General features: G+C 62.4%; 226 protein-coding genes, 3 tRNA genes and 4 riboswitches (2 of these 233 only partly in view). Of the genes, 112 read left to right on the top strand and 117 right to left on the bottom strand.

Features of this window, described 5'->3' with window-relative positions; translation table 11 throughout:
* The 14 genes from KIG99_RS10975 to KIG99_RS10910 all read right to left on the bottom strand — a co-directional run.
* Positions 1–995 carry the 5' portion of an STAS domain-containing protein gene (locus tag KIG99_RS10975; RefSeq protein ID WP_226460202.1) on the bottom strand. The gene continues 187 nt to the left of window position 1, outside the view, so only the first 995 of its 1182 coding nucleotides appear in the window; it begins with the start codon at positions 993–995; the stop codon falls past the left edge of the window.
* A gap of 138 nt (positions 996–1133) precedes the next feature.
* Entirely contained in the window at positions 1134–1898 is a 765-nt protein-coding gene (locus tag KIG99_RS10970) for a metal ABC transporter permease (protein ID WP_226460201.1), read from the bottom strand.
* Positions 1888–2466, bottom strand: a complete 579-nt coding sequence (locus tag KIG99_RS10965; protein ID WP_226460200.1) for an ATP-binding cassette domain-containing protein — start codon at positions 2464–2466, stop codon at positions 1888–1890. The genes KIG99_RS10970 and KIG99_RS10965 overlap by 11 nt, the downstream gene beginning before the upstream one ends.
* Complete coding sequence (locus tag KIG99_RS10960) at positions 2463–3359, bottom strand: metal ABC transporter substrate-binding protein (protein ID WP_226460199.1); 897 nt, start codon at positions 3357–3359, stop codon at positions 2463–2465. Before KIG99_RS10960 ends, KIG99_RS10965 begins: the two co-directional genes overlap by 4 nt.
* A 9-nt stretch (positions 3360–3368) precedes the next feature.
* Complete coding sequence (locus KIG99_RS10955; RefSeq protein WP_226460198.1) at positions 3369–4724, bottom strand: TonB-dependent receptor; 1356 nt, start codon at positions 4722–4724, stop codon at positions 3369–3371.
* Between the two features lie 95 nt (positions 4725–4819).
* A complete protein-coding gene (locus KIG99_RS10950; protein WP_226460197.1) occupies positions 4820–5101 on the bottom strand; it encodes a hypothetical protein in 282 nt (93 codons plus the stop codon).
* A gap of 9 nt (positions 5102–5110) precedes the next feature.
* Positions 5111–6304, bottom strand: a complete 1194-nt coding sequence (locus tag KIG99_RS10945; RefSeq protein WP_226460196.1) for a class I SAM-dependent rRNA methyltransferase — start codon at positions 6302–6304, stop codon at positions 5111–5113.
* Positions 6305–6412: 108 nt separating this feature from the next.
* Positions 6413–6565, bottom strand: coding sequence for a hypothetical protein (locus KIG99_RS10940; protein ID WP_226441957.1), 153 nt, complete (start codon positions 6563–6565; stop codon positions 6413–6415).
* Between the two features lie 135 nt (positions 6566–6700).
* Positions 6701–7603 (bottom strand): tyrosine recombinase XerC, encoded by a 903-nt coding sequence (gene xerC / locus KIG99_RS10935; protein WP_226460195.1) that lies wholly within the window; start codon positions 7601–7603, stop codon positions 6701–6703.
* Positions 7600–8271 (bottom strand): DUF484 family protein, encoded by a 672-nt coding sequence (locus tag KIG99_RS10930; protein ID WP_226441955.1) that lies wholly within the window; start codon positions 8269–8271, stop codon positions 7600–7602. The genes xerC and KIG99_RS10930 overlap by 4 nt, the downstream gene beginning before the upstream one ends.
* The gene (gene dapF / locus KIG99_RS10925) at positions 8268–9098 is read right to left on the bottom strand and encodes a diaminopimelate epimerase (protein ID WP_226460194.1); all 831 of its coding nucleotides are present in this window, start codon (positions 9096–9098) and stop codon (positions 8268–8270) included. Before dapF ends, KIG99_RS10930 begins: the two co-directional genes overlap by 4 nt.
* 59 nt (positions 9099–9157) lie before the next feature.
* On the bottom strand, positions 9158–9661 hold the full coding sequence (locus KIG99_RS10920; RefSeq protein WP_226460193.1) for a GNAT family N-acetyltransferase: 504 nt from the start codon (positions 9659–9661) through the stop codon (positions 9158–9160).
* Entirely contained in the window at positions 9658–10533 is an 876-nt protein-coding gene (locus KIG99_RS10915) for an LpxL/LpxP family acyltransferase (protein ID WP_264180411.1), read from the bottom strand. The genes KIG99_RS10920 and KIG99_RS10915 overlap by 4 nt, the downstream gene beginning before the upstream one ends.
* The gene (locus tag KIG99_RS10910) at positions 10533–11387 is read right to left on the bottom strand and encodes a lysophospholipid acyltransferase family protein (RefSeq protein ID WP_226460192.1); all 855 of its coding nucleotides are present in this window, start codon (positions 11385–11387) and stop codon (positions 10533–10535) included. The genes KIG99_RS10915 and KIG99_RS10910 overlap by 1 nt, the downstream gene beginning before the upstream one ends.
* 158 nt (positions 11388–11545) lie before the next feature.
* On the opposite strand from KIG99_RS10910, the gene metK reads away from it, so the two are divergent.
* The 7 genes from metK to KIG99_RS10875 all read left to right on the top strand — a co-directional run bounded on the left by metK (position 11546) and on the right by KIG99_RS10875 (position 17852).
* On the top strand, positions 11546–12709 hold the full coding sequence (gene metK / locus KIG99_RS10905; protein WP_226460191.1) for a methionine adenosyltransferase: 1164 nt from the start codon (positions 11546–11548) through the stop codon (positions 12707–12709).
* A 214-nt stretch (positions 12710–12923) separates the two neighbouring features.
* On the top strand, positions 12924–14129 hold the full coding sequence (locus tag KIG99_RS10900) for an HD-GYP domain-containing protein (RefSeq protein ID WP_226460190.1): 1206 nt from the start codon (positions 12924–12926) through the stop codon (positions 14127–14129).
* 20 nt (positions 14130–14149) lie between these two features.
* A riboswitch (S-adenosyl-L-homocysteine riboswitch) is annotated at positions 14150–14211 on the top strand.
* A gap of 80 nt (positions 14212–14291) precedes the next feature.
* Positions 14292–15704 carry an adenosylhomocysteinase gene (gene ahcY, locus KIG99_RS10895; RefSeq protein WP_226460189.1) on the top strand — a complete coding sequence of 471 codons (1413 nt, stop codon included), beginning with the start codon at positions 14292–14294 and terminating at the stop codon, positions 15702–15704.
* 1 nt (position 15705) lies between these two features.
* A complete protein-coding gene (locus tag KIG99_RS10890; protein WP_226460188.1) occupies positions 15706–16056 on the top strand; it encodes a phage holin family protein in 351 nt (116 codons plus the stop codon).
* Positions 16057–16800, top strand: coding sequence for a TlyA family RNA methyltransferase (locus KIG99_RS10885; RefSeq protein ID WP_226460187.1), 744 nt, complete (start codon positions 16057–16059; stop codon positions 16798–16800).
* Complete coding sequence (metF, locus tag KIG99_RS10880; protein ID WP_226460186.1) at positions 16797–17621, top strand: methylenetetrahydrofolate reductase [NAD(P)H]; 825 nt, start codon at positions 16797–16799, stop codon at positions 17619–17621. The genes KIG99_RS10885 and metF overlap by 4 nt, the downstream gene beginning before the upstream one ends.
* Before the next feature lie 36 nt (positions 17622–17657).
* Entirely contained in the window at positions 17658–17852 is a 195-nt protein-coding gene (locus tag KIG99_RS10875; RefSeq protein WP_226460185.1) for a hypothetical protein, read from the top strand.
* 83 nt (positions 17853–17935) lie between these two features.
* Here KIG99_RS10875 and KIG99_RS10870 read toward each other — a convergent pair whose 3' ends face one another.
* Entirely contained in the window at positions 17936–18760 is an 825-nt protein-coding gene (locus KIG99_RS10870) for a mechanosensitive ion channel family protein (protein WP_226460184.1), read from the bottom strand.
* Positions 18761–18930: 170 nt separating this feature from the next.
* Between KIG99_RS10870 and KIG99_RS10865 the strand changes: the two genes are divergently transcribed.
* Positions 18931–19006: transfer RNA gene (locus KIG99_RS10865), tRNA-Lys, on the top strand.
* A 19-nt stretch (positions 19007–19025) separates the two neighbouring features.
* Positions 19026–19101 (top strand) — tRNA-Lys (locus KIG99_RS10860).
* 61 nt (positions 19102–19162) lie between these two features.
* Here the strand turns inward: KIG99_RS10860 and KIG99_RS10855 are convergent.
* Together KIG99_RS10855 and rng are read right to left on the bottom strand one after the other, a co-directional pair.
* Entirely contained in the window at positions 19163–20038 is an 876-nt protein-coding gene (locus KIG99_RS10855) for a dienelactone hydrolase family protein (RefSeq protein ID WP_226460183.1), read from the bottom strand.
* A 21-nt stretch (positions 20039–20059) separates the two neighbouring features.
* Entirely contained in the window at positions 20060–21511 is a 1452-nt protein-coding gene (gene rng, locus KIG99_RS10850; protein ID WP_226460182.1) for a ribonuclease G, read from the bottom strand.
* 36 nt (positions 21512–21547) lie between these two features.
* On the opposite strand from rng, the gene trhP reads away from it, so the two are divergent.
* Positions 21548–22840, top strand: coding sequence for a prephenate-dependent tRNA uridine(34) hydroxylase TrhP (trhP, locus tag KIG99_RS10845; protein ID WP_226460181.1), 1293 nt, complete (start codon positions 21548–21550; stop codon positions 22838–22840).
* Between the two features lie 56 nt (positions 22841–22896).
* Positions 22897–24015 (top strand): acyltransferase family protein, encoded by a 1119-nt coding sequence (locus KIG99_RS10840; protein ID WP_226460180.1) that lies wholly within the window; start codon positions 22897–22899, stop codon positions 24013–24015.
* 38 nt (positions 24016–24053) lie between these two features.
* Here the strand turns inward: KIG99_RS10840 and KIG99_RS10835 are convergent, their stop codons facing one another.
* Positions 24054–26012 (bottom strand): acetoacetate--CoA ligase, encoded by a 1959-nt coding sequence (locus tag KIG99_RS10835; protein WP_226460179.1) that lies wholly within the window; start codon positions 26010–26012, stop codon positions 24054–24056.
* Positions 26013–26131: 119 nt separating this feature from the next.
* Here KIG99_RS10835 and KIG99_RS10830 point away from each other — a divergent pair, with 119 nt between their 5' ends.
* Both KIG99_RS10830 and KIG99_RS10825 read left to right on the top strand, forming a co-directional pair.
* Positions 26132–26911 carry an enoyl-CoA hydratase gene (locus KIG99_RS10830; RefSeq protein WP_226460178.1) on the top strand — a complete coding sequence of 260 codons (780 nt, stop codon included), beginning with the start codon at positions 26132–26134 and terminating at the stop codon, positions 26909–26911.
* Positions 26912–27961, top strand: coding sequence for a hypothetical protein (locus KIG99_RS10825; protein WP_226460177.1), 1050 nt, complete (start codon positions 26912–26914; stop codon positions 27959–27961).
* On the opposite strand, the gene KIG99_RS10820 is transcribed toward KIG99_RS10825, so the two are convergent.
* The 9 genes from KIG99_RS10820 to KIG99_RS10780 are packed head-to-tail and all read right to left on the bottom strand — an operon-like array spanning position 27942 to position 33582.
* Complete coding sequence (locus KIG99_RS10820; protein WP_226460176.1) at positions 27942–28547, bottom strand: Maf family protein; 606 nt, start codon at positions 28545–28547, stop codon at positions 27942–27944. The two genes, KIG99_RS10825 and KIG99_RS10820, sit on opposite strands and share 20 nt — an antisense overlap.
* Before the next feature lie 6 nt (positions 28548–28553).
* Positions 28554–29024 (bottom strand): 23S rRNA (pseudouridine(1915)-N(3))-methyltransferase RlmH, encoded by a 471-nt coding sequence (gene rlmH / locus KIG99_RS10815; protein ID WP_226441920.1) that lies wholly within the window; start codon positions 29022–29024, stop codon positions 28554–28556.
* The gene (gene rsfS / locus KIG99_RS10810; RefSeq protein ID WP_226460175.1) at positions 29021–29386 is read right to left on the bottom strand and encodes a ribosome silencing factor; all 366 of its coding nucleotides are present in this window, start codon (positions 29384–29386) and stop codon (positions 29021–29023) included. The genes rlmH and rsfS overlap by 4 nt, the downstream gene beginning before the upstream one ends.
* The gene (gene nadD, locus KIG99_RS10805; protein WP_226460174.1) at positions 29386–30039 is read right to left on the bottom strand and encodes a nicotinate-nucleotide adenylyltransferase; all 654 of its coding nucleotides are present in this window, start codon (positions 30037–30039) and stop codon (positions 29386–29388) included. Before nadD ends, rsfS begins: the two co-directional genes overlap by 1 nt.
* Positions 30032–30805, bottom strand: a complete 774-nt coding sequence (locus tag KIG99_RS10800) for a BPSS1780 family membrane protein (protein ID WP_226441915.1) — start codon at positions 30803–30805, stop codon at positions 30032–30034. Before KIG99_RS10800 ends, nadD begins: the two co-directional genes overlap by 8 nt.
* A gap of 2 nt (positions 30806–30807) precedes the next feature.
* Entirely contained in the window at positions 30808–31554 is a 747-nt protein-coding gene (locus KIG99_RS10795) for a BPSS1780 family membrane protein (RefSeq protein ID WP_226441914.1), read from the bottom strand.
* Between the two features lie 9 nt (positions 31555–31563).
* Positions 31564–32490, bottom strand: a complete 927-nt coding sequence (locus KIG99_RS10790; protein WP_226460173.1) for a homoserine kinase — start codon at positions 32488–32490, stop codon at positions 31564–31566.
* A 3-nt stretch (positions 32491–32493) separates the two neighbouring features.
* Complete coding sequence (locus KIG99_RS10785) at positions 32494–32820, bottom strand: DUF2782 domain-containing protein (protein ID WP_226441912.1); 327 nt, start codon at positions 32818–32820, stop codon at positions 32494–32496.
* A gap of 33 nt (positions 32821–32853) precedes the next feature.
* Positions 32854–33582 (bottom strand): LOG family protein, encoded by a 729-nt coding sequence (locus KIG99_RS10780; RefSeq protein WP_404817879.1) that lies wholly within the window; start codon positions 33580–33582, stop codon positions 32854–32856.
* Between the two features lie 5 nt (positions 33583–33587).
* On the opposite strand from KIG99_RS10780, the gene polA reads away from it, so the two are divergent.
* Positions 33588–36311, top strand: a complete 2724-nt coding sequence (gene polA, locus KIG99_RS10775) for a DNA polymerase I (RefSeq protein WP_226460172.1) — start codon at positions 33588–33590, stop codon at positions 36309–36311.
* Here the strand turns inward: polA and KIG99_RS10770 are convergent.
* The 23 genes from KIG99_RS10770 to cobT all read right to left on the bottom strand — a co-directional run bounded on the left by KIG99_RS10770 (position 36308) and on the right by cobT (position 61915).
* Positions 36308–37357, bottom strand: coding sequence for a glycosyltransferase family 9 protein (locus KIG99_RS10770; RefSeq protein WP_226460171.1), 1050 nt, complete (start codon positions 37355–37357; stop codon positions 36308–36310). The genes polA and KIG99_RS10770 overlap by 4 nt on opposite strands.
* Entirely contained in the window at positions 37354–38118 is a 765-nt protein-coding gene (locus KIG99_RS10765; protein ID WP_226460170.1) for an acylneuraminate cytidylyltransferase family protein, read from the bottom strand. The genes KIG99_RS10770 and KIG99_RS10765 overlap by 4 nt, the downstream gene beginning before the upstream one ends.
* Positions 38115–39104, bottom strand: a complete 990-nt coding sequence (locus tag KIG99_RS10760) for a class I SAM-dependent methyltransferase (RefSeq protein WP_226460169.1) — start codon at positions 39102–39104, stop codon at positions 38115–38117. The genes KIG99_RS10765 and KIG99_RS10760 overlap by 4 nt, the downstream gene beginning before the upstream one ends.
* Positions 39105–39111: 7 nt before the next feature.
* The gene (locus KIG99_RS10755; RefSeq protein WP_226460168.1) at positions 39112–40470 is read right to left on the bottom strand and encodes a hypothetical protein; all 1359 of its coding nucleotides are present in this window, start codon (positions 40468–40470) and stop codon (positions 39112–39114) included.
* A 76-nt stretch (positions 40471–40546) separates the two neighbouring features.
* A complete protein-coding gene (neuC, locus tag KIG99_RS10750) occupies positions 40547–41701 on the bottom strand; it encodes a UDP-N-acetylglucosamine 2-epimerase (protein WP_226460167.1) in 1155 nt (384 codons plus the stop codon).
* Positions 41698–42714, bottom strand: coding sequence for an N-acetylneuraminate synthase family protein (locus tag KIG99_RS10745; RefSeq protein ID WP_226460166.1), 1017 nt, complete (start codon positions 42712–42714; stop codon positions 41698–41700). The genes neuC and KIG99_RS10745 overlap by 4 nt, the downstream gene beginning before the upstream one ends.
* Positions 42715–42720: 6 nt before the next feature.
* Positions 42721–44775 carry an acyltransferase family protein gene (locus KIG99_RS10740; RefSeq protein WP_226460165.1) on the bottom strand — a complete coding sequence of 685 codons (2055 nt, stop codon included), beginning with the start codon at positions 44773–44775 and terminating at the stop codon, positions 42721–42723.
* A gap of 51 nt (positions 44776–44826) precedes the next feature.
* A complete protein-coding gene (locus tag KIG99_RS10735) occupies positions 44827–45477 on the bottom strand; it encodes a class I SAM-dependent methyltransferase (RefSeq protein WP_226460164.1) in 651 nt (216 codons plus the stop codon).
* Positions 45478–45505: 28 nt separating this feature from the next.
* Complete coding sequence (gene asnB, locus KIG99_RS10730; RefSeq protein WP_226460163.1) at positions 45506–47386, bottom strand: asparagine synthase (glutamine-hydrolyzing); 1881 nt, start codon at positions 47384–47386, stop codon at positions 45506–45508.
* A complete protein-coding gene (locus KIG99_RS10725) occupies positions 47386–48564 on the bottom strand; it encodes a glycosyltransferase family 4 protein (RefSeq protein ID WP_226460162.1) in 1179 nt (392 codons plus the stop codon). The genes asnB (KIG99_RS10730) and KIG99_RS10725 overlap by 1 nt, the downstream gene beginning before the upstream one ends.
* Positions 48565–48566: 2 nt before the next feature.
* Positions 48567–49682 carry a glycosyltransferase family 4 protein gene (locus KIG99_RS10720; RefSeq protein WP_226460161.1) on the bottom strand — a complete coding sequence of 372 codons (1116 nt, stop codon included), beginning with the start codon at positions 49680–49682 and terminating at the stop codon, positions 48567–48569.
* Positions 49679–51463 carry an asparagine synthase (glutamine-hydrolyzing) gene (gene asnB, locus KIG99_RS10715; RefSeq protein WP_264180529.1) on the bottom strand — a complete coding sequence of 595 codons (1785 nt, stop codon included), beginning with the start codon at positions 51461–51463 and terminating at the stop codon, positions 49679–49681. The genes KIG99_RS10720 and asnB (KIG99_RS10715) overlap by 4 nt, the downstream gene beginning before the upstream one ends.
* A 47-nt stretch (positions 51464–51510) precedes the next feature.
* Positions 51511–52653: a glycosyltransferase family 4 protein gene (locus KIG99_RS10710; RefSeq protein ID WP_226460160.1), complete on the bottom strand. Its 1143-nt coding sequence runs from the start codon at positions 52651–52653 to the stop codon at positions 51511–51513.
* Positions 52650–53660 carry a glycosyltransferase family 9 protein gene (locus KIG99_RS10705; protein ID WP_226460159.1) on the bottom strand — a complete coding sequence of 337 codons (1011 nt, stop codon included), beginning with the start codon at positions 53658–53660 and terminating at the stop codon, positions 52650–52652. Before KIG99_RS10705 ends, KIG99_RS10710 begins: the two co-directional genes overlap by 4 nt.
* On the bottom strand, positions 53657–55549 hold the full coding sequence (gene msbA, locus KIG99_RS10700) for a lipid A export permease/ATP-binding protein MsbA (RefSeq protein WP_226460158.1): 1893 nt from the start codon (positions 55547–55549) through the stop codon (positions 53657–53659). Before msbA ends, KIG99_RS10705 begins: the two co-directional genes overlap by 4 nt.
* A gap of 76 nt (positions 55550–55625) precedes the next feature.
* Entirely contained in the window at positions 55626–56786 is a 1161-nt protein-coding gene (locus KIG99_RS10695) for a glycosyltransferase family 4 protein (RefSeq protein ID WP_226460157.1), read from the bottom strand.
* Entirely contained in the window at positions 56783–57904 is a 1122-nt protein-coding gene (rfaQ, locus tag KIG99_RS10690; RefSeq protein ID WP_226460156.1) for a putative lipopolysaccharide heptosyltransferase III, read from the bottom strand. The genes KIG99_RS10695 and rfaQ overlap by 4 nt, the downstream gene beginning before the upstream one ends.
* Positions 57891–58403 carry an alpha-ribazole phosphatase family protein gene (gene cobC, locus KIG99_RS10685; RefSeq protein ID WP_226460155.1) on the bottom strand — a complete coding sequence of 171 codons (513 nt, stop codon included), beginning with the start codon at positions 58401–58403 and terminating at the stop codon, positions 57891–57893. Before cobC ends, rfaQ begins: the two co-directional genes overlap by 14 nt.
* A 16-nt stretch (positions 58404–58419) precedes the next feature.
* Positions 58420–58878 carry a CopD family protein gene (locus KIG99_RS10680; protein ID WP_226460154.1) on the bottom strand — a complete coding sequence of 153 codons (459 nt, stop codon included), beginning with the start codon at positions 58876–58878 and terminating at the stop codon, positions 58420–58422.
* A gap of 80 nt (positions 58879–58958) precedes the next feature.
* Positions 58959–59345 (bottom strand): hypothetical protein, encoded by a 387-nt coding sequence (locus KIG99_RS10675; protein WP_226460153.1) that lies wholly within the window; start codon positions 59343–59345, stop codon positions 58959–58961.
* Positions 59346–59442: 97 nt separating this feature from the next.
* Positions 59443–60036 (bottom strand): DUF938 domain-containing protein, encoded by a 594-nt coding sequence (locus KIG99_RS10670; RefSeq protein WP_226460152.1) that lies wholly within the window; start codon positions 60034–60036, stop codon positions 59443–59445.
* Between the two features lie 56 nt (positions 60037–60092).
* A complete protein-coding gene (locus KIG99_RS10665) occupies positions 60093–60854 on the bottom strand; it encodes an adenosylcobinamide-GDP ribazoletransferase (RefSeq protein WP_226460151.1) in 762 nt (253 codons plus the stop codon).
* Positions 60854–61915: a nicotinate-nucleotide--dimethylbenzimidazole phosphoribosyltransferase gene (cobT, locus tag KIG99_RS10660; protein WP_226460150.1), complete on the bottom strand. Its 1062-nt coding sequence runs from the start codon at positions 61913–61915 to the stop codon at positions 60854–60856. Before cobT ends, KIG99_RS10665 begins: the two co-directional genes overlap by 1 nt.
* A gap of 83 nt (positions 61916–61998) precedes the next feature.
* Positions 61999–62184: riboswitch (cobalamin riboswitch) on the bottom strand.
* Positions 62185–62215: 31 nt separating this feature from the next.
* Between cobT and cobU the strand changes: the two genes are divergently transcribed.
* From cobU to KIG99_RS10645, 3 genes are read left to right on the top strand one after another with little or no spacing between them, the layout of a single operon-like run.
* Entirely contained in the window at positions 62216–62761 is a 546-nt protein-coding gene (gene cobU / locus KIG99_RS10655; protein WP_226460149.1) for a bifunctional adenosylcobinamide kinase/adenosylcobinamide-phosphate guanylyltransferase, read from the top strand.
* 48 nt (positions 62762–62809) lie between these two features.
* Complete coding sequence (locus tag KIG99_RS10650; protein WP_226460148.1) at positions 62810–63418, top strand: ATP-binding protein; 609 nt, start codon at positions 62810–62812, stop codon at positions 63416–63418.
* Positions 63418–64767, top strand: coding sequence for a response regulator (locus tag KIG99_RS10645; RefSeq protein ID WP_226460147.1), 1350 nt, complete (start codon positions 63418–63420; stop codon positions 64765–64767). Before KIG99_RS10650 ends, KIG99_RS10645 begins: the two co-directional genes overlap by 1 nt.
* Here KIG99_RS10645 and KIG99_RS10640 read toward each other — a convergent pair.
* Complete coding sequence (locus KIG99_RS10640) at positions 64764–66236, bottom strand: cobyric acid synthase (protein ID WP_226461813.1); 1473 nt, start codon at positions 66234–66236, stop codon at positions 64764–64766. The genes KIG99_RS10645 and KIG99_RS10640 overlap by 4 nt on opposite strands.
* A gap of 151 nt (positions 66237–66387) precedes the next feature.
* On the opposite strand from KIG99_RS10640, the gene KIG99_RS10635 reads away from it, so the two are divergent.
* From KIG99_RS10635 to KIG99_RS10600, 8 genes are all read left to right on the top strand, one after another.
* Positions 66388–66837 carry a DUF3291 domain-containing protein gene (locus tag KIG99_RS10635; RefSeq protein WP_226460146.1) on the top strand — a complete coding sequence of 150 codons (450 nt, stop codon included), beginning with the start codon at positions 66388–66390 and terminating at the stop codon, positions 66835–66837.
* A 107-nt stretch (positions 66838–66944) separates the two neighbouring features.
* Positions 66945–67130: riboswitch (cobalamin riboswitch) on the top strand.
* Positions 67131–67174: 44 nt separating this feature from the next.
* Positions 67175–67927: a 5,6-dimethylbenzimidazole synthase gene (gene bluB / locus KIG99_RS10630; RefSeq protein WP_226460145.1), complete on the top strand. Its 753-nt coding sequence runs from the start codon at positions 67175–67177 to the stop codon at positions 67925–67927.
* A 23-nt stretch (positions 67928–67950) separates the two neighbouring features.
* On the top strand, positions 67951–68841 hold the full coding sequence (gene cbiB, locus KIG99_RS10625; RefSeq protein ID WP_226461812.1) for an adenosylcobinamide-phosphate synthase CbiB: 891 nt from the start codon (positions 67951–67953) through the stop codon (positions 68839–68841).
* Positions 68834–69826, top strand: coding sequence for a threonine-phosphate decarboxylase CobD (gene cobD, locus KIG99_RS10620; RefSeq protein ID WP_226460144.1), 993 nt, complete (start codon positions 68834–68836; stop codon positions 69824–69826). The genes cbiB and cobD overlap by 8 nt, the downstream gene beginning before the upstream one ends.
* Positions 69823–70710, top strand: coding sequence for a cobalamin-binding protein (locus tag KIG99_RS10615; RefSeq protein WP_226460143.1), 888 nt, complete (start codon positions 69823–69825; stop codon positions 70708–70710). Before cobD ends, KIG99_RS10615 begins: the two co-directional genes overlap by 4 nt.
* A gap of 7 nt (positions 70711–70717) precedes the next feature.
* Positions 70718–71542 carry an ABC transporter substrate-binding protein gene (locus KIG99_RS10610; RefSeq protein ID WP_226460142.1) on the top strand — a complete coding sequence of 275 codons (825 nt, stop codon included), beginning with the start codon at positions 70718–70720 and terminating at the stop codon, positions 71540–71542.
* Positions 71543–71695: 153 nt separating this feature from the next.
* Entirely contained in the window at positions 71696–72604 is a 909-nt protein-coding gene (locus KIG99_RS10605; RefSeq protein ID WP_226461811.1) for an ABC transporter substrate-binding protein, read from the top strand.
* On the top strand, positions 72601–74694 hold the full coding sequence (locus KIG99_RS10600; protein WP_226460141.1) for a diguanylate cyclase domain-containing protein: 2094 nt from the start codon (positions 72601–72603) through the stop codon (positions 74692–74694). The genes KIG99_RS10605 and KIG99_RS10600 overlap by 4 nt, the downstream gene beginning before the upstream one ends.
* A 4-nt stretch (positions 74695–74698) precedes the next feature.
* Here KIG99_RS10600 and KIG99_RS10595 read toward each other — a convergent pair whose 3' ends face one another.
* Both KIG99_RS10595 and KIG99_RS10590 read right to left on the bottom strand, forming a co-directional pair.
* Positions 74699–76693 carry a TonB-dependent receptor plug domain-containing protein gene (locus tag KIG99_RS10595; protein ID WP_226460140.1) on the bottom strand — a complete coding sequence of 665 codons (1995 nt, stop codon included), beginning with the start codon at positions 76691–76693 and terminating at the stop codon, positions 74699–74701.
* Between the two features lie 86 nt (positions 76694–76779).
* Positions 76780–77469, bottom strand: coding sequence for a PilZ domain-containing protein (locus tag KIG99_RS10590; protein ID WP_226460139.1), 690 nt, complete (start codon positions 77467–77469; stop codon positions 76780–76782).
* 159 nt (positions 77470–77628) lie between these two features.
* Between KIG99_RS10590 and metX the strand changes: the two genes are divergently transcribed.
* From metX to KIG99_RS10575, 3 genes are read left to right on the top strand one after another with little or no spacing between them, the layout of a single operon-like run.
* Positions 77629–78753 (top strand): homoserine O-succinyltransferase MetX, encoded by a 1125-nt coding sequence (metX, locus tag KIG99_RS10585; RefSeq protein ID WP_226460138.1) that lies wholly within the window; start codon positions 77629–77631, stop codon positions 78751–78753.
* Positions 78750–79364, top strand: coding sequence for a methionine biosynthesis protein MetW (gene metW, locus KIG99_RS10580; RefSeq protein WP_226460137.1), 615 nt, complete (start codon positions 78750–78752; stop codon positions 79362–79364). The genes metX and metW overlap by 4 nt, the downstream gene beginning before the upstream one ends.
* Complete coding sequence (locus KIG99_RS10575) at positions 79364–80632, top strand: AmpG family muropeptide MFS transporter (protein WP_226460136.1); 1269 nt, start codon at positions 79364–79366, stop codon at positions 80630–80632. Before metW ends, KIG99_RS10575 begins: the two co-directional genes overlap by 1 nt.
* Here the strand turns inward: KIG99_RS10575 and KIG99_RS10570 are convergent.
* The 5 genes from KIG99_RS10570 to KIG99_RS10550 form a co-directional block, all read right to left on the bottom strand.
* Entirely contained in the window at positions 80616–80924 is a 309-nt protein-coding gene (locus KIG99_RS10570; protein WP_226460135.1) for a hypothetical protein, read from the bottom strand. The genes KIG99_RS10575 and KIG99_RS10570 overlap by 17 nt on opposite strands.
* A gap of 2 nt (positions 80925–80926) precedes the next feature.
* Positions 80927–81220, bottom strand: a complete 294-nt coding sequence (locus KIG99_RS10565) for a YqjK-like family protein (RefSeq protein WP_226460134.1) — start codon at positions 81218–81220, stop codon at positions 80927–80929.
* A complete protein-coding gene (locus tag KIG99_RS10560; protein ID WP_226460133.1) occupies positions 81217–81624 on the bottom strand; it encodes a phage holin family protein in 408 nt (135 codons plus the stop codon). Before KIG99_RS10560 ends, KIG99_RS10565 begins: the two co-directional genes overlap by 4 nt.
* Positions 81625–81628: 4 nt before the next feature.
* Positions 81629–81943, bottom strand: coding sequence for a DUF883 family protein (locus KIG99_RS10555; RefSeq protein WP_226441877.1), 315 nt, complete (start codon positions 81941–81943; stop codon positions 81629–81631).
* Between the two features lie 86 nt (positions 81944–82029).
* The gene (locus KIG99_RS10550) at positions 82030–82803 is read right to left on the bottom strand and encodes an exodeoxyribonuclease III (RefSeq protein ID WP_226460132.1); all 774 of its coding nucleotides are present in this window, start codon (positions 82801–82803) and stop codon (positions 82030–82032) included.
* Between the two features lie 48 nt (positions 82804–82851).
* On the opposite strand from KIG99_RS10550, the gene pyrE reads away from it, so the two are divergent.
* The gene (pyrE, locus tag KIG99_RS10545; RefSeq protein ID WP_226460131.1) at positions 82852–83493 is read left to right on the top strand and encodes an orotate phosphoribosyltransferase; all 642 of its coding nucleotides are present in this window, start codon (positions 82852–82854) and stop codon (positions 83491–83493) included.
* The gene (locus tag KIG99_RS10540) at positions 83480–84127 is read left to right on the top strand and encodes a hypothetical protein (RefSeq protein ID WP_226460130.1); all 648 of its coding nucleotides are present in this window, start codon (positions 83480–83482) and stop codon (positions 84125–84127) included. Before pyrE ends, KIG99_RS10540 begins: the two co-directional genes overlap by 14 nt.
* Here the strand turns inward: KIG99_RS10540 and gatB are convergent, their stop codons facing one another.
* The 4 genes from gatB to gatC are packed head-to-tail and all read right to left on the bottom strand — an operon-like array spanning position 84128 to position 87866.
* Positions 84128–85582, bottom strand: coding sequence for an Asp-tRNA(Asn)/Glu-tRNA(Gln) amidotransferase subunit GatB (gene gatB / locus KIG99_RS10535; RefSeq protein ID WP_226460129.1), 1455 nt, complete (start codon positions 85580–85582; stop codon positions 84128–84130).
* A gap of 12 nt (positions 85583–85594) precedes the next feature.
* Positions 85595–86122, bottom strand: coding sequence for a hypothetical protein (locus KIG99_RS10530; RefSeq protein ID WP_226460128.1), 528 nt, complete (start codon positions 86120–86122; stop codon positions 85595–85597).
* Between the two features lie 2 nt (positions 86123–86124).
* The gene (gene gatA, locus KIG99_RS10525) at positions 86125–87582 is read right to left on the bottom strand and encodes an Asp-tRNA(Asn)/Glu-tRNA(Gln) amidotransferase subunit GatA (protein WP_226460127.1); all 1458 of its coding nucleotides are present in this window, start codon (positions 87580–87582) and stop codon (positions 86125–86127) included.
* The gene (gatC, locus tag KIG99_RS10520; protein ID WP_226460126.1) at positions 87579–87866 is read right to left on the bottom strand and encodes an Asp-tRNA(Asn)/Glu-tRNA(Gln) amidotransferase subunit GatC; all 288 of its coding nucleotides are present in this window, start codon (positions 87864–87866) and stop codon (positions 87579–87581) included. Before gatC ends, gatA begins: the two co-directional genes overlap by 4 nt.
* 106 nt (positions 87867–87972) lie before the next feature.
* Here gatC and KIG99_RS10515 point away from each other — a divergent pair, with 106 nt between their 5' ends.
* The 9 genes from KIG99_RS10515 (at position 87973) to ubiT (ending at position 96995) form a co-directional block, all read left to right on the top strand.
* Positions 87973–89016: a rod shape-determining protein gene (locus KIG99_RS10515; RefSeq protein WP_226441869.1), complete on the top strand. Its 1044-nt coding sequence runs from the start codon at positions 87973–87975 to the stop codon at positions 89014–89016.
* A gap of 30 nt (positions 89017–89046) precedes the next feature.
* A complete protein-coding gene (gene mreC, locus KIG99_RS10510; RefSeq protein WP_226460125.1) occupies positions 89047–89979 on the top strand; it encodes a rod shape-determining protein MreC in 933 nt (310 codons plus the stop codon).
* Positions 89979–90500 carry a rod shape-determining protein MreD gene (gene mreD, locus KIG99_RS10505; RefSeq protein ID WP_226460124.1) on the top strand — a complete coding sequence of 174 codons (522 nt, stop codon included), beginning with the start codon at positions 89979–89981 and terminating at the stop codon, positions 90498–90500. The genes mreC and mreD overlap by 1 nt, the downstream gene beginning before the upstream one ends.
* A gap of 14 nt (positions 90501–90514) precedes the next feature.
* Entirely contained in the window at positions 90515–92422 is a 1908-nt protein-coding gene (mrdA, locus tag KIG99_RS10500) for a penicillin-binding protein 2 (protein ID WP_226460123.1), read from the top strand.
* Positions 92422–93534, top strand: a complete 1113-nt coding sequence (rodA, locus tag KIG99_RS10495) for a rod shape-determining protein RodA (protein WP_226460122.1) — start codon at positions 92422–92424, stop codon at positions 93532–93534. Before mrdA ends, rodA begins: the two co-directional genes overlap by 1 nt.
* On the top strand, positions 93531–94541 hold the full coding sequence (locus KIG99_RS10490; protein ID WP_226460121.1) for a septal ring lytic transglycosylase RlpA family protein: 1011 nt from the start codon (positions 93531–93533) through the stop codon (positions 94539–94541). Before rodA ends, KIG99_RS10490 begins: the two co-directional genes overlap by 4 nt.
* A gap of 86 nt (positions 94542–94627) precedes the next feature.
* A complete protein-coding gene (gene ubiU, locus KIG99_RS10485; protein WP_226460120.1) occupies positions 94628–95635 on the top strand; it encodes a ubiquinone anaerobic biosynthesis protein UbiU in 1008 nt (335 codons plus the stop codon).
* A 2-nt stretch (positions 95636–95637) separates the two neighbouring features.
* On the top strand, positions 95638–96540 hold the full coding sequence (locus tag KIG99_RS10480; protein ID WP_226460119.1) for a U32 family peptidase: 903 nt from the start codon (positions 95638–95640) through the stop codon (positions 96538–96540).
* A gap of 2 nt (positions 96541–96542) precedes the next feature.
* Complete coding sequence (gene ubiT / locus KIG99_RS10475; protein WP_226460118.1) at positions 96543–96995, top strand: ubiquinone anaerobic biosynthesis accessory factor UbiT; 453 nt, start codon at positions 96543–96545, stop codon at positions 96993–96995.
* Here ubiT and KIG99_RS10470 read toward each other — a convergent pair whose 3' ends face one another.
* From KIG99_RS10470 to KIG99_RS10460, 3 genes are all read right to left on the bottom strand, one after another.
* A complete protein-coding gene (locus KIG99_RS10470) occupies positions 96996–97277 on the bottom strand; it encodes a ubiquitin family protein (protein ID WP_226460117.1) in 282 nt (93 codons plus the stop codon).
* A 104-nt stretch (positions 97278–97381) separates the two neighbouring features.
* Positions 97382–99220, bottom strand: coding sequence for a PHA/PHB synthase family protein (locus tag KIG99_RS10465; RefSeq protein ID WP_226460116.1), 1839 nt, complete (start codon positions 99218–99220; stop codon positions 97382–97384).
* Between the two features lie 17 nt (positions 99221–99237).
* On the bottom strand, positions 99238–100272 hold the full coding sequence (locus KIG99_RS10460) for an MBL fold metallo-hydrolase (RefSeq protein ID WP_226460115.1): 1035 nt from the start codon (positions 100270–100272) through the stop codon (positions 99238–99240).
* A gap of 102 nt (positions 100273–100374) precedes the next feature.
* On the opposite strand from KIG99_RS10460, the gene KIG99_RS10455 reads away from it, so the two are divergent.
* The 21 genes from KIG99_RS10455 to KIG99_RS10355 all read left to right on the top strand — a co-directional run bounded on the left by KIG99_RS10455 (position 100375) and on the right by KIG99_RS10355 (position 120302).
* Complete coding sequence (locus tag KIG99_RS10455) at positions 100375–100767, top strand: MerR family transcriptional regulator (protein ID WP_226460114.1); 393 nt, start codon at positions 100375–100377, stop codon at positions 100765–100767.
* Positions 100768–100924: 157 nt separating this feature from the next.
* Complete coding sequence (locus KIG99_RS10450; RefSeq protein WP_226460113.1) at positions 100925–102097, top strand: isovaleryl-CoA dehydrogenase; 1173 nt, start codon at positions 100925–100927, stop codon at positions 102095–102097.
* A gap of 115 nt (positions 102098–102212) precedes the next feature.
* A complete protein-coding gene (can, locus tag KIG99_RS10445; protein ID WP_226460112.1) occupies positions 102213–103361 on the top strand; it encodes a carbonate dehydratase in 1149 nt (382 codons plus the stop codon).
* A 186-nt stretch (positions 103362–103547) separates the two neighbouring features.
* Positions 103548–104738, top strand: coding sequence for an acetyl-CoA C-acyltransferase (locus KIG99_RS10440; protein WP_226460111.1), 1191 nt, complete (start codon positions 103548–103550; stop codon positions 104736–104738).
* Positions 104739–105653 (top strand): DMT family transporter, encoded by a 915-nt coding sequence (locus KIG99_RS10435; RefSeq protein ID WP_226460110.1) that lies wholly within the window; start codon positions 104739–104741, stop codon positions 105651–105653.
* On the top strand, positions 105650–106786 hold the full coding sequence (locus KIG99_RS10430) for an acyl-CoA dehydrogenase (protein WP_226460109.1): 1137 nt from the start codon (positions 105650–105652) through the stop codon (positions 106784–106786). The genes KIG99_RS10435 and KIG99_RS10430 overlap by 4 nt, the downstream gene beginning before the upstream one ends.
* Positions 106787–106857: 71 nt before the next feature.
* A complete protein-coding gene (locus tag KIG99_RS10425) occupies positions 106858–107478 on the top strand; it encodes a 2-hydroxychromene-2-carboxylate isomerase (protein ID WP_226460108.1) in 621 nt (206 codons plus the stop codon).
* Between the two features lie 21 nt (positions 107479–107499).
* Positions 107500–108099: an LOG family protein gene (locus tag KIG99_RS10420; RefSeq protein WP_226460107.1), complete on the top strand. Its 600-nt coding sequence runs from the start codon at positions 107500–107502 to the stop codon at positions 108097–108099.
* A gap of 50 nt (positions 108100–108149) precedes the next feature.
* On the top strand, positions 108150–109757 hold the full coding sequence (locus KIG99_RS10415; protein WP_226460106.1) for a carboxyl transferase domain-containing protein: 1608 nt from the start codon (positions 108150–108152) through the stop codon (positions 109755–109757).
* 4 nt (positions 109758–109761) lie between these two features.
* Entirely contained in the window at positions 109762–110382 is a 621-nt protein-coding gene (locus KIG99_RS10410; RefSeq protein WP_226460105.1) for an FMN-binding negative transcriptional regulator, read from the top strand.
* Positions 110383–111048: 666 nt separating this feature from the next.
* Positions 111049–111837 (top strand): enoyl-CoA hydratase/isomerase family protein, encoded by a 789-nt coding sequence (locus KIG99_RS10405; protein WP_226460104.1) that lies wholly within the window; start codon positions 111049–111051, stop codon positions 111835–111837.
* Positions 111838–111840: 3 nt separating this feature from the next.
* Positions 111841–113838, top strand: a complete 1998-nt coding sequence (locus tag KIG99_RS10400; protein WP_226460103.1) for an acetyl/propionyl/methylcrotonyl-CoA carboxylase subunit alpha — start codon at positions 111841–111843, stop codon at positions 113836–113838.
* 47 nt (positions 113839–113885) lie between these two features.
* Positions 113886–114296 carry an endonuclease domain-containing protein gene (locus KIG99_RS10395; protein ID WP_226460102.1) on the top strand — a complete coding sequence of 137 codons (411 nt, stop codon included), beginning with the start codon at positions 113886–113888 and terminating at the stop codon, positions 114294–114296.
* The gene (locus tag KIG99_RS10390) at positions 114293–115201 is read left to right on the top strand and encodes a hydroxymethylglutaryl-CoA lyase (protein ID WP_226460101.1); all 909 of its coding nucleotides are present in this window, start codon (positions 114293–114295) and stop codon (positions 115199–115201) included. Before KIG99_RS10395 ends, KIG99_RS10390 begins: the two co-directional genes overlap by 4 nt.
* Positions 115198–116187 carry a hypothetical protein gene (locus KIG99_RS10385; protein WP_226460100.1) on the top strand — a complete coding sequence of 330 codons (990 nt, stop codon included), beginning with the start codon at positions 115198–115200 and terminating at the stop codon, positions 116185–116187. Before KIG99_RS10390 ends, KIG99_RS10385 begins: the two co-directional genes overlap by 4 nt.
* A complete protein-coding gene (locus KIG99_RS10380; protein ID WP_404817878.1) occupies positions 116187–116390 on the top strand; it encodes a DUF1289 domain-containing protein in 204 nt (67 codons plus the stop codon). Before KIG99_RS10385 ends, KIG99_RS10380 begins: the two co-directional genes overlap by 1 nt.
* On the top strand, positions 116383–116559 hold the full coding sequence (locus KIG99_RS10375; RefSeq protein WP_226460099.1) for a DUF1289 domain-containing protein: 177 nt from the start codon (positions 116383–116385) through the stop codon (positions 116557–116559). The genes KIG99_RS10380 and KIG99_RS10375 overlap by 8 nt, the downstream gene beginning before the upstream one ends.
* Positions 116556–117470 (top strand): MBL fold metallo-hydrolase, encoded by a 915-nt coding sequence (locus KIG99_RS10370; RefSeq protein ID WP_226460098.1) that lies wholly within the window; start codon positions 116556–116558, stop codon positions 117468–117470. Before KIG99_RS10375 ends, KIG99_RS10370 begins: the two co-directional genes overlap by 4 nt.
* 93 nt (positions 117471–117563) lie before the next feature.
* Positions 117564–118145 (top strand): DJ-1/PfpI family protein, encoded by a 582-nt coding sequence (locus KIG99_RS10365; RefSeq protein WP_226460097.1) that lies wholly within the window; start codon positions 117564–117566, stop codon positions 118143–118145.
* 55 nt (positions 118146–118200) lie between these two features.
* Positions 118201–118512: a ribbon-helix-helix domain-containing protein gene (locus tag KIG99_RS10360; protein ID WP_226460096.1), complete on the top strand. Its 312-nt coding sequence runs from the start codon at positions 118201–118203 to the stop codon at positions 118510–118512.
* 176 nt (positions 118513–118688) lie between these two features.
* Positions 118689–120302, top strand: a complete 1614-nt coding sequence (locus tag KIG99_RS10355) for a methyl-accepting chemotaxis protein (RefSeq protein ID WP_226460095.1) — start codon at positions 118689–118691, stop codon at positions 120300–120302.
* Here KIG99_RS10355 and KIG99_RS10350 read toward each other — a convergent pair.
* Both KIG99_RS10350 and KIG99_RS10345 read right to left on the bottom strand, forming a co-directional pair.
* Positions 120299–120589: a helix-hairpin-helix domain-containing protein gene (locus KIG99_RS10350; RefSeq protein WP_226460094.1), complete on the bottom strand. Its 291-nt coding sequence runs from the start codon at positions 120587–120589 to the stop codon at positions 120299–120301. The genes KIG99_RS10355 and KIG99_RS10350 overlap by 4 nt on opposite strands.
* A 4-nt stretch (positions 120590–120593) precedes the next feature.
* Positions 120594–121769, bottom strand: coding sequence for a M20 aminoacylase family protein (locus tag KIG99_RS10345; protein ID WP_226460093.1), 1176 nt, complete (start codon positions 121767–121769; stop codon positions 120594–120596).
* Positions 121770–121840: 71 nt separating this feature from the next.
* On the opposite strand from KIG99_RS10345, the gene rapZ reads away from it, so the two are divergent.
* The 5 genes from rapZ (at position 121841) to KIG99_RS10320 (ending at position 124963) form a co-directional block, all read left to right on the top strand.
* Positions 121841–122683 (top strand): RNase adapter RapZ, encoded by an 843-nt coding sequence (rapZ, locus tag KIG99_RS10340; protein WP_226460092.1) that lies wholly within the window; start codon positions 121841–121843, stop codon positions 122681–122683.
* Between the two features lie 37 nt (positions 122684–122720).
* Positions 122721–123095 (top strand): NusG domain II-containing protein, encoded by a 375-nt coding sequence (locus tag KIG99_RS10335; protein ID WP_226460091.1) that lies wholly within the window; start codon positions 122721–122723, stop codon positions 123093–123095.
* Between the two features lie 121 nt (positions 123096–123216).
* Positions 123217–123726, top strand: coding sequence for a Gx transporter family protein (locus KIG99_RS10330; protein WP_226461809.1), 510 nt, complete (start codon positions 123217–123219; stop codon positions 123724–123726).
* A complete protein-coding gene (locus KIG99_RS10325) occupies positions 123726–124331 on the top strand; it encodes a flavin prenyltransferase UbiX (RefSeq protein WP_226460090.1) in 606 nt (201 codons plus the stop codon). Before KIG99_RS10330 ends, KIG99_RS10325 begins: the two co-directional genes overlap by 1 nt.
* Complete coding sequence (locus KIG99_RS10320) at positions 124328–124963, top strand: LON peptidase substrate-binding domain-containing protein (RefSeq protein WP_319002371.1); 636 nt, start codon at positions 124328–124330, stop codon at positions 124961–124963. Before KIG99_RS10325 ends, KIG99_RS10320 begins: the two co-directional genes overlap by 4 nt.
* A gap of 49 nt (positions 124964–125012) precedes the next feature.
* On the opposite strand, the gene KIG99_RS10315 is transcribed toward KIG99_RS10320, so the two are convergent.
* The 3 genes from KIG99_RS10315 to KIG99_RS10305 all read right to left on the bottom strand — a co-directional run bounded on the left by KIG99_RS10315 (position 125013) and on the right by KIG99_RS10305 (position 127336).
* On the bottom strand, positions 125013–126596 hold the full coding sequence (locus KIG99_RS10315) for a tetratricopeptide repeat protein (protein ID WP_226460089.1): 1584 nt from the start codon (positions 126594–126596) through the stop codon (positions 125013–125015).
* A 121-nt stretch (positions 126597–126717) separates the two neighbouring features.
* Positions 126718–126791: transfer RNA gene (locus KIG99_RS10310), tRNA-Gly, on the bottom strand.
* Between the two features lie 53 nt (positions 126792–126844).
* Complete coding sequence (locus KIG99_RS10305; RefSeq protein ID WP_226460088.1) at positions 126845–127336, bottom strand: flavin reductase family protein; 492 nt, start codon at positions 127334–127336, stop codon at positions 126845–126847.
* Positions 127337–127398: 62 nt separating this feature from the next.
* On the opposite strand from KIG99_RS10305, the gene mutY reads away from it, so the two are divergent.
* A complete protein-coding gene (gene mutY, locus KIG99_RS10300; RefSeq protein ID WP_226460087.1) occupies positions 127399–128436 on the top strand; it encodes an A/G-specific adenine glycosylase in 1038 nt (345 codons plus the stop codon).
* Here the strand turns inward: mutY and KIG99_RS10295 are convergent.
* From KIG99_RS10295 to KIG99_RS10285, 3 genes are read right to left on the bottom strand one after another with little or no spacing between them, the layout of a single operon-like run.
* Complete coding sequence (locus KIG99_RS10295) at positions 128408–129628, bottom strand: HD-GYP domain-containing protein (RefSeq protein WP_226460086.1); 1221 nt, start codon at positions 129626–129628, stop codon at positions 128408–128410. The two genes, mutY and KIG99_RS10295, sit on opposite strands and share 29 nt — an antisense overlap.
* Before the next feature lie 13 nt (positions 129629–129641).
* Entirely contained in the window at positions 129642–130244 is a 603-nt protein-coding gene (locus tag KIG99_RS10290) for a hypothetical protein (protein ID WP_226460085.1), read from the bottom strand.
* A complete protein-coding gene (locus KIG99_RS10285; RefSeq protein WP_226460084.1) occupies positions 130208–131413 on the bottom strand; it encodes an HD-GYP domain-containing protein in 1206 nt (401 codons plus the stop codon). Before KIG99_RS10285 ends, KIG99_RS10290 begins: the two co-directional genes overlap by 37 nt.
* A gap of 41 nt (positions 131414–131454) precedes the next feature.
* Here KIG99_RS10285 and KIG99_RS10280 point away from each other — a divergent pair, with 41 nt between their 5' ends.
* From KIG99_RS10280 to KIG99_RS10265, 4 genes are all read left to right on the top strand, one after another.
* On the top strand, positions 131455–133362 hold the full coding sequence (locus tag KIG99_RS10280; protein WP_226460083.1) for an ATP-binding cassette domain-containing protein: 1908 nt from the start codon (positions 131455–131457) through the stop codon (positions 133360–133362).
* Between the two features lie 381 nt (positions 133363–133743).
* Positions 133744–134352: a bifunctional phosphoserine phosphatase/homoserine phosphotransferase ThrH gene (gene thrH / locus KIG99_RS10275; protein ID WP_226460082.1), complete on the top strand. Its 609-nt coding sequence runs from the start codon at positions 133744–133746 to the stop codon at positions 134350–134352.
* Positions 134353–134497: 145 nt separating this feature from the next.
* Positions 134498–135361 carry a formyltetrahydrofolate deformylase gene (gene purU, locus KIG99_RS10270; RefSeq protein WP_226460081.1) on the top strand — a complete coding sequence of 288 codons (864 nt, stop codon included), beginning with the start codon at positions 134498–134500 and terminating at the stop codon, positions 135359–135361.
* A complete protein-coding gene (locus KIG99_RS10265; RefSeq protein ID WP_226460080.1) occupies positions 135333–135908 on the top strand; it encodes a hydrolase in 576 nt (191 codons plus the stop codon). The genes purU and KIG99_RS10265 overlap by 29 nt, the downstream gene beginning before the upstream one ends.
* A gap of 162 nt (positions 135909–136070) precedes the next feature.
* Here the strand turns inward: KIG99_RS10265 and KIG99_RS10260 are convergent, their stop codons facing one another.
* From KIG99_RS10260 to KIG99_RS10250, 3 genes are all read right to left on the bottom strand, one after another.
* Positions 136071–137564 (bottom strand): ammonium transporter, encoded by a 1494-nt coding sequence (locus tag KIG99_RS10260; protein ID WP_264180408.1) that lies wholly within the window; start codon positions 137562–137564, stop codon positions 136071–136073.
* A gap of 12 nt (positions 137565–137576) precedes the next feature.
* Positions 137577–137915, bottom strand: coding sequence for a P-II family nitrogen regulator (glnK, locus tag KIG99_RS10255; RefSeq protein WP_226441822.1), 339 nt, complete (start codon positions 137913–137915; stop codon positions 137577–137579).
* An 82-nt stretch (positions 137916–137997) separates the two neighbouring features.
* Positions 137998–138777 (bottom strand): TorF family putative porin, encoded by a 780-nt coding sequence (locus KIG99_RS10250; protein WP_226460079.1) that lies wholly within the window; start codon positions 138775–138777, stop codon positions 137998–138000.
* Positions 138778–139022: 245 nt separating this feature from the next.
* Here KIG99_RS10250 and KIG99_RS10245 point away from each other — a divergent pair, with 245 nt between their 5' ends.
* From KIG99_RS10245 to murB, 7 genes are all read left to right on the top strand, one after another.
* The gene (locus KIG99_RS10245) at positions 139023–139262 is read left to right on the top strand and encodes an accessory factor UbiK family protein (RefSeq protein ID WP_226460078.1); all 240 of its coding nucleotides are present in this window, start codon (positions 139023–139025) and stop codon (positions 139260–139262) included.
* A gap of 3 nt (positions 139263–139265) precedes the next feature.
* Positions 139266–140759, top strand: coding sequence for a YifB family Mg chelatase-like AAA ATPase (locus KIG99_RS10240; protein ID WP_226460077.1), 1494 nt, complete (start codon positions 139266–139268; stop codon positions 140757–140759).
* Positions 140752–141948 carry a multidrug effflux MFS transporter gene (locus tag KIG99_RS10235; protein ID WP_226460076.1) on the top strand — a complete coding sequence of 399 codons (1197 nt, stop codon included), beginning with the start codon at positions 140752–140754 and terminating at the stop codon, positions 141946–141948. Before KIG99_RS10240 ends, KIG99_RS10235 begins: the two co-directional genes overlap by 8 nt.
* The gene (locus tag KIG99_RS10230) at positions 141945–142439 is read left to right on the top strand and encodes an outer membrane protein assembly factor BamE (RefSeq protein ID WP_226460075.1); all 495 of its coding nucleotides are present in this window, start codon (positions 141945–141947) and stop codon (positions 142437–142439) included. Before KIG99_RS10235 ends, KIG99_RS10230 begins: the two co-directional genes overlap by 4 nt.
* Before the next feature lie 76 nt (positions 142440–142515).
* A riboswitch (S-adenosyl-L-homocysteine riboswitch) is annotated at positions 142516–142583 on the top strand.
* A 69-nt stretch (positions 142584–142652) separates the two neighbouring features.
* Positions 142653–146315 (top strand): methionine synthase, encoded by a 3663-nt coding sequence (gene metH, locus KIG99_RS10225; RefSeq protein ID WP_226461806.1) that lies wholly within the window; start codon positions 142653–142655, stop codon positions 146313–146315.
* A gap of 168 nt (positions 146316–146483) precedes the next feature.
* Positions 146484–147140, top strand: a complete 657-nt coding sequence (locus tag KIG99_RS10220; RefSeq protein ID WP_226460074.1) for an HAD family hydrolase — start codon at positions 146484–146486, stop codon at positions 147138–147140.
* A 4-nt stretch (positions 147141–147144) separates the two neighbouring features.
* Positions 147145–148158 (top strand): UDP-N-acetylmuramate dehydrogenase, encoded by a 1014-nt coding sequence (gene murB, locus KIG99_RS10215; RefSeq protein WP_226460073.1) that lies wholly within the window; start codon positions 147145–147147, stop codon positions 148156–148158.
* On the opposite strand, the gene KIG99_RS10210 is transcribed toward murB, so the two are convergent.
* Complete coding sequence (locus KIG99_RS10210) at positions 148109–148843, bottom strand: N-acetylmuramoyl-L-alanine amidase family protein (protein WP_226460072.1); 735 nt, start codon at positions 148841–148843, stop codon at positions 148109–148111. The genes murB and KIG99_RS10210 overlap by 50 nt on opposite strands.
* Before the next feature lie 106 nt (positions 148844–148949).
* On the opposite strand from KIG99_RS10210, the gene KIG99_RS10205 reads away from it, so the two are divergent.
* Complete coding sequence (locus tag KIG99_RS10205) at positions 148950–149519, top strand: hypothetical protein (protein ID WP_226460071.1); 570 nt, start codon at positions 148950–148952, stop codon at positions 149517–149519.
* 14 nt (positions 149520–149533) lie between these two features.
* On the opposite strand, the gene KIG99_RS10200 is transcribed toward KIG99_RS10205, so the two are convergent.
* Positions 149534–149860: a DUF1840 domain-containing protein gene (locus tag KIG99_RS10200; protein WP_226460070.1), complete on the bottom strand. Its 327-nt coding sequence runs from the start codon at positions 149858–149860 to the stop codon at positions 149534–149536.
* A gap of 76 nt (positions 149861–149936) precedes the next feature.
* Between KIG99_RS10200 and KIG99_RS10195 the strand changes: the two genes are divergently transcribed.
* Genes KIG99_RS10195 through KIG99_RS10180 form a run of 4 tightly spaced genes read left to right on the top strand, consistent with a single transcriptional unit; the run spans position 149937 to position 153405 of the window.
* On the top strand, positions 149937–150587 hold the full coding sequence (locus KIG99_RS10195; protein ID WP_226460069.1) for a methyltransferase domain-containing protein: 651 nt from the start codon (positions 149937–149939) through the stop codon (positions 150585–150587).
* Between the two features lie 3 nt (positions 150588–150590).
* Positions 150591–151484 carry an ROK family protein gene (locus tag KIG99_RS10190; protein ID WP_226460068.1) on the top strand — a complete coding sequence of 298 codons (894 nt, stop codon included), beginning with the start codon at positions 150591–150593 and terminating at the stop codon, positions 151482–151484.
* Between the two features lie 18 nt (positions 151485–151502).
* Complete coding sequence (locus tag KIG99_RS10185; RefSeq protein WP_226460067.1) at positions 151503–152171, top strand: MOSC domain-containing protein; 669 nt, start codon at positions 151503–151505, stop codon at positions 152169–152171.
* A gap of 13 nt (positions 152172–152184) precedes the next feature.
* Complete coding sequence (locus KIG99_RS10180; RefSeq protein ID WP_226460066.1) at positions 152185–153405, top strand: MFS transporter; 1221 nt, start codon at positions 152185–152187, stop codon at positions 153403–153405.
* On the opposite strand, the gene KIG99_RS10175 is transcribed toward KIG99_RS10180, so the two are convergent.
* The 7 genes from KIG99_RS10175 to rsmB form a co-directional block, all read right to left on the bottom strand.
* Positions 153349–154350 carry a hypothetical protein gene (locus tag KIG99_RS10175; protein WP_226460065.1) on the bottom strand — a complete coding sequence of 334 codons (1002 nt, stop codon included), beginning with the start codon at positions 154348–154350 and terminating at the stop codon, positions 153349–153351. The two genes, KIG99_RS10180 and KIG99_RS10175, sit on opposite strands and share 57 nt — an antisense overlap.
* A gap of 51 nt (positions 154351–154401) precedes the next feature.
* Positions 154402–156384: a primosomal protein N' gene (locus tag KIG99_RS10170; RefSeq protein WP_226460064.1), complete on the bottom strand. Its 1983-nt coding sequence runs from the start codon at positions 156382–156384 to the stop codon at positions 154402–154404.
* A gap of 300 nt (positions 156385–156684) precedes the next feature.
* Positions 156685–157752, bottom strand: coding sequence for a uroporphyrinogen decarboxylase (gene hemE / locus KIG99_RS10165; RefSeq protein WP_226441804.1), 1068 nt, complete (start codon positions 157750–157752; stop codon positions 156685–156687).
* A gap of 84 nt (positions 157753–157836) precedes the next feature.
* Positions 157837–159102, bottom strand: a complete 1266-nt coding sequence (locus tag KIG99_RS10160) for a sigma-54-dependent transcriptional regulator (RefSeq protein WP_226460063.1) — start codon at positions 159100–159102, stop codon at positions 157837–157839.
* Positions 159102–161234 carry a sensor histidine kinase gene (locus KIG99_RS10155; protein ID WP_226460062.1) on the bottom strand — a complete coding sequence of 711 codons (2133 nt, stop codon included), beginning with the start codon at positions 161232–161234 and terminating at the stop codon, positions 159102–159104. Before KIG99_RS10155 ends, KIG99_RS10160 begins: the two co-directional genes overlap by 1 nt.
* Positions 161231–161809: a DUF4390 domain-containing protein gene (locus tag KIG99_RS10150; RefSeq protein ID WP_226460061.1), complete on the bottom strand. Its 579-nt coding sequence runs from the start codon at positions 161807–161809 to the stop codon at positions 161231–161233. Before KIG99_RS10150 ends, KIG99_RS10155 begins: the two co-directional genes overlap by 4 nt.
* Entirely contained in the window at positions 161802–163061 is a 1260-nt protein-coding gene (gene rsmB, locus KIG99_RS10145) for a 16S rRNA (cytosine(967)-C(5))-methyltransferase RsmB (RefSeq protein WP_226460060.1), read from the bottom strand. Before rsmB ends, KIG99_RS10150 begins: the two co-directional genes overlap by 8 nt.
* A gap of 34 nt (positions 163062–163095) precedes the next feature.
* Between rsmB and KIG99_RS10140 the strand changes: the two genes are divergently transcribed.
* Entirely contained in the window at positions 163096–163977 is an 882-nt protein-coding gene (locus KIG99_RS10140) for a S1/P1 nuclease (protein ID WP_226460059.1), read from the top strand.
* 9 nt (positions 163978–163986) lie between these two features.
* Positions 163987–164367, top strand: coding sequence for an adenosylmethionine decarboxylase (gene speD, locus KIG99_RS10135; protein ID WP_226460058.1), 381 nt, complete (start codon positions 163987–163989; stop codon positions 164365–164367).
* Between the two features lie 40 nt (positions 164368–164407).
* On the opposite strand, the gene fmt is transcribed toward speD, so the two are convergent.
* Positions 164408–165331, bottom strand: coding sequence for a methionyl-tRNA formyltransferase (gene fmt / locus KIG99_RS10130; RefSeq protein WP_226460057.1), 924 nt, complete (start codon positions 165329–165331; stop codon positions 164408–164410).
* Complete coding sequence (gene def / locus KIG99_RS10125; RefSeq protein WP_226460056.1) at positions 165328–165831, bottom strand: peptide deformylase; 504 nt, start codon at positions 165829–165831, stop codon at positions 165328–165330. Before def ends, fmt begins: the two co-directional genes overlap by 4 nt.
* Before the next feature lie 322 nt (positions 165832–166153).
* On the opposite strand from def, the gene KIG99_RS10120 reads away from it, so the two are divergent.
* The 3 genes from KIG99_RS10120 (at position 166154) to KIG99_RS10110 (ending at position 170686) form a co-directional block, all read left to right on the top strand.
* A complete protein-coding gene (locus KIG99_RS10120; RefSeq protein WP_455431255.1) occupies positions 166154–167008 on the top strand; it encodes a LysM peptidoglycan-binding domain-containing protein in 855 nt (284 codons plus the stop codon).
* Positions 167005–168081: a DNA-processing protein DprA gene (gene dprA, locus KIG99_RS10115; protein ID WP_226460054.1), complete on the top strand. Its 1077-nt coding sequence runs from the start codon at positions 167005–167007 to the stop codon at positions 168079–168081. Before KIG99_RS10120 ends, dprA begins: the two co-directional genes overlap by 4 nt.
* A 79-nt stretch (positions 168082–168160) precedes the next feature.
* On the top strand, positions 168161–170686 hold the full coding sequence (locus KIG99_RS10110) for a DNA topoisomerase III (RefSeq protein WP_226460053.1): 2526 nt from the start codon (positions 168161–168163) through the stop codon (positions 170684–170686).
* A 63-nt stretch (positions 170687–170749) separates the two neighbouring features.
* On the opposite strand, the gene KIG99_RS10105 is transcribed toward KIG99_RS10110, so the two are convergent.
* Both KIG99_RS10105 and KIG99_RS10100 read right to left on the bottom strand, forming a co-directional pair.
* A complete protein-coding gene (locus KIG99_RS10105; RefSeq protein WP_226460052.1) occupies positions 170750–171664 on the bottom strand; it encodes a hydrogen peroxide-inducible genes activator in 915 nt (304 codons plus the stop codon).
* Positions 171661–172368: a pseudouridine synthase gene (locus KIG99_RS10100; protein WP_226460051.1), complete on the bottom strand. Its 708-nt coding sequence runs from the start codon at positions 172366–172368 to the stop codon at positions 171661–171663. The genes KIG99_RS10105 and KIG99_RS10100 overlap by 4 nt, the downstream gene beginning before the upstream one ends.
* Positions 172369–172463: 95 nt before the next feature.
* On the opposite strand from KIG99_RS10100, the gene KIG99_RS10095 reads away from it, so the two are divergent.
* Positions 172464–172934, top strand: a complete 471-nt coding sequence (locus tag KIG99_RS10095; protein WP_226460050.1) for an SRPBCC family protein — start codon at positions 172464–172466, stop codon at positions 172932–172934.
* 69 nt (positions 172935–173003) lie between these two features.
* Here the strand turns inward: KIG99_RS10095 and KIG99_RS10090 are convergent, their stop codons facing one another.
* On the bottom strand, positions 173004–174626 hold the full coding sequence (locus KIG99_RS10090) for an ABC-F family ATPase (protein ID WP_226460049.1): 1623 nt from the start codon (positions 174624–174626) through the stop codon (positions 173004–173006).
* Between the two features lie 161 nt (positions 174627–174787).
* Between KIG99_RS10090 and gshA the strand changes: the two genes are divergently transcribed.
* The 7 genes from gshA (at position 174788) to KIG99_RS10055 (ending at position 184788) form a co-directional block, all read left to right on the top strand.
* On the top strand, positions 174788–176074 hold the full coding sequence (gene gshA, locus KIG99_RS10085; RefSeq protein WP_226460048.1) for a glutamate--cysteine ligase: 1287 nt from the start codon (positions 174788–174790) through the stop codon (positions 176072–176074).
* A gap of 11 nt (positions 176075–176085) precedes the next feature.
* Positions 176086–177108 carry a glutathione synthase gene (gene gshB / locus KIG99_RS10080; protein WP_226460047.1) on the top strand — a complete coding sequence of 341 codons (1023 nt, stop codon included), beginning with the start codon at positions 176086–176088 and terminating at the stop codon, positions 177106–177108.
* The gene (locus tag KIG99_RS10075) at positions 177093–178121 is read left to right on the top strand and encodes an FAD:protein FMN transferase (RefSeq protein ID WP_226460046.1); all 1029 of its coding nucleotides are present in this window, start codon (positions 177093–177095) and stop codon (positions 178119–178121) included. The genes gshB and KIG99_RS10075 overlap by 16 nt, the downstream gene beginning before the upstream one ends.
* Before the next feature lie 125 nt (positions 178122–178246).
* On the top strand, positions 178247–182614 hold the full coding sequence (locus KIG99_RS10070) for a response regulator (protein ID WP_226460045.1): 4368 nt from the start codon (positions 178247–178249) through the stop codon (positions 182612–182614).
* Positions 182611–183747 carry an HD-GYP domain-containing protein gene (locus KIG99_RS10065; RefSeq protein WP_226460044.1) on the top strand — a complete coding sequence of 379 codons (1137 nt, stop codon included), beginning with the start codon at positions 182611–182613 and terminating at the stop codon, positions 183745–183747. The genes KIG99_RS10070 and KIG99_RS10065 overlap by 4 nt, the downstream gene beginning before the upstream one ends.
* Positions 183748–183808: 61 nt before the next feature.
* Positions 183809–183979 (top strand): hypothetical protein, encoded by a 171-nt coding sequence (locus KIG99_RS10060; protein ID WP_226460043.1) that lies wholly within the window; start codon positions 183809–183811, stop codon positions 183977–183979.
* Positions 183979–184788: an SIR2 family NAD-dependent protein deacylase gene (locus KIG99_RS10055; protein WP_226460042.1), complete on the top strand. Its 810-nt coding sequence runs from the start codon at positions 183979–183981 to the stop codon at positions 184786–184788. The genes KIG99_RS10060 and KIG99_RS10055 overlap by 1 nt, the downstream gene beginning before the upstream one ends.
* Here KIG99_RS10055 and dtd read toward each other — a convergent pair.
* From dtd to dnaA, 4 genes are all read right to left on the bottom strand, one after another.
* Complete coding sequence (gene dtd, locus KIG99_RS10050) at positions 184785–185237, bottom strand: D-aminoacyl-tRNA deacylase (protein WP_226460041.1); 453 nt, start codon at positions 185235–185237, stop codon at positions 184785–184787. The two genes, KIG99_RS10055 and dtd, sit on opposite strands and share 4 nt — an antisense overlap.
* 63 nt (positions 185238–185300) lie before the next feature.
* On the bottom strand, positions 185301–187790 hold the full coding sequence (gene gyrB, locus KIG99_RS10045) for a DNA topoisomerase (ATP-hydrolyzing) subunit B (RefSeq protein WP_226460040.1): 2490 nt from the start codon (positions 187788–187790) through the stop codon (positions 185301–185303).
* Between the two features lie 40 nt (positions 187791–187830).
* Positions 187831–188937: a DNA polymerase III subunit beta gene (gene dnaN, locus KIG99_RS10040; RefSeq protein WP_226441779.1), complete on the bottom strand. Its 1107-nt coding sequence runs from the start codon at positions 188935–188937 to the stop codon at positions 187831–187833.
* Between the two features lie 209 nt (positions 188938–189146).
* The gene (gene dnaA / locus KIG99_RS10035) at positions 189147–190526 is read right to left on the bottom strand and encodes a chromosomal replication initiator protein DnaA (RefSeq protein ID WP_226460039.1); all 1380 of its coding nucleotides are present in this window, start codon (positions 190524–190526) and stop codon (positions 189147–189149) included.
* 234 nt (positions 190527–190760) lie between these two features.
* Here dnaA and rpmH point away from each other — a divergent pair, with 234 nt between their 5' ends.
* Genes rpmH through mnmE form a run of 5 tightly spaced genes read left to right on the top strand, consistent with a single transcriptional unit; the run spans position 190761 to position 194517 of the window.
* Positions 190761–190895, top strand: a complete 135-nt coding sequence (gene rpmH / locus KIG99_RS10030; protein WP_011289924.1) for a 50S ribosomal protein L34 — start codon at positions 190761–190763, stop codon at positions 190893–190895.
* Between the two features lie 17 nt (positions 190896–190912).
* Positions 190913–191281, top strand: coding sequence for a ribonuclease P protein component (gene rnpA / locus KIG99_RS10025; protein ID WP_226460038.1), 369 nt, complete (start codon positions 190913–190915; stop codon positions 191279–191281).
* Positions 191281–191490 carry a membrane protein insertion efficiency factor YidD gene (yidD, locus tag KIG99_RS10020; RefSeq protein WP_226460037.1) on the top strand — a complete coding sequence of 70 codons (210 nt, stop codon included), beginning with the start codon at positions 191281–191283 and terminating at the stop codon, positions 191488–191490. Before rnpA ends, yidD begins: the two co-directional genes overlap by 1 nt.
* Before the next feature lie 30 nt (positions 191491–191520).
* Entirely contained in the window at positions 191521–193167 is a 1647-nt protein-coding gene (gene yidC, locus KIG99_RS10015; RefSeq protein ID WP_226460036.1) for a membrane protein insertase YidC, read from the top strand.
* A gap of 3 nt (positions 193168–193170) precedes the next feature.
* Positions 193171–194517 carry a tRNA uridine-5-carboxymethylaminomethyl(34) synthesis GTPase MnmE gene (gene mnmE, locus KIG99_RS10010; protein WP_226460035.1) on the top strand — a complete coding sequence of 449 codons (1347 nt, stop codon included), beginning with the start codon at positions 193171–193173 and terminating at the stop codon, positions 194515–194517.
* Positions 194518–194832: 315 nt separating this feature from the next.
* Here mnmE and KIG99_RS10005 read toward each other — a convergent pair whose 3' ends face one another.
* Positions 194833–195471 carry a DUF2726 domain-containing protein gene (locus tag KIG99_RS10005; protein WP_226460034.1) on the bottom strand — a complete coding sequence of 213 codons (639 nt, stop codon included), beginning with the start codon at positions 195469–195471 and terminating at the stop codon, positions 194833–194835.
* Positions 195472–195616: 145 nt separating this feature from the next.
* On the opposite strand from KIG99_RS10005, the gene KIG99_RS10000 reads away from it, so the two are divergent.
* The 8 genes from KIG99_RS10000 to KIG99_RS09965 are packed head-to-tail and all read left to right on the top strand — an operon-like array spanning position 195617 to position 203942.
* On the top strand, positions 195617–197263 hold the full coding sequence (locus KIG99_RS10000) for a B12-binding domain-containing radical SAM protein (RefSeq protein ID WP_226460033.1): 1647 nt from the start codon (positions 195617–195619) through the stop codon (positions 197261–197263).
* 38 nt (positions 197264–197301) lie between these two features.
* Entirely contained in the window at positions 197302–197949 is a 648-nt protein-coding gene (locus tag KIG99_RS09995; RefSeq protein WP_226460032.1) for a hypothetical protein, read from the top strand.
* 38 nt (positions 197950–197987) lie between these two features.
* Complete coding sequence (locus tag KIG99_RS09990) at positions 197988–199325, top strand: NAD(P)/FAD-dependent oxidoreductase (RefSeq protein WP_226460031.1); 1338 nt, start codon at positions 197988–197990, stop codon at positions 199323–199325.
* Positions 199325–200350: a chorismate transformation enzyme, FkbO/Hyg5 family gene (locus KIG99_RS09985; protein ID WP_226460030.1), complete on the top strand. Its 1026-nt coding sequence runs from the start codon at positions 199325–199327 to the stop codon at positions 200348–200350. The genes KIG99_RS09990 and KIG99_RS09985 overlap by 1 nt, the downstream gene beginning before the upstream one ends.
* Positions 200350–201192, top strand: coding sequence for a MipA/OmpV family protein (locus KIG99_RS09980; RefSeq protein WP_226460029.1), 843 nt, complete (start codon positions 200350–200352; stop codon positions 201190–201192). Before KIG99_RS09985 ends, KIG99_RS09980 begins: the two co-directional genes overlap by 1 nt.
* Positions 201185–201973, top strand: coding sequence for a lysophospholipid acyltransferase family protein (locus tag KIG99_RS09975; protein ID WP_226460028.1), 789 nt, complete (start codon positions 201185–201187; stop codon positions 201971–201973). Before KIG99_RS09980 ends, KIG99_RS09975 begins: the two co-directional genes overlap by 8 nt.
* Positions 201963–202721 (top strand): glycosyltransferase family 2 protein, encoded by a 759-nt coding sequence (locus KIG99_RS09970; protein ID WP_226460027.1) that lies wholly within the window; start codon positions 201963–201965, stop codon positions 202719–202721. Before KIG99_RS09975 ends, KIG99_RS09970 begins: the two co-directional genes overlap by 11 nt.
* 21 nt (positions 202722–202742) lie before the next feature.
* Positions 202743–203942: a cation:proton antiporter gene (locus KIG99_RS09965; protein ID WP_226460026.1), complete on the top strand. Its 1200-nt coding sequence runs from the start codon at positions 202743–202745 to the stop codon at positions 203940–203942.
* A 9-nt stretch (positions 203943–203951) separates the two neighbouring features.
* Here the strand turns inward: KIG99_RS09965 and KIG99_RS09960 are convergent, their stop codons facing one another.
* Positions 203952–204383: a PaaI family thioesterase gene (locus KIG99_RS09960; protein WP_226460025.1), complete on the bottom strand. Its 432-nt coding sequence runs from the start codon at positions 204381–204383 to the stop codon at positions 203952–203954.
* Positions 204384–204402: 19 nt separating this feature from the next.
* Positions 204403–205614, bottom strand: coding sequence for an MFS transporter (locus tag KIG99_RS09955; protein ID WP_226460024.1), 1212 nt, complete (start codon positions 205612–205614; stop codon positions 204403–204405).
* 120 nt (positions 205615–205734) lie between these two features.
* Here KIG99_RS09955 and KIG99_RS09950 point away from each other — a divergent pair, with 120 nt between their 5' ends.
* Positions 205735–206658, top strand: a complete 924-nt coding sequence (locus KIG99_RS09950; RefSeq protein ID WP_226460023.1) for a LysR family transcriptional regulator — start codon at positions 205735–205737, stop codon at positions 206656–206658.
* 4 nt (positions 206659–206662) lie between these two features.
* Here KIG99_RS09950 and fabG read toward each other — a convergent pair whose 3' ends face one another.
* From fabG to KIG99_RS09850, 20 genes are read right to left on the bottom strand one after another with little or no spacing between them, the layout of a single operon-like run.
* Positions 206663–207382 (bottom strand): 3-oxoacyl-ACP reductase FabG, encoded by a 720-nt coding sequence (gene fabG, locus KIG99_RS09945; RefSeq protein ID WP_226460022.1) that lies wholly within the window; start codon positions 207380–207382, stop codon positions 206663–206665.
* A complete protein-coding gene (locus KIG99_RS09940) occupies positions 207379–207828 on the bottom strand; it encodes a hotdog family protein (protein ID WP_226460021.1) in 450 nt (149 codons plus the stop codon). Before KIG99_RS09940 ends, fabG begins: the two co-directional genes overlap by 4 nt.
* The gene (locus KIG99_RS09935) at positions 207822–208625 is read right to left on the bottom strand and encodes a beta-ketoacyl synthase chain length factor (RefSeq protein WP_226460020.1); all 804 of its coding nucleotides are present in this window, start codon (positions 208623–208625) and stop codon (positions 207822–207824) included. Before KIG99_RS09935 ends, KIG99_RS09940 begins: the two co-directional genes overlap by 7 nt.
* A complete protein-coding gene (locus KIG99_RS09930) occupies positions 208622–209815 on the bottom strand; it encodes a beta-ketoacyl-[acyl-carrier-protein] synthase family protein (protein WP_226460019.1) in 1194 nt (397 codons plus the stop codon). Before KIG99_RS09930 ends, KIG99_RS09935 begins: the two co-directional genes overlap by 4 nt.
* Positions 209816–209856: 41 nt before the next feature.
* Positions 209857–210405, bottom strand: a complete 549-nt coding sequence (locus tag KIG99_RS09925; RefSeq protein ID WP_226460018.1) for a methyltransferase family protein — start codon at positions 210403–210405, stop codon at positions 209857–209859.
* The gene (locus KIG99_RS09920) at positions 210405–211139 is read right to left on the bottom strand and encodes a class I SAM-dependent methyltransferase (protein ID WP_226460017.1); all 735 of its coding nucleotides are present in this window, start codon (positions 211137–211139) and stop codon (positions 210405–210407) included. Before KIG99_RS09920 ends, KIG99_RS09925 begins: the two co-directional genes overlap by 1 nt.
* Positions 211136–211939 (bottom strand): polysaccharide deacetylase family protein, encoded by an 804-nt coding sequence (locus KIG99_RS09915; RefSeq protein ID WP_226460016.1) that lies wholly within the window; start codon positions 211937–211939, stop codon positions 211136–211138. The genes KIG99_RS09920 and KIG99_RS09915 overlap by 4 nt, the downstream gene beginning before the upstream one ends.
* A 2-nt stretch (positions 211940–211941) precedes the next feature.
* Positions 211942–212589, bottom strand: a complete 648-nt coding sequence (locus tag KIG99_RS09910) for a hypothetical protein (RefSeq protein WP_226460015.1) — start codon at positions 212587–212589, stop codon at positions 211942–211944.
* Complete coding sequence (locus tag KIG99_RS09905; protein WP_226460014.1) at positions 212586–214910, bottom strand: MMPL family transporter; 2325 nt, start codon at positions 214908–214910, stop codon at positions 212586–212588. Before KIG99_RS09905 ends, KIG99_RS09910 begins: the two co-directional genes overlap by 4 nt.
* A complete protein-coding gene (locus KIG99_RS09900; RefSeq protein WP_226460013.1) occupies positions 214907–215476 on the bottom strand; it encodes an outer membrane lipoprotein carrier protein LolA in 570 nt (189 codons plus the stop codon). Before KIG99_RS09900 ends, KIG99_RS09905 begins: the two co-directional genes overlap by 4 nt.
* A complete protein-coding gene (locus KIG99_RS09895; protein ID WP_226460012.1) occupies positions 215473–216378 on the bottom strand; it encodes an LpxL/LpxP family acyltransferase in 906 nt (301 codons plus the stop codon). The genes KIG99_RS09900 and KIG99_RS09895 overlap by 4 nt, the downstream gene beginning before the upstream one ends.
* On the bottom strand, positions 216375–216683 hold the full coding sequence (locus KIG99_RS09890) for a 3-hydroxyacyl-ACP dehydratase FabZ family protein (protein WP_226460011.1): 309 nt from the start codon (positions 216681–216683) through the stop codon (positions 216375–216377). Before KIG99_RS09890 ends, KIG99_RS09895 begins: the two co-directional genes overlap by 4 nt.
* Entirely contained in the window at positions 216676–218019 is a 1344-nt protein-coding gene (locus KIG99_RS09885; RefSeq protein ID WP_226460010.1) for an AMP-binding protein, read from the bottom strand. Before KIG99_RS09885 ends, KIG99_RS09890 begins: the two co-directional genes overlap by 8 nt.
* Complete coding sequence (locus KIG99_RS09880; protein ID WP_226460009.1) at positions 218016–218675, bottom strand: COG4648 family protein; 660 nt, start codon at positions 218673–218675, stop codon at positions 218016–218018. Before KIG99_RS09880 ends, KIG99_RS09885 begins: the two co-directional genes overlap by 4 nt.
* Positions 218672–218956, bottom strand: coding sequence for a phosphopantetheine-binding protein (locus KIG99_RS09875; protein ID WP_226441747.1), 285 nt, complete (start codon positions 218954–218956; stop codon positions 218672–218674). The genes KIG99_RS09880 and KIG99_RS09875 overlap by 4 nt, the downstream gene beginning before the upstream one ends.
* 17 nt (positions 218957–218973) lie before the next feature.
* Positions 218974–220221, bottom strand: coding sequence for a beta-ketoacyl-[acyl-carrier-protein] synthase family protein (locus tag KIG99_RS09870; protein WP_226460008.1), 1248 nt, complete (start codon positions 220219–220221; stop codon positions 218974–218976).
* A gap of 3 nt (positions 220222–220224) precedes the next feature.
* Positions 220225–220461, bottom strand: a complete 237-nt coding sequence (locus tag KIG99_RS09865) for an acyl carrier protein (RefSeq protein WP_226460007.1) — start codon at positions 220459–220461, stop codon at positions 220225–220227.
* A gap of 41 nt (positions 220462–220502) precedes the next feature.
* Positions 220503–222278, bottom strand: coding sequence for a protein-disulfide reductase DsbD (locus KIG99_RS09860; RefSeq protein ID WP_226460006.1), 1776 nt, complete (start codon positions 222276–222278; stop codon positions 220503–220505).
* Entirely contained in the window at positions 222275–222598 is a 324-nt protein-coding gene (gene cutA / locus KIG99_RS09855) for a divalent-cation tolerance protein CutA (protein ID WP_226460005.1), read from the bottom strand. The genes KIG99_RS09860 and cutA overlap by 4 nt, the downstream gene beginning before the upstream one ends.
* A gap of 7 nt (positions 222599–222605) precedes the next feature.
* Positions 222606–223376, bottom strand: a complete 771-nt coding sequence (locus KIG99_RS09850) for an ABC transporter permease (protein WP_226460004.1) — start codon at positions 223374–223376, stop codon at positions 222606–222608.
* 267 nt (positions 223377–223643) lie between these two features.
* Between KIG99_RS09850 and KIG99_RS09845 the strand changes: the two genes are divergently transcribed.
* The 3 genes from KIG99_RS09845 to KIG99_RS09835 all read left to right on the top strand — a co-directional run.
* Positions 223644–223961 (top strand): hypothetical protein, encoded by a 318-nt coding sequence (locus tag KIG99_RS09845; RefSeq protein WP_226460003.1) that lies wholly within the window; start codon positions 223644–223646, stop codon positions 223959–223961.
* 71 nt (positions 223962–224032) lie between these two features.
* A complete protein-coding gene (locus KIG99_RS09840) occupies positions 224033–225598 on the top strand; it encodes a B12-binding domain-containing radical SAM protein (RefSeq protein ID WP_226460002.1) in 1566 nt (521 codons plus the stop codon).
* 48 nt (positions 225599–225646) lie between these two features.
* Positions 225647–226926: the 5' portion of a WG repeat-containing protein gene (locus KIG99_RS09835; protein WP_226460001.1), read on the top strand. It continues 703 nt past the right edge of the window; the window shows 1280 of its 1983 coding nt (coding positions 1–1280); its start codon is at positions 225647–225649; the stop codon falls past the right edge of the window.

The following is a 226926-nucleotide window of genomic DNA, read 5'->3' as shown; positions in this document are numbered from 1 at the left end:
GGCGTCTCCTGCTCCTCAATGATCGGGATCAGGTCTTCGAAACGGCAGCTCTTCAGATCGCCCGCCAGATAATGCGCGTCATCACGCAAGGTCTGCGGGGCTGCAGCCTTGGCGGCCGCAGCCGCAGGCCGGACATCCCACGATGGCGGCGACAATTCGAAGGTCACCGCGTAGTCGACCGCCCGCTCTTCGAAGGCCTCCTGCGTGCCGTGCCGCTGCAACAGTTCGAGCAACAGCAACCAGGACGGTGCATGCACCGCCTCCCCCACCACCAGCCGGTCATTCAGCCGCCGCTGGAAGGCCTCGGGCTGGAGCAGCGTGATCGCCACACCATTTTTGCGGGCACTGGCCAGCAGAGCAGCCAAACGCCCGGCCACTTCGTCATCGCAGCCGATCAACTTGCCGCAATCGACCATCGCGGCCTGCTTGGCGGCGATCAGATTGGCCAGTTCGGTCAGCGGCGCGATGCATTCATCGGTCAACACGCCCTGCAGGGTAAAAAGCTTGGCGCCTTCCTGGGTCGTGGTTACTACCGGCTGCTCGAGACGCCACGCCGGCGGCGAGGTTTCACAGGCCTCGGCGAATTCGACGCCGAATTTGTCAAAGGCGGCGCGGTCGCCAACAACCTGCAGCAGATCGAACAGCAGTTGCCAGAAACGCTTGCCCTCGCTGCCCGGATAGGCGCGGATCAGGACTTCGAGGAGGGAACGGGCGGCCGCATCCTGGCCGTTGGCGAAGAGAACGACGGCCTGCTCGAGATCGGCCTGCAAGGGATCGAGATCGTGATCGACGTCGATCGCCATGACACTGGACTCGGTGAAGTCACGATCGAACTCTTCCATCGTGAAATCCAGATCCGCATCGACGGCCAGCGGCTTGGCTGGCTTTTCCGGCGCGGCTGCGGCTGGCGCGGCTTTTGGCCTGGCTACGGCAGCAGGCAATTCGCTGACCGAGAACTCCAGATCCTCCAGTGGTGGCAGTGCGATGTCAGGCAAGGCCTCCCTTGGCAACTCCACCGGCGCCTTGGGACGAGCCGCCGGCCGTTCCGGCATTTTTTGGGGTTGCTTCTTGAAAAAGGAAAAGACCATAACTGCTCCGCACACAGAACCAGTGTTTTAGCACGCCGCCGAATGTCATGCAATCACCAGGCCGACAGTGATCAAGACGAGAGCCAGCATTGGTCCGAATGGCTGGTCCAGCACCAGCGCACCGAGGAAAGCGGCAACATAGGCCAGCACGCCGATCAGCACGGCCAGCAGCAAGCCCCGCCGCCAGTTGGCAGCACGCCGGAAGGCGAGCCAGGGCGGGATGAAAACCAGGGCGAAGGCGCCCATCACACCGAGGCTCATCGTCGCCAAAGCCAGCGCCAGCGCGGCCAGGACATCGAATCCGGTCTGGATCGGCCAGGTGCGCAAGCCACGTACCCGGAAGAAATCGGGGTAAAGATGGGCGAGCAACAGGTGCTGCGACAAGAGACGCAACACCAGCAAGGCGAGAACAGAAAATACGCCGACCAGCCACAGTTGCTGACTGTCGGCAAAGTAGAGCTGACCGTCAAACAAGGCATGCCCGAGGCGTTCCGCGCTCGGCTGGTTGGCGGCAACCAGTACCGCGACGGCCCAGCCCGCCAGCAGCAGGAGCGCATAACTCGCCCCGCCGGCCAGACGGCGGGCAAAAAAACGCTTGCCTGCACCGACCGCCGCAGCCGCCCCCAAGCCCCCCAGGGCCGGAGGCAAAGCGGCGACCAGGGCGAGCAAGGTACCGGCTGCCGCGACATGCGAATAGGCGAGAGCCGCCAGCCATTCGTCACGCAGGCGCAGGTAGCAACCGAGCAAGGGCAAGAGCACGGCCAGGACAAGCCCGGTCAGGAAGGGAATCAGGAAAAGCTCACTCCACATCGCAGGCTCCCAGAACAACGACGCGATCGCAGACGTCGGCAACGAAGGCTGCATCGTGGCTGACGACAACGATGCCGGCGCCGGTTTTTGCCCGCTGGCGCAGGTTGACCGTCAGGTGCGCGACACCGGCCGCATCAAGGTTGTTGGTCGGTTCGTCGAGCAGCACCAGGTCGGCCGGCGCCTGCAGGATGGCCCACAAGGCAAGATAGTGGCGCTGGCCGCCGGACAGGCGGTCGAGACGCTGATCCAGACGCCCGGCCAGCCAGGGTGGCAGGCCTTCCGGCGTGGCGCCGGTCAGGGCGAGCAGTTCGCGCGCCGAAACCGGCAGGCCGAGCAAGGGCGGCACGTCCTGCGTCTGCAAGGCGAGACGCAAGCCGGGCGCCAGTTCGAGACGACCGGCAAAACGCGTCGCACGACCGGCAAAAACGGCGAGCGCCGTGCTCTTGCCGACCCCGTTCGGTCCGGTCAGGCCGACCACTTCGCCAGCCCCGACCGCGAAATCAAAGGGCCTGGTGGCCGGCTGCTCCCAGCCGGCCACCAGGCCTTCCGCGTCAAGCAGCGGATTCAACGTGCCGCTTTCAGCAGACGTTGCAGCGTATCGTCGAACAAGCCGAACAAGTCCTTCGCCTCCAGCGTGCCACCCACGGTATACGGCAACAACACGGCTGGAATGCCTGCCTTGCCGGCAATCCACTGGCTCGGCCCGTCCTGCTGGTAGGCCGCACGCAGCACCATCTTCGCCGGCGTTGCCTGCTGCCGGGCGAGCAGGCTGGTCAGATGACCACTGCTCGGCTCGATCCCCGGTTTTGGCTCAAGGGCACCGAGTTCGCGCATACCCAGCCAGCTTTCCAGATAGACGAATGAGCGGTGATGCACCAGCACGCCGATGCCGCGCAAGGGTGCCGCCTCCTTCTCCCAGCGCGCCATGGCGACTTGCCACTTGCCGGCAAAAGTCTTGAAACCGCTCCGGTAGGTCGCGGCCTGAGCCGGATCGAGCTCGGCCATGCGCGCCGTCAGCGCTTCGCCGACCTTGAGCACGTTGCGCGGATCGAGATGGACGTGCGGATTGCCGGCGGCGTGCACGTCACCATGTGCCCGGTCAAGGACAGTCGGCACCTCCAGGCGGTTGACCCAGGCCGAGGCCTCGAAATAGCCGGGCTGCGCCGGCTGGATCGCGGCATTGCCGGAATCGCGCAGAACCAGCGGCAGCCAGCCGATTTCGAGATCGGCGCCGGCGGCAACGACCAGGTTGGCCTGACGCGCCTGCGCCAGCAGGGAGGGCTTGGCCTCGATCCGGTGCGGATCCTGGAAGGCGGTGGTTGCGGCATAAACCTGTACCTTGTCGCCACCGATCTCGCGCGCCAGCGCTGCCCATTCCGGCACCGTGGCAAAAACCTTGAGATCAGCCTGCGCCGGCAGTGCAGCCAGGGTCAAAAGCAGGGTTGCAAACAGCTTGTTCATCGTCGGCTCCTAGAATTTGTGAGCGCCGTGGGCGCCGAGACTCATGATGTACTGCAGGGTCCACTGCTTGTCGGTGATCCCCGCCATCGACTTGTCCTGGGCGTACTGCAGGCGGACGCGCGAAAACTCGCTCCAGCTGTAATCGACCATCGCCGTGGTTTTCTTCGGTTTATAGGCGTCGACCGCCAGGTTAGCCGTATTCAGACCGAAATCGCGCGTACCGCTGTCGAGCTGTTCGTAGCGCAGACCGGCCCGCCATTCCGGGGTGAATTGGTAAACGCCCTGCGTGTACCAGCCGGACTGACGCGTGCGGTAAGCGCTTTCAACGGCGACATTGCACAAGCTGGCGGCATCAGCCGAGCTGCAATTCAGCGCACCCTTCTCCTGGCGCGCGAAATACTCGCCCTGGAACTTGAAGTTCTGGTACTTCGGATTACCGTTCGGCGCCCATTTCCAGACGAAATCGGCGAGCCAGGTCGTCGAGTCGCCGGTGAAGGCACCCTGCGCCGTCACGCCCGCCAAATCGGTGAAGTCGGCACTGCGCTCGCCGGCCTTGGTCTTCAGCCAGGACAGGCCGACCCGCCAGCTGTTTTCGACCCCGAGATCATCGCCGACGTGCACGTACAGCGCCGAACCGCCGGCACCGTTACGATTGCGGTCGGTGCCCGGGAAATTGGCACCACGCCCGACTTCGGCGCCGAATTCGACGAAGAGTGGCGTCGGTGCCAGCCATTTGAGCTGCACACCGTCCTGGGCGTAGCTGTCACCGAACATCGCCTGATACATCAGCGGTGCATCGGCAAAATCGCGGGCATGCGGATGCTGCTCGTTGATGTAGCCAATGCCCGAGCGGAAGCGCCCGGCCTTGAGGCCGACGCCGTGGCCGATCGCCAAGGACTGGAACCAGGCTTCCTCGATCTCGGCCTGCCCGTCGGCCATCGCGACAATCGCCTGGCCGCGCCAATAGGGATCGATATTGGCGGCGAGTACCAGTTCAGTTTCGTCGGCCGAAAAACCGCGCCCGTTGGCGCCCTCGACACCGGCAGGGAAGAAACCGGTGATGCCGCGATTCGGAATGTCCTTCATCTGGCGCAGCTTGCCCTGCAGGATCAGCGATACCTCGGGATTGAAGGCACTGGCCGAGGACTGGGCCGCCGGCGCGACGGCGACGGGCGCAGCGGCGCTCTGGGCCGTCCTGCTTTCCGCTTCGGCAAGTTTGTTTTCGAGCGCGGCAATGCGCTGCTCGTAGCTCTGTTTCATTTCGGCGATCTGGGCGCGAATGGCGGCCAGATCGGCATCACTGCCAGCCGCCTGCGCCGCGCACGACGCGGCAAGCAAGGCAGCCATGGCAAAAGACTTCTGCATGGGTTTCTCCTGAAAATGCACGGTTGCGACCGGCGACGGCGCTTGTCGATATAGACAGGCGCGTCAGACGGTCGACGCTTCAAAAATGGCAGTTTTCAGGCAGCAGGAGGATCGCGCTGGCGGGCCAGCGGCGGTGGAAAAGCGGTGCGCGCGTGCGTTTGCAGCGCTTCGGGGACGAGACAGGCAGCCACCAGCGGCGGCAGAACCGCCAGCGACGGCAGCGCCGAACCGAGGTCGTGCGCCGCCAGGCAGAGTTCGCAGGCATGCGCCGGCAGCGCCCCCTCCTTGCCCGCGGCATGCTCGACGGCATGCGCCCCCGCCGCCAGTTGGGCGAAGCAGAGGACGACAACGAGAAGGAGATGGCGCAGCGAATTCACGTGGGCAGTTTAATCGACCTGGACGAGCAGACCTTTGAGATATTCGCCTTCCGGAAAGTTCAACGCGACCGGGTGATCAGCCGCACCGGCCAGACGGCGCACGATGCGCGCCTCGCGTCCGGCGTCGTGAGCGGCGCCGGCAACGATCTTCTGGAACAGTTCAAGCCCGATACCGCCCGAACAGGAATAGGTCATCAGCAAGCCGCCCGGCTTCAACAGCTTGAAACCGAAGACATTGATGTCCTTGTAGGCCTTGGCGGCGCGCTCGGCATGCGAAGCAGAGGGCGCGAACTTGGGCGGATCGAGCACGATCAGGTCGAACTGACGGCCTTCCTTCCTGAAATCGCGCAGCGCCTGGAAGACGTCCGCCTCCTGCCACTGGGCGCGTTCGGCCGGCAATTGCGGATTGAGCGCCAGATTAGCCTTACCCTGCGCCAGGGCCGGGCCGGAGGAGTCGATCGACAGCACGCTGGCGGCACCGCCAGCCAGCGCCTGCAGCGAGAAGCCGGCGGTGTAGCAGAAACAGTTCAGGACGTCCTTGCCGGCAGCGAGCTGGCCGAGCAGCGCACGGTTGTCGCGCTGGTCGAGATAGAACCCGGTTTTGTGCCCGCCGACGACGTCGACCGCCAGGCGTACGCCATTCTCGTCGATGGACAGCGGTGTCGCCGGCGCTTCGCCATACAGCCAGCCGGTGGTCGGCTCGAGGCCTTCCATGCCGCGCACGTCGGAATCGGAGCGCTCATAGACGCGGGCGCAGCCGGTCGCCTTGACCAGGCCGGCAACGATGGCGTTGCGCCACTTGTCGGCACCGGCCGAGGTGAGCTGGACGACGATGGTGTCGCCGTACTGGTCGGCGATGACGCCGGGCAGGCCATCCGATTCGGCGTGGATCAGGCGCAGGCCCTGCTGACCGCGCAACTCGGGCAGGGCGCGACGGCGTTCGACGGCGGCCGCGACACGGCGCTTGAAGAAGGCGTCGTCGATCGACTCTTCGGCATCGAAAGTCCAGAAGCGGGCGCGAATCTGCGATTTCGGGCTGTAGGCGGCGCGCCCGAGCGGGCGCAGGTTGTCGGCCAGCACCTCGACCGTATCGCCCGGCCGGGCACGCCCTTCGAGGCGACCGACCGAGCCGGCGAACACCCAGGGATGATGCTGCTTGAACGCCGAACGTTCCTTGCCCGGCATCAGGATCAGTTGAGCCATAAGATTTTTCCGCCTTGTCGCGCCACGAAGCCGGCAAAAAGCGGCTTCACAATGAAAGAAGCCCCGGCTGCCTTGCGGCAACCGGGGCTCGAAATACGGTACAGCAGCTTAAGCGCCCAGTGCCTTGCGGTTACGAGCGTGGCATTCGGCAGCGTAGATGACCTTGAATGCGGTCTTGCCGTCGCCCTTGAACAGACGCTTGGCAGACTTGGAAATGCTGCGGCGCTCGAGGGAAGAGCGGCGGGTGCGATTGATAGCCATGACTAACTCCTTGATTCCGGCGAATTTTCAAAACCGTGAATCATAGAGGTAGACAGCCCGCAGGTCAATTGAAGCCGGATTTTCCTGCTTTTTTAACGGTCGACCGTCTGCCACAGGCGATTTTGCCAGCCCAGATCAGGGCTTGCGCTTGGCCCGCGGATGCGCCGCATCATAGGTCCGCGCCAGATGCTGGAAGTCGAGATGCGTATAAACCTGCGTCGACGCGATGCTGGCGTGGCCGAGCATTTCCTGCACCGCGCGCAGGTCGCCGGAGGACTGCAGCACATGCGAGGCGAAGGAATGGCGCAGCATATGCGGATGCACGTGGCGCGGCAAACCGAGCTGCACGGCACGCTTGGCGAGACGGTCCTCGATCACGCGATGACTGATCCGCCGGCCGCGCTGGCCGACAAACAAGGCCACCTCGTCGGCACCGGCCAGTTGGTCGCGCACCTCGGCCCAGGCCGCCAGCGCCCGCTGCGCCATGCGCCCGACCGGCACGATGCGCGCCTTGCTGCGCTTGCCGAGCACCCTGACCTCGCCTTCGTGCAGGATGGAATCGAGCGCATCGCGGTCGAGCGCGGCCAGCTCGGCGAGACGCAGACCGGAGGAGTAGAACAGTTCGAACATCGCCGTATCGCGCGCCGCCAGCAGCGAATCGTCGTCGGCAACGGGTTCGAGCAGGCGATTGACCTCATCGACCGACAAGGCCTTGGGCAACAGTTTGGGTGATTTCGGGGAACGCACGCCCTCGCACGGATTGGCAGGCACTGCGCCACGCCTGCCGAGCCAGGCGAAAAAGCCGCGCCAGGCCGACAGGGTACGGGCCAGCGAGCGACCGCCCAGGCCTTGCGCGTGCATTTGGCCAATGAAGCGGCGAATCTGCTGGCCGTGCAATTCGGCCAGCGGCGTTGCGCCCGCCGCGCTCAGCAATTTGTCGAGGTCGCGCCGGTAATTGCTGATCGTGTGCGGCGACAGCCGGCGCTGCTCGGCCAGTTCGGCCAGCCAGGCAGCAACGGCGTCAGCCGCCTGACTCACAGAACGCTCTTGGTCACCCGGGCCAGCGCAGCAGAAACCATCTCGCCCAGACGTTCGAGATAGAGCGTGCCCATGTCGGCGTAGAAGCGCTGCGCCTCCTCGCTGCCCAGCGCGATCATGCCGATCGTGCCGCCACCGTTGCGCAGCGCGATCAGCGCCTGCGAACGGATGTGGTTGGCGTGCTCGCCGAACCACGAGGCCGTGCCGAAACCGGCCGTCGAGCCGCAATACGGCCGCCCCAGCGTTTCGGCAAAAACCTGCAACTCCTCGCTGACTGCCGCGAATTCCGGCAGATCATCGATATCGGCCGGCTTGTTCCACAGACGCAGCGCGACATGCGGTACCGAGAAATCGTCACGCAGGTGGAAGTTGAGCAGATGGATGACCGCCTGGAAGGTTTCCGCGGCGACCAGGCCGACCGCAAGACGATGCACCTTTTCGCTGATCGCGTCGTTTTCCTCGCCGAAGGCGATCAGCTCGGCGAGCTTGCTTTCCGACTGGCGATTCTTCTCGCGCAGCGTCAGCATCTGCCGTTCGGCCAGCGAAATCGCCCGCCCGCCATGCGGATGCGGCACGAAAATCTGCGCCACCAGATCGGCGTACTGCTCGAAGAAACCGGGATTGTTCTTCAGGTAATCGGCAACTTCTTCCGGGAACAGCGCGCTCATAATTCGATTTCTCCAGTGAATACAGTCATCGCCGGGCCGGTCATCAGGACCGGACGGCCGGGGCCGCCCCAGGCGATATTGAGGTCGCCGCCACGCGTCGTGACACGCACCGGCGAGTCGAGCAGGCCACGGCGGATACCGGTGACCACGGCGGCGCAAGCGCCGGTGCCGCAGGCCAGCGTTTCGCCGGAACCGCGCTCGAACACGCGCAGCTTGATCGCATGCCGGTCAACAACCTGCATGAAGCCGGCATTGACGCGTTGCGGGAATTGTTCGTGATTTTCGATTAACGGACCATGTTGACCGACCGGCGCCGTGTCGACGCTATCGACGACCTGCACGGCATGCGGATTGCCCATCGAGACGACGCTGATTTCCAGCGTTTCGTCGGCCACATCAAGGTTGTAGATGACCACATCCTCGTCGTGCAGGAAGGGAATCTCGGCCGGCAGGAAGCGCGGCTCGCCCATGTCCACGGTGACGCTGCCGTTCGCCTCGAGGCGCGGCGTAATGATGCCGCGCTTGGTCTCGACCTTGATCTCGCGCTTGTCGGTCAAGCCCTGCTCATGCACGAAACGCACGAAGCAGCGCGCGCCGTTGCCGCATTGCTCGACTTCGCTGCCGTCAGCATTGAAGATGCGGTAACGGAAATCGACACCGGCCTGGCTAGTCTCTTCGACAAGCAGGATCTGGTCGCAACCGACACCGAAATTGCGGTCGGCCAGGTAGCGTAGTTGTTCCGGCGTCAGGGAAACCGCCTGGCGGACACCGTCAAGGACAACGAAATCGTTGCCCAAACCATGCATTTTCGAGAATTTGAGCTTCACAAGCTGCTCCGTTGATTAATTAAAAAAGAATAACAGAGGCAGCAAGTTACCTCAAATTCCTAAAGTTTTTTCTCCATGATGAAATCGTCCATCACGAAGCCGCGGCCAATGTCGTCAACGATCGTCTCGCGCACGACGAAGCCGTATTTCTTGTATGAACCGATCGCCTTCTCGTTGCGCTTGTTGACCGCGAGAACGACGCAGGGGTAACCCTTTTTCCTGGCCCGCTGCGCGACGTGCTCAATGAGCTGACCGCCGACGCCCTTGCGCTGCACGTCCGGGTGAATGTAGAGCTTGTCGAGCTTGAACTCGCCCTTGTAGATCTCGCTGAAGGCGAAGCCGACCCGGCGGCCGTCCTGAAAGGCCTGGTCGAGCCACTTGTCGGCATCCTCGAGATCGTCGTACAGGCGCTCATGGCCATAACGCTGCTCAAGCATGAAGTCGATCTGGTCCTGGGTGATGATGCCCGGGTAGGTGGCTTGCCAGATTTCACGCGCCAACGACGAGATGGCCGGCACGTCGGGTGGCGTGACGGGACGAATTTCGATGTTCAGGCTGTTCATTTGTAAAACCTCTGTTCTCCGGGCGGCCGGGTCTTGAAGCGTTTATGCACCCAGAAATACTGCTCCGGCATGCGCAGTACCTGGCTTTCGACAAAGCGATTGACGTACAGCGTATCGGCCTCGACGCTTTCGCACGGGAAATCGGTCCACGGCGGACTGATCTCGACTTCGTAACCATCCGCGACCTGGCGGGTGATTGCAGTTACCACGCGGGCGCCGGTCAGGCGGGCCAGACGCGAGACGCCGGTGATGGTTGCTGCCGGAACACCGAAAAATGGCACGAAAATCGATTCCTTGGGGCCGTAGTCCATGTCGGTGAAATAATACAGCGGATAGCCCGCCTTGATCGCCTTGATGATCTTGCGCATGCCATCCTGGCGCGACAGCTGGATGCCTTCCTTGAAGCGCTTGCGGCCGTTCTGCATGACCCGCTCGAACACCTTGTTCTTTTGTTGCGAGTAGATGTTGCAGCCCTCGACATCCATGGTGATGCGCGTAGCCCCCGCATCGAGCCCGACGAAGTGGGCGGAAAGCAGGATGGTCGGGGTGCCGTAGGAATCGGTGAGATGCTCCAGACCATGCACACGGATGATGCGCTTCAGCCGCTCCGGCGATGCCCACCAGCCCAGCGTGCGATCAAGCACGGATTGGGCAAGAGCGATGAAATGGCGACGGGCGATGTCTTCGCGCTCGACTTCCGTCTTTTCCGGGAAACACAGGCGCAGGTTGATCAGTGCGACATTGCGCCGTTCATGTCCGAAAGCATAGAGCAGTTTGCCCAGCCCGCGGCCGAGCAGACGCAGGACAGGCAAGGGCAACCAGTGCAGCAGCCACAAAAAACCCACGAAAAGATAGGTCAGAATTTCCTTCATTACGGATTCCCTGCTTCTGCCGGCGGCGCATCGGCACCGGCCGGCCGCTTGTAACGGTTATAACCCCAGAGGTATTGCTCCGGGCACTGACGAACCAGATGTTCGACCTCGAAATTGATCTGTTGCGCGCGGTTGACCGTATCACCAGTGAGCCCGGTCTGCGGCGGCGCAAAATGAATGCGATAGCCACGTCCATCCGGCAGCCGCTCCCCCCAGGTCATCAGCGTCGTCGCCCCGGTTTCGGTCAGGCGGGCCGCCAGCGTCATCGTGTAGGCCGGGCGACCGAAGAAATCGAGCCAGACACCTTCGCCGGTCTTCGGCGCCTGGTCGGGCAGCAGCCCGATCGCCTGACCGCGCTTCAGCGCCTTGATCAACGAACGAACGCCGGACAGGTCGGCCGGCGCCAGGTGCAGTTGTTCGCGCTGACGGCCGGTTTCGATCAGGTACTGGAAACTGGCATTTTTAGGCGGACGATAGAGCACAGTGATCGGGAAGTGCGACGACAAATACTGGGCGGTAATTTCGAAACAACCGAGATGCGGCGTCAGAAACACGATGCCTTTGCCGCTCGCCGTGGCCGCCTCGACGTGCTCCCAGCCGACCACCTCGACCACCTGCTCGCAAGCCTGATCCAGCGTCCGCATCCAGATGCGCGACAGCTCCAGCATCTGCTTGCCGGACTCGGCGGCCGCCGGCAGGCGCACAGCCGGATCAATGCCGGCCTGGGCGAGGTTTTCGCGCAAGTGCCGACGATAGGTCGGCGACAGCCAGTAGGCCAGGCGCCCAAGGGCCCCACCCAGCACATGCACCAGCCACAACGGCAGCCAGCCGAGAAAACGGAAGAAAGAAACCATGCTGCTCCGGGGGTTGAAACCTGCCGAGAAAAGTTTAGTATTATCCGTTCGCCGAGTTAAAGAGACAACTTGCGGGGCGACTAATAAATACCGCTAAAGCGTCGCCAGCTCGTGGTCCGAAGCCGGTAGCGCCGGACCCAGGACCATTGGAGCATGCCATGAGCGAATATTTCTTCACCTCGGAGTCCGTTTCCGAAGGCCATCCGGACAAGGTTTCCGACCAGATTTCCGATGCCATCCTCGATGCCATCCTGGCCCAGGACAAGCATTCCCGCGTTGCCGCCGAAACCCTGTGCAACACCGGCCTGGTTGTTCTGGCCGGTGAAATCACCACCAACGCCAACGTCGATTACATCCAGGTGGCCCGCGACACCATCAAGCGCATCGGCTACGACAATACCGAATACGGTATCGACTACAAGGGTTGCGCCGTGCTCGTCGCCTACGACAAGCAGAGCCCGGACATCGCCCAGGGCGTGGACAAGGCCTACGACGACAACCTCAATCAGGGCGCCGGTGACCAGGGCCTGATGTTCGGCTACGCCTGTGACGAAACCCCGTCGCTGATGCCGCTGCCGATCTACCTGTCGCACCGCCTCGTCGAACGCCAGGCCATGCTGCGCAAGGATGGCCGCCTGCCGTGGGCGCGTCCGGATGCCAAGTCGCAAGTCACCATCAAGTACGTCGATGGCAAGCCCTACTGCATCGACACGGTCGTGCTGTCCACCCAGCACTCGCCCGACATCAGCCTGGAAGACCTGCGCGAATCGACCATCGAACAGATCATCAAGCCGGTGTTGCCGAAGGAACTGATCAAGGGCGACATCAAGTTCCTGGTCAACCCGACCGGCCGCTTCGTTGTCGGCGGCCCGCAAGGCGACTGCGGCCTGACCGGCCGCAAGATCATCGTCGACACCTACGGCGGTGCCGCACCGCATGGCGGCGGCGCCTTCTCCGGCAAGGACCCGTCCAAGGTCGACCGTTCCGCCGCCTACGCCACCCGCTACGTCGCCAAGAACATCGTCGCCGCCGGCCTCGCCTCGCGCTGCCTGGTGCAGGTTTCCTACGCCATCGGCGTTGCCGAACCGACCTCGATCATGGTCGAAACCTACGGCACCGGCAAAGTCAGCAACGAAACCCTGACCGCACTGATCCGCAAGCACTTCGATCTGCGCCCGAAGGGCATCGTCAACATGCTCGACCTGCTCCGCCCGATCTATCAGAAAACCGCCGCCTACGGCCACTTCGGCCGCGACGAACCGGAATTCACCTGGGAAGCGACGGATCGCGCGGCGGTGCTGCGCAACGACGCGGGGCTGTAAGCGTTAGCTTGCAGCCTTGGCGAAGCCACGATCCTTCGCTGGGTTAAGGCCCGACGGGCCGGCCGAAGCCAACTCGACGGATCGCGCGGCGGTGCTGCGCAACGACGCAGGGCTGTAAGCACTACGCATCAGGTCTGCACGGACTTGAGCTGACATTCTCGGCGCATACGAATAAGGGAGCTACGGTTCCCTTATTTCGTTAAAATTGGCAAATATGCTCAAGAAAATCTCCGTTGAACATGTTCGTCTCGGCATGCACCTGCAGGCATTCTGCGGCGCCTGGCTGGACCATCCGTTCTGGCGGACCAAATTCGTTCTGACCGATCCGAAGGACATCGTCCTGATCCAGGAAAGCCAGATCAGGGAAATCTGGATCGACCTGACGAAAGGCCTGGACATCGAGCCGGGCGAAGAAAGTGGCAATCAGGAGGCGTCGACCGCCGAGGAAATCCCTGCCCCCCCACCGGAAAGCATCGCCAAAACCTCCTTCAACGATGAAGTAAAACGCGCTGCCAAAATCTGCGCGCGCGGCAAGGAGGCGGTTGTTTCGATGTTCCAGGAAGCGCGCATGGGCAAAGCCATCGAGGCCGAAGCCGCGGCGCCGCTGGTCGAGGAAATTTCCAACTCGGTGATGCGCAATCCCGGCGCCCTGATCAGTCTGGCCCGATTGAAAACCTCGGACGACTACACCTTCATGCATTCGGTCGCCGTCTGCGCCCTGATGATTGCGCTCTCCCGCCAGCTTGGCCTGAGTGAAGAACAGACACGCGATGCCGGCATGGCCGGCCTGCTGCACGATCTCGGCAAGGCACTGATGCCGCACGCGATACTGAGCAAGCCAGGCAAGCTGACCGATGCCGAATTTGCCGTCATCAAGACCCATCCGGAAGAAGGCCACAAACTCCTATTAACGGGGCAGGGCATCAGCGACATGGTCAAGGATGTCTGCCTGCATCACCACGAAAAGGTCGATGGCAGCGGCTACCCGAAAGGACTGAACGGAGAGAGCATCAGCCTGTTCGCCAAGATGGGCGCCGTCTGCGACGTCTACGATGCGATCACCTCGAACCGCCCGTACAAGGCCGGCTGGGACCCGGCCGAATCGATCAAGCGCATGGCCGAATGGAAGGGCCATTTCGACCCGCAGGTCTTCCAGGCCTTCGTCAAGAGCCTGGGCATCTACCCGATCGGTTCGCTGGTTCGCCTCGAATCCGGCAAACTCGGCGTTGTTACCGAGCAAGGCGAACAATCGCTGCTCAAGCCCAAGGTCAAGGTCTTCTTTTCGACCAGAGCGCAGGCCTACATCAAACCCGAAACGATTGATCTGGCGCGCAGCGCCGAGAAAATCGCCGGCCGCGAGGATGCCGAAAAATGGGGAATCAAGGATGTCGACCGCTACTGGGCTGCCGAAACGGCCTGAAAGCGGTTTATAATCCGCCACCTACCGAGGGGCGCTGCAGGAGATCTCTCCCAGGCTCGGTTTAAAACGGCGCTCACTGATCAACCCTGCCGGGCGCAGGGGGCCGCCGGTGAGCACGATGCCGTCATTCCCCTCCCCGTCACAGTTATTTAGGAGCTTACTGTGGCTGAATTCAAAGACTACGTCATCGCTGACATCAACCTTGCCGACTGGGGTCGCAAGGAAATCCTCATTGCCGAAGGCGAAATGCCCGGCCTGATGGCCATTCGCGAAGAATTCGCGAAGACCCAGCCGCTCAAGGGCGCGCGCATCACCGGTTCGCTGCACATGACCATCCAGACCGCCGTGCTGATCGAGACGCTGACCGCGCTCGGCGCCGAAGTGCGCTGGGCCTCGTGCAACATCTTCTCGACGCAGGACCACGCTGCTGCCGCCATCGCCGCGCAGAACATCCCGGTCTTCGCCGTCAAGGGCGAAACCCTGGTCGATTACTGGGATTACACCCACCGCATTTTCGAGTGGACCGACGGCGGCTATTCCAACATGATCCTCGACGACGGCGGCGATGCCACCCTGCTGCTGCATCTAGGCGCCCGTGCCGAGCAGGACATCTCCCTGCTCGCCAAGCCGGGCTCGGAAGAAGAAACCATCCTCTTCGCTGCGATCAAGGCCAAGCTGGCCGTCGATCCGACCTGGTACTCGGTGCGTCTGGCCCAGATCAAGGGCGTCACCGAGGAAACCACCACCGGCGTGCATCGCCTGTACCAGATGCATGCGCGCGGCGAACTCAAGTTCCCGGGCATCAACGTCAATGACTCGGTGACCAAGTCCAAGTTCGACAACCTCTATGGCTGCCGCGAATCGCTGGTCGACGGCATCAAGCGCGCCACCGACGTGATGATCGCCGGCAAGGTTGCCCTCATCATCGGTTACGGCGACGTCGGCAAGGGCTGTGCCCAGGCCATGCGCGCCCTGTCGGCCCAGGTCTGGGTCACCGAAATCGATCCGATCTGTGCCCTGCAGGCCGCGATGGAAGGCTACCGCGTCGTCACCACGGAATTTGCCGCCGACAAGGCCGACATCTTTGTTACCACGACCGGCAACTTCCACGTCATCACGCATGACCACATGGCCGCGATGAAGAACAACGCCATCGTCTGCAACATCGGCCACTTCGACAACGAAATCGACGTCGCCTCAATCGAGAAGTACCAGTGGGAAGAGATCAAGCCGCAAGTCGATCACGTGATCTTCCCGGACGGCAAGCGCATCATCCTGCTCGCCAAGGGCCGCCTGGTTAACCTCGGTTGCGGTACGGGCCATCCGTCCTACGTCATGTCGTCTTCGTTCGCGAATCAGACCATCGCCCAGATCGAACTGTGGAGCGAAGCCGTCAAGGGCTCCAACAAGTACCCGGTCGGCGTTTACACGCTGCCCAAGCACCTGGACGAAAAGGTCGCCCGTCTGCAACTGAAGACGCTGAACGCTCAATTGTCCGAGCTGACCGACGAACAGGCCGCCTACATCAGCGTGCCGAAGGAAGGCCCGTACAAGGCCGACCACTACCGCTACTAAGATGCGCCTGCTCGCCATCTGGACCATCAACGCGCTCGCCCTGCTGGCCTTGCCGTATGTCGTGCCGTCGGTCCAGGTGGCGAGTTTCGGTACGGCATTGCTCGTCGCCCTTGTTTTAGGGCTGATCAATGCCGTGCTGCGCCCGCTACTGATTCTGCTGACTCTGCCGGTGACGCTGCTGACGCTGGGCCTGTTCATTTTCGTGATCAACGCCCTGCTCTTCCAACTCGCCGGCAATCTCGTCGATGGCTTCAACGTCGGCGGCTTTGTCTCGGCCCTGCTTGGCTCCGTCGTTTACAGCCTGATTTCCTGGGCGCTCAGCGCCATCCTCTTTTCACCGGGAAAACGCTGAGTGGCACGCGCCGACCAACTGCTCGTCGAAAACGGCCTCGCCGCCTCGCGCACGGCCGCCCAGCGGCTGATCGCGGCCGGTCGGGTGAGCTGGCCGGGCGGCATCGTCAAGAAACCGGCGCTGGATTTGCCCTCGGAAACGACGTTGACCGTACAGAGCGATCCGGAAGACCGTTTCGTCTCGCGCGGTGGCCTCAAACTGGCCGGAGCGCTGGCTGAAACCGGCATTTCGGTCAGCGCCAAGCGCTGCCTTGATGTCGGCCAATCCACCGGCGGTTTCAGCGACTGCCTGCTGCAGGCCGGAGCCGGCCACGTGGTCGGCGTCGATGTCGGGCATGGCCAGTTGAGTCGCCGCCTGTTCGGCGAAGCGCGCCTGACTGCGCTTGAAGGCATCAATTGCCGCAGCCTGACCGCCGCCGACCTGGGCGAACATTTTCCGGCTAAGGGTTTCGACCTGATCGTCGGCGATGTCTCCTTCATCTCGATGACGCTGATCCTGCCGCAACTGCCCGCCCTGCTCGCGGCGGATGGCGACATCCTGGTGCTGATCAAGCCGCAGTTCGAAGTCGGCCCGGAAAACATCGGCAAGGGCGGCATCGTGCGCGACCCGGCGCTTTATGGCGAAGTGGAAAGCAAGCTGCGCAAATCGGCCCAAAATCTCGGGTTGACCGTCAGGCGCTGGCTGGACAGTCCGATTACCGGCGGTGATGGCAACCGCGAATTCTTCATCTGGTTGAACAAATGAACAAAGAAATCTCCATCGAATTTTTCCCGCCGCAAACGCCGGAAGGCGTCGACAAGCTGCGCACGGTACGCGCCGAGCTGGCCAAACTGAACCCCGCCTTCTTCTCGGTGACCTACGGTGCCGGCGGCTCGACGCGCGAGCGCACCTTCTCGGTGGTCAAGGAAATCGCCGCCGAAGGCTTCGACGCCGCACCGCACCTGTCGTGCATCGGCTCGACGCGCGACTCGATCCGCGAAATCCTCGGCGAATACAAAGCGGCCGGCATCAAGCGCACGGTCGCCCTGCGCGGTGACCTGCCCTCCGGCATGGCCGAGACCGGCGAGTTCCGCTACGCCAACGAACTGGTCGAATTCATCCGCGCCGAAACCGGCGACTGGTTCAGCATCGAAGTCGCCGCCTACCCGGAGTGGCACCCGCAGGCGCGCAGCCCGAAGGACGACCTCGACGCCTTCGCGCGCAAGGTCAAGGCTGGTGCCAATTCGGCGATCACCCAGTACTTTTACAACGCCGACGCCTACTTCCATTTCGTCGATGAAGCAAAAGCGCTCGGCATCGATGTTCCGATCGTGCCAGGCATCATGCCCATCGTCGGTTTCACCAAGCTGGCCCGTTTCTCGGACGCCTGCGGTGCCGACATCCCGCGCTGGATGCGCAAGAAGTTCGAGAGCTTCGGCGACGATGCCGATTCGATCCGTGCCTTCGGCCTCGACGTCGTCACCGAACTGTGCGAACGTCTGCTCCAGGGCGGCGCCCCCGGCCTGCATTTCTATTCGATGAACCAGTCGGCGCTGACCACGGAAATCTGCAAGCGTCTCGGCTGAGCAAGCTCGCAATCACGGCAAGGGATAGGTGAAGACATGAAGGCAAGCGCACTGATCGTCGCCGCAACACTGTTCTGCACCAGCGTCTGGGCCGGCCCGGCCGCCTGGTACAAGTGGCGCAGCCCGTCCGCCGACATTGAAATCTGTGCGCAGTTTTCACCGGGCGACGACTGGGTTGCGGTCAAGGGACCATTCGCGGACTCCGGCTGCAAAAAGCCGTTCAAGGAATAAAAGTCGGAAAGTCTTCCGCGAAAAGCTGCCTGCCCTGCAAAAGAGCCCGTCACCCGACGGGCTCTTTCATTTGTTCGGCTGACTCAGGCCGCCTGCGTGACTATCACGCTCTGGGCCGGCATCGGTGCCGGGAAACCGGCCTCTGCCAGGGCTTCACGCAGAACCTTGTTGGTATCGAAATAGACCTGCCAGTAATTGTCGTTGTGGCAATACGGACGTACCGCCAACACCGGGCCAACCAGATTGAAGTCGAGAATTTCGACATCGACACGGGGCTCGGGCAGCACGTTGGCTACCAGCGCAATCTTTTCACGCAACAAAGCCATGGCCGCCTGATGATCGGCCGCCCCCGACAACTGGCATTTCAAATCGACCCGGCGGAAAGGGTTGACCGTAAAGTTCTGGATCGTGTCGCCAAACACCTTGTTGTTGCCGATGATGGTCTGCACGTTGTCCGGCGTATTCAAGGTCGTCGTAAACAGGCCAAGTTCAGTCACGGTACCGGTCACGCCAGCGATGGTGACAAAATCGCCCACCTTCATCGGGCGCAGGACCACGAGAAAAGCACCGGCGGCAAAATGCGCCAGCAGGCCGGACCAGGCCATGCCAATGGCGACGCCGGCCGCGGCAATCAAGGCCGCGAAAGTCGTCGTCTGGATCCCGAAATAGCCCAGGATGCCAACCACCAGCAGCACATTCAAGGTCACCGAAATTACCGAGCCGAGATAGCGCAACACGGTCGGATCAACCTTTTGACGCTCCAGAGATGCCCTGACCATGTTCAAGGCCACGCCGATCAACCAGCGGCCAACCACCCAAAAAACGATTGCCGCCAGGATTTTCAGGCCAATATCGGTGGCCGTTGTCAGCAAAAGGTCCTGATAGCGGGAAATGTCCTGTTCTGTCATCACAGTTCTCCAAAAATTCGAAATTTCAATGACTTGGACAACAAATGTTGCCCATGAAGGTATTTTAGCCAGCGAATCCTGCAACATGTCGGGCAAAAACAATTCTTCACAAAGCAAAAAGTGCGTTGACGACCCTCTGGGGCATCTATATAATTCGCGGCTCCCTAGGCGGGTCGGTAGCTCAGTCGGTAGAGCAGCGGACTTTTAATCCGTTGGTCGCGAGTTCGAATCTCGCCCGACCCACCAGTCGGTAAAAGGGAAATCTGGGGCGCTAGCTCAGTTGGTAGAGCAGCGGACTCTTAATCCGTAGGTCGACAGTTCGAATCTGTCGCGCCCCACCAGATTCCAAAAAGGCCAGTCGATGACTGGCCTTTTTTCATTTCCGACGTCCCGATCTCCTGATCAGACCCCGTTTCTGGCGAACCAGGCCAGCATGCGCTGCCAGCCATCTTCGGCTTCGGGCTTGCGATAACTCGGCCGATAGTCGGCGTGGAAGGCATGCGGCGCGTTGTCGTAGATCTCGATATGCGAAGCCCGGGCCGCCGCGTTGCCCTGCTTGAGGGCGGCTTCCATCGCCTCGACGGTTTCCAGCGGAATCCCGGTATCGAGACCGCCGTACAGGCCAAGTACCGGCGCCTGCAACTGCGCGGCAACATCAACCGGATGGTGCGGCGTCACGGCATTGGCAAAACCGGTCAGGCGACCGTACCAGGCGACGCCAGCCTTGAGTTGTGGCCGATGCGCGGCGTACAGCCAGGTAATGCGTCCGCCCCAGCAGAAGCCGGTGACCGCCAGGCGGGCGGTATCGGCGCCCTGCCCGGCCGCCCAGGCGACGCAGGCATCAAGATCGGCCAGCACCTGCGCATCCGGCGTCTTGTTGACGATATTGGCAAGAATGTCGGGAATGCTCGTCGTCAGGCGCGGATCGCCCTGGCGCGCGAACAACTCGGGGGCGATCGCGCAGTAGCCGAGCTTGGCCAGGCGGCGACAGATGTCCTTGATGTGTTCATGCACGCCGAAAATCTCGGACACCACGAGCACGACCGGTGCCTTCGCCTTGCCTTCGGGCCGGGCGCGGTAGGCGACCATCCCGCCATCGGCGACCGGCACCTTGATCTCGCCTGCCAACAGACCGGCGGCATCGGTACTGATCGCTGTCTGCGCCATCACCGGCTGCACGGCGGCGGCGAATCCCGCACCCAGGCTGGTCACGAGAAATCTCCGCCGGTCGAAGGATTGCGCCGGAACAAGGCTGTCGAACTCGGGCTCGGTCTGCATGTTGTCGTCTCCATGGCTTGATTACATCAACACGATGTCGTATTGCTCCGGCGAGTAGCTCGGCTCCGACTGCAGGGAAACCGGCTTCTCGATGAAGTCGGAGAGCATGGCCAGCGCCTGCGACTCTTCGTCAAGGAAGAGATCGACCACGGCCGGCCCGGCCAGGATGCGGTATTCGCGGGCATTGAACTGGCGCGCCTCGCGCAGCAGTTCGCGCAGGATCTCGTAGGCCACGGTGCGTGCCGTCTTGACCTCGCCACGCCCACCGCAGGTCGGACAGGGCTGGCAGAGAATGTGGGCGAGCGATTCGCGGGTACGCTTGCGGGTCATCTCGACCAAACCGAGCGCCGTGAAACCGTTGACCGTCAGGCGCGTGTGGTCGCGCGCCAGCGCCTTGTTGAATTCCTCGAGCACGGCCTTCTTGTGCTCTTCGTTTTCCATGTCGATGAAATCGACGATGATGATGCCGCCCAGGTTGCGCAGGCGCAACTGGCGGGCGATGGTGACCGCCGCTTCGAGATTGGTCTTGAAGATGGTGTCGTCGAAATTGCGCACCCCGACGAAACCGCCGGTATTGACGTCGATGGTCGTCATCGCCTCGGTCTGGTCGATGATCAGGTAGCCCCCTGACTTCAGATCGACGCGGCGGGCCAGCGCCTTCTGGATTTCCTCCTCGACGCCGTAGAGATCGAACAGCGGCCGCTGGCCGATGTAATGATCGAGCAAGGGCAAAACGGCCGGCGTATATTCCTCGGCAAAGCCGGTCAGCTTCTGGAAATTCTCGCGCGAGTCGATGACGATGCGCCCGGTTTCCGGATTGACGAAATCGCGCAGCACACGCTGGCCGAGCGACAGCTCCTGATACAGCACACTCGGTGGCGGTGAAACGCGGGCCTTTTCGCGAATGTCGGCCCAGGTCTTGCGCAGGTAGGCGATGTCGTTGGCGAACTCCTGGTCGCTGGCATTCTCGGCCATGGTGCGGACGATGAAGCCGCCCTTCTCGTCAGCCGGCACCAGGCGGGTGATCTTCTCGCGCAGCATCTCGCGCTCGGCTTCGGACTCGATGCGCTGCGAAATGCCGATATGTTTTTCCTGCGGCAGATAGACCAGCATGCGGCCCGCGATCGAAATCTGCGTCGACAAGCGGGCGCCCTTGGTGCCGATCGGATCCTTGACGACCTGGACGAGAACGCTCTGGCCATCGAAGAGGATTTTCTCGATCGGCCGCTCGGTGGCCGTCTCACGCGGCTGCCAGATATCGGCGACGTGCAGGAAAGCCGTGCGTTCGAGCCCGACATCGATGAATGCCGACTGCATGCCGGGCAGGATGCGCACGACGCGTCCGAGATAGACATTGCCGACCAGACCGCGACTGGCGGTGCGTTCGATATGCAATTCCTGGACGACGCCTTGTTGCATCACGGCAACGCGGGTTTCCTGCGGCGTGAAATTGATCAGTATTTCTTCGCTCATACACTCTACAATTCGCGGTTTTTGCTGGATTCTACTATGCGCAAGGCGCCTGAACTTCTCGCCCCTGCCGGCTCGCTCGAAATGATGCGCACCGCCTTCGATTTCGGTGCCGACGCAATCTACGCCGGACAGCCGCGTTACAGCCTGCGCGTGCGCAACAACTCCTTCAGCACCATCGGCGCGCTCAAGGAAGGCATCGACGAAGCGCATGCCCGCGGCAAGCAGTTTTTTGTCGTCAGCAACATCTTCCCGCACAACGCCAAGCTCACCACCTACCTCGCCGACATGGCACCGGTCATCGAACTCAAGCCGGACGCGCTGATCATGTCAGACCCCGGCCTGATCGACATGGTTCGCGAAACCTGGCCGGACCAGGCGGTCCACCTCTCGGTCCAGTCAAATACCGTGAACTGGGCGGCCGTGCGTTTCTGGAAGAAGCTCGGGCTCACCCGCATCATCCTGTCGCGCGAACTGTCGCTCGACGAAGTCGCCGAAATCCGCCAGCAATGCCCGGACATCGAACTCGAAGTCTTCATCCACGGCGCGCTGTGCATCGCCTATTCCGGCCGCTGCCTGCTCTCCGGCTACTTCAATCACCGCGATCCGAACCAGGGCAGCTGCACCAATTCCTGCCGCTGGGACTACAAGGTATCGAGCTCGGACAAGCCGGGCGAGACACTGAACCAGCCGGTACAGTTCTACAGCCACCCCGACCAGGAAATCCTGCTCGAGGAAAGACAGCGTCCAGGCGAACTGATGCCGATCGAGGAAGACGAGCACGGCACCTACATCATGAATTCCAAGGACCTGCGCGCCATCGAGCACGTCCAGCGCCTGGTCGAGATCGGCGTCGATTCGCTGAAGATCGAAGGCCGCACCAAGAGCCCGTACTACGTCGCGCGCACCGCGCAATCCTATCGCCAGGCGATCGACGATGCCGTCGCCGGCCGGCCGCTCGACCCGAAACTGCTCAGCGAACTGGAAGGCCTCGCCAACCGCGGCTACACCGACGGCTTCTACCAGCGCCACCACGACGCCGACTACCAGAACTACCTGCGCGGCCATTCCGAGTCCGAGCGCAGCCTCTACGTCGGCGACGCGGTGCGTTTTGACGAGGTGCGCGGCCTGATGGAAATCGAGGTCAAAAACAAGTTTACCGTTGGCGACCGCCTCGAATGCGTACATCCGGCCGGCAACCACGTCTGGCAACTGCTGCGCATGGAAAACAAGCACGGGGAAGCCATCACCGTCGCGCCGGGCAGCGGTCACCGGGTCTGGGTTGATTTGCCGGCTTTGTACACCAAATCCTTCGTCGCGCGTTTTGTGTAATTACCCCTACAAAACACCCGGGAATATGATTTGTGCACCGCAGCACGCGGTGTAAAATGATCGCTATGGCCACCAACTCAAATCGCATGCCGCTGATCGACGCCCTCAAGGCCATCGCGGCGTTGCTTGTTCTCTCCAACCATTTCTCGTCTTACGGTCCGCTCGCGGCAATCGCCCGCGATGCCTTTCCTGGCCTGTTCGGCTGGCTTTTCGAATACGGCCGCATGGCTGTCCAGATCTTCCTGGTCATCGCCGGTTTCCTCGCCGCCCGCGCCCTGTCGCGCGAAGGCCAGGCGCTTGCCGCTTCGCCGCTGCCACTGCTCTGGAAGCGCTACCTGCGCCTCGCCGTCCCTTATCTCGCAGCAATCGGCCTCGCCATCGCCGCCGCCACCCTGGCCGACCAATGGATGGACGACGAGGCGATCCCGGCCCGCGCCACCTTCAGCCAGTGGCTGGCGCATGCCCTGCTGCTGCACGGCGTGCTCGGCATCGACGCGCTGTCGGCCGGCGTCTGGTACATCGCGATCGACTTCCAGTTGTTCGCGCTGATGGCCATCCTGCTCTGGTCAGGTCGCATCCGAGTGCTCGCACCGGCACTGGTTCTGCTCGTCGCCACCGCTTCGCTGTTCTGGTTCAACCGCGATGCCGAACTCGACAACTGGGCGATCTACTTCTTCGGCTCCTACGGCCTCGGCGCGGCCGCCTGGTGGGCCTCCGACCGCAAGCAGATGTCGGCCTGGCTCGGTGTCATCGCCACCGTGGCGATCGCCGCGCTGGTCGTCGATTTCCGCCTGCGCATCGCGCTCGCGCTGGCCGTCGCCATGACGCTCGGTTTCAGCCGCCGCACCGGCCTGCTCGAACAATGGCCGAACTTCCCGCCGCTGTCCTTCCTCGGCCAGATTTCCTACTCGGTCTTCCTCGTGCATTTCCCGGTGCTGCTGCTCGCCAACGCCGTCTATACGCGACTTGAACTGGACTCGCCGACCTCGGCCATTTGCGGCCTGATCGCCGCGTTGACCGCCAGCCTGCTGGCCGCCACCGCGTTCTACCGCTGGATCGAAAGCCCGGCCGCCAGCGCGCGCATCACCGCCGCACTCGGCTGGCTGTTCGAGAAAGTGCAGGAGCTGGCCAGTCGCCTGCCCCTGCTCGGCACCCTGTTCGCCCGCCGCGCCTGAGACGGCAAAATGGCCGGGCCTGCGCCCGGCCATCGCGGCTAGTCCGCCAGTTCAGCCCGCCCCCGGAAGTGCTCCAGCGCTTCCGGATTGGCCAGTGCCTCGACATTTTTCACCGGCTGCGCATGCACGACGTTGCGCACCGCCAGTTCAACGATCTTGCCTGACTTGGTACGCGGAATATCCGCCACCTGCACAACCTTCGCCGGCACGTGGCGCGGCGTGGTGTTGGCGCGGATCTGCTGCTTGATGCGGTCGATCAGGACAGCATCGAGCAAGTGGCCATCCTGCAGCTTGACGAAGAGCACGACGCGTACGTCGTCGTTGCGCCCCGGCGGCCAGTCCTGGCCGATCACCAGGGATTCCAGCACCTCCGGCAACTGTTCGACCTGGCGGTAGATTTCGGCCGTACCGATGCGTACACCGCCCGGATTGAGCGTGGCGTCCGAGCGACCGTAGATGATCATGCCGTCGTGCGCGGTCAGTTCCGAGAAATCGCCGTGGCACCAGACATCGGCGAAGCGCTCGAAGTAGGCGGCGCGGTACTTGGCACCGTCGGCATCGTTCCAGAAGCCGACCGGCATGACCGGGAAGGGCCGCGTGCAGACCAGCTCGCCCTTTTCCGAACGTACCGGCATTCCCGCCTCGTCGAACACGTCGACCGCCATGCCCAGGCCGCGGCACTGGATTTCGCCGCGATAGACCGGCAACACCGGGTTGCCGAGCACGAAGCAGGAAACGATGTCGGTACCGCCGGAAATCGAGGCGAGCAGGATGTCCTGCTTGATCTCGCGATAGACCCAGTCGAAGCCTTCCGGCGAGAGCGGGCTGCCGGTCGAGAACATGGCGCGCAGGGCGGCCAGATCGTGTGTTTTACCCGGCGTCAGGCCGAGCTTGGCGGCGGCATCGATGAACTTGGCCGAGGTGCCGAAGTGGGTCATTTTTTCCGCCGCGGCGTAGTCGAAGAGCACCGTGCCGCCCGCCGCGAACGGCGAGCCGTCATAGAGCAGCAGCGTGGCGCCGGCGGCCAGTCCGGAAACCAGCCAGTTCCACATCATCCAGCCGCAGGTGGTGAAGTAGAACAGGCGGTCGCCGCGCCGCACGTCGCTGTGCAGCAGGTGTTCCTTCAGATGCTGCAGCAGCACGCCGCCATGGCAATGGACGATGCATTTCGGCACGCCGGTCGTGCCGCTCGAGAACATGATGAACAGCGGATGCGCGAAGGGCAGACGGCGGAAAACGACCTCTTTTTTCGCGTCGACCGCCGGCAGATCCTGCCAGCTCAACGCATTGGCGATGCCACCGATTTCCGGCCGCTCAGCCAGGTAAGGCACGACCACCGTCTTCACCAGCGACGGCATCTGCGCCACGACTTCGGCGTTCTTGCCCAGGCAATCGACCGGCTTGCCGTTGTACCAGTAGCCATCGACGCAGAGCAGCACCTTGGGTTCGATCTGGCCGAAACGGTCGAGCACGCCCTGCACGCCGAAATCGGGCGAGGCTGACGACCAGATGGCGCCGAGCGCGGTCGTCGCCAGCATGGCAATCAGGGTTTCCGGCAGGTTGGGCAGATAGGCGGCGACCCGGTCTCCCTCGCACACACCGGACGCGATCAGGAACTGCTGGAAGCGGGCGACTTCGGCATAAAGCCCGGTCCGGCTCAGGCGCCGCTCGACCTTGTCTTCGCCCCGGAAAACCAGCGCTTCGCTCTCGTCGCGATAGCGCAGCAGGTTTTCGGCATAGTTCAGGCGGGCTTCGGGAAACCAGTCGGCGCCCGGCATCTTCTCCCGGTCGACGAGGATTTTTGTGCCTTTTTCACCGATCACGCCGGTGAAATCCCACAGCTTCGACCAGAAGGCCTCCGGTTCGCCGACCGACCATTGCCAGAGATCGGCATAGCGACCGTAGCCGCTGGCCTGCATGAAAATCGCCATGCCGGTGTCGCCGACGCTATTGGGATTGGGGCGCCAGAGCGGTTGCGCTTCGATGGCATAGGTCATGTTGTCTCCTTTTGTGTCGATTTTGCATGACAGAATATCAGGTTAACGTTAACGTCAACTGTCGCCGGCCGGACAAACTCCGGATCGGAATAATCATTCTACAAAGCAGGAGAAAGCAGATGAGCCAAGTCGTCCTCAGCGAAATTCACGGCCGGGTCGGCCTGATCCGCATCAACCGGCCGGAAGCGATGAATGCGCTGAACGATGCCGTGGTCAGCGGCATCGCCGCCGCGGTCGACGCCTTTGAAGCCGACGAAAACATCGGCTGCATCGTGTTGACCGGCAATGAAAAGGCCTTCGCCGCGGGCGCCGACATCAGCGTCATGAAGCAGGCCGAGTTCGACTACATGCACGCCTACAAGACCGATTTCATCACCGCCCGCTGGGAGCGCATCAAGACCGCGCGCAAGCCGGTGATCGCCGCCGTGGCCGGTTACGCGCTGGGCGGCGGCTGCGAGTTCGCGATGATGTGCGACATGATCTACGCTGCCGACAACGCCAAGTTCGGCCAGCCCGAAGTCAAGATCGGCACCCTGCCCGGCGCCGGCGGCACGCAGCGCCTGCCGCGCGCGATCGGCAAGGCCAAGGCGATGGACATGTGCCTGACCGGCCGCCTGATGGACGCCACGGAAGCCGAGCAGGCCGGTCTGGTCGCCCGCATCTACCCGGCCGAACAACTGCTCGAGGAAACCCTGAAGGCCGCCCAGACCATCGCCGGCTTCTCACTGCCGGTGCTGATGATGACCAAGGAAGCCGTCAATCGCGCCTTCGAGTCCTCGCTCAACGAAGGCCTGCTTTTCGAGCGCCGCGTCTTCCACGCCAGCTTCGGCCTCGAAGACCAGAAAGAAGGCATGAACGCCTTCGCCGAGAAACGCAAGGCGGTCTTCAAGAACCGCTAAGTGCATCTCTTCGCCGACATTTCCAGCCACGGCTTCGGGCACCTCGCGATCAGCGCGCCGGTGCTCAACGCCCTGGCGGAAATCGACCCGGATTTGCAGTTGACCGTTAGGAGCGGTCTGGCGCCGGAAATCCTGCGCCAGCGCATCCGCCCGGCGTTCGAACATATCCGGGCGGCCAGCGACTTCGGCTACGTGATGCAGGACGCCACCCGCATCGACCACCCGGCCAGCGCCCGCGCCTACCGCGCCGCGCATGCCGGCTGGGCGGCGCGCGTCGCCGGCGAAGGCCGTTTACTGGCCAGCCGGCAAGTCGACCGCGTGCTGAGCAATGTCAGCTATCTGCCACTGGCCGGCGCCGCGCTGAATGGCATTCCGGCGCTGAGCATCTGCTCGCTGAACTGGGCCGACCTGTTTGCGCATTTCTTCGGCCACGAAAGCTGGGCGGCGCCGATCCACGCCGACATGCTCGACGCCTATCGCGACGCCTGGGCATTCCTGCGCGTCACGCCCGGCATGCCGATGGAAAGGCTGGGCAACGTACGGCCGCTGGCGCCGATTGCCGCCCGCGGGCAACGGCATGAACTCGGGCTGGGCGGCGACCGGGCAGTTCTCGTGGCGATGGGCGGCATCAAGCATCGCGTGCCGCTGGAAAACTGGCCACGCCGGCCCGGCATCCGCTGGCTGGTGCCGGCCAGCTGGCAATGCACGCATCCCGATGCGCTGGCTTTCGAGTCGCTCGACCTCGGCTTCACCGACCTGCTCTGCTCGGTCGATGCGATCATCACCAAGCCCGGCTACGGCACCTTCACCGAGGCGGCCTGCAACGGCACGCCGGTGCTCTACCAGCGCCGCGCCGACTGGCCGGAGCAGGATTGCCTGATCGAATGGCTGGGCGAACACGGCAACTGCCGGGAAATCGACGCCGCCGCGCTCAATGCGGGCGAAGTCGGGAGCGCCCTCGAAGCGCTCTGGCAACAACCGGCCCGTCCCCTGCCGCCGGCCGACGGCGCGGCACAGGCGGCAGCGCTGATCATGGCTGCCGGGCGCTGACCCGACGCAACAACTGCTCGGTCTCGCAGACCGGCAAGCCCATGATGCCGGTGTAGCTGCCGGCGATATATTCGACGAAAACCCCGGCCCGGCCCTGGATGCCGTAGGCGCCGGCCTTGTCCATCGGCTCGCCGCTCATGACGTAGTCGCGGATTTCTTCATCGCTGAGTTCGCGAAAGCGCACCTCACTCGAAGAGAGCATGAATTCGGTACGTCCCAGATGGTTGACCGCCACACCGGTCAGCACCCGGTGCGTGCGTCCGGAAAGACGCCGCAGGATGGCCGTGGCATCGGCCGCATCGAGCGGCTTGCCGATGATCTCGCCGTCGAACTCGAGAGTCGTATCGGCCGACAGCACCGGGCGCGGCGGCAGCTTGCGCCAGCCGATGATGCGCCCGCCATGCTCGGCCTTGGCACGCGCGACGCGCTCGACATAGGTCAGCGCCGGCTCGCCGGGCAAGGGGGTTTCGTCGGTTTCCGGATCGGCCCGTTCGCCGGCACGAAACAGCACGGTGTCGAAGGCAATGCCGATCTGGGTCAGCAGTTCGCGCCGGCGCGGGCTGCGCGAGGCAAGATAAATACGCATGCGCGGCTAACCCTCGCGGTGATAGGGATGGTTTTTCAACACGCTGACCGCGCGATAAAGCTGCTCGCAGAGCAGCAGCCTTGCCATGCCGTGCGGCAGGGTCAGGCTGGACAGGCGCAGACGGTCGTCGGCCTGCTGCTTGAATTCCTCGTCGAGGCCGTCGGCGCCGCCAATCAGCAGCGCCACGTCGCGCCCGTCGAGCATCCAGGTTTCAAGACGCTTGGCGAGCTTGAGCGTGGTCAGGTCGTCGCCCTTCTCGTCGAGCACGACGATGCGGCTACCGGCGGCGAGGGCTTCGCGGATGCGCGCCTTTTCGGCCGCCAGCAACTGCTCGCGGGTTTTCGAGCCACGCGGCTCGGGCTTGATTTCGGTGACACTGGCCGGCAGCTCGCGCGGCATGCGCTTGAGGTACTCGGCGCAACCTTCGCTGACCCAGCCGGGCTGGCGATGGCCGACGGCGAGTACGCTCAATTTCATTCAGGCTTGCCCTGCTCCGCGGCTTTCTTGCGCTGGCTAGGCGTTGCCTGCCAGAGTTCTTCAAGGTTGTAGTACTGGCGCACGGTCGGTTGCATGATATGGACGACGATGTCGCCCAGATCGACCAGCACCCATTCGCCGGAGTCTTCGCCTTCGGTGGAGAGGACTTCACCGCCGGCTTCCTTGACCTTTTCCTGCACGTTGTTGGCCAGTGACCTGACCTGACGATTGGAATCACCGGTCGCGATGACCAGTCGATCGAACATCGAGGTCAGCTTGGTGGTGTTGATGACTTCGATTTCCTTGCCCTTGATGTCTTCGAGGGCGGAAACGACGATTTTTTGCAGCTTGCGTATGTCCATTAGGAGTTTCTGTAGAGGGAATTAGTCTGAATATAGTCGAGAACGGCGTCCGGCAGCAAATAGCGCGCCGACAGGTCGTTGGCCAGCAGCTTGCGGATCTGGGTTGCCGAAATCGCCAGCTGGGTCATTGCGAAAGTGACGATAGCCCCGCTGGCAGAGGCTTTCAGGCCGGCAACATCGCTCAGCCGGCGGGCGTTGAATTCGCTGGCGAGTTCGGCGGGCAGGCTGGCCATTTCGACCGGAAAACCGGGCCGGTGCGAGACGGCAATGTGCGCCAGGGCGAGAATATCGCGCCAGCGATGCCAGCTCGCCAGGCCGGCAAAGGCATCGGCACCGACGAGCAGGACGAGCGACTGGGCACTGCCCAGTTCGCGGCGCAAACGCTCCAGCGTATGAATGGTGTAACTCGGCGCCGCGGCCTCGACCTCGCTCGCGTCGACCGAAAAACGGGCATTTCCGGCGGTCGACCGCCTGACCATCTCGAGGCGCTGTGCCGCGGTCACCTGCGGTGCACCACGATGCGGCGGCTGGCCGGCAGGAATCCAGCGCACGCCACCGAGGCCGAGATGACCGATCGACTCCTCGGCCAGACGCAGGTGGCCGAAATGGACGGGATCGAAAGTCCCGCCGAAAATGCCGAGCGGTTCAGACAATTTCGGAAATGCCGAAGATGTCGCGGTAGGCTGCGTAGAAGCTGGCGAAGATGACCGGTGCAACGAACAGCGCCATCGGCACCGTCACCAGCGTGGTGATGAAGCCTTCGGCGCCGGGAAACAGGATGAGCAGGATGCCGAGCAGCAGACCGGGAATCACCCCGGCAACAACCAGCAGGCCGGCGCAGTAGGTCAGGAAGGGGCGCCAGTTCAGCCAGCAGGCGACAAAGCTGAAGAACAGCGACTTGGCGAGCGACAGCCGATGCCAGGCAGCCAGTACCGGCGCAAACCAGTAGGCCATCAGCAGCGGCACGAGCAGGAGCATGACGACCAGCCCGGGCAGCAGGAAATCGGCATCCTCGACCGCGGCGCGCTCGGCGCGGGTGTTCGCCAGCATGTAACGCAGCAGGTCGCCGCCATCGACCAGCGCCGAGACGCCGAGTATGCCCAGCGTGCAGAACAGGTAGAGGGCGCCGAGGGCGACCAGCGTACGGGTGTTTTCCTTGAGGCCGGCAAACAGCGTCTGGATGCTGACCGGCTGGCCGCGCTCAAGGTTGCGCGCCGCCTGCATCAGGCCGACCGAGAGGCCGGGCACGACCATGGAGGCGGCCAGCGCGCCGAGTACCGGCAGGATGTTGAGGAAAATCAGCGTGAACCAGTAGGTCACCACCAGGATCGCCAGCATCGGCGGATTACGGCGGAAGATCAGGAAGCCGGTGCCGATCCAGCGCCAGCCGGCAACGGCAGGAAGCGTCTGGGCGCGCACCGTCAGCTGCCCACGAAAATGTCGCGGTACGAGGCGTACACCGCACCGGAGAAGACCGGCAGCAGCAGCAACAGACCCAAACCGAGCGGCAGCATGGCGAAGAACAGCACGACAACGAGGAAGACGCCGAAAATGGTCATCGCCAGCCAGTTCTTGGCGCCGGCGGCAAAGCTCGCCTTCATTGCGTCGAGCGGCTTCATGTCATGGAAGAAAACCAGGGCCGGCGCAAACCAGGTCGCCATGATCACCGGAATGGACAAGACCATGACCAGCAGGCCGGCCAGCATGACGCCACCGAAGGCAATGCCGAAGCCGGCAACGCGGCCGGTCACAACGCCGCCCAGCACACCGCCGGTCACCAGCAGAAAGGCGATGAAGGCGATGCCGAAAACGCCGGCGGCGAAAAAGACGCCGACCATGACCAGTTGCCCGGCCTGGTGGTGAAAACCGGCAAACAGGTCGGCAATCTGCGGCTCCTGGCCGTTCGCCAGATGCCGGCAAATCTGCACCATGCCAGCGCCGAACAGGGGCACCAGCAGATGCGCGGCAACCTGGCCGAAGAAAGGCACGATGGAGATGGCCATCAGCATGATCAGCATCAGGACCGAGCAACCGATCCAGACGCCCGGATTGGCCAGGAACATGGCCCAGCCCTGACGCAACCAGTCAAAACAGGCGCCCGGGTCGACTTCGCGGCTTTCGCCGGTAAAAGCGGCCGGCGCCATGGGAAAAGCGGTAGTTTCGTTCATGCGCGGATGCTAACGGGGCGAGGCCGCGTCGGCAAGGCGAAAACGCTGCAAAAGGCGGGCAAAATCGTCCGGGTCCTTGATTGTCACCACTTCGCCAGCGCGCGGACGGTGCCTGACCTCGAGCCGGAGCAGCCAGAAGCGCAGTGCCGCGGCTCGCCGCATGGCCGGCCAGGCGGCCGTCTCCGCCGGCGTGAGCGGGCGTTGCGCGACATAGCCGGCGAGCAGCCCGGCCAGTGTTGCGTCAGTGAAACACCAGTCGTTGGCAACCACCGCCAGATCGAACAGCCAGGCGTCGGCACCGGCGAAATAGAAATCGAGCACGCCGGACAGTCGACCGTCCGGCGCCCACAACACGTTGTCGCGGAACAGGTCGGCATGAATGACGCCCTGCGGCAGCGCCGAATAATCCTGCGCCGCCTGGAAGGCGAGTTCGTCGGCGAGCAGCTCGCGCTCGGCCGGCGTGACCTGCGGCAGCAGCCAGGCACCGACCCGCGCCCGCCAGGCGGCACCGCAGGGATTGGGCAAGGGGTCGCTGAAATCGGCGGCAGCCAGATGCAAGCGGGCGAGCATTTCGCCCAGTTTTTCGCAGTCGACCGCTGCGGGCGTTTCCAGCGGCGCGCCCGGCAGGCAGCTGAGCAACGCCGCCGGCTTGCCGGCCAGCGTGCGCCAGCGGCGGCCAGCGTGATCGGCAAGCGGCTGCGGACAGGGAATGCCGCGCACCGCGAGGTGATCCATCAAGGCCAGATAGAAATCGAGGGCAGCAGCGTCAATGTGCTCGAACAAGGTCAGCACATAACGGCCGCTGGCTGTCGTCACGAAATAATTGGAGTTCTGCATGCCGGCAGCGATGCCGACATGCTCAAGCAACTCACCCAGGCCGAGCGGCCGGAGCCAGTCGGCCAGTTCGCTGCGGCCAACTGTGGTGTAGACCGACAAGGCTTACCAGCTGTGGATGACCCACATCGGCGGGCGGACCGGATTGGGTGCGATATCGGCTTCGATGAAATTGCCGTCGCCCTGACGGTCGACCAGGTAGTACGGCTTGCCGACCGACGGGGTGACCTTGATCATGTACAGCTTGCCCTTGATGCGGAACTCCTCGCGCGAGTCCTTTTCGGACTTGACGATGGTGACCTGCGGCTCGAGGGCGGCATCGAAGGCTTCCATGCCGGGTGGCGGCGGCGGAATGGCGGGCAGCGGCTGCGGCTCGGTCTGCGCCCAGACAGGCAGGGCGGCAAGCAACAACAGGGGAAGAAGGCGGCGCATGAAGGTTTCCTCGGTAATCTGGACCTGATTTTATTACAGGTTGAGCATCAGTTCGCGCTCGTTCGGCAGGGGCGTGAACGGACGCGCTTCGTAATGCTTGAAAATGGCCTCGACAACCTGCTCCGGCTGGTCGATCAGCTGGATCAGCTTGATGTCTTCAGGGTCGACCATTTTTTCCTCGACGAGTTTCTCCTTGAACCAGTCGATCATGCCCTTCCAGAAATCGGTGCCGACCAGGATCAGCGGAATCTTGCGCGCCTTGCCGGTCTGGATCAGGGTCAGCGCTTCCATCAGTTCGTCGAGGGTGCCGAAACCGCCGGGCATCACGACATAGGCGCTGGCAAAGCGCACGAACATGTACTTGCGCGCGAAGAAGTGGCGGAAGGTCTGCGAGATGTCCTGGTAGGGATTGTTCTGCTGCTCGTGCGGCAACTGGATGTTGAGGCCGACCGACGGCGACTTGCCGAAGAAGGCGCCCTTGTTGGCGGCCTCCATGATGCCCGGACCGCCGCCCGAGATGACCGAGAAACCGGAGTCGGAGAGCAGGCGGGCGGTCTTTTCGGTCAGTTCGTAGTATGGCGAGCCTTCCTTGACGCGGGCGCTGCCGAAGATGGTCACGGCCGGCTTGATCGCGGCCAGACGTTCGGTCGCCTCGACGAACTCTGACATAATGCCGAAAATCCGCCAGGACTCACGGGCCGATGCCGATTGCAACAGGGCCTCGGATTCCACGCCCATCACCAGTTTTTCACTTTCCGTCACTTCTCATGCCTCTCTTGTTGTTGGTGGACGGTTCGTCCTACCTTTATCGTGCCTTCCACGCCCTGCCCGACCTGCGCAACCAGGCTGGCGAGCCGACCGGCGCCATCTACGGCGTTTTGAACATGCTACGTCGTCTGGAAAGCGACTACAAGGCCGACTACAAGGCCGTCGTCTTCGACGCCAAGGGCAAGACCTTCCGTGACGACTGGTATCCGGAATACAAGGCGCACCGCCCGCCGATGCCGCCCGAGATGGTCAGCCAGATCGAACCGCTGCACGCCGCCATCAAGGCCGCCGGCTGGCCGCTGCTGATGGTCGACGGCGTCGAGGCCGACGACGTGATCGGCACGCTGTCCACGCGCGCTACGGTCGACGGCCTGGAAACGCTGATTTCCACCGGCGACAAGGACCTGACCCAATTGGTCAATCCACTGGTCCGCTGGTACAACACGATGAGCAACGAGCTGCTCGACGAAGCCGGCGTCGAAGCCAAGTTCGGCGTACCGCCGGGCAAGATCGTCGATTACCTGGCGCTGGTCGGCGACACCGTCGACGGCGTGCCCGGCGTTGCCAAGTGCGGTCCGAAGACGGCGCTGAAATGGCTGAACCAGTACGGTTCGCTCGATGAAATCGTCGCGCATGCCGACGAAATCGGCGGCGTGGTCGGCCAGAACCTGCGCGACCACCTCGCCTTCCTGCCGCTCGGCAGGAAGCTGGTCACCGTGGCCTGCGATCTCTCCAACCTGCCGGCGCCCAGCCAGCTGACCGCGACGCCACGCGACGACGACACCCTGCGCACGCTGTACACCCGCTACCAGTTCCGCAGCTGGCTCAGCGAAATCGACGGCGCCCAGGCCGGCGCCGCCCTGCCGGCACGCACCTCGACGCCGGACGAAGCCCCGGCAGTGCCCGCCCCGAGCATCGAAGTGAACTACGAGACGGTATTCACCTGGGCGCAACTCGAGGTCTGGCTGAAAAAGATCGAAAACGCGGCGTTGACCGCCCTGGATACCGAAACGACCAGCCTCGGCTCGTTTGAAGCGCGCATCGTCGGCATCTCGCTGGCGGTGACGCCGGGCGAGGCCTGCTACATCCCGCTCGGCCATACCGCCCCGGGCGCGCTCGACCAGTTGCCGCTGGACGAAGTGCTGGCCAGGCTGAAACCCTGGCTGGAAGCGGTCGACCGCAAGAAAGTGCTGCAAAACGCCAAGTACGACCAGCACGTCTTCGCCAATCACGGCATCGCGCTGGCCGGCATCGCCCACGACACCATGCTGCAGAGCTACGTCATCGAGTCCGACAAGGGCCATGACCTCGGCCAGCTCTGCTCGCGCCACCTTGGGCTCGCCACCATCGCCTACGAAGACCTGTGCGGCAAGGGCGCCAAGCAGATCGGCTTCGACCAGGTCGATATCGAACGCGCCGCCACCTACGCCGCCGAAGATGCCGACGTGACGCTGCGCGTGCACCACGTGCTGCATCCGCAATTCGCCGGCGAACCCGGCCTGCACCGCATCTATCACGACATCGAAATGCCGGCTCGCCAGGTGATCTGGCAGATCGAACGCAATGGCATCCTGATCGACAGCGCCGTGCTGGCACGGCAGAGTCACGAGATGGGCCAGAAGATCATGTCGCTCGAGGCGCAGGCCTACGAACTCGCCGGCCAGCCGTTCAATCTCGCCTCGCCCAAACAGCTCGCCGACATCCTGTTCGAGAAACAGGGCCTGCCGGTCAAGAAGAAAACGCCCTCGGGCGGGCCGTCGACCGATGAGGAAGTGCTTTCCGAACTCGCCCTCGACTACCCGCTGCCTAAGCTGCTGCTCGAACACCGCAGCCTGTCCAAGTTGAAGGGCACCTACACCGACAAGCTGCCGCGCATGGTCAATCTGCAGACCGGCCGCGTCCATACGCACTTCTCGCAGGCCGCCGTGGTCACCGGCCGCCTCGCTTCGAGCGACCCCAACCTGCAGAACATCCCGGTACGCAGCGAGGAAGGCCGCAAGATCCGCACTGCCTTCATCGCCCCGGCCGGCAGCAGCATCGTCTCGGCCGACTATTCGCAGATCGAGCTGCGCATCATGGCGCACCTCTCCGGCGACGAACGCCTGCTCGAGGCTTTTGCCCTCGGCGAAGACGTACACCGGGCGACGGCGGCCGAGATTTTCGGCGTCGCCCTCGGCGAGGTCGGCCCCGACCAGCGCCGCGTCGCCAAGAGCATCAATTTCGGTCTGATCTACGGCATGAGCGCCTTCGGTCTGGCCCGCCAGCTCGACCTGGAACGCAGCGCGGCGCAGACCTACATCGACCGCTATTTCGCGCGTTATCCCGGCGTCGCCCGCTACATGGAAGAAGCGCGCGAAATGGCGCGCCAGACCGGCTACGTCGAAACCGCCTTCGGCCGCCGCCTGTGGTTCCCGGACATCCGCTCGAGCAACGGCAACCGCCGCCAGGGCGCCGAACGCGCCGCAATCAACGCGCCGATGCAGGGCACCGCGGCCGACCTGATCAAGCTGGCAATGATCGCCGTGCAGGACTGGCTGAACGCCAGTGCCCTGCAATCACGCCTCGTGCTGCAGGTACACGACGAACTGGTGCTAGAAGTGCCCGATGCCGAACTGAACGAAGTCCGCACCCAACTGCCCGGCCTGATGTGCCAGGTCGCCGAACTGAAGGTGCCGCTACTCGTCGAAGTCGGCGTTGGGGCAAACTGGGAAGCGGCGCACTAGGGGCGGGGCAGCAAGCGGGCAAAAGCCGCGGCGGCCTCTTCGACGCTGATATCGGAGACATCGCGCGAAGGTTTCTGCAATAGCGCGTAGGGGACCTTCCACGGATGCCAGCGCGCCGCCGACGAGTTCCCGAAAAAACAGACCAGCGGCTTGCCCAGCCCCGCAGCGACATGCATCGCCCCGCCATCGGAAAGCACGGCGGCATCGCACAAGGACAAGCCGGCAATCAAGCCGGAAAGATGCGCGGTCGGGATCGGCGCTACCGGCAAGTCGGCCATCAGTGCGAGCAATCGCTTCGCCTTGCCATCGTCACCAGGATGGAAGGGATTGTTTTCGTCGCCGGGCGACCAGAAGATCAGGAATCTTGCCGCATGCTCGGCATGCAGACGATGCGCCAGCTCGGCAAAACGTTCGACCGGCCAGCGCTGCTTTTCCTTGCGCGCGCTGATGTGCAAGGCAAGCAGCGGGCCGCTACCCTGGCTGATCGAAGGCGGCAAGGCAGCACGCAAATTCGCTGCCTGTTCCACGTCGGCCACGACGGTCAACCCGGGAATTTCACCGGAAATCCCCAGCGGCTGCAAAAGACGGAAAACATCCTCGGTTTCATGCAGGCACTCGCCGCCCTGATGCGATAGGGGAAGGCTGATTCCCAACGGATGGACCGCCTCGGTAACAAAACCGATGACCTGCCGTGGGCGCAACATCCGGGCAAACTTCAGCGAGCGAAAGGCAACGCCGCCGGTTGCCAGAACGACATAGTCGAAACGCATCCGGCGCAATTGCCAGAGCAGCTTTGCGCGACGCAGGTAGGCCCGCCAGATCGGCTCATCAACCGAATGCTTCCCCTTCGTGTAGGAAAACACGGCATCAAGATGCGGATTCCCCTGAATGGCCGGTTCGTTGTAGCTATTGACCAGCGCCGCCAGGTAGGTATTTGGAAAGCGCTGACGCAGCGCGGCAAACAAAGGGGTCGTACAGATCAGGTCGCCGATGTTGTCACGCCGAATGACCAGGATGGCCTTGGGGTCACCCGCCACCGGCCTCATGCAGCCTGTCCGAAAGATTGCATGAGGGCCCGCAAGGCGGTCACAGCGGAATCTTGCTGTTCGTTTTCCCATACCGCCGAGGCCAACAGCAGGTCATACGGTTCATCAATGGTGACCGCCGATGCCCCCTCCACGATCCAGGGCAGAATTTTCCGACCATAGAGCGATCCGGTTTCCCGCAAGGTCGACACGCGCGTAATGTAGAAAGCACCGCAGCGACGATACGCTTTGTCTGCTGCGTGATCCTGGCGTTGCTGCCGCTCGGAGTCACCTTCCGCCAGATAGGGCTGCAGGCAGCCATCCTCGATCCGGCGCAGGCGCTTCGGATGTGAGTCGACGACCGGAGTCACGGCAACGCATGAGTCGTAAGTTGGCTGTTGCTGCAGCGCTTTGATCGCCTGCGCCAGCACTTCCGGATTCCGGAACGGCGTGGTTGGCTGGAGCAGCACCAGATACTCGAAGGATTCTCCGAGTTGATCCATCCGGGCAACACAGTCGAGCAACACATCAAGCATCGGAGCCTGGTCCGAGGCCAGTTCATCACTGCGCATGAACGGAACGCGCGCGCCAAGGCGCATCGCTTCCGCGGCAATCTCTTCGTCATCGGTCGAGGCAATCACGGTATCAATTACCGGACATGCCAAACCGGCGGCAATCGCAAAACCGATCAACGGCACTCCGCCAACGGGTTGTAGATTCTTGCGCGGAATACCTTTGGAACCGCCCCGCGCCGGCACGACAGCGATTACACGCGAACTCATGCCAGCCTCGGATCAATCTGTACGGAGCGAATCAGGTCAAAGGTCCTTGCCGCAACCACGCTCATATCCGGCAATGGCACAACAGGGCCCGGCTGGCACAAATAGCCGACGTGAATCCCGTCCGGGTGGATCAGGGTTTGCCGGATGACAAAACCGCAACTTTCGAGATACGCACTCATCGTCGCGGTGGTCAGATAGTAGGGATGATCAATCTTGATGCTGCCGCGCACGCCGTTGCGGCGCAAATTCATTTCGGCATCGAGAATATCCACGTAGAACCAGCCATCGTCCTTCAGGCTGCTCCGTATCGCGCGCAGACTACCGGCGATGTCCAGCAGGTGATCCACCGTCTGGCAAAGGATAACCATTTCAAAGGTACCGAATTTACCGAGCGCCAGATCTTCGACCAGCCCCTGCTCGACTTCCAGGCCTCTATCCTTCGCCAGCGTCAATTCTGCCGGCGCCGGATCGATCACCATCCCGGCACAACCGAATGCACGCGTCAGAACCTGTGCAACAACGCCGGTGCTGCCGCCGACATCAAGCAGACGCCGGATGCTGTTATCCGGCACATGTCTGCGCAGGAAACCGGCCAGCGTTTCGGCATAGGGAAGTTGCTCGGCCTGAACGGTATGCGCGTCAATCAGCCGATTGTGAAAGGCACTGACCAGCGGGCGATAGTAGTCGGCGTAAAACCGGCCGTATTCGGCATAGGAAAGACGGGGATTGAGGAAAACCAGGCCGCAATCCATGCACATCGCCGCGTTGACCGGCAAGCCATAGCGATCACGATGCGTGATCACGCATTGGCGGGATGAGGCGCACAAATTGCATGTATGCACATGTTCGAACTGCAGTTCATCGAAAGGGAAGCCGACTTCGGCAACTCGTTGTTTGATGGCTTCAAAATCCAGCATTCCTGATCTCCTGTCCCCCCGCATCACCAGACCGGGGCTTGATTGTCTTGCGCAAATACAAACCTCCAAGCGGAATCTATCCGTTCAGACGCTTGCGTAACTTCATGGCCCAATCCAGCCACTTGGGCGAGCGGACCTTCTTGCCGTTAAAGCTGCACTTGTTCTGCCCCTGCATGGTCACCCGTTTGAAGCGGTAACCGAAGGTCAACGTGTAATAGCCGTACATGATCGCACCGAGCTTGTCCTTCGGCAGCAGGGGCTGGCCCAGCAAATCCATGACTTCCTCATGTGTTGCCGGCGAATAGGTCGATCCGAGCTTGTCGTAATTCGAACGCTCAAGAGAGATGCATGGCACGCCGGCATATGCGGCCTCCATGCCCAGGGTCGACGTTGCCACCAGGACCTTGTCCGCACTATCCAGCAGCGCGTAGGTGTCGACTTTTTCGTTCGGTGGAATAACGTGGAAAAACTCGCCGGGATTGAGCTCCGCCAAACGTGGCAACATCATCGCGTATTCTTCGTGGCTGTTCGGATGCATCCTGAGCACAAAAACCCCCTTGAACCCGGATTTCTTCAGGTCAACAAGGATGCGCGACACCATGTCGATCAATGACGTATAGATTCGTCGCTGATAGAAGCCCTTGAGTGCTGCACGCTCGGTTTCGGTCGAACTGAAAAAGACGATACGCTCGCTCCCCTCCGTCCAATAGGGCGGCAAGCACCCGGATTGCTGATGCTTCAGGTAATTGGCCTCACGATAAGCCAGTTTACCGCGCCGCATATTGGCGTAGAAACGTGCTGCGATCTCTTCCTTCTCTGCAGTATTCGGATTTTCTACCCAGTGCTGGCGAATTTCGGCACCGCGATAATCAACATCGTGTGGAACTGTATTTTCAGCCAGCATGTAGGAGTCGATGCTTGAACCGCGTTCGTGCGTGTAAAAGCGAATTTTCTCGCCCTGACATGCACGGAGCAGACCTCGTGCCGTTGCCGCCCGACCGTTGAAGATATAGACCAGATCGGGACGGGCCAGCTTCAGGTAACGGGCTGCCGCAGCATGCAGCAACACACTCGACACCATCGCCCGCGCAATGTAGTCACGGTAAGCATCGAGATGCGGATAGATGGTCCGTGCAATACTCTGCAAGGAGGACGACACCGCTTCGCCACAATCGTAGTCAGCCACCCTGTAGGCCGTCAGTGCCTCCAGATCGGGAAACTCTAACGCCACCCCTGCCGCATCGCGGGCATCAAGCAAAAGTGAGAGTTTTTGCACGTCGACCGGGCGGCTCAGATAGCCAAGTCCGCGCACCCGCTTTCCTTCGCACGCCCGGCAAAACAAACGGTCATTCTCCGGATTCGCATCACAGTGACTGAGGGCACGGTCGCAAGAAACATAGCTGACGCTGTCACCTGCCAGCAGATGCTTTTCCATCAACTCCAGTTGCGTCTCAAAGTGGGGGGAATGGGGGACTACCCCAAAAACAACAATTCGCATCGTTATCGACCACCTAGTACTGGATACGCTTGTTGTAGATCAACGGCAGGGTTGTCAGTTCGGCGGCGATACGCTCTCCCGTCCGGCCATCACCAAATATGCGCGATGCCGGATAACGGCCATGCTTCAGTTGCCGCAGCACGGTTTCCAGGACATCGCTCTTGGCATAACCGGAGAAAGCGATATTTTCACCATGCTCGCGATCCTGCTGGCGATCCCCCACCAAAACAACCGGCACCCCGAGGAAAGAGCCCTCGCGCAGAAAAGAGGAAGAGTTGCCAATCGCGCAATGGGCATTGGCGAGAATCCGGGCGTAATCTTCGGGTGAAAAATTCCTGAAAAAATGGAATCCCTGAGCCTTGCCACTCTCGCGGAAAAGACGGATGCCCTTGGAAACGTCGTCACTCCCGGCATCGGGATTCGGCCACAGCACGATTTTTTGGTAGCCCTCGACCTCGGCCAGTGCGGAGAGGGTCGCCTGGATCTGCTGCAGACCATCACCAAAACTGGTTGTCACCGGATGCTGGACCATCAGAAGGAAAGGTTTCTCCCAATCGATGGATTCACCAACGCCACCATAACGGCTCATCAGCTCGTTGGAAATGCTCATGTCCTCGTGCGTCAGGACATCCATGGCCGGGCACCCGTAGTTGAACACCATCTCGGGCGCCTCACCCATGCGCACGACGCGTTCCCTGGACTGCTCGGTCGCCACGAAATGGAAATCGGCCAGCTTGGTAATTGCGTGCCGCACCCGGTCATCGATGTTCCCGCTGACTTCGCCACCCTGCAGGTGAACCAGGCGGATATTCAGGTAACTTGCCGCAATTGCCGTCGCCATCGTTTCAAAACGATCGGCAACAGTAACCACCATGTCTGGCTTCAGGTTCGAGAATGCCGTCGTCAGCTCGATGATGCCCATCCCGGTCGACTTGGCTTGCGTTTCAAGCGTCTCGCCCTCAACCACATAATGGATCGTATGCGCCGGGACAAAGCCATCCGCCCGAATGACCTTTTCCGCCTTGCCGAAACGCTCAAGCAGCGCAGATGCGCCAACAATGAGTTGCAGTTCAAGCTCGGGGTGAGATGAAATCGCCTTGAGGAGATATTTCACCCGCCCGTAATTGGCGCGACTGGCAACAACAACGCAAATCTTGCGGCGACTCATGATGCTTGATCCTCTTGAATGATGTCCGAAACTTCCAGGAAGTCCCACTTCGTTTTCGCGACACTCAGGGGGCACCCGAGCACGTCCTTGAAGCGCGATGCCGGAATCCCCATCCCGGCCGGCTTCTTTGCCTCGAGATCCTCGAAGCGCAGGCGGTGACCGGCCGGCAAATCTGCATTGACGGCCAGACTTTTCTCGAAAATGGCCTTCAGCGGCAGGAAACGTGAATTGTCGTTCTTGTCTACCGGATTGGAAAGCATCGCATTGATTGCCCTGACGCCTTCGACCATTTGTGCGAGTTGGTCGATGGTCAGCGACGACGACGCATCCGGCCCGAACATTCGCTTGTCAAAAACCGTGTGCACTTCAAGTACCTCGGCACCAAGCGCCGTCGCAGCAAAAGCCGCATAGGGCGAACCCGTATGATCGGACAAGCCGACCGGCAAACGATAACGCTCGCGCAAGACCTGCATCACGTTCAAACCGACCTGTTCCGGCGGCGTCGGGTATGCCGTATTGCACTGCAGCAGGGTGAGAGGTGTTCCATGCGCCAGCACGAGTTCAACCGCCCGATCCAGCTCTTCCAGCGAACTCATGCCGCTCGACAGCAGTACGGGAAGTCCGCTCCGGGCTACACGCTCAAGCAACAGAAAATTGCTGACCTCACCTGACCCGATCTTGAAACGCTCAATGCCGATACTTTCCAGCAGATCGACTGCCGCAATGGAAAAGGGGGAACTAAGGAAAGCGAGACCGACCTCGTCACAATGTGCTTTCAGCTCTTTCCATTGGGCGACGGAGAGTTCCATACGGCGCCAGTAATCCTGCCGCGTCTGATCAACCCGCGAAAACTTGACCCGGAACGGCTCCTGCGGACTGCTCTCGGCATCAGCCAGGTGTGTCTGGAACTTGATCGCACCAGCCCCCGTTCCGGCCACTGCATCGATATAAGAATGCAGAATTCCCAGACTGCCATCATGGGCCTGGCCAATCTCGGCAATTATTTCAGTCATCGATAATTACTTTCTCAAAACTGTTGTTCCCGAACCTCTGCTCTCGTCAAGGACCGGGCTCCATCCCTCTAATGCAACGAGAGAGCCTTGGCGACTCAGATGATCACCATCCACATAAAGCGGGGCATGGTTTTTCATACCAAAACAGCTAGTTGCATCACATAAATTTAATTTCGGATCGAAAACCAGCAAGTTCGGAAATTTCTCCTGAACACGCGTCACAATCCGGTGATACTGCCGCTGCCGCTGACTCACTTCCGCGAAAGGCAACGCACATGGCTCCCGTTTCTTGTGGGTAATACTGAAAGGACGAACCTGGCACTCTTCGATATGAAAACCCAACTCCGGAACGTCTTCAAAGAGCCAGACCTCCTTGTTTCTCGAAAGAAGCAAGGCAACTGTTCGGGTAAGCGTTGACTCGATGGCAGCGGCTGACGGAAGCGTCGGGTTGGATGTATCAGTGAATCTCACGGCAAGTAGTTTTTCAACATTTCCGTAGCCCTTCTCCGATGTATTCAAAGGCCCACGAAATGAAATGATAATCCGCCGAATTTCTCGGTTTTGCGCCAAAAAAGTCAGAATGGATTCGGAAACTGCTGCGCACGAAACTCGCTCTCCAGAACGCTCCCGCAGCCCACCGAGAAGAACTGGGCAACCAGGCTCTCCAAGATGAACCACGCGCTCGTTTCTAGGGCGCAGTATCGACTCAAGCCCAGGCATGAAATGATTGGCGTGACTATCACCTACGATTGCCGTAGTCACAGCCCCGTCTCCAGCAGATTCAAGGCAATAAGCCCCAAGGACGGGATATTTTCCCTTGCATTGAGGATCGTTACGGGGGGATTCTATGGTTTCCTGTGCCAGAAGCATCGGGGTAGCACGTATACCGAATTGAGCATCGGAAAAATAGACAAAAGTGCCGAAGCATCCAATGGAGCACATCCCCCCCCATAAAATCGCTACACGATAGCGCAGCTTCCCAAACCGCAATGGGCGCTCAATCCAGCGATAAGTTGCGTACGCCAGAAAAACAGCTGCAAACACCAAAAGCGCGCGAAAGAAGCCCGGAGGCTTTCCCGACTCGACAATGCGTGCGTACGACAACAAGGGCCAGTGCCATAAATACAGCGGGTAGCTGATCAACCCCAAAAAAACCATGAAGGGGCGAGCAAGAAAATAGCGATTGATCCACGCCTGAGGCCCCGCACCAATCAGGAAAACGGCTCCCAACACCGGCAACAAGGCCCAACCACCAGGATAGGAAATAGAGCGGTTCAGCCCGACACAGGCGCCCAAGATCATCGCCATTCCGGCAAACGAAAATCCGTCACGCAGCACACGGCTTCGCTGCTCCGTAATTTGATTCGGACTCACTAAATCGTCATTACCAACGTTCAAGATCCGAGCAACCTGCAATGCGGCAAGTATCGCCCCAAGAATGAGTTCCCAAAATCGTGTTCCGGGGAAGTAGAAGACACTTGCTGCATCTGAACCGACCCAAAACAGATTTGCTGCAAACGAAACAATTGCCAGTCCCAAAAGAGTCCAGATTAGACTTTTCCGAAATTGCCAAAAAAACGCCAACAAAAGTGGCCAAATTAGATAAAACTGTTCTTCGATACCCAACGACCAAAGGTGCAGCAACGGCTTTGCTTCACCAAGCTTGTCAAAATACCCACTCTCAGTCCAATACACGATGTTGGCAACAAATGCCGCGCCACCAGCGATATGCTTGCCAAGGTTTTTATACTCAAGGGGAAACAGAAGAAAATTTCCCAGCAAGGCAGTGGCCAGCAACACAACGATCAGAGCGGGAAAAATACGCAGGGCGCGCTTTTTATAGAAATCAGCGAACGAAAAGCTGCGATCTGACAAACCCTGAAGAATGATTCGGGAAATCAGATACCCGGAAATAACAAAAAACACGTCAACGCCGACGAAACCGCCAGGCAATAATCGATCGGAAGCATGAAACAAAACGACCGAGAGCACGGCAAGCGCCCTCAATCCATCAATATCTGGCCGATATACGATCGGCGTCTCGTGGCTGACCCTTGGCATCAGAGAATTTTGTGCATATAGACTGGCTATTCGGTGACTTGGCTCAAAAACTCAAGGCTTTCTGGCCGCAACAAAGATGCTCTCTGCAAAGGCTGGCTTCATCGCCCAGCCAAGCCTGATCCTGTCACGAAAACGCTTCAGTGGTTGATTCGAACGATGCATGGTGCAAAATCCCAAGGTTTCGATTACGAAATCAAATCGCTTCAGAAGAGCCTGAACAGTAGCCTTGGAATACCAGCACGTATGTTGATCATGGGTCCACAGAGAATCATCAATACCCTTGCGTAACTGCTTGAGGCGCGTAAATGACCATGCATTGGGGACAGTTACCAAAAAGTAGCCTCCCGGACTCAAGAGTTTGTATGCCCCATCAATAAACATCCCCGGATTCGAAAGGTGTTCGATGATCTCACCGGCAACGATCACATCAAATCCCGAAAGCCCCGTCGCCTCTAGATTCTCCGCATCTCCGCAGATCACGTTGAATCCTTGTTTGACCATTTCAGCAACGGAGTCCCGATCATTGTCCAGCCCGACCAGTTCGCTGGCAATCTTGGCAATCTCGCCATGAAGGAAATTATTCGAACCCCGGCCGGCAAACTCTCCGTGTGCGCAACAACCGATATCAAGCACCTTTTTCCCGCGACACAGTTCGCGAATGCGGCTTTCCCTATCGACCAACAGCTCCATGCTCTGATTCATGCTTCCCCCCATTTTCTCAAGTAATTCATCAAGCGATGGAAGCCAGCCATTCGGCGGCTACCAGCAAAGTCCATAAACGCCGGGCATTTGGCTTTTCCCCCGACAGATGTCCGCGCACAAGTTTTTCTATTGCGGCCGTATCCAGCCATGGATCGAGGCGTCGCTCAGCCAGCAGGCGCTCCTGCATCAAGCCGGCCAGATCACCGGACAACCATTTTGCAATCGGCGTCGAAAAGCCCTGCTTGCGTCGTTGCAGGAAGCCGGGCGGCAGCCAACCGGCAAATGCTTCACGCACGATGCGCTTGCCGGAACGGCCTTTCGATTTCATTGCCGGCGGGAGCGAGGCAGCAAACTCGATCAGCTCGTGATCAAGAAACGGCGAACGACATTCGAGAGACGCCGCCATGCTCGCAATATCCACCTTGAAAAGTACATCTTCCGGCAAATACGTATATGCATCGGTCAGGAAAACCCGATTGACGGGGTCCGCTCCTGCGCTCAGTGCATAACGTTCGGCAAACCAGTCTGCACTGTTCTGCCCGGCCAGGCTGCCGGAAAACTCCGGACGATACAGGCTCGCCTTTTCATCCGCATCGAAAAATGATGCGAGATCAATGTGGCGCTGAAGACGCGAGTGATAAAGCGCGCGATCTTCGCGGGTTGCCGGGAAAGGCCGGCGACGATCCGGACGAATCGTCCCCTCCAGCTTCGCCCCGAGTTGGCGCAGGTTTCGCCAGGCAGGCAAGGCACCCCATTGTTCCAGCCGTATCATGCGCGCCAGTTGCTGGTGGCGCCGGTATCCCCCAAACGCCTCATCGCCACCATCACCGGTCAGGGCAACCGTAACTTGCCCGCGCGCCGCCTTGGATACCAGGTAGGTCGGCAATAGCGAATCGTCGCCGAACGGTTCGCCGCAACGCCGGATCAGCATCGGCAGATCGGACACCACATCTGCCTGAGCCAGCATGTCGCTGTGCAGCGCTCCCAGATGCTCCGCAGCCTGGCGGGCGTAGGGCCGTTCATCAAGGGATTTCTCGTCGAATCCGACGGCAAAGGTATGCACCGGATCGGAGCCGAGACGCGCCATGGCAGCGACGGTCACCGCCGAGTCGACACCACCGGAAAGGAATGCCCCCAAGGGCACGTCGGCCACCATGCGAATGGCGGTTGCCGCGAGCACCTTCTCGCGCAAAGCCTCGCAGGCATCGTCATAGCTCAGCCTGCTGCGTTGGCTGGTGTCGACTTGCCAGTAACGCCAGAGGCGCTTTATGCCCTCTTCATTCACCACCATCGCATGCGCCGGCGGAAGCTTGCGAATCTGTTTGAAGGCAGTCTGCGGCGACGGGATATATTGAAAGGTGAAATACTGGTCGAGCGCAGCCGGATCGATATCCAGCCTTGCGTCAGGAAGAAGTGCCCGCAAACCACCGATTTCCGAGGCGAATCCGAAAACGCCATCCTGCGCGAGATAAACCAGCGGCTTTACGCCAAGCCGGTCACGGGCCAGCGAGAGTTCGCGCTGAACGTTGTCCCAGATGGCAAAGGCGAACATGCCCCGCAAACGGCGCAGACACTCTTCGAATCCGTAATGGATGAACAGCGCCAGTAGAACTTCGGTATCCGAGCGGCGGGAAAAATGAACGCCTGCGGCAGATAACTCTTCCTTCAAGCTGGCGAAATTGTAAATTTCCCCGTTGAAGACAATGGTGTACCGGCCACATGCACTGTGCATCGGCTGATCGCCACCGGCCAGATCGAGAATGGCCAGCCGGGTGTGACCAAGCGCAACACCGGGTGCGGACCAGCTGGTCTGCGCGTCCGGCCCGCGATGACGCAACACGGCCAGCGCCGAAGCCATATTGAATGGCGCGCTGCCGGGTTTGTAGAGTAGCCCCGTTATGCCACACATCAGCGACGTCCTTTCAATTCGGTGAAAAAGCCGGCCAACAGATACGCCCTGGCCTCCCAGCTGTAGTCCTGCGCACTCATCCTTGCCGCCTCGCCCAGAACCTTCAATTGGGCGGGTGACTGCAACAGTCGATTCACGGCGGCCGCCAGTTGTGCTGGATTATCCACCGGGGTCAGGATCCCGTTTTCACCAGAAACAATCACGCTGCGCAACGCAGGCACATCGGCGGCAACCACCGGCTTGCCCATGGCCATATACTCGAAAAGCTTGAGTGGCGAGGTGTAACGGCTACCTATCGCGGTGTTGGTCAGCGGCAGCATGCAGATATCCGCCCCGGCGATGACTTCGAAGCGCCGGGCAGGAGGGACTTCGCCCATGAATACAACCCGACCAGCCACACCGAGCATCTCGGCCTGTGCCTTGAGTTCGGCAATCCGCTGCGCGGGCCCCCCGGCAATGATCAACCAGGCATGCTCAATAGCGGGCAAAGCGTCGAGAAGGCAATCCACTCCCTTCCACGGATGCAGGCTGCCCAGATAGAGCAAACGTGCCGGTCCGCCATCGGTCGACGGTGAAAAAACGGCATTTTCTGCAGCAGATAGATCGACGCCATCCGGCACAACCCGCATCGGGGTATTCACTCCGTACTCCTCGCGAAGATCATCGACCAACCATTGAGTCAGCGCGGCGACGCCCTCGCTGCCGGCATAGATTGCATGCTCGCGGCGCCGCAGGGCGGCAAGCTTGCGCCGCTCCTTCCAGGATGGATGCGGCCGCTCTTCGGCAAAGGTGCGGGCGAAAATTTCATGCGTCTCGAACACCATCGGCGGCCGATTTTTTACGGAGAGGAGCGCTTCGGCCAGTTTCAGATTGCGCACCAGCAGACCATCCACGCCCTTGAGTCCACTTACCAGGTGCCGCGCCTGGCGATAAAAGTGTTTGCCGGAGCGAGCGGGATACCACCAGCGATCCCGCAGATCATCCAGCGGCAGCAAGCGAACACCGGGGTGAAGCGGGCGCCCGAGAATGTCTTCAGCCACCGTTCTGGTGCGCACCGGCGGCGTCACCAGCGTGACGCTGATGCCGGTTTGCGCCATGCCATCGACCGTTTGCAGTATCTGCATGGCCTCGGGGCAGGTATCGGGGACTGCATGCGGATCGATATAGACGATATGCATGCTCAGGGCTTCAGTCCGGAGAGCAAACGCTGGGCAACCTTCTCCCAGGTAAATTGGGTCGCAATACGCTGGCGTGCCGCCTTGCCGAGCTTCTCCCGCAGAACGCGGTCGAGAATCAAGGGACGCAACGCTTCGGCCAGCGCCTCAGGATCGCCGGGCTGGACCAGCAGACCGCAACTGCCTTCATTGCCAACCGTTTCCGGATTACCACTGAATGCCGTGGCCACCACCGGCAGCCCACTCGCCATCGCTTCGGCGATACTGTTGCTGAATCCCTCGTCACCGATGCTGGAGAACACGCCGATATCGGCACTCGCCCACCACACGGGCAATTCTCCGTGCCCCTTGGCACCCTGCATCAGCAGCCGCCCCTCCAGGCCAAGCGCGTTTGCCTGACACAGCAATGGCTCGCGCTCCGGCCCGTCACCAATCAGGACGAAACGAACCGGCAAACCTTCCCTGACCAATATCGCCAAGGCCTGCAAGGTGACCGAAACGCCTTTCCAGCCAACCAGGCGCCCGGCAAACATGCAGGCGACTTCGCCGGCAGCAAGTCCGATACGCTCGCGCAAGGCCTCGTCGCGCCGATGCGGACCGAAAGACTCCAGATCCACACCGTTGTAGATCACGGTCGGATAACGTCCGTAACGACTCTTGATCTGCCAGGCATTGAAGTGGCTGTTGGCAAACCAGGCACTGATCCCCTTGGCCAGTTTGCGATCACCAAGAATGAAATCGGTACCGCCACTGCGAAATGCAAAACGCGTGCGGGAACCGGCCGGCATCCGGTATGGCCAGAAAAAATCGAAGGGTTTGGTAATGATTACCCAATCAAAATCTCCGGCGATGATTTCCGGCCGGACATGGCGAGCGAAGGTCCAGCGCTCCCAGAAACGACGGAAACGGCTGCCCAGGTCGAGTGCCTTTTCCCGCGGCGTGAACGGGAAGGTACGAACGGGAATGTTGCGCCCGCCCAAATCCGGCCTGATCTCGCCTTCGCCACCGAAAACCGAGACCTCATGCCCCAGATCATGCAAAGTCCTGGCAAGCTCCCAGACTGCGGTCTGGATACCACCGAAACTGACGGTCACCGTCACGTCAACAAATGCAATTTTCATTGGACCCCGAATGCCCTTAGCTGGCGAAGCGACTCGTCCAGCATCAACAATTGCAGGATGTTTTCTGCCAGATCATTGCAGCCGCTGCGATACAAACCGACAAATGCATCAATCTGCCCCGCCAGCAACTGTCCCGCGCTAGCCTCTTCGAGGCGCTGCCCGAGTCCGTCGTAACGCTCGAGCAGGTCTTTCTGCAACCACATCGAGAGCGGTGGATTGAAACCGCGTTTCTTGCCATGGAAAAGCGTTGCAGCCAGATCGGCAGGCAAGGCTGCGGCAAGCATGGCCTTGGGCGGCTCGGTAAACCGGATGGCGGGCGGCTGAGCCCTGACTGCAGCAGCAAAATGATGATCGAGCAATGGCGCACGCAGCTCAAGACCGTGTGCCATCGTGGTCAGATCTCCCTTGCGCAGGATGTACTCCGGCAAATAATTGGCCTGATCAATGGCCAGCAACTGTTCCAGCGGTGCTCTTGCGGCAGGAACAAGCGGTGTTGGCGCCGCCCAGTAGGTGACAGGCAAGTCCAGATTCGGCTGCAGAAACCGGCGCTGCCCCAGGGACATCCCGGAAAAACGCAAACTGTAGGCAGCCGCCCAGGGCATGCCGATTTCCTCGCGCAGACGTTGCCATTTGGTCGGACGGGCCTGTGCCGCAATCCGCTGTTGCGGCCAGCAAAAATCGCCGCGGGCGGCACTGCGCAAATGCTTGCGGTAGCGTTTGTAACCGGCCAGCAGTTCATCACCGCCATCGCCCCCGAGAACGACTTTTACATGCTGCGTCGTTTCCCGTGCCAGATACCAGAGCGGAATGGACGACGGGTCGGCAAACGGCTCATCCATGGCAGCAACGATGGCAGGAAAATCATCGCGAATACTGTCGGGAACAACGACCGGGTGATGCGGCAAGCCCAAGCGCTTGCTCAAGGCGGCAGCAAATGCCGTTTCATCGAATTCACTACCGGGAAATGATGCGGTGAACGCCTGGAAATGCTGCCCCTGGGCAACCAGACGATTCGCAATCACGCTTGAGTCGATACCGCCGGAAAGGAACAAGCCAACCGGCCGATCAGCAACGCAGCGCTCGCGAATTGCCGTATCCAGCGCCGCCAGCCAGTCGGTACCGACCTCCTCCTCTCCAGAAGCCGGATACCAACGGGAAACGGTAGCCGGACCACCATCAAGCGACCAGCGCAGCATGTGTCCGGCCGGCAGCCGCTGTACGCCGTCGACGACACTCAACGGCGCCGGTATATAGCGGTGCGCCAGATAGGCATCAATGCCTTTGCTGGAGAGCTTGCGCGCCGCTGGCGGCAAAGCCGGCAATATGCCGCGCAAGGTTGAGGCAAAGGCAAACGACTGACCGTTACTCCACCACAGGAGCGGCTTCTTGCCAAAACGATCCCTGACCAGGACCAGTTCCCGCCGCTGCCAGTCAACCAGGGCAAAGGCGAACATCCCGGTCAGTTTTTTCAGTAAGGACTCGACCCCCCAGGCCTGTGCTCCCCTGAGAATGTATTCGGTGTCGGAGCGGGAACGGAAAGGCTGTGTCGCCGCGAGAGAACGCGCGTCGCCCTCCCAGTCATAGACTTCGCCGTTGTAGCAAAGCCAGTAACGACCATCCTCGCTGCCCATCGGCTGATCGGCAATAGGCCGGGGATCGATGATCGACAACCGGGCGTGCAATAGGGCATGCTGGCTTGGCGTATGCGACACCGCACCGGCATCCGCAAAATAACGGACGTGGCTGGCATCCGGCCCCCGGGCAGCGAGCGCCGCGAGCATCGCCTGCGCCGTCGCAGCGGGGCTCGCCACGCTGGAGAAGAAGCCGCCTATACCGCACATGAGCTTGGCACACGGGCATGAGCCCGGAAAATGGTTTCCATGCGATCGAGCATATTGTCGATCCCGAAACGCGCCTGGGCACGCGTCCGCCCCGTCTGCCCCAATCCTTCGCGCAAGCGCTCGTCGCACATCAGACACCGCAACGCTGCGGCAATGGCCAAACTATCACGGGTAGCAACCAGCAAACCGGTAAGGTCCGGCTCCACCACCTCCGGGATCGCCCCCACCGGCGTGCTGATCACCGGCAGAGCGCTGGCCATGGCCTGCATGATCGACTGTGGTACGCCTTCGTCGCCATAGGACGGCAAGACAAAGATGTCCATCGCTTTGAACCATTGCTCCGGATCGTCACGATTGCCGACAAAACGGACCCGTTCGCTCAACGCCAGACGAGCCGCCTGCGCCTCAAGATTCTTGCGTTGCGGCCCGTCGCCGACAACCAGCAGGCTCCATTCAGGAAAATCACTGGCCAGACTGGCAAAGGCATCAAGCAGATAGGCATGCCCCTTCCAGTTTCGCAGGGTGGCGAGAATCCCCAGAACAGGCCCTGCCGGCAAACCAAGCATCGCGCGATGCGCGGCTTTCACCTGATCGGCAGGCAAAGGCGTAAACCGGGCCAGATCAATCCCGGTTGGCACCGAGGTCATCGAATCTGCACGAAAACCATTGTCGCGTTGCAACTGCTGGCGTAAGGCTTCGCCCGTCGTCACCACATGGGCAACTGCACGCTGATAGAGCCAGCGCGTCTGGGCACTCGTGTTGACTGGGGATGAAACGTGACGGGTCCGCACGATCGGCGGAGCGTCCGGCAGCAGCGTGCAGGCCAGTGCAACCAACCAGGAATCCGTGGAACTGTGCGAGTTGATCACATCGATTCCGCGGCCTTCGCGCAACAGCCACTTCAACATGGCCCACAAGGCCGGCAAGCGCTTGCGAGCAATCGGCAAGGTGACAACCGGGATACCCATGGCCGGCGCAGCCTGAGCAATACGCGACTCGGCAGGTGCCACCAGGGTCACCCGATGCCCACGCCCGATCATGCCCTTGGCCTCGGTCAGCACGCGAATTTCCTGCCCCCCCCAGCCACAGGAAGATTCGGTATGCACGATGTGAAGAAGGCGTTCGCTCATTGGAATTTTACGGACAACAATTCGTGGGCCGCAGCCCACACCTGTTCGGGAGAAATATCAGCCATATCAGCCTCGGCGGCCTGTGCCGTACCGGTCGCCGGGTGCTCGATGAAGCGGCATCGGGGATGCTGCAATGGTGCCAGATTACATCCGGGATAGGCGGCATGGTAAAGGCCAACCATCGGAACACCGAGCGCACCAGCCAGATGCGTCGGCCCCGTATCGACTCCCACATAGAGATCGACGGTGGACAGCAGAGCTGCGGTCTGCCGCAAACTCAAGTCTCCGGCAACACAGAGTACGCACGCACCGAAACGCTCGCCTAGCGCCAGCGCGGAAGGCCGGGCAATCGCGTCGCCAGTAATCACGAAAGTTGCCGCAGGGTAGGTTTCCCTGATCAATTCAATCAGCCGGACAAAGTGACGAATCGGCCAATCGCGATGCGCCTTGGTCGGAAAACTGTGCAGTTGCAGAGCCACCAGAGGTGACGGATATGCGGCCCGCCAGGCAGCGGCCCAGGCTCGCTCCTCTGCCGTGAGCTGATACACCAGCCGATGATCCTGCGTCACAGCCCCAACCGACTCGACCAGGGACAAACGCGCCAGCACGGCAGGAATCGCAGGCGGCTGGATCACCAGTTGCAAACGGGAATGCCGGATTGGCGAGCGACCGGCAAAGGCAATCACTTTTTTCGCCAAGCCGAGGCCGATACGAATCAGTTTGGCGTCATCTGCAAAAACGAAGGCCAGATCGTAACGACTCCCCGGCAAGCAGCGCGCCAACAACCCAGTATGCCAACTCAGACTCAGAACTTCATCGACAAAAGGCAGGTTTTCCAGGACATCCCGCCTTTTCGCATGTGCCAGAACAGTGATCCGGGCATCGGGCCAACGCTCGCTGATCGCCCGAAGCGCCGGGGTGCACAGCAGGGAGTCACCGATGCGGGTAACAATGATCGCCAGGATGTGCCGCGGATCATCCGACACGGCTAGGTGGCCCGTATTCAAAATTGCTTCTGCTCGGCAAGGTGCACGCGGTGCAAGCGGGCATAAAACCCTTCCAGGGCCAGCAGTTCGGCATGCGTACCTTCCTCGATCTTCCTGCCCTTGGCGAGCACCACAATCCGGTCGGCCCGCTCGATCGTCGACAGTCGGTGCGCGATGATCAAGGTCGTGCGATTTTTCATCAGGCGCTCCAGCGCCTCCTGGACCAAGCGCTCGGATTCGTTATCGAGCGCGGAGGTTGCCTCGTCGAGAATCAGAATCGGAGCATCCTTGAGAATGGCCCGGGCAATGGCCAGGCGTTGACGCTGACCGCCGGACAGGCGGTTGCCGTTTTCGCCGATGGGGGTATCGAAACCATCGGGCAAGGCGCGGATGAACTCAAGGGCATTGGCCGCCGCAGCCGCAGCCTCAATCGACTCCTGTGTCGCCTTGGCGGTCGTGCCATAAGCAATGTTGGCGGCTACCGAATCATTGAACAGCAACGTCTCTTGCGAAACGATGGCGAACTGGTGACGCAGGCTGACTCGCGTCAGTTGGTTTGTATCGATGCCATCGATCAATATCCGCCCCTGACTGGGCGAATGGAACAAAGGCAGCAAACTGGCCAGGGTCGTCTTGCCACTACCGGAGGCACCAACCAGCGCCACGGTTTGCCCCGGCGCAATCGACAGGTCGAACGCGGACAATGCCTCCGACTCGGCACCGGGATAGCTGAACGATACCGACTGGACATCAATCCTGCCCTGGGCACGGCCCAGCACCTGCGTTCCCGGATCATCCTCAAGCGGCGTATCAAGCAGGTGGAACACGCTCTCGGCAGCCGCCAAACCCCGTTGCAACGGAAGTGCCACACCGGAAAGCGCCTTCATCGGAGCGAGCAGCATCAGCATGCCGGTAATGAAGGAAACGAAGCTGCCTACCGTCGTCCCGCCTTGCGACGACTGCAACAGTGCCATGTAAATCACAACGGCAACCGCAATCGAAACAAAGAAATGGACCAAGGGCGTTCCTGCTGCTGCTGCGATCGCACTGCGCATGGCATAACCGCCCATCATCCCGTTGACCCGGCTGAAACGCTTTATTTCCTGCGCCTCTCCGCCAAAAATCTTGAGCACCTTCTGGCACAGGATGACCTCCTGCAAGGTCTGGGTCATCAATGCCACGCCACTCTGTGACGAGCGGGTCAAGACCCGCAGCCGCTTGCCGATCACCTTGGTCACAAACGCAATGAACGGGGTCACCGTCAGGGTAACCACGGTTAGTTGCCAGTTCAGATACAGCAGCCACGCCATCAAGCCGAGCATGGCCAACGATTCGCGAATCAGCGTCACACCAACCGTGGTTGCCGCGGCTGCAATGCTGTTTACGTCACTGGTAATCCGGGTAATCGTTCTCGCCGAAGGGTTTTGCTCAAAAAAAGCCATCGGCAGACGAGTCAGATGATTGAACATCTCCTGCCGGATATCGTTGATCAGGCGCGTTTGTACCCAGGACATGGCATAGCCGGCACAGAAGGTGACCACCCCGCGCAAGGTCATGACCGCGACGATGACCAACGGAATGGCCCAATACGAATAGGTCAGCAAACTGTCACCAAACTCGCCGGTTCCCTTGGCGGCAAAGCCATTGTCGAGCAGTGGCTTCATCAAGGCCGGCAGAAAGGGCTCCATCGCAGCGGCAATCGCGCTCATGGCCAGACCGAGCAGCAACATCTTCCAGTAGGGACGCACGTAGCGCAGCAGACGCAGATACAACTCGCGGCTATTTTCTGTGGAGACAACAGGATTTTTCATATTTGACCAGGCCACGCAGTTCGGTTTTTTGGCTCGATGAAGAGCGCAGGGTTGTCGAATCTGATGGAACGGCAGGCTCTGCCGAATTTCACCCCGCAAGCGAGGCCAAATTGCCCCGGGTCAGCGGCGAACGCCATGCCGGAGTGATTCAGAACGAAGCAACGAAAAGGCCGCATTATAACCGCCCGGCCCGCTCGCCACCGAGCTGATGGTAGAGGGCGAGCAGACGTCCAGTCATGGCCGGCAAGGTCAGCGGCTCGGCTGCGGCGCGAGCTGCCTGACGCGCCTCGGGATTTCCCGCCAGGCCGGCCAGATCGTCAAGACGCCTGGCCAGTTCGGGCACTGCCAGCGCATCGACAACCCAGCCATTTTCGCCGGAGCTCACCCAGTCGCTCGCACCACAGGTCGTCGACGTCACGATAGGCAAACCGCAGGCCAGGGCCTCGAGTGCAGCATTCGGGCAGGGATCGTACAGCGTCGGCAGGACGAAGCCATCCGCCGCGCCATACCACGGTCGCACATCCATGAGCGGCCCGGTAAAGTGTGCCCGGCTGGCCAGACCAAGCCGGCCGGCCAGCGATCGCATGGCCTTGAGCCGGCGATCGGCGCCGACGATCACCAGATGTGCATCCTGGCACTGCATTTGCGCAAATGCCTGCAGCAACCGGGGAACGCCCTTGCGCTCGAAACCGCTGCCGACATAAAGCAAAAGAGGCGCATCGGCTGGAATTCCTGCCTCACGGCGCACGCTGTCACGGAACTCGGCGGCGAGGCCGGGATGAAAAACTGCCGTATCGACACCGTTGTAGATGATATGCAGTTTGCAACGGTCGACGCCATAAAAACGGGCAATTTCATCAGCAACCATTGTCGAATTGCAGATGACCGCCTGCAACGCGGGGTGCGCGAACATTTCCCGCTCGGCCGTCAGCACGTAGCGGTGGTATCCGGAAAGGCGCTGCGCAAGACGCCCCAGCCAGCCCAGAGCCCTGGAGCGGTGAGCCAGCCAGGCCGCATGCACACCATCACCGGCGCGAAATATCATGCAGCCGGGGATCCGTTCATGTGACTGGGTAATGTCATAGCCGCCTTGCTGCATGGCGAACCGGGCCGCCTGGGCAAAGCTGCGATCACGCGCCACGCGCCCGCCGAACAGGCGGGAATAAGACGGGTCACAACTCACCTGATGAAAGCCTGACTGGACAGCACCAGCCCAACTCCGGGTAATCAGACTGACCTCCGCCCCCTCGGCGGCCAGGGCCCCGAGAGCACGCTCAACAAAACGTTCGGCACCACCGAACGGGTTGTAGCGCTGACGAATGATCGCGATTTTCACTGCGCAAGCAATTCGTGAGCAGCGGCCAACACCTCGGCCACCGTCAAGGAACTCAGACAGTCGCTGACCTTGCCGCCACCACAACCGTCGATACCGCATGGCCGGCACGCATGCCGGGTGCTGCTCACCACGCGCGCGGGCACGCCCCACGGCCCCCACTGCTTGTCACCGGACGGCCCGAACAATGCCAGCGTCGGGGTTCCGACCGCCGCTGCAATGTGCATCGGTGCCGAATCGACGCCGATGAACAGCCTGGCCTGCCGGGTCAAAGCCGCCAGTTCCTTCAATGACAACTCACCGGACAAACTGAAAGCTGGTCTGGGCAAACGCGCCTGGATCGCCTCCAGCATCGCTTTTTCTTCGGGTGAGGGCGCAGCAGTCAGCACCACGACATGGCCCTCGTTCTGCAAGGCCTCAATCAGCGACGCCATCCGTGCCACCGGCCAGCACTTGAAAAACCAGCGCGATGCCGGATGAACGTGAATGAAATGCTGCCCCTGCAAGCCAAACTTTTCCAGAAGGGCAGCCACACGCTGATCGGCAAGCCCCCCCGGAATCAGCAGCATGCGCCGCTCATCTGGCCCAGGCTGGATACCGATCCGGCGCAAGGCATCGAGATTTGCCTCGACCATATGCCGCAGGGCATTTTTGGGGCTGGCCTGCAAATGCGTAAAACTCGCCTGCCAGCGCCGATTGCGTCCGGCAATCGCCGGTCCGACCGACCAGCGCGGCTTGAGCAAGCGGCACAACCAGGCGCCACGCCAGTGCTCGGTAAGATGAATGACCAGATCGTAACCGCGCGCCTGCAAACTGTTGAAAAGCGCTACTTCGGCGCGGAGCTGGCCGATCACACCCAGGCGTTTCCAATGGCGGCCGACCACATGCACCTGCGAAATGGCCGGATGCAAGGTCAGCATTTCAGCGGTGTCGGCATACACCAAAGCATCAATCTCGGCCTGCGGAGCATGCGCCTTGAGCGCCGAAAAAACCGGGGAGCTGACCAGCACATCACCATGGTGGCGGAGCTTGATGATCAGGGCGCGTTTGATTTCACCCGGAGGCACCGCGTCGCGCAAGGGATTGAAGGTATCCATCGCCGGCATTTTACCGTGGGACAATAATATCCGTACGCGAGCCGTAGTCGAATTTCAGGTTTAGCCAATCCGCAGGTGCCAGTTGCCGGAAATGCGCCAGCAAAACGCGGATCACCCCGGCATGGGTAACAATCACCGCCTCCGGCTCGCGCAAGTCGGCCACGAAGGCCAGCGCCCTTTGCTGCAACTGGCGCGGCGACTCGCCGCCGGGCGGTGCGTAACCGGCGACATCGGCGGCCCAGGCATCGAGTTCGGCACGCGGGATCGCATCCCAGGCCAGGCCTTCCCAGTCACCGAAATCCATCTCTGCCAGGCGCTCGTCGAGTTGCGGCTGTGGATGCAGCAACTCGGCCAGCTCGCGGCAACGGCGCAGCGGGCTGCTCCAGACAGGCAGGCCGGCCGGCAGTTCAGCCCGCAAACGGGTGGCGACCGCGGCGGCATTTTCGGCCGCCAGATCGAGTCGACCGTAACAGATGCCGGGTTCGACCACCGGTTGGGGATGGCGGATCAGATGCAGGATCATTGCGTAGCAAGCGCGCTCATGGAACCAAGTAAGCACCCAGCGTTGCTACCGCCAGGGTCAATCCGCCGAGCAGCAGGTTGGTCGCCACCAGCAGGCGGATCCGGTTCATTGCCGCCCCTGCCGCCGGCCAGTCGGCCTCCGCCACGCCGGCCCGCAGGCGCGGATAAAGGCGAAAATAAATCACGGCAAAAATCCCGGCCATCAACAAGCCGAGACCCGACATCGCATGCCAGTGCAGCGGCGCCAGGGCAAAACCGGTCAATTTGAGGCTGGCGAAGCCCGAAGCCAGAATGACGGCGACCGCCAGCGCCACGGCCACGAAAAACCGCCCGAGCACCGCCGACAGCAGCGGCAGACGCTGGGCCGGCGGCAATTGCTCGGCAGCGACCGGACGCAGACAGAAATGTGCGAAGAACATGCCGCCCACCCAGATGATGACGCCGGCGAGATGCAGAAAGAGCAGGAAGGAACGCATGGGGGAAACCTCGGAACAGGACGGACCTATCTTACCGGGTTAAAGCACACCGGAAGGCGCCGAAAGGCCCCCGTTCCGCCTCAGGCTGCGCCAGACCAGGCGAGCAGTTGCGCGAAGCGATCGTCCGTATCGTCGACCAGCAGCGGTGCGGCATAACCGTCGGCATCGGCGATGCCCAGGCAGAAGGCGGCGGCTTCGGCTGGCGTGGCGAACGCCTGTTCGGCGACCCGAAGCAAGCCTTCGATCTCGGGGTCTTCCGAGCGATGGCTGTGGATGACCTTGCTGCCCACCACCTTGATCTCTTCGAGCCGGTCATATTGATCGTCGATGGCGTCGATCCCGTCTTCGTATGCCTGCGCCTCGACCGCACTGGCAAACTCGCGCACGAAAACATTCTCCGGGCGGCGCCCCTGGCGGAAATCGATGATGTCGTACTGGGTAGGCAGAACACAAACACGGATGCTCATCGCGTCTCTCTGGTCAGGCCCGGCGTCGGCATGATCGCCCGGCAAGGATTGCTTGAGCGGCGGATCGTGCCGTAATTCGCATGGCATAGCAAGCCGGTCATGACAACGCTTGCCAGACCAGACAACGATTGTTCGACGGCATGGCCCGGTCCTCGACCAGTTCCAGCCCCGCTGCCTGCGCCAGTGCATGCACTCGCTCAAAATCCCGAATGCCCTGATGCGGCGCCTTTTCCTTGAGCCAAGAGTCAAAAGCCGCGTTGCTGTCGCTGGTGAATTGGCCGCCATAATTGAAGGGACCATAGATGACCAGTCTGGCATTGGCGGCAAGCACATCGGGCAGCCTGGCGAACAGGCACTCGACGGCTGACCAGGGCATGATATGCAGAGTGTTGGCGGAGAACACCGCATCGTGCCGCTGTTCCGGCCAGGCCGCCGTGACATCGAGTTCGAGCGGCAAGGAGGTATTGGGCAACGCCGCTTCCTGCAGCCAGGCAGTGATGCCGGGCAGGTTTTCAGCACGGTCGGAAGTTTGCCAGCGTAGATGTGGCAGATGTTCGGCAAAGAAGATCGCGTGCTGACCGGTGCCGCTGCCGATTTCCAGCACATGGCGGCGGTCGGCGAAATGCTCGCGCAACACCTCGAGGATGGGTTCGCGGTTCTTCTCGCAGGAAGGGGCGGTCGGCTTTTCCATGATGATCCTGGATCAATGAAGCGCCATGATCGGCCAAGCCGGCGCAGGCAGCAAATTTACCCGGGCAACTGGGCAAGCAAGCCGAGGTAGAAAGCGATTTCGGCAACTTGCTGCGTCGCGCCCAGGCAATCGCCGGTATAGCCGCCCAGCCAGCGCTTGAACTTGGCAGCCAGCCAGACGGTGACCAGTACCGCCAGCCCACAGCCGACCACGGCTTTCGCAATCGGCAAGCAGGCCAGCGCCGCCAGCGCAAAAAGCAGTGAAAACAGCAGTTGACCGATGGACAGTCGCGTCGCCAGCGGTTTGGCCTTGGACTGCAGGTCTTCGCGCACGTAATCCATACTCGCCAGCAGCACGACGGCGCAGAAGCGCGACAGGGCATGCCCGGCAAGCAGCGCCCACGGCACCAGCGCGCTGTCGAGTGCCGCGAGCAGCGTGAATTTGCCGAGCAGGGCCAGCACCGTGGCAACCACGCCGTAACTGCCGACTCGCGAGTCCTTCATGATCTCCAGGATGCGCGCCTTGTCCCAGCCGCCGCCCAGACCGTCCACGGTATCGGCCAGGCCGTCCTCGTGGAAAGCGCCGGTGGCATAGAGCGTTGCCGCCATCGACAGCAGCACGGCGACCGGCTGCGGCCAGAATTGCAGCGCGCCAAGATAGACCAGCGCGCCGATCCCGGCGATCACCAGGCCGACCGCCGGGAACCAGCGCGCCGAGCGGTTCAGCGCCTCGGCCGAATGCCCCACCCAGCCGGGCACCGGCAGCCGCGTGAAAAAGCGGATGGCGCCGAAGAAATATTCCAGCTCACGGCGCAGCATCAGTCCTTGTCCGCGCTCTTGTCAGAAACGCCGGCCGATTCGAAGCTGGCCATTTCGTTCAGGAAATTGACTGCGGCCAGCACCAGCGGATAGGCCAGCGCGGCACCAGTGCCTTCGCCCAGACGCAGGCCGAGGTCGAGCAGCGGCTCGGCGCCCAGCGCCTGCAGTTGCGCCGCGTGGCCCGGTTCGGCCGAACGGTGGCAGAAGATGCAGTAGTCGGCGACGGCCGGCACCAGACGAATGGCGGTCAGCGCCGCCGCGCCGACGATGAAGCCGTCGATCAGCATGGTCATCTTCGCTTCCGCCGCGCCGAGCATGGCGCCGACCATCATGGCGATCTCGAAGCCGCCGAATTCGGCCAGCACGCGCGCCGGATCGTTGTCGCCACCGGCGGCGCGATAACGCTGCAAAGCCTGTTCGAGCAGGCCCTGCTTGCGCGCCAGGCCGGCATCGTCGAGGCCGGTACCGCGCCCGACGCAATCGGCCAGCGTGGCGCCGGTCAGGCAATGCGTGATCAGCGAGGCGGCCGCGGTGTTGCCGATGCCCATTTCGCCGAAGCCGACCAGGTTGCAACCGTTCAGCGACAGGTTGCGGCAGAACTCGCCGCCGCGTTCGATCGCCGTGGCGCACTGTGCGGCGCTCATCGCCGGTTCTTCGAGGTAATTGGCGGTGCCGGGCGCCACCTTGGCGTTGATCAGGCCGGAGCGCTTGCCGAAGTCATGCGCGACGCCGGCGTCGATGATCGCCAGATGCAGGTCGTTCTGACGCGCGAAGGCATTGATCGCGGCGCCGCCGGCGAGGAAATTCTCGACCATCTGCCAGGTCACGTCCTGCGGGTAGGCCGAGACACCGGCCCGGGCCGCGCCGTGGTCGCCGGCAAAGACCAGCATGTAGGGCTGGCCGAATTCCGGGTCGAGGCGCTGCTGGATCAGGCCGACCTTTTTGGCCACCGTTTCGAGTTGACCGAGCGCGCCGCGCGGCTTGGTCTTCTGGTCGATCTTGTGCTGCAGCGCGGCGGCCAGCCCCTGATCCGGGGCGACGATGTTGAATTTTGAATGCATCCGATTCTTCCTGTTCAAAAAAACAAAAAGGGCCTCGCCGCCACGCTCTTGCGAACGCAGCGACGAAACCCTGTCCACAGGTTTCCGGCCCGAACAATCCGATACGTCTTCTGGCTTCCGGATCGGCCGAATACCGCGCCTTCCCGCCGGGTCTGTTTCCCCATGCAGTGGCATCGTGCGGCAGTCGTCCCCGGTTACAGCGGCGGGCCCGCCCCGGATTCACACCGGGTTCCGTTTCATCGGATCGGGACGGATTATCCGGCTTGCCGGGACGCCGTGCAATCACCTAAAGTGCCGGGCATGAAAGAACTGATCCTTGGCGGCGCCCGTTCGGGCAAGAGTTTGCTGGCCGAAAAGCGGGCGGCGGAATCCGGACTGCGCGTCGTTTACCTGGCGACGGCGGAAGCGCGCGATGGCGAGATGAGCCGGCGCATCGCGCATCATCGCGAGCGCCGGCCGGTCGACTGGGGCTGCGCCGAAGAAACCCTGCAGCTGGCCGCCAAATTGCGTGAGCTGGCAGCACCGGACACCTGCATCCTGGTCGATTGCCTGACCCTGTGGCTGTCCAACCTGCTCTTTGCCGGAAAGGCCGCAAGCCAGGCCGAGGCCGGCATCGCCATCGACTGCCCGCTGTTCGCCGGCGAGACCGGCGCCCTGCTCGACCTGCTGCCGCAATTGCCCGGCCGCATCATTCTCGTTTCCAACGAAGTCGGCTGGGGCATCGTGCCCATGCACCCGGTGTCGCGCCTCTTTGCCGACGAGCAGGGCCGCCTCAACCAGCGCGTCGCGGCAGCCTGCGATCAGGTCACGCTGGTCGCCGCAGGACTGCCCTTGCGCCTCAAGTAGGGCTATGCTGTCGCCCGACAGGGACCCAGATCCCGGGGGAGAGACAACGTGCAGCACCTGCTTGATACGCTCGCTTCGGGCATCCACGACGCAAAAAACCAGCTGTTCATCGCCGAATCGCTGATCGCCGCCAGCGAAGCGAAACATGGCCTCGATCTCGGCGAAGCCCGCTACGCCATCGAAGCGGCAGCCGGCCGGCTCAGCCGCACGCTCGCCGCCTACCGCCTGATGCGGCGCGGCGCCCAACTCGCCATCGTGCCCTGCATCGTCGACGACCTGTGCCGCGAAGTGGCGCTCGCCCAGAAGCAGCACCTGGCGCTGACCGGCATAACGCTCGACATCGACTGCCAGGTCATCGACGAATGGCCGCTCGACCGCGACCTGATCACCGACATGCTCAACAACGCCGTGCAGAATGCCGGTCGCTTTGCACGCAGTCGCGTCGTGCTGAGCGCCTTGGCCACGACCGACGGCCTCTGCCTGCGCGTCGAGGACGACGGCCCCGGTTTTGCCGAGCTGCCGCCGCGACGCGGCACCGGCCTGCTCCTCGCCGAACGCCTGGCCGAACTGCACGAGCGGAATGAAAGAAAGGGCAGGCTGCACCTGGGCAACGACGGCGCACTGGGCGGCGCCCGTTTCGAACTGAGCCTGCCGTAATGGCCGACTACAGGAAAAAGCGTTTCCTCGTCATCGACGACCAGCCGCTCGCCCGCGATGCGCTGCGCAGCGTCGCCCAGACATTGGGCGCCTTTGCCGTCGAGTTCTCGACCAATTATCAGGATGCGATCTACCGCATCCGCCAGAACGTGCCCGATATCATCCTCTGCGATTACGTGCTGGGCGAAGGGCGCTCCGGCCAGCAACTGCTTGAGGAACTGCGCCGTTTCAACCTGCTGCCCGACGAAACCATCTTCATGATGGTGACCGGCGAGCAGTCCTACGAGCAGGTCGTCGCCGCCGTCGAACTGGTACCGGACGACTACATCATCAAGCCCTTCTCGCCCGACAAGCTGCTGCTGCGCCTCGACCGGATCATGGAGAAGAAGAATTTCTTCGCCGACTACTACCGCGAAAAGCGCCGCCAGGAATACGCCCAGGCACTCGCCATCCTGCAGGCCTGCCGGACGAGCGAGGCGGGCCGCCCCTATCGCTACGAAATCCTGCGCCAGCAGGCCGAGGTGGAAATGGCGAGCGGCCTGGTTGAACAGGCCGAGGCAACCTACCGCGGCATCCTGGAAAAATTCAATTTCCCCTGGGCACGGGCCGGCGTCGCCCGTTCGCTGCAACAGCAAAACCGGCTCAGCGAAGCGCGCCAGGAAATCGATCAGGTCGTCGCCGGCACGCCGCATTATTTCGATGCCGCCGACGTCAAGGCCAGCATCTGCATGGCCCAGGGCGAGCATGCGGAAGCCCAGAAAGTGCTCGACACGGCCAGCCAGAAGACGCCGCGCAATTACCTGCGCAAGCGCCTGCTCGCCGAAGCAGCCAATCTCAACGGCGATACTGCCACCGCCAGTGCGGCGCTGAGCGACGTGCTGGCCAACGACAGCATGCCCGGCGCGGTGACGCCAGCTGACCGTCTTGCCCTGGCGCGCACGCATGTCGCCGCCAACGAGTTGATCGGCGCCGAAAAGGTGCTGCTCAGCCTGCGCGAATCAGAGGTCCAGAACATGGCGCTGTCCGAGCAGGCGAGCTATGTCGCCCTGCTGGCGCTCAGTCTGCCCGGCAAGGGCAAGCCGCGTTTCAGCGGCCTGCGCCCGGCGCTGCTGGTCGGCGAACTGGATACCGCGGCGCGCATCGACGTCATGCGCACGGCGCTGGACCTGGCCGACAACGACCTCGCCGACCACCAGTGCGAACAGCTGATGGCCGGCAACGAAGCCAAGAAACTGTTTGGCACGCTGCGCGGGCTGTATTCACGCCACGGCCGGGAAATGGATTTCCGCGACATCCAGCGTCAGGTGGCGCTCAAGCGCATCCACCACGAAACGCCGGCGGCCGGCTAGGCGCCGGTAGCGGGCAGCAGCGCGCCGAGCTTTTCCCAGTCGAGCGCCGCCTCGACCGAGTCGGCGAGGCGATCGAGATCGGCCTCGCGGCGCGCCGCGAAATCGACCTGTTCGCTTTCGACCATGCCGGCCCAGGCGAGCAAGGCGGTCAACGCCTCGGGATGATCGAAAACGCCATGGCAATAGGTGGCGAAAATCTGGCCATCGGCCGAAACCGCACCATCCTGGCGGCCGTCATCGAGCTCGACCGCCGCCGCGGCCAGCCCGGCGCCGGCCGTGACGCCGAGATGGATTTCGTAGCCGGTCATCGCCGGGCGGCCCGGCAAGCACAAATTACCGCTCACGTTGCGCAGCTGCTTTTCGGCGGCCAGCGTCGTTTCGACAGCAAGCACGCCCAGTCCCGGCGTGCTGCCGGCCTGCCCTTCCAGGCCCTGCGGGTCGTGCAGCTGGCGACCGAGCATCTGGTAGCCGCCACAGAGGCCGATCACCTTGCCGCCGTAGCGCAGATGTCTGGCGATCGCCTGGTCCCAGCCCTGGGCGCGCAGCCAGTCGAGGTCGGCGCGCACGGCTTTGGAGCCGGGCAGAACGATCAGGTCGGCGGCCGGCGGCGTTTCACCCGGCCCGACCCAGCGGAAATCGACTTCCGGATGCAGGCGCAGCGGATCGAGGTCGTTGTGATTCGAGACGCGCGGGTAAGCAGGCGCCACCACCTTCAATTTGGCCGTTTTCTTGCCGTCGACCGAAGCGGTTGCAATCGCGTCCTCGGCATCGAGCATCAGGCCGTGCAGGTAAGGCAGCACGCCGAGCACTGGCTTGCCGGTGCGCTCTTCCAGCCAGTCGAGACCGGGTTCGAGCAGACTGATGTCGCCGCGGAAGCGGTTGATGACGAAGCCCTTGACGCGGTTCTGCTCGGACGGCGAAAGCAGTTCCAGCGTGCCGACCAGATGCGCGAAGACACCGCCGCGGTCGATGTCGGCAACGATGATCACCGGGCAATCCACCGCCTCGGCGAAACCCATGTTGGCGATGTCGCGCGCCCGCAGGTTGATCTCGGCCGGCGAGCCGGCGCCCTCGACGACGACGCATTCGTACTGCGCGGTCAACCGCGCCCAGGAGGCCAAAACCGCCGCCATCGCGCGCGGCTTGTACTCGTGGTAATCGCGGGCGTTCAGATCAAGGGCAACCTGGCCGTGGATGATGACCTGCGCCTTCTTGTCGGTGGTCGGCTTCAGCAGCACCGGGTTGAAATCGGTATGCGGCGGCAGGCCGCAAGCCAGCGCCTGCAGCGCCTGCGCCCGGCCGATCTCGCCGCCATCGACGGTCACGGCAGAATTGAGCGCCATGTTCTGCGGCTTGAACGGCGCGACACGCACGCCACGCCGCTTCAGGATGCGGCAAAGGGCAGCAACCAGCGTCGATTTGCCGGCATCGGAAGTGGTGCCTTGCACCATCAGGGAGAAACAGGGCATGTGGAAGCGTCGTAACCAGGAAACGGCGCGAGGATAAACCGCTTTGCCGCCCCGCCCAAGGAAAATGCCGCCGGCAACCCACAAGGCATGCAGCGCAAGCCCCGTACCGGCGCATACAATATCCCGCATCGCCACGCCCGCCACCCGCCTCATGCCTGCCTACCACCTCGCCCAAGTCAATGTCGCCCGCGCCAAGGCCGAGATGGACACGGACGTCATGCGCGGTTTCATGGACCAGCTCGACGCCATGAACCAGCTCGCCGACAACGCCGACGGCTTCATCTGGCGCATGCTCGGCAGCGGCTGCGACTACACCTCGATCCGCCCCTACACCGACCCGCTGGTGATCATGAACGTCAGCCTGTGGCGGGATGTCGACTCGCTGAAAAACTATGTCTACAAGACCGTCCACATGGACACCATCCGTGCCCGCCACGCCTGGTTCGACAAGATGAACGAAATCCAGCTCGCACTGTGGTGGGTCCCCGCCGGCCACTTGCCGACGGCGCAGGAAGCGAAGGAAAAGCTGGAGCTGGTGCGGCGGTTTGGGGCGACGCAGGAGGCGTTTACGTTTGCCCAGGTTTTTCCGGCGCCGGGCTAACGCAAAAACCCTTCAAGCCCCCGGGCGGTTAAGTTAGCCAAATCAGGCTGATGATGATTGATTCAACGCCAATTCCATCGCCCTCCCCCGCCCCCTCCTGATATCCTCTCGCCTTCGTATCTCCGGGTGTCGTTCGGCCTTGCCGAACGGAGAATCGGGAAGGCGGTGTAACTCCGCCACGTGCCCAACGCTGTAAGGAGGATGGGCGATGCACAGGCCACTGGGGTAACCCGGGAAGGCGCATTGTTCGTGTGAATCCGAGTCAGAAGACCGGCCGGGAGATGATTGTATTGGCCAGCCCTGGTCGGGCGGTGCCGTTTTTCCAGAAGGGGAATCCATGGAAAACCCGTCCTTGCCGCAGGCGCCCGCTTTTTCGGACGCCGAGCGGGCGGCCGTCTATCACGCCATTTTCAGCCGCCGCGATGTGCGCGGCCAGTTCTTGCCGACGCCGGTGCCCGATGACATCCTGAGCCGCATCCTGATGGCGGCGCATCACGCGCCATCGGTCGGTTTCATGCAGCCGTGGAATTTCCTGCTGGTCCGTTCGGATGACGTGAAGCAGCGCGTGCATGACGTCTTCCGCCAGGCCAACGACGAGGCGGCGCGGATGTTTCCGGACGAGAAGCGCGAGATCTACAGCAAGCTGAAACTGCAAGGCATCCTCGAGTCGCCGCTCAATCTGTGCATCACCTGCGACCGCACGCGTTCCGGCCCGGTCGTGCTCGGCCGCACGCACATGCCGACCATGGATCTCTACAGCAGCGTATGCGCCGTACAGAACCTCTGGCTGACTGCCCGCGCCGAAGGGCTGGGCGTCGGCTGGGTCAGCATCTTTCACGAAAAGGCCTTGCAGCAGGCGCTCGGCATCCCCGAACACATCGTGCCGATTGCCTATCTGTGCATCGGTTACGTCAGCCATTTCAATGAACGGCCGGAGCTGGAAAAGGCCGGCTGGCTGCCGCGCCTGCCGATCGAGGAACTGGTCTTCCACGAGCAGTGGGGCAGCAAAAATGCCGCCGAGGACGGGTTGACCGTACGCCTGCGCGAAATGCAGGCGGCGATCCAGCAAGACGGCATTTTCCCGCAGTGAATCCGCTGTTCGCGTCCTTCGCCATGCCGCTCGCGGCGCTTGCCGCCGTGCTGCTCGACCGGGCGCTCGGCGAGGTGTCGCGCTGGCATCCGCTGGTCGGGTTCGGCAATCTGGCCGCCTGGCTGGAAGGCAAAATGAACCGGAATTCGCTGTTGACCGGTAGCCTGGCCTGGCTGCTGGCGGTCGGCCCCTGGGTGGCTCTGGCTTTTGCCCTGCGGCCGCTGGCGCCGTTTGCGGTCGATGTCGTACTGCTTTATTTCGCACTCGGCGCGCAGAGCCTGGGCGAACATGCCGAAGCCATCGTCGCGCCGCTGCAGGCCGGCGATCTGCCGGCGGCGCGGCAACGCGTCGGCTGGATCGTTTCGCGCGAGACAGCAACGCTCGACGAATCCGGGGTCGCCAAGGCGGCCTGCGAATCGCTGCTGGAAAACGGCAACGACGCGATCTTCGGCGCGCTGTTCTGGTTTGCGCTGCTCGGCGGCCCGGGCGCCCTGCTCTTTCGCCTGGCCAACACGCTGGATGCGATGTGGGGTTACCGCACCGAACGCTACAACCTGTTCGGGCGCTGCGCTGCACGTCTCGACGATGCGCTGAACTACATCCCGGCCCGTCTCACCGCGCTGTCCTATGCGCTGCTCGGCAAGACGTGTCTGGCGCTCGCTTGCTGGCGCAGCCAGGCGCCGGGCTGGGACAGTCCGAACGCCGGGCCGGTGATGGCAGCCGGCGCCGGTGCGCTCGGCGTCGCGCTCGGCGGCGCTGCCGTTTATCATGGCGAACTCGAAGTCCGGCCGCCGCTTGGCACCGGACCAGCGCCGGTCGCCAGCGACCTGCGGCGCGCCATTTCCCTGGTCAAAAACAGCCTCTGGCTGTGGTTGACCGTGCTGTTCATCATTACCGGAGCCCTGCATGCTTGAGCATGGCGGACGCCTGCGCGAAGCCGCAGCCCACTACGATATCCCGCTCGCCGACTGGCTCGACCTGTCGACCGGCATCAATCCCGAGGCCTGGCCGGTGCCGCCGTTGCCGCCGGAAGTCTGGCAACGCCTGCCGGAAGCCGGCGACGGCCTGGAAGCCGCGGCCGCCGCCTATTACGGCAACACCAACCTGCTGCCGGTCGCCGGCTCGCAGGCCGCCATCCAGTTGCTGCCGACCCTGCTGCCGCGCGCTGTCGTCGCCTGCATCAGCCCGATCTATGCCGAACACCCGCAGGCCTGGCAACGCGCCGGACATCGCCTGCGTTTTCTGCAGAATGCGACCCTGAGCCGTGCCCTGGGCGTCGCGACGCCTTACGTGCTGCTGTGCAACCCGAACAACCCGACCGCCGACCAGCATCCGCGCGCCGTCGCGGTCGACGCCGCGCAACAGCTCAAAAAGCGCGGCGGCTGGTTGATCGTCGACGAAGCCTTCATCGATCCGACGCCGGAGGAAAGCCTGGCCAGCCTGGCCGGCACCGAGGAGGCGCCTAACCTGATCGTGCTGCGTTCGCTCGGCAAGTTCTTCGGCCTGGCCGGCGCCCGCGTCGGCTTCGTCCTCGCCGCCCCCGACCTGCTCAACCGCATGCAGGAAGCGATGGGGCCGTGGACCATCGCCGGTCCGGCCCGCGCCGCGTCGCGGCTGGCGCTGCAGGACACAACCTGGCAAGCGGCGGCACGCGAGCGCCTGCACGCCGCCAGCCAGCGCCTGCACGCCTTGCTGAGCGCGCACGGCGAGGTCAGGAGCACGGCGCTGTTTGCGACGCTGACCTGCGACCAGCCGGCCGAACTGCATGAGTTCCTCGCCCGCCGTGGCATCCTGGTCCGCCGTTTCGAACAGCAGGCGCTGCTGCGCTTTGGCCTGCCCGATGGCGAGACCGCCTGGCAACGCCTGGGCGCCGCCCTCGGCGAATGGAGCCAGGCATGAAAATGCGCCTTTTTACGGCGTTGACCGCTGCGCTCGCCTGTTTGTCCGCCGCGCACGCCGATATCGTGGTGCGCGACGACAGCGGCCAGGATGTCCGCCTCAAGGCGCCGGCCCGGCGCATCGTCACGCTCGCCCCGCATTCGGCGGAAAGTCTCTACGCCGCTGGCGCCGGCACTTACCTGGTGGGCACCGTCGATTACAGCGACTACCCGCCGGAAGCGAAGAAGGTGGCGCGCGTCGGCGGTTATTCGCGCCTCGACCTGGAAGCCATCGCCGCCCTCAAACCCGACCTGGTCATCGCCTGGCAAAGCGGCAATGCCGCCGTCCAGATCGACAAGCTGCGCGCCCTCGGCCTGACCGTCTTCATCACCCAGCCCAACCTGATGGCCGATGTGGCCGTTCAGCTCGAACAGCTCGGCCAGCTGGCCGGCACGCAGGCGGTGGCCGATGCGGCGGCCGCCAGTTTCCGCCAGCGCATGGAAAAGCTGCGCGCCGCCAATGCAAGCAAACCCAAGGTACGCGTCTTTTACCAGATCTGGAAATCGCCGCTGATGACAGTCGGCGGCCAGCAGATCATCACCGATGCGATCCGCCTGTGCGGCGGCGACAACGTCTTCGGGCAGATGACCAAGATGGCGCCGACGGTCAGTGTCGAAGCGGTGCTTGAAGCCGACCCCGAAGCCATCATCGCCACCGGCATGGGTGACGCCCGGCCGGAATGGCTGCACGACTGGGACAAATGGACGCGCATGACGGCAGTCAAGCGTAATAACCTGTTCCACATCAACCCGGACATCATGCAGCGCCACACGCCACGCATTCTCGAGGGCGCCGAGAAACTTTGTGCGCACCTCGATGTCGCACGCAGTCATCGCCCGAAATGAAGCCCGCATGAGCCGCCTGCCGCAACGTATCGTCTGCCTGACCACCGAAACCGTCGAAGTGCTTTACGCGCTCGGCGAGCAGGATCGCATCGCCGGCATTTCCGGCTACACGGTACGGCCGCCGCAGGCGCGCAAGGAAAAACCCAAGGTCTATGCCTTCACCAGCGGCGACATCGACAAGATCCTCGCCGTGCAGCCCGATCTGGTGCTCACCTTCTCCGACCTGCAGGCCGACATCGCGCGCGACCTGATCAAGGCCGGCGTGCCGGTCTACGCCTTCAACATGCGCAGCGTGGACGACATCCTCGGCATGATCGAAACCCTGGGCCGGCTGGTCGGGGCCGAAGCCAAGGCAGCGGAACTGGTTGCCGAGTTGGAAGCGCAGATCGAGGCCGCCAGAGCCATTGCCGCCGAACGACTGGCGCGCAGCGGCCACCGGCCACGCGTCTATTTCGAGGAATGGGACGAGCCGAACATCACCGCCGTGCGCTGGGTGTCCGAGCTGATCGAGATCGCCGGCGGCACCGACATATTTCCCGAACGCGCCGGCTCGCCACTGGCGCGCGACCGCATCCTGGCCGAGCCGCTGGAAATCGTCCGGCGCGATCCGGAAGTCATCATCGGTTCGTGGTGCGGCAAGCACTTCCGGCCGGAGCGCATTTCTGCCCGTGCCGGCTGGTCGACCGTTACGGCGGTGCAAAACGGCCGCCTGCACGAAATCAAGTCGGCGATCATCCTGACGCCAGGCCCGGTCGCAATCAGCGAAGGCCTGCCCCTGCTCCTCGAACTGCTCGATTTCGCGCCGCCCGCGAAAGCACCGGCCGGTCGCTGAGCAGCCGTGCCGGAACGCTTTGCCATAGAGGTATTGCCGGCATCCGCATTATGCGGACACCCGACAGGCCGCCAGGCAAAAGCGCCCTTCCTGCATCAAGCCTGCGGATATCACGCATTGCTTTGGCATAGGACAACCCGCTATATTGTGCCGATGGTTCTGGCCACCCTGCGCCTCCTGTTCGTCTTTCTGTTGGTCGTTCCTCTGGCGCGGGCCGGCAACGTCGCGCTGGTACTCAGCGAATCGACCGGGCCCTATGCCGAATTCAGCGCCACCCTGCGCGATGCCCTTGATGGCAGCAACTGGAAACTGAGCCGCTACCCGGTCGGGCTCGATGCCGCCGAGGATGGCACGGAGCGCGCCGACCTGATCATCGCCGCCGGCAGCACGGCCTTGCGCCAGGTACTGGGCCGCGGCGGCAGCACACCGATTATCGCGACACTGATTCCGCGCCAGGTCTACGACAAGCTGGTCGCCGAAAGCGGCAGCCGCAACCGGCGCCTGACCGCCATCTATCTCGACCAGCCACCGGCCAGACAAGCTTCCTTTCTACGTCAACTGCTGCCCGGCAAAAACCGCATTGGCATGCTGATCAGCGCCGAAACCCGGCCGCAAAACAATCAGTTTCAACATGCCTTCAATGCGGCAGGCCTGATTCTCGACAGCGAGGAAAGCGATACCGACCGGACCCTGTTGCCAGCGTTGTCTACGCTCTTGTCCCGGGTCCACGTACTGCTCGCCACGCCCGACACCAACATCTACAAGCGCGACAACATCAAGGCCATCCTGGTCACCACCTACCGCCATCAGCGCCCGGTGGTCGCCTTCTCCGCTGCCCTGGTCAATGCCGGTGCGCTCGCCGCGCTCTACTCGACCCCGGCCCAGATTGCCCGCCAGAGCGCGGAACTTGTCCTTGCATTCACCAACACGCTGCCCGCGCCGATGCCGCCCAGCCAGTTTGCCGTCCAGATCAACCAGAACGTCGCCCAGGCGCTCAACCTCAATCTCCCCGACGAAGCCGATATCCGCCGCGCCATGCTCGCCGACAAGGATGCCCGATGACTCGCCTCAACCTCCGCCAGCGACTCTTGCTGCTCTCGCTCCTGCCAAGTGCCGCTATCGCCATTACGCTGGTCTCCTATTTCACGCTGAGCGGTATCCAGACCCTGGAAGGCGAATTGCGCACCAAGGCACTCGCCACCGTGCGTTATCTCGCCCAGATCAGTGAATACGGCATCATTTCCGGGCAAATCGAGAGCCTGCACGGGCTGGCCCAGACCACCATCCAGGAATCGGATGTCAAGGCAACCATCATCGTCAGTCCGAAAGGCCGCGCCATTGCCGTCGGCGGCCGCGTTTCGCTGGCCAGCGAGATCCTCCGCCAGTCGCTGGACGGACCGAAAATGGTCACCGAAACCGAAAGCTGGATCGCCTTCGGCGCGCCCGTGCTGCGCTCGCAGAACGAAAGCGACGCGCTGTTCGAGCCGGTATCGAGCAACACCAAGCCAACCCCGCCGGAAGTGATTGGTCATGTTTTCATCGAATTCGACAAGACCGAACTGATCAATCAGCAGCGCGAGTTGCTGCTGCGTGGATTGATCATTGTTTTCATCGGACTGATCGGCATTGCCCTGCTCGCGATTGCCATGGCCGACAGCCTGGCCCGCCCGCTCAAGCGCCTTGTCCAGGCAGTACGCGAGATGTCCTCGGGACGCCTCGACACGCGCGTGCCGACTCATTCGAGCGCCGAACTCGGCATTCTCGAACATGGCTTCAACGAGATGGCCAACCACCTCGAGGAAGTCCATCACTCGATGCAGAGCCGGATCGAGGAGGCCACCGCCCAACTCGCTTTCCAGGCCCGCCACGATGCGCTGACCGGCCTGCTCAACCGGCGCGAGTTCGAGAACCGCCTGGATAAGGCGCTCTCGGCCGTCCAGGCCGGCGGCGAGGAATTCAGCGTCCTGCTGCTCGACCTCGACCGCTTCAAGCCGGTCAATGACACCTGCGGCCACCTGGCCGGCGACGAACTGTTGCGCCAGATTTCGCAACTGTTCCAGGGGCGCCTGCGTGAAGAAGACACCCTGGCCCGCCTCGGCGGCGACGAATTCGGCATCATCCTCGCCAACTGCAGTGGCGCCCGCGCCCGGCAGGTGGCAGATGACATCTGTGGCCTCGCCGGTGCCTACCGCTTCATCTGGCAGGACAAGGTTTTCGCGATCGGCGCCAGTATCGGTCTGACGCCCGTCAGCCGGCGGGTACGCAACATCAATGAAGTCCTCGCCGCCAGTGACTCGGCCTGCTACCGCGCCAAGGAAAGTGGTCGCAACCAGGTCTGTGAGCAGGAAACCAGCAACGTGCCGGAACGCCGCCAGGAGAGCAACAACTGGGCCGGACGCATTGCCAGCGCGCTGGCCGAAGACCGCCTGCTGATCGAGGCCCTGCCGCTCAAGGCGCTGCAAAATGACGCCCCCGGCTATCACTACGTCGAACTGAGCGCCCGTCTGCATGAACCGGGGCAAGCGCCGATTGCGCTGTCGGCCCTGATCGATGCGGCGGAACGCTATGATCTGGCGTCAAGCATCGACCAGCGTTTCATAGAAACGGCGATTAATGCCATCGACCGCGCGCGCCGCCACAACAAGCAATTGCACTGCCTGATCCCGCTCTCCCGCACATCGCTCGGCCGCCGCGCGATCATCGACTTGATTGCCCGCAACCTGGCCCGCCACAACCTGCCGGGCGACGGGCTTTGCCTGATTTTTTCGGAAGATGTGACGACGCACCACAACAGCCAGGCACTCGAATTCTCGCGCCAGGTCCGCGCCCTGGGTTGCCAGGTCGGGCTCGACGACTTCGGTGGCGGACTCTCTTCGTTCAGCCACCTGCGTGCCATTGCACCGGCCTGCGTCAAACTGAGCCGCAGCCTGACCCGCGACCTCGGCGGCAATCGCGCCTCGACGGCACTCTTGCGTGCGGTGCAGGAAATCACCGCCGATCTCGACATTCACTCGATCGCCGACAACATCAACGATCCGGCAAAGCTGCAGCAACTCGAAGAACTCGGTATCAGCTATGCCCAGGGACTGGCGGTGGCGCCCTGCGAACCCTTCGAAGTATGGCTGGAAGGCGCCGTTATCCGCTCCGCCTGAACGGCTAGTAATCCAGTCGCAGGCTCAGCCACTGACGACGTTCGACGAGACGTCCGTCGGGATTATTAATGCTGGACTTGTATTCGCTGTGGGTGCCGTTCAGCGACTGCACGGTAAGCGCAAACTCACCGCGTAAACCACTAAAACGGAAGGGATAGCCCAGGCGCGCATCGTAACGTTGGTATTTGACTGAAGAGGTATTCGTTGTCCACTTCATCATGTCCTGCCAGTATCCGGCGATCGAAAAATCAAGTCCGAACGGTAATTTCTGCATCAACAGGAGTGAGCTTGAGCGCCGCGGCATTGAATGCTCGGTGAAGTAATCGATTTTCTGTGCATCGGACGCATTGGCCAGCGTCGATCCCGACAAACCCAAGGCCGAAGCAAGGTAATCCGCATCGGCCCGGGTAAAGGCCTGATTGACAAGCAAACGAGTATTGTCAAAAGGTTGCCATTTGAACTGATATTCGACACCGTAGATGTGGATATTCTGTATTGGTACCGTGGCATCCGGCAAAGTGGTATCCGGTACTGAGGCTCCGGTTCCCAAATCTATTCTGAACAATCGATCATAGATTTTTTCACTGAACAGCCGTACATCCAGACTCGCCCGCCAGTCACGCCAGTCACCCAGATAACCGACCTCAACCGTATCCAGGCGCTCCGACGGAAGACTTCGATTCCCTTGATACACGTTATAAATCAACGTGTTAGCAAGTATCACCTTCGCATTGCCAAGATAGTCAACCGTACTGCTATTTCGATACGCTCTTGACACCCCGAGTCTGAGCGTATTTTCTGCATTCAGGTGAAAGTTGGTACTTAGCCTGGGGGACAGGTGAAATCCGGCCAACGAATCATTTTCTCCTGCAATACCGACATTGCCGGTAAACCATCGGACAGGCTTCCACTCCAGATTACCGAACAAACGACTGACATCTCGATGCACCATCCCTCGCCCTGACAAGGACCACTTCGAACGAGTCCCATCATCACGCCAGCTTGCCCCCCAGGCAAGGCGTGCGGATTCCGCCATTTTCAGACTATGCTGGAGCTCAATCTCATGCCGAACCCCCTCGTCACCCGACTGATTAAAAACATAACTCTGACCCGGAATGCTGACTGAAAAAGCATCGCTTGATCGATCCTCAACATAGGAATAGCGCACTTGCAGGTCTGAACCAGGAGAGAACACCCGGCGCCACAAGAGCTGGACATAAATATCCTTTTGTTTGAGGTCGCGTATCGGGTCGCCGTCAATCGGCGGCAAACCGGGAATAGAAATCATACTGCCCAGCCGACCAACCTGGCTCACGCCTTCCGCCTGCCCCAGACTAACCTGCAGACTATCTCGATCGGACAAGGAAAAATCGGCCCGTAGATCAACCAGTCGAGAAAAATATGAATCAACCCAGTCGTAACGATTAGTCAGACCGTCGTCATTCTGCTGTTTGAAAGTGAAACGAAAATCGCCTGTTTCCCCGATTTTTCCGCCTAACCTGAAGTTGTAATCGCGGACATTCTGGTTGCCGAAACTGGTCGACAGCGAAAGACCATGCGTCAGCGCTGGATCAACCGTAATGATGTTAATCACGCCAAGGAAGGCATTGCTGCCGTAAGAGACGGCATTGGTACCGCGCACGACCTCGATACGCTCGATATCGTCCAGTGCCACCGGCAAGGTTGCCCAATTGACGCCACCGCCGAACAGGGGCGAATACATCGAACGCCCGTCGATCAAAACCTGTACTCGCGCCCCATACTCGCCCTCCCCCATCCCGTGATAGCTGACCCGCGCCGTCTCAGTCGTATTCGGATAAGTCTGGAAGCCGGGCACCAGACGAAATATATCGTTCAGATCGCGCGCACCGGATGCCTTGATGATGTCGCGATCGATCACCGTCACTGCCGTCGGTGCATCGGCCAGTCTTTGCGGCAGACGACTGACCGATGCAACAACCGGCAGATCGCTGAAATAAATGGCTTCATCTTCGGCCATGGCTGCTGTCGCAAGACACAGTAGCCCCACAGGAAAAAGGAGACGCGGACACGATTTGGCAAAAATTTTTACGGGAAACAAGGGGTTCAAGGACCTTCAACCTCACCCGCGATGGCCAGAGCCAGATTCCAGGCGCCGGAGAATGCCTCCGACCGGGCGCCAATCGTCACACCATGCAAGCTCGTTGCCGCCCGACACAATGCCAGGCCAGCCTGATCGACAGTCGTCACGCCGGCAAGGTCCATTTCGTGAATGCCGACCCGGGTCAGGGCATGCATGAAATCACTCTCCAAAGCGCCATTCAGACCGCCGGAAATACGCATCACCTTGCGCCCGGCCAGGTCGTTGACCGACAGGATCGAAGCTTGTCCGGAAGCCAGGGCTGAGCTGATCGCGTCGTCAATGATGATCTGGTTGATCGGCCCAGTCTGGAAACGCGCACCGAACAAATCGCCAACCCGACTGACCACGGTCACCGGAACGTCGATCACGGGCGACCCGAACAGCGAAAACTCGCAACCGGCCACGTGGCCGATATCCAGTTCAAGGGCCGTACGCACCATCAAACCAGAGAGCGAAAGATTGACAATGGCACCTTCGCCGATACTTCCGCCGTAACCAATCTGTATCGGTGGCGGATTGCCAAAACGAATACGCTGATGCCGCCGTTGTTCAAGCAGGTTAGTTGCCACAATTCCCCCAATATCTGACGCTTTTCTGCATCTTAACAAAACTTCCCCTGTCGGCCGCGATTTGCTCAGGGACGGCCATTTCATTGACTTTTCACGGGCTGCTCGGTATTGTCTGCCACACGCTGGCAACATGCCAGCCGCGCCGATTTGAGCTCTGATTGCGGGCGCTTCTAAATACAGCTAAAACGGGAACCGCCCAGTTCGCGTTTTTCAGCCAACTGGGTTTTTGTTTTCAGGAACAGTATGTCAGGACATTCCGTCGGCGCCGTCGAATCACAACGCGCCCATTTCGACCAACCGCTGCATCTGCGCAGCGGCGGGATTCTGCCAGCCTACGATCTGGTCTATGAAACCTACGGCACGCTCAATGCGGCCAAGTCGAACGCCATCCTCGTCTGTCACGCGCTGTCCGGCCACCATCACGTTGCCGGCCACTACGCCGACCAGCCGGACAACATCGGCTGGTGGGACAACATCATCGGCCCCGGCCGACCGCTCGATACCGAGCGTTTCTTCATCGTCGGCCTGAACAATCTCGGCGGCTGTCACGGCTCGACCGGCCCGTCGTCAATCAATCCCGCCACCGGCAAGCAATGGGGCGCCGATTTCCCGATCGTCGCGGTCAATGACTGGGTACATGCCCAGGCACGGCTGGCCGACCGGCTCGGCATCGACAGCTGGGCCGCCGTCATGGGTGGCAGCCTGGGCGGCATGCAGGCCCTGCGCTGGAGCATCACCTACCCGGAGCGCGTCCGCAACGCCATCGTGATCGCCGCCGCACCCAAGCTCTCGGCGCAGAACATCGCCTTCAACGACGTCGCGCGCCAGGCCATCCTGACCGACCCCGACTTCCACGGCGGCAATTACTACCAACACAACACCCGACCGGTGCGCGGCCTGCGCCTGGCCCGCATGCTCGGCCACATCACCTATCTGTCGGACGACCAGATGGGTGAGAAATTCGGTCGCGAACTGCGCAACAGCGCATTTTCCTTCGGTTTCGACGTCGAGTTCGAGGTTGAATCCTATTTGCGCTACCAGGGCGACAAGTTCGCCGGCTATTTCGACGCCAACACCTATCTGCTGATGACCAAGGCGCTCGACTATTTCGATCCGTCGCGCGAGGACGACGGCGATCTCAACAAGACCCTGGCGCGCACCAAGGCCAATTTCCTGATCGCCTCCTTCACTACCGACTGGCGCTTCACGCCGGCCCGCTCCAAGGAAATTGTCGCCGCTCTGCTGGCAGCACGCCGCAACGTTTCCTACGCCGAGATCGACCTCAACTTCGGCCACGACTCCTTCCTCATGGAAGACGCCCAGTATCACGGCGTCGTCGACGCCTACCTGCGGAACATCAAGCTATGACCACGCACACCCTGGGCCGCCCCGATTTCGCGGTGATTGCCGGCTGGGTCGAGCCAGGCCACCGTGTACTCGACCTCGGTTGCGGCGACGGCACGCTGCTGAAGCACCTCATCGAGACACGCGGCGTCAGCGGCGTCGGTGTCGAGATCGATGACGCCAACGTGCTCGCCGCGATCAAGAACGGCATCAATATCATCCAGGGCAACCTGGAAAAAGGCCTCGACGAATTCGCCGACCAGGCCTTCGACCACGTCGTGCTGTCGCGCACCCTGCAGACCGTGCGCCACACCGAAGGGATCCTGCGCGAAATGCTGCGCGTCGGCCGCGAAGCCGTCGTCTCCTTCCCCAATTTCGCCTACTGGAAGAACCTGCGCTCGGTGCTCGACGGCCGCATGCCGGTTTCCGAAGACCTGCCTTATGAGTGGTACGACTCGCCCAACGTGCGTTTCTTCACATTGCTCGACTTCGAAGCCCTGTGCGCCAGGATGGGCCTGATCATCCGCGAGCGCAGCGTACTCGATGAAGAAGGCAATCCGGTTACCTGCAGCGCCGACCGCGACGTTAATTTCCTCGGCAGCCTGGCGGTTTACCGCCTGACCCAGCCGCGCTGATGCCGGCCTGGCTCGCCGCGCTGCTCACCCGGAAGATGCTGATCTGCATCTTCACCGGCTTTTCCTCCGGCCTGCCCCTCTACCTGTTGCTCAACCTGCTGCCGGCCTGGCTGCGCAGCGAGGGCATCGACCTCAAGACCATCGGTTTCTTCGCGCTGATCCAGTTTCCCTACACCTGGAAATTTCTCTGGTCACCGTTGCTCGACCGTTTCAGCATCCCGGGTTTCGGCCGCCGGCGCGGCTGGATGCTACTGACCCAGATCGGCCTGCTGCTGACCATCGGTTTCATGGGCGGGCTGAGCCCGAAAGACAACATCTGGCCGATTCTCTGGCTGGCCACGCTGCTCGCCTTCCTGTCCGGCACCCAGGACATAGCGGTCGACGCCTTCCGGCGCGAGATTTTGCGCGACGACGAACTCGGCCTTGGCAATGCCGTGCATGTGAACGCCTACCGCATCGCCGGTTTGATTCCCGGCTCGCTGTCGCTGATCCTGGCCGACCGCCTGCCGTGGCACGAAGTATTCTGGATTACCAGCGCCTTCATGCTGCCCGGCATGGCCATGGCCTGGCTGGTCAGCGAACCGCTGGTCAGGGGCGCCCCCAAGACCCTGCGCCAGGCCGTCACCGAGCCGTTTCACGAATTCATGGGACGTCAGGGCTGGCGCGGCGCCCTGCTGATCCTCGGCTTCATCTTCCTGTACAAGGTTGGCGACAGCCTGTGCACGGCGCTGGCTACCCCCTTCTACCTCGACATGGGCTTTACCAAGACCGACATCGGCCTGATCGCCAAGCATGCCGGGCTGTGGCCGGCCGTCATCGGTGCCCTGCTCGGCGGCCTGTGGATGGTCAAACTGGGCATCAACCGGGCGCTGTGGTTGTTCGGGGTGGTCCAGCTGGTGTCGATTTTCGGCTTTGCCTGGCTGGCCGCACAAGGCCATTACGACAGTATCGGCGCCAACGAACGCATCGCGCTCGCCTTCGTGATCGGGCTGGAAGCATTCGGGGTCGGTCTGGGTACGGCGGCCTTCGTCGCTTTCATCGCCCGCTCGACCCACCCCGCCTACACGGCAACGCAGATGGCCTTGTTCACGAGTCTGGCTGCCGTGCCGCGCACCTTCATCAATGCCTCGGCCGGCTGGCTGGTCGAAGCACTGGGCTGGTTCAATTTCTTCTGGCTGTGCGCCGCACTGGCCATCCCCGGCATGTTGTTGCTACTGAAAGTGGCCCCCTGGAATACGCGGGCCGAATCGGTCAGTCTCGGCGGTTAAGGCGGCGCCGGTCCAGCCACCAGGCATAAGCCGGCAACAGGAAAACCGAGCCTGGCAACATCAATACAATCAGGTAAGGGGACAAATGCGCCATCCGGCGCAGATGGCTGATGATTTCTTCTTTTTCTTCCAGCGACCAGTGACCGCCGTTGCGCGCCTTCATCAACAGCGGCATCAGGCCACGCACCGCAGCAAATTCCGTCTGTATGCGCTGCGCTTCGCGCCGCTGCGACCTAAGAATCTGCTGCCACCAGGCTGGTGCAGATGCCTCGACAGGATCGCCCCCGGCCACGCCTAGGAACTCGCCAGCAACTTGTTGCGTATTGCCTGCCACCCTCGCCAGACAAAGAAACCACGCTTCGCCCAGCGCCACGCTGCCTTGGGCCTGACGACAACAACAGCCGCAACCGCCGCCACGATGGCGGCCGGGTGCTGCTTCAGCCAGTCAATACCTTGCAGCGCCGCATCACCACGCGCCAAAGCCGACTCCAAAGGCGCCACGTGCTGGCCAAGCAACCGCCGTTGCTCGTCAATGCGCGCCTTGAGAGCGCCATGCCGCATGGCGAGAGCGAGAGCTTTCTCGTTCATTCCGGCTTTTGCGCGTAGCGACGCAATTGCTCGATATCGGCTTCCAGTTCGGACAAGCTGGAACGCAGAAGCTTGCTCGGACGTGCCGCCTGCGTCTTCAACGATGCAACCAGCATCAGCCCGCCAGCGATGAACAGCACGGCAAAAATGCCGAAGACCAATACGCGCTGTTCCCAGAACAGCAGGGCCAGACAGAAAACCGCCATGATCACGCCAACGGCGAGCAGAAACGCCGCGCCGATTGCCTTCGACCACATCGACATGAGGCGGATTTTCTCCTCCTCAAGTTCGGTGATCAGCAGCTCGGCGCGCGTCTTGCCGATCGCGACCAGCGTCGCGATCATGTTTTTCAGGGAGGCAAAGAGGCCTTCGCGGCCACCTTCACCGCCCGCATCCTGCAGCATGCGCTTAGCGACGACCGATCAGGACGCCGAGCGCGAGACCCAGAGCAGCGGCAACGCCAACGGCCTTCCACGGCTGGTCATGTACGAAATCATCGGTGGCACGAGCAGCAGCCTTGGTCTTGTCGACCAGGATGGCTTCGGCATCGGCCAGACGTTCCTTGGCATCGCGCAGACGCAGTTCAATCTTGGTACGCAGTTCGCCCACCTTTTCACCGGCAGCACCGGCAGTGGCGCGCAGGATTTCTTCGGCATCGGAAACAACGGCCTTCAGGTCGGAAACCAGCTTGTCTTTGTTGGCAGCGCTCAGTTCTTGGGACATTTTTCAACCTCGTTGATGACAGTTAAGCAAGGGGTACAGGTTAGCCCGTCCGTCTCGCGAAATCAATTCGCATCCGGGCTTTTAATCTAATCGTAATCAACAATCAGCGGCGCGTGATCGGAAAAACGCTCGGCCTTGTAGACCGAAGCATCCTTGGCCAGTGCGGCAATCCCCGGCGTCGCGATCTGGTAGTCGATGCGCCAGCCGACATTCTTGGCCCAGGCCTGGCCGCGATTGCTCCACCAGGTGTAGCAATCATCGGTCGTCGCGGGATAAAGCCGGCGATAGACATCGACCCAGCCCTGCTCGTCGAATACCCGGCTCAGCCAGGCGCGCTCCTCGGGCAGGAAACCGGAGTTTTTCTGGTTCGATTTCCAGTTTTTCAGGTCAATTTGCTGATGCGCGATATTCCAGTCGCCGCAAAGCACGATTTCCCGACCTTCGGCCCGCAGGGCAAGCATTTTCGGGAAGAACAGATCAAGAAAACGGAACTTTGCTTCCTGGCGCTCGGGCGACGAGGAGCCGGACGGCAAATACAGCGAAATCACCGACAGGTTGCCGAAATCGGCCCGGATATACCGCCCTTCGGCATCGAATTCACCACCGTCAAAGCCCTCGATGACGCGATCCGGCTTGCTCCGGCTCCAGATACCGACGCCGCTGTAGCCCTTTTTCTCGGCACAGTGATAAAAGGCATGCATGCCGTCGGGCTGCAGCATTTCGGGCGAAAGATCAGGCAATTGTGCCTTCAGTTCCTGCAGGCAGATGATGTCGGCCTGTTGGGCAACCACCCAGGGCAACACATTTTTACTCCAGGCGGAGCGTATACCGTTGAGATTCAGGGAGATGATGCGTAACATTGGGCAATGTACCGGTCAGCGCAGACTGACCACAGGAAATGGAAAAATATGGACTTTCGTCAGGATTTCATCGAATTCGCGGTCGACTGCAAAGTTTTGCGCTTTGGCGAATTCAAGACCAAGGCTGGACGGCTCTCGCCTTATTTCTTCAACGCCGGTTTGTTCAACGATGGCAATTCGCTCGGCCGTCTCGCCGAATTCTACGCGAAAGCTGCTGAAACCGGCGGCATCCAGTTCGACATGCTGTTCGGCCCGGCCTACAAGGGAATTCCGCTGGTTGCAGCGATCGCCGTTGCCCTCGCCGGCCGCGGCAGCAACTTCCCCTTTGCCTACAACCGCAAGGAAGCCAAGGATCACGGCGAAGGCGGCACCATTGTCGGCGCCCCGCTCAGCGGCAAGGTACTGATCGTTGATGACGTGATCTCGGCCGGCACCTCGGTACGCGAATCCGTCGAGATGATCCGTGCCGCCGGTGCGACCCCGGCCGGCGTGCTGATTGCACTCGACCGCCAGGAACGCGGCCTGGGCGATTTGTCCGCTGTCCAGGAAGTCCAGCGCGATTACGGCATCCCGGTGATCGCCGTTGCCGGCCTGGCTGACCTGATGGCCTTCCTCGAGCACCATTCCGAGTTTGCATCGTATCGCGATGCCGTCGCTCGCTACCGCGAACAGTACGGTGTCAGCGTCTAAATTCCTGCTCGCACCGTTCCTGCTCCTGCTCGCCATTCCGGCCCAGGCAGGCGGTGAGTTTTATTGCTGCCAGGATGCCAGCAACGGGCGCCGGGTGTGTAGCGACACGCTTCCGGACCAGTGTCGGGGCCGCCCCTATCGCGTGCTCGACAGCGGCGGCAACGTCATCAAGGAAGTCGGCCCGCCGCTGACACCGGAAGAAAAGGCGCAACAGGTGCTGGAAAACCAGCGCAAAAAACAGCTGGACGAAGCGGCTCGCGAACAGCAGCGCAAGGATCAGGCCCTGCTTGATACCTATGCGACGCCGCAGGATATCGACCTTGCCCAGCGCAAGGCCGAGAACGACCTCAACCTGGCGATTGCCGCCACCCAGGCCAAGATCGACAACGCGACGAAAAATCGCAAGAAGCTGGCCGACGAAGCAGAGTTTTATAAAAAGAAGCGTCTGCCGCCCGAACTGGAAAAAAATCTACGGGCCGTCGAGCACGAGATCAAGGTCGAGCAGGAACTGCTCGATATCAAGAAGCACGACATGGAAACCATCCGCAACAAGTATGAAGCGGATCGCAAGCGCTACCAGGAACTGACTGGCCGGCGCAGCCCAGGCGCCCCGGCCAGACCCGTCATCCGCTGATCAGCCTGCCAGCTTGGCGCGCAACAGATCATTGACCTGCTGCGGATTGGCCTTGCCCTTGGCCGCCTTCATCACCTGACCGACCAGCGCATTGAACGCCTTTTCCTTGCCGGCGCGGAATTCTGCGACATTGGCGGCATTCGCAGCGAGGACTTCATCGACCAGCGCCTCGATGGCGCCCGTATCGGTAATCTGCTTCAAGCCCTGCTTCTCGATGATCTCGTCGGCCGTCTTGCCTTCACCGGTCCACAGTCCATCGAACACCTTTTTCGCGATGTTGTTGGAAATGGTGTTGTCGGCGATACGCAGAATCAAGCCGCCCAGTTGTTCGGCGCTGACCGGCGAAGTGCTGATTTCCTGGCCCTCCTTGTTGAGGCGTGCCGCCAGGTCGACCATCACCCAGTTGGCGCAGGGCTTGGCATTGGCCTTGCCGGCAACCGTAACGGTAGACTCGAAATAAGCGGCCATTTCCTGGCTGGCGGTCAGCGTCGTCGCGTCGTACACCGATAGACCGAACTCGCTGACGAAGCGTTCGCGCTTCTGCACCGGCAGCTCGGGCAACTCGCTACGCACGCGGGCGAGCCACTCATCGGAAATGATCAGCGGCAGCAGGTCGGGATCGGGGAAATAGCGATAGTCGTGCGCGTCTTCCTTGCTGCGCATCATCCGCGTCTCGCCGCTGTCCGGATCGAACAGCACGGTCGCCTGCTGGATCCGGCGGCCTTCCTCGATCTCGTTGATCTGCCACTGCACTTCGAAGTCGATGGCTTCCTTGAGGAAACGGAAGGAATTCAGGTTCTTGATTTCGCGGCGCGTGCCGAACTCGGCCTGGCCTTTCGGGCGCACCGAAACGTTGGCGTCGCAGCGGAACGAGCCTTCCTGCATGTTGCCGTCGCAGATGCCGATCCACTGGACCAGCGCGTGCAGGGCCTTGGCGTAGGCGACGGCTTCATCGGAGGAGCGCATGTCCGGCTCGGTGACGATTTCGAGCAGCGGCGTGCCGGCACGATTGAGGTCGATACCCGACTTGCCGTGAAAATCCTCGTGCAGCGATTTGCCGGCATCTTCTTCAAGGTGGGCACGCGTCAGGTGCACGACCTTTTCGTAGGCCTTGTCGCCCTGACCAACCTGTACCGCGATCTGGCCGCCGACGACGACCGGCAGGTCCATCTGGCTGATCTGGTAACCCTTGGGCAGATCCGGGTAGAAGTAGTTCTTGCGGGCGAAAACCGACTTGCGGGCGACTTCGGCGTCAATCGCCAGACCGAAGCGGATGGCGCATTCGACGGCCTGCTTGTTGAGCACCGGCAAAACGCCGGGCAAAGCGAGGTCGACCGCACAGGCCTGCGTATTGGGTTCAGCCCCGAAAGCCGTCGAGGCGCCGGAGAAAATTTTCGAAACGGTCGCCAGCTGCGCATGCGTTTCGATGCCAATCACCACTTCCCACTGATTCATAATGTCATCCGTTCAGAAACAACGTCCCGATTTCGCCTCGACCATGATCGGCCAGAGGTAGCTGAAAGCATCCCCGTCGCAGGCTTTCGGGCAACTGTTGAAAGCAATCGTCATCTTGGCGCCCTGCTCCCACATGCGGACCTGGCAGCCCTGATCTTTCTTGTGGCGGAGCAGCGGCTGCGGCATTTTTTCCACCTGCTCGAAGTCGTTCAGGTTGAAGCGGCAGGCACCGTAACCCTTCATCGTCACCTGGGCGCTGAAGCTCTTGATCAGCGACTCCTTGACCAGCAGGTCGAGCTGGGTCGTCGTACCGACCGCATCCTTGTGCGAGCACTTCGACTTGACGTTGAGCGGACGCGTCGGCTGCGGCTTCAGGTTGCGGTTGGCCAGGTACTTCAGGGTCGAATTCTTGAATTTCGGTTCGCTGCTGACCGCTGACGCTTCCTTCTCCGGTTCGGCAGAAACCACCGGTTCCGGTTGCTTCTCGACCTCGGCGCAACCGGCCGCCAGCATAACCAGCAGCCACCAAGCTGCCTTCATGTTCAGACCAGACCGGCCGGCCGACGCTGATGCCAGTCCGTTGCCTGCTGATAACGATGTGCGACATTGAGCAACTGCGCTTCGGCAAAATAATTACCGACCAGTTGCAAGCCCACCGGCAAACCGCCGACAAAACCGCAAGGTACCGACATGCCAGGCAGACCGGCCAGATTGACCGCAATCGTGTAAATGTCCGACAGGTACATCTGCACCGGATCGGCCGCCTTTTCACCGAGCTTGAAGGCGGTGGACGGCGAAGTCGGCCCCATGATCACGTCGCAGGACTTGAAGGCTTCGACGAAGTCGTTGGCGATCAGGCGGCGGATGCGCTGTGCCTGCAGGTAGTAGGCGTCGTAGTAGCCGTGTGACAGCACGTAGGCACCGATCATGATGCGGCGCTTGACCTCGGCGCCGAAGCCCTGGGCGCGGCTCTTCATGTACATGTCGTCGAGATTGCCGTAATCCTCGGCGCGGAAACCGTAACGCACCCCGTCGAAACGCGACAGGTTGGAACTGGCTTCGGCCGGCGCGATGACGTAATAGGCCGGCACCGACAGGTGGGAATTGGGCAGCGAAACCTCGACGGTCGTTGCACCCAGCTTTTCGTATTCGGCAATGGCGGCACGCACGGCTGCCATCACGGCGGCATCACAACCTTCGCCAAAGAATTCCTTGGGCAGGCCGATGCGCAGGCCGGCGAGCGGCTTTTCCAGATCACGGCTGTAATCTTCGCGCGGACGCTCGAGCGAGGTCGAGTCGCGCTCGTCGAAACCGGCCATGCTGTTGAGCAGCAGCGCACAGTCTTCGGCGCTGGCCGCCATCGGGCCGGCCTGGTCGAGCGAGGATGCGAAGGCAATCATGCCGTAGCGCGAGACCACGCCGTAAGTCGGCTTGAGGCCGGTCAGATTGCACAGCGCCGCCGGCTGACGGATCGAACCGCCGGTATCGGTACCGGTTGCGGCCGGCGCCAGACGCGCGGCCACGGCTGCCGCCGAACCGCCGGACGAGCCACCAGGCACGCGTTCGCTATCCCAGGGATTGCGCACCGGGCCGAAGAACGAGGTTTCGTTCGACGAGCCCATCGCGAATTCGTCCATGTTGGTCTTGCCCAGCGAAACCAGGCCGGCTTCGCTTTCCATCTTGCGGATCACCGTCGCATCGTAGGGCGAGACGAAATTGGCCAGCATCTTCGAACCGCAGGTCGTGCGCCAGCCTTCGGCACAGAAGATGTCCTTCTGGGCGATCGGGATACCGGTCAGCAGGCCGGCATTACCGGCAGCAATACGCGCATCGGCGGCGCGGGCGGAATTGAGGCTTTTTTCGGCGTCGACCGTTACGAATGCATTCAGCGTCGGATTCAGGCGCGCGATGCGCTCAAGAAACAGTTGGGTCAGCTCGACGCTGGAAATCTGCTTCGCGGCCAGGGCCTGCGACAGCTGTTTGAGGCTGGCATTGATCATTCGATCACCTTCGGCACGAGGAAGAGACCGGCTTCGCTTTCCGGAGCGATCGCCAGGAAGGCGGCCCGACCATCGACTTCACTGACCACGTCGGCGCGCAAACGCTGACTGAGATCCTGTGCGTGCGCCATCGGCTCGACGCCGGCGGTGTCTACGGCCTGCATCTGCTCGATCAACTGGAAGATGCCGTTGAGGTGGGTTTGGGTGGAGAGCGCTTCGGATTCGCTGACCTCGATACGAGCGAGATGGGCGATGCGCTGAACCTGTTCTAATGTGAGCGACATGGCTGCCAAAGACTTTATTGCGGCGCACAAAGTCTTAAAATGGAAAGCGTTATAAGGTATCATAAAAGTTTTCCCTACCGCACCCCCCCCAGCGGAGTCACAGCAGATGTTCGGTTTCCTCAGTAAATATTTCTCAAACGATCTGGCCATCGACCTTGGCACAGCGAATACGCTGATTTATGTTCGCGGTCGCTCCATCGTCCTCGATGAGCCTTCGGTCGTCGCCATCCGCCTCGAAGGCGGCCCCAATGCCAAAAAAACCATCCAGGCCGTCGGCAAGGAAGCCAAGGAAATGCTTGGCAAGGCACCGGGTAGCATCACCGTCATTCGTCCGATGAAGGACGGCGTGATCGCTGACTTCACCGTCACCGAACAGATGCTCAAGCAATTCATCAAGAAGGTGCATGACTCGAAGCTGTTCAGCCCGAGCCCGCGCATCATCATCTGCGTGCCCTCCGGTTCGACCCAGGTTGAACGCCGCGCCATCCGCGAATCCGCAATCGGTGCCGGCGCCAGCCAGGTTTACCTGATCGAGGAACCGATGGCTGCAGCAATCGGTGCCGGCCTGCCGGTTGCCGAAGCGACCGGCTCGATGGTCGTCGATATCGGCGGCGGCACCACCGAAGTCGGCGTCATCTCGCTGGGCGGCATGGTCTATGCCGGCTCCGTGCGCGTCGGCGGCGACAAGCTCGACGAAGCCATCATCAATTACATCAGCCGCAACTACGGCATGATGATCGGCGAGAACACCGCCGAGAACATCAAGAAAAACATCGGCTCCGCCTTCCCGGGCGCCGAAGTCCGTGAAATGGAAGTTTCCGGCATAAACAAGGCCGAGGGCATCCCGCGCAAGTTCACGATTTCGTCCAACGAAATCCTTGAAGCACTGACCGACCCGCTCAACCAGATCGTTTCCGCCGTCAAGTCGGCGCTGGAAAAGACCCCGCCCGAACTCGGTGCCGACATTGCCGAAAAGGGCATGGTCCTGACCGGTGGCGGCGCCCTGTTGCGCGACCTCGACCGTCTGCTGATGGAAGAAACCGGTCTGCCGGTGATCGTTGCCGACGAACCGCTGACCTGCGTTGCCCGCGGTTGCGGCATGGCGCTGGAAAAGATGGACAAGCTCGGCAGCATTTTTGCCTCGGACTGACCGTTGACCGCTGCACGACAGGCTTGAGCGATGGCCGGCATCGACCACGCACCGCCACCGTTCTTCAAGCGAGGGCCAGCACCGCTGGCCCTTCTGACTTTCTACATCGCCATTTCACTGGCGGTGTTCGTGCTCGACCTGCGTTTCCGCAGCCTCAACCTGCTGCGCCAGAGCATCACCCTGCTCATCGACCCGGTACAGCGCGTCGCCCAGACACCGGGCAGCCTGGTCGATTATGCCAACAACTATCTGCAGGGCCTGCAGGCACTGCAGCAAGAGAACAACGCGCTCAAGCACGCCCAGCTCAACACCGCCCCCAACCTGCAACGCCTGATCCAGCTCGAGGTGGAAAACGAGCGCCTGCGCAAATTGCTCAGCGTCAAGGAACGCGAAAAGGCCAACGGCCAGGTTGCCCAGATTCTCTACACCGCCCGCGACCCCTTCTCGCGCAAGGTCATCGTCGACAAGGGCCAGCAGTCAGGCATCGTTGCCGGCCAGCCGGCCATCGATGAAACCGGCGTCGTCGGTCAGGTGACTCGCGTCTTCCCCTTCTCGGCCGAAATCACGCTGATTACCGACAAGGATCAGGCGGTGCCGGTCCAGATCGTGCGCAGCGGCCAGCGCTCGGTCGTCTTCGGTCTCGGCAACGGCCAGCTCGAACTGCGCTACATGCCGGCCAATGCCGATGTCCAGGAAGGCGACATCCTGGTGACGTCAGGCCTCGACGGCATCTACCTGCCCGGTTTCCCGGTTGCCAAGGTAATTAATATCGAGCGCGACAGCGCCTACTCGTTTGCCCGCATCTTCTGCGTGCCGGTGGCCGGCGTCGAGAATTTCGGCGAAATCATGGTCCTCGATCCTCGCCAGCCCTTGCCGCCGGCTCCGCCTGAATCCGCCAGCCGGGAAAGCGGCAGCGACAAGATGACGGTCCGCCAGAAGAACCGCGCGAAAAAGACCAACTGATGCAACCGACCTTCTCCTCTTCGCGCATCCTGCTCCCGGTTCGCCCCTGGTTCATTTTCCTGAGCCTGATTGCCGCCGTTCTGCTCAATTTTCTGCCGACCTCCCACTGGCCGGCCATGCCCGACTGGGTAGCGCTCGTGCTCTGTTTCTGGAGCGTGCGTGAATTCCGTCGCGTCGGCATGGGCTGGGCCTTCATTCTCGGCCTGCTGATGGATGTCGCCGATGGCTCGGTACTTGGCCAGCATTGTTTTGCCTATGTCCTGCTCGCCTATGTCTCGACCGCCGCTTCCCGTCGCCTGCTCTGGTTTCCGCTCGCGCAGCAAGCCCTGCAGGTCATGCCGCTGCTGGTCGGCGCCCAGCTTGTCCAGGCCTTGATGCGCCTGGCGGTCGGTGCCGAATTCCCCGGACTGAGTTATTTCATCGGGCCGCTCATCGCCGCCCTGCTCTGGATTCCTGCCACCTTCATCCTGCTTTTGCCGCAATACCAGCCGGTCGAGCAGGATCCTGATCGACCGATCTGAACAGGTGGCGACCCGTGGGTGATTTCCACAATCCCGAAGCCGATCTCGACCGCTTTCGTTTCCGTTCCGGCTTTGCGGCTATCGCCGTCCTGCTCGCCTTCTCGCTGCTGCTCGGCCGCTTTGTCTGGCTGCAGGTCATCCAGCATGATTTCTATCAGACACGCGCCGAGGACAACCGGATTGCGCTGATTCCCATTGTGCCCAACCGGGGCGTCATTACCGACCGCAACGGCACGGTCCTGGCCCGCAATTACTCGGCCTTCACGCTGGAAATCACGCCCTCCCGCGTTCCCGATCTGGAAGTCGCCATCGACGAGCTGGCGGCCATCATCGATATCCAACCCAAGGACAGGAAGCGCTTCAAGCGCCTGATGGACGAGGCGAAAAATTTCGAATCCATCCCGATCCGGACCCGCTTGACCGATGCCGAAGTCGCCAAATTTGCCGCCCAGCGTTATCGCTTTCCCGGTATCGAGGTGAAGGCCCGGCTTTTCCGCCAGTATCCGCTTGGCACGGTCGCCTCGCATGCCATCGGCTATATCGGCCGAATCACCGACCGCGACCTGAAATGGATCGAGGAGGCCGAACAGCAGGCCATGTTCAAGGGCACCGACCACATCGGCAAGACCGGCCTGGAACAGCACTACGAGTTCGAACTGCATGGCCAGACCGGCTACGAGGAAGTCGAGATCGATGCTGGCGGCCACGCCTTGCGCAGCCTAAAACGCATCCCGCCGGTTTCCGGCAACAATCTGGCCCTGACCCTGGATGCCAAGCTGCAGGAAATCACCGAGCAGGCTTTCGGCGACCGCAAGGGCTCGCTGGTCGCCATTGAGCCATCGACCGGCGGCATCCTGGCCCTGGTCTCCAACCCGACCTACGACCCGAACCTTTTCGTCGACGGCATCACGCCGGACAACTGGAAAGAACTCAACGAGCATCCGAGCAAGCCCATGGTCAACCGCGCCATCAATGGCGCCTACCCCCCCGGCTCGACCTTCAAGCCCTTCATGGCACTGGCCGCACTGGAAATGGGAAAACGCACGCCCAGCCAGGCAATCAGCGACCCCGGTTTCTACAATTTCGGCAACCACCAATTCCGCGACGACAAAAAGGGCGGGCATGGCATCGTCGACATGTACAAATCCATCGTCCACTCATGCGATACCTACTATTACATGCTGGCCAACGACATGGGTATCGACAATATCGCCAAGTTCATGGGCCAACTCGGCCTCGGCCAGCGCACCGGTGTCGATCTCGGCAAGGATGAATACGGCGAATCCAAGGGCGTACTGCCCTCGCAGGAATGGAAAAGGCAGCGCTTCAAAAAGCCGGAACAGCAGAAATGGTACGCCGGCGAAACCATTTCGATCGGTATCGGCCAGGGTTACAACGCTTACACCCCGATCCAGCTCGCCCAGGCGACAGCGACGATTGCCAATAATGGCGTGATGTTCCGACCGCACATCGTGCATCACATCATTGACACCAAGACCGGGCAGAAACGCCTGATCGAACGGCAGCCCATCCGCGACCTCAATCTCAGGCCGGAAAATGTCGAGGTGATCCGCCGCGCCATGGTCGGCGTGAACAAGGAAGGTACCGGCGCCCGCGCCTTTGCCGGCGCCCCCTATGAAGCCGCCGGCAAAACCGGTACGGCACAGGTCTTCTCACTGAAAGGGGCACAATACAAGGAGGGTGGCGTCAAGAAGGAACTGCGCGACCACGCCCTGTTCATCGCCTTTGCGCCGGCCAACAATCCGAAAATCGCCCTCGCCGTGCTGGTCGAGAATGGTGGCTTTGGCGCCCAGTCGGCGGCGCCGATCGCCCGCATGGTCATCGACTACTATCTGCTCGGCAAATTGCCGGCCGGCGCCGCGCCCGAAGACAGCGCCGCCGTCGAAGAGGAGGTCGAATAATGATTGATGTTGTCGGAACCTTGCGGCGCGGCTGGCAGCAATTGATTGCCCATATCGACTTTCCGCTGTTCTGCATCACGCTGGCAATCATGGCAATCGGCCTGGCCACCGTGCATTCGGCAACCTTTGACGGCAACCAGCGGGTTTTGTCGCAGGCCGGCAACATGGGCGTGGCCATGATCATCATGTGGTTCGTTTCCCGCCTGCCGCCACAAAAGCTGATGAGCTTTGCGATTCCGCTTTATGTGCTCGGCCTGGTTCTGCTCGTCGCCGTCTTTCTCTTCGGCATCAAGATCAACGGTGCCCGCCGCTGGCTGTCGCTCGGCTTCACCCGTATCCAGCCATCCGAGATCATGAAGATCGCGATGCCCCTGATGCTGGCCTGGTATTTCCAGAAATACGAAGCAACGCTCAGATTCAAACATTACGTCGTCGCGGCCCTGCTGCTGATTGTCCCGTTTGCCCTGATCGCCAAGCAACCCGACCTTGGTACCGCACTATTGGTTGGCGCCGCCGGTTTTTACGTCATTTTCTTCGCCGGCCTGCCCTGGAAGATCATCATCGGCATGATCGTCGTCGGCGCCTCCGCCGCCCCCTTCATCTGGGGCATGCTGCATGACTATCAGCAAAAGCGCATCCTGACCCTGATCGACCCAACCACCGACCCGCTCGGTTCGGGCTATCACATCATCCAGGCGACCATCGCGATCGGTTCGGGCGGCGCCATCGGCAAGGGCTATTTGAACGGCACGCAGACCCACCTCGAATTCATCCCGGAAAAGCACACCGACTTCATTTTTGCGGTCTTCTCGGAAGAATGGGGACTGATGGGCAACCTTGTGCTGCTCTTCCTCTACACCATGCTGATCGGACGCGGCCTGATGATCGCCTCGGCGGCGCCAACCCTGTTCTCGCGCCTGCTCGCCGGTGCCATTACACTCGGCTTCTTCACCTACGCCTTCATCAACATGGGCATGGTCAGCGGTATCCTGCCGGTCGTCGGCGTGCCGCTGCCCTTCATGAGTTATGGCGGCACGGCGCTGGTAACCCTGTTCCTCGGTATCGGCATGCTGATGTCGATCCATACCCACCGCATGCTGGTCAAGAAATGATCTGGCGCCTTCTCCCGGCCACGCTGCTCGTCTCGCTGCTTGCCGCCTGCGGCGGTTCGCCGCGGTACCCGGAGCGGGAGACAACGGTCGACACGGCAAAAAGCCCAATTTCCAGAGCGCCGACGCCAACCCGGAAACCCGGCGTGACGCTGAAGCGGGGCGGCGGTTTCTACAAGGATGACGGCCCGGCCGACGAGATTCCGGACGGTCTCGACGATATTCCTGACGCGGAACCGAAATGGGAGCCGCTGCACAAGCCGGCGACGCGTCCCTATGTCGTGCTCGGCAAGGAATACGTACCGAATACCGCCGTCAAACCCTACAAGGCGCGCGGCATCGCCAGCTGGTACGGCAAGAAATTCCATGGCCAGAAGACATCCATCGGCGAGCCCTACGACATGTTCGCGATGACCGCGGCGCACCCCACCCTGGCCTTGCCGTCCTATGTCCGTGTTACGCATGCCCAGAGTGGCAAGTCGGTCATCGTGCGCATCACCGACCGCGGCCCCTTCCACGCCGATCGCGTCATCGATCTGTCCTATACCGCCGCCTACAAGCTCGGCCTGATCAATGGCGGCAGTGGCCTGGTCGATGTCGAAGCGATCATTCCGGGCGAAGCGACCGGCGTCACCTATGCCCAGATCTCGCCGCAAAAGCCCGTCACCAGCCCGACCGGCACAGACGATATCGAGCAGATGGCGATGCGCATGCGCCAGGAAGAACGCCCGGTACAAACCTCCAGCAGCAGCGACAGCACAGGTGAAAAGAGCGTCGCCAAAGGTGTCTATCTGCAACTGGGCGCCTTTGCCAATGCCGACAATGCCGAAAATCTGAAAAACCATTTGAGCCGTGAACTCGACTGGCTCAATGAAAGCATGCAGGTCAATCAAGGGGCCGGCATTCATCGCCTGCAAATCGGCCCCTACGCCAATCGTAGCGACGCCGACAAGGTCGCGGAAAAAATCCGCAGCACGCTCGGTTACAAGCCGACCGTCGTCATCCGCTGAGCCAGACACCGGCTCTTTGACCAGGATCAATGGCAGCCGGCGTGCGCTGGCTATACTGCCCGGCTGATCCTTCCGGTCCCTATTCCATGAGTTCCCTGCCTGATCTGATCTGCCCGGCCGGCAGCCTGCCCGCGCTCAAGGCTGCGGTCGACAATGGCGCCGATGCGGTTTACCTCGGCTTCAAGAATGACACCAACGCGCGCAATTTCGCCGGCCTCAATTTCGACACCAAGAACATGGCCGAAGGCATCCGCTACGCCCACGCCAAGGGCCGCGAAATCCTGCTCGCGATCAACACCTTCCCGCAGGCCGGACGCGTCGGCGAATGGCACAAGGCAGTCGATGCAGCGGTCGACCAGGGCGTGGACGCGATTATCCTGGCCGACGTCGGGCTGCTCGACTATGCCCGCAACAAGCATCCGCAGCAGCGTTTGCACCTCTCGGTGCAGGGCTCGGCGACCAGTTACGAAGCGATCAATTTCTGCCAGCGCGAATTCGGCATCAAGCGCGCCGTGCTGCCGCGCGTCCTGACCCTGGCCCAGGTCGAGAATGTCATCAAAAACACCACCGTCGAGATCGAGGTCTTCGGTTTCGGCAGCCTGTGCGTCATGAACGAGGGCCGCTGCTGGCTGTCGTCCTACGCCTGCGGCGAGTCGCCGAACACGGTCGGCGCCTGCTCGCCGGCCAAGTACGTCAAGTGGGACAAAAAGCCCGGCACCATGGAAACCCGCCTCAACGGCATTCTTATCGACCGCTTCGGCGACGATGAACCGGCCGGCTATCCGACCCTGTGCAAGGGCCGCTTCGAGGTCCAGGGCGAAACCTATTACGCGCTGGAAGAGCCGACCAGCCTGAATGTCATCTCCATCCTGCCCGAAATCATGAAAATCGGCGTGCGCGCGATCAAGGTCGAAGGCCGCCAGCGCAGCCCGGCCTACGTCACCCAGGTTACCCGCACACTGCGCGCCGCGCTCGATGCGCTGGCTGAAGGCGGCGAGCGCTACCATGTCAAGCCGGCCTGGCAGGCCGAACTGGCCAAGGTCTCCGAAGGCAGCCAGGCGACGCTCGGCGCCTACAACCGGCCGTGGAGATAAGAATGAAGCTTTCCCTCGGACCCCTGCTCTATTTCTGGCCCAAGGCCGAAGTCATGGAGTTCTACGCCGAAATGGCGCAGAACCCGGCCCTCGACATCATCTACGTCGGCGAAGTCGTCTGTTCGCGCCGGCAGCAACTGCGCACCGCCGACTGGATCGGTCTGGCCCGCGATCTGACCGATGCCGGCAAGGAGGTCGTCGTTTCGGCGCAGGCCCTGCTCGAATCGGAAAGCGACCTGAAGGCACTGCGCCGCCTGGTCGACGAAGCCGGCTGCAAGCTCGAAGCCAACGATCTCGGGGCGGTCAACCTCGTGCACGGGCAGGATTTCGTCGCCGGCCCGCATCTCAACATCTACAACGAGGCAACGCTCGCCACCTTCGCCAAACACGGCCTGAAGCGCTGGGTGCCGCCACTCGAGGCCAGCCGCACGCTGATTGAAAACCTGCACGGCAGCCGGCCGGCCGGCGTCGAAACCGAGGTTTTCGTCTATGGCAAGCTACCGCTCGCCTTCTCGGCCCGCTGCTTCACGGCCCGGCATTACGACCTGAACAAGGACGACTGCCAGTTCAAGTGCCTCGACCATGCCGAGGGTCTGACCCTGACCACCCGCGATGGCCAGGACTTCCTGTGCATCAACGGCATCCAGACCATGTCGGCGCAGAGCTACAACCTGCTGCACGAAATCCCGCAAATGCTCGCCATGGGCATCGACATCGTCCGGATCAGCCCGCAAAAGCAGCACATCAATGCCATCATCGCTGCCTTCGACGCCGCCCGCCGCGGCGAGACGCCGCAACCCGACACCACCGGCTGGAATGCCAGCGGCCTGGTCGACGGCTACTGGTTCGGCGATGCCGGCATCGTTGCCCACCACACACAAGCCCTCGCCCAACTGGGAGCATGAGCATGGACCAGAATTTCACCATCCCAAAGTTCCACCTGCCCGCCATCATCGGCGAGATCGGGAAGCGGCTGCCGCAATGGCCGCATACGCTGACCCTGATCGCCGGGCTGAACGTCGCGCTGAAAATGAAATTGCTGCCGGAAAGCGAGTTGACCGCCCTGGAAGACAAACTGTTCAGCATCCATGTCCTGGATACCGGCGGCAAGGCGACATTCACCTATCGCGACGGACTTTTCCGGCCGCAATTCCAGACGACGCGCGAACCTGACCTGGCTTTCGCCGCCAACCTGTCGGCCTTCCTGCAACTGGTCGCCCGCCAGGAAGACCCGGATACGCTGTTTTTCAACCGCGAACTGGAAATCACCGGCGACACGGAACTGGGCCTGATCGTCAAGAACATGCTGGATGCCATTGAATGGCCCAACCTGCCCAAACTCCCCCTGTTCAGTCGTTGATCAGCCGGTCAGCACGAGGCTGATCAGCTCCTCCTGATCGATCGGCGTCGCCAGTCCCTGCAGGTCGCGCACGCTGCGCGCACCAAGAAATACCGTCAAGCCAGGAGCGATGTCGGTTTTGCCGAGCAACAAATGCGGGCGCATGGCCGGATATTCGTGACTGATAGTCTCGAAAATATCGCCTACGGTATCGCCGCTGGCCATTAATTCGGCGCGGCCACCGGCATGGCTACGCAAGGACACGGGAATGTGAACGCTAACAACAGGAGAGTCCGAAAGCATGATGCACCTCCTTTCAGCAGGTGTAGGTTTGACCCTCGGCAACAAATCAGGTTCGAAAAAAAGGGAGGCCGCAGCCTCCCTTTTTGTTTTGATCCCTTGCCGGATCAGCTTTCCTTCTTCTGCGTGTCGAGACGGAACTTGACGTAGCTGCCCGGGGCATCTTCGATGACCTTGAGCGTGCCGTCTTCCGGCTGACGTGCCTTGACCTTGGTCGAACCACCCGGCAGGCTGGTCACCCACTGGTTCCAGTGCGTCCACCACGAACCGGCATTCTGGGTTGCACCGGCCAGGAAGTCTTCCGGGCTTTCCGGCAGATTGCCGTCGGTCGCGTCATTGGTCCAGTAGCCATACTTGTTGGCGACCGGCGGATTGACGATGCCGGCGATGTGGCCGGAGCCGCCGAGCACGAACTTGGTCGGGCCGGACGGCAGGCGGGCGCCCATGTAGGTGCTCTTCCACGGTGCGATGTGGTCTTCGATGGTCGAGATGAAGTAGCACGGGGTCTTGACCTTGGAGATGTCGATCTTGACACCGGCCAGCGTCAGGCCACCCGGTTCCTTGAGCAGGTTGCCGAGATACATGTTGCGCAGGTAATAACTGTGCATTGCGGCCGGCATGCGGGTCGAATCCGAGTTCCAGTAGAGCAGGTCGAACGGGAACGGATCCTTGCCCATCAGGTAGTTGTTCACCACGAAAGACCAGATCAGGTCGTTGGCCTTCAGCATGTTGAAGGTACCGGCCATTTCTGAGCCTTCGAGGAAGCCGCGCTCGGCCATCTTCTTTTCGAGACCGGAAACAGCGCCTTCATCAAGGAAGATGCCCAGTTCGCCCGGCTCGGAGAAGTCGAGCATGGTCGTGAAGAAGGTGGCGGAATTGGCGCGCTTGTCCTTCTTGGCGGCCATGTAGGCGAGCGTGGTCATGGTCAGCGTGCCGCCCAGGCAGTAGCCGGCCAGATTGACGCTGTCTTCGCCGGTGTGGGCACAGACCTGGTTGATCGCCTCGAGCGAACCTTCAAGCAGATAGTTCTCGAAGGACTTCTTGGCCAGCTTCTCGTCCGGGTTGGTCCACGACATGATGAAGGTGGTGTGGCCCTGGTCGGTCGCCCACTTGACCATGGAGTTCTTCTCGCGCAAGTCGAGGATGTAGTACTTGTTGATCCACGGCGGCACGATCAGGAACGGCTTCTTGTTCTGGTCGGGCGTGCTCGGGTTGTACTGGATCAGCTGGAACAGTTCGTTCTGGAAGATGACCTTGCCCGGCGTCGTGGCAACGTTCTTGCCCATCTCGAAAGCCGAGGTATCGGTCATGCGGATGCGCAGTTGGCCATCGCCGGACTCGACGTCGTGCAGCAGGTTGTTGAGGCCCTTGATCAGGTTCTGGCCGTGGCTCTTGACGGTTTCGCGGAAAACTTCCGGATTGGTCAGGGCAAAGTTCGACGGCGACAGCGCATCGATGTACTGGCGGGTGAAGAAGTTGACCTTCTGCTGCGTGGCTTCGTCGAGACCTTCGGTATCGGCGACGGTGTCATGCAGGTGACGGGCAGTGATCAGGTAGGACTGCTTGACGAAGTCGAACAGGAAATGCTGTTCCCACTCTTCGTCCTTGAAGCGGTTGTCACCCTTCTTCGGCGAGGCAACCGGTGCCTGCACCGGCATGCCCATCATCTTCATCGAGGTGTTCTGCCACAGCGAGAAATAGTCCCACATCATGTTCATCTGGGTCTGGGCCACCTTGTACGGATTGGCCAGCAGACGGGACGACAGGTCCATGAAGGCCTTGGCGACGCCGAGTTCATCGGTCGGCGCGCTGACGCCATCCTTGGCCTTCTTTTCAACGAAACTGGTGATCAGGCGCGAGGCGCGCTGGGCGACTTCGGCGTAGGTCTTGGCGATTTCCGCCGGATTGGGCAGATTGGCGCCCTTGTCTTCGGTTTGCTGCGACATGCTTGAAACTCCCTCTGTCAGTGCGCGGCTTTGGGCGACCGCGTGTAGCGAATTACCCCGTCGGCGTCGGTGCTGCGCGACAGCCGGCCGGCTTGTTCAAGATAATTCAGGTGAGCAATGGCCTCACCCATGGCGAACATGGTTTGATGCGTATCGAGTGCCCGCTGGAAGAGGGTCTCGAGTAAGTCTGCGGCGCTCTGTGGCGCTTGTTCACAACTGCTCTCCAATGCACGCAAGCGATCTTCATGGTGCGCGTGCAACGCCTCCACCCGGGCCCCTATTCCGAAGAAAGGCAGACCGTGCGAAGGTAACACCAGGGTCTTTTCCGGAATATTTCCTGTCAGTTCATCGAGTGACTCCAAATACCAGCCCAGGGCATCGGCATCCGGCGTCGCCGCGAACACGCTGACATTGGTCGATATTCTCGGCAAAAGCATGTCTCCGGAAACTAACACGCCGAGTTCGGGACAGTAAAGCGACATATGCTCGGGCGCATGGCCGTGGCCGATGATTATTTGCCAATCCAGGCCGTTGACCGTCACGACATCGCCGACCTTGATGCGCTGGTAATACTCGGGCAGCGCCGGTACCGCCTTGCGATAACCGGAGCCGCGCTTCTCGAACTTGGTCAGCCGTTCGGCATCCAGCCCGTGCTGGCGGAACTGTTCAACCATGAACCGGGCACCGTGGCCGCCGACCTCGTTCCAGACCACATGCGCAGTCAGGAACTCGCCGGTAGTCATCAGCAGCGTCGCTCCGGTTTTCTCCATCAGCCAGGTGGCGAGACCAAGATGGTCAGGATGAAAATGGGTGACGATCAGGCGCCGGACCGGCCCGTCAAGGCGCTCGATGATTGCCGACCAGGTGGCGCGCACGCCGTCATCAGGGAAACCGGTATCGATGATGGTCCAGCCATCACCGTCACGCAGCAGCCAGAGGTTGATGTGATCGAGCTGGAACGGCAGGGGCATGCGCAACCAGAAAACACCGGGCGCGACTTCCTTGAGTTCGCCGGCTGCCGGCGGCTGGGCGTGGGGATATTGGGGGAACATGAAACGAACCTTTTTATTTGAAGGAGCAAGTTACCATAGGCCTGGCCAATTGAAAAAACCCCCCTCTTCTGATTTACTGACGCGCACTTTGAGGAGACTCGTTTGAGCCAGCCGGCCATTACCTTTGCCATTTCCGATCTCGCCCGCGAATTCGGCATCACCCCGCGCACCATCCGCTTCTGGGAAGACCAGGGCATCCTGTCGCCTGAACGCGAGGGCAGCAAGCGGGTTTTCACCCGGCGCGACCGCGCCCGCCTGAAAATGGCCCTGCGCGGCAAACGCCTTGGCCTGTCGCTGGCCGAAATCAAGGACCTGATCGGCATGTACGCCTCGACCGAGGATGAAACGCCACAACTGCAGGAATGCCTGCGCATCATGTCGAAACGGCGGGAAGCTCTCGAACAGCAGCGCGAGGACATCGAAGCCATGCTCGGCGAAATTGACCAGTTCGAGCAGCAATGCCAGCAGGAGCTGAACCGCCGCGCCGCCAGCTGATATTTTTTTGCCAGGCAGTTGACGTTAACGTCAACGTCAATACAATCGCAGGAAAGCTGAATTCAGCATCAAGTTGCCAGGGAGCTTGAACTGCCGGAAAAATCCACACTGGCAGCGCAGCAAGCAGGCAATTCATAACTAGACGGAGACAAACCCTATGAACATTCCCAGCCTCGACTTCGGCCTCGGCGAAGACATCAACCTGCTGCGCGATGCGGTGAAAGCATTTGCCGATGCCGAAATCGCGCCGCGCGCCGCAGAAATCGACCGCGTGAACGAATTCCCGGCCGACCTCTGGAAAAAATTCGGCGACATGGGCCTGCTCGGCATGACCGCCGGCGAGGAATACGGCGGCACGAACATGGGCTACCTCGCCCACATCGTCGCCCTCGAGGAAATCTCGCGCGCCTCCGCCTCGGTCGGGCTGTCATACGGTGCACACTCGAATTTGTGCGTAAACCAGATTCGCCGCAACGGCACGGAAGCCCAACGCCAGAAATACCTGCCCAAACTGATCTCCGGCGAACATGTCGGCGCGCTCGCCATGTCCGAGCCAAATGCCGGTTCCGATGTGGTTTCGATGAAACTGAAGGCCGAGAAAAAGGGCGACCGCTACGTCCTCAACGGTTCGAAGATGTGGATCACCAACGGCGGCGATGCCGATACCCTGGTCGTCTACGCCAAGACCGACCCGGCCGCCGGTGCCAAGGGCATGACTGCCTTCATCGTCGAGAAGGGTTTCAAGGGTTTCACGCACGGTACGCACCTCGACAAGCTGGGCATGCGCGGCTCCAACACCTTCCCGCTCTTCTTCGACGACTGTGAAGTGCCGGAGGAGAACGTACTCGGCGGCATCGGCAACGGCACCAAGGTGCTGATGTCAGGTCTCGACTACGAACGCGCCGTGCTCTGCGGTGGTCCGCTCGGCATCATGGCCGCCTGCATGGACGTCGTCGTGCCCTACCTGCACGAGCGCAAGCAGTTCGGCCAGGCGATCGGCGACTTCCAGCTGATGCAGGGCAAGGTCGCCGACCTGTATTCGACCTGGCAGGCCACCCGCGCCTACGTCTATGCCGTCGGCCGCGCCTGTGATGCCAGCGACCACTCGCGCACCCTGCGCAAGGACGCTGCCGGCGCCATCCTCTATTCCGCCGAAAAGGCGACCTGGATGGCCGGCGAGGCGATCCAGACGCTGGGCGGCGTCGGCTACACCAACGAGTATCCGACCGGGCGTTTGTGGCGCGATGCAAAACTGTACGAGATCGGTGCCGGCACCAGCGAAATTCGCCGCATGCTGATCGGTCGCGAACTGATGGCGGAGACCCGCTGATGATGCGCCGCAGCAAAGGTAGAATGCTGATCAATCACGGGTTTTCCGTGGAAACCATATAACACGCTCCTGCCGATGCTCCGGACAGGAGCATCGCCACATGGAGCTGAACAGCATGCCCGTTACCTTACGCACCCTTACCGCCAGCGATACCGAAGCCCTCGAGCAGGTCCGCCAGTACTTCCGCAATTACGCGGCCTGGCTGGGTGTCGACCTGTCGTACCAGAATTTCGATCAGGAAATGGCTTCCCTGCCCGGCGCCTATGTCGCGCCGCAGGGCCGGCTGTTTTTTGCCGAAATCGATGGTCGACCGGCCGGCTGCGTCGGGGTGCGCCCGCTCTCCGACAGCGATGGCGTCTGCGAAATGAAGCGCCTCTATGTCGATCCGGAACAACGCGGCCATGGCATCGGCTCGACACTGGCACTGGCAGCGATCAAGGCGGCCAAGGAAATCGGCTACCGCAAGCTGATCATCGACACCCTGCCCAACATGCGCATGGCCGTGAAGCTCTACCGCGAACTGGGTTTCACCGAAGCGCCGAACTACTACCAGACGCCGGTCGAAGGCACGATGTTCCTGGCACTCGACCTCGACAACTGGTCGGAAGAGGAAATCCGCAACGAGAACCTCTCGCACCTGTTCGACTTCAATCGCGCCTGGGCGCAGCGCATGCAGGAGGTCGATCCGACCTACTTCAACAAGCTGTCCAAGCTGCAGGCCCCGGAATTCCTGTGGATCGGCTGTTCCGACTCGCGCGTGCCGGCCAACCAGATCGTCGGCCTGCTGCCGGGCGAAGTGTTCGTGCATCGCAACGTCGCCAACCTGGTGCTGCATACCGACATGAACTGCCTGTCGGTGATCCAGTACGCGGTCGATGTGCTGAAAGTGAAGCACATCATGGTCGTCGGCCACTACGGTTGCGGCGGCGTCGGCGCAGCACTCAACAAGACGCGGGTCGGCATCGTCGATTTCTGGCTGCACAACGTGCAGGAAGTCCACAACAAGCACCTTGCCCACATCAATGCCCTGCCCGAAGCGCAGCGCCATGATCGCCTGTGCGAACTGAACGTGCTCGAACAGGTGGTCAACCTTTGCCACACGCCGGTCGTCAAGGACGCCTGGATGCGCCAGCAAAAGCTCACCGTGCACGGCTGGCTGTACGGCCTCAAGGATGGCCTGATGCACGACCTCGGCATTACCGTCGATTGTCCCGAAGATTTACCCACCCGCTACGACGCCGCATTGAAGGCGTTGGAAGCATGATTTGATAACAAGCACGCAGGAGAAATCAGCATGAACGACCCGATTGTCATCGTTTCCGCCGCCCGTACCGCCATGGGGGCGTTTGACTCCGGCCGGCGCTGCGCGCCTTAACGTTCGCTGCGCGAAGTTAGCCTGCGCCGAAAGCCCCCATCTCATTTTTCCGAACAATTACCTGAGGAACCCGTCATGACCGATCCCATTGTTATCGTTTCCGCCGCCCGCACTCCGATGGGGGCTTTTCAGGGTGGCTTTGCCAGCCTGACCGCCGCCAACCTCGGTGCCGTCGCCATCAAGGCCGCCGTCGAGCGCGCCGGCATCGACGCCAACCTGATCGAGGAAGTGCTGATGGGCTGCGTGCTGCAAGCCGGCCAGGGCCAGGCCCCGGCCCGCCAGGCCGCCCTGCAGGCCGGCCTGCCGATTTCCGCCGGCTGCGCCACCATTCACAAGGTGTGCGGTTCCGCCATGAAGGCGACCATGCTCGGCCACGACGGCATTCTTGCCGGCTCCTACGGCGCAGCCGTAGTCGGCGGCATGGAGTCGATGACCAACGCCCCCTACCTGCTCGCCAAGGCACGCGGCGGCTATCGTCTCGGCCACGGCCAGATGTTCGACCACATGTTCATGGATGGTCTTGAAGACGCCTACAGCAAGGAAACCCGCGGCCGCCTGATGGGCACGTTTGCCGAAGAGTGTGCGACCACTTACGGTTTCACCCGCGAAGCACAGGATGAATTCGCCGTCCGCTCGACCACCCGCGCCATCGAGGCCAGCAACAACGGCTCCTTCGCCTGGGAAATCGCCCCGACCACCGTCGCCGGCCGCAAGGGCGACGTCGTCATCGACAAGGACGAAGGCCCGTTTGCGGTCAACGTCGAAAAAATCCCGACTTTGAAGCCGGCTTTCAAGAAGGATGGCACGGTCACCGCCGCCAATTCCTCGTCGATTTCCGACGGCGCTGCCGCCATGGTCCTGATGCGCGAATCGCAGGCTGCCAAGCTCGGCCTCAGCCCGGTTGCCCGCATCGTCGCGCACACCACGCATGCCGGCGTCCCCGCCCTGTTCCCGTCGGCACCGGTCGGCGCGATGCAGAAATTGTTCGCAAAAACCGGGTGGACCGCCGAGAGCGTCGATCTCTACGAAATCAACGAAGCCTTCGCCGTCGTCACCATGGCCGCGCTGCACGACCTCAAGCTCGATCCGGCCAAGGTCAACATCCACGGCGGCGCCTGTGCGCTCGGCCACCCGATCGGTGCCTCCGGCGCGCGTATCGTCGTTTCGCTGCTCGGTGCACTGAAGAAATACGGCAAGAAGCGCGGCGTTGCCTCGCTCTGCATCGGCGGCGGCGAAGCCACGGCCCTCGCGGTGGAAATGCTGTAATTGCCGCAAAAGGCCCTTCCGCTTACCTACGCCAAACTGGTCGCCGCGATGTTCTTTTGGGGAGGCACCTGGATCGCCGGGCGCATCATTGCCCGGGAGGTATCTGCTCCGCTCGGCATCGCGGCCATCCGCTTCGTGGTCACGGCCATGGTGCTGGCCGCGGCGCTCCTGCTTTCCGGCCGGACGCTGCCGCGCTTGCGCAGCAGCCGTGAGTGGGGCGTCGTCTGCGGACTGGGCTTTTTCGGGATATTTCTTTACGGCCTGTGCTTTTTCTACGGCTTGCAGCACATCACCGCCGGCCGCGGCGCACTGGTCGTGGCGCTCAACCCGGTGGTCATCGTGCTGGCCGCCTGGCTATTCGGCCATGAACGCATGAACCGGCGCAAGGCACTCGGCAGCGCGATCGCGCTGGCCGGCTGCCTGACGGTGATCGGCAACGGCAATCCACTGGCCCTGATCCAGGGCACGGTGGGGGTCGGCGAATGGCTGATTATCGGCTGCGTGCTGAGCTGGGCGGCGTATACCTTCATCGGCCGGCAGGCGACCAAAACACTGTCACCACTCGCCACGACACTCTACGGCAGCCTGGTCGGCGCGGCTTTCCTCGGGATCGCCGCCCTGGTTCAGGGTGACATGGCCCCGGCGACATGGTCCGGGCAGGTATGGGCCGCCATGCTTTTTCTTGCCATTTTCGGCACCGCCATCGCCTACACCTGGTTCACCGAAGCGGTGCACCAGCTGGGCGCCGGCCATGCCTCGATTTTCATTAATCTGGTCCCGGTGTTTGCCGTACTGCAGGCGGCGCTGCTGCTCGACGAGCGACTCGGCCTGTCGGTACTTGTCGGGGGCCTGCTGGTCATTGCCGGCGTCTGGCTCACCACACAACAAAAAACTTCTCTGGAGATTCGCACATGATTCTGACCCAAGAACAGGAAATGATCCGCGACACCATGCGCAGCTTCGCGCAGGAACGCCTCGCCCCCTTTGCCGCCGAATGGGACCGCAACCACACCTTCCCGGCCCAGGCCCTGAAGGAGCTCGGTGAGCTCGGCGCGCTCGGCATGGTCGTGCCGGAAGAATGGGACGGTGCCGGCATGGATTACATGTCGCTGGTCCTGACCCTGGAAGAAATCGCCGCCGGCGATGGCGCCACCTCGACCATCGTCTCGGTACAGAACTCGCTGGCCTGCGGCATCACCCAGAAATACGGCACCGATGCGCAGAAGGAAGAATGGCTGAAGCCGCTCGCCCGCGGCGAAAAGCTCGGCTGCTTCTGCCTGACCGAACCGCACACCGGCTCCGACGCCGCCGCGATCACCACCCGTGCCGACAAGGATGGCGACTTCTTCGTCCTCAATGGCGTCAAGCAGTTCATCACCACCGGCAAGCACGCCCAGATGGCCATCGTCTTCGCCGTCACCGACAAGGCGGCCGGCAAGAAGGGCATTTCCTGCTTCCTGATTCCGACCGCAACGCCCGGTTTCATCGTCGGCCGTACCGAAGACAAGATGGGCCAGCACGCTTCCGACACCGTGCAGATCATCCTGGAAAACTGCCGCGTGCCGGCCTCGGCGCTGCTCGGCAAGGAAGGCGAAGGCTACAAGATCGCCCTCTCCAACCTCGAAGCCGGCCGCATCGGCATTGCCGCGCAGAGCATCGGCATGGCGCGTGCCGCCTTTGAAGCCGCCGTGCGCTACGCCAAGGAGCGCGTCACCTTCGGTGTGCCGATCATCGACCACCAGGCAGTCAACTTCAAACTGGCCGACATGAACACCCTGCTCGACGCCGCCCGCCTCATGGTCTGGCGCGCCGCCCAATTGAAGGATGCCGGCAAGCCCTGCCTCAAGGAAGCCTCGATGGCCAAGATGTTTGCCTCGGAAGCCGCCGAGAAGATCGCCTCCGACGCCATCCAGATTCACGGCGGCGTCGGCTACACCAGCGACTTCCCGGTCGAGCGCATTTACCGCGATGTGCGCATCTGCCAGATCTACGAAGGTGCCAACGATATCCAGCGTCTGGTGATCGGGCGCTCTATCGCCGCCGAATAAGCAACAGCCAGCGGTCGACCGGTACAAAAGACAAAAAACCGGCGACCGCCGCCAACCTCACGGAGACAAACATGAACGAAACAGCAGAAAAGGCCCCGCTCGACTTCTGGTTCGATTTTTCCAGCCCCTACGGCTACCTGCTGGCCGAGAAAATCGACGCCGTCGCCGCCCGGCACGGGCGCAAGGTCAGATGGCACCCGATCCTGCTCGGCATCATCTTCCAGGCCACCGGCTCACGCCCGCCGGCCGACGGCATCAGCAGCAAGGGCCAGTACATGCTGCACGACTTCGCCCGCTCGGCCCGCCACATGGGCATTCCCTACAAGATGCCAAGCCGCTTCCCGCTGCCGACGCAGAACGCGGCGCGCGCCTATTACTGGCTGCACGGCCAGGACTGCGCGCTCGCCCGGCAGTTCGCGCACGCCGTCTATCGCGCCTTCTTCGTCACCGACCTTGATATTTCGTCGCCGGACACCGTGCTGGAAATTGCCGCAAATCTGGGCGTCGACCGTACGGCGCTGGCCGCCGCGCTGCAAAGCCCGGAAATCAAGGCCAGACTCAAGGACGAATGCACGCAGGCGCTGGCCGCCGGCGTCTTCGGCTCGCCGCACGTGATCATCGACGGCGAACACTTCTTCGGCGCCGACCGCCTGCCGCAGATCGAACACTGGCTGGAAAGCGGCGGTTTCTAAGCAGTAACAACCGAGAAAAACATGAAACGTATCTGTGTCTTCTGTGGCGCCAACCCCGGCCATAACCCGCTCTACCGCAACGAAGCCGAAAAGCTCGGCCGCCTGCTGGCGGCACGCGGCATCGAGCTGGTCTATGGCGGCGGCAATGTCGGGCTGATGGGCGTCGTTGCCGATGCCTGCCTGAGTGCCGGCGGCAGCGTCATCGGCGTCATTCCGCAGGCGCTGATGGGCAAGGAGGTCGATGGCCGCCATGTCGAGCACCGCGCGCTCAACCGCCTGGAAGTCGTCGACTCGATGCACACGCGCAAGGCGCGCATGGCCGAGTTGGCCGACGGCTTCATCGCCATGCCCGGCGGCTTTGGCACCTTCGAGGAATTCTGCGAGGTGCTGACCTGGGGCCAGCTCGGGTTTCACGTGAAACCGATGGGCCTGCTCAATGTAAACGGCTTCTACGATCCGCTGCTGGCGCTGTTCGACCATGCCGTCGACGAAGGTTTCCTGCGTCCGCAGAACCGCGCCATGGCACTGGCCGACAGCGACGGCGAACGCCTGCTCGCGGCGATGGCGGCATTCCAGCCGGAACCGGTCAGCAACTGGCTGAAACAGGAAAAAGAGTTGTAGCACCCCACCCGATTTTTCAGGCAACGCACACATAAAAGAAGCGAGGAGACATGACCATCCTGAAATCCCAACTCAACCCGCGCAGCGCCGACTTCCAGGCCAACGCGGCCGCGATGACCACGGTTGTCGCCGACCTGCATGAAAAGGTCGAGAAGATCGCCCTCGGCGGCCCGGAAGCGGCGCGCCAGAAGCACCTGGCACGCGGCAAGCTGCTGCCGCGCGAGCGGGTCAGCGCCCTGCTCGATCCCGGCACGCCCTTCCTTGAGATCGGCCAGTTCGCGGCCTACGGCATGTACGGCGGCGACGTACCGGCCGCCTCGGTGATCGCCGGCATCGGCCGCGTCGAGGGCATCGAATGCATGATCGTTGCCAACGATGCGACGGTGAAGGGCGGCACCTATTACCCGCTGACCGTCAAAAAGCACCTGCGCGCCCAGGAAATCGCCCTGGAAAACCGCCTGCCCTGCATCTATCTGGTCGATTCCGGCGGCGCCTTCCTGCCCATGCAGGACGAGGTCTTCCCGGACAAGGAACATTTCGGCCGCATCTTCTTCAACCAGGCCAACCTGTCGGCTGCCGGCATCCCGCAGATTGCCGCCGTGATGGGCTCATGCACGGCCGGCGGCGCCTACGTGCCGGCGATGTGCGACGAGTCGATCATCGTCAAGAACCAGGGCACGATCTTTTTGGGCGGCCCGCCGCTGGTCAAGGCGGCAACCGGTGAGGTCGTCTCGGCCGAAGACCTCGGCGGCGCCGACGTGCATACGCGCATCTCCGGCGTCGTCGATCATCTGGCCGAGAACGACGCGCACGCGCTGGCCATCGCGCGGCGCATCGTCAAGGATCTGAACTGGAAAAAGGCCCCGCCAGTCACGTTGACCGCCCCGACCGAGCCGCTGTTCAGCCCGGAAGAACTGTACGGCGTGATTCCGACCGATGCCAAGAAGCCTTTCGACGTGCGCGAGATCATCGCCCGCATCGTTGACGGCTCCGACTTCGACGAATTCAAGGCCCGCTACGGCACGACGCTGGTCTGTGGCTTTGCCCGCATCTACGGCTACCCGGTGGGGATCGTCGCCAACAACGGCATTTTGTTCAGCGAATCGGCCCTCAAGGGTGCGCATTTCATCGAACTCTGCGCCCAGCGCGGCATTCCGCTCGTCTTCCTGCAGAACATCACCGGCTTCATGGTCGGCCGCAAGTACGAAAACGGCGGCATCGCGCGCGACGGTGCCAAGATGGTGACCGCTGTCGCCACCGCCAAGGTGCCGAAATTCACCGTCGTCATCGGCGGCAGTTTCGGTGCCGGCAACTACGGCATGTGCGGCCGCGCCTACTCGCCCCGCTTCCTGTGGATGTGGCCGAACGCGCGCATCTCGGTGATGGGCGGCGAACAGGCGGCCGGCGTGCTGGCCACGGTCAAGCGCGACGGCATCGAAGCGGCCGGCAAGACCTGGAGCACCGAGGAAGAAGCCGCTTTCAAGGCGCCGATCCGCGAGCAATACGAGACGCAGGGCCATCCCTACTACGCCTCGGCACGGCTCTGGGACGACGGCATCATCGACCCGGCCGACACCCGCCGCGTCCTCGGCCTCGGCCTTTCCGCCTCGATGAACGCGCCGGCCGAAGAAACGAAGTTCGGCATCTTCCGGATGTAAGACGATGTACCTGCCCAAGCACTTCGCAGTCAGCGACCCGGCCCGCCTGCATGACCTGATGCGCGCCTTCCCGCTCGCCACCGTCGTCACGCACGGACCCGACGGGCTGGAGGCCAATCATGTGCCACTGCTGCTCGATACGGAAGCCGGCCCCCACGGCACGCTGCGTGGCCATGTCGCGCGCGGCAATCCGCTGGCGCGCCAGACGGTCGACAGCGAAATTCTGGTCATTTTCCAGGGGCACGAGTGCTACATCAGCCCTTCCAACTACGCGACCAAGGCCGAACACGGCAAGGTCGTACCGACCTGGAACTACTGCGCCGTGCATGCGCATGGCCGCCTGCAGCTGGTCGACGACACCGACTGGCTTTTGGCGCAATTGACGGCGTTGACCGCCGAACACGAGGGCGGGTTGGCCAAGCCTTGGGCGGTTGGTGATGCACCGGCTGATTACATCGAGAAAATGCTTGGGGCGATTGTCGGGATCGAGATTTCGATTGACCGTCTCATTGGCAAATGGAAGGTCAGCCAGAACCAGCCGGCGGTTAATCAGGCCAGCCTGGTTGAGGCGCTGGCTGGGCAGCCGATGGCGGGGCTGATTCGGGAGGGGGCTTCTTTTAAATGAGATCTCGCTCGATTCGGTATGGAGTTGCGTTGGATGAGCTTGGGGTTCCGTTTGACAGGCTTGGGGTTCCGCCTTGCGGGCGGGCGTACTTTCTTTTGCTTCGCCAAAAGAAAGTAGCCAAAGAAAAGGCGACCCCAGGCTACGCGGTCGGCGTTGCCGACTCCCCTGCGCTACTCAAAGGACCGGGCGGCTGCGGAACTCGGCCCTTCTCCGTTGCTCGGCGCTCCACATGGGGACCCGGAAAAGCGTCTCGGAACGACGGCTCTGCCCAGGAAGAAAAAAGGAATAGCCTTATTTTTAACGGTCGACCGCTGGAAACAACCCAAAACCATCTCTACCGGTTCGGCGGCGACGCCTTTCGGGTCCCCCTGAGAGGCGCTGAGCAACGCAGGCTGGCCGGGGGTTTCGGCTTGCGTCTGTCTGAGCCGCAGGCGAGTTTAGCAAGCCGCCCGGCCTGCCGAGTAGCGCAAGGGACCGGGCAACGCCCGGCGCCGACCCGGGGGTCGCCTTCTTCTTTGGCTACTTTCTTCTTGGCGAAGCAAGAAGAAAGTACGCCCGCCCGCAAGGCGGAACCCCAACGTAAAACAAGCGCTACACCCACCGTAGCCGAGACCAAGCACACCCCCACCAACTAAACAAAGCCCAAACAACAAAACGAGACAAACCATGCCCTTCCAAGCCCTGGAAATCGAACTCACCGGCCCGGTCGCCACGATCTGGATGAACCGGCCCGACCTGCACAACGCCTTCGACGAACTCCTGATCGCCGAACTCACCGCCGCCTGCATCGCCCTCGATGAAGACAAGGACGTCCGCGTCGTCGTCCTCGCCGGCCGCGGCAAAAGCTTTTCGGCCGGCGCCGACCTGAACTGGATGAAGCGCGCCGCCAACAACGGGCTCGACGACAATCTCAACGACGCGCGTGCCCTCGCCCGCATGCTGCGCACGCTGGCCGAGATGAAAAAGCCGACCATCGCCCGTGTCCAGGGCGCCGCGCTCGGTGGCGGCATGGGTCTCGCTGCCGCCTGCGACGTCGCTGTCGCCGCGACAAAAGCCGTGTTTGCGACCTCAGAAGTCAAATTCGGCATCATCCCCTCGGCCATTTCGCCCTACGTGCTACGCGCCATCGGCGCCCGTCAGGCGACGCGCTACTTCCAGTCGGCCGAGCGCATCAGCGCCGAACGCGCCCGCGAAATCGGCCTGGTACACGAATGTGTCGACGCCGAACAGCTCGATGCCAAGGTGCAGGAAATCGCCACCGCCCTGCTCCAGGGCGGCCCGCTCGCCCAGGCTGCGGCCAAGGACCTGATCCGCGCCGTCGCCGGCCAGCCGGTCAACGAAACCCTGGTCGAGGAAACTGCCCACCGCATCGCCCACCTGCGCGCCACGCCGGAAGCCCGCGAAGGCATTGCCGCCTTTCTCGATAAACGTTCGCCTGCCTGGATAGGGGAATAAGCCATGTTCAACAAGATCCTCATCGCCAACCGCGGAGAAATAGCCTGCCGGGTAATTAAAACCGCACGCCGCCTCGGCATCCGCACCGTCGCCGTCTATTCCGAGGCCGATGCCAATGCTCGCCATGTCCGCCTCGCCGACGAAGCCGTGCTGCTCGGCCCGGCCGCCGCCCGCGAGTCCTACCTGGTCGCCGAGAAGATCATCGACGCCTGCCGGCGCACCGGCGCCCAAGCGGTCCACCCCGGCTACGGCTTCCTTTCCGAGAATGCCGATTTCGCCGATGCGCTGGCCGCGGCCGGCATCGCCTTCATCGGCCCGCCGGCTTCGGCGATCCGCGCCATGGGCTCGAAGTCCGAAGCCAAGAAACTGATGGGCAAGGCGGCCGTGCCGCTGACGCCGGGTTACCACGGCGACGATCAGACGCCAGAATTGCTGCACAAGGAAGCCGACCAGATCGGCTACCCGGTGCTGATCAAGGCGGCAGCCGGCGGCGGCGGCAAGGGCATGCGCCTGGTCGAGAGAAGCGAGGATTTCCCCGATGCGCTGGCCTCCTGCAAGCGCGAGGCGATTTCCAGCTTCGGCAATGATCACGTGCTGATCGAGAAATACATCACCAAGCCGCGCCACATCGAAATCCAGGTCTTTGCCGACAGCCTCGGCAACTGCGTTTACCTGTTCGAGCGCGACTGCTCGGTGCAGCGCCGCCACCAGAAGGTGCTGGAAGAAGCGCCCGCCCCCGGCATGAGCGAGGAGCGCCGCCGCGAGATGGGCGAAGCAGCGGTTGCCGCAGCCAAGGCGGTCGGTTACGTCGGCGCCGGCACGGTCGAGTTCATCGCCAATCAGGACGGCTCGTTCTACTTCATGGAAATGAACACCCGCCTGCAGGTCGAACATCCGGTCACCGAGATGATCACCGGCCAGGACCTCGTCGAATGGCAATTGCGCGTCGCCAGCGGTCAACCGCTGCCGCTTGCGCAAAACCAGTTGCAGATCCGCGGCCACGCACTCGAAGCACGCATCTACGCCGAGGATGCGAACAAGGGCTTCCTGCCCTCGACCGGCCGGCTGATCCGCCTGACGCCGCCCGCCGAGTCGATCAACGTCCGGGTCGATACCGGCGTCGAAGAAGGCGACGAGATCACGCCCTACTACGACCCGATGGTCGCCAAGCTGATCGTCTGGGACGAAAACCGCGCTGCCGCACTGGCCCGCATGCGCAAGGCCCTGGCCGACTACCGCGTCGCCGGCGTCACCACCAATATCGATTTTCTGTCGCGCCTTGTCGCCTGCCCGGCCTTTGCCGGCGCCGACCTCGACACCGGCCTGATCGAACGCCAGAAGGAATTCCTTTTCCCCGCCGCCCAGGCCGTGCCGCGCGATGCGCTGCTGGTGGCCACGGTCGGCGAACTGCTCTGGGAACAGCATGCAGCCCGGCAGGCCGCCAAAGGCAGCGGCGATCCGTTCTCGCCCTGGCACGCCCGCGACGGCTGGCGCATGAACCTGAGTTCGGCGCGCACGATCAGCTTCCGCGATGGCGAAACGCTGGTCGACGCGCATGTCCGTTATCAGGACGATCACTGGCGGATCACGCTGCACGGTGAAACGACGCAGGCACGCGGCAAGAAACTGGATGGCGACCGTTTTGCCGTCGAACTCGACGACCGCCGCCTGATCGCCAGCGTCGTTGGCGTAGACGGGAAACGCGCCGTATTCCTCAACGGTAGCACGTACTCACTTCTGCGCGATGACCCGCTGCACCGTGTCGATGCCGGGGACAGCCACGGTGGCGGCCTGACTGCGCCGATGCCTGGCAAGGTCGTCGCCCTGCTCGCGCAGGTCGGCCAGAAGGTGGAAAAAGGTACGCCGCTGCTGATTCTGGAAGCGATGAAAATGGAACACACCATCACCGCCCCCGCCACCGGTACCGTCAAGGCCTTCTGCTACGCAGCCGGCGAACAGGTCAGCGACGGCGCGGCATTGGTCGAATTCGAGACAAACTAAGCCCCTCCCCCTTCAAGGGGGAGGCCGGGTGGGGGATGGGTCAGAGAATGCAAGGACAAGACAACACGTGGTTGCAAAAAAACCGGATTCCTCAGGAACTCAGGAAAGAAGCAACTGACGCCGAGCGCTTTCTCTGGCGATTCCTGCGCGGCAAACAGCTTGGCGTGAAGTTTCGGCGCCAACATCCTTTCAGCAACTGTGTTCTCGATTTTGTCTGCCTGGAACGGAAGCTGGTCATAGAACTTGATGGTGGGCAACATGCGGAAACAGCTAGCGCAGACAATGAACGGACGCGCTTCCTTCAGGTAGCAGGCTTTCGGGTGCTTCGTTTCTGGAACAATCAGGTTTTTCAGGAAACGGAAGCAGTCATCGAAAGCATCATGGCCGCACTTGCCCAAACCCATCCCCACCCTGGCCCTCCCCTTGAAGGGGAGGGAGTACACGAGGTCCATCCATGAATCTCCCCAGCAAAGTCAAAATCGTCGAAGTCGGCCCGCGCGACGGGCTGCAGAATGAAAAACAGGTCGTCCCGACCGAAATCAAGATCGAGCTGATCGAGCGGCTGGCCGCAGCCGGGCTGCCGGTCATCGAGGCGACCTCCTTCGTGTCGCCGAAATGGGTGCCGCAGATGGGCGACAACACGGCGGTGATGCAGGGCATCCGCCGCCGGCCCGGTACGGTATACGCCGCGCTGACCCCGAATTTGCAGGGTTTCGATGCCGCGATCCAGGCCGGGGCAGATGAAGTCGCCATTTTCGGTGCCGCATCCGAGAGCTTTTCCCGGAAAAACATCAATTGCTCGATTTCCGAGAGCCTGAAACGCTTCGAACCCATCGTTTCTGCGGCCAGCGCGCTGGAAATCCGCGTCCGCGGCTATGTTTCCTGCGTCGTCGGCTGCCCTTACGAAGGCGACATCGCCCCCGAGCAGGCGGCCAGCGTCGCCCGCACCCTGTACGACATGGGCTGCTACGAAGTGTCGCTGGGCGATACCATCGGCGTCGGCAACCCGGCCAGCGTCAGCCGCATGATCGAGGCCTGTGCGCGCAAAATTCCGGTCGAGCATCTCGCCGGGCATTACCACGACACCTACGGCATGGCGATTGCCAACATTTACGCCTCGCTGCAACTCGGCATGGCGACTTTCGACAGCTCGATTGCCGGGCTGGGCGGCTGTCCCTACGCCAAAGGTGCCTCCGGCAATGTCGCGACCGAAGACGTTGTCTATTTATTAAGCAGCCTGGGCATTGAAACCGGCATCAATCTGGCTACACTGACGGCTATCGGTGACTGGATTTCCAGGACCATCAATCGCCCGAACGGCGCCAAGGCCGGCCGGGCCATCTGCGCCAAGAATGCCGAGTGAGCCTTTTCTCTGCCGTTGCTGATTTACTGAAGCCGTCCCCCCCGCCCGCTGCCAGCCTGCAGGCTGCAATCGACCACGTCATCGGCATGGTCGATCCCTTGCTGCGTGTCGTGCCCAACCTCGAACGCCAGCTTGCCCCCGCCGTCGAGCATGCACTCGCTTACTGCACAGGGCTGGTCGCGGCGCTGCCCGGCCCGATCGACATCGACCGCCGTGCCTTCGGTGCCGACCCGCTGATCCATGCGCTGTTCGCAACCGCGGGCGACATCGACGAAATGCTCGGCCGCTGCCACAAGTTGCAGGATTTTCTCGAGCAGCCGGAATCCTTTGCCGAAGAATATTTTTTCGCCATGCTGGCTGCCCGCCGGCAGCAGAAAAAGCAGTTCGGCATGGCGCAGCAGGGCGACATCATCCGCAACGACGTGGCGCAGGAAATCCTCTATTTTTCCGACCAGACCCTGGTCGAACCCGACAACGATCCCGAACTGACCCGGGAACGCCTGCGCACCAAGGCGCTGGAAAGCCTGCTGCATTCCTTCAATGCCCACGTCGATGCGCTGCGCCGCGAACGGCAGAGCCTGCGTAGCGATGCCTCGGTCGAGCACGCGCAGTTCGCCGCGCAAGGCAAGAGCATGGAGCAGCACCTGGCCGAATCGCACACCCGGCACCTCGCCGAACTCGATTTCCGCCTGCGCCAGAATACCGAGTTGTTGATGCCCGAACATCTGGCCGATTCACTCTGCGACTTCCTGCGTACACCGGAAACCGCGCTTTTCCTGCGTCCGGTCAACATTACGGTCGACCGGCTGGGGGTCGTGCAAAAGACGCCGACCGACGACACGTCGGCGCAAACACTGAATTTCCCGGAACTTATCAGCCGCGACCGGCGTCAGCACATAGCCATGCTCGTCCGGATTCCGCGCCAGGATGCCCTGGCAGCCCTGGAAAAAGTGCGCGACCGGCAACACCGTTACATCCTGATCTGATGCTTGCTTCCCCCTGTATCAACCTCTGCAAGATGGACGCGCAGAGCGGCCTCTGTCAGGGCTGCCACCGCACCATCGACGAAATCACCCGCTGGTCGCGCAGCGACGATGCCGGTCGCGCGCTGATTCTGGCCGCTGTCGCCCGCCGCCGCGAGCAAGCCGGTGCCGCTACCAACCATTGCCCAACGAAATCCCATGGATAACCTGGAAGACCTCTACCCCTGCGTCGGCATCTGCGAGCTCGACCCCGATTCCGGCTACTGCCTGGGCTGCGGCCGGCCGCCGCTGGACGAGCCGCAAGGCGATGCGGCCGGCAATTCGCCCGTAGATACCCCCGCTCCCGCTGACCACGCTCTGGATACGCCGGCATGAAGCCTGGCCTGCCGGACTCGCTGCTCGTCCTCGAGCGCGGCTGGCTGTCGGCCAACAACATCCTGTGTTTTGACGGCCCGGAAGCAACGCTGATCGACAGCGGCTATGTCACGCATGCGGCGCAGACCGTCGAACTGGTCGGCAATGCGCTGGACGGTCGACGCCTCAAAAGACTGATAAATACCCACTCGCACTCCGACCATATCGGCGGCAACGCGGCGCTGCAGGCCGTCCATGGCTGCGAAATCGTCGTCCCGGCCGGCTTGCATGCAGTGATTGCCGACTGGGACGAAAACGCCCTGCTCCTCTCGCCGCTCGGCCAGCAAGGCGGCCGCTTCCAGCACGACAGCCTGCTCGCGCCGGGCGACCAGTTCGCCATGGGCGGCCTGAACTGGCAGGCGCTGGCCGTACCCGGCCACGACATGGAAGCGCTCGCCTACTACAACCCGGAGCGGCGCATCCTGATCTCCGGCGATGCGCTCTGGGAAAACGGCTTCGGCGTCATCTTCCCGGAACTGCTCGGCGAGGCCGACGGCCTGGCGAGCACGCGGGCAACGCTGGAAATGCTCGCCCACCTGCCGATCGACATCGTCATTCCCGGTCATGGCAGCCCGTTCGCAGCGGTCGACCTCGCTTTCGAGCGCGCTTTCCGCCGCCTCGACAGTTTCGCCGCCAGCATCGACAAACTGGCCTGGCATGCGATCAAGGTTATCGCTTCCTTCGCCATGATGGAAAAACGCCGTCTGCGCGAGACGGACTTCGCCGGCTTCATCCTCGGCCTACCCTTTGCCGTCGACGTAAACAAACGCTACCTCGACCTGCCGGAAGACCTGTTGTGCGAGCGCCTCGAACGCGAGCTGCTGCTGGTCGGCGCGCTGCAGCTCGAAGACGGCTGGCTGAGCGCCGGCTGAGTTTTTCATGCCGGTAGCAACCGGCTGCTACCCGCTGTCCTGCGATATGCCGAGAATGTCCCTTGCCGCAATATCAATTCCAAGGAGACAAACATGGCAGCGCAGAAAATCCTCATGCTCACCGGTGACTACACCGAAGACTACGAAACCATGGTGCCCTTCCAGGCGCTATTGATGGTCGGCCATACGGTCCACGCCGTCTGCCCGGGCAAAAAGGCCGGCCAGCAGGTGCGTACCGCGATCCACGACTTCGAGGGCGACCAGACCTATTCCGAGAAGCCGGGCCACAATTTCACGCTCAACGCCAGCTTCGATGAAATCAAGGTCGAGGACTACGACGCGCTGGTCATTCCCGGCGGCCGCGCCCCGGAATACCTGCGCCTCAACCCGCAGGTGATTGCCGCCGTGCAGCATTTCGCCAATACCAATAAACCGATTGCCGCGATCTGCCACGGCGCCCAGCTGCTCGCCGCGGCTAGCGTGCTGGCCAGCCGCACCTGCAGCGCCTACCCAGCCTGCGGCCCGGAAGTGAGCGCAGCCGGCGGCATCTATGCCGACATCCCGGTCGACCAGGCCAAGGTAGACGGCAAGCTGGTCACCGCCCCGGCCTGGCCGGCGCATCCGGACTGGCTGGCCAAGTTCCTGCAGGTGCTGGGAACGCGCATCGAACTCTGATGTCGTATCCGGGCGGCCAGTCGCGGCCGCCCTTTCCTCAGCACTGGAGGCAGCGATGTGCGAGCTTTACGTCAAGGCCGACCCCATCCTCTACGAGTCGCGTTCGCGCTCGCTGCGCATCCACGGCTGCGTCACCAAGATCCGCCTGGAAAACCTGTTCTGGGACATCCTGGCCGAACTCGCCGCGAGTGACGGATTCACAACCAACCAGCTGATCGCCCGGCTTTATGATGAATTACTGGCCTATCGCGGCGAAATCGACAATTTCTCGTCCTTTTTGCGCGTTTCCTGCCTGCGCTACCTGACCCTGAAAAAGGGCATGGAAGAACGGCCAAGCCTTGCTGTCGTCAGCAAGGCGGCAGCCTGAACGAGGCAGAAAAAATGCCAATAGGCTTTTGTGATAACCAGCGCCCAAGCCCTGTGCCGCTTGTTGCAAGGCAAACGAGACAGACCTGAAACAACAAAAATGTAAAGCATCAGCAATCTGCGCCAAAATTTGCCGGATAAGTATAATAAAACCCTAATTCACAAAGGGGTTTTGCCATGAGTTTCCGTAACCGGCTGCTGCTCGGCATGACACTGATCATGGCCGCCTTCATCACCGCAGTTGTTGTTGCCTACGGCGGCCTCCACTCCTCCTCCGCCCAGTTCGGCGCTTTTCTCGACGGCGTCGGCAGCCTCAACCAGGGCTACCGCGAAATGTATGCGCAAGGCTTGCAGATGGGGCAGGCATTGCGCAATATCGTGCTCGACCCGGCCAATCCGAAAGCCTTCGAAAATCTCGAAAAGGCGCGCAAGGATTTCGCCACAGCGCGCGATACGGCCAGCCGGGCCGCCGCCACCGTCGACGGTTTTGCCAGTTCGGTGAGCCGTCTGGAGCCACTCGCCAGCGCCCAGGCCGACGCCCAGAAACAGGTCATGGAAGCACTCAAGAGCGGCCATCTCGACGAAGCGAAAACCCTGATCAACAGCAAGGAAACGCCGGCCTGGCGTGCCCTCAAGAAAGCCCTGCTCGATGATATCGAGGCTCTGCAGAAGCTCACCGAAACCCATCGCAGCGAAGTCACCAGCCAGGTCGAACGCGAGCAGAAAATCATCCTCGGCCTCGCCCTGCTCGCCGTGGCGATCGGTATCGGCAGCGTTGTAACGACGCTCGCCTATGTCCGCCGCGAACTCGGCGGCGAACCGGCTTACGCCCGCCAGGTGGCCAATGCCGTGGCAACCGGCGATCTCACCCAGCCGATCAGCCTGCTCGGCAACGACCGCGACAGCCTGCTCGCCGCCCTCGCCGCCATGCAGGAACACCTGCGCCAGCTGGTCGGCACGCTGTCCGGCCATGCCCGCGATGTAGACCAGACCGCCCGCCAGGTCGCCGATGCCACCGATCTCGTTGCCGCCGGCAGTACGCAACAACTGCAGTTGGCCAGCGCCATGGTCGGCAATACGCAAAACCTGACCGGCAGCCTGAACGAAGTGATGAGCGCCGTCAGCGAAGCCGAGCGCATCGTTGCCGAATCGGGCAGCATCTCCGACAGCGGCGCCGCTCTGGCCGGCAGGACGGCGGTCGAAACCGAAGCGATGGCCGAGTCGGTACGCGTGACCGCCGGCCATATCCAGGAACTCGGCGCCCAGTCGGTACAGATCAACTCCATCCTTGGCGTCATTTCCGACATCGCCAGCCAGACCAATCTGCTCGCCCTCAATGCCGCCATCGAAGCGGCCCGCGCCGGCGAACAGGGGCGCGGCTTTGCCGTGGTGGCCGATGAAGTGCGCAAGCTGGCTGAAAGGACCACGCAGTCAACCGCCGAGATTTCCGCCATGGTCGACCGCATCCGCAACGGTACCCAGCGCGCTGTCGAAGGCATGGAATCAGGACTGCTGCAGGTCGGCCACAGCGTCGAACTGTCGCATCAGGCGCGCGAGGCTTTCAATCGCATGAACGCCAGTTCGCTCGAAGTCAGCCAGGTCGTGCAACGCATTGCCCAGGCCATTGATGTCGAAAGTCAGACCGAGCACGCTATCCAGTCGCACGTCGAACAAGTGCAGGCATTGATTGAGCAGAACGACCGGGCAATGCGCGACGTGGTCGGCTCGGCCGGTCGCCTGAAAAACGTCTCGGGCGCCCTCAGCCAGTCGGTCGCCCGCTTCCGGGTTTAAGCGGAACCCAAGCGGCGCTTGCGCTCGGCGCTGTATTCCCACCACGGCTGCGCCGCTTCGCCAGCCATGAAACGCGTGATCGAGATGAAGACATCGATCACGCAGGGGTCGTGGCGCTGCCCGGTCACGGTGCAAAGCTGCGCGTACATGGCGTAGGGATCGCGCCCGACCAGTTGGGCCGGCTCGCCAATGCCGATCAGACGCAGATCAGCGGCACAGGCCGGACCAATATTGGGCAAATCGGTGAGTTGACCGAGCCGGCACCGGTCGACCTTGGCCGGATGCATGTTTTCAGGTCCGCGGCATGGCCTGTTGCACCAGGCGTACCCAGTAGCTGACGCCAAGCGTCAGCAGTTCGTCGTTGAAATCGTAATGCGGATTGTGCAGCGTACAACCGCCAGTGCCCGGCCCGTTGCCGAGCCAGACGTAGCAGCCCGGCTTTTCGCGCAGCATGTAGGCGAAGTCCTCCGCCCCCATCGACGGCAGGATGTCAGTGAGCACACGCTCTTGTCCAAACACAGAGCTGGCGACAGCCTGACAGAATTTTGCCTCGGCAGGACTGTTGACCGTCGGCGGGTAACGATGATCGAAATGCACCGTGATCTGGGCGCCGTTGGCGGCCGCAATGCCACTGCACAAACGCTCGATGGCGCGCTCGACGTTCTCCTGCACCTCGGGCTTGAAACTGCGGATGGTGCCGCGCAAGACGACCTCTTCCGGAATGATGTTCCAGGCTTCGCCGGCATGGAATTGCGTGACGCTGACCACCGCCGACTCGCAGGGATGCAGCGTGCGGCTGACCACGGTCTGCAGCGCCTGTACCAGTTGCGCGCCGGCGACGATGGAGTCGACGCCCTGGTGCGGCATCGCGGCATGGCAGCCGTGCCCGCGCACGAAAATCTCGAAGGCACAGGTGCCGGCCATCACCGGGCCCGGCATCGCCATCATCTCGCCGACCGGGATGCCCGGCCAGTTGTGCAGGCCGAATACCGCATCGACCGGGAAACGTTCGAACAGGCCGTCCTCGATCATCACCGCGGCACCGCCCTCCGACTCCTCGGCCGGCTGGAAAATGAACACGGCGGTGCCGTCAAAGTCGGGATTCGCTGCGAGATAGCGCGCCGCGCCGAGCAGCATCGCGGTATGCCCGTCGTGGCCGCAGGCGTGCATCTTGCCCTGGTGTTTCGAGTGGTGCGGAAACTCGTTGAGTTCGCAGAGCGGCAGCGCATCCATGTCGGCACGCAGGCCGATCATTTTCTCCGACGAACCCGCCCGCAACACGCCGACGACGCCGGTTTTGGCGATGCCACGATGCACTTCCAGGCCGTAACGCTCCAGTTCGCGGGCGACCAGTTCGGCCGTCCGGTTCTCGTCGAAAGCCAGTTCGGGATGCGCGTGGATATCGCGGCGCTGGGCGGTCAACTCGGCGAGAAAGGGCAATTCGAGCAGGGGAAGGGGCGAGGGCATGAGCATCTCCTTGTTTATTTCTATTATGCCGCGGGTTGCCGGGCCGCGCCGCGTTGATTATGCTCTGGCTGATGGAACTCATTCTCATCAGCGGCCTTTCCGGCTCAGGCAAGTCGGTTGCCCTGCACCTGCTCGAAGATGCCGGCTACTACTGCGTCGACAACCTGCCGGTGTCGATGCTGACGCTCTTGGTCGGCATGCTCAAGGAAGAACAGATCGCCAAGGTGGCGGTTGCCATCGATGCCCGCTCCGGGCATGGCATCGAACTTCTGCCGGAAAAGCTGCTAAAGCTGACCGAAAGCGGCACACGCCACAATTTCCTGTTCCTGCACGCCAATCAGGAGACGCTGCTCAAGCGCTACTCCGAATCGCGCCGCCGCCACCCGCTGGCCACCGCCGACCAGACGCTGGAAGAGTCGATCCGCGCCGAGCGCGACATGCTGACCCCGATTTCCGATCTCGGTCACCGCATCGACACCAGCGGTCTGAAAGCCAACGCGCTGCGCGAATGGGTGCGCCAGTTCATCGAAGCCGAACCCGGCCAGGGCCTGACCCTGATGTTCGAGTCCTTCGGTTTCAAGCATGGCCTGCCGCTCGATGCCGATCTCGTCTTCGACGTGCGCTGCCTGCCCAACCCGCATTACGACACCGAACTGCGCCCGCTCACCGGGCGCGACCAGCCGGTCATCGACTTCCTCGAAGGCGAAACGGAAGTCCGCCGCATGCGCGACGACATCAGCCGCTTCGTCAGCAACTGGCTGCCCGCCTACATCCGCGACAACCGCAATTACCTGACCGTGGCCATCGGCTGTACCGGCGGCCAGCATCGTTCGGTTTACATCGCGGAATGGCTGGGCCGCCAGTTTGCCCGGCAGGCCCGCGTTCTGGTCCGCCACCGTACGCTGGCCGGCTGAGCGGCCTTTCCTTGCCTGCCTGCCCACACCAGCCGCCATGCATTGGCTGAACCTGCTCCGCCCCGGCGACTGGCTGGTCATGCTGCTCGGCGCCCTGGCCGTCGGCGGCAGCATTCCGCTCTTCTGGCAAGGCGGCATGGCCGAGCGCGCGATCATTCGCCAGGAGGGTCAGGTCTTTGCCGAAGTCGACCTGCGCAGCCGCAAGCAATTCGAAGTCAGCGGCCCGCTCGGCACGACACTGATCGCCATCGAGCCCGGCCGCGCCCGCGTCATCTCCGATCCCGGGCCGCGCCAGTATTGCGTCAAGCAGGGCTGGCTGATGCGCCCCGGCGAAATCGCCATCTGCGCCCCGAACCGCGTCAGCGTCCAGATTGCCGGCCGGACCAAGGTCTATGACTCGATCAGTTACTGAGCACGCGTCTGGTGCAGGCGCTGCCATTCATGGCGAGGCGAGCGCGACAGACAATACTCGCGCCGAAGGCGCAGCAAACTCGTCGCGAGGAGACCCCGGGCCACGGCCCGGCGTGACTCAAATCGTGGTCACCGCCGAAGACCGTCGCGTCGCCTGGCTGGCTACCGCAGCGGTCGGCCTGTCGCTGGTCGATGCGGCGATCCCGTCGCCGCTGCCCGGCGTCAAGCCGGGCCTTGCCAATATCGTCACCCTCGTCGTCCTCGCCCGCTACGGCTGGGGCACGGCGGTCTGGGTCAGCGGCCTGCGGGTTTTGGCCGGCAGCCTGCTACTCGGCTATTTCCTAGCGCCCGGCTTCTTCCTGTCGCTGACCGGCACCACGCTCAGCCTGCTCACCCTCGGCCTCGCCCGGCATCTGCCGCAGCGCTGGTTCGGCCCGGTCAGCCTGTCCATCCTCGCCGCCTTCGCGCATATCGGCGGCCAGTTGCTGCTCGCCCGCGCCTGGCTGATCCCACACGACGGCGTCTTCCTGCTCACCCCGGTCTTTGCCGGCGCGGCGCTGGTCTTCGGCACCATCAACGGCCTGATCGCGGCTAAACTGCTGGCTGAACCCGCCCCACCGGAAGTCCGCTAATGCCCAAGACCATCTGCCTTGCCCTGACCGGCGCCTCCGGCATGCCCTACGGCCTGCGCCTGCTGGAATGCCTGCTCACCGCCGGCTGCCAAGTGCAGTTGCTCTACTCGCAGGCCTCCCAGGTCGTCGCGCGGCAGGAACTGGATTTTGAATTGCCGTCACGGCCGAGCGAGGCCAAAGCTGCCCTGCTCGCCCGCTTCCCAACGGTCGACGCGGAAAAACTGGCCGTTTTCGGCCGCGAGGAATGGTTCGCGCCGGTCGCCTCCGGTTCCAACCCGCCCGACGCGATGGTCGTCTGCCCGTGTTCGATGGGCACGCTGGCCGCCATCGCCCAGGGCCTGGCCGACAATCTCATCGAACGCGCCGCCGACGTCGTCCTCAAGGAAGGCCGCAAGCTGGTGCTGGTTCCACGTGAAACGCCGTTCTCGGCCATCCACCTCGAAAACATGCTGCGCCTGTCACGCGCCGGTGCCGTCATCCTGCCGCCCAGCCCCGGTTTCTACCAGCACCCGCAAAGCGTGCAGGACATCGTCGACTTCGTAGTCGCCCGCGTCCTCGACCAGGTCGGCGTGCCGCACACCTTGATGCAACGCTGGGGCGAATGATGGGCTGGTTCGATTTTTCCCGCACGCCATCCGGCCCCGTCGTCGAAACCATGGACATTCCGCTCTTCCCGCTGCAGACCGTGCTCTTTCCCGGCAGCGTGTTGCCGTTGAAGATCTTTGAGCAGCGCTATCTCGACATGGCCGCCGCCTGCATGAAGGAAAGCAAGCCCTTCGGCATCTGCCTGATCGCCAGCGGCGAAGAAACCGGCCCGGCTGCCGAACCGCACCCGGTCGGCACGCTGGCCGAGATCGGCGACTGGGAAATGGAACAACTCGGCATCCTGCAGATCACCGCGCGCGGCAGTCGCCGCTTCCGCATTCTGGAAAAACGCCTGGGCGCCGCCCAATTGCAGGAAGCACGCGTCGAGATCATCTCCGACAACGGCCCGCTCGCCGTGCCGCCCGAGCGCCAGCGCCTGCTGCCGCTGCTGCGCCGCGTGGTCGGCGACCTCGGTCCGGAGCGCATGCCGGAGCCGCATCATTTCGACGACGCGGAATGGGTCGGCTACCGCATCACCGAGATCCTGCCCGTCCAGAATCTCGCCAAGCAAAAGCTGCTCGAACTCGAAGACCCGCTCGCCCGCCTCGAAATCCTGGAAAAATTCCTCGACCAGCGCAAGCTGCTTGGCTGACAGCAAAATCGCTGCTTTTTAGCGGTCGACCGCTTAAAACGGGCAACTTTCAGGCGATCTGTCTCGCCTGCAAAAAATCCTGCAAGGCCGCCGCGACCTCAACCACCGGACCCGCCCAATCGCCGCGCTGCGTCTGCCAGAACAAGCGCAGGGAAGGGTACCACGGGCTGTCGCTCTGCCCTTTCTGCCAGCGCCAGTCGGATTTATAGACGGGAAGCAGCATCCAGCACGGCACGCCAAGCGCACCGGCCAAATGAGCGACCGAGGTATCGACCGTGACCAGCAGGTCGAGCCCGGCCAGCGCCGCCGCCGTATCGGCAAAATCGCCAAGCTGTGACGCGAGATCGACCAGCGGCTGTCCGGCGGGAGGCGGCGGCAATTCGAGCGGACTCTTCTGCAGGCTGAAGAAGCGCACGCCGGCAATCGCCCACAGCGGCGCCAGCGTTTCCAGGCCGGGCAGCGAACGATCGGCATCGTTGCTGTGCAACGGATTGCCGCGCCAGACGACGCCAACGCGCAAGCCCTCGCCCGCCAACAGCGGTGCGAAACGCTCGCGCCGCAGCGGGTCAGCAAACAGATACGGAACCGCCGCCGGAATCGTCGCCAGCGTCGTGCCGGCATGCAGCGGCAAACTGAGCAGAAAGACCCAGTAATCGTGCGCGGCCAGATACGGTGCCGCCTCGCCCAGTTCAAGTACGACATCCGGCCCGGCCAGCGTCTGCAGCAAGGCCTTCTGCGCCGCCCGGCAGACCAGGGTCAGGCGTGCCGGCCCCTGCGCCTTCAGCCAGACGAGATAGCGCACGAACTGGATCTCGTCGCCCATCCCCTGCTCCGGCAGCACGACGATGGACTTGCCGGCCAGCGACTCGCCCTGCCATTGCGGGCAAGGCGGCAAACGCACGGCCGGACCGCTGCCCGCCTCGACATAGACCTGCTGCCGGCTTTCGTAAAGCGGCCAGCCTTCCGCCAGACGCCCCTGCATGAGCAGCAACTGGGCAAGATTCATCCGCCCCTGCAGATAATCCGGCTGCAGACGCAGCGCCTCGCGAAAACTCACCTCGGCCTCCGCCTCGCGGCTGGTATCGACGAGCAATACGCCAAGATTCGAATGCGCCGTGGCAAACGCCGGATCGAGCCGGATCGCCATCCGATAAAGACTTTCCGCCTCCACCTCGCGCCCGGTCCGGGCGAGCAGTGCCGCCAGGTTGGAATGGATCTCGGCCGAATCGGGGGCCAGCGCCACCGCCCGCCGCTGGTGATCCTCCGCCATGTCCAGACGCCCGGATTTTTCCAGCAGCAAACCAAGATTGGCGTGCAGGTTGGCATCGTCCGGCAGCAGTTCCAACGCCTGGCGATAAGCCGTCTCGGCCGCCGCCGGCTGGCCAAGCCGCTCGCGCGCCAGGGCCAGGCTGTTCAGGGCATGGATCGCGGCCGGGTCGGCGGCAAACAAGGCCTGCCAGCCATCGGCAGCTGCAGCGTCATCTCCCAGGCGCTCCGCGCAAGTCGCCGCAATTTCCAGCAACTCGGGATGCAGCGGCGCCAAGGCCAGCCCCATCCGCGCCGTGCGCAAGGCCGCCGCATCGTCGCCCTGCAGGAACTGCAACTCGGCAATTTCGAGGAAGGGATTGTTCATTCGGGTTCCAGGACGGTCGACGAGAGAAAAACCTGCGAATCGCTTGTCGACCCGACAACAAAAAAGCCAACCCGTTGAGGTTGGCTTTTCAATGACAGATCAACGGCCTGTCTGAATCAGTTGGAGCGGGCGATGGGAATCGAACCCACGGCTCTAGCTTGGGAAGCTAGGGTATTACCATTATACGACGCCCGCTCTGGGTGACTGGCCGCCATTCTATGCGCAGAAGGCGGTCGGTTCAATCTTTCTCAGGAGTCGGCGAGCGTGCGGTACTGGCCGGCGTGGAAAAGCAGTGGGGCGAGTTCGCTGGCCTGGGCGTAGCGTTCGACGCGGCCGATGAAGATGGTGTGGTCGCCGCCAGCGGTTTGCGTTGCGTTGGCGACTTCGAAAGTCGCGCAGCAACCGGGGAAAACCGGAGCGCCGCCGGCGCCGGCGTGCCAGTCGATGCCGACGAAGCGGTCGGCCGGCCAGGTGGCGAAACGGTTGGAGAGATCCTTCTGGTCAACCGACAGGATGTTGATCGCGTGATGGCTGGCGCGCTGGAAGGCGGCCAGGTTGTGCGAGCCGTTGTCGAGGCACCAGAGGACGAGCGCCGGGTCGAGCGACACGGCGGAAAAGGAATTGACGGTCAGCCCGATGGGATGGCCATCCGGATCGATGGCGGTAACGATGGCGATACCGGTAGCAAATTGCCCGAGGGCGTTGCGCAGGGCGCGGGTATCGGCTTGAGCTTGAGACATCGGGGGGTCCGGCGGAAAAAGGCCGTATTATCCGTGCTCCCGCCCCCCACGTCGAGGCAGAATTGGCCGTTCCGCATTCCTTCACCATCCGCCTGATCGCCTGGCAGAAAGTCGCCGGGCGCCACGACCTGCCCTGGCAGAACACGCGCGATCCTTACCGCATCTGGCTTTCCGAGATCATGCTGCAACAAACGCAGGTGGCGACGGTGGTTCCCTATTACCAGCGTTTCCTCGCCAGCTTTCCCGATGTCGCCGCCCTCGCCGCCGCGCCGATCGAGGCGGTGATCGAGCATTGGGCCGGCCTCGGCTATTACGCCAGGGCGCGCAACCTGCATCGCTGTGCGCAGCAGATCGTGGCGGTGCACGCCGGAAAATTCCCGAAAAGCAGCGAACAGCTGGTGGAATTGCCGGGCATCGGCCGGTCGACCGCGGCGGCGGTGGCTGCCTTTGCCTTCGGGCAGCGCGCCGCGATTCTCGACGGCAACGTCAAGCGCGTGCTGTGCCGGCATTTCGGCATTGAGGGTTTTCCCGGCGCAGCGCCGGTCGACCGTGCGCTCTGGCAACTCGCCGAGTCGCTGCTGCCGGAAAGCGATATCGAAGCCTATACACAGGGCCTGATGGATCTCGGCGCGACGCTATGCACGCGCGGCCGGCCGCGCTGCGGCTACTGCCCGCTTGCCGCCGAATGCGTCGCCTGCCGCGACGGGCGCCAGGGCGAACTGCCGCAGGCCAAGCCGCGCAAGGCTGTGCCGGAGCGCAGCAGCAGTTTCGTGCTGATCAGCGACGGCCAGCGCCTGTTGCTCGAAAGGCGCCCGCCGAGCGGCCTGTGGGGCGGCCTGCTGGTGCCGCCCGAAGGCGAGCCGGCCGACGTGCTCGCCCGCCTTGGTCTGCATGTCACCGAACAGCGCGAGCTGACGCCGTTCAAGCATGTGTTCACGCATTTTCGCCTGACCCTGCAGCCGGTGCTGTGCGAGGTGGCGACAAGTCAGGCCTGTGCCGAGCCCGGCCTGGAATGGGTGGAAATTGCCAAGGCCGCCGACGCCGGCGTGCCGACGCCGATCCGCAAACTGATCAGGCAGGTTGCCAGCGCAGCGGACTGAGTCCCCAGCGCTCGTAGTTCTCGGCGCGCACGATCTTGCCGTAGTGATTGCCGACCTTGCGCGACAGGTCGACCTCGACCGGCGTCACGTACTGCTGCCGGCCGGCATGGTAGATGACACGCACCAGCGGGCTGAGCAGATTGTCCTGATGCAGCTCGTCGACCACGGCGAGATGGCCGCTTTCCAGCAAAACCAGCGTCCCGACCGGATAGACGCCGACCGTACGCACGAAAGCGGAAACCAGCGTCGGATCGAACTGCGTACCGCCTTGCTCGAAGAGCTGGCGCAGCACCAGTGCCGGCGACATGGCCTGGCGATAGGGGCGATCCGACGTCATCGCGTCGTAGGTATCGACAATCGCCGCCATGCGCCCGGCGGCGGAAATTTCGTCGCCCGCCATACGATAGGGATAGCCGCAGCCGTTGTAGCGCTCGTGGTGTTCGAGCACGACGGCGACCGAGGTCTCGGACAGGCGCGAGGTCGCCTCGAGCACGGCCAAGCCTTCCTCGACATGGCTCTTGACGGTCGAATACTCGGCCTGCGACAGCATGCCGGGCTTGGTGATCAGGGTTTCGTCGAGCGCCGCCTGGCCGATGTCCTTGAGCATGGTGCCGATCGCCAGTTTTTCGATTTCCGGGTCGGGCAGGCCCTGCTGCAGGCCGAGCGCGATGATCAGGCCGGCAGTGGCGACGGCGTGGTCGGCGGCATAGGCATCGCGGGTTTTCAGGCGGGCGAGCGGCACCAGCGCATCGGGATTGCGCCGGATCGACTCCAGCATCTTGCCGATCAGCGGCTCAAGGCGCGCCGCGTCGACTTCACGACCAATCTGGGCGGCAATCATCAGCTCGTTGAGCATGCTGCCGGCGTCACTGAGCAGACGCGCGGCACGGCGCCGCTCTTCACCCAGCGAAACCTGGCGCGGTCCAGGGGCAAAACGTTCGGCCAGCGACAGGAACTTGCGCTCGAACTCCGTCGAACTACGTTCGGGTGGCGGCGGTGGCGGCGGAACGTCGATACCGCGGCCGAGATCGATACTGACTTCCTCGATGCCTTCGTAGACCAGCTTCTGGACATGCGCCTCGTCGCGGATCATGAAGCGGCGCTGCCAGATGTTGTGTTCCAGCCAATGCTTGTGCAGATCCACGACATACATGCCGGGCAACAACTGGCCAATCGGAATTTTGCGAATCATGAATGCGGCTCGCCTACTGCCCCGGCGCTTCGGCTGCCCGACGCGCGGCCTTGTCCATCTTTTCGGCAACCCGGGCGGCGTGTTCCTGCTGCTTGCGGCGCTGTTTTGCCGCATCGTCAGCCTTGCGCCGGGCACCTTCCGCCGCCTTCCTCTCCTTGTCGGTGCGGATTGCTGCTTCGCGGCTTTCCGCTTCGTCACGCAGCGCCGCAGTTTCTGTCTGGCGTGCCTGCAACTCGGCGGCGCGTTTGGGCGCCTCGGCACGCTGCTGGCGGTCATGCTCGCTCAACTGCTCCTTTTTGACCTGACGCTCGATGGCCTTGCCTTCATTTTCGAGCAAGCGCGCCTGGCGGGAAACCACCATGTATTCTTCACGACTCTCGTTCAGGCAGCTATTGACGAGAAACTTGTGCTCGCACTCGGCATCCTTCAGCGCCTGAACGCGTGCCGCCTCGGCCTGGCGCTGCTTGCCTTCGGCCTGCAGGGCAGCCGCCTTGTCGAGACGCGCCTTCCAGTCCTGCTCCAGGGCCGGATCGACAGCCTGGTCGGCCAGGGCGGGTGCCGCCAGGCAAGCCAGGCTGATCAGGCAGGCAGCCAGTGATAGGGATCGATATTCCATTTTTCGTAATTCTCAAAACTGGCGATGCGGTCCTGAACCTTGGAGATATCCACGGTTTCGGGCGGGATGTAGTGTTTCTGGCCGGCGTGGTAAAAAATCCGCACCACCGGTTCGAGCAGGTTACCTTCATTCTGCTCGACGACGACGCCGAGCCGCTTGCTTTCGAGCTGGACCAGGGTGCCGGTCGGATAGACGCCGATGGCGCGGATGAAGGTTTTGACCAGTTGCGGGTCGAAATGGTGATCGCTCCACTCAAGCAGCTTCTTCAGCGCCTGCGGCGGCGGCATGCCCTTGTGATAGACGCGCTCCGATGAAATGGCGTCATAGACATCGACAATCGCCGCCATCTGGCCATACAGCGAGATCTTTTCGCTGCCCAGGTGGCGCGGATAGCCGGTGCTGTCAAAACGTTCGTGGTGCTCGCCGACCACCTGCAGGGCGATCTTGCTGATGCCGCCGCTTTGCTGCAGCAGCACAACGCCCTGCACGACATGCGACTGCATCTTGGTGAACTCGGCGTCATCGAGCTTGCCCGGCTTGTTGAGGATCACGTCCGGGATGCTGGCCTTGCCGACATCGTGCAGCAGGCCGCCCATCGCCAGTTCGCGGATATCTTCCTTGGCCAGCTTCATGGCACGGCCAAAGGCGACAAGCAGCGCGCAGACGCTGACCGAGTGCTCGAAGGTGTAATCGTCGTGGTTCTTGAGGCGGGCCAGCGGCAGCAAGGCATCCTGATTGCGGAAGATGGACTCGACGGTGCTCTCGACCAGCGGCGCCAGACGGTCGACCTCGATTTTTTGCCCTAAACGGACATCTTCCATCAGGTTGCGCACGATCTTGTTGGCTTCGCCGTGCAGGCGCCGGGCGCGCGCGGTTTCCTCGCGCAGCTCGACCACCACCGGCCGCTCCGACTTCTTGGCGGCGATTTCCTGCATGCGCTGCTCAAGCTCGGCATTGACCTCGCTCTGCGTGCGCGCCTCCCAGACATCGGCGCCCTTGACGGTGTCGATGTAGAGCTCGCGGATGCCGAGTTCGATGATCTTGCTCACCGTCGCCTCGTCGCGCACCTTGAAGGTGCTGGAAACGAAGGGATGATCCAGCCAGCCACAATTGAGGTCGTGGATGTACATGCCCGGCTTGAGCTGTTCGGAGCGAATCTGCTTGATCATGCGCGGGATTTTAGCAGCCCGCCGCTATAATCTGCCGCCTCATGATTGCACTGCGCCAAGTCACCTTCGCCCGCGCCGGCCGCCCGCTGGTTATCGATGCCTCCGTCCAGATCCACCCCGGCTGGAAAGTCGGCGTCGTCGGCGCCAATGGCTGCGGCAAATCCAGCCTGTTCGCGCTGCTTGCCAACGAGCTGCACGCCGAATCGGGCGATGTCGAGATCCCGGCCAGCTGGCACATCGCCCGCGTCGCCCAGGAAACGCCGGCCCTGCCCGATACGGCGCTTGAGTTCGTGCTCGACGGCGATCTCGAACTGCGCCGTGTCGAACGCGAACTGGCCGCCGCCGAAGCGCGCGGCGACGGCGTCGCGATCGGCCACCTGCATGCCCGTTACGGCGAAATCGAAGGTTATTCGGCCAAGGCGCGCGCCGCCGAAATCCTGCACGGCCTCGGTTTCAAGGATGCCGACTTCACGCGCACGGTCGCCGAATTCTCCGGCGGCTGGCGCGTCCGCCTCAACCTGGCGCGCGCCCTGTCCTGCCGCGCCGACCTGCTGCTGCTCGACGAGCCGACCAATCACCTCGATCTCGACGCCGTGTTCTGGCTGGAAACCTGGCTCAAGAACACGCCGGCAACGCTGCTGCTGATTTCACACGACCGCGACTTCCTCGACGCCGTGGTCGGCCAGATTCTCGCCATCGACCTGCAGCGCCTGACCCTGACCAGTGGCGGTTATTCCGATTACGAACGCGCCCGCGCCGCGCGCCTGGCGACGCAGCAATCGGCCTACGAAGCGCAGCAGCGGCAGATTGCGCATCTATCCAGCTACATCGAGCGCTTCCGCGCCAAGGCGACCAAGGCGCGCCAGGCGCAGAGCCGGATCAAGACGCTGGAACGCATGGAAATGGTCGCTGCGGCACACGCCGATTCGCCCTTCCAGTTCAGCTTCCGGACGCCCAGCGCCCTGCCCGATCCGCTGCTGAGCATCGAAAAAGCCTCGGCCGGCTACGCCGACCGCAAGATCCTCGACCATGTCTCGCTCGTGCTGCGTCCGGGCTGCCGCATCGGCCTGCTCGGCCGCAACGGTGCCGGCAAATCGACGCTGATCAAGCTGCTCGCCGGCGCCATCGAACAGCAGGGCGGCGAGCGCAAGGAAGCCAAGGCGCTCAACATCGGCTACTTCGCACAGCACCAGCTCGAACAGCTGCGCCCCGACGAATCGCCGCTGCAACACCTGGTCCGCCTCGAACCGACGACGCCGGAGCAGGAACTGCGCGACTACATCGGCGGCTTCGATTTCCGCGGCGACATGGCAATGCGCGCCATCGAACCCTTCTCGGGCGGCGAGAAATCCCGCCTGGCGCTGGCTCTGCTCATCCGCACCAAACCCAACCTGCTGCTGCTCGACGAACCGACCAACCACCTCGACCTCGAAATGCGCGAAGCCCTGACCTTCGCCATGCAGGACTTCGAAGGCGGCATGGTCTTCGTCTCGCACGACCGCCACCTGCTGCGCACCTGCGCCGACGAACTGATCCTCGTCGCCGACGGCAAGGCCAGCGAATTCGACGGCGACCTCGACGACTACGCCGCCTGGCTGGCCGCCCAGCGCAGCGCCGAACGCGCCGCCGAGCCGGAAATGGCCGCCGAAAAGAACGAACGCCTGCAGTCGCGGGCCGATGCCAAGGCCAATCGCCAGGCCATCCTCAGCCAGCGCCGGCCACTGCTCAAGGAAATCGAGCAACTCGAAAGGAAGCTCGCCAAGTGGAACGAGGAAAAGGCAGCACTGGAAACCGTGTTTGCCGATCCTGACTTCTACACATCGGTCGACCGCGCAAAAAGCGAAGAAATGCACAAGCAGGCGGCTTTGCTTGGCGAACAGATCGATGAGGCGGAAATGCGCTGGCTGGAGGTGCATGAGGCGCTGGAGGGGTTGCCAGCGGTTGACTGACCTCCGGTTTTGCTCTTTTTTGGGCTTAGTCTCGGCTACGGTGGGTGTTGTGCTTGTTTTACGTTGGGGTTCCGCCTTGCGGGATGTCTCGCTTACGGAAGATGTTGTGCTTGTTTTGCGGCTCTGTTCCGCCTTGCGGGCGGGCATACTTTCTTTTGCTTCGCCAAAAGAAAGTACGCCCGCGCCGCAGCGCGGAAAGCAGCGGTTAAGCGCCCAACGCAGCCTGCCCGCCAGGCGGACCACAGCCGTAAAACGAGCACATCATTCCACCAAAGAAGCGCCCTCACCGGTCAACTCCCCCAAAAACCCCAAAACCAGCCGAATCCCATCCCTCATAAGGTAAAATCGCCCCCTTCCGAATACCTCCGCAGGAGCCAACCCGTGCAAATCGTCTGCCTCGACCTCGAAGGGGTCCTTGTTCCCGAAATCTGGATCGAATTCTCCAAGCGCACGGGCATTCCCGAGCTGATGCGCACGACGCGCGAAGAGCCGGATTACGACAAGCTGATGACCTATCGCCTGAACATCCTGCGCGAGCACAAGCTCGGCCTGCCGGATATCCAGAAGGTGATCGCCGAAATGGGCCCGATGCCGGGCGCGCGCGCCTTCCTCGACAAGCTGCGCGAGGATTACCAGGTCGTCATCCTGTCCGACACCTTCTACGAATTCGCGCATCCGCTGATGCGCCAGCTCGGCTGGCCGACGCTGTTCTGCCATTCGCTGGAAGCCGACGCTGCCGGCATGCTGGTTGCCTACCACCTGCGCATGCCGAACCAGAAGCAGGAAGCGGTCAAGCGCTTCAAGGAGCTGAACTTCAAGATCGTTGCGGCCGGCGACTCCTACAACGACACGGCGATGCTCGGCGAAGCCCACGGCGGCATCCTGTTCCACCCGCCGGAAAACGTCATCCGCGAATTCCCGCAGTATCCGGTCGTCCTCAATTACGACGACCTGCGCAGCGAAATCGACAAGGCATTTGCTAGCTGCTAGTCGTTAGGATCGAGTTGCCTAGCAAGATCAAACCCACTAGGTCCTCGATCCTAATACCTCAATCCTCAGTTTATTGCCTGAGATCCAGTGACCTAGCAAGACCAACCCCACTGGATCCTCGATCCTAATAGCTCGATCCTAAAACATGCATCGCGACCGTTTCTACACCCTTTCCGCTTCCTGCCCCGACCAGGTCGGCATCATCGCCCGCGTTTCCGGTTTCATCGCCGGCAATGGCGGCTGGATTCTCGAGTCGAGCTTCCACTCGGACGTGCTGAGCGGTCGCTATTTCATGCGCATCGAGATCAAGGCGGATTCGCTGCCCTGCCTGCTCGCCGAGTTCCGCGAACGTTTCCGCACGGAAGTCGCCGAACCCTTGTCGATGACCTGGCAGATCAACGACAGCGCCGTCAAGAAACGTGTCGTGGTGATGGTTTCCAAGCAGGAACACTGTCTCTACGACCTGCTGGCGCGCTGGCAGGCCAAGGAACTCGACATCGAGATCCCGTGCGTCATTTCGAACCACGACACTTTCCGCGGTTTCGTCGAATGGCACGGCATCCCCTTCCATCATGTGCCGGTCACCGCCGACAACAAGAAGGCGGCCTACGCCGAGATGCAGCGCATCTTTGAGGATGTGCATGGCGACACCATGGTGCTCGCGCGCTACATGCAGATCCTTTCGCCGGAACTGTGTGCCGCCCTGGCCGGCAAGATCATCAACATCCATCACAGCTTCCTGCCCAGCTTTGCCGGCGCCAAGCCTTATCACCAGGCCTATGAACGCGGCGTCAAGCTGATCGGCGCGACCTGTCATTACGTGACCGCCGAACTCGATCAGGGACCGATCATCGAGCAGGACGTCATCCGCATCGACCACTCCGATTCGCCGGAAGACATGGTGCGTTACGGCAAAGACATCGAGAAGACGGTGCTCGCCCGCGGCCTGCGCTACCACCTGGAAGACCGGGTGCTGGTGCATGGCAACAAGACCATCGTATTCCGCTGAGCCGATGCTGATCCGGCGCGAAGATTCGCTGCTGCTGGTCATCGACCTGCAGCAGAAGCTGGCGCCGGCGATTCATGACGGCGAACGCGTCGTCGCCAATTCCGTCCGCCTGCTCGAAGCTGCCCGCCAGCTCGATGTGCCGGCCTTCGTTTCCGAGCAATACGTGCGCGGCCTCGGCCCCAGTCTCGAAGCCGTCCGCGCGGCGGCACACGACGCCCGCTTTTTCGAGAAAACGCATTTCTCCTGCACCGCCGAGCCCGGCGTGCTCGATCTGCTGCGCAGCGCGCAAAAGCAGCAGGTCATCCTGACCGGCACCGAAACCCATGTCTGCGTGCTGCAGACAGCTTTCGGGCTGCTTGCCGCCGGTTTCGCGGTCTATCTGGTCGCCGATGCGGCCTCTTCGCGCACGCCGGAAAACCGCAGCGCCGCCATCGAACGCCTGCGTGCAGCCGGAGTCGGCATCGTCACCACCGAGATGGTTCTCTTCGAGTGGCTGCACGCCGCCGGCACCGAGCAATTCCGCGCCCTCCTCCCGCTCATCAAGTAAGTCCCTGCCTGGCGGTCGACGCCTGAAAAAAGGCAAAAACCGGCATTGCCGGCAAAAAAACGGGCACCCGAAGGTGCCCGAAGGAGAGAGACTACAGAGATTTTCAAGCTTGCTTCTGGCAAGCTTGAGACCGGTCGCAGGACCGGCCTCCAAACAACGATCTTAGTGGTGGTAAGCGGTTTCGCCGTGCGAGGTGAGGTCGAGACCTTCACGCTCTTCGTCTTCCGGCACACGCAGACCGATGACGATATCCACCAGTTTGTAAGCAACGAAGGAGACGACGCCAGACCAGACGATCACGGTACCGACACCCCAGGCTTGCGAGATCAGCTGAGCGGTCATGTCGTAGGCACCAACAGCGTTGGCAACGTAGTCATAGACGCCCGTGCCGCCGAGAGCCGGATCAGCGAAGACACCGGTCAGCATGGCACCGAGGATGCCGCCGACGCCATGGACGCCGAAGACGTCGAGGGAGTCATCAGCACCGAGCAGCTTCTTCAGGCCATTGACGCCCCACAGGCAAACCACACCAGCCAGCAGGCCGATGATGATGGCGCCCATGACACCGACGAAGCCGGCAGCCGGGGTGATCGCAACCAGACCGGCAACGGCACCGGAAGCAGCACCCAGCATCGACGGCTTGCCCTTGAGCATCCATTCGGCAAACATCCAGGACAGCGCGGCAGCAGCCGTGGCAACCCAGGTATTGACCATGGCCAGAGCAGCACCGCCAGAGGCTTCGAGAGCGGAGCCGGCGTTGAAACCGAACCAGCCGAACCACAGCAGGGAAGCACCGATCATCGTGAAGGTCAGCGAGTGCGGAGCCATGGCAACATTGCCCAGACCGGTACGCTTGCCAATCATGTAGGCACCGACCAGGCCGGCAATAGCAGCATTGATATGCACGACGGTACCGCCGGCGAAATCAAGCGCGCCCTTCTGGAACAGGAAGCCAGCCGTCTTGCCGGCAGCTTCGCCAGCAGCAGCATCGATGTAGGCATCAGGACCCGCCCAATACCAGACCATGTGAGCCATCGGGATGTAGGACAGCGTGAACCAGATCACCATGAAGACCAGCACGGCAGCGAACTTGGCACGTTCAGCAAAGGCGCCGACGATCAGGCCGCAGGTAATGGCGGCGAAAGCGCCCTGGAAGATCACGTAGGCCAGCTCGGAAATATTGACACCCTTGGTGAAGGTTGCAGCAACGGAATCAACCGTCACACCCTTCAGGAAGAGCTTGTCGAGCACGCCGAAGAATTCGTTACCTTCGGTGAAGGCTGCGGAGTAGCCATAGACCACCCAGAGCAGCGAGATCAGCGAGAAGGTGACGAAGACCTGCATCAGCACCGACAGCATGTTCTTGGTGCGGACCAGACCGCCGTAGAACAGGGCCAGACCGGGGATGGACATCAGGATGACCAGCGCGGCGCTGACCATGACCCAGGCGTTGTCACCCTTGTTCGGCGGAACCGGTGCAGCAGCCGGAGCGGCTTCAGCGGCAGGGGCGGCCTCGGCAGCCGGAGCTGCGGCAGCGGGAGCAGCAGCGGCCGGGGCCGTCACTGCTTCAGCCGGAGCGGCCTTCTCTTCAGCCCAGGTCGGCGCGGCAAAACCGACGGCGCCGAGCAGGGCGAGCATTGCAAATAGGCGTTTCATTGCGCGATCTCCTTACAGGGCATCGGTACCGGTTTCACCGGTACGGATACGAATGACTTGTTCGAGTTCGAAGACGAAAATCTTGCCGTCACCGATCTTGCCGGTGCTGGCGGATTTTTCGATGGCTTCGATGACCTGGTCGAGTTGCTCGCTCTTCACGGCAGCCTCGATTTTGACCTTCGGCAGGAAATCGACGACATATTCAGCACCCCGATACAGCTCGGTGTGCCCTTTTTGCCGGCCGAAACCCTTCACTTCAGTGACCGTGATGCCTTGCACGCCAATGGCGGAAAGCGCCTCACGCACTTCGTCAAGCTTGAACGGCTTGATGATGGCGGTAACGAATTTCATGAGTAGTTCCTCACAAGGGTTGATATTGGTTGCTTCCCCGCCAGCGCCGGCCGGGTCACCAGCGGGGAAGTTTTAAAGCGGATTAGAAAGTCTTGGTGATGGAAGCAGCGAGAACCTGCTTGCCGGCGTTCTTGCCAGAGAAGTTGTAGTCGCCGTTCAGAACCTTGTGATCGGCGTCGGTCGCGGTGTAAGCCAGACCAACCACAGCAAAGCCGAAGTCCTTGGTCACGCCCAGCTTGATATCGTTGTAGCTGGCAAAGCTGTTGTTCTTGACGTTCTGATGGCCGATGTGGGCGATGACATTCAGGGTTTCATCGATCGGGTAGGTCATGGTCAGATCGATGTAATCACTGCCCTTACTCTTCGTATCGGCAGTCGTATTACCCCAACCGATGAAGCTGGTCAGCGCACGGTTGTACTTCAGCGTGAAATACTTCCAGCTACCGGCAATGTAGGCTTCCGTCGTGTTGGCAGTAACCGCGGTGCCAGCAACATTGAAGTCACCCGGGTAGAAATAACGAATGGCACCGACGTCATAGGAGAAGTCGCCGATCGCGCCCTTGTAACCAGCGTAAAGGTCGAGTTCGATGTTGTTGTCTTTTTGATAGACGTAATCGCGACGATTCACCCATTCAATGGAAGAAGCCCAGGCGCCGACATAGATACCGCTCGAGTGAGCATAATCGACACCGCCCTGGATGGCTGGCTGATGCTGGCTCTGCGTGATACCGCGGAAAACGTAGTTGGTCACGGCGCCGATGTTGGCGGTGAAAGTGTGCTCAGCCGGGGCAGCGGCTTCTTCAGCGAAAGCCGGAGCGGCGAAAGCACCAACCAGTGCCAGAGCGATCAGGGATTTTTTCATTGTTTCTCTCCTACAGTACAGTTTGAATAGCATGAAATAAAAGTGTGCCGAACAGAAATAGCACGAGGCGTGCCAGGTGTTTTTTTTAATAAAAATCAACAATTTGCAACTGGCATCAGGGAATCAGCACCAACTTGGCGCACCAAATGCGTGCAGTTACAGACTGTCACGCACCACATACGAGCGGCATTCCAAAATGAGTCCAACATGCGCTGTGATAAACTGGAATTCTACGGAGGAAAGTCATGCTAGACCCCAAAACCCTTGAAGATTTCGGCGCCAAAATCAGCGCGCTGCTCGCCAATTCACCCGCACGGGATATTGAAAAGAATGCCAAGGCCGTGATCAGCGGCCTGCTCGGCAAGCTGGACCTGGTGACACGCGAGGAGTTCGATGTTCAGGCCCAGGTACTGGCCCGAACCCGTGAAAAGCTGAAAGAACTCGAAACCCGGGTCGAAGCGCTGGAAAAGGCACGTCAGGCTTAAAACATGGCACTGGCCGTCGCTCACAGTCGCGGACTCGACGGCCTCAATGCACCACCCGTTCTGGTCGAGGTGCATATTGCGAGCGGCTTGCCCAGCTTCACGCTGGTCGGCCTGCCCGATACCGAAGTCAAGGAAGCGCGCGACCGCGTCCGCGCCGCCATTCTCAACTCCGGCTTCGAATTCCCCGCCAAGCGCATCACCGTCAATCTGGCACCGGCCGATCTGCCCAAGGAGTCCGGGCGTTTCGACCTGCCGATCGCGCTGGGCATTCTCGCGGCGAGCGGTCAAACCCCGGCCAAGGCGCTGGCCGATTATGAATTTGCCGGCGAGTTGTCGCTCTCCGGCGAACTGCGCCCGATTCGCGGCGCGCTCGCCATGGCGCTGCAGACGGCCGGCAATGGCAAGGCCTTCATCCTGCCCGAATCCAGCGCCCGGGAAGCCGCACTGACCGGGGCCGACAATATTCTTGCGGCCAGTTCCCTGCTGGAAGTCTGTGCGCATTTGGCCGGGCAGCAATTGCTCGCAGCGGCGCCAGCGGTCGACACGGAAAAAACACCTGTTTTCCCCGATCTTGCCGAGGTGCGCGGCCAACATCAGGCCAAGCGCGCCCTGGAAGTCGCGGCAGCCGGCGGCCATTCCCTGATGATGATCGGCCCGCCCGGCTCCGGCAAATCGATGCTCGCCGCCCGCCTGCCCGGCCTGATGCCGGCATTGGATATTGAAGCCGCGCGCGCGTCCGCAGCCGTCCTGTCCTTGGCCGGGCAATTCCGCCCGGAAGCCTTCGGCATCCGCCCCTATCGCCAGCCGCACCACACTGCCTCGGCGGTCGCCCTGGTCGGCGGTGGCAATCCGCCACGTCCAGGGGAGATCAGCCTGGCGCACCAAGGAATATTGTTCCTTGACGAAATCCCGGAGTTCGACCGAAAAGTCCTCGAAACCCTGCGTGAACCGCTGGAAACCGGCCGTATCCATATCGCCCGTGCCGCCCGTCATGCCGAATTCCCGGCCGAATTCCAGCTGGTCGCCGCAATGAATCCGTGTCCTTGCGGCTTTCACGGTCACAGCAATGGCAAATGCCGCTGCACGCCCGACCAGATTGCCCGCTACAAAGGCCGTCTGTCCGGTCCCTTCCTCGATCGCATCGACATCCTGATCGAAGTCCCGGCGCTGCCGGCCGAGGCGCTGAGCGGCAAGAGCGATGGCGAATCATCGGCCGACGTGCGCAACCGTGTCGAACCGGCGGCAGCCCGGCAATACGAGCGCCAGCACAAGCCGAATGCGCGGCTCACGGCCGGCGAGGTCGAAATCCACTGCACGCCGGATGACAAGGGCGCCAGCCTGCTCAAGCAGGCGATCACCCGCCTCGATCTCTCGGCGCGTGCCTGGCACCGCATCCTCAAGGTCGCCCGCACCATTGCCGATCTGGCCGGCAGCGAACGAATCCTCGCCCCGCATGTCGGAGAAGCCATCCAGTATCGGCGTCTCACCCATGACTAAAGTCCGTCCCGCACCACGCGGCATAGCGATGTTGCTGGCCGCGCTCTCCGCGCTCGGCCCGTTTTCCATCGACACCTACCTGCCGTCCTTTCACGAGATCGGCGAAAAACTCGATGCGACGCCGCACCAGGTGCAGCAAACCTTGTCGGCCTACCTGCTCGCCTTTGCCGTGATGACCCTGTGGCACGGCGCGATTGCCGACCGTTTCGGCCGCCGCCGGGTGATCCTGGCCGCACTCGGCCTGTTCGGGCTGGCCTCGGCCGGCTGCTTCGTCGCCACCAGCATCGAGCAACTGTGGTTCTGGCGCGCCATGCAGGGCGTTACGGCCGGCGCCGGCATCGTCATCAGCCGCGCCATCGTGCGCGACCTGTTCGACGGCCCGCCGGCGCAGCGCCTGATGTCGCAGATCACCATGATGTTCGCGCTGGCGCCGGCCATCGCACCGGTCATCGGCGGCTGGCTGCAGACCCTGTTCGGCTGGCGCTCGATTTTTGCCTTCCTGGTGCTGTCGACCGCTGCGCTCGGTTTCGCCTGCTGGAAACTGCTGCCGGAAACCCTGCCGCCGGAAAAGCGCCAGTCGCTGAAGCCCGCCTACCTCGGCCGCAGCTATTTCAAGGTGCTGACCTCGCCACGCTTCCTGTTTGCCTGCGCCGCGCTGTCGCTGAATTTCCTCGGCTTCTTCATCTACGTGCTGTCGGCGCCGACTTTCCTGATGAAGCACCTCGGCGTGCCGGAAACCGGCTTTCTCTGGCTGTTCGGTCCGGCGATGAGCGGCCTGATGAGCGGCGCCTGGTTGTCCGGCCGACTGGCCGGCAAGCGCTCGCCGGAAAAGACCATCGGCCTCGGCTATCTCCTGATGATCAGCGCCGCCACCCTCAATGTCAGCCTGAATCTCGCCCTGCCGCCCGGGCTGCCGTGGAGTGTCATGCCGATCTTTGTCTACACGCTCGGCATGTCGCTGGCGATGCCCAGCCTGACCCTGCTCGCCCTCGACCCCTTCCCCGAACAGCGCGGTCTCGCCGCATCCTGCCAGACCTTTTTCCAGTCCGGCGCCAACAGCATCGCCGCCGGCCTGATCGTGCCGCTGCTTTGGGGGTCGACCCTGACCCTGTCACTCGGCATGGCCGGCCTGCTCGGCCTCGGTGGCCTGGCCGCTTTCGCTCACCGCCAATGGAGACGCAATAAATGAAAATTCCCGCCTGGATCAGTACCGCACTCGCCGCCATTGGCGCCGCCCTGCTGCCCGCCTGCGATGCGGTCAATCTGCCTGAAATCAAGCCAGGCATCACCACTGCCGCCGAAGTCCGCTCGCGCATGGGCAACCCGGCTTACGAATTCGGCAACGACGACGGCAGCGTGACCTGGGAATATAACCGCCAGCCGAATGGCACGAGCTGCTACATGATCACCATCGGCAACGACCAGATCGTCCGCACGATGGAACAGGTGCTGACCCCGGCCAATCTCGCAAAGATCCGCGACGGCATGAGCCGCGCCGAAGTCCGCCGGCTGATCGGCGCGCCCGGCTCCAAGGTAGTGTTCGACAATCTCGGCGAAGACATCTGGGAATGGCGCATCGCCGGCGTCACCCCGATGGAGGAAACCTACTTCATGGTGCATTTCGACCTGGCTTCCGGCGGCGTCAAGAAGACCTCGCAGCGCGTCGCAACGAAAGGCTAGCACCATAAAACCAAAGACTGCTGCCTGATAAATCAAGGCACTTGGCAGGCCGGGCGGCGGCCGGTAAACTAGCGCCTCTGCCAAGGAGCGCTGCGACCCTGCACTGGGGCCAGGCTTGGCAATGATCAACGGCGCTCGCAAACCCAGCCGGTTTGTGGCGCCTTTTTTTCGGCTCCCTCCGGCGTGTATTTTGTTTTGCCGAGGTGATCCATGATCCAAGCCGACCGTACTGCCGAACTCCAATCCCTGCTCCAGCAGCGCCTGCTCGTCCTCGACGGCGCCATGGGCACGATGATCCAGCGCCATGGACTGCAGGAAGCGGACTACCGCGGCGAGCGCCTGAAGGATCACCCGCACGACCTCAAGGGCAACAACGACCTGCTGCTGCTGACCCAGCCGCAGATCATCAGCGGCATCCACCGCGCCTACCTCGAAGCCGGCGCCGACATTCTCGAAACCTGCACCTTCAATTCGACCTCGGTGTCGCAGGCCGATTACAACCTGACCGAGCTGGTCTATGAGCTGAATTTCGAAGGCGCCCGCATCGCCCGCGAACTGTGCGACGAATTCACCGCCGCCAACCCGGCCAAGCCACGCTTCGTCGCCGGCGTGCTCGGCCCGACCAGCCGCACCGCCTCGATCTCGCCGGACGTCAACGACCCCGGCTATCGCAACGTCACTTTCGACGAACTGGTCGCCAACTACCTCGAATCGATCAGCGGCCTGGTCGACGGCGGCGCCGACATCCTGCTCGTCGAAACCGTGTTCGACACGCTGAACGCCAAGGCTGCGCTGTTCGCCATCGAAAGCTTCTTCGAGCAGACCGGCCGGCGTTGGCCGGTGATGATCTCTGGCACGATCACCGACGCTTCCGGCCGCACGCTGTCGGGCCAGACCGCCGAGGCTTTCTGGAATTCGCTGAACCACATCCAGCCGCTTTCCTTCGGCCTGAACTGCGCGCTCGGCGCCAACGAGTTGCGCCAGTACGTCGAAGAGCTGTCGCGCGTCTGCGACTGCTTCGTTTCCGCCCACCCGAACGCCGGCCTGCCCAACGCCTTCGGCGGCTACGACGAAACGCCGGAAATGCTCGCCGACGAGATCGAGAGCTGGGCCAAGACCGGCATCGTCAATATTGTTGGCGGCTGTTGCGGCACCTCGCCGGATCACATCCGCGTCATCGCCGAGCGCGTCGCAGCGGTCAACCCGCGCAAAGTGCCGGAAATCGAAAAGAAGCTGCGCCTGTCCGGGCTCGAGCCGTTCAACGTCGGCGCCGATTCGCTCTACGTGAACGTCGGCGAACGCACCAACGTCACCGGTTCGAAAGCCTTCGCCCGGATGATTCTCGAAGGCCGCTTCGACGACGCGCTGGCCGTCGCCCGCCAGCAGGTCGAAAACGGCGCCCAGGTGATCGACATCAACATGGACGAGGCGATGCTCGACTCGATCGCCGCGATGGATCGTTTCCTCAAGCTGATCGCTTCGGAACCGGACATCTCGCGCGTGCCGATCATGATCGACTCGTCGAAGTGGGAAGTCATCGAAGCCGGCCTCAAGTGCATCCAGGGCAAGGGCATCGTCAATTCGATCTCGATGAAGGAAGGCGAGGCCAAGTTCATCGAACAGGCGAAACTTGCCCGCCGCTACGGCGCCGCCGTCATCGTCATGGCTTTCGACGAAAAGGGCCAGGCCGACACCTACGCCCGCAAGACGGAGATTTGCCAGCGCGCCTACGAGCTGCTGCTAAGCATCGGCTTCCCGGCCGAAGACATCATTTTCGACCCGAACATCTTCGCCATCGCCACCGGCATCCCCGAGCACGACAACTACGCCGTCGATTTCATCGAGTCGGTGCGCTGGATCAAGCAGAACCTGCCACATGCGCACATTTCCGGCGGCGTCTCGAACGTTTCGTTCAGCTTCCGCGGCAACGACGCGGTGCGTGAAGCGATCCACACCGTCTTCCTCTACCACGCGATCCAGGCTGGCATGACCATGGGCATCGTCAATGCCGGCATGCTCGGCGTGTACGACGATCTGGAGCCGGTGCTGCGCGCCAAGGTCGAGGACGTGGTCTTGAACAAGAACCCCGGCGCCGGCGAAGCCTTGGTTGATTTCGCCCAGACCGTCAAGGAAGGCAAGGCCAAGGATTCCGGTCCGGATCTCATCTGGCGTGAGCAGTCGGTCGAGAAGCGTCTGGAACACGCGCTGATCAAGGGCATCACCGATTTCGTCGTGGCCGATACCGAGGAAGTGCGCGCCAAGCTCGAAGGTGAAGGCAAACCGCCGCTTTCCGTGATCGAAGGACCGCTGATGAACGGCATGAACGTCGTCGGCGACCTGTTCGGCGCCGGCAAGATGTTCCTGCCGCAAGTCGTCAAGTCGGCGCGCGTCATGAAACAGGCGGTCGCCCACCTGCTGCCCTACATCGAGGCGGAAAAGACCCGCACCGGCCTGGGCAGCAAGGGCAAGATCCTGATGGCCACGGTCAAGGGCGACGTGCACGACATCGGCAAGAACATCGTCGGCGTCGTGCTCGGCTGCAATGGCTACGACGTGGTCGACCTCGGCGTCATGGTCAGTTGCGACAACATCCTCAAGGCGGCGCTCGAACATCGCGTCGATATCATCGGTCTGTCCGGCCTGATCACGCCGTCGCTCGAAGAAATGGCCCACGTCGCCAGCGAAATGCAGCGCCTGAACATGAAACAGCCGCTGCTGATCGGCGGCGCCACGACCAGCCGCGCCCACACCGCGATCAAGATCGCCCCCAATACCGAAGGCGCCGTGGTTTACGTGCCGGACGCCTCGCGCGCCGTCGGCGTCGCCACCAAGCTGCTCTCCGCCGAGCAGCGCGACGGCTACATGGCCGAGATCGTCGCCGAATACGAAACCGTGCGCGCCGAACACGCCGGCCGCAAGGGCGCGACGCTGGTTACGCTGGCCGAAGCGCGCACCAACCGTTTCACGTGGAACGAAAGCCATACGCCGGTCAAACCGCAACAGCCCGGCCGCCACACACTGACGCTGGACCTGGAAAAGCTGGTGCCCTACATCGACTGGTCGCCCTTCTTCCAAAGCTGGGACCTGGCCGGCCGCTACCCGGCCATCCTGCAAAACGAAGTGGTCGGCGAAACCGCCCGCCAGTTGTTTGCCGATGCACAAGCCATGCTGAGAAAAATCGTCGGCGAGAAGTGGTTGACCGCCAAAGCCGTGTTCGGGCTCTACCCGGCCCGCGGCGACAACGAAGACATCATCATCTACAGCGACGAAAGCCGCACGACCGAACTGACCCGCTGGGTTGGCCTGCGTCAGCAGCACAAACAGCCGAAGGGCCGGTTCAACGTCGCGCTGGCCGATTATGTCGGCGCAGAGGATTATGTCGGCGCCTTCGCCGTCACTGCCGGTCTGGGCATCGACGAACGCGTCGCCGCTTTCGAGAAAGCCAACGACGACTACTCGGCGATCATGCTCAAGTCGCTCGCCGACCGTTTCGCCGAAGCGGCTGCTGAATGGCTGCACGCCGAAGTACGCACTCACTACTGGGGCTACGCCAGCGACGAGAAGCTCGACAACGACGCCCTGATCAACGAGCAATACAAGGGCATCCGCCCTGCCCCCGGCTACCCGGCCTGCCCGGACCACACCGCCAAGCGCGAACTGTTCGCCCTGCTCGACGCCCCGAACACGGCCGGCATGCAGCTCACCGAATCCTGCGCGATGACGCCGGCAGCGGCGGTGTCCGGCTTCTACATCGGGCATCCGGCATCGACCTACTTCGCCATTCCGAAGATCGGACGCGATCAGCTGGAAGATTGGGCGGCACGCAAGGGCATGTCGCTCAAGGACGCCGAATACTGGCTGGCGCCGCTGCTCTGATTCGGGTGCTGTACGCGGCGGTCGATCTACTTGTCTGATTGACCGCCACGCCCGCCCTTGCTGGCGGGCATTTTTTGTTTCGCGCAAGCCATTTCCCGACGACCGGTTTGTGACCGAAAGCCTCAACGCAGGCGATAATCGCGCCTCCGACAACTGTCTCTTGCCGCCATGCCCCGCCACCCGCACATTCTTTTTGACCTCGACGGCACCCTGATCGACTCCGCGCCCGCCATCCTGGCGAGTTTTCGCGAGGCTTTTGCGCGGACCGGCGTTGCGCCGGCGCGAACCATCGACGACAGCGTGATCGGGCCGCCGCTCGTGGAAACCCTGCAACTGCTGTCGGGCAGCGATGATCCGGCCCTGGTCGCCGGGCTGGCCGAAGCCTTCAAGGCGAGTTACGACAGCGAGGGCTACAAGGCGACGGCCGCGTTTGCCGGGGTCGGCGAATTGCTCGCCGGACTGGCCGAAGCCGGGCTGACGCTGTCGATTGCCACCAACAAGCGCATTCACCCGACCCGGCTGATCCTCGATCATCTTGGCTGGAGCGGGCATTTCGCCCATGTTTATGCCCTCGACCTATTCACGCCACGTCTGCCCGACAAGGCAGCGATGATTGCCCGCCTGCTTGCCGACCAGAACATTGCCCGGGAACAGGCGATCTACATCGGCGACCGCAGCGAGGACGGCGAGTCGGCCGACGCCAACGGCCTGCCCTTCATCGCCGTGACCTGGGGTTACGGCAGCCTGAGCGCCGACGAAATGCGACCCGGCTGGCGGGCGGCGGCGCAGCCGGCAGCGCTCGGCGCGCTGCTGCTCGGCGCATGAGCGCATGAAGCTCGCCTCCGCCGTCGACCTGACGCCCTTCAACACCCTCGCCTTGCCCGGCAAGGCGGCGCGCTACCTGAAAATCAGCGATCCGGCGCAGTTGACCGATCCGGCACTGAAAGACGAGCAGCGCTTCATCCTTGGCGGCGGCAGCAACCTCGTGCTGACCGGCGATTTTGCCGGCCTGCTGCTGCACATGGCGATCCCCGGCAAGCGCTTGCTGCAGGAAGACGACGAGGCCTGGTACATCGAAGCCGGCGCCGGCGAGAACTGGCATGATTTCGTACAGTGGACGCTGGCGCAGGGCTGGCCCGGCCTGGAAAACCTCAGCCTGATTCCCGGCACGGTCGGCGCGGCGCCGATCCAGAATATCGGCGCTTACGGGTTGGAGGTCGGCGAATGTTTCCACTCACTGAGCGCCTGGGATTTTGAAAAACAGGCATTTACAACGGTCGACCGCCAGGCCTGCCGTTTCGCCTACCGCGACAGCCTGTTCAAGCAGCAAGGCTGGCATTTGAGCGGCCGGATGGCGATCGTTTCAGTGGTTTTCCGCCTGGCCAAAGCCTGGCAACCCAATATCCGCTACACCGATGTGGCGCAGGAACTGGCGGCGCGCGAGATCGCCGCGCCGACGCCGCAGGAAATCGCCAACGCGATCATTGCGGTACGCCAGCGCAAGCTGCCCGACCCGGCGCAGATCCCGAATACCGGCAGCTTCTTCCACAACCCGGTGGTCAGCGCCGCAGAAGCCGAGCGCCTGGCCGCTGATTTTCCGAATCTGCCGCGCTATCCGCAACCCGATGGCCGGGTCAAACTGGCCGCCGGCTGGCTGATCGAGCAAGCTGGCTGGAAGGGAAAAAATCTCGGGCCGGTCGGCATGTACGAAAAACAGGCACTGGTCCTGGTCAACCGGGGCGGCGCCAACGGCGACGACGTCAAACGCACCATGGCGGCCGTGCAGGCCGAGGTCAGGGCACGCTTTGCGGTGGCTCTGACGCCGGAGCCGATGTTTCTTTGACGGAAAGGCAGGCCGCGATGCCGGTCGCCACGACATCGGCCATCAAGGCCTGACGCTCGGGATCGAGCAACTCCAACTCTTCATCGCGGTGCTTGATCACCCCGGCCTCGAAAAGCACGGCCGGCAAGCTCGTGCGGTACAAAACCACAAGATTGTCGTAATACCAGACGCCGTTTTCAGCATCGGCCGGCTTGTGTTTGCGGCCATGCCAGGGCGTCGGTACGAAACCGGCACGGCGAAGCTGGCTGCCGATCGCCGAAGCGCAGCGCAGGCTGGTTTCAAGGTCGGGATTCTGCGGTGACACGAAAATGCCGTAGCCGCGTTTGACGTCGGTATGGGTGCGCTCGACGCCCTCCCAGACCCAGGGCTTGAGCCAGGCTTCGCTGATCGAATCGTGGTGGATGGAGATGAAGAAGTCGCTGCCTTTGGCCTGCTCCGGGCGGGCGCTCAGGCTGCCGATATCGCCGGCGAAGTTGATTTCCCGCACCGCCAGTGTCTTTTCGCGCAGGGCCTTGACCAGAACCCGCGCCAGCACGCCGTTGAATTCGAATTCGGCGCGGCCGCGCGCGCTGAGCGCTCCGGTGTCGTTGTTGCCGTGGCCGACATCGACCGCAACCAGAGGCGCCGCGGCGGCAGCGGTCGACAGGCCAAAAAAGCAAAAAACCGGGAGAAGACAGGATTTCATCGGCGAATTATCGCGGCAAAACCGGCAATACCAATAGCTGCGGGCTGGAATTCGCGGCGGCGCTTGCGCTATAGTCTGGCGAACCACCAGAGGACAGACGACAAGAATGAGCAACAAGACACACCACCAACGTGGCTCAAGCGCCCACAGCCCCGACCTGAACTGGAGCCAGGTCCGTGAAACCGTGCTGATGCTGGAACTGGCCGCCGTCCAGATCGAAGCGGCAATGAAGGACAGCAATGCTTCGGTCGAAGTGCTGACCGATTCCTTCACGACCATGGCCGGCTATATGCGGACCATCTCCGATACCGTCGAAACCCTGCCCGACGATGGTTCGGTCGGCGAAGCCAAGAAGAATCTCGGCGGCATCTCGGAACACGTCTCGAGCATGGTGCACCAGGCGATCATCGCCTTCCAGTTTTACGACAAGCTGGTGCAGCGCCTCGCCCACGTCGGCATCAGCCTCGGCGACTTGAGCGATCTGGTCGGCGACACCGGGCGCCTGTTCAATCCGGGTGAATGGGTCGCGCTGCAGTCAAAGATCAAGTGCAAGTACACGACCCGCGAAGAAATCGCGATGTTCGAAGCGGTCATGCAGGGCATGCCGGTGCAGGAAGCGATCGATCATTTCATGGCGGAAATGAAGGACAAGAACGACGACATCGAGCTCTTCTGAGCACGGATCGGGCGTCAGAAGGCTTCTGACGCTTCCCAGATGATGTTGGCGTCCGGACCGGAACGACCGGTGCGGTCGAGCATTTCAATCAACGGCCAGGCACGCGTACCGAGTGCGACCACCGGCGGCTTGGTCTTGTCGCGTTCTTCTTCATCTTCCTCGGGCGGCTTGCCGGCACGTGCCACCGCCTGGCGCAAAGCCTCGGCGGCAAGCGGCATTTCCTCCCGCGTGAAAGTGCCACGCGCCGTCGTTTCCTTGCCGATGGCTTCCAGCAAGATCTTCGCCGTTTCGGCAAACATCAGGACTTCGCCCGTTTCACTCGATACAAATCTAACCAGCATATTTGCTTCCTTTGACCATCCGGGTTGTCAGAGCACCCGGCCATCGTGCACAATGAACTCAAGGGAGAGATAAAGCATGAGTACACATAGTACCGTCAATCCGATGGAGCCAGGCACCGACGAGCTCGAACGCTTCGCGCTGGAAGAGTGCGTCAAACGCCATCGCTTCGACAACCGGGTATCGGTACTGATCATGCCAGCCGGTCATTGCCAACTGGCCACCGAGTTCGCCCGCCTCGGCGCCCAGGTCACCGTCGCCGACGACGAGTCGCGACGCCAGGACATCAATGGCCGCATTCTCGCCGCCGGCATGGGCAACGAAATCAGCTTCGCCCCCTGCGCCCTGCCGCAGCCACCCGAAAACTCATCCGGCGAGCCTTTCGACATCATCATCGTGCGGCGCAGCCTGTGCGGCCTGCCTTATGCCGAAGCGCGCCAGCTCGTCCGCGAATTGCTGCACAAGCTGCGCATCGGCGGCAAGCTCTACGTCTCCATCCTCGGCCTGCACTCCGAACTGAGCGAGGGCTACGCCTGCTACGACGAAGATGTCGAAGCGCGCTTCTGCGAGCTGGCACCGCCGATGGTCAAGAAATACGGCATCAAGGGCCCGGTCTGCCTGTATTCCGAACGCAATCTCTTCATGCTGCTCCTCGAAGCCGGCGGCAGCGTGCTGCGCACATTGACCACCACCTACGGCAACGTCAAGGGCATAGCCGTCCGGGTCTGAGCCTTGCGTCTCGGCATCGACCTCGGCGGCAGCAAGATCGAGATCATCGCGCTCGCCGACGATGGCAACGAACGGCTGCGCCGGCGCATCGCCACCCCGCAGGGCGATTACCGGGCGACGCTGGCGGCCATCGGTCGACTGGTCGAAAATACCGAAAATGAACTCGGCCAACGCGGCAGCGTCGGCCTCGCCATCCCCGGCGCCGAATCGCTGGCGACCGGCCTGATCAAGAATGCCAACTCCACCTGCCTGATCGGCCAGCCGCTGCGCCAGGATCTGCAAACCCTGCTCCAGCGTGAAATCCGTCTGGCCAACGACGCCAACTGCTTTGCCTTGTCCGAAGCCATCGACGGCAGCGGCCGGGGCGCAAATATCGTCTTTGGCGTCATTCTCGGCACCGGCGTCGGCGGCGGCATCGTCGTCCATGGCCGGGTACTGACCGGCGCCAACGCGATAGCCGGCGAATGGGGGCATAACCCCTTGCCGCCTGCGGACGGCGATAACGGCCCGGCGCCGGATTGTTATTGCGGCCACCGCGGCTGCGTCGAAGCCTGGCTGTCCGGTCCGGCCATGGCGCGCGACCATCTGATCAACAGCGGCGAGGCCTTGAATGCGATCGAGATCGAAGCCCGCGCCAACGCCGGCGATGCCGCCTGCAGCGCCACCCTGGCGCGCTACGAAGCCCGCCTTGGCCGTGCCCTGGCCGGCATCATCAACATCCTCGACCCGGACGTGATCGTGCTCGGCGGCGGCCTGTCGAAAATGCAGCGCCTCTACCGCAACTTGCCGGCGGCCTGCGGTCCACATGTTTTTTCCGACGTTTTTTACAACAAGATCCTGCCCCCGACACATGGGGATTCCTCGGGGGTACGCGGCGCCGCCTGGTTGTGGAATTAGTGGCAAAATCCGGCGACCATGGCGCACATCTCTCTCTTCGTCGGCGACATCCGGCCGCTTCCTGAATCCGGCCGGCCAAGCGGCATCTACAAACAGCCGGCGAGCAGCCCGCTCGAACTCGGCCCGGAAGGCTTCACCAGCGACCATCAGGCCGACCGGCGCGTACACGGCGGGCCGGAAAAAGCCGTCCATCTCTACCCGAGCCGGCATTACGCACGACTGGCCGCCCGCTTTCCGGAAGCCGCGGCGCAACTTGTTCCCGGCAGTCTCGGCGAAAACATCGCCACCGCCGACCTCGACGAAAGCGATGTCTGCATCGGCGACATCTACCGCCTGGGCAACGCCCGCCTGCAGGTCTGCCAGCCGCGCAATCCGTGCTGGAAGATCGACGAGCGTTTTGCCAGCGACGGCATGGCGCTGTTCATCGCCGAACAACGCCTGACCGGCTGGTACTGGCGCGTCCTGACGCCCGGCCGGGTTGAACCCGGCGCCGAGCTGATTCTGGAACAAGCCGCCAGCAACAGCCTGACGCTGGCCGCCGCCCTGCTGCTCTGCCAGACGCATCGCCCGCCGCTCGCCGAACTGGCCGCTCTCGCCGCCGCGCCCGGCATGGCGCAGGGTTGGCGGCAAAAAATCGAAACCCGCCTCGCCTGGCTGCACCAGAATCAGGCGAGCAGTTCCACGTGAAACCTGGAAAGCCATGAATCAGAGCAACCAACGCCGGCTGTGGATCAGCCTCTTCCTGCCCTTTGCCGCAGGTTATTTCCTGTCCTACCTGTTCCGCACCGCCAATGCCGTGATCGGCCCGGTGCTGGCGCGCGAGCTGGCGCTTGGCGACAACGCCCTCGGCCTGCTGACCAGCACCTATTTCCTTGCCTTTGGCGCGGCGCAGTTGCCGCTCGGCATGCTGCTCGACCGCTTCGGGCCGCGCCGCGTCGAGGCTGGCCTGCTTCTGCTCGCCGCCGCCGGCGCCGCCGTCTTTGCGCTATCCGACACGCTGGGCGGCCTGGCCAGCGGGCGGGCGCTGATCGGACTTGGCGTCTCGGCCTGCCTGATGGCCTCGTTCAAGGCCTTCAGCCAATGGTTTCCGCCTGAGCGCCAGGCCTCGCTGACCGGCTGGATCATGGCCTCGGGCGGCCTCGGTGCGCTCGCCGCGTCGAAACCGCTCGAACTGGCGCTCGGCTTCGCCAGCTGGCGCGAGATCGCCCTCGGCCTGGCCGCAACTACCCTGCTCGTCGCCGCGCTGCTCTGGTTCCTGGTTCCCGACAAGGCCGGCGAGGAAAAGCAGGCCGGCGGCTTTGCCGCGCAAATGGCTGGCGTACGCAGCATATTCGCCAGCCGGCATTTCTGGCGCTATGCGCCGATGGGTTTCTTCTTCACCGGCGGTTTCATGGCCGTACAGGGCCTGTGGGCCTCGCGCTGGATGACGGTGCTCGAAGGGCTGGCGGGTACCGGCATCGCCTATCGCCTGACCCTGATCAGCGCCGCCATGCTCGCCGGCTTCCTGTTCATGGGATTCTTCGCGACGCGACTGGTCCGGCGCGGCATTTCCCTGGACAAGCTCTACCTCGGCGCGATGCTGGTCGCCCTCGCCTGCTTCGGCCTGATCAGCGCCCAGCCGACGCTAGCCGGCAACCTGCTGTGGCCGGTGCTCGGCGCCTGCTTCTCGCTGTCCAACATATCCTATTCGCTGGTCGCACAGGCGTTTCCACCGGCTCTGTCGGGACGCGCCAACACGGCACTCAATCTGCTCGTCTTTGCCGGTGCCTTCGGCTTGCAATGGGGCATCGGCATCCTCGTCGACAACCTGCAGGCCGCCGGCTGGACTGGCGACGCAGCCTTCCGCGCCGCCTTTTTCAGCCTGCTAGGCGGCCAGTTGCTGGCTCTGCTCTGGCTGTTCCTGGGCGGTCGACGCAGCTGAAACGGCCAAATCGACCTGCTGCAGGTTGCCCACCTCGCCCGCTTCGGAGAGATAGACACCGGCCGCCCGGATCTGGCCGAGCAGTTCGTTGTCCCTGGTTTTGAGCGAAAACGGCGCGTCGACCGCGCCGGTGTAAAGCGCGCCGACGCCGCCTTCGCCCAACGTCTGGTAGTCCTTGCCCGACCACAGGCCAAGCTGGCTCCACGCCGGGTCCGCCTCGTCTATCCAGCCGTTGTGGTCGCTGTCGAGCTTGGCGAGGTCGTTAAAGCCGTAGCCGCTGGCCACACCGAACAACTCGCTGCCGTTGTCGGCCTTGCCGTTGCCGTTACGGTCGAAGACCAGGAAGCAACTGGCGGCCCCCAGACCGGGAATCTGCTCCGCGACACCATCGGCATTCAGGTCAAAGCTCAGGCGCTCATCGGTCAACTCGCAGGAATTGCCGGAAAAGCTGAGCACCAGCGGGTCGCGCAACGCGATGCTGCCGGATTCGCTGCTCGTCTTCGTGCTCTGGTAATCGCGTGAAAGAGCGAGCGAGAAGTCGAAGTCGATCGCCCGGCCATCGCAGGTTTTCACCTTGCCGCTACCGCAGACATCGGTCCGCTCCGACTCGGAAACGGTTTCACACACCGTGCGCTGCCAGGTGATTTCCGCAGCGCGACCGGCGGGCGCCGAGCTTGCCGTACTTGCCGCCTCGGCCGGCAAATCCTTGCCGGCGGCAAGATCGTCGCTGCATTTCTTGCCATCGATCGCGGCAAGAATGGCGTCGACCAGCGACTGCAACAGTTTCTGCACGCGCTGGCGCACCGCTGCCTCGCCTTCGTCCGGGACCGCCGCGAGGCTCTTGAACAAGGCGCGAAAGTCCGTGTTCATGGTCGTTTCGCTGGTTTGGCTGCGACTGGCCTCGTGATTGGCCGAGAGTTGAACGTTCGATTCCTGGATACGCATGACACCCTCCTTGAGTGGTTTGGGTGCATCTATCCGCAAGGGTCGTGCCGGTCAGAATTCGTAGGGGTCGACTTCGATATGCCAGCGCAATTTCGCAGGCGCCTTGATGCCTTCGACGGCTTCGCGCCAATACGGCAGGAAAGCCTGCATGGCCGGCCGGGAATGCGATTCGACGAGCAGTTGACCGCGTTCGAGATTGGCCAGGCGCGCCATTTTCATCGGGATCGGATCGAACACCAGGATATTGCCGTGCTCGGCGACCACCGGCAGGCTGGCCGCCGTGGTCAGAAAGGCGATGGCATCGGCCATCAGCGGCGCTTCGGCGCGCAGCATGGCCTGGAAGGCATAAGGCGGGAAACCGGCCTGCTCGCGCTCCTTGAGCAGGGTCGCGGCAAAACCGGGGTAATCGTGTTTGACCAGCGCCGCGTACAGCGAATGATCCGGATACTGCGTCTGGATCAGCACTTCGCCCTTCAGCTCGGCGCGGCCGGCGCGGCCGGCGACCTGCATCAACTGCGCGAACAGGCGCTCCGGGGCGCGCCAGTCGGCGGCAAAGAGCGCCGAATCGGCGCCGAGCACGCCGACCAGGGTCAGCTTGGGGAAATCGTGGCCCTTGGCCAGCATCTGCGTGCCGACCAGAATGTCGGCCTCACCGCCGTGGATGCGTTCGAGGATCGCTTCCCATTGCTTGCGGCTTTTCACCGAATCGCGGTCGACGCGCAGGATGCGCGCTTCCGGGAAGGTTTCGCGCAGCCAGCCTTCGAGGCGCTGCGTGCCGCGCCCGAAAGGATGAATGTCCTGGTTGCCGCAGGTCGGGCAGGCCTTCGGGATGCGATGCTCGCAGCCGCAATGATGGCAGCGCAAGCGGCGGTCGGCGAGATGCAGCACCATGTTGGCGGCACAGCGCGTGCAGCGCGACACCCAGCCGCAGGCCGGACAGGCCAGCACGGGCGCGTAGCCACGCCGGTTGAGGAAAACCAGGCTCTGCTCGCCGCGCGCCAGGCGCTCGCGGATACCGGCCACCAGCGCGGCGCTGACGCCTTCCTGCAAGACCATTTTTCGCGTATCCAGCACGTGGACCGTGGGCAGCGAGGCTTCAGGATTGGCCCGCTCCTTGAGCGTCAGCAAGTTATAGCGCGTGCCCTGCGCATTGGCCCAGGACTCCAGCGACGGCGTCGCCGAACCAAGCAAAATGGGAATGCCAAGCTGACGGGCGCGAAAGACGCCGACATCGCGCGCCGAATAGCGCATGCCGTCCTGCTGCTTGAACGAGGAATCGTGCTCCTCGTCGATGATGATCAGGCCGAGGCGCGGCAGCGGCGTGAAAATCGCCAGGCGCGTGCCGAGCACGATGCTCGCCTCGCCGGCAAAGGCAGCCCGCCAGTTCCGCTCGCGCGCCGCCTCGGCGAGTTCGCTGTGCAGAGAAACAACGCCGGTCTCGGGAAAACGCGCCCGCACCCGGCCTTCGAGCTGCGGCGTCAGGTTGATTTCCGGGACCAGCAGCAGCACCTGCTGGCCGGCGGCCAGCGTGCGCTCGATCAGGCGCAGATAAACCTCGGTCTTGCCGCTGCCGGTCACGCCATGCAGCAGATGCGCGGCAAAGCCGGTGGCCGGATCGATCGCCTCGACGGCAACCGCTTGCTCAACGGTCAACTCCGGTCGGGGCACGCTTTCCGTGACTTTCGCCGGACGCGCGTTGCGCCGGGTCGGTGGATCGAGCCGCTTGAGACCGGCCGGCAAGGCCTGCAACAACACCTCGCCATAGGCCGCCTGGTAATAGCTGCTGGCAAACTCGCACAAGCGCAGGAAATCGGCCGGCAGGGGCGGCACGTCGCGCAGGATCTCACCGGCCACCTTCAATTGTTCGAGCGGCCAGTCGCTGCCCGCCGCGACCTCGACGATGATGCCGATTTTCTCGCCGCGCCCGAAGGGCACGCGCACGCGCAAGCCGACGTCAGCGGTCGACGCCTCGGCCGCGACATAATCGAACAGCCGGTGCAGGGGCAAATCGAGGGCGACGCGTAAGACGGGCATGGATCAGCGGCGACGAGCCGAAATTTCTCCGGTTTTCCTGGGGAAAACCTTGCCAGAGACAAGGTTTTTATCTTACCCACAAAAGCTGTGGATAACTTTGTGGATTTCTTCGGGAAGTTTGCGCTAAGTAGCGGTCAGGAAAGGAATTTGTCACTTCGCCGAAATAATAGGCAAAACACAAATCCCTTTTAATTCATTAACTTGGACAATAACCGTCCTGTCAAGCGATTTCCCGGAATTCTTTGCTCCGGTGATCAAGGCACTGTGCATAAGTAGCGCCTTGACCCCTACTTATGGCTATTACTTACGTAATAACCGGCTGTGCGCATGCACGGTTTCAACCAGCGCGGTGACACTTTCCGGCGGCGTGTATTGCGAAATGCCGTGACCCAGGTTGAAGACGTGACCGGTGTTGCCGGCGCCGAAGCTGTCGAGCACCTTCTTCGCTTCGGCAGCGACGACTTCCGGCCCAGCGAACAGCACGTTCGGATCGAGATTGCCCTGCAGCGTGACCTTGTCGCCCACGCGGCGACGCGCTTCGCCGATATCGATCGTCCAGTCCAGGCCGACCGCATCGCAGCCGATCGCGGCAATCTTTTCCAGCCACAGGCCGCCGTTCTTGGTGAACACGATGCTCGGAATGCGCTGGCCGTCCTTTTCCTTCTTCAGGCCGGCAACGATGCGCTGCATGTATTGCAGCGAGAACTCCTGGTAGGCCGCGTTCGACAGCGAGCCGCCCCAGGTATCGAAAATCATCACGGCCTGGGCGCCGGAATCGATCTGGGCATTCAAGTAGGAAATCACCGATTCGGTCGTTACCGACAGGATCTTGTGCAGCAGGTCCGGCCGGCTGTACATCATGCCCTTGATATGGCGGAAATCGCTCGAACCCTGGCCTTCAACCATGTAGCACGCGAGCGTGTACGGGCTGCCGGAGAAGCCGATCAGCGGTACCGAGTTGTCCAGTGCGCGGCGGATTTCGGCCACCGCATCCATGACGTAGCCGAGATGTTCGTAGGGATCGGTAGCGGTCAGGTTGTTGATCGCCCACTCCTCGCGCAGCGGACGCTCGAAACGCGGGCCCTCGCCTTCAGCGAAGTAGAGACCGAGCCCCATCGCATCCGGCACGGTCAGGATGTCGGAAAACAGGATGGCCGCGTCGAGGTCGTAGCGGGCCAGCGGCTGCAATGTGACTTCGCAGGCCAGGGTCGGCGACTTGCACAGGTTCAGGAAATTGCCGGCCCGCTTGCGGGTTTCGCAGTACTCCGGCAGGTAGCGACCGGCCTGGCGCATCAGCCAGAGCGGGGTGTATTCGGTCGGCTCCTTGAGCAGGGCACGCAGGAAGGTATCGTTTTTGGGTCGGCTCACGTCGCACTCCGCCATGAATTCGGAAAGGCGGCATTATCCGCCTTTCCGGGCATCAGGTCACGGCTGCCGCGCAGCCGCCGTCAGCTATTCCTCGTTGCGCTTGCCGAGTTTGACGTCGAGTTGCTTCAGCTTGCGATACAGGTGCGTGCGTTCCAGGCCGGAACGCTCGGCGAGCTTGGTCATGTTGCCGCCCTCGAGACGCAGATGATGCTCGAAATACAGCTTCTCGAAGGCATCGCGCGCTTCGCGCAACGGTTGCTCGAGCAAGGGCTGCAGCGAAACCAGTTCCTGGCTGTTCCCTTCCTTCTCGGGCGTCACGCGGATCACATCCTCGGCCGAAATGTCTTCTTCGAGCGCGGTCAGGGCCAGGTTGCGGACCAGCACATAGAGATCGGTCCAGCTGGCGTCGGGCAGGCTCTTCCAGGGCAGCGTACGCAAGGCATTGAGGGCACCGGTCGAGAAACGGCGGGGCGGGACTTCGCCGCGCTCGACGAAATTGCTCAGCAGCAGGCTGGCGATTTCCGGCAATTCGTCGGCATGCCCCGCCAGCGAGGGCATGGCGACAAAGACTTCACCCAGGCGGGTGAGCAGCTTGCCATCCCAGCCCGCTTCGCCCAGCGTGGCAAGCGGCCGGGCGGTAGCGGCGACCAGCTGCAAATTGAGCTTTTCCAGACGGTCGACCGCATAGGACAGGTTCATTTGCTGCATCTTACCCAGGGCCGACAGGTCCGGCACAAAGAGCAGGCCGCCACTGACCTTTTCCAGCATTTCCTGAGTCAGGGCGCTGCTGATACCGGACAGGTCCAGCCAGGGTGCGCGTGGCGTCTGCAGCGTGCGCGCGCAGATTTCGGCCATGCCGCCGGTCGCGCCTTTGAGCAGCAGCAGCGGCGACTTGGCGGCGGCCTGTTCGAGCCGGCGCTTGAATTCCTTGATGAAAGCCGAGCGCCCGAAGGCTTCCAGGGTCAGCGGCGGGCGTTGCGGCGGCGCATCGTGCTTGAGCGCCTTCTGCACCGTGGACAGCAGCTTTTGCAGCGCAATCGGCTTTTCGAGAAAATCGAAGGCGCCGAAACGCGTCGCCTCAACCGCCGTATCAATGGTGCCGTGACCCGACATCATCACCACCGGCATGTTGAGCTGGCCGCCGGCATGCCACTCCTTCAACAACGAGATGCCGTCGGTGTCGGGCATCCAGATGTCGAGCAGGACCAGATCGGGGCGCAGTTCGCCGCGCACCCGGCGGGCGGCTGCGGCATTTTCGGCGAGGCGGACATCGTAGCCCTCGTCGATCAGGATTTCCGACAGTAGTTCGCGGATGCCGACTTCGTCGTCAACGACCAGAATAATCGCCATTATTGGCTCTCCTCCTTCACCAGGGGCAGACGAATGTCGATTCGTGCTCCGCCTTCCGGTGCATTGCTGATTTCGATAGTGCCCAGGTGTTCTTCGACAATTTTCTTGACGATGGGCAGGCCAAGGCCGGTACCGCGGGCCTTGGTGGTGACGTAGGGTTCAAAAATCCGGGGCAGCAGTTCGGCCGGGAAGCCGGGGCCGTTATCGGCGATCTGCAGGCGGGCGCAGCGGCCGAGGCGCTCGGTAATGATCCGGATGCAGCTATCCGGACGCTCCTCGAGCGCATCTTCGGCATTGCGCAGCAGATTGTGGATGATCTGGCGTAGCTGCGTCGCATCACCAAGGACAGCCGGCAGATCGGCGGCCAGTTCGGTTTCGATGCGGGCCGACGAGCTTTCATAGAGGCCGAGCACTTCGCCGATCAATTCGTTGAGATCGAGCGGCGAAACTTCCGGTGCCGGCAGGCGGGCATAGTCGCGGAAATCGTCGACCATGCGCTTCATTGCCTGCACCTGATTGATGATGGTCTGCGTGCCGCGCGCCAGCATGTCGGCATCGCCGTTGAGCAGCTTGCCAGCCAGCTTGAACTGCAGGCGCTCCGCCGACAGCTGGATCGGCGTCAGCGGGTTCTTGATCTCGTGCGCCAGGCGCCGGGCCACTTCGCCCCAGGCCGCGCTGCGCTGGGCGGCGATCATCCGCGTCACATCGTCGAACACCACGACATCGCCGCCACCGCTCGCTTCCGGCAGGCGCGAACCGCGCAGCAGCAAGACCTGCGGCATGCCGTTCGGGCGCTCCAGTTCAAGCTGGGCTTGCCATTCGACTTCGTCGGTGGCCGAAAAATGCGTACGGATGCATTCGCCCATGATGCTCTGGCGCGGCCAGTTTTCAACGGCTTCGCCGATCAGGCCGGTGAAATCATCGTTCAAAACGGTCAAAGCGCCTTCGTTGACCGTACGCAATACGAAATGGCGGTCGAAAACCAGCACACCGGCCGACAGGTTGGCGAGGATCGATTCGAGATAGCCGCGCGCAGACTCCAGTTCCCCCCGATGGCGCTCGGTTTCGTGCCGTGCTTCGTTGAGCTGGCGGGTCATCCGGTTAAAGGACTGGGTCAGCACGCCGAGTTCGTCGCCGCTGTAGATTGCCTGGCGCGGCGAAAAGTCGCCCTGCGCCACGGCCTGCGTGCCTTCGGCCAGGATGTGCAGCGGCGCCACCAGGCGGCGGGCCATGACGTAGGCCAGTGCGAAGGCGCCGAACAGCGCAACCAGCACGGTCAACGTCAAAGTCAGGGCATAAATGCGGGTCAGGCCCTCGCGTGCCAACTGCAGTTCCTGGTAATCGCGATAAACAGCCTGCACCGCATCGGCGTCGTGCGCCAGACCTTCCGGCACCGGCTGGATCAGTTGCAGGATGCGCGGTTCCTCGAAAACGTCACGCGCCGTCACGGCCACCAGCACGCGCAAAAAGAGCTTGCCGCCCTCACCTTCGACCGAACTGACTGCCCGCGTGCTGCGCGCCTGCTTGAGCTGGGCCTGGGTCGGCAGTTCCGGCAGCAAGGCCCCCAGTTCGCCGGTCGCGCTGGAAAGCAGCTGGCCACCAAGCGAGAACAGCGCCGCCGACTGCACGCCCTTTTCGTCACGCAGGCGCAACAGGGCCGAGCGGCGGGAAAACTCCTGGATGTCGGACAGTTCGGAGGCCATGCTGCGCCCCTTTTCACCAAGGTCGGCAAGCAGCGAATCGAGGGCCGAGCGACCGAGATGCAGGCCGGACTCGAGCGCCTTCTCGACGCGCACGTCGAACCAGCTCTCGATCGAACGCGTCACGAACTGCACGGAAACGCCGTAGACCAGCGCCCCCGGCAGCACGGCAATGACGCCGAACATCAGCATCAGGCGCAGCTTGAGGCGGGCGCCGAAAACCTGCGCCTGGTAGTCGCGCCACAAGGAACGCAGCTGTGAGCCGACGAGGGCGAGCATGCCGAGCGCCAGCATGATGTTGAGGGCGATCAGCAAGGGGTAATTGCGCGAAAAAATGACCGTATCCGCCGCCGTCGACATCAGCAGCAGGAACCAGACAATGGCACCGACGGCTGCAGCAAGCGCGCCGCTGGCGGCGACGAAACGCTTCACTTGACCTCCGCCGGCAACACGGCAGGCAGGCTGAGCTGCCAGGTCTTCCAGTCGGAAGACAGGCTCCATTCCTTGTTGCCGAGCGCGCTGATCTGGAAGGGACGCGGCAACTGCGTGATGTCCAGACGCAGGCGCAAGGCGGCTTGATACGGCTCACCCGCCTTGATGCTCTTGTCGTTCCGGTCGATCACCACCCAGTTGCGCAGGCGCGCCAACATGCGCAAGGCGTCGGACAAGGAGGAAAACGACTGGTGCAGCGCGCCGGTGGACAAGCGGTATTGCCGGGTCAGCGCGTGATAGGACAGGCGGTAGGTCTGGCTTCGGCTGAGCAGTTTTTCGTCTAACCAGTACCAGCGCGGCCGGGAAAGCTCGAAGTCGGCGACAAAATAGAGCACGACGCCCTTGGTCACCGCTTCTTCCAGGCGCTGGTTCAGTTCGAAAGTGAAATCGGCCGACAGCACGTAGCCATCATCGCCGGCCACGATCTGCGGCGCTGCAATGTCGATCTCTGCGGTCCACGCCAGTACCGGCAGGAAAACCAGCAGCAACAGCCAGCGCCGGAGTCGCTCAGTCACGTTTTTCGAGGAGGCAATAGAAGAAACCATCATGTTCAGCGGTAGGCAAAAGCTGTTCCTCATGGCAGCGGCGAGCCAGCGGCTGGCGCGCCAGGAACAGCCCGATCTGTTCGGTATTTTCAGCCGGAAAAACCGAACAGGTCACGTAAAGCAGTTTACCCCCCGGCCGGACAACCTGCCACAAGGCATCGAGAATACGCGCCTGGCTGGCCGCAAAGCTGGCGATATCGGTCTCCCGGCGCAGCCACTTGGCATCCGGATTACGGCGCACAACACCGCTTGCCGTACAGGGCACGTCAGCAAGCACGGCATCGAAGGGACGGCCGTCCCACCACAAATTCAGTTTGGCGCAATCGGCCGCCTTGACCCCGGCCTGCAGCCCGAGGCGAGCCAGATTTTCCTCGATGCGGCGACAACGCGACGGCTTGAGATCGAGCGCCAGCAGATCGAGCTCGGCGCGTTCGAGCAAATGCGCCGTCTTGCCACCGGGTGCGGCACAGGCATCCAGCACACGACTGCCAGGCTGCGGGTCGAGCAGGCTGGCGGTGCGCTGGGCGCCCGGATCCTGAACGGAAACCAGGCCGTCGAAAAAACCGGGCAGACGATCAACACCCACCGGCTTGTCGAGCATCAGACCAGCCTCGTCGATTGGCGTCGAGGCGATATCGACGCCACTCAGACGCTGTTGATACTCGTCACGGCCGATGCGGCGCAGATTGACACGCAGCGCCATCGGCGGCGGCGCGTTGCCGACTGCGACGATGGCCGGCCAATCGTTCGGATAGGCCGTTTGCAATTGCGCCAGCCACCAGTCGGGATGCTGGCTGGAGGCCAGTTCGTCGGCCGCCAGATCGGTATTCAGCGCCGCTTGCTGCCGCAGGAAATTGCGCAGCACGGCATTAACCAGCGAACGGAAACGGCCTTCGGCCATGACGCCGGCCGCCACCACGGCCTGATCGACCACGGTATGCGCCGCGTCCGGACGGGTTTCCAGACGGTAGATCGCGACCAGCAACAAGGCGCGAATTTCTTCGGCAGCCAGCGGCTTGCTGAGCAGGCGGGACAAAAAGAAATCGCCCCGTCCGTACTGGCGCAGGCTGCCATAGACCAGATCCTGAACCGCCGGGCGGGCAAGCGGATCAACACGGCCAAGCAGGCCATCGGCCAGGCTTTGCCCGGCAAAGACGGCGACGTTGATGAGGGCGGCTTGTTGCAGCGCAAAAGCCAGTGAGGTGAGCGGCAGTTTCGACATAGTCTGTGATTATCGCACGCGGCATAATGCCGCAATGCGTCGATTCCTGATTCTGTTCTTCCTGCTCCTCTGTCCGCCCATCGTCCACGCCTGGAATGGGGCTGGCCATCGGTTGAGCGCCGTCATCGCCTGGCAGCAATTGTCGCCAGCCAGCCGGCAGCAGATTGCCGAAATCCTGGCCCGTCACCCTGACTACCCGCGCTGGCAGGAAAAATCCCGCTCCGACGAGCCGCGCGCCATCTTCGCCGAAGCGGCAACCTGGCCGGACAGCATCCGGCATGACCCCCGCTATTACGACGAAACCCGGGGAGCCGCGACACCGGCCATTCCCGGCCTGTTCGACCAGGCCCGCCACAAACGCTGGCATTACGTCGACCTCGACGCCAGGGGCAAACGCCGGGCCGGCGAAATCGACCGCCAGATCGGGAAAATCAGCCAGATTTTGCGGTCGACCGCCAGCCCGGAGCAGATTTCCTGGGCAGTGCCCTGGCTGCTGCATCTGGTCGGCGACATCCACCAGCCGCTGCATGTCGGCAAGGAGGGCGACGATGGCGGCAACCGCGTGGAAATCGAAAACCCGGCCCGCCGCCAACCCTTCTCCAGCTTGCATCAGTACTGGGATGAATTGCCCGGGCCGTCTTCCCTGCGCGGCAAGCGCCTGGACAACCGTGCCGCCGAGCTGCTCGCCCGCTATCCGGCGCCCGCCCAAAGTTCGGTTACCGGCTGGCGCAACGAAAGCCACCGTCTGCTTGCTGCCGCCTACCCCCCGGCCGGCAGCCTGCTACCTTTGATTACCGAAGAGTTCGACTCGCAGGCGCGCGGCATCGCCGAACGGCAGATCGTCAATGCCGGTTATCGGCTCGGCCGCCTGCTCGAAGGCATTTTTGCCCGCCGGGTTTCACGTGAAACGCCATAGAATTGCCAAATGAATGGCCTGCACCTGATCGCTGACCTGCACGACTGCCGCTGTGCCCCGAACTTGCTGCTCGATGCCGCCGGGCTGGAACACTATTGTGTCGATGCCTGTCGCCGGCATGGCCTGAGCGTGGTCGGTCGACTCTTCCACACCTTCGAAAACGCCACCGGCCAGCCGGCCGGTGTCACCGGCACCGTGGTGCTGGCCGAATCACACCTGGCCGTGCACACATGGCCGGAAATCGGCGGCGTCACGCTGGATGTCTACGTCTGCAACTTCAGTGGCGATAACAGTGTTCGGGCCCGCGCGCTGTTTGCCGAAGTCATCGCCACCTTCGCACCTGGCCGGCTGGAAAAGAAAGAGGTGGCACGCGGCCACCTCGGCAGTTAGCGCGACATCCGGCAGCAACGCCGGACGCAGCCCACGTCACTCAGCCCGGCAGATCGAAACGATCGCCCACCTGCAGCGGGTTGCCGGCCAGGAACTGCTGCACCGGCAGACGCTTGCCGCCTGCCTTTTGCAACTCGCTGATCGCCAGCGCCCCTGAGCCACAGGCGACCACGAGCGCCTGCCGGTCGACCTGCAAAACCTGCCCGATTTCACCTTCACCAACGACCGGTTCGGCCCGCCACAACTTCACGGTCTGCCCACCCAGCAAGGCCTGGGCACCGGGAAACGGATTGAAGGCACGGATGTGGCGATCGAGTTCGGCAGCACTTTTCGACCAGTCGATCAGCGCTTCCGCCTTCTCGATCTTGTGCGCGTAGGTGATGCCTTCGAACGGCTGTGCAACTGCCGGCAACGGCAATTTGCCGAGCGCCTCGACGGCAAGGTTTGCGCCCAACTCGGCCAGACGGTCATGCAGTGTCGCGGTCGTATCCGTTGATGCAATCGGGAAAGCGCCGCGCAGCAGCACCGGCCCGGTATCGAGGCCGGCTTCCATCTGCATGATGCAGACCCCCGTCTCGGCATCGCCGGCGAGCAACGCGCGCTGGATCGGTGCGGCACCGCGCCAGCGCGGCAACAGCGAAGCGTGAATATTGATGCAGCCCAGACGCGGCATGTCGAGCACGACTTGCGGCAGGATCAGCCCGTAGGCGGCAACCACCATCACCTCGGCCTGCATGGCAGCAATCCTCGCCTGCGCCTCGGCATCCTTGAGGCTCAAGGGCTGGAAGACATCGATACCGTGTTCGAGCGCCAGTTTCTTGACCGGCGACGGCTGCAGGCTCATGCCGCGGCCAGCCGGACGGTCGGGCTGAGTCAGCACCAACGCTACCTCATGACCAGCCGCAATGATTGCTTGCAGCGCCTGTGCGGCAAATTCCGGTGTCCCGGCGAAGATCAGCCTCATGCGGTGACGCGCGCCTGCTTCGCCAGCTTGTTCCGGATCCGGGTCTGTTTGAGTTGCGACAGGTGATCGACGAAAACCTTGCCGTTCAGGTGATCCAGTTCGTGCTGGATGCACACGGCAAGCAGGCCGTCGGCCTGCAGGGACTGTGTCTTGCCGTCAAGATCGAGGTAATGCACGGTGACGAATTCGGCCCGCTCGACCTTGTCGTAGATGCCGGGCACCGACAGGCAGCCTTCCTCGCCCTCCTGCGACCCCGCGCATTGATCGAGACGCGGATTGATGAACACCCGCAGGTCGTTCTTCTCTTCGGAAATGTCGATCACGACGATCTGCTTATGCACATCGACCTGGGTCGCAGCCAGCCCGATACCGGGCGCCTCGTACATGGTCTCGGCCATGTCGGCGACGAGTTTACGGATGCCATCGTCAATAGTTGAAACCGGCGCGGCGACTTTTTTCAGCCGGACATCGGGGAAACGCAAAATGGGTAGAAGTGCCATAGGGAAAACGGATGAAAAGCTTGCTCGATTAGGTTATTACGTGCAGAATCTCCAGCAATTTCCGAGATATGAACCGGCTTGCCAGACACTATTCAGACAGTGTTGATCGCACCGCGTTCCACCGGCACGAGAGGTTACGACAATGGTTCGCATTATATCCGCGCTCATCCTGGCCGTAACGGCCTTCTGCGCATCTGCCGAAGAGCCGCTTCAACTCGTCGACAATCCCCCTGATCGCCACATTGTCGTCCGCGGTGACACCCTGTGGGGCATTTCCGGCAAATTTCTCAAGCAACCCTGGCGCTGGCCGGAAATCTGGAACATGAACAAGGCCGAGATCAAGAATCCGCACTGGATCTATCCCGGCGACGTGATCATGCTCGACTACGTCAACGGCAAACCGCGCTTGAAGATTGGCAAATCAGTCGGTAGCACGGGCAATGGCCGTTTGCAGCCCAAGGTGTACAGCGAAGCCGTACAGCAGATCGTACCGAGCATTCCGCCAAATGCAATCGAGCCCTTCCTCTCGCAACCGCTGGTCATCGAACCCGGCGCCCACGACAACATTGCCCGCATCATCGCCTCGCAGGAGGATCGGGTTTTCATGGGCAGTGGCGACACCGCCTACGTCACCGGCATTCCCGATACCAGCGTTGTGAACTGGAACATCTTCCGTCCGGGCAAGGCCCTGAAGGATCCGGACACCGGCGAGGTCCTCGGCCATGAAGCATTTTTCCTCGGTAATGCCCGCTTGCTCGAACCCGGCGAACCAGCTTCCGTCAAAATCACAATCGCAAAACAAGAAATTGGCCGTGGCGATCGCTTGTTGCCAACGCCGCTCGCCGAGATTGTGGCCTACGTGCCGCATCGCCCAGAACAAGACGTTTCCGGCAAAATCATAGCCATCTACGGTGGCGCCAATGAAGGCGGTACCAGTTCTGTCATCACGATCAACCGCGGCACTCATGATGCGTTTGAAGTTGGCCACGTCGTCGCTCTGTATCGCAACCGGCTTTCCATTGGCTACGACGAAAAAGGCAAGCGTGTCTCAACCCCCATCCCGGAAGAACGTTATGCGCTGGCATTTATCTTCCGCGTCTTCGATCGTGTCAGCTACGCGCTAGTGGTTCAATCGGAAAAATCCGTGATGATTGGCGACTCCCTCAGAAATCCGTGACAACAACCGAAGGTCTGGCCGCCTGGCTGCGGCTGACCCTGATCCCCGGAATCGGCGGCGAGAGGCAGAGAAAGCTTCTCGCCGCTTTTGGTTTACCGGAAGGAATTTTCGCTGCAGGCAGACTGGCTGCACGTTCGGTCATCGGCGAACATGCCGACCTGCTGTTTGATTTTGATGCAAGCGAAGCCGTCAACCGTAGCCTGAACTGGGCGGAAGCCCCTGAACAGCACATCCTGACCCTGGCCGACGACACCTACCCGTCCGCTCTGCTGGAAATTCCCGACCCGCCCAATGTGCTCTACCTGCGCGGCAACCCGGAATTGTTGGAGCAGCCAGGCCTGGCTGTCGTCGGCAGTCGCAATGCCACACCACAAGGCCTGCAGACTGCCCACGCCTTTGCCCGGACGCTGGCTGGACAAGGTTTGACCATCATCAGCGGCCTGGCGCTCGGCATCGATGCGGCCGCTCATCAAGGTGCGCTGGCCGCCAACGGCAACACGATTGCCGTCATCGGCACCGGCGCCGACCGCATCTACCCCGCCCGCAACAAGGAGCTGGCCCTGCAGATCGCCGAACGCGGCCTGATCGTTTCCGAGTTCCCCCTCGGTACACCGGTGCTGGCGGCCAATTTTCCCCGCCGCAACCGGATCATTTCCGGCCTGGCACGCGGCGTACTGGTCGTCGAAGCCGCGCCGGAAAGCGGCTCCCTGATCACGGCGCGCCTCGCCGGCGAGCAGGGACGCGAGGTTTTTGCCATCCCCGGCTCCATCCATTCCCCGCTTGCCCGGGGCTGCCACAAACTGATCAGGCAAGGCGCCAAGCTGGTCGAAACCGCTGACGACATACTGGAAGAACTGGGCAACCTGACGGCGAACAATCAGCTTCCGGATGAGGCCACCCATCGGACCGAAGATCCCCTGCTCATCGCCCTTGGCCACGATCCGTGCAGCCTAGACCAACTGGCCGAACGGACCGGTTACAGCACCGAACAACTGCTCACCGAATTGCTGACGCTGGAGCTCTCCGGCGTACTCGCCACCCTGCCCGGCAACCGCTACCAGCGCCTCAACTAAATCGCTGCATATATATAGATGGCTTGCCAAGCCGCGCGCCGGGCACTTATCATGCCCCGGCATCCAACAGGCAGACCCCATGACCAAAAAACTGATCATCGCCGAAAAACCATCCGTCGCGGCCGACATTGCCAAGGCGCTGGGCGGCTTTACCAAGCACGACGACTACTTCGAAAGCGAGACGCACGTCATCTCGTCGGCCGTCGGTCACCTGCTGGAACTGGCCTGCCCGGAAGAATTCGAGGTCAAGCGCGGCAAATGGTCGTTTGCCCATCTGCCGGTCATCCCGCCGCATTTCGCGCTGAAGCCGATCGAAAAGACCGAGTCGCGCCTCAAGGTGCTGACCAAGCTGATCAAGCGCAAGGACGTCGCCGCCCTGATCAACGCATGTGACGCGGGGCGCGAAGGCGAGTTGATCTTCAACTACATCGCGCAACACACCAAGACCACCAAGCCGATCCAGCGCCTGTGGCTGCAATCGATGACCCAGGGCGCGATCCGCGACGGTTTCACGCGTCTGCGCCAGGGCAACGAAATGCAGGGCCTGGGCGATGCCGCCGTCTGCCGTTCCGAATCCGACTGGCTGGTCGGCATCAACGGCACGCGGGCGATGACCGCCTTCAATTCGAAAACCGGCGGCTTCCACCTGACCACCGTCGGCCGCGTGCAGACCCCGACGCTGGCCATCGTCGTCGAGCGCGAACGCCGGATCCGCGAATTCAAGTCGCGCGACTACTGGGAAGTCGAAGCCGATTTCGCCGCCAAGGCCGGCAACTACACCGGCAAGTGGTTCGACGAAGCCTACAAGGGCAAAGCCGAAGACGAGCATGCCCGTGCCGACCGCCTGTGGGAACTGAACAAGGCCGAAGCCATCCGTGCCGCGACGTCCGGCAAGCCGGGTATCGTCACGGAAGAAGCCAAGCCGGAAACCCGTCTCTCGCCGCTGCTCTTCGACCTGACCAGCCTGCAGCGCGAGGCCAACGCCCGATTCGGCTTCTCGGCCAAGACGACGCTGTCGATCGCCCAGGCGCTCTACGAAAAGCACAAGGTCCTGACCTACCCGCGGACCGATTCACGCTGCCTGCCGGAAGACTACCTGCCGACGGTGCGCGAGACGCTGACCATCCTGACCGGCGAAGGCGCCGGCAAGGGCCACGACGAAGTGCTGCTCGCCCGCTACTCGCCCTTCGCGCACCAGATCCTGGCGCGCAACTGGGTGCTGCCGAACAAGCGCATCTTCAACAACGCCAAGATCAGCGATCACTTTGCAATCATCCCGACGCCGCAAGCGCCGAAGAACCTCAACGAAGTCGAACAAAAACTCTACGACTTCGTCGTCCGCCGCTTCCTGTCGGTCTTCTTCCCGGCCGCCGAATACATGGTGACTACCCGCATCACCCGCGTCGAAGGCCACCCCTTCAAGACCGAGGGCAAGGTGCTGGTCAATCCGGGCTGGCTGGCCGTGCATGGCAAGGAAGGCCAGGAAGGCACCGAGGGCAATCTCGTTGCGGTCGACAAGGATGAAAAGGTCAAAACCGAGGAAGTCACGGTCAAGGCCAACGAAACCAAGCCGCCGCCGCGCTACTCGGAAGCCACCCTGCTCTCCGCCATGGAAGGCGCCGGCAAGATGGTCGATGACGAGGAACTCAAGGCCGCGATGGCCGGGCGTGGCCTCGGCACGCCGGCAACGCGTGCCCAGATCATCGAAAACCTGATCGGCGAGCAGTACATGCTGCGCGAAGGCCGCGAGCTGACACCGACCGCCAAGGCCTTCTCGCTGATGACGCTGTTGAACGGCCTCGGCATCAACGAACTGACCCAGCCGGAACTGACCGGCGACTGGGAATGGAAGCTCGGCCGCATCGAAAAGGGCGAATTCACGCGCGAGGAATTCATGCGCGAAATCGCCGAAATGACCCGCCACATGGTCGAGCGCGCCAAGACCTTCGAGGCCGACACGATTCCCGGCGATTTTGGCGTGTTGACCGCCAAGTGCCCGCGCTGCGGCGGCGAGATTCGCGAAACCTACAAGAAGTTCCAGTGCGGCGGCTGCGACTACTCGCTGTGGAAGATCGTTGCCGGCCGCCAGTTCGAACCGGCCGAAATCGACACCCTGATCAACGAGAAGCAGATCGGCCCGCTGACCGGCTTCCGCAACAAGATGGGCCGCACCTTCTCGGCCGCCATCAAGTTGAACGACAAGATGGAACCGGAATTCGACTTCGGCCAGGACAAGAACGACGAAGCCAACAACGAACCGGTCGACTTTTCAGCCCAGACCAGCCTCGGCAAATGCCCGAAGTGTGCAGCCAACGTCTATGACCACGGCAGCACCTACGTCTGCGAAAAATCGGTCGGCCCCGAGAAGAGCTGCGACTTCCGTTCCGGCAAGGTCATCCTGCAACAACCGATCGAACCAGGCCAGATGCAGAAATTGCTGACCGAGGGCAAAACCGATCTTTTGAAGGAATTCGTCTCCAACCGCACACGCCGCAAATTCTCGGCCTATCTGGTCGCCAAGGACGGCAAGGTGAGTTTCGAGTTCGAAAAGAAAGTCGCCAAACCCAAGGCGCCGGCGAAAAAGAAAGCCGCCGAAGCAGAATGAGAAAAGGGGCCGATGGCCCCTTTTTCTTGTCCCGCAAGCGGGACGCGCGTTCCACGTGAAACCTCAGCGCTTGCTGCTTGCTCCCGGCAACTCGCAGGAGAGCAGCGCCGCCCGTACCGCATCGATGGCTTGCGGCCTTGGGAAAGTCACCCGCCAGACCAGACCGACGGTACGTGACGGTTGCGTGCCGGCGAAGGGCAAAACCTTGACCATCGCCTCCTTGCCGACCAGAGGATCGGCGGCCGTGCTCGGCATGACGGCAATGCCGGCACCGCTCGCCACCATGTAGCGGATGGTTTCCAGCGAACCGCCTTCGAGCGAATGCGCCAGACCATCGGGCGCCGTCAGGCGCGGGCAGGATTCCAGCACCTGATCGCGGAAACAATTGCCCTGACCGAGCAGCAGCAGATTCTGGCCGTCCAGTTCGTCGGCCGGAATCGCTTCCCGCCGACTCCACGGATGCGCTGCCGGCACGACGACACGGAACGGCTCTTCGTAGACCGCTTGGGCGACCAGGCCGGGTTCGGCGAAGGGCAGTGCGATGACGATGACGTCAAGCTCGCCGGCCTTGAGCGCGGGAATCAGGTTGCCGGTGAAGTCTTCCTTGAGGAAGAGCGGCATGTTCGGCGCCTGCTGGTGCAGGGCCGGAATGAACTGCGGCAGCAGGTAGGGCGCGATGCTGTAGATGATGCCGACGCGCAGCTGACCGCTCAGCGGATCACCGGTCGAATCGGCGATTTCCTCGAGACGCACCGCCTCGTCGAGCACGCGCTTGGCCTGGGCGACGATGCGTTCGCCGAGCGCGGTAATCCGCACATCAGACGCCGTCCGTTCGAACAATGCCGCACCCAACTGCCCTTCGACCTTCTTCAGCGCTACCGACAAGGTCGGCTGGCTGACGTGGCAGGCTTCTGCCGCCTTGCCGAAATGACGCTCGCGGGCCAGGGCCACGATGTAGCGCATTTCGGTCAAAGTCATGGCAAATAACCCAGTTTTTGCTGGTCGACCGCTGTCAACCAGCGCCATTCGCCGGGCTGCAGATCGACCGGCAGCGAAAGTTCGCCCACCGATTCGCGGTGCAGGGCTTCGACGCGGTTGCTGACCGCCGCCACCATGCGCTTGACCTGGTGGTACTTGCCCTCGGTCAGGGTCAGGCGCAACAGGTTTTCGCCGGCAATTTCCGCGGCCGCAGCGGCAATCGGTTCGTATTCGTCGGCGAGCAACACGCCGGCCAGCAGTTGATCGATCTGGGCCTGATCGACGGGATGCTTGGTAGTCGCCAGATAAACCTTGGGCACCTTGCGCTTGGCCGAGGACAGCTGATGATTGAGCTGGCCGTCGTTGGTGATCAGCAGCAGGCCGGTGGTGTCTTCGTCGAGCCGGCCGATCGGCTGCACGTCGCGTTCGCGCAATTGCACCGGCAGCAGTTCGAGCACGCCGGGATGATGCTTGGGCTTGCGCGAGCATTCGTAATGCACCGGCTTGTGCAGCATCAGCGTGGCGAATTCAAGATATGGCCAATCGACACCGTCGACCGTAAAGACCAGGCCCTCGATATCGATTTCCGCGAAGGGATCGTCGCAGATTTCGCCATTGATGGCGACGCGTTCACGGCGAATCAGCCCGCGACATTCCTTGCGGGTGCCGAAACCGTGTTTTTGGAGGATACGTTCTAGTTGCATGGCCAGCATGTTAACACGCCGCATCGCTTACTCAGCGCGCAGCAAACAGCGGCAAGCCGCTTATCGGCGGCCGGCCGATGCAATACAATTCGGCCATGAATTTCGAACACCTCATCCAGATCAACGACCCGGAAAATCCGCTGATTGAGCCGCTCGACCGCCAGCAATTGTGGCAGGGCCTGCTCCACCGCGTCGAGAATCCCATCCCCTTCCTGCCCGGCCTGGAAGCCTTCACCATCCTCGAACGCCAGGCCGATACGCTGCTGCGCGAACTCGATTTCGGCCCGGCCGTGATCCAGGACCGCGTCACGCTGGTCGATATGCACTCGGTGCGCTTCGACATCGTGCCGTCCGAAGCCCATGCCGGCGGCGGCCTGCGCATTGCCATCGAAGAACCCGAGCCGGGCTTCCTGTTCCTGCGCTTCACTTACGAAACAACCCTGGCCAACAACCCCAATTCGGAAGACCGGGCCTACATCGAATACGTCAAATCGGCGTATCACCAGTCGGATGTCGATTGCGTCCGCATCATCCGGACATTGGCTGCCGGCGGTCCGCTGCAGTAAATCCGGCAGAACCGGTCGACCAGCAAAAATGCCCGCTTTCGCGGGCATTTTCCATTGGGCTGAAGAGGCTTAATTGACGCCCTGGCTGGCCAGGTAGTCTTCGTAGCCGCCGAGGTAATCGATGATGCGGCCATCGTTCCTGACCTCAAGAACACGCGTGGACAACGAGGAAACGAATTCGCGGTCGTGCGAGACGAAAACCAGGGTGCCAGGGAATTTTTCCAGGCCGCTGTTGAGCGCTTCGATCGATTCCATGTCGAGGTGGTTGGTCGGTTCGTCCATGATCAGGACGTTATGCTTGGACAGCATCAGCTTGCCGAACAGCATGCGGCCCTGCTCGCCACCGGAGATGACGTTGACCGGCTTCTTGACCTCGTCACCGGAGAACAGCAGGCGACCGAGCGTGCCGCGGATCAGGGTTTCCAGGTCGCCGCCGTCTTCGATGGTGGCACGGGCATAGCCGGCAATCCACTCGGTCAGGCTCTGCTCGCCGGCAAACTGGGCGCTGTGGTCCTGCGCGTAGTAACCCGGATAGGCCTTTTCCGCCCATTTGACGGTGCCGAATTGCGCTGTCACTTCGCCCATCAGCAGCTTCAGGAAGGTCGTCTTGCCGACGCCGTTCTCACCGATCACGGCGATCTTTTCACCAGCGTTGATGGTTAGCGTCAGGTTGTTGAAGATCTTGCGCTCGCCACCCTCGTAGGTGAAGGAGAGGTTTTCGATCTCGACCGCCTGACGATGCAGCTTGGCCTTCTCATCGTAGTCGAAGCGGATCCACGGATACTGGCGCGACGACGGCTTGACGTCTTCCGGCTTGAGCTTGTCGATCAGCTTCATGCGGCTGGTTGCCTGCTTGGCCTTGGAGGCGTTGGCCGAGAAGCGGCGCACGAAGGTCTGCAGTTCGGCGATGCGTTCCTTGGCCTTGGCATTGGCGTTCGACAGGCGTTCGCGGGCCTGCTGCGCGGCTTCCATGAAGTCGTCGTAGTTGCCGGCGTAGGTCGTGATCCTGCCGTAGTCGAGGTCGGCCATGTGGGTGCAGACCTGGTTCAGGAAGTGACGATCGTGGGAGATGATGATCATCGTCGACTCACGCGCGTTGAGGATGTCTTCCAGCCAGCGGATGGTGTTGATGTCGAGGTTGTTGGTCGGTTCGTCGAGCAGCAGGATGTCCGGATTGGCGAACAGCGCCTGGCAGAGCAGCACGCGCAGCTTCCAGCCGGGCGCAACCTGGCTCATCGGGCCGTTGTGCTGTTCGGTCGGGATACCGACGCCGAGCAGCAGTTCGCCGGCGCGCGATTCGGCGGTATAACCGTCGTATTCGCCAACCTTGCCTTCGAGTTCGGCGGCCGTCATGTAGTCGTCTTCGGTCGCTTCCGGATTGGCGTAAATCGCATCGCGTTCCTGGATCGCCGCCCACAGTTCCTCGTGACCGGCCATCACGACGTCGAGGACGCGCATGTCTTCGTAGGCGAACTGGTCCTGCTTCAGGTAGGCCATGCGTTCATGCTTCTCTTTCGAGACATTGCCAGCCGACGGCTCAAGCGCGCCACAGAGGATTTTCATGAAGGTCGATTTGCCCGCCCCGTTGGCGCCGATCAGGCCATAGCGGTAGCCTTCGCCGAATTTGACGTTAACGTTCTCGAACAGGGGTTTGACCCCGAACTGCATGGTGATATTGGCGGCGACAAGCACGACGATTCCGATCTACGAATTGATGTAAGACAAGCGGTAAAACCAAGGGCCGAATTTTACCTGTTTTCAACGGGTTGACCGTGTGGCCGCAGCCCAATTTTGTGCACTGCGGTGTAAGATTTGCAGCCACAATAAAAACCCCGGGATTTAGAGACAGCACCATGGTTCCACACCTGACAACCGCCCTCACCGGCCCCCTGCTCGAACTCGAACGCAAGTTCCTGGAAAGCAGCACGCAGATCGAACACTGGCTGCGCGGCCAGTGGCAGGAGCACACCCCGCCCTTCTATTCGTCGTGCGACCTGCGCAACTCCGGCTTCAAGCTGGCGCCGGTCGACACCAACCTCTTTCCCGGCGGTTTCAACAACCTGAATCCGGCCTTCCTGCCGCTCTGCGTGCAGGCCGCGATGAGCGCCATCGAGAAGTTCTGCCCGGATGCGCGCAGCCTGCTGCTGATTCCCGAAAACCACACGCGCAATCAGTTCTACCTGCAGAACGTCGCGCAGATTGCCGCCATCCTCAAGCAGACCGGGCTTAACGTCCGCCTCGGCTCGATGCTGCCGGAAATCACCCAGCCGACCACGATCGACCTGCCGAACGGCCAGAGCCTGCTGCTCGAACCCCTGGTCCGCAACGGCAACCGGCTCGGCGTCGCCGGTTTCGAACCCTGCGCCGTCCTGCTCAACAATGACCTGTCGGCCGGCATCCCGGCCATCCTGCAGAACCTGCACGAACAGGTCGTGCTGCCGCCGGTGCATGCCGGCTGGGCGGTGCGTCGCAAGTCCAACCACTTCGCCGCCTACGACCAGGTCGCCAACGACTTTGCCAAGGAAATCGGCATCGATCCGTGGCGCATCAACCCGGCCTTCTCGGTCTGCCGCAGCATCAACTTCCATGAGCGCCAGGGCGAGGAATGTCTCGCCGCCAACGTCGCCGCCGTGCTCGACATCGTCAAGGAAAAGTACAAGGAATACGGCATCACCGAAACGCCCTACGTCGTCGTCAAGGCCGATGCCGGCACCTACGGCATGGGCGTGATGACGGTGCGCGACGCCGATGAAGTCATCGCGCTCAACCGCAAGCAGCGCAACAAGATGAGCGTCGGCAAGGAAGGCCTCGAAGTCTCCGAGGTGCTGATCCAGGAAGGCGTGCATTCCTTCGAGACGCTCAACGACGCAGTCGCCGAACCGGTGATCTACATGATCGACCGCTACGTGGTCGGCGGCTTCTACCGCGTGCATACCGGGCGCGGCAAGGACGAGAACCTCAACGCGCCGGGCATGCACTTCGAGCCGCTCGCCTTTGAAACCGGCTGCAACCTGCCCGACTATCGCTGCGGCAACCCGGATTCCCCACCCAACCGCTTCTACGCCTACGGCGTGGTCGGTCGTCTCGCCTGTCTGGCGGCGGCGGTCGAGCTTGAGCGGTCGACGCCCGAAAACGGCTGAAAATCGGGCCTGTGACGCAACAACTCCATTTCGAAAAACACCTGCTCGGCGGCAGCAGCCAGTCGCTGAAACTGGCTTTCATCCTCGACCCGCTCGATTCCCTGAAAGCCTGGAAGGACTCTTCCGTGGCCATGATGCGGGCCGCCGAGAAGCACGGTCACGAGGTCTACGCGATCGATTGCGCAACGCTCGGCTGGCGCACCGCCGAAGCCGGCCACCACGCCGGCGGCGTCTTCGGCGAGGCGGTGCATCTGCACCTGCGCCCCGACGATCACGACTGGTACCGCGAAACCCACCGCGAATGGCTGCCGCTCAAGGCTTTCGACGGTGTGATCATGCGCAAGGACCCGCCCTTCGATTTCGAGTACATCACCGCGACCTGGCTGCTCGAACGCGCCGAAGCGAGCGGCGTGCGCGTCTTCAACCGGCCGCGTGCGCTGCGCGAGCATTCGGAAAAGATCGCGATCACCGAGTTCGAGCAATACGCACCGACCACGCTGATCGCGCGCGACATGCATCTGCTGCAGCATTTCATCGACGAGCAGCGCGATGTCATCCTCAAGCCGCTCGACGGCATGGGCGGCAGCCAGATTTTCCGCATCCACCGCAATGATCCGAACCGCAACGTCATCATCGAGACGCTCACGCACGAAGGCGCGCGCACCGTGATGGCGCAGCGCTACCTGCCCGAGATCAGCCAGGGCGACAAACGCATCCTGCTGATTGCCGGCAAGCCGGTTCCCTATTGCCTGGCGCGCATCCCCAAGGCCGGCGAGACGCGCGGCAACCTGGCGGTCGGCGGCACCGGCGTCGCGCAGGAACTTTCGCCGCGTGACCGCGAGATCGCCGAACACCTCGGCCCCATCCTGTTCAAGCGCGGCCTGATGCTGGTCGGCCTCGACGTCATCGGCAGCCATCTCACCGAAATCAATGTCACCAGCCCGACCTGCATGGTCGAAATCCGTCAGCAGACGGGCTTCGATGCAGCCGGTGCCTTCATCACGGCGATCGAACACGCATGCGGCATTGCCTGATCCTTCTTTCCCTGCTCTGGCTGACGGCCTGTGGCCGGACACCCTTGCAGGAACAGCAGGCCTACGTTTTCGGCACGCGCGTCGAAGTGCTGGTCGTCAGCAATGACCCGGAACAGGGCCGGCAGGCGATTGCCGCCGTGCTGCGCGAATTCGACCGCCTGCACCGCGCCTACCACGCCTGGCAACCGTCCGAACTGACCGCACTGAACGATGCGATTGCCGCCGGCAAGCCGCTAAGCGTGAGCCCCGAACTGGCCGGCTTCGTCAGCGAGGCGCAGCAGCTCAGCAAGCAGGGCGACTACCTGTTCGATCCGGCCATCGGTCAACTGATCAAACTCTGGGGTTTTCAGGCCGACGAGTTCAAGGCCGAATTGCCGCCCGAGGCCGACATCAAGGCCTGGCTGGCGAAGAAGCCGTCGCTGGCTGACATCAGCATCCACGACACCACGATCAGCAGCCGCAACCGCAACGTCGCCCTCGATTTCGGCGGCTACCTGAAAGGCGTCGCCCTCGACCGCGCCGCCGCCATCCTGCGCGCCCAGGGCATCAACAACGCGCTGATCAACATCGGCGGCAATGTCATGGCGCTGGGCAGCAAGGAAGGCAAGAAATGGCGGGTCGGCATCCAGCATCCGCGCCAGCCCGGCCCGCTCGCCACCATCGCCCTGGAAGACGGCGAAGCGATCGGCACCTCCGGTGATTACCAGCGTTTCTTCGAAGTCGGCGGCAAACGCTATGCCCACCTGCTCGACCCGCGAACCGGCTATCCGGTCGATCACACGCAGGCTGTCACCGTGCTGATTCCCGCCGGCCCGAGGGCAGGCACGCTGTCCGATGCCACATCCAAGCCGATCTTCGTTGCCGGCGACGAACGCTGGCGGGAGATGGCGAAGCAAATGCAAATCGGCATGGTTTTGCGCGTCGACCGCCAGGAGCGGATTTTCGTCAGCGAAGCCTTGCACAAACGCCTAGAATTCATCGGCCAACCCCCACCCATCAACGTCATCCCGTGATTCACTGCGGGCCGAGTTGACACTACCGGATGCTAGTCGTATATCTCCTCAACCGGCTTCTGCACACGACAGCCAAATAGCGCCAGCAGACCCGGCCGACAAGCCGGCAGACAAAGGGGTGTGTATTGTTTCAGGGTATCTCATTCCGCAAGCCCGGCTTTGCCAACAGCCTGATCCTGCGTGTCGGGCTGCTCATCCTTTTTGCCCTCGCCGTCTTCTCCTTCAGCATCTATCTGCTGATCGGCCGCCCAAGTATCGAGCGTCTGGCCGAAGCCCAGATGCAGCTTGTTTCCGAGCAACTGGAAGCGCGCCTCAACCGCCTCGTCAAGACCGTTGAAATCACCCTGCGCAGCAGCCGGGACTGGGGCGAAAACGGCGGACTCGATCACAACCAGCTGTTGCGCTTCAACGAGCTGTTTTTCCCCATTCTCGCCAACAACAACGACATTTCCTCGGTCATTTTCGCGCACGAATCCGGCCGTGAATTCCTGCTCCTGCGCAACAGCGACGGGCACTGGATCAATCGCATCAGCGATCCGGCCAACTGGGGCGACCAGACCTACTGGATCACCTGGAATGCGCAGCGCCAGATCGAAAGCGTCGAAATGCGCCAGCGCGACTACGATGCCCGCACCCGTCCCTGGTTCAAGGGGGCCATGGCGCTGAGCGACCCACAGTCGATCTTCTGGACGGCGCCCTACATTTTCTACACGACCAAGGAGGCCGGCCTGACCGCAGCGACAAGCTGGCGGGCTGCCGACGGCTCCCGTTATGTCATCGGCCATGACGTCAGGCTCAGCGATATTGCCGAATACACGACACAACTGACACCAGGCTCCCATAAAAAGGCTGCATTGTTTACTGCCGACGGAAAATTGCTGGCGCCACCGCATGACCCCCGCTTCACCGACCGGGCTGCCATCAATAAAGCCCTGTTGAAAACTGCCGAAGAACTGGAAATGCCCGAACTGAGTGCGGGCTACGCCGCCTGGCACAATGGCGGTCGGCAAAACGGCGGCCTGAACGGCTTCGAGTTGCCTGACGGCGACTGGCTCAGCCATTTCCGGCCAATCGACAGCGGCACCCAACGCGTCTGGATCGGCGTTTTCGCACCGGAAAGCGATTTCAATCCAACCAGTCAGCGGGATCTCTGGCTGCTCGCGCTGATCACGCTGGTCTGTCTGGCTCTTGGCCTGATCGTGGCGATCCGGCTGGCCAAGCAATTCGGACATCCGCTCCTCGCCCTCGCCGAAGAAAGCGAACGCATCGGCAAACTGGAGCTGGACGACCCGGTGTTCAGCGACGCACCCTGGCGCGAGGTCACCCAACTCGCCACCGCCCTTGAGACCATGCGCGAACACCTGTGCAACTCGCGCCAAGCCCTGCAGGACGCCTATTCCGAACTGGAAATCACGGTTGCCAATCGCACCCAGGCGCTGCGCGAAAACCAGGGCATCCTGCAAAAACGCGAAAGCTTCTTCCGCGCGGTCTTCGATAATGCGGCGGTCGGCATCGTCAGCCTGAGCCCGCAAAAACAGCGCACCCAGGTTAACCGCGCCTATGCCGAGTTCACCGGCTATCCGATCGACGCCCTGCTCACGAAACCGGATATCCGCGTCCTGCCGCTGCACGAACAGGACAGGCTGGAAACCGCACTGGCCAGACTCGCCAGCGGTCAGGAGAAGTTCATCCGCAGCGAATTCGAGTTTCTCGCCAAGGGTGGCGAAACGCGTTGGGGCGATGTGCAGATCGCGCCCATCCAAAGCGATAGCGGCGAACTCGACTCACTGCTCGTCACCGTGCTCGACATCACCGACCGCCGCCAGATGGAAGCGGAACTGATCCGCCAGTTTGCCTTCCTGCAAGCGCTGCTCGACACCATTCCCAACCCCATCTTCTACAAGGGGCCGCATACCCGCTTCCTGGGCTGCAATCATGCTTACGAAGCGTTTTTTGGCATCGATCGCGCCGATTTCATCGGCAAGCGGGGACTCGATCTCGACTACCTGCCGGAAGAAATGCGCCTCGCCTATCAGCTTGAAGACGAACAGGTGATTGCCGAATGCGGCCGCATTTCCCGCGAAATTCCGATGTCGACCGCTGACGGCATCCTGCGCGACACGCTGTACTCGGTAACCGGCTTCCGCACGACGGAAGACGAACCGGGCGGGCTGATCGGCGTCATCGTCGATATCACCCCGCTCAAGAACGCCGAACGCGAATCCGAGCGCGCCCGTACCGCCGCCGAAGATGCCGCCGCCGCCAAGGCCGACTTCCTGGCCAACATGAGCCACGAAATCCGCACCCCGATGAATGCCATCATCGGCATGACCCACCTCGCACTGCAAACCGACCTGACCATCCGCCAGAAAAATTATCTGAGCAAGGTCGACAATGCCGCCAAGGGCCTGCTCGGCATCATCAACGACATTCTCGATCTGTCGAAAATCGAGGCCGGCAAGATGCTCATCGAGCAAACCGCCTTTCGTCTCGACGACAACCTGCAAAATCTCGCCGACATCTGCCTGGTCAAGGCCAGCGAACGCGGGCTCGAACTGCTCTTCGACATCGCCAACGATGTGCCGGGGAATCTGCAGGGCGATCCGTTGCGCCTCAACCAGGTATTGCTCAACCTGATCGGCAATGCCGTCAAATTCACCGAACAGGGCGAAGTCACGCTGACCGTCAGCCTGGTTTCGCGTAACGAAGATGGCGTCGAACTACGCTTCGAAGTCCGCGATACCGGCATCGGCATGTCGGAAGAACAGCAACAGCAACTGTTCAAGGCCTTCAGCCAGGCCGACAGTTCAACCACCCGAAAATACGGTGGCACCGGGCTGGGTCTTTCAATCAGCAAGCGCATCGTCGAGATGATGGGTGGCCGGATCGGCGTCAACAGCACGCCGGGCGTCGGCAGTCGTTTCCATTTCACGCTGCCCTTCGGACTCGCCGCCGAAACCGGGATCAGCCGCGGCCGCCTCGGCCTGCCCGAACAATTGAACACCCTGGTCATCGATGACAGCCCCGGTGCCCGGCAGATTTTCCACCATCAGTTGCTCGCCTTCGGCTTGCCCAGCCATGCCGTTGCCAGCGGCCCCGAGGGGCTTGCCGAAGTCGCCCGCGCCAGCGCCGCCGACCAGCCCTACCAGTTGCTGATCATCGACTGGAAAATGCCCGGCATGGACGGCATCGAGACACTGCGTCGCCTGCGCGAAACACAGGCCCTGGATGCGGCAGTCAAAGTCATCATGACAACCGCCTTCGATCACGACGAGTTGCGCCAGCAATTGGACGGCCTCAGCGTTGACGCGATACTCGCCAAGCCGATCACGCCATCCTCCCTTTTCGACTGCATTGTCGAGACGGTACACCACCGGAATGGCGCCGAAATGCAGGCTGGCAAGCTTGCCGGCAGCGGTCGCCCCGATCTTTCCGGACATCATGTCCTGCTCGTTGAAGACAACGAAGTGAATCGTGAACTGGCCGAGGAAATGCTCTGTTTGACCGGGTTGACCGTCGAGCTTGCGGTCAATGGCGAAGAGGCCGTCAAGTGTGTCAGACAGGCGCACTATGACCTGGTACTGATGGACTGCCAGATGCCGGTGATGGACGGCTACGAAGCCACCCGGCAGATTCGCTCCGAGCCGCGTTTCGCCGCACTTCCGATCATCGCCATGACCGCCAATGCCATGGCCAGCGACCGCGAGCACTGTATTGCGACAGGCATGAACGACCACATCGCCAAGCCGATCGACGTCGAACTGCTTTACGCCACGCTGGCCCGCTGGCTGAACAAGACCAGCAGCACAGCGGAAGCCCCGTCACTCCCGGCCGCGGCAAACCAGGAAACGAGCATCTCCGAGCTTGCCGTTCTTGATGAGAATGCCGCCCTCAAACGTCTGGGTGGCAATCGGGCCATGTTCGAACGCATCCTGAGGCGCTTCCATGAAAACCAGGCCGATGCGATCGAACGCCTGAAAGCCTGGCGCCTTGCCGGTGACGTCGAGAAAATGCACCTCCTTGCGCACACCCTGCGTGGCCTGGCCGGCAATATCGGCGCCAATCAGGTGGCGGCACTGGCCCAAGCCCTGGAAAGCAAGCTGAAAAACTCGGCGCTGAACGAGTCGGAACAAATCGACACCTTGCTCCGGGAACTAGCCACTGCCCTCGACAAACTTCTGCTGCAGGCAAACACGCTAAAGAAAAATGAGGTCAGAAACAGCGCGGTCTCGCTCTTGCCGCAGGATAGCGCCCGTTTGCGCGCCTCGCTGATCGAGATGCAGAGACTGCTCGCCAACTCGGATGCGTCGGCAGTCCAGCAAATCGCTACAATTGAACAAGAACTCAACGCGCAGACCGATCCGCTGCAAGTCAAGAAGCTGGTTCGCGATGTTGAAAGCTACGAATTTGACAGTGCCATCGAAACGCTGCTGAAAATTGCCGGCGAACTCTCCATCGATCTCAATACGGACGAAATCCGCAGCCAGCCATGATCTCATTGCTACCCAAACAGAGCATTCTCGTTGTCGATGACACGCCGGAAAACATCACCCTGCTCAGCGAACTGCTCGGCAACGACTATCGGATCCGGGTCGCCACCTCAGGTGAAAAGGCACTGAAGATCGCCTACTCGGACGAACCGCCCGACCTCATCCTGCTCGACATCATGATGCCCGGCCTCTCCGGCCTGGAAATCTGCCGCCGCCTCAAGGCCAATCCCGACCGGCGCCGTATTCCGGTCATTTTCGTCACCGCCATGAGCTCGATCGAAGACGAGGAGCGAGGCCTCGAACTCGGCGCCGTCGATTACATCACCAAGCCGATCAGCCCGCCCATCGTCAAGGCACGCGTGCGCACCCATCTGGCGCTTTACGACCAGAGCCGCGAACTCGAGCGCATGGTCAAGCAGCGCACCCACGAGCTGATGACAACGCGGCAGCAGATCATCCGCCGCCTCGGGCGTGCCGCCGAATTCAAGGACAACGAAACCGGCAACCATGTGCTGCGCATGAGCCACTACGCCCGCTTGGTCGCCGAAGCGCACGGCCTGGGTGAAGAAACCGCCAACATCATCTTCAACACCGCGCCGATGCACGACATCGGCAAAATCGGCATTCCCGATTCGATCCTGCTCAAGCCGGGCAAACTGGATGCAGAAGAATGGAAGATCATGCAGCAGCACCCGATCATGGGCGCCGAAATCATCGGTAAACATGAAAACGAGTTGCTCGAAACGGCCCGCATCATTGCCCTTTCACACCACGAAAAATGGGATGGCAGCGGATATCCGCAAGGCCTGAAAGGCGAAAATATTCCGCTCGAGGGACGCATCGTGGCCATCGCCGACGTCTTTGATGCGCTGGTTTCGGTCCGCCCCTACAAAAAGGCCTACCCGATCGAAGAATCGCTGGAGCTGATGCAGAAACAGTCCGGTCTTCATTTCGATCCAAGCCTGATGCGCGCATTCGAAAAGGCCTTGCCGGAAATCCTTCAGGTCAGGGAAATCTACGCGGATGAATTTGGGCCACTCACCGACGTCGAATTCAAGATCAACGAAATCTACGCCCATCGCGATGATCCGCAGGGTTATCCGGGCGTTCTGACCAGCCCGAAGGATAGCGACTGATTTTTCGGTCATGGCGTCTTTTCCATCCAGACATCAAGCAAAAAAGGCGCTTTCCGCGCGGTTGACCGATATACCGCGGCAAAAGCTGCGGCTTCTGCAACAACTGGCCGAGCGCGAACAGGCCCAGCAACGCCTCGAGAAATACTGGGCAACGCGCTTGCTGACCATCTTCGGACTGGCAATCGCCCTTTACCTGGGCAGCCTCCTGATCAGCCTCTTCCTCCCCGGCTGATGCAAATCGAGCAAGCCGCCGCCTGGATCCGCCAAGCCGATGGCTTGCTGCTTACCGCCGGCGCCGGCATGGGCATCGATTCCGGCTTGCCGGACTTTCGCGGTCCGGGAGGCTTCTGGGGCGTTTACCCGGCCCTGGGCAGAGCCCGCATCGCATTTGAGGCCATCGCCAACCCCGCCGCCTTTGAACGCAACCCGGCGCTTGCCTGGGGCTTTTACGGGCATCGCCTGGCGCTCTATCGCCAGACCAAACCGCATGCCGGCTTTGCCATGCTGCTCGCGCTCGCCGAAAAGCTGGAGCACGGCGCCTTCGTGTTCACCAGCAACGTCGATGGCCACTTCAAGAAAGCCGGCTTTCCGGCCGAGCGGGTCTGCGAAGTGCATGGCTCGATCAGCCACCTGCAATGCGCCGCCGCATGCAGTGAGGAAATCTGGCCGGCTGACAGTTTTCAACCCGAGGTCGATAGCGAAAACTGCCTGCTCATTGGTGATCCGCCGCTTTGCCGGCGTTGCGGCCAACTGGCCCGCCCCAACATCCTGATGTTCAACGACTGGCAATGGCTGGAGCGACGCAGTGCGCTGCAACGGCAAAACCTGCAACGCTGGCTGGCCACGGTCGACCGTCTGGTAACGCTGGAAATCGGTGCCGGAACGCAGGTACCCAGCGTGCGCAATTTCTCCGAACGGCAACCGGGCCGGTTGATCCGCCTCAATCCGAACGAGCCGGAAATCGCTCATCGCCCGGATGCCCTGGCCTTGCCGCTTGGCGCACTCAAGGGCATCGAACAGCTGTACCAGGCATTCGCCTAGTCGGGATTGCGCGAATCAACCGTCAGGGTGACCGGCCCGTCGTTGAGCAAACTGACCTGCATGTCGGCACCGAAAATGCCGGTGGCCACCGGTCGACCCAATTCCTGCTCCAGTTTTGCCACGAAGCGTTCGAACAGCGGCTGCGAGATATCGCCACGCGCCGCCCGACTCCACGACGGCCGGTTGCCCTTCTTCAGCGAGGCGTAAAGCGTGAACTGCGACACCGCCAGAATCCCGCCACCCACCTCCTGGACACTGCAGTTCATCACGCCATCCGCATCAGAAAAAATGCGGCTGCGCACAATCTTGCCCGCCATCCAGTCCAGATCGGCTGCCGTATCGGCTTCTTCGAAACCCGCCAGAATCAGCAAACCCGCCCCGATTTTGCCGCAAATTTCACCGTCGACCGCTACCGAAGCCTCTTTGACCCGCTGAATCACAACCCGCATGAAAAACTCCCGACAAAGAAAAGGCTCCGACCAGCGGAGCCTTTTCCTGAAAGCAAAAATTACTTAAATATCGATCCGTGCATTCAAGGCATTGGTTTCGATAAACGCCCGTCTTGGTTCGACCAGCTCGCCCATCAGGGTGGTGAAGATCTCGTCAGCGGCGATCGCATCATCGATCTGCACGCGCAGCAGGCGGCGCACCTTGGGATCCATGGTCGTTTCCCAGAGCTGATCCGGATTCATTTCGCCCAGACCTTTGTAGCGCTGCTTGCTGATACCGCGCTCGACATCGGCCAGCAGCCACTTCATGGCGTCGCCGAAATTGGTCACGGTGAATTTCTTCTCGCCACGCGCCATGAAGGCGCCGGCACCAAACAGATCAGCCAGGGTTTCTGCGGTACGGCGCAGTTGCATGAAGTCACCGGAAAGCAGCAGGTCTTCATCGATCAGGCCGACCTTGAGGTTGCCATGGTGAATCTTTTCGACGCGCAGCGTCCAGCGTTCCTGGATGTCGTCGTAACGCGGCACGACACGGATTTTGCCGTCGAGATGCTTGGTCAGCAGTTCGGCACTGGTGGTGGCACCGGCTTCGCTGCTCAGATCGAGCTTGAGGTTGTGCTGAACGAGCGACTTGAGGACCAGCGGATCAACCAGATGCGAAACCCGTTCGATGACTGCTTCGGTCAACAGCCAGGAACGGGCCAATTCCTCGAGGGCCGCACCGACAATCGGCTCGGCACCGGCACGCGGCGTCAGGCTGGCTTCGTCCATCGCCATGCGCAGCAGGAACTGGTGATATTCCTGATCGTCCTTGAGGTAACGCTCGGTCTTGCCGTGCTTGACCTTGTACAGCGGCGGCTGGGCGATATACACATAGCCGCGGTCGATCAGCTCCGGCATCTGGCGATAGAGCAGCGTCAGCAGCAGGGTACGGATGTGGGCGCCGTCAACGTCCGCGTCAGTCATGATGATGATGCGGTGATAACGCAGCTTCTCGATTTTGAACTCGTCCTTGCCGATACCGGTGCCAAGCGCCGTGATCAGCGTGACAATCTGCTCGGAGGAAATCAGCTTGTCGAAACGGGCCTTCTCGACGTTGAGCACCTTGCCGCGCAACGGCAGGATGGCCTGGAACTTGCGGTCGCGACCCTGCTTGGCGGAGCCGCCGGCGGAGTCGCCCTCGACCACGTACATTTCGCAGAGGGCGGGATCCTTTTCCTGGCAGTCGGCCAGTTTGCCGGGCAGGCCGATACCGTCTAGCACACCCTTGCGGCGCGTCAGTTCGCGCGCACGGCGGGCGGCCTCGCGGGCCCGCGAGGCTTCGACGATCTTGCCGGTAATGATCTTGGCGTCGGCCGGACGTTCGAGCAGGAAGTCAGCGAGCTTCTGGGCAACGACTTCTTCGACGGCCGGGCGGGCTTCGCTGGAAACCAGCTTCATCTTGGTCTGCGAGGCGAACTTGGGATCGGGCATCTTGACCGACAGCACACAGGCCAGGCCTTCGCGCATATCGTCGCCGGCGATCTCGACCTTGGCCTTCTTGGCGATTTCGTGTTCGTCGATGTACTTGTTGATCACCCGCGTCATCGCGGCGCGCAGGCCGGTCAGGTGGGTACCACCGTCGGATTGCGGAATATTGTTGGTGAAACAGAGCACCTGTTCCTGGTACGAATCGTTCCACTGCATGGCCACTTCGACGCCGATGGTGACACCGGTATCACCGACCTTGGCTTCGCCGGCCGAGTAGAAAATACTCGGATGCAGGACGCTCTTGCTGCGGTTGATGTATTCGACGAAGCTCTGCACGCCGCCGGCAAAGGCAAAATCCTCTTCCTTGCCGGTCCGCTGGTCGATCAGGCGGATACGCACGCCATTGTTGAGGAAGGACAGCTCACGCAGGCGCTTGGCGAGAATTTCGTAGTGAAACTCGATGTGCTCGAAGATTTCCTCGTCGGCGAGGAAGTGCACTTCCGTACCCCGCTTCTCGGTTTCACCAACCACCTTGAGCGGCGAGACTTCGATGCCGTCACGCACTTCGATGACACGGTCAACAGCATGGCCGCGGCAGAATTCCATCGTGTGCTTCTTGCCATCGCGGCGGATGGTCAGGCGTAGCCACTTCGACAGCGCATTGACGCAGGACACGCCGACACCATGCAAACCGCCCGACACCTTGTAGGAGTTCTGGTTGAACTTGCCACCGGCGTGCAGTTCGGTCAGCGCGATTTCGGCCGCCGAGCGCTTCGGCTCGTGCTTGTCGTCCATCTTGACGCCAACCGGAATGCCCCGGCCGTTGTCGGTAACGCTGATCGAGTTGTCGGTATGGATGGTGACGACGATATCGTCACAATGCCCGGCCAGTGCTTCGTCGATCGAGTTGTCCACAACCTCGAACACCAGATGGTGCAGGCCGGTGCCATCGGAAGTGTCGCCGATATACATGCCCGGACGCTTGCGGACGGCTTCCAGCCCTTCGAGAATCTGAATGCTGGATTCGCCATAGGCCGGCGAGCCGTCCTGCGGGGTGTTGATCGGCGTGTTTTCTTCGCTCATTGCATGTGTTCCACGTGAAACTGGTCTTTAGATACAGGGCTCAAATACGCATCGGCATGACAACGTACTTGAATCGCTCATTGCCCGGTACGGTAATCAGCGCGCTGGAGTTGGCATCGTTGAAACTCCACTGGATTTCTTCGGTGTGCACGTTGTTGAGCACATCCAGCAGATAGCCGACATTGAAGCCGACATCGATGACGTCGCCGGTGTATTGCACTTCGATTTCTTCCTGAGCCTCTTCCTGCTCGGCATTGGCGGCGATCAATTTCAGGCTATTGTCGCCCAGAACCACGCGCACGCCGCGGAATTTTTCGTTGGTCAGAATGGCGGCACGGCTCATCGCCTGCATCAGGATCTGACGACCGACCGTCATGTGATTCTTCAGGGTTGCCGGCACAACACGCTCGTAATCCGGGAACTTGCCGTCGATCAGCTTGGAAACCAGAACCACCGAGCCAAACGAGAAACGGACCTGATTCGAGGTCAGTGAAATATTGAGCGGCTCGTCGTTGTCGACCAGCAGGCGATTCAGTTCGAGCACCGTCTTGCGCGGCAGGATCATTTCCTGACGCGGCAGATCGGCTTCGATCTCGACGCTGGCGTAAGCCAGACGATGACCGTCGGTGGCCACGGCACGCAATTCCTTGCCTTCGACCAGCAACAGCAAGCCGTTCAGGTAATAACGAACGTCCTGGGCGGCCATGCTGTACTGGGTCTTGCCGAGCAATTGGCGGAAAGCTTTTTGCGTGATCGAAAACTGCTTGGTTTCGCCTTCGGTCATCGTCATGCGCGGGAAGTCGTCAGCCGGCAGGGTCTGCAGGCTGAAACGGCTCTTGCCGGCACGTACCTGCAGACGCTTGTCTTCGAGGACAAGACTGACTTCCGAGGTATCGGGCAAGGAACGCAGGATTTCCTGCAACTTGCGTGCGCCAACCGTTACGGCGCCATCACCTTCGCTGCCGGCACAATCGGTTGCCGTGGTGATCTGGATTTCAATATCGGTAGCAAGCAGGGTGAGACGGTCGCCCTTCTTTTCCAACAGCACGTTGGAAAGAATGGGAAGCGTATGACGCCTTTCAACGATCCCCGATACGGACTGTAAAGGGGCCAAAAGCGTGTCTCTATGGGTTTTAATAAGAACCATAAATTAAATTCCTAAGTAGACTATATCGGGAACTACTCTGTGGATAACTAAAAATTAATCTTTAACATCAACAAACTAACGCAGTTTTTACGCTCTGCAGAAAGCTCTGAATTGCCTGTGGATGAATTCTGGACAATTTTCCCATAAACCGGGAATCAACAGATGATCCACAAAGCATGGACAGCTTTCCCACAGACTTACTAACAGCCTTATCCTTTCAACACCTGCAACAACACATGCAGGTCGTGATTCAGTTCGCTTTCCTTGAGGCGCAGGGAATCAATCGTTTTTACCGCATGGATGACGGTTGTGTGATCACGTCCGCCAAAAGCGTCACCAATTTCCGGAAAACTGTGCGAAGTCACTTCACGACATAACCACATTGCCGCCTGACGCGGCCGGGCAATGGCACGCGTCCGCTTTTTCGAGAAAAGATCGGCGACCTTGATCTTGTAATAGTCGGCCACCGTCTTCTGGATGTTGTCCATACCGACATTGCGTACCGAACCGATCAGATCCTTCAACGCTTCCTTGGCCAGGTCGAGGGCAATGATGCGACCGTGGAAGGAAGAATAGGCGAGCACCTTCTTGAGGGCACCTTCGAGTTCGCGCACGTTGGAGCGCAGATGTTTGGCAATGAAGAAAGCCACTTCGTCGTCGAGCTGCAGGCCTTCCGCTTCCGCCTTCTTCTTCAGGATGGCGACGCGCATTTCCAGTTCCGGCGGCTCGATCTGCACGGTCAGACCCCAGTCGAAACGAGTCACCAGGCGGTCGTCGAGGCCGTTGATATCCTTGGGATAGGTATCGCAGGTGATGATGATCTGCTTGCGAGCTTCGATCAGCGCATTGAACAGGAAGAAGAATTCTTCCTGCGAGCGGTTCTTGCCGTTGAAGAACTGCACATCGTCGAGCAACAGCACATCCAGCGTCCGGTACATGCGCTTGAAGGTGTCGAAGGACTTTTGCTGATAGGCGCGCACGACGTCCGAGTAGTAATCCTCGGCATGCACGTAGCGCACGATCTTTTCCGGGTTTTCGGCAAGGATGGTGTTGCCGATCGCGTGAATCAGGTGGGTCTTGCCGAGACCGGCGCCGCCATAGATGAACAGTGGGTTGTAGGCACCACCAGGATTGTTGGCCACCTGCACGGCGGCGGCACGCGCCAGGTCATTGGCCTTGCCGACTACCAGATTGTCGAAGGTGAATGACGAAAAGAGGCGCGACTTCTCGTAGTTGCCGCTCTTGCTGCGCGGTTTCTCGGTGCTGCCGGAAACGACAGAAGAAATTTCGCTTTGTGCAGCACTGTTCGGATTGATCCGGTTTTCCGGACGGGCACTACTTCCCTTGTTGCTGATGACCAAGGTAATGCCGGTGGGAACCGAGAAGAAGCTATGGCTGTACTCTTCGATACGGCTCAGGTAACGATCCTTGACCCACTTCATGATGAAGCCGTTCGGTGCAATCAGGCGCAAGCCTTCTTCTGGCGCATTTTCACCTTCAAGCCGCAAAGGCTTGATCCAGGTATTGAATTGCTGCGCGGGCAATTCCTGCTCAAAACGGAGCAAACAGGATTCCCAGAAACCGGCCATGGATTGCGATACCCCTTTTCCGCTTGCGACGAGCATCGCAAATCCGGAATTAACTAATTGATTTATTGTGTTAATCAATAACAAAATAGGCGGCTTGAAGGCCGCCATCAGAGGCAGGATTCTACCTCTCATCCACAAAGTTATCCACAGCTTTATCAAATAATTGATCTTGACAACGCCCCCATAAACGCGGTGTAATCATGCGTTTTTCTAAGCACATCAAGGGATTACCAAATGAAACGCACGTATCAACCTTCGGTCGTGCGCCGCAAGCGCACCCATGGCTTCCTGGTTCGTATGCGCACCAAGGGTGGCCGTGCAGTTATTGCTGCTCGCCGCGCCAAGGGCCGCACACGTCTGGCTGTTTAAACCGGACGTTCGGCGAGGTGGAACAAACCTTCGCCAGACGCTATCGCCTGACAAAAACGGATGAGTTCTCATCCGTTTTTGGTTTCAGGAAGGCTATTCGCGGCAAGTTGCTGATGCTGCACTATCAACCAAGAGCAAGTGGTTCAGACGATCCACGGCTCGGGGTGGTGGTTGCCAAAAAATTGCTGAAACGATCGGTTGACCGTAACAAAGTCAAACGTATCATTCGCGAACAGTTTCGCTGTCAGAGGGTAAATCTGCCGGCATGCGATCTGGTGGTCCGGCTTGCAGTCAAGCCTGCACCACTTGATGGCAAACTGCTGGCCAGTGATTTTCTTGCTCTGATTGACAAACTGCGACGGCCCCGGCCGAAGCGGGAAGAATAATGAAACGCCTGTTGCTTGGCCTTATCAAGGTCTATCAATATGCGATCAGCCCCTTGTTGGGGCGACGCTGCCGTTATTTTCCGAGTTGCTCGGAATATGCGGCAGAAGCCGTACAGAAACACGGTGCCATCAAGGGTGGCTGGCTGGGCGCAAAGCGCCTCTGCCGCTGTCATCCCTGGCATCCCGGTGGGTACGATCCGGTACCCTGAGATAAGTAAGCTTGATTATGTAGGCAGTTCATGGACACTCGTCGCCTGATTCTGGTTTTGATCTTCACGTTCTCGAGCTTCATGCTGTGGGAAAACTGGCAGAAGTACAACCAGCCGAAGCCGGCCGAGGCCGTTGCGGCAAATGCGGCCGCCGGTGCTGCGCCGACGCCTTCTGCTGCCTTGCATGCCGGTTCCGTGCCCGGCGCACCGGTGGTCGCGCCGGCGGCAACTGTTGCGACGGCTGAAACCTTCACCATCACTACCGATCTGGTCAAGGCGACCATTTCTTCCGTAGGTGGTGATCTGGTTGAACTTGAACTGCTCAAGTACAAGGCACATGAAGACAAGGAAAAAACCTTCCAGCTCTTCGAGGCCACGCACCAATACGCTGCGCAGAGTGGTCTGACCGACGGTCTGCCGTCGCACCGCTCCATCTTCAAGCGTGTTGCCGGGCCAAGCAGCCTGGCTGAGGGTTCCGATGAACTGAAGGTGCGTCTGGAAGCTGCAACTACCGACGGCATCAAGGTTGCCAAAATCCTGACTTTCAAGCGCGCTTCCTACAGCATCGATGTCGCCTGGGAAATCACCAATGGCAGCGACAAGGCTTTCGCACCGCATGCCTACTTCCAGCTGCAGCGTGACAATGTCAGCCCGGCCGGTGAAACCAAGATGGTTTCGACGTTTACCGGGCCGGCTGTGTATACCGAAGCCGACAAGTATCAAAAAATCAGTTTTGACGACATCGCTGACAACAAGGCCAAGTTCAACAAGACGGCTGATAACGGCTGGCTGGCCATGGTTCAGCACTATTTTGTCGCCGCACTGGTACCCAAGGACAAGACGCCGCATGAGTTCTACATGCGCAAGATGGACGGCAGCAATGTCTTCCAGGCTGGCGTGATCGTGCCGGTTGCCGAAATTGCGCCGGGTGCCAAGGGTGAAACCTCGGTTACTCTCTATGCCGGCCCGCAGGAACAATCCGCACTCAAGCAGGTAGCGGCCGGCCTTGATCTGGTCGTCGACTACGGCTGGCTGACCATGGTCGCCGCACCGATTTTCTGGGCCCTGCAGGCAATTCACAGCCTGGTCGGCAACTGGGGCTGGGCGATTGTCGTGCTGACCATCATCATCAAGGCCATCTTCTTCCCGCTGTCGGCTGCTTCCTACAAGTCAATGGCAAAAATGAAGGTTCTGACGCCGCGTCTGATGCAGCTCAAGGAGCGCTTTGCTGACGACAAGCAGCGTCTGAATCAGGAAATGATGAAGATGTACCAGACCGAAAAGGTCAATCCGCTGGGGGGCTGCCTGCCCATCCTGGTCCAGATTCCGGTCTTCATCTCGCTCTACTGGGTACTGCTCGGTGCCGTCGAGATGCGCGATGCGCCCTGGATCCTGTGGATCAAGGATCTCGCCTCGGCTGACCCCTACTTCATCCTGCCGGTCATCATGATGGCTTCGATGTTCCTGCAGACCAAGCTCAACCCGACGCCGCCGGATCCTATCCAGGCCAAGGTGATGATGGCCATGCCGCTGATCTTCGGTGTCATGTTCTTCTGGTTCCCGGCCGGTTTGGTGCTTTACTGGGTCGTCAATAACGTGCTTTCCATTGCCCAGCAATGGCACATCACGCGCGCCATCGACGCCGGCGGCAAGGCTGCCAACGATCCGAAGGCCTAAGGTGTGAATCACGACACCATCGCTGCCATCGCCACGGCCCCCGGTCGTGGCGGGGTCGGCGTCATTCGCATCTCGGGCAGCAATTTGCTGCCCTTTGCTTTTTCGCTGACCGGCAAGACACCGAAGCCACGTTACGCAACGCTGGCCGACTTCAAGGCCACCGACGGCAGCAGCATCGACAGCGGCCTCCTCCTGTTTTTCCCCGATCCGCACTCGTTTACCGGTGAGGATGTGCTTGAACTGCAAGGCCACGGCGGGCCGGTCGTCATGCAGATGTTGCTCGCCCGTTGTCTCGACCTCGGTGCCCGCCTCGCGGAACCCGGCGAATTCAGCCGCCGCGCCTTCCTTAACGGCAAGCTCGATCTGGCCCAGGCCGAAGCGGTTGCCGACCTGATCGATGCGGCGACCACCAGCGCCGCCCGCTCGGCCGTACGTTCGCTGCAGGGTGAGTTTTCCAAAGCCATTCATGGCCTGACCGACGAACTGATCAACCTGCGCATGCTGGTCGAGGCAACTCTCGATTTTCCCGAGGAAGACATCGATTTCCTCAAGGCCGCCAATGCCTTTGGCCGGCTCGAAGACCTGCAGTTTCGCCTCGCCGGAATCTTCGACCGGGCCGGCCAGGGCAAGCTCCTGCAATCGGGCCTGCACGTCGTGCTGGCCGGCCAGCCCAACGTCGGCAAGTCATCGCTGCTCAATCGCCTGAGTGGCGACGATCTGGCCATCGTCACGCCGATTGCCGGCACGACGCGCGATGCCTTGCGGTCGACCATCCAGATTGAAGGAATTCCGCTCCACATCATCGATACCGCCGGCCTGCGCGAGACCGAGGATGAAGTTGAAAAGATCGGTATCGAACGCAGCTGGCGCGAGATCGAGCGCAGTGACGTCGTATTGTTGCTGGTTGATGCGAGAACTGGCGTCGGTGAAGCAGACCGCGAAATTCTGGCGCGTCTTCCCGAGCGTCTGCAACGCATCACGATCTACAACAAGATCGATCTGGCGGGCCGCGCTGCAGAGCGTCATGAAGAACCCGGCGGCATTGCCATCTCGCTGTCGGCCAAGGCCAACAGCGGCATCGAACTGCTCCGCCAGGAACTGCTGCGGATTGCCGGCTGGCATCAGACCGAAGATGTCTTCATTGCCCGCGAACGGCATCTGCGTGCTCTTGCCCTCGCCCAGGAGCATCTGGCAGCAGCACGACAGGTTGTGGAGAGCCCCCTACCCGCGCTCGAACTGTTTGCCGAAGAACTGCGCCTGACGCAGCAGGCGCTTGGCGAAATTACCGGTGAATTCACAGCGGACGATCTGCTCGGCGTTATTTTCAGCCGTTTTTGCATCGGTAAATAAGGCATTTTTTGCCTTTTTTACCGGTCGACCGTGTAGCCGATGGCCTTGTTGATAAGCCTGTGGAAAAATTGTCAGGCGAATGTGGATAAAAGTTGAATATCCCCGGATGGCAAAAACTGTCCAGAATTCATCCCCAGGCTATCCGCAGCTTTCAAGAAACGAAAAAAATCGTTCAAGCACCTGTAATAATTGAATAATTCAGACTTATCCACAGAACTGTTACTGAGATAGTATTAGTCTTAGCTTTATATATAGTTCTTATTAAAGACAGTACAGTCGCGCATTTTGGCAAAAGCACGACTGTTGAAAACAGCCTTAGCTTCTTTCCTTTTCTAGCCGATTGCGGCTGATGATGGCATCGGCGATCTCACGACTGATTGCATCTGCATCCGGAAGCTGGTTGGGACGGAAAACGATCAACGGAATGCCCAGGCTTTCGAGAGCCGTTTGTTTTTCCTGTTCACCGTGATTTTCTCCAGCGGGTGTCGGCCAGGCCAGTTCGATTGCGGCAACGATGCCAAAATCGGCACCGCAGACCACAAAGTCCACGCTACGACCTGACATGCCACGCAAGCGCTGGGCATCAACCCTGCCCCGCAACAGGGCAAGCTGCGCAACACCAACCTGGGCAAAAACACGCATGTTGGGCATGGCTTCAAGCAGGCGGATATAGAGTTCCTGTTCGGCATCGTTCAACAGCCGATATTGACGCTTCGGACGCTCAAGCAGACGGGTTTCCGGATCAAGTTCGAGTTGGCGCTGCTGCGGCCGACGTTCGCGGCTTTGTTTGAGCCCCAGGTCGATAGCGGTCGATTCCGGATTTTCGGAATTGCGTCCGCGAAATATCAAAGCGATACCACCGGCGACGCCGGCAGCAATCAGTCCAATTGTCAAAGCATCCATGTCAGAAAATCCGCCTGTTTTTATGGTCGTAATAATGGCATGAAACGCCATTATTGGCTGAATTGGCGGATCATTTTATGAATTATGAATTTTCGCTGCAGCTTTGCGCATGCAGTATTCGGCAATACTTTTGCCGGAACTCAATCGGGATGGTTTTTTCTAATAAAATCCAGCCACTTCGCCCAAGGAACAGTCCATGCGCATTACGCTCGTTCATCCCGCCGGTTTCAATTTTGTGCCTGGTCAGCCCGATTTTTCGGTACTGGCCAATCGCATGCCGCCGATCGGGATCATGCAGCTCGCTTCCTGGCTGGAAAAATTTGGACATAGTGTCCAGCTGCACGATTGCCTGGGGCCTTATGCACCACCGACGATTACCGAAAATGCCGAAATCGTGCTCGCCACCGATCCGGAAATGGTCGGTTTTTCGGCGACCACCTCCGGTTTCATGGATGCCGTCGAGATTGCTACCTATATCCGCGAGCGCCGGCCCGAGATCAAGATCGTTTTCGGCAATGTTCATGTGTCCTCGCTGGGCGCGCCCATCCTCGAACATTTCCCGGAAATCGACTACCTGGTGATGGGTGAAGGTGAAGGTGCTCTGCTCGATCTCGCGGACGGCAAGCCGCTGGCCGAAATCGGCAACCTGATCTGGCGCAACGAGCAGGGCAAGATCGTCGTCAATCCGCGCCGCGACCGCATCCTCGATCTCGATGAACTGCCCTTCCCGGCTTACGAGAAGCTGGCCGGCTTCCCGCATGCCTACCACCTGCCGCTGTTCGCCTATGAAAAGCGCTACGGTGCAACGATGATCACCTCGCGCGGTTGTCCCTACACCTGCTCATTCTGCGACCGCACGGTGTTCGAGCGCCTGTACAAGACCAACTCGGCGCAATACACCTACGACCACATGAAGTACCTGCGGGACAACTTCGGGGTCTATCACATCAACATGTACGACGACCTGTTCACGGCCAAGAAGCAGCGCGTCATGGATCTCTGCCAGTTGCTGATCGACAAGCCGCTCGGCGTGCAGTGGAATTGCGCCATCCGCACCGGCCATACCTCGGACGAAATGCTCGCCCAGCTCAAGAAAGCCGGCGTGCTGATGGTTTCCATGGGCGTCGAATCGGCCGATCCGGCGATGATGGAGCGCCACAAGGCCGGCGTCACGCTTGACGCGGTACGTGACACGGTGCGTCAGATCCACGCGGCCGGCATGCGTGCCAAGGGCCTGTTCATTTTCGGCATGCCCGGCGAAACGCCGGAAACCGTCAAGGTGACCAGCGATTTCATCCTCTCGCTCGAACTCGACGAGATGAACATGACCAAGTTCAGCCCGTTGCATGGCGCGCCGATCTGGGAAGAATGCGCCAGCCAGGTGTCCGGCGATTTCATCGAGGACTGGCGCCTGATGAACTGCCTGAATTTCGTTTTCCTGCCGCACGGTTTCAAGTCGCGCGAAGAGATGGACGCGCTGTACAACTGGCACGTCAAACGCTTTTACGACAGCAAGGGCTACCGCCGGCGTTTTGCCAAGCGCCTGTGGCAACACCGCTGGAGTCTCTGGCATGTCGTCAAGCACTTGCCGGAAACCATCGCCGCGGCGCGTTATTTTAGTTCCAACAAGGAGCAGCTGGAAAAGGCCAAACGCGAGTTCAGGCTGCATCCGCGCCAGCCGCTCGGGCTCAAGCCTTTCCTGAGCAAGGATCTGCTGGTGGACAACATCGTTTCGATGTCGCCGGTCAAACTGTCGCGCCGCGAAGCGATGAAGGCGATCATTCCGCTGATTGAGGAAGGTACGTCCTGTTGTACGCCGCCGTCCTTGTCGACAGCGGTATAATCGCCGGCTACTTCGCTGGGGATACGGGGGGTATCGACATGAGAAGAACAAGCATTTTTGCCTATTTTTGCGGGTTGACCGTGCTCGCCGCACTTGGCAGCCTGAGCGCCTGTGGCGGCAATTCGGGCGAAACCAAACCGGACGATGCCAAGCCGACGGCCCAGGCGAAAAAGACGGAAACCTATGTGCGCAGCGGTTATGCCTGCTGCAACCTGCACTATGACGGCGACTGGATCAATGACGCCAATCTGGCGCAACTGCCGTTCATCGCCGCGGGTACGCCGATCAACGTGAAGAAGATCGACGGTTACCGCGCCTACGTCGAGATTAATGGCAAGCCGATGCGGCTTGGTCTGGACTATGGCCGGGTCCAGGAAACGACCGAGCAATGGGTAAACAAGCTGGTCGTGCTTGATGATCCGAAGTTGAAAATCGCCAAATTTGCGCCGTTGACCCGCAAGGCCATCGAAGAAGGCAAGCTGCTGCGCGGCATGAGCAGGGAACAGGTCATCATGGCGGTCGGGCATCCGCAAACCAATGAAAATCCGAACCTGAACGGCCCCTACTGGCGTTACTGGTGGTCGAGCTTCGGCCCCTATTACGTCTATTGGGCCAAGGGTACGGTAAGCAAGATTGACGGCCATTCGGAAACGGTTGGCTACATGACGTACAAAGCCAAAAAATAAACTTCGCGACCACAGAGATACTTCGGGGGAATGGTTTGATGGAACAGCAGGCGAAGGATATCGAACGTCAGGAATGCGACGTTCTGGTGATTGGTGGCGGCCCGGCCGGAACGACGGTGGCGCCGTTCCTGACCGAAAAGGGCTACAAGGTGGTGGTGCTGGAAAAGGCCCGCCATCCGCGTTTTCACATTGGCGAATCGCTGTTGCCGGCCAATCTGCCGCTCTTCGAGCGGATGGGCATTGCCGAGGAAGTGAAGGCGATCGGCATGGTCAAGCCGGGCGCCGAATTCGTCTCGCCGCATCACGACATGGCGCAGTGCTTCGAATTCGCCGATGCCTGGGACAAGTCGATGCCCTATGCCTATCAGGTCAAGCGCGACGAGTTCGACACCATCCTGATCCGCAACGCCGAGAAGAAAGGTGTCGAGGTGCATGAAGGCTGCAAGGCCAAGGCCGTCGATTTCCTGCCCGACAACAGCGGTGCCATCGTGCGTGCCCTGCACGACGACGGCCGTGAATCGGAATGGAAGGCGCGCTTCGTGGTCGATGCTTCCGGGCGCGACACCTTCCTCGCCAACCGTTTCCAGATCAAGCACCGCAATCCGAAGCACAACAGCTCGGCAATCTACGGCCACTTTGCCGGCGCCAAGCGCCATGACGGCCAGGCGGCCGGCAACATCACCATCTTCTGGTTCGAGCACGGCTGGTTCTGGTTCATTCCGATGATGAACGACACGACCAGCATCGGCATGGTGACCTGGCCCTACTACATGAAGACCATTGGCGACCGTAACATCGAGCAGTTCCTGATGGACGGCATCGCGATGTGTCCGGCGCTGGCCGAGCGTCTGAAGGACGCCAAGCTGGTCAACAAGGTCGAGGCAACCGGCAACTTCTCCTATGTTTCCGAACGCAATCACGGTCAGAACTACATGCTGCTCGGCGACGCCTACGCTTTCATCGACCCGGTGTTCTCGTCGGGCGTGCTGCTCGCCATGAACAGCGGCGTGATCGGCGCCGAGGCAATCGATACCTGCCTGCGCGAGCCGGCCAGGGCGGCGGCGGCGCTGAAGCGTTTCGATGCACTGATGAAGCACGGTCCGAAGGAGTTCTCGTGGTTCATCTACCGCGTGACTAACCCGATCATGCGTGACTTCTTCATGTATCCGAAGAACATTTTCCGCGTCAAGGAAGCCCTGCTTTCCGTGCTCGCCGGCGACATTTTCGGCAAGACGCCGATCTGGCGTTCGATCCTGATGTTCAAGGTGCTTTATTACATCGCCAACATCATCCAGCCAAAACGCGCTTTCATGGGCTGGAAACGTCGCAACTTCAATATTCGGCCGGTGGAAGTTCCCGCCGTCTATAACGCCTAGTGAATCTGCAGCTTTTTACCGGTCTACCGCTCCAGGATCTGCCTTTTGCCGCCAGCGGCGAGGCGGATCAGGTGCTGGGCGGCGTCTGGCTGGGGGCTGCCCGGCCGCTGCGCCCGCCGGTCTGGCCGGTGCAGGCGATTGCGACGCCGGTGCTGGGCACCGGCAGTGCCGGCATGCAGGAAATCTGGCGTTGCAACGAAGCCTGTACGGCCGGCAAGTTTGAAGGCATCGCCTGGCGCCGCGCCGGCAATCTGCTCTACGGCGTGATCGACCTCGACGAAGCGGCATTTTCGCCTGTCTTGCCGGGTTCACCGTTGCAGGCTGCCAGCCAGGAAGCCTACCGGCGGATTTTCCGCCTCCTCGAAGCGGAAGGTCTGCCGCATCTGTGGCGGGTCTGGAACTATCTGGCCGGGATCAACCAGGAGGTCGACGGGCTGGAGCGTTATCGCCAGTTCAACATCGGTCGCCAGGACGCCTTTCTCGAATATGCCCGTGGTTCCACCGGCAACGTGCCGGCTGCCTGCGCCATCGGCCTGGCCAGCGGGCCCTTGTCGATCGCCTTCATGGCCGGGCGCGAGCCCGCCGTGCCGGTCGAGAATCCGCGCCAAGTCAGCGCCTACAATTACCCGAGCGAATACGGTCCGCGCAGCCCGACCTTTTCGCGCGCCGCACTGGTCTATCCGCCGGCGCAGGAAGTCCTGTTCATTTCCGGGACGGCCAGCATCGTCGGGCATCAGACCGTGCATTTGGGCGATCTGTCCGGGCAGTGCCGCGAATCGATGGCCAACATCGCCGCGGTGCTCGGCGAGGCCAACCGCTTGTGCCGTTCGTCTTCGTTCAAGCTGGATGAGTTGTCCTACCGCGTTTATATCCGCCATGCGGCCGATTTCCTGGCGGTCAGGGAAGTGCTGGATGATATCGTCGGCAGCACTGCCGAAATTGTTTACGTGCAGGCAGACATCTGCCGGCACGATCTGTTGCTGGAAATCGAGGCGATGGCCTCGCACACGCTGGGGAGCTGCTGATGCGCACGATCGTCAAAACCACCGGGGCGGCGCTGGCCACCCTCCTTGTTGCGACCAGCGCCGTACAGGCAGCCGAGGAACGGCCGCTCTGGGAAATCGGTGCCGGCGTCGCCGCCCTGAGCTTCCCGGCCTATCGCGGTTCCGACCAGAGCAACAATTTCCTGATGCCGGTGCCGCACTTCAGCTACCACGGCGATTTTCTCAAGGCCGACCGCCAGGGCATCCGCGGCAGCTTCTTCGATTCCGACCGGCTCGACCTGACGGTCAGCATGGCTTTGTCGGCACCGGCGAGCAGCGAGGACATCACGGCGCGCAAGGGCATGTCCGATCTCAAGGGCAGTTTCGAAATCGGGCCGCAAGTCGATGTCACGCTGTGGCGCTCCGAGAACCGTGCCCGCTTCGTCAAGCTGCTGCTGCCCTTGCGCACCGCGATCACCCTCGAAGGTTCGCCCAAGGATATCGGCTGGGTTTTCCATCCCAAGCTGAACATGGACATCACCGACCTGCCCGGCATGCCGGGCTGGAATCTCGGCATGCTGGCCGGGCCGCTGTTCGGCGACAAGCGGCAGCATGCCTACTACTATTCGGTCGACACGCAATACGCGACGCCGGATCGCCCGGCCTATGAAGCGAAAGCAGGTTATGCCGGCATGCAGTACCTGGTTGCCTTCTCGAAGCGCTTCCCGAAATACTGGATCGGCAGTTTCCTGCGTTACGACAACATGAGCGGCGCGACCTTTGAAGACAGCCCGCTGATGCGCAAGAAGGACTATGTCGCCGGCGGCATCGCAATCACCTGGATTCTTGGTGAATCGTCGACGCGTGTGATGGTCAATGACTGATCAGCGACCGGTGGGCAATCCGCTGTGGATTGCCTACGAGTATGTCGCCATGGTGGTCGGCCTTGCTTCGCTGGCCCTGCTTTGCCTGCTCTGGTTGCCGTTCGCGATGCTGCTTTATCCCCTGTTGCCGCGCCGGCTCGGCCAGCCGCTCGGGCGGCGGATGATTTCGCACGGTTTCCGTTTCTACCTGCACCTGCTTGAACGCCTGTGTACCTGCCGCTTCGACCTCACCGAGCTGGATGCGCTGCGTGACCAGGGCCCGCTCATCCTGGCCGCCAACCACCCTTCCCTGCTCGATGCGGTGATGGTCGTCTCGCGTCTGCCCAATGCCGTCTGCGTCATGAAGGCGGCGCTGATGGACAACATCCTGTTCGGCGCCGCGGCCCGTCTCGCCCGCTACATCCGCAACAACGCACCGCTCGAGATGATTCTCGGCGCGCGCGAGGAGTTGCAGGGCGGGGCCCACCTGGTGATCTTTCCGGAAGGAACGCGCACCACGAATTTCCCGCTCGATCCGTGCACGCCGAGTACCGGCCTGATTTCGAGCCGTACCGGCATCCCGGTGCAGACCCTGCTCATCGAATTCTCGACGCCTTACCTCGGCAAGGCCTGGCCGCTATTCCGTCGTCCGGTATTGCCGCTTGCCTGTCGCATCCGCCTCGGTCGGCGTTTTGCTCCGGTCGCTGATGTCGTTGCCTTTAGCGGCGAACTCGAAAACTATTTCCGGCAGACGCTGGAAATGCCCCCTGAAAACCCGTCGACCATCCGCCATGCCGTCTGAAGCCTCCACCAGCCACCTCGTCCTGATTCCCAGCTACAACCCCGGTCCAAAGGTCCTCGCCACGGTGCGTGCCGCACTGGCGCAGTGGTCGCCGGTCTGGGTCGTGGTCGACGGCAGTACCGACGGCAGTGCCGAGCAATTGCAGGCGCTGGCCGGCGAATGTCCCGGCCTGCGCGTCATCGTGCTGCCGGAAAACCGCGGCAAGGGTGCCGCCGTGCTCGAAGGCATCAGCCAGGCTGCCGCGGCCGGCTTCACGCACGCGCTGACCATGGATTCCGACGGCCAGCACCCGGCCGATCTGATTCCCGCCTTCATGGCCGCCTCGCAGCGCCTGCCCGGCCACATGGTGCTCGGCAAGCCGGTATTCGACGCCGATGCGCCGGCGCTGCGCGTCAACGGGCGCAAGGTCTCGAACGGCTGGGCCAACCTGGAAACGCTGTGGATGGGTATCGGCGATTCGCTGTACGGTTTCCGCGTCTATCCGATTGTGCCGCTGATGCGCATCATGCACCGCAACCGTTTCATGCGCCGCTTCGACTTCGATCCGGAAGCCGTCGTCCGCCTGTGCTGGGCCGGCGTCAAGCCGCTCAACATCGATGCGCCGGTGCGCTATTTCCGGGCCGACGAAGGCGGTGTCTCGCATTTCCGCTACCTGCGCGACAACACGCTGCTGACCTGGATGCACACCCGGCTCTTCCTCGGCTTTGTCGTCCGCCTGCCGCTGCTCATCGTGCGCCGCATTTTCTGACTTTTTCACCGGTCGACCGCCATGAATACCACCGAAGTCTTCCTGATCGCGATGAGCATCATCTTCACGGTGCCTTACCTGATCTGGCGGGTTGGCCGTACCGAGTACTACGCGCCGCTCGTCGTCGTCCAGATCATCACCGGCATCCTGCTCGGGCCGGGCGTGCTTGGCCGCTTCTTCCCCGATTACTACGCCTTCGTATTCACGCCGGCCGTCATCCAGTCGCTGAACGGCATCGCCTGGTGGGCGGTGATGCTCTTCGTCTGCATTGCCGGCATTGAACTCGACCTGCGCAAGGCCTGGGAACATCGTCGCGAGAGCGGTATCACGGCCGGGTTGGCGCTCGGCACGCCGCTCGTCTTCGGCTGCCTCGCCGCGCTCTTCCTGCTGCTGAGCGATGGCTGGATGGGGCCAAAAGCGATGACCTGGCAATTCGTGCTCGGCGTCGGCATGGCCTGCGCAGTAACCGCGCTGCCCATCCTGATCCTGTTGATGGAAAAGCTGGAAATCCTGCGCCAGCCGATCGGCCAGCGCATCCTGCGCTACGCCAGCGTGGACGACATCGCGATCTGGGGGGTGCTGGCGATGATCCTGATGGACTGGGAACGGGTCGGCAAGCAGCTCGCCTTCCTGCTTGCCTTCATCGTGCTCGGCTTCGCCTTCCGCAAGCTGATGACCTGGCTGGCCGAGCGCGACCGCTGGTATGTCGCGCTGATCTGGCTCGCCGTCTGTGCCTTCGGGGCCGACTGGTCGGGGCTGCATTTCATGGTCGGCGCCTTCCTGGCCGGTGCGGTCATGGAAGCCGAATGGTTCGATCAGGAAAAAATGGACCTGCTTCGCCACCATGTGCTGCTGGTGATTATGCCGGTCTTTTTCCTGTCGACCGGTCTGCGCACCAACTGGAGCATGGGCGGCGAAGCGGTCTTCGTTGCCGCCGGCCTGCTGCTCTTTGCCTCGGTGACCGGCAAGCTGCTCGGCATTCAAATCGCTGGCAAAATCCTCAAGTGGCAGCCGGGCGAGGCTTCGATCATCGGCTGGTTGCTGCAGACCAAGGCCCTGATCATGATCATTTTCGTGAACATCCTGCTCGACAAGAAAATCATCACCAGCGAGGCGTTTACCGCCCTGCTGCTGATGGCGGTGGCCAGCACCATGCTCACTGTGCCGCTGGTCGCGCCCAAGCTGGCGCGCCTGCGCGAAATCATCTTCCGCGCCAAGTGAACCGCTGGCTCAGCCTTTCGGCCAGAGAATCATCTGCGTGCAGCGAAACAGCGCCAGTTTGCGGCCACTGGCTGCATCGCTGACCACGGCATCCCAGACCTGCGTCGTCTTGCCCAGATGCTGCGCGGTGGCGACGCAGACGATACTGCCTTCGCGCACCGTCGCTAGGTGGTTGCTCTTCAGCTCGATGGTGGTGAAGGACTGCGCGCCGGCCGGCAGGTGGGCGATGGTGCCGTAGCCGCAACTGGTGTCGGCGAGTGCGACGATACTCGCCGCGTGCAGAAACTCGTTGGGCGCGACATGCAGTTTCTTTACCGGCATGCGCGCATGCAGCACGCCCTGTTCAATGCTGACGACCTCAATACCGAGATAGCCGGGCAGGTATTCGTCGCCGCGCCGGTTGAGGATTTCCGGCGTCACTTCGGGGTGGAGCTGGCTCATGCTTTTCCTTTCGGGATGATCAGGCGGTCGCCGGGCGGACGACCGGGGCTTCGCGGATTGGCAGATTGACCAGTGCTGCGAGCGTCGCCAGCGCCATGTCGGCGTACCACATCCAGGTGTAATCACCGTATTGCGTGATTGCCAGGCCGCCCAGGTAAGCCCCGAGGAAGCCGCCGATCTGGTGCGACAACAGGGTCAGGCCGAACAGGGTGCCGAGATAGCGGATGCCGAACAGCTTGCCGACGATGGCCGCGGTCGGCGGCACGGTAGCCAGCCAGGTGAAGCCGAGGCCGGCGGCGAACAGGTAGTAGGTCCATTCGGTGCGCGGCGCCATCAGGTAAAGCGCGACGAGTACGGCGCGCGAGCCGTACATCGCCGCCAGCACGTACTTGCTGCGGTACTTGGCGACGCAGGAACCGGCATACAGGCTGCCGAAGATGTTGGCCAGGCCGATGATCGCCAGCGACCAGCTGGCCACCGAAGGCGGCAGGCCGCACAGATTCACTTCGCCCGGCAGGTGGGTGACCAGGAAGGCGATGTGGAAGCCGCAGGTGAAGAAGCCGGCATGCAGCAGCCAGTAACTGCGGTCGGCGAAGGCTTCGCGGATGGCATTCTTCAGGCCGCCGTCCGGCGTCGCGTGCTGGATATGCACCTTTTCGCCGGCGGTCAGCTTGCCGACCAGCGGCAGCGCACTCAGCGTGATCAGGGCCAGGGCCCACATCGTGTTCATCCAGCCGATGCCCTGGATCAGCTTCTGCAGCACCGGCGCAAAGACGAACTGGCCGAAGGAGCCGCCGGCATTGATCACGCCGGATGCCGTGCCGCGCGCCTCAAGCGGCAGGCGCTGCGCGGCGGCGCCGATCAGCACGGAAAAGCTGCCGGCGCCGGAACCCATGTTGGCGAGAATGCCGAGCGTCACGATCAGGCCGAAGCCGCTGCCCATGAAGGGAGTCAGCGCGCAGCCCAGCGCCATCAGCAGGATGCCGGCGATCAGCACGGCACGCGGGCCGTAGCGGTCGGCGACGGCGCCGGCGACGGGCTGGATGGCGCCCCAGGTGAACTGGCCGACGGCAAGTGCCAGGCTGATCGAGGCGATGCCCAGACCGGTCGACGCATCGAGCGGGGCAATAAACAGGCCGAAGGACTGGCGGCCGCCCATGGTGATCATCAGGATGCCGGCTGCAGCGAGCGTGGTGAGCAAGACTTCGGGCTTGGCGAGGGTGCGAAACATGAACAATTTTCCGAAAAAAGCAGCCCGCAAGCAGGCTGACGAAGATGGCATACTATAGTCGGCTAAAACATAGACAAATAGACGGATTTTTGTGCCAGTCCGTCAATGGATCGTTGACAGATGAACTGGTTGAACAGTTGGGCAAGTTTCGTGAAGGTGGTCGAGGCCGGCAGCATGGCGGCTGCGGCGCGGCGCCTGGATTGCACGCGGGCGCAGGTCAGCAAGCAGGTCGGCGAACTGGAGCAGGCCTTCGGCGTGCGCCTGCTTGAACGCACGACGCGCCGGCTGAGCCTGACGCCGTCCGGCGAAGTCTTCTACCAGCACGCGTTGCGGGCGCTGGAAGCGGTCGAGAGTACCGAGCTGGCCGTGCGCAATCTCGGCGACGTGCCGCGCGGCGTGCTGCGCATCAGCGCCCCGCTCACCTTCGGCCGGATCTACGTGGCGCCGTTGCTGCCGCGCATCGCGGCGCGCTATCCGCACCTGCAATGCGAACTGGTGCTGACCGACCAGCTGGTCGACCTGGCCGAAGGCAAGATCGACCTCGCGCTGCGCATCACCAAACTGCCGCCCGAGGATGCCGTGGCGCGCAAGCTGGTCTTCCTGCAGCGGGTGCTCTGCGCCGCGCCGGCCTATCTGGCCGGACATGGCGAACCGCGTCTGCCGGCCGATCTGGTCGAGCACCCCTGCTTCGATTATTCGCTGAACGGCGGCGGGCCGAGTGAGTGGATCCTGACCGATCGCCAGGGCGAGGAAAGCACGGTCCGGGTCAGCGGCAGTTTCCAGATCAACAATATCGACTGCATCCAGCAGGCCGTGCTCGACGGACACGGCATCGGCATCCTGCCGACCTACCTGTGTGCGCCCGAGCTGGCGCGCGGCAGCCTGCAGGTCGTGCTCGGCGACTACGAACCGCGCAACGGCTTCGGCCAGCATCTTTACGCCTGCTACACGCCGAGCCGGGTCCGTCTGCCGCGCGTGCGCGTCTTCCTCGACGAACTGGAATTGTTGCTCAGCCCGGCGCCGCCCTGGGAGCGGCCGGTCTGAAGCTTCAGATCATCGCGCCGTTGATCGAGATGACCTGACCGGAGATATAGGCGGCACGGTCGGAGGCGAGGAAGGCGACGAGATCGGCGACTTCTTCCGGCTGGCCGGCACGCTGCATGGGCACCAGTTTCTTGATCGCGTCGGCGTCGAAGGCACCTTCGATCATGTCGGTCGCGATAATGCCCGGCGCCACGGCGTTGACCGTGATGTTGCGGCTGGCCAGTTCCAGCGCCAGCGATTTGCCGGCGGCGTGCAGCGCGGCCTTGGCGGCGGAGTAATTGACCTGGCCGCGGTTGCCGGTGATGCCGGCAATCGACGAAATATTGACGATGCGGCCCCAGCGCGTGCGGAGCATCGGCATGGTCAGCGGCTGCGTCACGTTGAAAAAGCCGTTCAGCGAGACGTCGACCACTGAATCCCACTGTTCGCCCGACATGCCGGGAAAGACTGCATCGCTGTGGATGCCGGCGTTATTGACCAGGATCTGGATGGGCCCGGCTTCGAGCAGCGCAGCGAGTGCCTCGGCGGTCGCTGCGCGGTCGGTGACGTCGAAGCTGACCGCTTCGCCACTGCCGCCGGCGGCGACGATTTCGGCGACGACGGCATCGGCCTTGCCGAGACTGCGGTTGGCGTGGACGATGACGTGGTGACCGTCGGCGGCGAGGCGCTTGCAGATGGCGGCGCCGATGCCGCCGCTGCCGCCGGTGACGAGGGCGCGTTTCATGCGGATTCCTTGGTGAGGGCTGCGGCATCGAGCACGACGGCGGCGCGGCCTTCGATGAGGCAGCGGCCGGCATGACCGACGGAGAACTGGTAAAGGATGTTGTTGGCGTCGCCGGACAGGCGTTCGGCCTGGACATCGAGCGGCCCGCTCAGGTCGTCGAGGCGGTCCACGTGCAGCGTGACGCTGCGCACGCTGGTCAGGTAGCCCTGGCGCGGCGCGTCATCCTGGCCGGCGAGCAGGGCGCCGTGGATGGCCATGGCCTGCGCTGCGTACTCGATGCCGGTCGCGGCGCCGAGCCGGTTTGCGGCGCGCAGCGGGTTGGCCGGATCGGTGTGGCTGACGGCGCGGCAGGAAATCGCGTTTTCCGACCAGTCGACCACTGAGTCGAGCAGACATATGTCGCCCTGATGCGGGATGTGGGCGGCGATCCAGGCGTGGTCTAGCACGGCTGCAGATCGACCATGAGTTGCATCGGCGGCAGGTAGTCGAGGCAGACCGGGCCGGCTTCGCCGCGGACCAGCTTGTGCAGCAGCGGCAGCGCGCGCATCGCCGGGATGGTCGTGCGCAGGTTTTCCAGCGCCGCGTCGGCGAATTGCTCGGCTGCTGCCGTGCTCGGGCTGACCGTGATCCGTGCCAGTGAATTGGCCGTCCTTTCCGGCGTGAGCAGCAGCGCGACACCGGCGCAATCGGGCGTGTCGCGCTTGGCGTGCAGCGGTTCCGGGTATTCGCTGTCGTAGGCGATGAGCAGGGTCGGCTGCTGGTCGACGATGACCTGGCCGAGCGTGTCGAGCAGGCCGGCGCCGAAACTCGCGTCGAAGGCGCACAGCACCTGGCAGGGTGCCATCGCATGCGTGGCGATACCCCAGTAGCCGGCGGCGGCGTTATGCACGGAATTGTGGAAGCGGGTCGGCGAGATCTGGCGGTCGTCGGTCGCCAGCTGTTCGCACAGCGCATGGCAGTTGTGGCCGTCGGCACCGGAGGCGGAAAACACCGTGGCCAGCGTCGCGACGTCGGCGCCGGCATGGGCGGCGGCTTCGAGGCCGATGCCCAGGGTCAGCTTGACGACGCGGCTGGCGCGGCGGCGTTCGGCCGGCGGCAGGATGGCCGGGCTGGGCAGCACCGAAGGGGCGGCGACATAGGGCTGTTCGCCGAGCAGCACGGCGCGTGCCGTGGCCCAGTCGGGCAGGCCCGGGGCGATGAAGCCGATGCCGGAAATCCAGGCAGTGAGCGGGGTCGGGTTCATGCGGCGACTCCGAAGACAAGGCTGCAGTTGCTGCCGCCGAAACCGAAGGAATTGGACAGCGCGTGCCGGACCTGGCCGTTGCGGCTGTGCAGGAGATACTGGATGGGAATGCCCGGGTCGAGGGCTGCCGTGTTGGGGCTGCCCGGCAACAGGTCGTGGCTCAGCGCCAGGGCGCAGATCACCGCTTCGACGGCGCCGGCGGCGCCCAGCGTGTGGCCGGTGGCACCCTTGGTCGAGCTGCACGGCACGCGGTCGCCGAACAGCGCGACGACGGCCTTGCCCTCGGCGGCATCGTTGGCCGGCGTCGAGGTGCCGTGCAGGTTGATGTAGTCGATAGCGTCGGCGGTCAGACCGGCCGAGCGCAGCGCGGCCTCCATGGCCAGCTTGGCGCCGAGGCCTTCCGGGTGCGGCGAGGACATGTGATACGCGTCGCTCGATTCGCCGGTGCCGAGCAGCAGTATCGAGCCGGCGGCCGGACTGGCCGGGGCGCGTTCGAGCAGCGCAAAGGCGGCGCCCTCGCCGACCGAAATGCCGTTGCGCGCGGCATCGTAGGGGCGGCACGGTTGGTCGGAAGTCAGTTGCAGCGAGGCGAAACCGTACAGCGTGGTCAGGCACAGCGTATCGACGCCGCCGACGATGGCCGCGTCGATCGTGCCGAGCGCCAGTTGCCGGGCCGCCGCGGCGAACACCTTGGCGCTCGACGAACAGGCGGTGGACACGGCCATGGCCGGGCCTTCCAGGCCGAAGTAGTCGCGCGTGAATTCAGCCAGCGAGAAGGAGTTGTGCGTCGTGCGGTAGATGAAGTCGTCGGGCAGCGCGCCGCTTTCCGGATCGCGCCGGCGGTAGGCCAGTTCGGTTTGCAGGATGCCGGCCGTGCTGGTGCCGAGGAAGACGCCGACGCGACTCTTGCCGTAACGCCCGATGGCAGCACGGACCTGATCGGCGAAACTGTCGGCTTCGAGGCCGAGCTGGGTCAGGCGATTGTTGCGGCAATCGTAGCGGGCCAGCATTTCGGGCAGTTTTTGCGCGTCGACCGCTGCGACTTCACCGATCCAGGTGGCGAGGTCTACCGTTTCGAAATGGCAGGGCTGCAGGCCGCTGCGTCCATCGCGCAGGCCGGCAAGCGTTGCCGCAAGGCCGCTGCCCAGGCAGGTGGTGGCGGTGTAGCTGGAAAGAAGGAGCGGGGTCACGGTGGGCCTCGAATTCGTCAGCCCGCCATTTTATCAGTGGCTTAGAGAAGGAAGGGAATGAACATCCAGGTGCGCTGCTTGTATTCGGCATATTGTGGGCCGAAATAGCGCAGGCATTCCCTTTCGTCGGCTTTTGCCGTGAGCAGCAGGAACAGTGAAGCGAAGCCGGCAACCACGCTGCCGCTCAGGTTCGGGTCCTGGAAGAAGGCTCCCCAGGCCAGTGCCAGCAGCGAGGTGTACATCGGATGGCGGATGTAGGCGAAGAGGCCGCTGCTGACCAGGTGGGTCGTCTTTTCGAAACTGTACAGTCCGGGTTCGTGCCGTGCTTCGCCGGCCTTGCCTTCGCGGCGCAGGGTGATCAGGCCGCCCAGCGCAAGCCCGATGCTGAGCAGCATCAGGACCCAGGAGGTGGTCTGGTGCGGCGAGAACGGTTGTTTGCCCCAGGGTTCGTGATTGAGGACGACGAGGAGCAGGATCGCTTCCCAGACGAAGAAGCGGTAGAAGCCATGCGTGCCGGGCAGGCGGATGGCATCGCGCGACCACCAGAGGACGAGCGCGGAGCCGGCCAGGAAGGCGAGGATTTCCAGCATCAGATCGTGGCTTCAGCCGGTACGCGGCAAATCAGCATGATGTTGGCGAAGGGCTTGCCTTCGGTCATTGGCATGGTTTCGACCTGGAAGCCGAGGTTTTTCAGCAAATCGACCCATTCGGCGAGCGGGCGGCCGTACAGCGTCGGCAGGCGGTGACCGCGCACGAAGGTGACGGCATGGTCGACCCAGTTGCACAGGTGATAGGGCAGACCGGCGCCCTTGTCGCCGACCCGGGTCAGGAACAGGCCGCCGGGCGGCAGGGCGGCGCGGATGCGGCGCAGCACGTCTTTCTGGCGCTGGTGGTCGATGTAATGCAGGGCGTCGAGGATGGTCACGACATCGACCTGGCCGAAATCGACCTTGCACATGTCGCCCTGGCGGATGGCGACGACCGGATGGTCGGCACCGAAGGCACGGGCAGCGCGGTCGACATCCTTCTGCATCAGTTCATAGCCATGCAGGCTGAGCGGCTTCGGGGCGGCTGCCCAGTCGCTCGGCCAGTTGCCCTGCTCGTAGAGATTGCGGGCGGCGAGCAGCCAGGAAAACAGGCTGCCCTGGCCACAGCCGAGGTCGAGAAAACGTCCTTCGGCCGGGAAAATGCCGCGCTTGAGCAACTCGCGGAAGATGCAGTCGGAAGACAGCTTGCCGCGTGCATAGTGGTAGGCGAAATGGCCGCCGGGCCGGAAGGGACGGCTGGCATCGTCGAGCAGGGTTTGCAGGAAACGTGAAGTCATGGCGTCAGGGAGGAAGTCAGGGTGACGGAGTGCAGGCCTTGTTCGGCCAGGGTTTGCAGCAGGCAGGGCAGGACGCCGAGGATGACCGGCGTGCCGTCGGCGCTGGGCGCCGAATTGCCGTCGTGCATGAGCAGGATGTCGCCGGCGGCGAGGTCGTGGATCAGGCGCTGATAAACCGTGCGCGGCGAGCCCTCGCGCGTGTCGTAGGGGCGGCGCGTCCAGGCGGCGAGTTGCAGGTCGAGACGGTGCAGCACCGGGTCGAGGAAGGGATTGCGCAGGCCGGCGGTGGGCCGGAAGAACTGCGGCGCCTGGCCGGTGATGTCGGCCAGTGTGCTCTGCGCCGCGGCGATGTCGGCCTGCATGCGGCCGAAGCCGAAGGTGGCGAACAGGCTGGAATGCGAGTCGCCGTGGTTCTCGACACGATGGCCGCGGGCGACGATCTCGCGGCACAGCGCCGGATACAGGCGAGCCTGGCGGCCGATGCAGAAAAAGCTGGCTTTGGCCTGCGCCGCATCGAGCAGGTCGAGGACGCGCGGCGTGACTTCCGGATGCGGGCCGTCGTCTATGGTCAGCGCGATTTCACGGCGGGCGATTGCCGCCGCCGGCAGGCGGGTCAGGTTGGGGCCGAGCAGGCTGCTGCGCGGCAGCATGCCGGCGCCGGTCAGGATCGCCTGGTTGAGGGCGACGGCGCCGAGCGCCCAGGGCCAGGCGCCGGGCACGGCGAGCGCGCCGAGGCCGGCCGCGGCATGCGTGGCGAAACTGAGTTTCAGGGTGGGCGAAGGAATCCAGCGTTTCTGCATGATCAGACCGGCAACTTTCCGCTATCGAGAAAATGTTCCCACAAAACCTGCCAGACCGGCCAGTCGTGATCACCGGGGATGGCACAGCGCGCGTCTTGCGGGAAACAGCCGGCGATCTGCGCCATGCCGGCCGCGAAACGGTCTTCCGTGCCGTAGCCGACGAACACCGGGAAATCGGCCGGCGGTTTCTGCAGCCATTGCCAGGCGCGGAATTCCGGGTCGGTCAGTTCTTCGGCGCTGGCCTGCCAGACGTCCAGCCCGCCGGCGCGGGCGATCGCGTTGGTGGTCAGGCGGCTGCCCGGATAGGGCGCGAGCAGGCACAGGCCATCGACGCTGCCCGGCGTGTCGGCGTTGTGGCACAAGGCAAGCAGGCCGCCGAGCGAAATGCCGCCCAGCCAGACCTGGCTGTAGCCCTGTTGGCGGGCCGGCGCGAGGATCTGCGCCTGCAGCGCCGGCAAGGCGGCGCCGCTGGAAATCGCCTCAAGATCGAGGTCGACCGCGACGAGATCGAGCGCCAGCTGGCGGCGGGCGATGGCGTCGAAGAAGCCGGCCGTGGCGAAATCGGCGGCCGTCATGTAGGCGCCGGGCAGCAGCACGAGCAGCGTGCTGGCGCCGGTCTTGCGTTCGACGGTGCGCAGCGGGGCGTTCATGCCGCGCTTGCCCGTGGCGCGAAAATCGCCGCCAGCAGCAGCGCCAGGATGGCGCCCGGCCCGACCGTGACGCCGACTGCGTGCAGCACCGGCACCTGCGACAGGGCGAGCGTGCCGAAGCCGATTGCGGTGGTCAGGTTGGCGAGCAGCATCGAGGCCAGCGTCTCGGGATCAAGCCGGTGTTCGTCGCTGGCGCGGTCGAAGAACAGCGCGTAGTTGGAGCCGACCGCGACGATCAGCAGCATGCCGATCAGGTGCATCAGGTGCAGGCGCTCGCCGAGCAGATGCAGGCCGGCAATGACGAGAAGCACGGCGAGGACCAGCGGCAGCAGCACGGCACCGAGTCGGCGCGGCGAACGCAGGGTCGCGGCGAGGAGCACGACGATGGCGCCCAGGCCGGCCAGTGACAGCAGCATGGCTTCGTGCAGGTAATCGTTGTAGAGCTTGTCGAACTCGGCCTTCATGTCGATGAACAGGGCATCGTTGCCGGCCAGCGCGCTGCGGATGGCGCTCGGGGCTATCGCCTGTTCGCCGGCCCGCAGCGGCAGCAACACGCTCCAGCCGGCGCCGTGCGGCAGCAGCAGCGAATCGACGGCGAGTGCCAGGCTGGTGCCGTTCAGGCTGGCGCGTTCGATATTGCCGGCGCCGCGCGCCTGTTCGACATCGCTCAGGAAGCCCTCGAGCTTGCCGGCAGCGAGCGGCGAATCGACGAGGGCCGCCTGCAGGCGCGGGCGCAGTTGGTCAGCCGCGGGCAGGCTAGCGCGGCGGGCGTCCTGGCTGGCCTGGCTGGGCAGGAAACGGCTCGGGCTGTCGTAGCCGCCGAGCTGGCCGCTGGCGACCAGCGCATCGAGCCGCTGGCCGGTCGCTTCAGCCTGGCGCAAGGCGCTTTCGCGATCGGCGGCGTCGATTACCACCAGGTAGCGTGCATCCGGCGCGCCGATATCGGCGCGCAGCGCCATGTCGACCGCCTGGTCGGCTTGACTGACCGGGCTGAGCGCCGCAAGTTCGGGATTCCACAAATGCTCGCGTTCGGCGAATAGTGTCGCAGTCGCGGCCAGCGCCAGGGCGAGGACCGGCCAGCGCAGATGGCGCAGCGTCTGCACGCCGGCCAGCGCACGTCGTCCGAATGGCGTCAGGTCGCGCGTCTGGCCGTTGGCCTGGCCGAGTTGCGGCAGCACGAAGCGGGTGACCAGCGCCGCGGTGGCGACGCCGGCCAGCGAATAGAGGCCGAGCTGGGCGAGGCCGGGAAAGCCGGAAAAAAGCAGCGCGCCGAAGCCGGCCGTCGAGGTCAGCACACCGAGCCGGATGGTCGGCCAGAAGCGCTGTTTCCAGTCGGTCAGGCCGTTGCGGCCGGATTGCACGAAGTAATAAATCGAGTAATCGACTGCCTCGCCGATCAGTGCCGAGCCGAAACCGACGGTGATGCCGAACACCGTGCCGTAGGCCAGGCTGACCGCGACGACACCGGCCAGCGCGCCGGAAACGACCGGCAACATGCCGAGGCCGAGCAGGCGCAGCGAGCGATAGACGAAGAACAGCACGGCAACGATGGCCAGCGTACTGATCGTCGACAGGCGGCTGACTTCGTCCTTGATCGTCGCCCGCGAATTGACCGCGAACAGGCCGGGGCCGGACAGTTGCAGGCTGGCGTTGGCAATGCCCTGCCCTGGCGCGGCCTCGGCGAACTGGGCGCGGATCAGCTTGATCGCGTTTTCCTGGCCGTCGGTATCGGAGCCGAGCGCCGTGGTCTGGATCAGCAGCATCGCCCGCTCGCCGTCGTGCGAGGCCCAGACGCCGGCCTTGCTGTCCGGTTGTGCACCGGCATTGAGGCCGCGCAGCAACTCAAGCATTTCGCCGGTCGGATCGCGCGGCAGCAGCGGTTTCAACAGCATGCCGAGCGGCGAGGCCAGGCGGTCGACGCTGTCGGAAATGCTCTTTTCCAGGCCGTCGACCGTAAAGCGCTCGGGCGTCACCGCCGGGCTGAGCAGATAGCGGTGGCGAAACAGGAAATCACGGTCGGCGGCCTGGCTGTCGCTCTCGCCGTTCTGCACCGAGACAAATTCGGGCATTTTGGCCAGTCGACCGCGCAGCTCGCGCGACAGGGCGGCGCGTTGCGTTTCGTCGCCGCCGGCGATGGCAACCATTAGCAGACGCGAAACAACGCCCTCCTTCAACTGGTCGACCAGGACCTGCTGCTCGGCGCTCGGGTGCGAGGGCAGGAAGAAGGACATGTCGGCCGTGAAGCGGCTGTTCCAGACGATGGCCGCCCCGGCCAGCATGGCCAGCAGCCAGAGCAGGAAGGCGCGGCCGGCTTTGCTCATCTGGCCTCGAGCGGTTCGATGCTCATCACGGCGCGGTCACCGTCGGCCTGCAGGTATTCGATGCTGCGGATCTGGTTCTTGCTGCCGCTGACCGTGATGCGCAGCACGAGGGCGGAGATTTTCTGGTCGCTGGGCAGCAGGGTGAGCACCCATTTATCGGGATTGCCGGCCAGGCTGAGCAGGTAATTCTTCTCGAGCGCGGCGCGGTTGCCGGTCAGCGTGCCGCGGATGCTGTCGATGAAAGCCAGCGCTTCCGGCTGGCTGGCCAGGTTGATGCTGATCTTCTGCTTCTCGCGCTCGATGCTGAGCAGGTCCTTTTCCAGGCGCAGGGTTTCGACCTTGGGCGTCAGCGTGCGTTTTTCGAGGAAGGCCGGCGCCGTGTAGGTCAGTTCGCCGGTCGAGATGACCGGCTTGTCGAGCAGGGAGATGTATTTCTTCTCGACGAACTTGGCCTTGCCGCCCTTGTGGCGGGCCAGGTCGTCCATCAGCTGGCCGACGTCGAAGGCGGCGCAGGCGGGCAGCGCGAGGGCGGCGAGAAGCAGGCCGGAAACGAGGCGTTTGATCATTTTTTCTGCCAGAAGTCGTAGAAATTGAACCAGTTGTAGGGCGCTTGCCGGCAGAAATGGCTCAGGCGCTCGGCGTAATGCTGCTGCGCGGCGCGCATCGCGGCATCGCGTTCGCCGCGCTGGGTATCGGTGAAGTCGGCGAGCGGCTCGAAATGAATGCGGTAGCGGTTGCCGCCGAGGTAGATGCCGGCCATGAAGAACACCGGCCGGCGCAGCATCGCCGCCATGCGCCAGGGGCCGACCGGGAACGGCGCCATTTCGCCGAGAAATTCGCAGTCGACCGTTGGGTCGTCGCCCAGGCTGCGGTCGGCGAGCATGCCGACGAGGTAGCCCTGGTCGAGCTTGTCGCGCGCTTCCAGCATCGAATCGACGCGACCGAGCGCGATGATGTCGCGCGTTGCCGCCGGGTTGATCGCTTCCAGCGTGGCGTTGATCTTGCGGGCGTTTTCCTCGTACATCATCATCGCCACCTTGAGCCCGGCCTGGCCGCGGCCGACCGAACGCAGCACTTCGAAACTGCCGAAATGGGCGCCGATCAGCAGCGCGCCGGGCTGCTTTGCCAGCGCCGCCTGCAGCGCCTCGGCGCCGACCACCTCGATGTCGAACAGGTCGAAACGGTCGTTGAGCAGGTAGATGCGATCGTGGATGGTGCTCGCAAAGGAAAATACATGGCGGAAACCGTCCGACCATTCGGCCCAGCGGTCGAGCGAACGGTGCAGGTATTCGCGGCTGAAATGCCGCGCCTTGGGTGAAAACAGCACGTAATAGATGGCGATGCCGTAGAGCACAAGGCGGCCAATGCCGCGCCCCAGGGTCAGCGAAATCCACACCATCAGCCGGAGGATGGCGAGATTGCTGCGTTCCTGCTGGCGTAGCCAGCTTTGCGTGGCGGGCTGGGTCATGGCGCGGGCGGCGTCAGGCTGCCGGAAGCAACGCTGCGTTCGCCGCTTTTGACGCTGAAGGCGATGCTGCCGCTGGCTTTCTGTTCGAGCGCGAACAGCAGCACTTCGCCGGGCGCGACCGGGCTGAGGAACTTGGCATTGCCGACCTGCCAGGCGCCCGTACGGTCGACGCCTGCGGCAAGCAGTTTTTCGGCAAACAACAGCGCCTGATCGAGGATGACGACGCCGGGCACGATCGGATTGCCGGGAAAGTGGCCGGCAAAGGCGGGATGTTCGGCCGGTACCGGCCAGATGAACTCAGTCATGGCTGACCTTGGCGGCGTAGAGCGCCTGTAGTTCGGTGCGCGGCAGCTTGCCGGTGGTGTTGCGCGGCAGTGCATCGACGAAGACCAGCGGGCGCGGCAGGAAGATCGCATCGACGCGCGGCCGCAGCGCGGCGAGCAAGGCGCGGCTGTTCAGCGTCGGCGCGACGACGAAGGCACAGAGGCGCGTGATGCCGTCGGCAGACTCGTCGTCGGGCAGGAAGAAGGCGGCATCGACGACGCCTTCGACGGCCATGATCTGGTGATTGAGGTAGGCGAGCGAGGTGCGCTTGCCGGCAATATTGACCAGATCGGCCTGTCGACCGTGCAGCAGGAAGCGGTTGGCGGGCAGTAGCTCGATGATGTCGGACAGCCCGACCCGGCCCTCGACGTGACCGCCGACGGCAAAAGTGATGTCTTCTTCCTGCTCGAGGCGTACGCCGGCGAGCAACTGCCAGACCGGGTCGGCGGTGGTGCGCCGGCTGGCGAGCTGGCTGCTTTCGGTCGAGCCGTAGATTTCAAAGAGCGGCGCGCCGCAGGCCGCTTCGACTTCGCCGGCCAGCTTGGCGGAGAGCGGTGCGGTCGCCGACAGCAACTGGTCGATCGTGGGCAAAGCCAGCCCGGACTGGATCAGTGCCGACAGGTGGAAAGGCGTGGACACCAGCAGGCGCGGTGCCGGCACGGCCTCGAGGGCGGCGACGATATCCTGCGGATAGAAGGGCTTGCCCGACCAGAACGGTGCGTTGCCATGCAGGGCGAGCAGTACCGTCGATTCGAAACCGTAGCTGTGCTGCGCCGGCACGGTGCCGACGATGCTGTGCCGCGTCGCGAGCAGGCCGAGGCGTTCGGCTTCGGCGCGGCCGTTGGCGACCAGCTTGCCCCAGTGCTTGTCGTGCGGCTGCGGCCGCCCGGTCGAGCCGGAGGTGAACAAGCGGGCGGCGACATGCTCGACTGCGATCAGCGGGATTTCCGTGATTTTTGTGGCGTCGACCGCTGGCAGTGTGACCGGGTAGTCGAGACGCGGCAGATCCTGGCTGGCGAATTCGCCGTCGCACAGGCAGCCGACATCGGGGCAATCCTGGCGAATCTGGTGCAGCGTTTCGGCCGACTGTGACGAAGGTTGCAGGCTGGTCTTGCCGCTGATCAGGCCGGCCGCGAAGCCGACCGTGAAGCGGTAGCGGTCCTGGCAGACGTTGAGCAGGTGCCGGCCGGGCGGCAGCAGCGCGGCCAGTGCCTGCACGTCGGCGAGGAAGGCGCGCACGCTGACCGGGCCATCCGGGCGGTAGGCGAAGACGGCGTCGAGGTCGGCATGGCCGAGCAGGGGCAGATGCTGGCTCATCGGTGGGCGCGGCGGGCGGCCGAGGCGCGGTAGCCGCGGATGGTGTCGGCGATGCTGGAGCGGTCTTCCGGCGGCAGCACGCGGTTGCGGATCAGGTGTTCGCCGGCGAACATCAGCACCAGCAGGGGCGTGCTCAGCAGATTGACGAAGACCGACCAGACGACGGTCGGCGCGAAGAGGATCAGCACGGTCGACAGCGCCGCCGAGCCGAAAAAGAAGATCGTCCAGGCAACGGTGACCTGCCGCGTGTAACGCGCCTTGGCCTCCGAAATCACGCCGTCGTGGGCGAGCTTGGCAAAGGTGGTGACCAGCGCGTCGCCGTTGCCGATCAGGCTGCGTCCGAACAAGGTACCCAGCGCCAGGTTGGTGCCGAGATGCTGCACGTAAAAAAGCAGCGCGATGTTCTGGCGCAGGGTGGGCCAGCTCAGCGCCAGCAGGGCGAGGATGAGCAGGCCGCCGAGGCCGATCAGCAGCGGCTGGCCGACGCGCCAGAGCAGGATCACGACGAAGGCGAGAATGGGCGCGGTGGCGAGCGCGGCGGAAAAATCGGCCGGGCCGTCGCCGGCGCTGCCGTAATGGGCGAGGATGGCCCAGGCGACGACCAGCACGCCGACGGCCAGGCTGCGCAGGATGGCGGCCGGACTCAGCCCGGTCATTTCGTCCGCTGGGCGGCGATGTGGCTCGTCAGCGAACGCAGCGAGGTGAAGATGCGGATGTTGTCCTCGTTGTCCGACTTGAGCTGGAAGCCGTAGCGCTTGGAAATGACCAGCGCCAGTTCGAGCACATCGATCGAGTCAAGGCCGAGGCCTTCACCGAACAGTGGAGCATCCGGCTCGATTTCGCTGGCGGCCATGTCGAGATTGAGGGCCGAAATGATCAGTTCGGCGACTTCCGGCAGCAGGGCTTCGACGGTTTCCGGGGAGATGGCTAGTGACATGGCGGGATTTCCGTGGATTAAGGCGCGACGGCGCGGAATGCGAGCACCGCATTGCTGCCGCCAAAGGCAAAGGAATTGGAGAGCGCGGCGCGCAGTTGTTGCGCCCGGCCGCTGCCGACGTGATCGACGCCGGCGCAGGCCGGATCGAGCTCGCCGAGGTGCGCGGTGGGCGGAATCGCCTGTTCGCGCAAAGCGAGGATGGTGATGATCGCCTCGATGGCGCCGGCGGCACCGAGCTGATGGCCGTGCATGGACTTGGTGCCGCTGACCGCGAGGCGGGCGGCAGCTTCACCGAACACCGTTCGCAAGGCGGCGACCTCGACCGGATCGCCTTCGGCGGTGGCCGTGCCGTGCGCGTTGACGTAATCGATGTCGGCCGGCGTCAGGCTGGCATCGGCCAGCGCCATGTTGAGCGCACGCACCTGGCCGGCGGCATCGGGGCGCACCAGGTGGCTGTGGTCGCAGGTCGTGCCATAGCCGACCATCTCGCCGTGGATGCGGGCGCCGCGCGCGACGGCATGTTCCCAGTCTTCGAGGACCAGCGCCGCCCCGCCCTCGCCCAGTACCAGGCCGGTCCGTTCGGCGCTGAACGGTCGACAGGCCTGCGCGGCCGTTTCTGCATCGCAATTGGCCATGACGCGCAGCGCCTCCCAGGCACGGGCGACGCCGTAGGCCTGCGGCACGTCGGAACCGCCGGTCAGCATCACCGGGGCTTCGCCGCTGCGCACGCGACGGAAGGCTTCGCCGATGGCGATGGCGGACGAGGCGCAGGCCACGGTGTGGCTCATGCTGACGCCGCCCAGACCGAGCTGGATCGAGATGTGGGCGTTGGCCGCGTTGTTCATGCCGAGGATCACCGAAAGCGGCGAGACGCGCTCGCGGCCCTTGATCCACAGCTCCTTGTAGCCCTTTTCGTAGGCCAGTGTGCCGCCCAGCGCCGTGCCCCAGGAAACGCCCCAGTTTTCGCGGTTTTCGGCCGGTTGACCGCGTGTCAGGCCGGCATCCTGCCAGGCGCGGTACGCGGCGGCCGTGCCGAGCTGGGCGAAGCGGTCCATGGTGCCGGCCAGCGGCTTGCCGAGTTCGGCATCGGCGTCGAAACCGGGGCAGCTGACGAAGGGAATGGCAAGCGGGCGCGGCACGTCGTCGGTCTGCAGGAAATGCACGGCGGATTCACCGGCGAGCAGGCGGGCAAAGAAATCGGGCAGGTCGCCGCCAAACGGACTGACCAGGCCGAGGCCGGTAATCGCCACCCGCCGCTGCATCATGGTTCAGCCCTTGGCTTGGCGCAGCCGGTCCATCAGCGTGGTCATGTCGCCAACGGTTTTCGGGCTTTTCAGGTCTTTGGAGAGCGTGATGCCGAAACGATCCTCGAACTCGAACATCAATTCGAGCATCATCAGCGAATCCACCCCGAGCGAAACGAGGGTGGCGTCGGCAACAACCCGTTCCGGCGCAACGCCGAGACGGTTCTGGAGAAATTCGCGGATCAGGCCTAGAGAATCCATAGTGGGCAGCATTTTAGCCCAAGGCCTTCTTTTTACAAAAATTAACGGACCGTTTGGGCCGTCTGGACGGGCATTTTCGCCAGCGTTTGCAGGAAGGTCGGCGCATCCTGGAAGCCGACGACGCGGGCATTCTTCAGTTCGCGGCCATCCGGCGCAAAAAAGAGAATGCCGGGCGGGCCGAACAGGCCAAACTTGGCGAGCAAGGCCTTGTCATCGGCCGAATTGGCCGTGACATCGGCCTGAAACAGCTTGAAACCGGCCAGTTTGGCGCGTACAGCCTGATCGGCGAAGGTAAAGCGCTCCATTTCCTTGCACGAGACGCACCAGTCGGCATAAAAATCGAGCATCACCGGCTGGCCGGCTGCCATGATTTTCTGCTCCAGTTCGGCGAGCGAGGCAACACGCTCGAAGGGCAGATGCTTTTCTTCGGCGGCGATCGCCTGACCGCGCAAACCGGCGAGCGGTTGCAGCGGATCGCGGCTGCCGGCCAGGGCGCCGATCAGCAACGCCGCACCGGTCAGCAGCATGACGATGCCGATGCCTTTCCAGAAACGCTGCCAGCCCTTGGCGTGTGGCGGCAGGGGGTCGAGCGCGTGCAGGTAGATGGCCGGGATGATCAACAAGGCGGCCCAGGCGAGCATCTGCGCGACGGCCGGAATGACCGGCGAAACCAGCCAGACGGCGGTGGCGAGCAGGAGCACGCCGAAGCCCTTCTTGACCGCTTCCATCCAGGCGCCGGCGCGCGGCAGCAGCGAGCCGCCGGCAACGCCGACCACGAGCAGCGGCACGCCCATGCCGAGCGCCATGACGAACAGCGCCGTGCCGCCGAGCACGGCATCGCCGGTCTGGCCGATGTAGAGCAGCGCGCCGGCAAGCGGTGCGGCGACGCAGGGGCCGACAATCAGCGCCGACAGCGCGCCCATCACGAAGACGCCGATGCCGCGCCCGCCCTGCAGGTGGCCGGATTCTTCCGACAGCTTGCTCTGCAGCGAGGTCGGCAGTTGCAGCTCGTAGAAGCCGAACATCGAGAAGGAGAGCACGACGAAGACCAGCGCGAAGGCGCCGAGCACCCACGGGCTTTGCAGCGCGCTTGAGACCAGCGTGCCGGACAGGCCGGCGGCGACCCCGGCGGCGGCGTAGGTCACCGCCATGCCGAGCACGTAGGCGAGCGCCAGCGCGAAACCGCGTGCGTGCGAAACCTTGTGGCCCTGGCCGGCAATGATGCCGGAAAGGATGGGAATCATCGGGAAGACACAGGGCGTCAGCGACAGGCCGAGGCCGGCCACGAAGAAGAAGGCGAGATTGACCCAGAAGCCGGCGTTCTTCAGTGTCGCGGCGATTTTGCTGCTTTCGTCGCCGTCGACCGCCGGGCCGGAAGCGGCCGCCGGGGCGCTGGCCGGATCGGGCAGTTCGACGCTCAGCGTCTGGCTTTGTGGCGGGTAGCAGATGCCGGCGTCGGCGCAGCCCTGCGAACTCAGCTTGAGGGTCAGCGGCAGCGGTCCGGAACTGCTGCGCTCGACCGGCACGCGGATGGCGACCGTCTTGTAATAGACCTCGACCTTGCCGAAATTCTCGTCGTCCTTTTCCTTGCCCTTGGGGAAAACCGGCGCGCCGAGCGTGGCGCTTTCGCCATCGACGGCAAAGCGGAACTTGTCGCGGTAGAGGTAATAGCCCTTGGCGATCTCGTAGCTGATTTCCAGCGTCTGCCCGTCAAGGGCGCGCACGGCAGGCTTGAAGGCGACCGCCGGGTCGAGGAATTCCTCGGCCTGGGCGAGTTGACCGAAGAGGAGCAGGAAGACGAAGAGAATGCGCATCATGGCTGTTGGACCGTTTCCGCCGCCACCCAGTTCAGGTAGGCCGGCAAGCCGCGCTCGACGGGCAGCGCGATGATTTCGGGAATGTCGTAGGGGTGTAGTTTCTGGATCGCGGCTTCGAGCGCCGGGTAGTTCGCAGCGGTCGACTTGATGAAAAGCGGGATTTCCGTCGCCGACTCGATCTTGCCCTGCCAGCGGTAGAGCGACTGGACGCGTGGCAGGATATTGACGCAGACGGCCAGCCCGCTTTCGAGGACGGCGAGCGCGATGCGGTTGGCGACTTCTTCGTCGGGGCAGTTGCAGAGGACGAGCAGCGTGGTCATGGGCTTCCTACTTGAGCAGGCGGCGCCGGGTCAGGCGCAGCGCGATGGCGAAGGCGATGCCAGTGGTGGCGAGCAGCACGCCGATATGGAGCAGTGCATCGGGCGGCATATTGCCGGCAAGCAGCGGCCGGATCAGCGCGACGCCTTGCGCCAGCGGCAGGATCTGGCCGATGGTGGCGAGCCAGCCCGGCAATTGCCCGGTCGGGAAGAAAACGCCGGAAATCAGCGTCATCGGCGTGATGAACAGCGTGAAGTAATACATGAAGAAATCGTAGGACGGCGCCAGCGCGTTCCAGATCAGGCCGAGCGCGGCGAAGGCCAGCCCGGTCAGGATGATCGCCGGCAGCGCCCAAAGCACGAGCGGGCCGTGCGTCAGGCCGAGACCAGTGATCACGACGAGAATGGCAGCGCCGGAGAACAGCGACTTGGTGGCCGCCCAGAACAGCTCGCCGGCGACGACATCGGCGAGGCCGAGCGGCGTGTTGAGGATGGCGTCCCAGGTTTTCTGCACATGCATGCGCGAGAACGACGAATAGAGGGCCTCGAAGGTCGCCGCGTTCATCGTCGAGGCGCACACCGTGCCGGCCGAAAGGAAGGCGACGTAGGACTGGCCGTCGATATTGGGCAGCATCGCGCCCAGCCCGTAACCGAGGCCGAGCATGTAGATCAGCGGGTCGGCCAGGTTGCCGAGAATGGACGGCAGGGCGAGCTTGCGCCAGACGAGGAAGTTGCGCTGCCAGACCGGAAACCAGCCGGGGCGGTGTAAGCCAGGGAGCATCGGATGCACCGTTGAGGAAAGAGCGGCCTATTTTACTGTGAAGTGGCGCGGCTGCTTTTTATTGCGGCGCACCATGACGGCCCGGTCAGGAATGCCCTTGCACCAGTTTCAGGCAGCGGGCATTCCCTGTTGCTCCCAGGGAATTATTGCAAGTGAATGATTTTTGGCGTTTTTATCCGGTCGACCGGTCGCCGGCATGATTTTCGCTGCAATGCACCACCAACCCCGATCGCGCTTTGTCGGCGCGTATAAAAAGGAGAACCGTCGATGGATGAAAAACTTGAAAGGGCCCAGCTGATGGCCCGTTTCAAATTGATGGTCAAGCGCACGCTGAGCCAGACGGTCGATCTCGAGCGTCTGGGCCGCGAGCCGGCCTACGCCCGCGAACGTCTCGCCGAAATCGAGGAAGCGGCGCTCGACGAAGAGCTGTTGATCATGGTCCTGCGCCTGCGCGACCTGCTCCTGCCGGCACCGGAGCCGGTCGTTGTCGTGGCGCCGGCCCCGGTCGTCATCACGCCGGTCGAAATTCCCCGCGAAAGTCCGAAGGAAACCCGCAACTACATGATGGGTGCGCGCTCCTGGTAAGCAACGGCGGAAAAAGGCCCGCGCCCGGCCGTTGACCGGTCAGGCCGCAGCGAAGATGTCAAAATGGCGGCATGTCCTCGCCCGCCATCGTTCTCTGCACGCTTAACGCCCGCTACATCCACGCCTCGCTCGGCCTGCGCTACCTGCTCGCCAACCTGGCCCGGCATGGCAGCCCGGCGCTGCGCGCCGCTGCCGTGCTGCGCGAATTCACGATCAGCCGCCCGGTGGCGGAAATCGTCGCTGCCCTGCTCGACGAACTCGGCGAGGCGGCCGAAGGCGTCACGCAGATCGTCGGTTTTGGCGTCTATATCTGGAATGTCGCACCGACGACCGAAGTTGTGCGGCTACTGAAAGAAGCCCGGCCGGCGCTGAAAATCGTCCTCGGCGGGCCGGAAGTCAGCCACGAATGGGCGCAACAGGAAATCGTCCGGCTCGCCGACCATGTCATCACCGGCTGGGGCGATGTCAGTTTCGCCAAACTCTGCCGCGCCCTGATCGAGGGGCCGCCGCCGCTGATGAAGGTGATTCCCGGCGAACAGCCGCCGCTCGAGCAGATCGAGCTGCCCTATGACGAATTCACGTCCGCCGATCTGGCGCATCGCCTGCTCTACGTCGAGGCCTCGCGTGGTTGCCCGTTCAAGTGTGAGTTCTGCCTGAGCGCGCTCGACAAGACGGCCTGGGCCTTCGACGCCGCGCGTTTTCTTGCCGCGCTCGATGGCTTGTATCAACGCGGCGCGCGCAATTTCAAGTTCGTCGACCGCACCTTCAACCTGAAGATCGACAGCTCGCTGCAGATACTGCAATTCTTCCTCGAGCGCCTGACGCCGGATCTCTTCCTGCATTTCGAGGTGATTCCCGATCACCTGCCGGAGCGCCTCAAGGAAATGATCGTCCGCTTCCCGCCCGGCGTGTTGCAGTTCGAGGTCGGCATCCAGACCTTCAACCCGGAAGTGCAGCAACGCATCTCGCGCCGCCAGGACAATGAAAAGAGCGGCGCCAACCTCGACTGGCTGGTCGCACACAGCCCGGCCCACCTGCACGCCGACCTGATTTTCGGCCTGCCCGGCGAGAGCTGGCAGAGCTTTGCCGCGAGTTTCGACCGTCTGTACGCGCACCGGCCGCACGAAATCCAGCTCGGCATCCTCAAGCGCCTGCGCGGTACGCCCATCGTTCGCCACAGCGCCGAATTCGGCATGGTCTACGCCAGCCTGCCGCCCTATTCCATCATCGAAACCGGCGCCGTGGACGCGTCGACCGTCCGGCGTTTCACCCGCCTTGCCCGCTACTGGGACCTCTACGCCAATTCCGGCCGCTTCCCGCAAACCTTGCCGCTTTTGCTCGCCGCACCCTCGCCCTTTGCCGCCTTCGCCGCATTTGCCGACTGGCTCTGGCAAACGACCGCCCAGACCAGCACTTTTACCCCGGAAATGCTGGTCGACTGCCTGTTCGACTACCTGACACAGGAGCTTGGCCATCCGGACGAAACGGTACGCCCGCTTCTGCTCGCCGACTACCAGGCAAGCGGCGCCCGCGCCAATCCGGCCTGCTTGCAGGGCCTGCTCAAGGAGCGGCCCAAACCGGTGGCGCGGACGGCGGGCGGCCTGGTGCAACGGCAGGAAAGGCATGGCGGGGTTTGATGGGGTGGGGGAGGACGGGAGACGGCCAGGAGCGGACCTTGCCCCGGAATGCCGATTGCAGACATTCCCCCCGATGTGCGGTTATGCTTTTGGCTTAGCGTGCTTTTTTTCGGCGGGCGCGCCGATGAATACGAAAGAATTCCTGTGCACCTTTTCACGGAACGGTTAAAGATTCGGCTTGGGCGAACTGGCCCGTTGGCTATCGCAACCCTCACTTTGCTTGCTCCCTTGTCTGCGCTGACAGCGGAGGGCGGCGCCGAACTATTCCCGCAATGCGGCGGCCCGTTCCAGCTCTGCGGCTATGTCGAAAAAGACAGCCGGGTGGAGCGGATTCCTCAGCGATTCGAAGTTGCCAAGCCGTTCAGCGAAGGCTTCGCTGCCGTTCGCATTGAAGGGCAGTATGGCTTTATTGATACGACTGGAACGGTTGTTATCAAGCCTCGCTTTCAGAACGCAGGCTTCTTTACAGGTGCGTATGCGGAAATCCGGCTGAACAATGCATCCGGGATTATTGATCGATCAGGGAAGCTTGTTGTGTCGCCGGAATTCAAGCGGATCATCCCCTTTGCCGGAGGAACTTTCATCGCAGAACCTTTGCAGGAAAAGCCGGCGCGATCTTCATCCGACGGCGAGCAATTGGAGGCGTATTCCGATCCGTTTGCCTTCGTACTGATGAATGGCGCGGGTCTTTACCATGTCTCCAAAGGATGGCTTTCCGATCAGAAGCTGAAGTTCCAACGTTTCGACAAGCCGGAACGCGGACTTATCTGGGCTGGCAGCAAGGATGATCACAACGAAGACATCTGGGGCCTCATGCGGGGTGACGGGACCTGGCAGGTGACCCCACGATACCATCACGTGCAATGGCTGTCGGAAACGCATGCAATTGTCGAGTCGATGCCAGACTATTCGCTACCTCCGCAACAGCGTCGGGAGGCCCTTCGTCGCGGCGCTGTTGATGGCGAGGGCAAACTTGTCGTGCCTTTGAAGTTCGCGCAACTCAGCTACTGGCGTGGAGGGTACGGTCTTGCTCTGGAGGGCAAACAGTACAATCCGGATGGCACGCAGAACGAGGTCAGAGAGGGAATCGTGCGCGCCGATGGCACGCTGCTCGCCGATCGCTATTTCGACAAGGTTGAGATTAGCGACGACGGCAAGTTGCCGCGTGGTCGGATCGGCAAAACCTGGTACAGCATCGATCCAAACGGGCGCCTGATTCCGGACCAACTCGACGCGAAGACTATAGTCGAGTGTCCTGGCGGCCTGACCATCGTTCAGCGCGGCGATACCGTTGAATTTCGAAGACCGGGGGATAGTCAGTCGGTCGG

Origin of the sequence: Quatrionicoccus australiensis (assembly GCF_020510425.1) — a bacterium.
GTDB lineage: Bacteria > Pseudomonadota > Gammaproteobacteria > Burkholderiales > Rhodocyclaceae > Azonexus > Azonexus australiensis_A.
The sequence above is the reverse complement of the archived record's forward strand: the minus strand, read 5'-3'. Positions and strand labels throughout refer to the sequence as shown.

Excerpts from the sequence above, each read along its gene's own strand:
- KIG99_RS10095 (WP_226460050.1), top strand. The coding sequence starts at position 172,464 with ATGAATTTCGAACACCTCATCCAGATCAACGACCCGGAAAATCCGCTG.
- dtd (WP_226460041.1), bottom strand. The coding sequence starts at position 185,237 with ATGCGGGTTGTGATTCAGCGGGTCAAAGAGGCTTCGGTAGCGGTCGAC.
- metK (WP_226460191.1), top strand. The coding sequence starts at position 11,546 with ATGAGCGAATATTTCTTCACCTCGGAGTCCGTTTCCGAAGGCCATCCG.
- KIG99_RS10065 (WP_226460044.1), top strand. The coding sequence starts at position 182,611 with ATGATCTCATTGCTACCCAAACAGAGCATTCTCGTTGTCGATGACACG.
- rpmH (WP_011289924.1), top strand. The coding sequence starts at position 190,761 with ATGAAACGCACGTATCAACCTTCGGTCGTGCGCCGCAAGCGCACCCAT.
- KIG99_RS10490 (WP_226460121.1), top strand. The coding sequence starts at position 93,531 with ATGATCTGGCGCCTTCTCCCGGCCACGCTGCTCGTCTCGCTGCTTGCC.
- KIG99_RS10920 (WP_226460193.1), bottom strand. The coding sequence starts at position 9,661 with ATGAACAGCCTGAACATCGAAATTCGTCCCGTCACGCCACCCGACGTG.
- KIG99_RS10185 (WP_226460067.1), top strand. The coding sequence starts at position 151,503 with ATGGCGCACATCTCTCTCTTCGTCGGCGACATCCGGCCGCTTCCTGAA.
- KIG99_RS10565 (WP_226460134.1), bottom strand. The coding sequence starts at position 81,220 with ATGAACGAGAAAGCTCTCGCTCTCGCCATGCGGCATGGCGCTCTCAAG.
- metX (WP_226460138.1), top strand. The coding sequence starts at position 77,629 with ATGTCAGGACATTCCGTCGGCGCCGTCGAATCACAACGCGCCCATTTC.
- murB (WP_226460073.1), top strand. The coding sequence starts at position 147,145 with ATGAAGCTCGCCTCCGCCGTCGACCTGACGCCCTTCAACACCCTCGCC.
- KIG99_RS10315 (WP_226460089.1), bottom strand. The coding sequence starts at position 126,596 with ATGAACAATCCCTTCCTCGAAATTGCCGAGTTGCAGTTCCTGCAGGGC.
- KIG99_RS10855 (WP_226460183.1), bottom strand. The coding sequence starts at position 20,038 with ATGCAGACCGAGCCCGAGTTCGACAGCCTTGTTCCGGCGCAATCCTTC.
- gshA (WP_226460048.1), top strand. The coding sequence starts at position 174,788 with ATGGTTCCACACCTGACAACCGCCCTCACCGGCCCCCTGCTCGAACTC.
- KIG99_RS10055 (WP_226460042.1), top strand. The coding sequence starts at position 183,979 with ATGCAAATCGAGCAAGCCGCCGCCTGGATCCGCCAAGCCGATGGCTTG.
- KIG99_RS10795 (WP_226441914.1), bottom strand. The coding sequence starts at position 31,554 with ATGAACGAAACTACCGCTTTTCCCATGGCGCCGGCCGCTTTTACCGGC.
- KIG99_RS10735 (WP_226460164.1), bottom strand. The coding sequence starts at position 45,477 with ATGAATCAGAGCATGGAGCTGTTGGTCGATAGGGAAAGCCGCATTCGC.
- cobD (WP_226460144.1), top strand. The coding sequence starts at position 68,834 with ATGCTTGAGCATGGCGGACGCCTGCGCGAAGCCGCAGCCCACTACGAT.
- KIG99_RS10345 (WP_226460093.1), bottom strand. The coding sequence starts at position 121,769 with ATGCCCTCGCCCCTTCCCCTGCTCGAATTGCCCTTTCTCGCCGAGTTG.
- KIG99_RS09965 (WP_226460026.1), top strand. The coding sequence starts at position 202,743 with ATGAATACCACCGAAGTCTTCCTGATCGCGATGAGCATCATCTTCACG.
- KIG99_RS10140 (WP_226460059.1), top strand. The coding sequence starts at position 163,096 with ATGCGTCGATTCCTGATTCTGTTCTTCCTGCTCCTCTGTCCGCCCATC.
- KIG99_RS10675 (WP_226460153.1), bottom strand. The coding sequence starts at position 59,345 with ATGAGCATCCGTGTTTGTGTTCTGCCTACCCAGTACGACATCATCGAT.
- fabG (WP_226460022.1), bottom strand. The coding sequence starts at position 207,382 with ATGAAACGCGCCCTCGTCACCGGCGGCAGCGGCGGCATCGGCGCCGCC.
- KIG99_RS09925 (WP_226460018.1), bottom strand. The coding sequence starts at position 210,405 with ATGCTGGAAATCCTCGCCTTCCTGGCCGGCTCCGCGCTCGTCCTCTGG.
- KIG99_RS10290 (WP_226460085.1), bottom strand. The coding sequence starts at position 130,244 with ATGGAATATCGATCCCTATCACTGGCTGCCTGCCTGATCAGCCTGGCT.
- KIG99_RS10390 (WP_226460101.1), top strand. The coding sequence starts at position 114,293 with ATGAATCTCCCCAGCAAAGTCAAAATCGTCGAAGTCGGCCCGCGCGAC.
- KIG99_RS10120 (WP_455431255.1), top strand. The coding sequence starts at position 166,154 with ATGAACAAGGCCGAGATCAAGAATCCGCACTGGATCTATCCCGGCGAC.
- KIG99_RS10380 (WP_404817878.1), top strand. The coding sequence starts at position 116,187 with ATGCTTGCTTCCCCCTGTATCAACCTCTGCAAGATGGACGCGCAGAGC.
- KIG99_RS10940 (WP_226441957.1), bottom strand. The coding sequence starts at position 6,565 with ATGGCTATCAATCGCACCCGCCGCTCTTCCCTCGAGCGCCGCAGCATT.
- KIG99_RS10890 (WP_226460188.1), top strand. The coding sequence starts at position 15,706 with ATGCGCCTGCTCGCCATCTGGACCATCAACGCGCTCGCCCTGCTGGCC.
- KIG99_RS10100 (WP_226460051.1), bottom strand. The coding sequence starts at position 172,368 with ATGCAACTAGAACGTATCCTCCAAAAACACGGTTTCGGCACCCGCAAG.
- KIG99_RS10420 (WP_226460107.1), top strand. The coding sequence starts at position 107,500 with ATGAAACGTATCTGTGTCTTCTGTGGCGCCAACCCCGGCCATAACCCG.
- KIG99_RS10530 (WP_226460128.1), bottom strand. The coding sequence starts at position 86,122 with ATGAAGGCAGCTTGGTGGCTGCTGGTTATGCTGGCGGCCGGTTGCGCC.
- KIG99_RS10075 (WP_226460046.1), top strand. The coding sequence starts at position 177,093 with ATGCGGCATTGCCTGATCCTTCTTTCCCTGCTCTGGCTGACGGCCTGT.
- KIG99_RS10335 (WP_226460091.1), top strand. The coding sequence starts at position 122,721 with ATGCATTGGCTGAACCTGCTCCGCCCCGGCGACTGGCTGGTCATGCTG.
- KIG99_RS09880 (WP_226460009.1), bottom strand. The coding sequence starts at position 218,675 with ATGACCGGGCTGAGTCCGGCCGCCATCCTGCGCAGCCTGGCCGTCGGC.
- KIG99_RS10285 (WP_226460084.1), bottom strand. The coding sequence starts at position 131,413 with ATGATCAAGCAGATTCGCTCCGAACAGCTCAAGCCGGGCATGTACATC.
- KIG99_RS10610 (WP_226460142.1), top strand. The coding sequence starts at position 70,718 with ATGAGCCGCCTGCCGCAACGTATCGTCTGCCTGACCACCGAAACCGTC.
- KIG99_RS10295 (WP_226460086.1), bottom strand. The coding sequence starts at position 129,628 with ATGATTCGCAAAATTCCGATTGGCCAGTTGTTGCCCGGCATGTATGTC.
- KIG99_RS10305 (WP_226460088.1), bottom strand. The coding sequence starts at position 127,336 with ATGTCTCAAGCTCAAGCCGATACCCGCGCCCTGCGCAACGCCCTCGGG.
- KIG99_RS09845 (WP_226460003.1), top strand. The coding sequence starts at position 223,644 with ATGGATGAAAAACTTGAAAGGGCCCAGCTGATGGCCCGTTTCAAATTG.
- gyrB (WP_226460040.1), bottom strand. The coding sequence starts at position 187,790 with ATGAGCGAAGAAAACACGCCGATCAACACCCCGCAGGACGGCTCGCCG.
- rng (WP_226460182.1), bottom strand. The coding sequence starts at position 21,511 with ATGAGCGAAGAAATACTGATCAATTTCACGCCGCAGGAAACCCGCGTT.
- ubiT (WP_226460118.1), top strand. The coding sequence starts at position 96,543 with ATGGACCAGAATTTCACCATCCCAAAGTTCCACCTGCCCGCCATCATC.
- KIG99_RS10450 (WP_226460113.1), top strand. The coding sequence starts at position 100,925 with ATGAACATTCCCAGCCTCGACTTCGGCCTCGGCGAAGACATCAACCTG.
- metF (WP_226460186.1), top strand. The coding sequence starts at position 16,797 with ATGAACAAAGAAATCTCCATCGAATTTTTCCCGCCGCAAACGCCGGAA.
- KIG99_RS09860 (WP_226460006.1), bottom strand. The coding sequence starts at position 222,278 with ATGATGCGCATTCTCTTCGTCTTCCTGCTCCTCTTCGGTCAACTCGCC.
- speD (WP_226460058.1), top strand. The coding sequence starts at position 163,987 with ATGAATGGCCTGCACCTGATCGCTGACCTGCACGACTGCCGCTGTGCC.
- KIG99_RS10840 (WP_226460180.1), top strand. The coding sequence starts at position 22,897 with ATGATCGCTATGGCCACCAACTCAAATCGCATGCCGCTGATCGACGCC.
- asnB (WP_264180529.1), bottom strand. The coding sequence starts at position 51,463 with ATGCTCGCGGCGCTCGCTGCCCGGGGGCCGGATGCCAGCCACGTCCGT.
- cobU (WP_226460149.1), top strand. The coding sequence starts at position 62,216 with ATGAAAGAACTGATCCTTGGCGGCGCCCGTTCGGGCAAGAGTTTGCTG.
- KIG99_RS09875 (WP_226441747.1), bottom strand. The coding sequence starts at position 218,956 with ATGTCACTAGCCATCTCCCCGGAAACCGTCGAAGCCCTGCTGCCGGAA.
- KIG99_RS10325 (WP_226460090.1), top strand. The coding sequence starts at position 123,726 with ATGCCCAAGACCATCTGCCTTGCCCTGACCGGCGCCTCCGGCATGCCC.
- KIG99_RS10370 (WP_226460098.1), top strand. The coding sequence starts at position 116,556 with ATGAAGCCTGGCCTGCCGGACTCGCTGCTCGTCCTCGAGCGCGGCTGG.
- KIG99_RS10875 (WP_226460185.1), top strand. The coding sequence starts at position 17,658 with ATGAAGGCAAGCGCACTGATCGTCGCCGCAACACTGTTCTGCACCAGC.
- cutA (WP_226460005.1), bottom strand. The coding sequence starts at position 222,598 with ATGACCACGCTGCTCGTCCTCTGCAACTGCCCCGACGAAGAAGTCGCC.
- KIG99_RS09950 (WP_226460023.1), top strand. The coding sequence starts at position 205,735 with ATGAACTGGTTGAACAGTTGGGCAAGTTTCGTGAAGGTGGTCGAGGCC.
- KIG99_RS10820 (WP_226460176.1), bottom strand. The coding sequence starts at position 28,547 with ATGCGTATTTATCTTGCCTCGCGCAGCCCGCGCCGGCGCGAACTGCTG.
- KIG99_RS10220 (WP_226460074.1), top strand. The coding sequence starts at position 146,484 with ATGCCCCGCCACCCGCACATTCTTTTTGACCTCGACGGCACCCTGATC.
- gatA (WP_226460127.1), bottom strand. The coding sequence starts at position 87,582 with ATGATCAATGCCAGCCTCAAACAGCTGTCGCAGGCCCTGGCCGCGAAG.
- KIG99_RS09920 (WP_226460017.1), bottom strand. The coding sequence starts at position 211,139 with ATGACTTCACGTTTCCTGCAAACCCTGCTCGACGATGCCAGCCGTCCC.
- cbiB (WP_226461812.1), top strand. The coding sequence starts at position 67,951 with ATGCCGCTCGCGGCGCTTGCCGCCGTGCTGCTCGACCGGGCGCTCGGC.
- KIG99_RS09980 (WP_226460029.1), top strand. The coding sequence starts at position 200,350 with ATGCGCACGATCGTCAAAACCACCGGGGCGGCGCTGGCCACCCTCCTT.
- KIG99_RS10955 (WP_226460198.1), bottom strand. The coding sequence starts at position 4,724 with ATGCAGAAGTCTTTTGCCATGGCTGCCTTGCTTGCCGCGTCGTGCGCG.
- KIG99_RS09870 (WP_226460008.1), bottom strand. The coding sequence starts at position 220,221 with ATGATGCAGCGGCGGGTGGCGATTACCGGCCTCGGCCTGGTCAGTCCG.
- KIG99_RS10320 (WP_319002371.1), top strand. The coding sequence starts at position 124,328 with ATGATGGGCTGGTTCGATTTTTCCCGCACGCCATCCGGCCCCGTCGTC.
- rlmH (WP_226441920.1), bottom strand. The coding sequence starts at position 29,024 with ATGAAATTGAGCGTACTCGCCGTCGGCCATCGCCAGCCCGGCTGGGTC.
- KIG99_RS10425 (WP_226460108.1), top strand. The coding sequence starts at position 106,858 with ATGAACGAAACAGCAGAAAAGGCCCCGCTCGACTTCTGGTTCGATTTT.
- yidC (WP_226460036.1), top strand. The coding sequence starts at position 191,521 with ATGGACACTCGTCGCCTGATTCTGGTTTTGATCTTCACGTTCTCGAGC.
- bluB (WP_226460145.1), top strand. The coding sequence starts at position 67,175 with ATGGAAAACCCGTCCTTGCCGCAGGCGCCCGCTTTTTCGGACGCCGAG.
- KIG99_RS10635 (WP_226460146.1), top strand. The coding sequence starts at position 66,388 with ATGCCTGCCTACCACCTCGCCCAAGTCAATGTCGCCCGCGCCAAGGCC.
- KIG99_RS10560 (WP_226460133.1), bottom strand. The coding sequence starts at position 81,624 with ATGCTGCAGGATGCGGGCGGTGAAGGTGGCCGCGAAGGCCTCTTTGCC.
- gatC (WP_226460126.1), bottom strand. The coding sequence starts at position 87,866 with ATGTCGCTCACATTAGAACAGGTTCAGCGCATCGCCCATCTCGCTCGT.
- fmt (WP_226460057.1), bottom strand. The coding sequence starts at position 165,331 with ATGAGGCTGATCTTCGCCGGGACACCGGAATTTGCCGCACAGGCGCTG.
- KIG99_RS10745 (WP_226460166.1), bottom strand. The coding sequence starts at position 42,714 with ATGACTGAAATAATTGCCGAGATTGGCCAGGCCCATGATGGCAGTCTG.
- ubiU (WP_226460120.1), top strand. The coding sequence starts at position 94,628 with ATGAGTTCCCTGCCTGATCTGATCTGCCCGGCCGGCAGCCTGCCCGCG.
- KIG99_RS10740 (WP_226460165.1), bottom strand. The coding sequence starts at position 44,775 with ATGCCAAGGGTCAGCCACGAGACGCCGATCGTATATCGGCCAGATATT.
- KIG99_RS09900 (WP_226460013.1), bottom strand. The coding sequence starts at position 215,476 with ATGATCAAACGCCTCGTTTCCGGCCTGCTTCTCGCCGCCCTCGCGCTG.
- KIG99_RS09935 (WP_226460020.1), bottom strand. The coding sequence starts at position 208,625 with ATGAACCCGACCCCGCTCACTGCCTGGATTTCCGGCATCGGCTTCATC.
- KIG99_RS10175 (WP_226460065.1), bottom strand. The coding sequence starts at position 154,350 with ATGCGTATCCAGGAATCGAACGTTCAACTCTCGGCCAATCACGAGGCC.
- KIG99_RS10395 (WP_226460102.1), top strand. The coding sequence starts at position 113,886 with ATGCAAGGACAAGACAACACGTGGTTGCAAAAAAACCGGATTCCTCAG.
- cobT (WP_226460150.1), bottom strand. The coding sequence starts at position 61,915 with ATGCATTCAAAATTCAACATCGTCGCCCCGGATCAGGGGCTGGCCGCC.
- KIG99_RS10210 (WP_226460072.1), bottom strand. The coding sequence starts at position 148,843 with ATGAAATCCTGTCTTCTCCCGGTTTTTTGCTTTTTTGGCCTGTCGACC.
- KIG99_RS10765 (WP_226460170.1), bottom strand. The coding sequence starts at position 38,118 with ATGAGTTCGCGTGTAATCGCTGTCGTGCCGGCGCGGGGCGGTTCCAAA.
- KIG99_RS10180 (WP_226460066.1), top strand. The coding sequence starts at position 152,185 with ATGAATCAGAGCAACCAACGCCGGCTGTGGATCAGCCTCTTCCTGCCC.
- KIG99_RS10480 (WP_226460119.1), top strand. The coding sequence starts at position 95,638 with ATGAAGCTTTCCCTCGGACCCCTGCTCTATTTCTGGCCCAAGGCCGAA.
- KIG99_RS10725 (WP_226460162.1), bottom strand. The coding sequence starts at position 48,564 with ATGCATATCGTCTATATCGATCCGCATGCAGTCCCCGATACCTGCCCC.
- glnK (WP_226441822.1), bottom strand. The coding sequence starts at position 137,915 with ATGAAATTCGTTACCGCCATCATCAAGCCGTTCAAGCTTGACGAAGTG.
- KIG99_RS10970 (WP_226460201.1), bottom strand. The coding sequence starts at position 1,898 with ATGTGGAGTGAGCTTTTCCTGATTCCCTTCCTGACCGGGCTTGTCCTG.
- asnB (WP_226460163.1), bottom strand. The coding sequence starts at position 47,386 with ATGTGTGGCATAACGGGGCTACTCTACAAACCCGGCAGCGCGCCATTC.
- rapZ (WP_226460092.1), top strand. The coding sequence starts at position 121,841 with ATGGAACTCATTCTCATCAGCGGCCTTTCCGGCTCAGGCAAGTCGGTT.
- KIG99_RS09990 (WP_226460031.1), top strand. The coding sequence starts at position 197,988 with ATGGAACAGCAGGCGAAGGATATCGAACGTCAGGAATGCGACGTTCTG.
- KIG99_RS10350 (WP_226460094.1), bottom strand. The coding sequence starts at position 120,589 with ATGCATCCGGCCAAGGTCGACCGGTGCCGGCTCGGTCAACTCACCGAT.
- KIG99_RS09915 (WP_226460016.1), bottom strand. The coding sequence starts at position 211,939 with ATGCAGAAACGCTGGATTCCTTCGCCCACCCTGAAACTCAGTTTCGCC.
- rsmB (WP_226460060.1), bottom strand. The coding sequence starts at position 163,061 with ATGTCGAAACTGCCGCTCACCTCACTGGCTTTTGCGCTGCAACAAGCC.
- KIG99_RS10000 (WP_226460033.1), top strand. The coding sequence starts at position 195,617 with ATGCGCATTACGCTCGTTCATCCCGCCGGTTTCAATTTTGTGCCTGGT.
- KIG99_RS10280 (WP_226460083.1), top strand. The coding sequence starts at position 131,455 with ATGATTGCACTGCGCCAAGTCACCTTCGCCCGCGCCGGCCGCCCGCTG.
- KIG99_RS10670 (WP_226460152.1), bottom strand. The coding sequence starts at position 60,036 with ATGGAAAAGCCGACCGCCCCTTCCTGCGAGAAGAACCGCGAACCCATC.
- rsfS (WP_226460175.1), bottom strand. The coding sequence starts at position 29,386 with ATGGACATACGCAAGCTGCAAAAAATCGTCGTTTCCGCCCTCGAAGAC.
- KIG99_RS10245 (WP_226460078.1), top strand. The coding sequence starts at position 139,023 with ATGCTAGACCCCAAAACCCTTGAAGATTTCGGCGCCAAAATCAGCGCG.
- KIG99_RS10110 (WP_226460053.1), top strand. The coding sequence starts at position 168,161 with ATGACCAAAAAACTGATCATCGCCGAAAAACCATCCGTCGCGGCCGAC.
- pyrE (WP_226460131.1), top strand. The coding sequence starts at position 82,852 with ATGGACTTTCGTCAGGATTTCATCGAATTCGCGGTCGACTGCAAAGTT.
- neuC (WP_226460167.1), bottom strand. The coding sequence starts at position 41,701 with ATGAGTCGCCGCAAGATTTGCGTTGTTGTTGCCAGTCGCGCCAATTAC.
- KIG99_RS10900 (WP_226460190.1), top strand. The coding sequence starts at position 12,924 with ATGCTCAAGAAAATCTCCGTTGAACATGTTCGTCTCGGCATGCACCTG.
- mreC (WP_226460125.1), top strand. The coding sequence starts at position 89,047 with ATGGCCGGCATCGACCACGCACCGCCACCGTTCTTCAAGCGAGGGCCA.
- KIG99_RS10575 (WP_226460136.1), top strand. The coding sequence starts at position 79,364 with ATGCCGGCCTGGCTCGCCGCGCTGCTCACCCGGAAGATGCTGATCTGC.
- KIG99_RS10200 (WP_226460070.1), bottom strand. The coding sequence starts at position 149,860 with ATGCTGGTTAGATTTGTATCGAGTGAAACGGGCGAAGTCCTGATGTTT.
- metW (WP_226460137.1), top strand. The coding sequence starts at position 78,750 with ATGACCACGCACACCCTGGGCCGCCCCGATTTCGCGGTGATTGCCGGC.
- KIG99_RS10710 (WP_226460160.1), bottom strand. The coding sequence starts at position 52,653 with ATGAGCGAACGCCTTCTTCACATCGTGCATACCGAATCTTCCTGTGGC.
- KIG99_RS09905 (WP_226460014.1), bottom strand. The coding sequence starts at position 214,910 with ATGAGCAAAGCCGGCCGCGCCTTCCTGCTCTGGCTGCTGGCCATGCTG.
- KIG99_RS10230 (WP_226460075.1), top strand. The coding sequence starts at position 141,945 with ATGAAAATTCCCGCCTGGATCAGTACCGCACTCGCCGCCATTGGCGCC.
- cobC (WP_226460155.1), bottom strand. The coding sequence starts at position 58,403 with ATGATCCTGCATCTGATCCGCCATCCCCAACCGGTGGTCGAACCCGGC.
- KIG99_RS10375 (WP_226460099.1), top strand. The coding sequence starts at position 116,383 with ATGGATAACCTGGAAGACCTCTACCCCTGCGTCGGCATCTGCGAGCTC.
- KIG99_RS10465 (WP_226460116.1), bottom strand. The coding sequence starts at position 99,220 with ATGTCGCAGCAAACCGAAGACAAGGGCGCCAATCTGCCCAATCCGGCG.
- KIG99_RS10930 (WP_226441955.1), bottom strand. The coding sequence starts at position 8,271 with ATGAGCGCGCTGTTCCCGGAAGAAGTTGCCGATTACCTGAAGAACAAT.
- KIG99_RS09970 (WP_226460027.1), top strand. The coding sequence starts at position 201,963 with ATGCCGTCTGAAGCCTCCACCAGCCACCTCGTCCTGATTCCCAGCTAC.
- KIG99_RS10195 (WP_226460069.1), top strand. The coding sequence starts at position 149,937 with ATGAGTACACATAGTACCGTCAATCCGATGGAGCCAGGCACCGACGAG.
- KIG99_RS10770 (WP_226460171.1), bottom strand. The coding sequence starts at position 37,357 with ATGAGGCCGGTGGCGGGTGACCCCAAGGCCATCCTGGTCATTCGGCGT.
- yidD (WP_226460037.1), top strand. The coding sequence starts at position 191,281 with ATGAAACGCCTGTTGCTTGGCCTTATCAAGGTCTATCAATATGCGATC.
- polA (WP_226460172.1), top strand. The coding sequence starts at position 33,588 with ATGCCTCTCTTGTTGTTGGTGGACGGTTCGTCCTACCTTTATCGTGCC.
- KIG99_RS10205 (WP_226460071.1), top strand. The coding sequence starts at position 148,950 with ATGAGCAACAAGACACACCACCAACGTGGCTCAAGCGCCCACAGCCCC.
- def (WP_226460056.1), bottom strand. The coding sequence starts at position 165,831 with ATGGCACTTCTACCCATTTTGCGTTTCCCCGATGTCCGGCTGAAAAAA.
- KIG99_RS09885 (WP_226460010.1), bottom strand. The coding sequence starts at position 218,019 with ATGAGCCAGCATCTGCCCCTGCTCGGCCATGCCGACCTCGACGCCGTC.
- KIG99_RS10235 (WP_226460076.1), top strand. The coding sequence starts at position 140,752 with ATGACTAAAGTCCGTCCCGCACCACGCGGCATAGCGATGTTGCTGGCC.
- KIG99_RS10105 (WP_226460052.1), bottom strand. The coding sequence starts at position 171,664 with ATGACTTTGACCGAAATGCGCTACATCGTGGCCCTGGCCCGCGAGCGT.
- KIG99_RS09895 (WP_226460012.1), bottom strand. The coding sequence starts at position 216,378 with ATGACCCAGCCCGCCACGCAAAGCTGGCTACGCCAGCAGGAACGCAGC.
- KIG99_RS10605 (WP_226461811.1), top strand. The coding sequence starts at position 71,696 with ATGGTTCTGGCCACCCTGCGCCTCCTGTTCGTCTTTCTGTTGGTCGTT.
- KIG99_RS09975 (WP_226460028.1), top strand. The coding sequence starts at position 201,185 with ATGACTGATCAGCGACCGGTGGGCAATCCGCTGTGGATTGCCTACGAG.
- KIG99_RS10645 (WP_226460147.1), top strand. The coding sequence starts at position 63,418 with ATGGCCGACTACAGGAAAAAGCGTTTCCTCGTCATCGACGACCAGCCG.
- KIG99_RS10360 (WP_226460096.1), top strand. The coding sequence starts at position 118,201 with ATGTGCGAGCTTTACGTCAAGGCCGACCCCATCCTCTACGAGTCGCGT.
- KIG99_RS10240 (WP_226460077.1), top strand. The coding sequence starts at position 139,266 with ATGGCACTGGCCGTCGCTCACAGTCGCGGACTCGACGGCCTCAATGCA.
- KIG99_RS10005 (WP_226460034.1), bottom strand. The coding sequence starts at position 195,471 with ATGGCGTTTCATGCCATTATTACGACCATAAAAACAGGCGGATTTTCT.
- KIG99_RS10830 (WP_226460178.1), top strand. The coding sequence starts at position 26,132 with ATGAGCCAAGTCGTCCTCAGCGAAATTCACGGCCGGGTCGGCCTGATC.
- KIG99_RS10410 (WP_226460105.1), top strand. The coding sequence starts at position 109,762 with ATGTACCTGCCCAAGCACTTCGCAGTCAGCGACCCGGCCCGCCTGCAT.
- dnaA (WP_226460039.1), bottom strand. The coding sequence starts at position 190,526 with ATGGCCGGTTTCTGGGAATCCTGTTTGCTCCGTTTTGAGCAGGAATTG.
- KIG99_RS10170 (WP_226460064.1), bottom strand. The coding sequence starts at position 156,384 with ATGCCCGTCTTACGCGTCGCCCTCGATTTGCCCCTGCACCGGCTGTTC.
- KIG99_RS10405 (WP_226460104.1), top strand. The coding sequence starts at position 111,049 with ATGCCCTTCCAAGCCCTGGAAATCGAACTCACCGGCCCGGTCGCCACG.
- KIG99_RS10415 (WP_226460106.1), top strand. The coding sequence starts at position 108,150 with ATGACCATCCTGAAATCCCAACTCAACCCGCGCAGCGCCGACTTCCAG.
- KIG99_RS10835 (WP_226460179.1), bottom strand. The coding sequence starts at position 26,012 with ATGACCTATGCCATCGAAGCGCAACCGCTCTGGCGCCCCAATCCCAAT.
- KIG99_RS10915 (WP_264180411.1), bottom strand. The coding sequence starts at position 10,533 with ATGAAGGAAATTCTGACCTATCTTTTCGTGGGTTTTTTGTGGCTGCTG.
- can (WP_226460112.1), top strand. The coding sequence starts at position 102,213 with ATGCCCGTTACCTTACGCACCCTTACCGCCAGCGATACCGAAGCCCTC.
- KIG99_RS10355 (WP_226460095.1), top strand. The coding sequence starts at position 118,689 with ATGAGTTTCCGTAACCGGCTGCTGCTCGGCATGACACTGATCATGGCC.
- rodA (WP_226460122.1), top strand. The coding sequence starts at position 92,422 with ATGATTGATGTTGTCGGAACCTTGCGGCGCGGCTGGCAGCAATTGATT.
- KIG99_RS10265 (WP_226460080.1), top strand. The coding sequence starts at position 135,333 with ATGGCAACAAGACCATCGTATTCCGCTGAGCCGATGCTGATCCGGCGC.
- KIG99_RS10250 (WP_226460079.1), bottom strand. The coding sequence starts at position 138,777 with ATGAAAAAATCCCTGATCGCTCTGGCACTGGTTGGTGCTTTCGCCGCT.
- KIG99_RS10595 (WP_226460140.1), bottom strand. The coding sequence starts at position 76,693 with ATGGCCGAAGATGAAGCCATTTATTTCAGCGATCTGCCGGTTGTTGCA.
- trhP (WP_226460181.1), top strand. The coding sequence starts at position 21,548 with ATGCGCAAGGCGCCTGAACTTCTCGCCCCTGCCGGCTCGCTCGAAATG.
- KIG99_RS10430 (WP_226460109.1), top strand. The coding sequence starts at position 105,650 with ATGATTCTGACCCAAGAACAGGAAATGATCCGCGACACCATGCGCAGC.
- KIG99_RS09850 (WP_226460004.1), bottom strand. The coding sequence starts at position 223,376 with ATGCTCCCTGGCTTACACCGCCCCGGCTGGTTTCCGGTCTGGCAGCGC.
- KIG99_RS10665 (WP_226460151.1), bottom strand. The coding sequence starts at position 60,854 with ATGCTGCGCCGTGAGCTGGAATATTTCTTCGGCGCCATCCGCTTTTTC.
- KIG99_RS10960 (WP_226460199.1), bottom strand. The coding sequence starts at position 3,359 with ATGAACAAGCTGTTTGCAACCCTGCTTTTGACCCTGGCTGCACTGCCG.
- KIG99_RS09890 (WP_226460011.1), bottom strand. The coding sequence starts at position 216,683 with ATGACTGAGTTCATCTGGCCGGTACCGGCCGAACATCCCGCCTTTGCC.
- KIG99_RS10460 (WP_226460115.1), bottom strand. The coding sequence starts at position 100,272 with ATGTTCCCCCAATATCCCCACGCCCAGCCGCCGGCAGCCGGCGAACTC.
- mreD (WP_226460124.1), top strand. The coding sequence starts at position 89,979 with ATGCAACCGACCTTCTCCTCTTCGCGCATCCTGCTCCCGGTTCGCCCC.
- KIG99_RS10680 (WP_226460154.1), bottom strand. The coding sequence starts at position 58,878 with ATGCGTTCCTTCCTGCTCTTTCTGCATCTCGCCGGCGTCATCATCTGG.
- KIG99_RS09910 (WP_226460015.1), bottom strand. The coding sequence starts at position 212,589 with ATGAACGCCCCGCTGCGCACCGTCGAACGCAAGACCGGCGCCAGCACG.
- KIG99_RS10365 (WP_226460097.1), top strand. The coding sequence starts at position 117,564 with ATGGCAGCGCAGAAAATCCTCATGCTCACCGGTGACTACACCGAAGAC.
- KIG99_RS10755 (WP_226460168.1), bottom strand. The coding sequence starts at position 40,470 with ATGGAAAAGCATCTGCTGGCAGGTGACAGCGTCAGCTATGTTTCTTGC.
- KIG99_RS09960 (WP_226460025.1), bottom strand. The coding sequence starts at position 204,383 with ATGAGCCAGCTCCACCCCGAAGTGACGCCGGAAATCCTCAACCGGCGC.
- KIG99_RS10600 (WP_226460141.1), top strand. The coding sequence starts at position 72,601 with ATGACTCGCCTCAACCTCCGCCAGCGACTCTTGCTGCTCTCGCTCCTG.
- KIG99_RS09995 (WP_226460032.1), top strand. The coding sequence starts at position 197,302 with ATGAGAAGAACAAGCATTTTTGCCTATTTTTGCGGGTTGACCGTGCTC.
- KIG99_RS10640 (WP_226461813.1), bottom strand. The coding sequence starts at position 66,236 with ATGCCCTGTTTCTCCCTGATGGTGCAAGGCACCACTTCCGATGCCGGC.
- dnaN (WP_226441779.1), bottom strand. The coding sequence starts at position 188,937 with ATGGTTCTTATTAAAACCCATAGAGACACGCTTTTGGCCCCTTTACAG.
- KIG99_RS10785 (WP_226441912.1), bottom strand. The coding sequence starts at position 32,820 with ATGCGCCGCCTTCTTCCCCTGTTGTTGCTTGCCGCCCTGCCTGTCTGG.
- KIG99_RS10260 (WP_264180408.1), bottom strand. The coding sequence starts at position 137,564 with ATGAAACGCCTATTTGCAATGCTCGCCCTGCTCGGCGCCGTCGGTTTT.
- KIG99_RS09865 (WP_226460007.1), bottom strand. The coding sequence starts at position 220,461 with ATGGATTCTCTAGGCCTGATCCGCGAATTTCTCCAGAACCGTCTCGGC.
- KIG99_RS10910 (WP_226460192.1), bottom strand. The coding sequence starts at position 11,387 with ATGGTTTCTTTCTTCCGTTTTCTCGGCTGGCTGCCGTTGTGGCTGGTG.
- KIG99_RS10515 (WP_226441869.1), top strand. The coding sequence starts at position 87,973 with ATGTTCGGTTTCCTCAGTAAATATTTCTCAAACGATCTGGCCATCGAC.
- KIG99_RS09840 (WP_226460002.1), top strand. The coding sequence starts at position 224,033 with ATGTCCTCGCCCGCCATCGTTCTCTGCACGCTTAACGCCCGCTACATC.
- purU (WP_226460081.1), top strand. The coding sequence starts at position 134,498 with ATGCATCGCGACCGTTTCTACACCCTTTCCGCTTCCTGCCCCGACCAG.
- KIG99_RS10400 (WP_226460103.1), top strand. The coding sequence starts at position 111,841 with ATGTTCAACAAGATCCTCATCGCCAACCGCGGAGAAATAGCCTGCCGG.
- KIG99_RS10590 (WP_226460139.1), bottom strand. The coding sequence starts at position 77,469 with ATGAAATGGCCGTCCCTGAGCAAATCGCGGCCGACAGGGGAAGTTTTG.
- KIG99_RS10720 (WP_226460161.1), bottom strand. The coding sequence starts at position 49,682 with ATGAAAATTGCATTTGTTGACGTGACGGTGACCGTCAGTTTCGGTGGT.
- KIG99_RS10555 (WP_226441877.1), bottom strand. The coding sequence starts at position 81,943 with ATGTCCCAAGAACTGAGCGCTGCCAACAAAGACAAGCTGGTTTCCGAC.
- KIG99_RS10160 (WP_226460063.1), bottom strand. The coding sequence starts at position 159,102 with ATGGCGATTATTCTGGTCGTTGACGACGAAGTCGGCATCCGCGAACTA.
- KIG99_RS10615 (WP_226460143.1), top strand. The coding sequence starts at position 69,823 with ATGAAAATGCGCCTTTTTACGGCGTTGACCGCTGCGCTCGCCTGTTTG.
- gatB (WP_226460129.1), bottom strand. The coding sequence starts at position 85,582 with ATGAATCAGTGGGAAGTGGTGATTGGCATCGAAACGCATGCGCAGCTG.
- KIG99_RS10550 (WP_226460132.1), bottom strand. The coding sequence starts at position 82,803 with ATGTTACGCATCATCTCCCTGAATCTCAACGGTATACGCTCCGCCTGG.
- KIG99_RS10470 (WP_226460117.1), bottom strand. The coding sequence starts at position 97,277 with ATGCTTTCGGACTCTCCTGTTGTTAGCGTTCACATTCCCGTGTCCTTG.
- KIG99_RS10945 (WP_226460196.1), bottom strand. The coding sequence starts at position 6,304 with ATGGCTCAACTGATCCTGATGCCGGGCAAGGAACGTTCGGCGTTCAAG.
- KIG99_RS09955 (WP_226460024.1), bottom strand. The coding sequence starts at position 205,614 with ATGTTTCGCACCCTCGCCAAGCCCGAAGTCTTGCTCACCACGCTCGCT.
- KIG99_RS10440 (WP_226460111.1), top strand. The coding sequence starts at position 103,548 with ATGACCGATCCCATTGTTATCGTTTCCGCCGCCCGCACTCCGATGGGG.
- KIG99_RS10870 (WP_226460184.1), bottom strand. The coding sequence starts at position 18,760 with ATGACAGAACAGGACATTTCCCGCTATCAGGACCTTTTGCTGACAACG.